Annotated in this window: 194 protein-coding genes, 2 pseudogenes and 1 riboswitch (1 of these 197 only partly in view); of the genes and pseudogenes, 114 read left to right on the plus strand and 82 right to left on the minus strand. The window is 68.7% G+C overall.

Features of this window, described 5'->3' with window-relative positions:
• The 5 genes from ACLJOO_RS38610 to ACLJOO_RS38630 form a co-directional block, all read right to left on the minus strand.
• On the minus strand, nucleotides 1-1,572 hold the 5' portion of the coding sequence (locus ACLJOO_RS38610; protein WP_410792794.1) for a glycosyltransferase. Its footprint begins 1,227 nt before the window's first position; the window shows 1,572 of its 2,799 coding nt (coding positions 1-1,572); it begins with the start codon at nucleotides 1,570-1,572; its stop codon lies off the left edge, out of view.
• A 166-nt stretch (nucleotides 1,573-1,738) separates the two neighbouring features.
• Nucleotides 1,739-2,713: an MFS transporter gene (locus ACLJOO_RS38615; protein WP_410792796.1), complete on the minus strand. Its 975-nt coding sequence runs from the start codon at nucleotides 2,711-2,713 to the stop codon at nucleotides 1,739-1,741.
• A complete protein-coding gene (locus ACLJOO_RS38620) occupies nucleotides 2,710-3,897 on the minus strand; it encodes an amidohydrolase (RefSeq protein WP_410792798.1) in 1,188 nt (395 codons plus the stop codon). The genes ACLJOO_RS38615 and ACLJOO_RS38620 overlap by 4 nt, the downstream gene beginning before the upstream one ends.
• A 34-nt stretch (nucleotides 3,898-3,931) precedes the next feature.
• Nucleotides 3,932-4,570 (minus strand): GntR family transcriptional regulator, encoded by a 639-nt coding sequence (locus ACLJOO_RS38625; protein WP_410792800.1) that lies wholly within the window; start codon nucleotides 4,568-4,570, stop codon nucleotides 3,932-3,934.
• A gap of 75 nt (nucleotides 4,571-4,645) precedes the next feature.
• Nucleotides 4,646-5,134, minus strand: a complete 489-nt coding sequence (locus ACLJOO_RS38630) for a pyridoxamine 5'-phosphate oxidase family protein (RefSeq protein ID WP_410792802.1) — start codon at nucleotides 5,132-5,134, stop codon at nucleotides 4,646-4,648.
• 85 nt (nucleotides 5,135-5,219) lie between these two features.
• Between ACLJOO_RS38630 and ACLJOO_RS38635 the strand changes: the two genes are divergently transcribed.
• Nucleotides 5,220-7,109, plus strand: coding sequence for a hypothetical protein (locus ACLJOO_RS38635; RefSeq protein WP_410792803.1), 1,890 nt, complete (start codon nucleotides 5,220-5,222; stop codon nucleotides 7,107-7,109).
• Here ACLJOO_RS38635 and ACLJOO_RS38640 read toward each other — a convergent pair.
• The gene (locus tag ACLJOO_RS38640; RefSeq protein ID WP_410792804.1) at nucleotides 7,072-7,782 is read right to left on the minus strand and encodes an SDR family NAD(P)-dependent oxidoreductase; all 711 of its coding nucleotides are present in this window, start codon (nucleotides 7,780-7,782) and stop codon (nucleotides 7,072-7,074) included. The two genes, ACLJOO_RS38635 and ACLJOO_RS38640, sit on opposite strands and share 38 nt — an antisense overlap.
• Before the next feature lie 145 nt (nucleotides 7,783-7,927).
• Between ACLJOO_RS38640 and ACLJOO_RS38645 the strand changes: the two genes are divergently transcribed.
• Entirely contained in the window at nucleotides 7,928-8,929 is a 1,002-nt protein-coding gene (locus ACLJOO_RS38645) for a sigma-70 family RNA polymerase sigma factor (RefSeq protein ID WP_410792806.1), read from the plus strand.
• Here the strand turns inward: ACLJOO_RS38645 and ACLJOO_RS38650 are convergent.
• The 4 genes from ACLJOO_RS38650 to ACLJOO_RS38665 all read right to left on the minus strand — a co-directional run bounded on the left by ACLJOO_RS38650 (nucleotide 8,897) and on the right by ACLJOO_RS38665 (nucleotide 13,573).
• Nucleotides 8,897-9,616, minus strand: coding sequence for an isocitrate lyase/phosphoenolpyruvate mutase family protein (locus ACLJOO_RS38650; RefSeq protein ID WP_410792808.1), 720 nt, complete (start codon nucleotides 9,614-9,616; stop codon nucleotides 8,897-8,899). The two genes, ACLJOO_RS38645 and ACLJOO_RS38650, sit on opposite strands and share 33 nt — an antisense overlap.
• The gene (locus tag ACLJOO_RS38655) at nucleotides 9,613-10,074 is read right to left on the minus strand and encodes a carboxymuconolactone decarboxylase family protein (protein WP_410792810.1); all 462 of its coding nucleotides are present in this window, start codon (nucleotides 10,072-10,074) and stop codon (nucleotides 9,613-9,615) included. The genes ACLJOO_RS38650 and ACLJOO_RS38655 overlap by 4 nt, the downstream gene beginning before the upstream one ends.
• 384 nt (nucleotides 10,075-10,458) lie before the next feature.
• The gene (locus ACLJOO_RS38660; protein ID WP_410792811.1) at nucleotides 10,459-10,668 is read right to left on the minus strand and encodes a hypothetical protein; all 210 of its coding nucleotides are present in this window, start codon (nucleotides 10,666-10,668) and stop codon (nucleotides 10,459-10,461) included.
• Between the two features lie 130 nt (nucleotides 10,669-10,798).
• Nucleotides 10,799-13,573 carry an ATP-binding protein gene (locus tag ACLJOO_RS38665; RefSeq protein ID WP_410792812.1) on the minus strand — a complete coding sequence of 925 codons (2,775 nt, stop codon included), beginning with the start codon at nucleotides 13,571-13,573 and terminating at the stop codon, nucleotides 10,799-10,801.
• Between the two features lie 144 nt (nucleotides 13,574-13,717).
• Between ACLJOO_RS38665 and ACLJOO_RS38670 the strand changes: the two genes are divergently transcribed.
• Genes ACLJOO_RS38670 through ACLJOO_RS38715 form a run of 10 tightly spaced genes read left to right on the plus strand, consistent with a single transcriptional unit; the run spans nucleotide 13,718 to nucleotide 23,953 of the window.
• Nucleotides 13,718-14,917: a hypothetical protein gene (locus tag ACLJOO_RS38670; RefSeq protein ID WP_410792813.1), complete on the plus strand. Its 1,200-nt coding sequence runs from the start codon at nucleotides 13,718-13,720 to the stop codon at nucleotides 14,915-14,917.
• Nucleotides 14,914-16,116, plus strand: coding sequence for a hypothetical protein (locus ACLJOO_RS38675; RefSeq protein WP_410792814.1), 1,203 nt, complete (start codon nucleotides 14,914-14,916; stop codon nucleotides 16,114-16,116). Before ACLJOO_RS38670 ends, ACLJOO_RS38675 begins: the two co-directional genes overlap by 4 nt.
• A complete protein-coding gene (locus ACLJOO_RS38680; protein ID WP_410792815.1) occupies nucleotides 16,113-17,288 on the plus strand; it encodes a hypothetical protein in 1,176 nt (391 codons plus the stop codon). The genes ACLJOO_RS38675 and ACLJOO_RS38680 overlap by 4 nt, the downstream gene beginning before the upstream one ends.
• Nucleotides 17,285-18,463: a hypothetical protein gene (locus tag ACLJOO_RS38685; RefSeq protein ID WP_410792817.1), complete on the plus strand. Its 1,179-nt coding sequence runs from the start codon at nucleotides 17,285-17,287 to the stop codon at nucleotides 18,461-18,463. Before ACLJOO_RS38680 ends, ACLJOO_RS38685 begins: the two co-directional genes overlap by 4 nt.
• Complete coding sequence (locus ACLJOO_RS38690; RefSeq protein ID WP_410792818.1) at nucleotides 18,460-19,638, plus strand: hypothetical protein; 1,179 nt, start codon at nucleotides 18,460-18,462, stop codon at nucleotides 19,636-19,638. Before ACLJOO_RS38685 ends, ACLJOO_RS38690 begins: the two co-directional genes overlap by 4 nt.
• Nucleotides 19,635-20,825 carry a hypothetical protein gene (locus ACLJOO_RS38695; RefSeq protein WP_410792820.1) on the plus strand — a complete coding sequence of 397 codons (1,191 nt, stop codon included), beginning with the start codon at nucleotides 19,635-19,637 and terminating at the stop codon, nucleotides 20,823-20,825. The genes ACLJOO_RS38690 and ACLJOO_RS38695 overlap by 4 nt, the downstream gene beginning before the upstream one ends.
• A gap of 12 nt (nucleotides 20,826-20,837) precedes the next feature.
• A complete protein-coding gene (locus ACLJOO_RS38700; RefSeq protein ID WP_410792821.1) occupies nucleotides 20,838-22,505 on the plus strand; it encodes a SpoIIE family protein phosphatase in 1,668 nt (555 codons plus the stop codon).
• The gene (locus ACLJOO_RS38705) at nucleotides 22,492-22,869 is read left to right on the plus strand and encodes an STAS domain-containing protein (protein WP_410792823.1); all 378 of its coding nucleotides are present in this window, start codon (nucleotides 22,492-22,494) and stop codon (nucleotides 22,867-22,869) included. Before ACLJOO_RS38700 ends, ACLJOO_RS38705 begins: the two co-directional genes overlap by 14 nt.
• Nucleotides 22,862-23,212 carry an STAS domain-containing protein gene (locus tag ACLJOO_RS38710; protein WP_131346507.1) on the plus strand — a complete coding sequence of 117 codons (351 nt, stop codon included), beginning with the start codon at nucleotides 22,862-22,864 and terminating at the stop codon, nucleotides 23,210-23,212. Before ACLJOO_RS38705 ends, ACLJOO_RS38710 begins: the two co-directional genes overlap by 8 nt.
• Before the next feature lie 12 nt (nucleotides 23,213-23,224).
• Entirely contained in the window at nucleotides 23,225-23,953 is a 729-nt protein-coding gene (locus ACLJOO_RS38715; protein WP_410792826.1) for a hypothetical protein, read from the plus strand.
• Here ACLJOO_RS38715 and ACLJOO_RS38720 read toward each other — a convergent pair.
• Complete coding sequence (locus ACLJOO_RS38720; protein ID WP_410792827.1) at nucleotides 23,931-24,602, minus strand: TetR/AcrR family transcriptional regulator; 672 nt, start codon at nucleotides 24,600-24,602, stop codon at nucleotides 23,931-23,933. The genes ACLJOO_RS38715 and ACLJOO_RS38720 overlap by 23 nt on opposite strands.
• 96 nt (nucleotides 24,603-24,698) lie before the next feature.
• Here ACLJOO_RS38720 and ACLJOO_RS38725 point away from each other — a divergent pair, with 96 nt between their 5' ends.
• Nucleotides 24,699-25,697, plus strand: a complete 999-nt coding sequence (locus ACLJOO_RS38725; protein WP_410792828.1) for an NAD(P)-dependent alcohol dehydrogenase — start codon at nucleotides 24,699-24,701, stop codon at nucleotides 25,695-25,697.
• A gap of 69 nt (nucleotides 25,698-25,766) precedes the next feature.
• Complete coding sequence (locus ACLJOO_RS38730; protein WP_410792830.1) at nucleotides 25,767-27,143, plus strand: PLP-dependent aminotransferase family protein; 1,377 nt, start codon at nucleotides 25,767-25,769, stop codon at nucleotides 27,141-27,143.
• A gap of 32 nt (nucleotides 27,144-27,175) precedes the next feature.
• Here ACLJOO_RS38730 and mmuM read toward each other — a convergent pair whose 3' ends face one another.
• Genes mmuM through ACLJOO_RS38765 form a run of 7 tightly spaced genes read right to left on the minus strand, consistent with a single transcriptional unit; the run spans nucleotide 27,176 to nucleotide 34,112 of the window.
• Nucleotides 27,176-28,045: a homocysteine S-methyltransferase gene (gene mmuM / locus ACLJOO_RS38735; RefSeq protein WP_410792832.1), complete on the minus strand. Its 870-nt coding sequence runs from the start codon at nucleotides 28,043-28,045 to the stop codon at nucleotides 27,176-27,178.
• A complete protein-coding gene (locus ACLJOO_RS38740) occupies nucleotides 28,038-28,964 on the minus strand; it encodes an FAD-dependent oxidoreductase (protein ID WP_410792834.1) in 927 nt (308 codons plus the stop codon). The genes mmuM and ACLJOO_RS38740 overlap by 8 nt, the downstream gene beginning before the upstream one ends.
• A 41-nt stretch (nucleotides 28,965-29,005) precedes the next feature.
• Nucleotides 29,006-30,091: an esterase-like activity of phytase family protein gene (locus ACLJOO_RS38745; RefSeq protein WP_410792836.1), complete on the minus strand. Its 1,086-nt coding sequence runs from the start codon at nucleotides 30,089-30,091 to the stop codon at nucleotides 29,006-29,008.
• Between the two features lie 34 nt (nucleotides 30,092-30,125).
• Nucleotides 30,126-30,950 carry a M55 family metallopeptidase gene (locus ACLJOO_RS38750; RefSeq protein ID WP_410792838.1) on the minus strand — a complete coding sequence of 275 codons (825 nt, stop codon included), beginning with the start codon at nucleotides 30,948-30,950 and terminating at the stop codon, nucleotides 30,126-30,128.
• Nucleotides 30,951-32,249: an enolase C-terminal domain-like protein gene (locus tag ACLJOO_RS38755; protein WP_410792840.1), complete on the minus strand. Its 1,299-nt coding sequence runs from the start codon at nucleotides 32,247-32,249 to the stop codon at nucleotides 30,951-30,953.
• 17 nt (nucleotides 32,250-32,266) lie between these two features.
• Nucleotides 32,267-33,181, minus strand: coding sequence for a 5-dehydro-4-deoxyglucarate dehydratase (gene kdgD, locus ACLJOO_RS38760; protein WP_410792841.1), 915 nt, complete (start codon nucleotides 33,179-33,181; stop codon nucleotides 32,267-32,269).
• A 52-nt stretch (nucleotides 33,182-33,233) separates the two neighbouring features.
• Nucleotides 33,234-34,112 (minus strand): LysR substrate-binding domain-containing protein, encoded by an 879-nt coding sequence (locus ACLJOO_RS38765; protein ID WP_410792843.1) that lies wholly within the window; start codon nucleotides 34,110-34,112, stop codon nucleotides 33,234-33,236.
• 111 nt (nucleotides 34,113-34,223) lie between these two features.
• Between ACLJOO_RS38765 and ACLJOO_RS38770 the strand changes: the two genes are divergently transcribed.
• Genes ACLJOO_RS38770 through ACLJOO_RS38785 form a run of 4 tightly spaced genes read left to right on the plus strand, consistent with a single transcriptional unit; the run spans nucleotide 34,224 to nucleotide 38,456 of the window.
• The gene (locus tag ACLJOO_RS38770) at nucleotides 34,224-35,225 is read left to right on the plus strand and encodes a Bug family tripartite tricarboxylate transporter substrate binding protein (protein ID WP_410792844.1); all 1,002 of its coding nucleotides are present in this window, start codon (nucleotides 34,224-34,226) and stop codon (nucleotides 35,223-35,225) included.
• Nucleotides 35,222-35,719, plus strand: coding sequence for a tripartite tricarboxylate transporter TctB family protein (locus ACLJOO_RS38775; protein WP_410792846.1), 498 nt, complete (start codon nucleotides 35,222-35,224; stop codon nucleotides 35,717-35,719). Before ACLJOO_RS38770 ends, ACLJOO_RS38775 begins: the two co-directional genes overlap by 4 nt.
• The gene (locus ACLJOO_RS38780) at nucleotides 35,719-37,209 is read left to right on the plus strand and encodes a tripartite tricarboxylate transporter permease (RefSeq protein WP_410792848.1); all 1,491 of its coding nucleotides are present in this window, start codon (nucleotides 35,719-35,721) and stop codon (nucleotides 37,207-37,209) included. The genes ACLJOO_RS38775 and ACLJOO_RS38780 overlap by 1 nt, the downstream gene beginning before the upstream one ends.
• Nucleotides 37,206-38,456 (plus strand): glucarate dehydratase family protein, encoded by a 1,251-nt coding sequence (locus ACLJOO_RS38785; protein WP_410792850.1) that lies wholly within the window; start codon nucleotides 37,206-37,208, stop codon nucleotides 38,454-38,456. Before ACLJOO_RS38780 ends, ACLJOO_RS38785 begins: the two co-directional genes overlap by 4 nt.
• On the opposite strand, the gene ACLJOO_RS38790 is transcribed toward ACLJOO_RS38785, so the two are convergent.
• Genes ACLJOO_RS38790 through ACLJOO_RS38800 form a run of 3 tightly spaced genes read right to left on the minus strand, consistent with a single transcriptional unit; the run spans nucleotide 38,457 to nucleotide 41,215 of the window.
• Nucleotides 38,457-39,386 (minus strand): hypothetical protein, encoded by a 930-nt coding sequence (locus ACLJOO_RS38790; RefSeq protein ID WP_410792851.1) that lies wholly within the window; start codon nucleotides 39,384-39,386, stop codon nucleotides 38,457-38,459. It lies immediately after the preceding gene.
• A 27-nt stretch (nucleotides 39,387-39,413) separates the two neighbouring features.
• A complete protein-coding gene (locus ACLJOO_RS38795; protein WP_410792852.1) occupies nucleotides 39,414-40,103 on the minus strand; it encodes a FadR/GntR family transcriptional regulator in 690 nt (229 codons plus the stop codon).
• The gene (locus tag ACLJOO_RS38800) at nucleotides 40,100-41,215 is read right to left on the minus strand and encodes an L-talarate/galactarate dehydratase (RefSeq protein WP_410792854.1); all 1,116 of its coding nucleotides are present in this window, start codon (nucleotides 41,213-41,215) and stop codon (nucleotides 40,100-40,102) included. Before ACLJOO_RS38800 ends, ACLJOO_RS38795 begins: the two co-directional genes overlap by 4 nt.
• Nucleotides 41,216-41,378: 163 nt before the next feature.
• Between ACLJOO_RS38800 and glsA the strand changes: the two genes are divergently transcribed.
• On the plus strand, nucleotides 41,379-42,848 hold the full coding sequence (glsA, locus tag ACLJOO_RS38805) for a glutaminase A (RefSeq protein WP_410792856.1): 1,470 nt from the start codon (nucleotides 41,379-41,381) through the stop codon (nucleotides 42,846-42,848).
• Nucleotides 42,849-42,935: 87 nt separating this feature from the next.
• Here the strand turns inward: glsA and glmS are convergent, their stop codons facing one another.
• The 3 genes from glmS to nucS form a co-directional block, all read right to left on the minus strand.
• On the minus strand, nucleotides 42,936-44,756 hold the full coding sequence (glmS, locus tag ACLJOO_RS38810) for a glutamine--fructose-6-phosphate transaminase (isomerizing) (RefSeq protein WP_410792858.1): 1,821 nt from the start codon (nucleotides 44,754-44,756) through the stop codon (nucleotides 42,936-42,938).
• A 46-nt stretch (nucleotides 44,757-44,802) separates the two neighbouring features.
• A complete protein-coding gene (locus ACLJOO_RS38815) occupies nucleotides 44,803-45,084 on the minus strand; it encodes a hypothetical protein (protein ID WP_131292007.1) in 282 nt (93 codons plus the stop codon).
• 155 nt (nucleotides 45,085-45,239) lie between these two features.
• The gene (nucS, locus tag ACLJOO_RS38820; RefSeq protein ID WP_131347256.1) at nucleotides 45,240-45,899 is read right to left on the minus strand and encodes an endonuclease NucS; all 660 of its coding nucleotides are present in this window, start codon (nucleotides 45,897-45,899) and stop codon (nucleotides 45,240-45,242) included.
• A 49-nt stretch (nucleotides 45,900-45,948) separates the two neighbouring features.
• Between nucS and ACLJOO_RS38825 the strand changes: the two genes are divergently transcribed.
• From ACLJOO_RS38825 to ACLJOO_RS38860, 8 genes are all read left to right on the plus strand, one after another.
• The gene (locus tag ACLJOO_RS38825; protein WP_410792859.1) at nucleotides 45,949-46,272 is read left to right on the plus strand and encodes a hypothetical protein; all 324 of its coding nucleotides are present in this window, start codon (nucleotides 45,949-45,951) and stop codon (nucleotides 46,270-46,272) included.
• The gene (locus ACLJOO_RS38830) at nucleotides 46,269-47,150 is read left to right on the plus strand and encodes a class I SAM-dependent methyltransferase (RefSeq protein ID WP_410792860.1); all 882 of its coding nucleotides are present in this window, start codon (nucleotides 46,269-46,271) and stop codon (nucleotides 47,148-47,150) included. The genes ACLJOO_RS38825 and ACLJOO_RS38830 overlap by 4 nt, the downstream gene beginning before the upstream one ends.
• The gene (locus tag ACLJOO_RS38835; RefSeq protein ID WP_410792862.1) at nucleotides 47,147-47,602 is read left to right on the plus strand and encodes an NUDIX hydrolase; all 456 of its coding nucleotides are present in this window, start codon (nucleotides 47,147-47,149) and stop codon (nucleotides 47,600-47,602) included. Before ACLJOO_RS38830 ends, ACLJOO_RS38835 begins: the two co-directional genes overlap by 4 nt.
• A 64-nt stretch (nucleotides 47,603-47,666) precedes the next feature.
• Entirely contained in the window at nucleotides 47,667-49,445 is a 1,779-nt protein-coding gene (locus tag ACLJOO_RS38840) for a 3-hydroxyacyl-CoA dehydrogenase family protein (RefSeq protein ID WP_410792864.1), read from the plus strand.
• A 38-nt stretch (nucleotides 49,446-49,483) separates the two neighbouring features.
• Nucleotides 49,484-49,780, plus strand: coding sequence for a hypothetical protein (locus ACLJOO_RS38845; protein ID WP_410792865.1), 297 nt, complete (start codon nucleotides 49,484-49,486; stop codon nucleotides 49,778-49,780).
• The gene (locus tag ACLJOO_RS38850; protein ID WP_410792866.1) at nucleotides 49,777-50,826 is read left to right on the plus strand and encodes a zeta toxin family protein; all 1,050 of its coding nucleotides are present in this window, start codon (nucleotides 49,777-49,779) and stop codon (nucleotides 50,824-50,826) included. Before ACLJOO_RS38845 ends, ACLJOO_RS38850 begins: the two co-directional genes overlap by 4 nt.
• 23 nt (nucleotides 50,827-50,849) lie before the next feature.
• Nucleotides 50,850-51,467, plus strand: a complete 618-nt coding sequence (locus ACLJOO_RS38855; RefSeq protein ID WP_410792868.1) for a hypothetical protein — start codon at nucleotides 50,850-50,852, stop codon at nucleotides 51,465-51,467.
• Nucleotides 51,464-51,649 (plus strand): hypothetical protein, encoded by a 186-nt coding sequence (locus tag ACLJOO_RS38860; RefSeq protein ID WP_410792869.1) that lies wholly within the window; start codon nucleotides 51,464-51,466, stop codon nucleotides 51,647-51,649. Before ACLJOO_RS38855 ends, ACLJOO_RS38860 begins: the two co-directional genes overlap by 4 nt.
• Here ACLJOO_RS38860 and ACLJOO_RS38865 read toward each other — a convergent pair.
• Complete coding sequence (locus ACLJOO_RS38865) at nucleotides 51,628-52,410, minus strand: phytanoyl-CoA dioxygenase family protein (protein ID WP_410792870.1); 783 nt, start codon at nucleotides 52,408-52,410, stop codon at nucleotides 51,628-51,630. The two genes, ACLJOO_RS38860 and ACLJOO_RS38865, sit on opposite strands and share 22 nt — an antisense overlap.
• Nucleotides 52,411-52,460: 50 nt before the next feature.
• Between ACLJOO_RS38865 and ACLJOO_RS38870 the strand changes: the two genes are divergently transcribed.
• The 3 genes from ACLJOO_RS38870 to ACLJOO_RS38880 are packed head-to-tail and all read left to right on the plus strand — an operon-like array spanning nucleotide 52,461 to nucleotide 54,974.
• Nucleotides 52,461-53,258, plus strand: a complete 798-nt coding sequence (locus ACLJOO_RS38870; protein WP_410792871.1) for a helix-turn-helix domain-containing protein — start codon at nucleotides 52,461-52,463, stop codon at nucleotides 53,256-53,258.
• Between the two features lie 10 nt (nucleotides 53,259-53,268).
• Nucleotides 53,269-54,126 (plus strand): ABC transporter substrate-binding protein, encoded by an 858-nt coding sequence (locus ACLJOO_RS38875; RefSeq protein ID WP_410792873.1) that lies wholly within the window; start codon nucleotides 53,269-53,271, stop codon nucleotides 54,124-54,126.
• Nucleotides 54,123-54,974: an amino acid ABC transporter permease gene (locus ACLJOO_RS38880; RefSeq protein ID WP_410792875.1), complete on the plus strand. Its 852-nt coding sequence runs from the start codon at nucleotides 54,123-54,125 to the stop codon at nucleotides 54,972-54,974. Before ACLJOO_RS38875 ends, ACLJOO_RS38880 begins: the two co-directional genes overlap by 4 nt.
• A 38-nt stretch (nucleotides 54,975-55,012) precedes the next feature.
• Here ACLJOO_RS38880 and ACLJOO_RS38885 read toward each other — a convergent pair whose 3' ends face one another.
• Together ACLJOO_RS38885 and ACLJOO_RS38890 are read right to left on the minus strand one after the other, a co-directional pair.
• Nucleotides 55,013-55,285 carry a zinc ribbon domain-containing protein gene (locus tag ACLJOO_RS38885; protein WP_410792877.1) on the minus strand — a complete coding sequence of 91 codons (273 nt, stop codon included), beginning with the start codon at nucleotides 55,283-55,285 and terminating at the stop codon, nucleotides 55,013-55,015.
• A gap of 3 nt (nucleotides 55,286-55,288) precedes the next feature.
• Nucleotides 55,289-56,194, minus strand: coding sequence for an RNA-guided endonuclease InsQ/TnpB family protein (locus tag ACLJOO_RS38890; protein ID WP_410792878.1), 906 nt, complete (start codon nucleotides 56,192-56,194; stop codon nucleotides 55,289-55,291).
• 98 nt (nucleotides 56,195-56,292) lie between these two features.
• Here ACLJOO_RS38890 and ACLJOO_RS38895 point away from each other — a divergent pair, with 98 nt between their 5' ends.
• Nucleotides 56,293-57,036, plus strand: coding sequence for an amino acid ABC transporter ATP-binding protein (locus tag ACLJOO_RS38895; protein ID WP_410792880.1), 744 nt, complete (start codon nucleotides 56,293-56,295; stop codon nucleotides 57,034-57,036).
• Here ACLJOO_RS38895 and ACLJOO_RS38900 read toward each other — a convergent pair.
• Nucleotides 57,014-57,661: a LuxR C-terminal-related transcriptional regulator gene (locus tag ACLJOO_RS38900; RefSeq protein ID WP_130387429.1), complete on the minus strand. Its 648-nt coding sequence runs from the start codon at nucleotides 57,659-57,661 to the stop codon at nucleotides 57,014-57,016. The genes ACLJOO_RS38895 and ACLJOO_RS38900 overlap by 23 nt on opposite strands.
• A complete protein-coding gene (locus ACLJOO_RS38905) occupies nucleotides 57,613-58,911 on the minus strand; it encodes a sensor histidine kinase (protein WP_410792882.1) in 1,299 nt (432 codons plus the stop codon). Before ACLJOO_RS38905 ends, ACLJOO_RS38900 begins: the two co-directional genes overlap by 49 nt.
• Before the next feature lie 189 nt (nucleotides 58,912-59,100).
• On the opposite strand from ACLJOO_RS38905, the gene ACLJOO_RS38910 reads away from it, so the two are divergent.
• From ACLJOO_RS38910 to ACLJOO_RS38925, 4 genes are all read left to right on the plus strand, one after another.
• Nucleotides 59,101-60,123 carry a fatty acid desaturase family protein gene (locus ACLJOO_RS38910; RefSeq protein WP_410792884.1) on the plus strand — a complete coding sequence of 341 codons (1,023 nt, stop codon included), beginning with the start codon at nucleotides 59,101-59,103 and terminating at the stop codon, nucleotides 60,121-60,123.
• Nucleotides 60,124-60,173: 50 nt separating this feature from the next.
• Nucleotides 60,174-60,467 (plus strand): hypothetical protein, encoded by a 294-nt coding sequence (locus tag ACLJOO_RS38915; protein ID WP_410792885.1) that lies wholly within the window; start codon nucleotides 60,174-60,176, stop codon nucleotides 60,465-60,467.
• Nucleotides 60,468-60,480: 13 nt separating this feature from the next.
• A complete protein-coding gene (locus ACLJOO_RS38920) occupies nucleotides 60,481-61,248 on the plus strand; it encodes an alpha/beta fold hydrolase (protein WP_410792886.1) in 768 nt (255 codons plus the stop codon).
• A 71-nt stretch (nucleotides 61,249-61,319) separates the two neighbouring features.
• A complete protein-coding gene (locus ACLJOO_RS38925) occupies nucleotides 61,320-61,814 on the plus strand; it encodes a DUF5956 family protein (protein WP_410792888.1) in 495 nt (164 codons plus the stop codon).
• Nucleotides 61,815-61,820: 6 nt separating this feature from the next.
• On the opposite strand, the gene ACLJOO_RS38930 is transcribed toward ACLJOO_RS38925, so the two are convergent.
• Nucleotides 61,821-62,549: a hypothetical protein gene (locus tag ACLJOO_RS38930; protein WP_410792890.1), complete on the minus strand. Its 729-nt coding sequence runs from the start codon at nucleotides 62,547-62,549 to the stop codon at nucleotides 61,821-61,823.
• A 577-nt stretch (nucleotides 62,550-63,126) separates the two neighbouring features.
• On the opposite strand from ACLJOO_RS38930, the gene ACLJOO_RS38935 reads away from it, so the two are divergent.
• From ACLJOO_RS38935 to ACLJOO_RS38965, 7 genes are all read left to right on the plus strand, one after another.
• A complete protein-coding gene (locus ACLJOO_RS38935; RefSeq protein ID WP_410792891.1) occupies nucleotides 63,127-64,254 on the plus strand; it encodes an exo-beta-N-acetylmuramidase NamZ domain-containing protein in 1,128 nt (375 codons plus the stop codon).
• On the plus strand, nucleotides 64,229-65,194 hold the full coding sequence (locus ACLJOO_RS38940) for a GNAT family N-acetyltransferase (RefSeq protein WP_410792893.1): 966 nt from the start codon (nucleotides 64,229-64,231) through the stop codon (nucleotides 65,192-65,194). Before ACLJOO_RS38935 ends, ACLJOO_RS38940 begins: the two co-directional genes overlap by 26 nt.
• A gap of 1 nt (nucleotide 65,195) precedes the next feature.
• Complete coding sequence (locus tag ACLJOO_RS38945; protein WP_410792895.1) at nucleotides 65,196-66,488, plus strand: extracellular solute-binding protein; 1,293 nt, start codon at nucleotides 65,196-65,198, stop codon at nucleotides 66,486-66,488.
• On the plus strand, nucleotides 66,485-67,423 hold the full coding sequence (locus tag ACLJOO_RS38950; protein ID WP_410792897.1) for a carbohydrate ABC transporter permease: 939 nt from the start codon (nucleotides 66,485-66,487) through the stop codon (nucleotides 67,421-67,423). The genes ACLJOO_RS38945 and ACLJOO_RS38950 overlap by 4 nt, the downstream gene beginning before the upstream one ends.
• Nucleotides 67,420-68,298 (plus strand): carbohydrate ABC transporter permease, encoded by an 879-nt coding sequence (locus tag ACLJOO_RS38955; protein WP_410792899.1) that lies wholly within the window; start codon nucleotides 67,420-67,422, stop codon nucleotides 68,296-68,298. The genes ACLJOO_RS38950 and ACLJOO_RS38955 overlap by 4 nt, the downstream gene beginning before the upstream one ends.
• Before the next feature lie 37 nt (nucleotides 68,299-68,335).
• Complete coding sequence (locus ACLJOO_RS38960) at nucleotides 68,336-69,028, plus strand: PIG-L deacetylase family protein (protein ID WP_410792900.1); 693 nt, start codon at nucleotides 68,336-68,338, stop codon at nucleotides 69,026-69,028.
• A gap of 64 nt (nucleotides 69,029-69,092) precedes the next feature.
• Nucleotides 69,093-69,851, plus strand: a complete 759-nt coding sequence (locus tag ACLJOO_RS38965) for a carbohydrate deacetylase (RefSeq protein ID WP_410792901.1) — start codon at nucleotides 69,093-69,095, stop codon at nucleotides 69,849-69,851.
• A 29-nt stretch (nucleotides 69,852-69,880) separates the two neighbouring features.
• Here the strand turns inward: ACLJOO_RS38965 and ACLJOO_RS38970 are convergent, their stop codons facing one another.
• Entirely contained in the window at nucleotides 69,881-70,606 is a 726-nt protein-coding gene (locus ACLJOO_RS38970; protein ID WP_410792903.1) for an AraC family transcriptional regulator, read from the minus strand.
• Nucleotides 70,607-70,691: 85 nt separating this feature from the next.
• Here ACLJOO_RS38970 and ACLJOO_RS38975 point away from each other — a divergent pair, with 85 nt between their 5' ends.
• The 3 genes from ACLJOO_RS38975 to ACLJOO_RS38985 are packed head-to-tail and all read left to right on the plus strand — an operon-like array spanning nucleotide 70,692 to nucleotide 72,316.
• Nucleotides 70,692-71,453 (plus strand): phytanoyl-CoA dioxygenase family protein, encoded by a 762-nt coding sequence (locus ACLJOO_RS38975; RefSeq protein ID WP_410792904.1) that lies wholly within the window; start codon nucleotides 70,692-70,694, stop codon nucleotides 71,451-71,453.
• Nucleotides 71,454-71,504: 51 nt separating this feature from the next.
• Entirely contained in the window at nucleotides 71,505-71,711 is a 207-nt protein-coding gene (locus tag ACLJOO_RS38980) for a type II toxin-antitoxin system HicA family toxin (RefSeq protein WP_410792905.1), read from the plus strand.
• On the plus strand, nucleotides 71,708-72,316 hold the full coding sequence (locus ACLJOO_RS38985; RefSeq protein WP_410792906.1) for a type II toxin-antitoxin system HicB family antitoxin: 609 nt from the start codon (nucleotides 71,708-71,710) through the stop codon (nucleotides 72,314-72,316). Before ACLJOO_RS38980 ends, ACLJOO_RS38985 begins: the two co-directional genes overlap by 4 nt.
• Nucleotides 72,317-72,422: 106 nt before the next feature.
• Here ACLJOO_RS38985 and ACLJOO_RS38990 read toward each other — a convergent pair whose 3' ends face one another.
• From ACLJOO_RS38990 to mce, 5 genes are all read right to left on the minus strand, one after another.
• On the minus strand, nucleotides 72,423-73,835 hold the full coding sequence (locus ACLJOO_RS38990) for an AI-2E family transporter (protein WP_410792907.1): 1,413 nt from the start codon (nucleotides 73,833-73,835) through the stop codon (nucleotides 72,423-72,425).
• Nucleotides 73,832-75,727: a transposase gene (locus ACLJOO_RS38995; protein WP_410792909.1), complete on the minus strand. Its 1,896-nt coding sequence runs from the start codon at nucleotides 75,725-75,727 to the stop codon at nucleotides 73,832-73,834. Before ACLJOO_RS38995 ends, ACLJOO_RS38990 begins: the two co-directional genes overlap by 4 nt.
• A gap of 93 nt (nucleotides 75,728-75,820) precedes the next feature.
• Entirely contained in the window at nucleotides 75,821-77,152 is a 1,332-nt protein-coding gene (gene ccrA / locus ACLJOO_RS39000) for a crotonyl-CoA carboxylase/reductase (protein ID WP_410792911.1), read from the minus strand.
• A 136-nt stretch (nucleotides 77,153-77,288) separates the two neighbouring features.
• On the minus strand, nucleotides 77,289-78,188 hold the full coding sequence (locus ACLJOO_RS39005) for an anti-sigma factor RsbA family regulatory protein (RefSeq protein ID WP_410792913.1): 900 nt from the start codon (nucleotides 78,186-78,188) through the stop codon (nucleotides 77,289-77,291).
• 71 nt (nucleotides 78,189-78,259) lie between these two features.
• Entirely contained in the window at nucleotides 78,260-78,688 is a 429-nt protein-coding gene (gene mce, locus ACLJOO_RS39010; protein WP_410792915.1) for a methylmalonyl-CoA epimerase, read from the minus strand.
• A 136-nt stretch (nucleotides 78,689-78,824) separates the two neighbouring features.
• Here mce and ACLJOO_RS39015 point away from each other — a divergent pair, with 136 nt between their 5' ends.
• The 4 genes from ACLJOO_RS39015 to ACLJOO_RS39030 all read left to right on the plus strand — a co-directional run bounded on the left by ACLJOO_RS39015 (nucleotide 78,825) and on the right by ACLJOO_RS39030 (nucleotide 82,247).
• Nucleotides 78,825-80,027, plus strand: a complete 1,203-nt coding sequence (locus tag ACLJOO_RS39015) for an acetyl-CoA C-acetyltransferase (protein WP_410792917.1) — start codon at nucleotides 78,825-78,827, stop codon at nucleotides 80,025-80,027.
• Complete coding sequence (meaB, locus tag ACLJOO_RS39020) at nucleotides 80,027-80,983, plus strand: methylmalonyl Co-A mutase-associated GTPase MeaB (protein ID WP_410792919.1); 957 nt, start codon at nucleotides 80,027-80,029, stop codon at nucleotides 80,981-80,983. The genes ACLJOO_RS39015 and meaB overlap by 1 nt, the downstream gene beginning before the upstream one ends.
• 296 nt (nucleotides 80,984-81,279) lie before the next feature.
• Nucleotides 81,280-81,438: a hypothetical protein gene (locus ACLJOO_RS39025; protein ID WP_198682812.1), complete on the plus strand. Its 159-nt coding sequence runs from the start codon at nucleotides 81,280-81,282 to the stop codon at nucleotides 81,436-81,438.
• Between the two features lie 89 nt (nucleotides 81,439-81,527).
• Nucleotides 81,528-82,247: a PH domain-containing protein gene (locus ACLJOO_RS39030; protein ID WP_410792921.1), complete on the plus strand. Its 720-nt coding sequence runs from the start codon at nucleotides 81,528-81,530 to the stop codon at nucleotides 82,245-82,247.
• A 163-nt stretch (nucleotides 82,248-82,410) separates the two neighbouring features.
• On the opposite strand, the gene ACLJOO_RS39035 is transcribed toward ACLJOO_RS39030, so the two are convergent.
• The 4 genes from ACLJOO_RS39035 to ACLJOO_RS39050 all read right to left on the minus strand — a co-directional run bounded on the left by ACLJOO_RS39035 (nucleotide 82,411) and on the right by ACLJOO_RS39050 (nucleotide 85,316).
• On the minus strand, nucleotides 82,411-83,673 hold the full coding sequence (locus ACLJOO_RS39035; protein WP_410792923.1) for an RNA polymerase sigma factor: 1,263 nt from the start codon (nucleotides 83,671-83,673) through the stop codon (nucleotides 82,411-82,413).
• 18 nt (nucleotides 83,674-83,691) lie between these two features.
• A complete protein-coding gene (locus ACLJOO_RS39040; RefSeq protein ID WP_410792925.1) occupies nucleotides 83,692-84,039 on the minus strand; it encodes a YciI family protein in 348 nt (115 codons plus the stop codon).
• Between the two features lie 76 nt (nucleotides 84,040-84,115).
• Entirely contained in the window at nucleotides 84,116-84,838 is a 723-nt protein-coding gene (locus ACLJOO_RS39045; RefSeq protein ID WP_410792927.1) for a maleylpyruvate isomerase family mycothiol-dependent enzyme, read from the minus strand.
• Between the two features lie 31 nt (nucleotides 84,839-84,869).
• On the minus strand, nucleotides 84,870-85,316 hold the full coding sequence (locus tag ACLJOO_RS39050; protein ID WP_410792929.1) for a DUF4231 domain-containing protein: 447 nt from the start codon (nucleotides 85,314-85,316) through the stop codon (nucleotides 84,870-84,872).
• A 32-nt stretch (nucleotides 85,317-85,348) separates the two neighbouring features.
• On the opposite strand from ACLJOO_RS39050, the gene ACLJOO_RS39055 reads away from it, so the two are divergent.
• The 11 genes from ACLJOO_RS39055 to ACLJOO_RS39105 all read left to right on the plus strand — a co-directional run bounded on the left by ACLJOO_RS39055 (nucleotide 85,349) and on the right by ACLJOO_RS39105 (nucleotide 98,899).
• Nucleotides 85,349-85,852 carry a MarR family winged helix-turn-helix transcriptional regulator gene (locus ACLJOO_RS39055; RefSeq protein ID WP_410792930.1) on the plus strand — a complete coding sequence of 168 codons (504 nt, stop codon included), beginning with the start codon at nucleotides 85,349-85,351 and terminating at the stop codon, nucleotides 85,850-85,852.
• Nucleotides 85,853-86,023: 171 nt separating this feature from the next.
• Entirely contained in the window at nucleotides 86,024-87,610 is a 1,587-nt protein-coding gene (locus tag ACLJOO_RS39060) for an ABC transporter substrate-binding protein (protein WP_410792932.1), read from the plus strand.
• Nucleotides 87,610-88,986 carry a M14 family zinc carboxypeptidase gene (locus tag ACLJOO_RS39065; RefSeq protein ID WP_410792934.1) on the plus strand — a complete coding sequence of 459 codons (1,377 nt, stop codon included), beginning with the start codon at nucleotides 87,610-87,612 and terminating at the stop codon, nucleotides 88,984-88,986. The genes ACLJOO_RS39060 and ACLJOO_RS39065 overlap by 1 nt, the downstream gene beginning before the upstream one ends.
• Nucleotides 88,986-89,912 carry an ABC transporter permease gene (locus tag ACLJOO_RS39070; protein WP_410792936.1) on the plus strand — a complete coding sequence of 309 codons (927 nt, stop codon included), beginning with the start codon at nucleotides 88,986-88,988 and terminating at the stop codon, nucleotides 89,910-89,912. Before ACLJOO_RS39065 ends, ACLJOO_RS39070 begins: the two co-directional genes overlap by 1 nt.
• Nucleotides 89,905-90,786: an ABC transporter permease gene (locus ACLJOO_RS39075; RefSeq protein ID WP_410792938.1), complete on the plus strand. Its 882-nt coding sequence runs from the start codon at nucleotides 89,905-89,907 to the stop codon at nucleotides 90,784-90,786. The genes ACLJOO_RS39070 and ACLJOO_RS39075 overlap by 8 nt, the downstream gene beginning before the upstream one ends.
• Nucleotides 90,787-92,247 (plus strand): serine hydrolase domain-containing protein, encoded by a 1,461-nt coding sequence (locus tag ACLJOO_RS39080; RefSeq protein WP_410792940.1) that lies wholly within the window; start codon nucleotides 90,787-90,789, stop codon nucleotides 92,245-92,247.
• Nucleotides 92,240-92,761 carry a GbsR/MarR family transcriptional regulator gene (locus ACLJOO_RS39085; protein WP_410792942.1) on the plus strand — a complete coding sequence of 174 codons (522 nt, stop codon included), beginning with the start codon at nucleotides 92,240-92,242 and terminating at the stop codon, nucleotides 92,759-92,761. The genes ACLJOO_RS39080 and ACLJOO_RS39085 overlap by 8 nt, the downstream gene beginning before the upstream one ends.
• The gene (locus tag ACLJOO_RS39090) at nucleotides 92,758-94,380 is read left to right on the plus strand and encodes a dipeptide ABC transporter ATP-binding protein (RefSeq protein WP_410792945.1); all 1,623 of its coding nucleotides are present in this window, start codon (nucleotides 92,758-92,760) and stop codon (nucleotides 94,378-94,380) included. The genes ACLJOO_RS39085 and ACLJOO_RS39090 overlap by 4 nt, the downstream gene beginning before the upstream one ends.
• Nucleotides 94,381-94,529: 149 nt before the next feature.
• Entirely contained in the window at nucleotides 94,530-96,203 is a 1,674-nt protein-coding gene (locus tag ACLJOO_RS39095) for a methylmalonyl-CoA mutase (protein ID WP_410792946.1), read from the plus strand.
• A complete protein-coding gene (locus ACLJOO_RS39100; protein WP_410792948.1) occupies nucleotides 96,124-97,920 on the plus strand; it encodes an NAD-binding protein in 1,797 nt (598 codons plus the stop codon). Before ACLJOO_RS39095 ends, ACLJOO_RS39100 begins: the two co-directional genes overlap by 80 nt.
• Nucleotides 97,921-97,972: 52 nt before the next feature.
• Nucleotides 97,973-98,899 carry a tetratricopeptide repeat protein gene (locus ACLJOO_RS39105; protein ID WP_410792950.1) on the plus strand — a complete coding sequence of 309 codons (927 nt, stop codon included), beginning with the start codon at nucleotides 97,973-97,975 and terminating at the stop codon, nucleotides 98,897-98,899.
• On the opposite strand, the gene ACLJOO_RS39110 is transcribed toward ACLJOO_RS39105, so the two are convergent.
• Nucleotides 98,896-99,372, minus strand: coding sequence for a MarR family winged helix-turn-helix transcriptional regulator (locus ACLJOO_RS39110; protein WP_410792952.1), 477 nt, complete (start codon nucleotides 99,370-99,372; stop codon nucleotides 98,896-98,898). The two genes, ACLJOO_RS39105 and ACLJOO_RS39110, sit on opposite strands and share 4 nt — an antisense overlap.
• Before the next feature lie 69 nt (nucleotides 99,373-99,441).
• On the opposite strand from ACLJOO_RS39110, the gene ACLJOO_RS39115 reads away from it, so the two are divergent.
• The 3 genes from ACLJOO_RS39115 (at nucleotide 99,442) to ACLJOO_RS39125 (ending at nucleotide 102,954) form a co-directional block, all read left to right on the plus strand.
• Nucleotides 99,442-100,515, plus strand: a complete 1,074-nt coding sequence (locus ACLJOO_RS39115; protein ID WP_410792954.1) for a hypothetical protein — start codon at nucleotides 99,442-99,444, stop codon at nucleotides 100,513-100,515.
• A 104-nt stretch (nucleotides 100,516-100,619) separates the two neighbouring features.
• Entirely contained in the window at nucleotides 100,620-101,501 is an 882-nt protein-coding gene (locus ACLJOO_RS39120; protein ID WP_410792956.1) for a MurR/RpiR family transcriptional regulator, read from the plus strand.
• Nucleotides 101,502-101,544: 43 nt separating this feature from the next.
• The gene (locus ACLJOO_RS39125; protein ID WP_410792957.1) at nucleotides 101,545-102,954 is read left to right on the plus strand and encodes a hypothetical protein; all 1,410 of its coding nucleotides are present in this window, start codon (nucleotides 101,545-101,547) and stop codon (nucleotides 102,952-102,954) included.
• A gap of 48 nt (nucleotides 102,955-103,002) precedes the next feature.
• Here the strand turns inward: ACLJOO_RS39125 and ACLJOO_RS39130 are convergent, their stop codons facing one another.
• Nucleotides 103,003-104,196 (minus strand): citrate/2-methylcitrate synthase, encoded by a 1,194-nt coding sequence (locus ACLJOO_RS39130; protein WP_410792958.1) that lies wholly within the window; start codon nucleotides 104,194-104,196, stop codon nucleotides 103,003-103,005.
• 74 nt (nucleotides 104,197-104,270) lie between these two features.
• On the opposite strand from ACLJOO_RS39130, the gene ACLJOO_RS39135 reads away from it, so the two are divergent.
• The gene (locus ACLJOO_RS39135; RefSeq protein WP_410792960.1) at nucleotides 104,271-105,413 is read left to right on the plus strand and encodes a citrate/2-methylcitrate synthase; all 1,143 of its coding nucleotides are present in this window, start codon (nucleotides 104,271-104,273) and stop codon (nucleotides 105,411-105,413) included.
• Here the strand turns inward: ACLJOO_RS39135 and ACLJOO_RS39140 are convergent.
• On the minus strand, nucleotides 105,406-106,839 hold the full coding sequence (locus ACLJOO_RS39140; RefSeq protein ID WP_410792961.1) for a flavin-containing monooxygenase: 1,434 nt from the start codon (nucleotides 106,837-106,839) through the stop codon (nucleotides 105,406-105,408). The two genes, ACLJOO_RS39135 and ACLJOO_RS39140, sit on opposite strands and share 8 nt — an antisense overlap.
• A gap of 158 nt (nucleotides 106,840-106,997) precedes the next feature.
• On the opposite strand from ACLJOO_RS39140, the gene ACLJOO_RS39145 reads away from it, so the two are divergent.
• Both ACLJOO_RS39145 and ACLJOO_RS39150 read left to right on the plus strand, forming a co-directional pair.
• Entirely contained in the window at nucleotides 106,998-107,369 is a 372-nt protein-coding gene (locus ACLJOO_RS39145) for a YciI family protein (RefSeq protein WP_410792962.1), read from the plus strand.
• Nucleotides 107,370-107,465: 96 nt separating this feature from the next.
• The gene (locus tag ACLJOO_RS39150; RefSeq protein WP_410792964.1) at nucleotides 107,466-108,704 is read left to right on the plus strand and encodes an RNA polymerase sigma factor; all 1,239 of its coding nucleotides are present in this window, start codon (nucleotides 107,466-107,468) and stop codon (nucleotides 108,702-108,704) included.
• Between the two features lie 410 nt (nucleotides 108,705-109,114).
• On the opposite strand, the gene ACLJOO_RS39155 is transcribed toward ACLJOO_RS39150, so the two are convergent.
• On the minus strand, nucleotides 109,115-109,531 hold the full coding sequence (locus ACLJOO_RS39155) for a MerR family transcriptional regulator (protein WP_410792966.1): 417 nt from the start codon (nucleotides 109,529-109,531) through the stop codon (nucleotides 109,115-109,117).
• A gap of 23 nt (nucleotides 109,532-109,554) precedes the next feature.
• Between ACLJOO_RS39155 and ACLJOO_RS39160 the strand changes: the two genes are divergently transcribed.
• Entirely contained in the window at nucleotides 109,555-110,952 is a 1,398-nt protein-coding gene (locus ACLJOO_RS39160; protein ID WP_410792967.1) for an MFS transporter, read from the plus strand.
• On the opposite strand, the gene ACLJOO_RS39165 is transcribed toward ACLJOO_RS39160, so the two are convergent.
• On the minus strand, nucleotides 110,933-111,895 hold the full coding sequence (locus tag ACLJOO_RS39165) for a sigma-70 family RNA polymerase sigma factor (RefSeq protein ID WP_410792969.1): 963 nt from the start codon (nucleotides 111,893-111,895) through the stop codon (nucleotides 110,933-110,935). The two genes, ACLJOO_RS39160 and ACLJOO_RS39165, sit on opposite strands and share 20 nt — an antisense overlap.
• On the minus strand, nucleotides 111,892-112,791 hold the full coding sequence (locus ACLJOO_RS39170; RefSeq protein WP_410792971.1) for an alpha/beta hydrolase: 900 nt from the start codon (nucleotides 112,789-112,791) through the stop codon (nucleotides 111,892-111,894). The genes ACLJOO_RS39165 and ACLJOO_RS39170 overlap by 4 nt, the downstream gene beginning before the upstream one ends.
• Nucleotides 112,792-112,857: 66 nt before the next feature.
• Between ACLJOO_RS39170 and ACLJOO_RS39175 the strand changes: the two genes are divergently transcribed.
• The 4 genes and pseudogenes from ACLJOO_RS39175 to ACLJOO_RS39190 all read left to right on the plus strand — a co-directional run bounded on the left by ACLJOO_RS39175 (nucleotide 112,858) and on the right by ACLJOO_RS39190 (nucleotide 114,078).
• Nucleotides 112,858-113,241, plus strand: coding sequence for a DUF4870 domain-containing protein (locus tag ACLJOO_RS39175; RefSeq protein WP_410792973.1), 384 nt, complete (start codon nucleotides 112,858-112,860; stop codon nucleotides 113,239-113,241).
• Nucleotides 113,242-113,264: 23 nt separating this feature from the next.
• Complete coding sequence (locus tag ACLJOO_RS39180) at nucleotides 113,265-113,699, plus strand: hypothetical protein (protein ID WP_410792975.1); 435 nt, start codon at nucleotides 113,265-113,267, stop codon at nucleotides 113,697-113,699.
• Nucleotides 113,692-113,820: pseudogene (locus ACLJOO_RS39185) on the plus strand (hypothetical protein); the annotation flags it as partial. The gene ACLJOO_RS39180 and the pseudogene ACLJOO_RS39185, both read left to right, overlap by 8 nt.
• A 75-nt stretch (nucleotides 113,821-113,895) precedes the next feature.
• Nucleotides 113,896-114,078 (plus strand): hypothetical protein, encoded by a 183-nt coding sequence (locus ACLJOO_RS39190; RefSeq protein WP_410793119.1) that lies wholly within the window; start codon nucleotides 113,896-113,898, stop codon nucleotides 114,076-114,078.
• Here the strand turns inward: ACLJOO_RS39190 and ACLJOO_RS39195 are convergent.
• The 11 genes from ACLJOO_RS39195 to ACLJOO_RS39245 form a co-directional block, all read right to left on the minus strand.
• Complete coding sequence (locus ACLJOO_RS39195; RefSeq protein WP_410792977.1) at nucleotides 114,068-114,961, minus strand: NUDIX hydrolase; 894 nt, start codon at nucleotides 114,959-114,961, stop codon at nucleotides 114,068-114,070. The two genes, ACLJOO_RS39190 and ACLJOO_RS39195, sit on opposite strands and share 11 nt — an antisense overlap.
• A gap of 10 nt (nucleotides 114,962-114,971) precedes the next feature.
• On the minus strand, nucleotides 114,972-117,146 hold the full coding sequence (glgB, locus tag ACLJOO_RS39200) for a 1,4-alpha-glucan branching protein GlgB (RefSeq protein WP_410792979.1): 2,175 nt from the start codon (nucleotides 117,144-117,146) through the stop codon (nucleotides 114,972-114,974).
• Between the two features lie 125 nt (nucleotides 117,147-117,271).
• Nucleotides 117,272-120,160: an ATP-binding protein gene (locus ACLJOO_RS39205; RefSeq protein WP_410792981.1), complete on the minus strand. Its 2,889-nt coding sequence runs from the start codon at nucleotides 120,158-120,160 to the stop codon at nucleotides 117,272-117,274.
• Between the two features lie 82 nt (nucleotides 120,161-120,242).
• A complete protein-coding gene (locus tag ACLJOO_RS39210; protein WP_410792983.1) occupies nucleotides 120,243-121,655 on the minus strand; it encodes a maltokinase N-terminal cap-like domain-containing protein in 1,413 nt (470 codons plus the stop codon).
• Nucleotides 121,656-123,389, minus strand: a complete 1,734-nt coding sequence (gene treS / locus ACLJOO_RS39215) for a maltose alpha-D-glucosyltransferase (protein ID WP_410792985.1) — start codon at nucleotides 123,387-123,389, stop codon at nucleotides 121,656-121,658.
• A gap of 258 nt (nucleotides 123,390-123,647) precedes the next feature.
• A complete protein-coding gene (locus tag ACLJOO_RS39220; RefSeq protein ID WP_410792987.1) occupies nucleotides 123,648-123,863 on the minus strand; it encodes a hypothetical protein in 216 nt (71 codons plus the stop codon).
• 65 nt (nucleotides 123,864-123,928) lie between these two features.
• On the minus strand, nucleotides 123,929-124,288 hold the full coding sequence (locus ACLJOO_RS39225; protein ID WP_410792989.1) for a type II toxin-antitoxin system HicA family toxin: 360 nt from the start codon (nucleotides 124,286-124,288) through the stop codon (nucleotides 123,929-123,931).
• Nucleotides 124,289-124,501, minus strand: coding sequence for a type II toxin-antitoxin system HicB family antitoxin (locus ACLJOO_RS39230; RefSeq protein ID WP_410792991.1), 213 nt, complete (start codon nucleotides 124,499-124,501; stop codon nucleotides 124,289-124,291). It abuts the gene before it with no gap.
• Between the two features lie 49 nt (nucleotides 124,502-124,550).
• On the minus strand, nucleotides 124,551-124,766 hold the full coding sequence (locus ACLJOO_RS39235) for a hypothetical protein (protein WP_410792992.1): 216 nt from the start codon (nucleotides 124,764-124,766) through the stop codon (nucleotides 124,551-124,553).
• 27 nt (nucleotides 124,767-124,793) lie between these two features.
• Entirely contained in the window at nucleotides 124,794-125,114 is a 321-nt protein-coding gene (locus ACLJOO_RS39240; protein ID WP_410792994.1) for a hypothetical protein, read from the minus strand.
• Nucleotides 125,115-125,621: 507 nt separating this feature from the next.
• The gene (locus ACLJOO_RS39245) at nucleotides 125,622-126,725 is read right to left on the minus strand and encodes an OmpA family protein (RefSeq protein WP_410792996.1); all 1,104 of its coding nucleotides are present in this window, start codon (nucleotides 126,723-126,725) and stop codon (nucleotides 125,622-125,624) included.
• Nucleotides 126,726-126,966: 241 nt separating this feature from the next.
• Here ACLJOO_RS39245 and ACLJOO_RS39250 point away from each other — a divergent pair, with 241 nt between their 5' ends.
• A complete protein-coding gene (locus tag ACLJOO_RS39250) occupies nucleotides 126,967-127,479 on the plus strand; it encodes a winged helix-turn-helix domain-containing protein (protein ID WP_410792999.1) in 513 nt (170 codons plus the stop codon).
• Nucleotides 127,480-127,670: 191 nt separating this feature from the next.
• Here the strand turns inward: ACLJOO_RS39250 and ACLJOO_RS39255 are convergent, their stop codons facing one another.
• A complete protein-coding gene (locus ACLJOO_RS39255; RefSeq protein ID WP_410793001.1) occupies nucleotides 127,671-132,023 on the minus strand; it encodes a S8 family serine peptidase in 4,353 nt (1,450 codons plus the stop codon).
• Nucleotides 132,024-132,336: 313 nt separating this feature from the next.
• Here ACLJOO_RS39255 and ACLJOO_RS39260 point away from each other — a divergent pair, with 313 nt between their 5' ends.
• Nucleotides 132,337-132,945, plus strand: a complete 609-nt coding sequence (locus ACLJOO_RS39260) for a winged helix-turn-helix domain-containing protein (RefSeq protein WP_410793003.1) — start codon at nucleotides 132,337-132,339, stop codon at nucleotides 132,943-132,945.
• A gap of 11 nt (nucleotides 132,946-132,956) precedes the next feature.
• Nucleotides 132,957-134,108 (plus strand): threonine synthase, encoded by a 1,152-nt coding sequence (locus ACLJOO_RS39265; RefSeq protein WP_410793005.1) that lies wholly within the window; start codon nucleotides 132,957-132,959, stop codon nucleotides 134,106-134,108.
• Between the two features lie 165 nt (nucleotides 134,109-134,273).
• Here the strand turns inward: ACLJOO_RS39265 and ACLJOO_RS39270 are convergent, their stop codons facing one another.
• Entirely contained in the window at nucleotides 134,274-136,262 is a 1,989-nt protein-coding gene (locus ACLJOO_RS39270) for an alpha-1,4-glucan--maltose-1-phosphate maltosyltransferase (RefSeq protein ID WP_410793006.1), read from the minus strand.
• A 190-nt stretch (nucleotides 136,263-136,452) separates the two neighbouring features.
• Between ACLJOO_RS39270 and glgP the strand changes: the two genes are divergently transcribed.
• Complete coding sequence (gene glgP / locus ACLJOO_RS39275) at nucleotides 136,453-139,047, plus strand: alpha-glucan family phosphorylase (RefSeq protein ID WP_410793008.1); 2,595 nt, start codon at nucleotides 136,453-136,455, stop codon at nucleotides 139,045-139,047.
• A 689-nt stretch (nucleotides 139,048-139,736) separates the two neighbouring features.
• Here the strand turns inward: glgP and ACLJOO_RS39280 are convergent.
• On the minus strand, nucleotides 139,737-141,167 hold the full coding sequence (locus ACLJOO_RS39280) for an MFS transporter (RefSeq protein WP_410793010.1): 1,431 nt from the start codon (nucleotides 141,165-141,167) through the stop codon (nucleotides 139,737-139,739).
• Between the two features lie 49 nt (nucleotides 141,168-141,216).
• On the opposite strand from ACLJOO_RS39280, the gene ACLJOO_RS39285 reads away from it, so the two are divergent.
• Entirely contained in the window at nucleotides 141,217-141,831 is a 615-nt protein-coding gene (locus ACLJOO_RS39285; protein ID WP_410793012.1) for a TetR/AcrR family transcriptional regulator, read from the plus strand.
• Here ACLJOO_RS39285 and ACLJOO_RS39290 read toward each other — a convergent pair.
• Genes ACLJOO_RS39290 through ACLJOO_RS39310 form a run of 5 tightly spaced genes read right to left on the minus strand, consistent with a single transcriptional unit; the run spans nucleotide 141,828 to nucleotide 144,633 of the window.
• Nucleotides 141,828-142,700: a transglutaminase-like domain-containing protein gene (locus tag ACLJOO_RS39290; protein ID WP_410793014.1), complete on the minus strand. Its 873-nt coding sequence runs from the start codon at nucleotides 142,698-142,700 to the stop codon at nucleotides 141,828-141,830. The genes ACLJOO_RS39285 and ACLJOO_RS39290 overlap by 4 nt on opposite strands.
• On the minus strand, nucleotides 142,700-143,521 hold the full coding sequence (locus tag ACLJOO_RS39295; protein ID WP_410793016.1) for a MerR family transcriptional regulator: 822 nt from the start codon (nucleotides 143,519-143,521) through the stop codon (nucleotides 142,700-142,702). The genes ACLJOO_RS39290 and ACLJOO_RS39295 overlap by 1 nt, the downstream gene beginning before the upstream one ends.
• A gap of 10 nt (nucleotides 143,522-143,531) precedes the next feature.
• Nucleotides 143,532-143,942 (minus strand): hypothetical protein, encoded by a 411-nt coding sequence (locus tag ACLJOO_RS39300; RefSeq protein WP_410793017.1) that lies wholly within the window; start codon nucleotides 143,940-143,942, stop codon nucleotides 143,532-143,534.
• Complete coding sequence (locus ACLJOO_RS39305) at nucleotides 143,939-144,352, minus strand: MarR family winged helix-turn-helix transcriptional regulator (protein ID WP_410793018.1); 414 nt, start codon at nucleotides 144,350-144,352, stop codon at nucleotides 143,939-143,941. Before ACLJOO_RS39305 ends, ACLJOO_RS39300 begins: the two co-directional genes overlap by 4 nt.
• A 53-nt stretch (nucleotides 144,353-144,405) precedes the next feature.
• Nucleotides 144,406-144,633, minus strand: a complete 228-nt coding sequence (locus ACLJOO_RS39310; RefSeq protein ID WP_410793019.1) for a hypothetical protein — start codon at nucleotides 144,631-144,633, stop codon at nucleotides 144,406-144,408.
• Nucleotides 144,634-144,802: 169 nt separating this feature from the next.
• Here ACLJOO_RS39310 and ACLJOO_RS39315 point away from each other — a divergent pair, with 169 nt between their 5' ends.
• The 5 genes from ACLJOO_RS39315 to ACLJOO_RS39335 all read left to right on the plus strand — a co-directional run bounded on the left by ACLJOO_RS39315 (nucleotide 144,803) and on the right by ACLJOO_RS39335 (nucleotide 147,860).
• Nucleotides 144,803-145,681, plus strand: coding sequence for an AfsR/SARP family transcriptional regulator (locus tag ACLJOO_RS39315; RefSeq protein ID WP_410793020.1), 879 nt, complete (start codon nucleotides 144,803-144,805; stop codon nucleotides 145,679-145,681).
• A gap of 273 nt (nucleotides 145,682-145,954) precedes the next feature.
• Nucleotides 145,955-146,392 (plus strand): PadR family transcriptional regulator, encoded by a 438-nt coding sequence (locus ACLJOO_RS39320; protein WP_410793022.1) that lies wholly within the window; start codon nucleotides 145,955-145,957, stop codon nucleotides 146,390-146,392.
• A 78-nt stretch (nucleotides 146,393-146,470) separates the two neighbouring features.
• Nucleotides 146,471-146,914: a DUF3995 domain-containing protein gene (locus ACLJOO_RS39325; protein ID WP_410793024.1), complete on the plus strand. Its 444-nt coding sequence runs from the start codon at nucleotides 146,471-146,473 to the stop codon at nucleotides 146,912-146,914.
• On the plus strand, nucleotides 146,911-147,402 hold the full coding sequence (locus ACLJOO_RS39330) for an RNA polymerase sigma factor (protein ID WP_410793026.1): 492 nt from the start codon (nucleotides 146,911-146,913) through the stop codon (nucleotides 147,400-147,402). Before ACLJOO_RS39325 ends, ACLJOO_RS39330 begins: the two co-directional genes overlap by 4 nt.
• Nucleotides 147,399-147,860: a hypothetical protein gene (locus ACLJOO_RS39335; protein WP_410793028.1), complete on the plus strand. Its 462-nt coding sequence runs from the start codon at nucleotides 147,399-147,401 to the stop codon at nucleotides 147,858-147,860. Before ACLJOO_RS39330 ends, ACLJOO_RS39335 begins: the two co-directional genes overlap by 4 nt.
• Here ACLJOO_RS39335 and ACLJOO_RS39340 read toward each other — a convergent pair.
• Both ACLJOO_RS39340 and glgX read right to left on the minus strand, forming a co-directional pair.
• Nucleotides 147,828-148,562: an SGNH/GDSL hydrolase family protein gene (locus tag ACLJOO_RS39340; protein WP_410793030.1), complete on the minus strand. Its 735-nt coding sequence runs from the start codon at nucleotides 148,560-148,562 to the stop codon at nucleotides 147,828-147,830. The two genes, ACLJOO_RS39335 and ACLJOO_RS39340, sit on opposite strands and share 33 nt — an antisense overlap.
• 64 nt (nucleotides 148,563-148,626) lie before the next feature.
• Nucleotides 148,627-150,735, minus strand: a complete 2,109-nt coding sequence (glgX, locus tag ACLJOO_RS39345; RefSeq protein WP_410793032.1) for a glycogen debranching protein GlgX — start codon at nucleotides 150,733-150,735, stop codon at nucleotides 148,627-148,629.
• A gap of 131 nt (nucleotides 150,736-150,866) precedes the next feature.
• Between glgX and ACLJOO_RS39350 the strand changes: the two genes are divergently transcribed.
• From ACLJOO_RS39350 to ACLJOO_RS39375, 6 genes are all read left to right on the plus strand, one after another.
• Nucleotides 150,867-151,889, plus strand: a complete 1,023-nt coding sequence (locus ACLJOO_RS39350) for a Gfo/Idh/MocA family protein (protein ID WP_410793034.1) — start codon at nucleotides 150,867-150,869, stop codon at nucleotides 151,887-151,889.
• Nucleotides 151,886-152,929: a Gfo/Idh/MocA family protein gene (locus tag ACLJOO_RS39355; protein WP_410793036.1), complete on the plus strand. Its 1,044-nt coding sequence runs from the start codon at nucleotides 151,886-151,888 to the stop codon at nucleotides 152,927-152,929. Before ACLJOO_RS39350 ends, ACLJOO_RS39355 begins: the two co-directional genes overlap by 4 nt.
• Before the next feature lie 77 nt (nucleotides 152,930-153,006).
• Nucleotides 153,007-153,786, plus strand: a complete 780-nt coding sequence (locus ACLJOO_RS39360) for an enoyl-CoA hydratase/isomerase family protein (protein WP_410793037.1) — start codon at nucleotides 153,007-153,009, stop codon at nucleotides 153,784-153,786.
• The gene (locus tag ACLJOO_RS39365; RefSeq protein WP_410793039.1) at nucleotides 153,786-154,736 is read left to right on the plus strand and encodes a class I SAM-dependent methyltransferase; all 951 of its coding nucleotides are present in this window, start codon (nucleotides 153,786-153,788) and stop codon (nucleotides 154,734-154,736) included. Before ACLJOO_RS39360 ends, ACLJOO_RS39365 begins: the two co-directional genes overlap by 1 nt.
• A gap of 9 nt (nucleotides 154,737-154,745) precedes the next feature.
• On the plus strand, nucleotides 154,746-155,579 hold the full coding sequence (locus ACLJOO_RS39370; protein WP_410793040.1) for an acyltransferase: 834 nt from the start codon (nucleotides 154,746-154,748) through the stop codon (nucleotides 155,577-155,579).
• Nucleotides 155,580-155,600: 21 nt separating this feature from the next.
• Entirely contained in the window at nucleotides 155,601-156,707 is a 1,107-nt protein-coding gene (locus tag ACLJOO_RS39375) for a hypothetical protein (protein WP_410793041.1), read from the plus strand.
• On the opposite strand, the gene ACLJOO_RS39380 is transcribed toward ACLJOO_RS39375, so the two are convergent.
• A complete protein-coding gene (locus ACLJOO_RS39380) occupies nucleotides 156,694-157,425 on the minus strand; it encodes a methyltransferase domain-containing protein (protein WP_410793042.1) in 732 nt (243 codons plus the stop codon). The genes ACLJOO_RS39375 and ACLJOO_RS39380 overlap by 14 nt on opposite strands.
• 283 nt (nucleotides 157,426-157,708) lie before the next feature.
• On the opposite strand from ACLJOO_RS39380, the gene ACLJOO_RS39385 reads away from it, so the two are divergent.
• From ACLJOO_RS39385 to ACLJOO_RS39395, 3 genes are all read left to right on the plus strand, one after another.
• Complete coding sequence (locus ACLJOO_RS39385) at nucleotides 157,709-158,491, plus strand: electron transfer flavoprotein subunit beta/FixA family protein (RefSeq protein ID WP_410793044.1); 783 nt, start codon at nucleotides 157,709-157,711, stop codon at nucleotides 158,489-158,491.
• Between the two features lie 17 nt (nucleotides 158,492-158,508).
• Nucleotides 158,509-159,465 (plus strand): electron transfer flavoprotein subunit alpha/FixB family protein, encoded by a 957-nt coding sequence (locus ACLJOO_RS39390; protein WP_410793045.1) that lies wholly within the window; start codon nucleotides 158,509-158,511, stop codon nucleotides 159,463-159,465.
• A 576-nt stretch (nucleotides 159,466-160,041) separates the two neighbouring features.
• A complete protein-coding gene (locus ACLJOO_RS39395; RefSeq protein ID WP_410793047.1) occupies nucleotides 160,042-160,692 on the plus strand; it encodes a nucleotidyltransferase domain-containing protein in 651 nt (216 codons plus the stop codon).
• Nucleotide 160,693: 1 nt separating this feature from the next.
• Here ACLJOO_RS39395 and ACLJOO_RS39400 read toward each other — a convergent pair whose 3' ends face one another.
• Genes ACLJOO_RS39400 through ACLJOO_RS39410 form a run of 3 tightly spaced genes read right to left on the minus strand, consistent with a single transcriptional unit; the run spans nucleotide 160,694 to nucleotide 163,022 of the window.
• A complete protein-coding gene (locus ACLJOO_RS39400) occupies nucleotides 160,694-162,286 on the minus strand; it encodes a hypothetical protein (RefSeq protein WP_410793048.1) in 1,593 nt (530 codons plus the stop codon).
• Between the two features lie 59 nt (nucleotides 162,287-162,345).
• A complete protein-coding gene (locus ACLJOO_RS39405; RefSeq protein ID WP_410793050.1) occupies nucleotides 162,346-162,816 on the minus strand; it encodes a pyridoxamine 5'-phosphate oxidase family protein in 471 nt (156 codons plus the stop codon).
• Nucleotides 162,816-163,022 carry a dihydrofolate reductase family protein gene (locus ACLJOO_RS39410; protein WP_410793052.1) on the minus strand — a complete coding sequence of 69 codons (207 nt, stop codon included), beginning with the start codon at nucleotides 163,020-163,022 and terminating at the stop codon, nucleotides 162,816-162,818. The genes ACLJOO_RS39405 and ACLJOO_RS39410 overlap by 1 nt, the downstream gene beginning before the upstream one ends.
• Here ACLJOO_RS39410 and ACLJOO_RS39415 point away from each other — a divergent pair.
• The 7 genes from ACLJOO_RS39415 to ACLJOO_RS39445 all read left to right on the plus strand — a co-directional run bounded on the left by ACLJOO_RS39415 (nucleotide 163,021) and on the right by ACLJOO_RS39445 (nucleotide 170,433).
• Nucleotides 163,021-163,167: a hypothetical protein gene (locus ACLJOO_RS39415; RefSeq protein WP_410793054.1), complete on the plus strand. Its 147-nt coding sequence runs from the start codon at nucleotides 163,021-163,023 to the stop codon at nucleotides 163,165-163,167. The two genes, ACLJOO_RS39410 and ACLJOO_RS39415, sit on opposite strands and share 2 nt — an antisense overlap.
• Before the next feature lie 48 nt (nucleotides 163,168-163,215).
• Nucleotides 163,216-164,418: a cysteine desulfurase family protein gene (locus ACLJOO_RS39420; RefSeq protein WP_410793056.1), complete on the plus strand. Its 1,203-nt coding sequence runs from the start codon at nucleotides 163,216-163,218 to the stop codon at nucleotides 164,416-164,418.
• A complete protein-coding gene (mnmA, locus tag ACLJOO_RS39425) occupies nucleotides 164,418-165,509 on the plus strand; it encodes a tRNA 2-thiouridine(34) synthase MnmA (RefSeq protein WP_410793058.1) in 1,092 nt (363 codons plus the stop codon). The genes ACLJOO_RS39420 and mnmA overlap by 1 nt, the downstream gene beginning before the upstream one ends.
• Complete coding sequence (locus tag ACLJOO_RS39430) at nucleotides 165,506-166,483, plus strand: methionine synthase vitamin-B12 independent (RefSeq protein WP_410793060.1); 978 nt, start codon at nucleotides 165,506-165,508, stop codon at nucleotides 166,481-166,483. The genes mnmA and ACLJOO_RS39430 overlap by 4 nt, the downstream gene beginning before the upstream one ends.
• Nucleotides 166,484-166,519: 36 nt before the next feature.
• Nucleotides 166,520-168,622: an NAD-dependent DNA ligase LigA gene (gene ligA, locus ACLJOO_RS39435; protein WP_410793062.1), complete on the plus strand. Its 2,103-nt coding sequence runs from the start codon at nucleotides 166,520-166,522 to the stop codon at nucleotides 168,620-168,622.
• Between the two features lie 98 nt (nucleotides 168,623-168,720).
• Nucleotides 168,721-170,178 carry a PT domain-containing protein gene (locus tag ACLJOO_RS39440; protein WP_410793064.1) on the plus strand — a complete coding sequence of 486 codons (1,458 nt, stop codon included), beginning with the start codon at nucleotides 168,721-168,723 and terminating at the stop codon, nucleotides 170,176-170,178.
• A 66-nt stretch (nucleotides 170,179-170,244) separates the two neighbouring features.
• The gene (locus ACLJOO_RS39445) at nucleotides 170,245-170,433 is read left to right on the plus strand and encodes a hypothetical protein (RefSeq protein ID WP_410793066.1); all 189 of its coding nucleotides are present in this window, start codon (nucleotides 170,245-170,247) and stop codon (nucleotides 170,431-170,433) included.
• A 57-nt stretch (nucleotides 170,434-170,490) separates the two neighbouring features.
• On the opposite strand, the gene ACLJOO_RS39450 is transcribed toward ACLJOO_RS39445, so the two are convergent.
• Complete coding sequence (locus ACLJOO_RS39450; protein ID WP_410793068.1) at nucleotides 170,491-171,135, minus strand: amino acid-binding protein; 645 nt, start codon at nucleotides 171,133-171,135, stop codon at nucleotides 170,491-170,493.
• A gap of 209 nt (nucleotides 171,136-171,344) precedes the next feature.
• Between ACLJOO_RS39450 and gatC the strand changes: the two genes are divergently transcribed.
• Genes gatC through gatB form a run of 3 tightly spaced genes read left to right on the plus strand, consistent with a single transcriptional unit; the run spans nucleotide 171,345 to nucleotide 174,669 of the window.
• Entirely contained in the window at nucleotides 171,345-171,641 is a 297-nt protein-coding gene (gene gatC / locus ACLJOO_RS39455; RefSeq protein WP_130387521.1) for an Asp-tRNA(Asn)/Glu-tRNA(Gln) amidotransferase subunit GatC, read from the plus strand.
• 2 nt (nucleotides 171,642-171,643) lie between these two features.
• Entirely contained in the window at nucleotides 171,644-173,161 is a 1,518-nt protein-coding gene (gatA, locus tag ACLJOO_RS39460) for an Asp-tRNA(Asn)/Glu-tRNA(Gln) amidotransferase subunit GatA (RefSeq protein ID WP_410793071.1), read from the plus strand.
• A complete protein-coding gene (gatB, locus tag ACLJOO_RS39465; RefSeq protein WP_410793072.1) occupies nucleotides 173,158-174,669 on the plus strand; it encodes an Asp-tRNA(Asn)/Glu-tRNA(Gln) amidotransferase subunit GatB in 1,512 nt (503 codons plus the stop codon). Before gatA ends, gatB begins: the two co-directional genes overlap by 4 nt.
• A gap of 38 nt (nucleotides 174,670-174,707) precedes the next feature.
• Here gatB and ACLJOO_RS39470 read toward each other — a convergent pair whose 3' ends face one another.
• From ACLJOO_RS39470 to ACLJOO_RS39490, 5 genes are all read right to left on the minus strand, one after another.
• A complete protein-coding gene (locus ACLJOO_RS39470) occupies nucleotides 174,708-175,184 on the minus strand; it encodes a hypothetical protein (RefSeq protein ID WP_410793074.1) in 477 nt (158 codons plus the stop codon).
• Between the two features lie 118 nt (nucleotides 175,185-175,302).
• A complete protein-coding gene (locus ACLJOO_RS39475; protein ID WP_410793076.1) occupies nucleotides 175,303-176,403 on the minus strand; it encodes a PQQ-dependent sugar dehydrogenase in 1,101 nt (366 codons plus the stop codon).
• A gap of 30 nt (nucleotides 176,404-176,433) precedes the next feature.
• On the minus strand, nucleotides 176,434-177,348 hold the full coding sequence (locus ACLJOO_RS39480; protein WP_410793078.1) for an LLM class flavin-dependent oxidoreductase: 915 nt from the start codon (nucleotides 177,346-177,348) through the stop codon (nucleotides 176,434-176,436).
• 90 nt (nucleotides 177,349-177,438) lie between these two features.
• Nucleotides 177,439-178,725, minus strand: a complete 1,287-nt coding sequence (locus ACLJOO_RS39485) for a class I SAM-dependent methyltransferase (RefSeq protein ID WP_410793080.1) — start codon at nucleotides 178,723-178,725, stop codon at nucleotides 177,439-177,441.
• Nucleotides 178,722-180,101, minus strand: a complete 1,380-nt coding sequence (locus ACLJOO_RS39490) for an FAD-binding oxidoreductase (protein WP_410793082.1) — start codon at nucleotides 180,099-180,101, stop codon at nucleotides 178,722-178,724. The genes ACLJOO_RS39485 and ACLJOO_RS39490 overlap by 4 nt, the downstream gene beginning before the upstream one ends.
• 77 nt (nucleotides 180,102-180,178) lie before the next feature.
• Here ACLJOO_RS39490 and ACLJOO_RS39495 point away from each other — a divergent pair, with 77 nt between their 5' ends.
• The 4 genes from ACLJOO_RS39495 (at nucleotide 180,179) to ACLJOO_RS39510 (ending at nucleotide 183,109) form a co-directional block, all read left to right on the plus strand.
• A complete protein-coding gene (locus ACLJOO_RS39495; RefSeq protein WP_410793084.1) occupies nucleotides 180,179-181,111 on the plus strand; it encodes a 2-hydroxyacid dehydrogenase in 933 nt (310 codons plus the stop codon).
• 15 nt (nucleotides 181,112-181,126) lie between these two features.
• Entirely contained in the window at nucleotides 181,127-182,227 is a 1,101-nt protein-coding gene (locus ACLJOO_RS39500) for a WD40/YVTN/BNR-like repeat-containing protein (protein ID WP_410793086.1), read from the plus strand.
• Entirely contained in the window at nucleotides 182,224-182,505 is a 282-nt protein-coding gene (locus ACLJOO_RS39505; RefSeq protein WP_410793088.1) for a ubiquitin-like small modifier protein 1, read from the plus strand. Before ACLJOO_RS39500 ends, ACLJOO_RS39505 begins: the two co-directional genes overlap by 4 nt.
• A 64-nt stretch (nucleotides 182,506-182,569) precedes the next feature.
• A complete protein-coding gene (locus tag ACLJOO_RS39510) occupies nucleotides 182,570-183,109 on the plus strand; it encodes an AAA family ATPase (protein ID WP_410793090.1) in 540 nt (179 codons plus the stop codon).
• Here the strand turns inward: ACLJOO_RS39510 and ACLJOO_RS39515 are convergent.
• Nucleotides 183,099-183,977 carry a 5-aminoimidazole-4-carboxamide ribonucleotide transformylase gene (locus ACLJOO_RS39515; protein ID WP_410793092.1) on the minus strand — a complete coding sequence of 293 codons (879 nt, stop codon included), beginning with the start codon at nucleotides 183,975-183,977 and terminating at the stop codon, nucleotides 183,099-183,101. The genes ACLJOO_RS39510 and ACLJOO_RS39515 overlap by 11 nt on opposite strands.
• 18 nt (nucleotides 183,978-183,995) lie before the next feature.
• Nucleotides 183,996-184,079: riboswitch (ZMP/ZTP riboswitch) on the minus strand.
• Between the two features lie 2 nt (nucleotides 184,080-184,081).
• Nucleotides 184,082-184,801, minus strand: a complete 720-nt coding sequence (locus tag ACLJOO_RS39520; protein ID WP_410793094.1) for a class I SAM-dependent methyltransferase — start codon at nucleotides 184,799-184,801, stop codon at nucleotides 184,082-184,084.
• 38 nt (nucleotides 184,802-184,839) lie between these two features.
• On the opposite strand from ACLJOO_RS39520, the gene ilvD reads away from it, so the two are divergent.
• The 6 genes and pseudogenes from ilvD (at nucleotide 184,840) to serA (ending at nucleotide 193,457) form a co-directional block, all read left to right on the plus strand.
• Nucleotides 184,840-186,507 (plus strand): dihydroxy-acid dehydratase, encoded by a 1,668-nt coding sequence (gene ilvD / locus ACLJOO_RS39525; RefSeq protein WP_410793096.1) that lies wholly within the window; start codon nucleotides 184,840-184,842, stop codon nucleotides 186,505-186,507.
• 469 nt (nucleotides 186,508-186,976) lie between these two features.
• Nucleotides 186,977-188,728: an acetolactate synthase large subunit gene (locus ACLJOO_RS39530; RefSeq protein WP_410793098.1), complete on the plus strand. Its 1,752-nt coding sequence runs from the start codon at nucleotides 186,977-186,979 to the stop codon at nucleotides 188,726-188,728.
• Nucleotides 188,728-189,231, plus strand: a pseudogene (ilvN, locus tag ACLJOO_RS39535) (acetolactate synthase small subunit); the annotation flags it as partial. The gene ACLJOO_RS39530 and the pseudogene ilvN, both read left to right, overlap by 1 nt.
• 183 nt (nucleotides 189,232-189,414) lie before the next feature.
• Entirely contained in the window at nucleotides 189,415-190,434 is a 1,020-nt protein-coding gene (gene ilvC / locus ACLJOO_RS39540) for a ketol-acid reductoisomerase (RefSeq protein WP_327641168.1), read from the plus strand.
• Nucleotides 190,435-190,554: 120 nt separating this feature from the next.
• Nucleotides 190,555-191,739 (plus strand): trypsin-like peptidase domain-containing protein, encoded by a 1,185-nt coding sequence (locus ACLJOO_RS39545; RefSeq protein ID WP_410793100.1) that lies wholly within the window; start codon nucleotides 190,555-190,557, stop codon nucleotides 191,737-191,739.
• Nucleotides 191,740-191,858: 119 nt separating this feature from the next.
• Nucleotides 191,859-193,457: a phosphoglycerate dehydrogenase gene (serA, locus tag ACLJOO_RS39550; protein ID WP_410793101.1), complete on the plus strand. Its 1,599-nt coding sequence runs from the start codon at nucleotides 191,859-191,861 to the stop codon at nucleotides 193,455-193,457.
• 106 nt (nucleotides 193,458-193,563) lie between these two features.
• Here serA and ACLJOO_RS39555 read toward each other — a convergent pair whose 3' ends face one another.
• Complete coding sequence (locus ACLJOO_RS39555; RefSeq protein WP_130387539.1) at nucleotides 193,564-194,130, minus strand: O-methyltransferase; 567 nt, start codon at nucleotides 194,128-194,130, stop codon at nucleotides 193,564-193,566.
• A gap of 146 nt (nucleotides 194,131-194,276) precedes the next feature.
• Here ACLJOO_RS39555 and ACLJOO_RS39560 point away from each other — a divergent pair, with 146 nt between their 5' ends.
• Genes ACLJOO_RS39560 through ACLJOO_RS39570 form a run of 3 tightly spaced genes read left to right on the plus strand, consistent with a single transcriptional unit; the run spans nucleotide 194,277 to nucleotide 196,619 of the window.
• Complete coding sequence (locus tag ACLJOO_RS39560) at nucleotides 194,277-194,432, plus strand: hypothetical protein (RefSeq protein WP_410793103.1); 156 nt, start codon at nucleotides 194,277-194,279, stop codon at nucleotides 194,430-194,432.
• Nucleotides 194,429-195,478, plus strand: a complete 1,050-nt coding sequence (locus ACLJOO_RS39565) for a 3-isopropylmalate dehydrogenase (RefSeq protein WP_410793105.1) — start codon at nucleotides 194,429-194,431, stop codon at nucleotides 195,476-195,478. Before ACLJOO_RS39560 ends, ACLJOO_RS39565 begins: the two co-directional genes overlap by 4 nt.
• Before the next feature lie 49 nt (nucleotides 195,479-195,527).
• Nucleotides 195,528-196,619 carry a branched-chain amino acid aminotransferase gene (locus ACLJOO_RS39570; protein WP_410793107.1) on the plus strand — a complete coding sequence of 364 codons (1,092 nt, stop codon included), beginning with the start codon at nucleotides 195,528-195,530 and terminating at the stop codon, nucleotides 196,617-196,619.
• 52 nt (nucleotides 196,620-196,671) lie between these two features.
• Here the strand turns inward: ACLJOO_RS39570 and ACLJOO_RS39575 are convergent, their stop codons facing one another.
• Both ACLJOO_RS39575 and ACLJOO_RS39580 read right to left on the minus strand, forming a co-directional pair.
• A complete protein-coding gene (locus tag ACLJOO_RS39575; RefSeq protein ID WP_410793109.1) occupies nucleotides 196,672-197,163 on the minus strand; it encodes a hypothetical protein in 492 nt (163 codons plus the stop codon).
• Between the two features lie 37 nt (nucleotides 197,164-197,200).
• Complete coding sequence (locus tag ACLJOO_RS39580; RefSeq protein WP_410793111.1) at nucleotides 197,201-197,683, minus strand: hypothetical protein; 483 nt, start codon at nucleotides 197,681-197,683, stop codon at nucleotides 197,201-197,203.
• 105 nt (nucleotides 197,684-197,788) lie between these two features.
• On the opposite strand from ACLJOO_RS39580, the gene ACLJOO_RS39585 reads away from it, so the two are divergent.
• A complete protein-coding gene (locus tag ACLJOO_RS39585; protein ID WP_410793113.1) occupies nucleotides 197,789-198,187 on the plus strand; it encodes a hypothetical protein in 399 nt (132 codons plus the stop codon).
• The last annotated feature ends 493 nt before the right edge of the window (nucleotides 198,188-198,680 follow it).

Genomic DNA, 198,680 nt, shown 5'->3' on the forward strand with positions numbered 1-198,680 from the left:
CAGCCGCAGCATGCGCCAGCGCGCCGCCCGCCGCACCCGGGCGAGGATCGAACGCCGGCCCCGCGACACACCAGACCCGGTGCCCGCGCCGCTGCGCTGGTCGTCGCGGCGGTCGCGGCCGCGCTCGGCGCGTAGCTCGCGGCTCGCGTACTGCCAGTGGCTGTAGGCCAGCAGATACTCGGCCTCGGTGCTGAACCACGGCTTGAGGTTGACCTTGAGGCTGGTCCTGACGTTGGCCAGCCGCTTGCGCCACCCCGTCAACAGCACCTTCGACGGAATGACCGGGCACAGCACCTGCACCTTGCCGAAGTAGCGGACGCCCCTGAACCGGCGTCCGGGGAGGCCGATGCAGGTGACGTCGAGGTCCCAGTTGGCCACCGTCTGCGCGTACTTGAGCACGCGGGCGTCGACCACGATGTCGTTGCCGGCCATCATCACGACCTTGGGCCGGATCCAGGACGGCTTCCAGTCGACCGGCACTGGACTTGTTTGGCTCGACTGCTCGACGAACGCGGCCAGCGCGTCGGCCGACCAGCTGCCGTCGTGCACCATCTCGACGAAGTCCGGTCCGCGCGCGGCGACCTCGCGGCCCCGCTCCGGGTGCGCGATGAGGTCGAGCACGACCTGCTCGACGGTGTCGGGCGTCGCGTCGACGATGGGCAGGTCGAGCCCGGTCTCCGCGGCCACGCGATCCCGGACGTGCTGAGCGATATGCCCCACCACGATCCGGCCCGCCGCCATGGCCTCGCACGCGGCGACGCCGTAGCTGCCGACGCGGAACTGGTCGAGCACGATATCGGCGTCGCGATACACGGCCGGCATATCCGCCGGGTCGACACCCTCGACCCGGCGATAGGTGATCAGGCCCCGCTGGGCCAGGCTCTCCATGATCGGGTCGATGAGTTCGGAACCCTTCATGGCCGACTTGCTCGGCGCGTGCGCCACCACCGGCAACTTGTGTTCGAGCACCGGGGCGTCGCTGCGCCAGGTGTCGACGTCGACGATCACCGGGCACCAGACGGCGTTGGGGACGTAGTCGAGGAGATCGGGGGTGGAGACATAAACCCGGCCCGGGTACGACGTGAACAGCTCGACGGCACGGGTGGAGTTGCGTTCGAGCAACTCGACGGTCTCGTCGTCGAGGTCGGGGAACGGTGACCACGGCTCGGTCTCCGCGTGCCGGCTGGGAATGCGCACGTCGGAGCCGTGGGCGATGAGCCCCACCTGCAGACCCTTGGTGAGCAGGTGCGGGATCTCGAAGGATCCGTCCGGTCCGTGCAAGGGACCGAAGATCGGCCGGGCCGCCTCGAGCAGCACGTGCGTGTAGTTGCGCACGACATGGTTGTAGAAGTTCAGCCGCCACCGAGGATTGCGCCGGTACGTGCGCGCCGGTACGCCGTAGTCGACCTGGTAGTCGAGCACTCCCTTGAAGAAGGCGAACGACGTCGCCTTCGTGGTCGGCACCCGCTCCTCGAGCGCGCGGGCCCACCGAGTGCCCTGACCCGCGAAGTTGGCCGGACCGACGAGCAGCCGGACGGACGCGTCGAGCCGCGCCGGCATTCCTTCATCCACAGTGCTTCTTCCCCCCACCAGATCGCCCGTACGGTCTTGACATTTAAGGACTAGACCGGTATTAGGCCAGACCACTCCCGTGGCCAATGCGATTGTGTTGAGTCCCCCCGGACTCAACCTATAGATGTCGCGAGGCTCTCAATTGGTTGCAAAAAACCCGCATTCGTTACCGAACATGTCCGCTGTAGCGGAGAAGGGCGGGCGTCCAGAGGCCGAGGGCGGCGACGCCGGCGACCAGGAGTACGGCGCTGACGCACGTGGTGATGTCGACGCCGTAGTGCTCGGCGAACGCGCCCAGGGCCAGGGACGCCAAGGGCATGATGCCGATCGCCAGTTCCTGGACGCCCAGGGCGCGACCGTGCAGGGACTCGTCGGTGGTCATCAGGAGCAGCGTCGTCTGCAGTACGCCGAACGGCCACAGCAAGGTATTCGCGGCCAGCGTGATCAGCAGGACGGTCGAGGCCAGACGGTTGCGGGCGAGGTCGCGGAGACCGCTGGTGACCATCCGGAGCGCCGATCCGGTGTGCCCGCCGACCACCCGGCCGTACTCGCGCAACGGCAGCAGGGTGACCAGCGAAATGGCATACCAAAACGTCGAGACCGACAGCGCGGCCGGTGCGCCCAGCCCGGTGATCATCAATCCGCCGACCGCGGGCCCGATCACCTGCGTCATGTTCAGTGCCATCGAGTTCAGTGCGTTGGCGTTGCTGAGGTTCTCCCGGCCGACCAGGTCCATCACGAGCGAGGCGCGGGCGGGCTGCGACGGCGACTGCGCGAGGCCGATCGCCAGCCCGCCGACCACGAGCACCCAGTACGACGCCTTGCCGAGCGACGCCAGCGTGGCAACGACGCTGACCGTCACCAGCGCCCACGAGGCCGCGACGATCAGCAGCCGCACCCGGTTGTGGCGGTCCGCGAACGCGCCCGCGAACGGCCCGAGCAACAACGGCGCCAACCGCACCGCCGTGTAGACGGCGACGAGGAAGTCCGAGTGCGTGGTCTCCCAGGCGAGCCACCCGAGCACGAGGGTCTGCGTCCACACGCCACCGAAGAAGAACAGGTTCGAGAACCAGAACAGCCGGAACGCGCGGTTGTCCCTGAGCGAGCCCAGCGTGCGTCCGATGGGAGTGCCGGTACTCACACCTGGAGTTCGCCGTCGCGGACGACGACCTGCCCGCCGGCGACCACGTACTCACGACGCGGTGCGCGGACCAGCACGTCCGGCGCGTTCTCGGCGTCGAGCAGCACGATGTCCGCGCGGGCGCCGACGGTGAGGCCGTGGTTGTCTCGGTGCACGAAGGTGGCGCCGTACGTCGTCGCGAGCTCGACCGCGTACGTCAGGTCCTCGTCGGTGCGGAGCCCGTGCAGCCGGGCGAAACCGCGGGCGATCTGCAGGAGGTCACCATCGCCGTACGGCGACCACAGATCACGGATGCCGTCGGTGCCGAGGCCGATCGGGACGCCCGCCGCGCGCATCTCGCGGAACGGCAGCGGTGCCGAGGTGGGCGGAGCGACCGTGGTCCAGGAGATCCCGGCCTCGCCGAGCTGGTCTACCATTTCGCTCCGCCGCGCAGGGCCCAGCTCACCAAGAGCGAACCCGTGCGACACGTTCACCTTGCCTTGCAGACCGGCCTGCACAGTGCGCTCGGCGATCAGCTCGTACTGGAACGCGCCGAGGTCGCCGTGGTCGTGCAGGTGCAGGTCGAGCCCGACGCCGCGCCGGGTCGCGATCTCGAACAGCGCGTCCAGCTGGCCAACCGGGTCGCGGTCGATCGTCGCCGGGTCGAGCCCGCCGATGCTGGTCGCCCCTTCGGCCGCGGCCTTGTCGAGCAGATCGAGTACGCCGGGACGCCGGAGTACGCCGTCCTGCGGGAACGCGACGATCTCCACGTCGACGGCGCCGTCGAGCGCGGCCGCCGCCTCGAGGACGTTCGCGATGCCGCGCAGTTCGACGCCGAGGTCGACGTCGACGTGGGTGCGCGTCGCCGTCGTACCGTGCCGGAGGAACTCACGCAGCACGGCCTTCGCGCCGTCGACGCTCGGGATGCCGTACTTGTCCCGCTCGGCGCGCTCGTGGGCGATCCGGCCCTGCGTGGCCGGCTGACCGCCGTACGACACCCACGGCTGACCCCACCAGCTCTTGTCGACGTGCGCGTGCGCGTTGACGAACCCCGGCAGCGCCAGCAGCCCGCGCCCGTCGACCCGCTGCTCCACCTCTGTGCTGTTCCCAGTGGGGGAGAGGTTCGAGATCACGCCGTCGACGATCGTCACGTCGACCGCGTCGCCGCCCCAAGGGCGCACGCCAGCAAGCAGCAAAGAGGTCATGGACAAGAATGGTATACCAAATTGCGACGCCGATTCACTCCATGCCGCGGCTGCTCCGGAACAGGACGTGCGACTGGGCGAGATGCTCGGCGGCGAGGCGTTCGGCGGCCGCGACGTCCCGGTTGGCGATCGCGGTGAAGAGCTCCAGGTGCTGGCCGGCGACCGCGATCAGGTCGTCGTGCTGGGTCAGCAGCCAGCGCATCCGGCTGCGCAACGGGCGCTCGATCTCGACCAGCAGTTCGTTGGACGCCAGCTCGGTGACGATCTCGTGGAAGTCGGCCGCCTTCCGCCGCGCGACGACAGCGTCCTTCGCCCGCGCCGCGGCCAGTTGCTCGTCCAGAACCGCCCGCAGCCGGTCGAGTCCTTCCCGGGTACGCCGTTCCGCCGCGAGCCGGAACGTCAGCGGCTCGAACGCCTCCCGGACCTCGGTCAGATCGGCGATGTCGGAGTCGGTGAACGTCCGCACCACCGCCCACGAGCGCGGCCGCAACGTCACGAGCCCCTCGCTGACGAGCGCCTTCAGGGCCTCCCGCACCGGCACCCGGCTGACGTCCAGCGCGGCCGCCAGCTCCCGCTCGACGAGCCGCTCACCGGGCCGCCGTACGCCGTCGAGGATCTCGCCCCGCAGCCGCCGCGTGACCCGTTCGGTCTCGGACTCCCGACTCTCGCTCATCGACCCTCTCCAGCTTTTGGTATGCCATCGCAAGCATGGCGTACCGGCGGCTGTTGAACGAATCCGGCGGGCGAATCAGCCGGCCGACTTCTCCTTGATCAGGTCCTCGACGGCCTTCGGGATCGTGGTCTCGAAGTCGAGCAGCTTGGCCCACGTGAGCGTGACCGTGATGACGGCCATCTCGTCGTACAGGGCCGTCACGCCCTCGACCCAGCCCGGGTACTGCTCGTCGGTCATGACCTTGTGGCCGGCGACGAGGTAGCCCTCGGGGACGCCCGGGACGACGCTGACCTCGGCGGTGCCGCGGAGCAGCAGCACCTTGGGCGGGAACGCACCGGTGTCGATGGTGAGCGCGACCTTCGGGTTCTTGCGGAGGGCGGCGACCTTGGCGGCCTTCGGCACGGTGGCGACCAGGATCTGGTCGCCCTCGACCCAGAACCCGATCGGGATCACCCGCGGGTCGCCGTCCAGGCCGTCGTAGGCGAAGCGGGCCGGCTCGGATCCGTTCAGGAGCTGCTGCGCGTACGGCTTGGCGAGGATCTCGGCGATCTGCTGCTGGTTCATGTCAGTTTCCAATCTGAGGAGGTGTTGTTCTCATCAGGGGGACGGACCCGTCCGGCGGTTCTCGACATGGATAGGTTGGCGAATCGTGGAAAGTTTTGAATTCGGTCGCGGAACGGTTCAGCTCGCCGACGACGGGGCGGTCGCGCAGGTGCTGCATCCCGACGGGCGGCGAGTGTTGCTGGACGACGGGGTCGTGCACGACAGTCTGCATGCTTGGGGCAAGGGTTTCGTGGTCACCGACCGCGGCGCGCACCGGTTCGACGCCCCGGCGTTCACCCGGTGGCGGAGCAGCGGCATCGATCTGATGTACCGGTTCGGCGACCTGGAGTTGCGTGTCGGGCGCCGGTTCGGTGAGCGGTGGACCGAGACGTACGAGCTCCGCAACACGAGTGACGACACCATTGAGATCGGTTCGCTCGCGATCAGCACGCCGTACCGCGATGTCTACACGTCGAGCCGGGAGAGTCTCGCCGGCGCGGTGCACGCGCACGTCTGGACGGGTGGGGCGGACGCGTGGGTCTGGGCGGTGCCGATGGACGGCAGCGGACCGGGGCTGGGCCTGCAGCTCAAGGAGGGCGAGCTCTGGGCGTACTCGGTCGAGTCCCGCGAGCCCGGCACGAGCAGCAACATCCGCGGCCACATCTACCTCCATGTCACCGACCACGCACGGGTACCCGGCGCGATGGGCGGCCAACCGGCGATCACGCTCGCACCGGGAGCGTCGTACCGCTGGACCTGGCAGCTGGCGTGGTACGACGACCTGCCCGCCTTCCACGCAGACCGCGCACCGCTCATCGACGCCGACCGCCTCGCCGTCGAGGTCGGCGAGACGATCCAGCTCCACGACGGGCGCGAGATCACCAGCGCCGAGCCCGGCCTCAAGTACGTCGAAGCACCCGACGGCAGGTCCCGGATCGCGGTCTTCTTCCACGAGCCGCTCCGAACGATCGCCGAGCGTCGCGCCCGCTTCGTCCTCGACCGTCAACGGCGACCGGAGCTCCCCGACAGCCGCAAGTACGCGTTCGTGCCGTACAACAACGACAGCGGGCTGACCGTCCTGTCCAGCGCCTGGCGCGACTGGAGCGATGCCCGCGAACGTGTCGGCATGGCCCTGCTCCTGCAGGAGATCCGCGACCGCGGCTGGGGCGACCGCGCCGAACTGGACGAGGCGCTGGCCGGCTACGAGCAGTTCGTCCGCGAGCATCTGCTCGACGAGCAAGGCACGATCCAGGACGACAGCGTGCACCAGAACGCCGTACGCCTCTACAACTTCCCGTGGTTCGCCCGCTTCCTGCTCGGCCAGGGCGATCGCGCCGGCGCGACCCGCATCCTCAACCGGTACTACGAACTCGGCGGCGACCACTTCCTCGCCTTCGACCTCGGCCCGCTGCTGAGCGAACTCGGCCTCCACGAGCACCTCGTCCGGCACGCGAAGACCTTCATCGGGTACGGCGACGAGCTGCCGCCGCACGAGGTCAACTACGAGCAGTCGATGGTCGCCCCGCTCCTCGAACTGCTCGTTTCGGCTTACCACATCGCGCCGGACCAGATCGACGGCGCCGAGCTGACCCGCCGTCTCCCGTGGCTGACCGCGTTCGCCGCCGACCAGCCCGACGTACGGCTGCGGCATGTCCCGATCAGGCACTGGGACGGCTACTGGTTCGGCCGGCTGCGCTTGTGGGGCGATGTTTTCCCGCACTACTGGTCAGCGTTGAGCGCCGTCGTGTACGCCGCTTGGCCGCGGGAACTCGTGGCGCCCGAGCAGGCCGCCTGGCTGGATCGCGCGGAGGACGCGATCGTCCGCGCGAACCTGGTCAGCTTCGCCGCGGACGGATCGGCGACCTGTGCGTTCGTGTACCCGAGCTGCGTCAACGGGCAGCCCGCCCACGTCGCCGACCCACTCGCGAACGACCAGGACTGGGCCCTCGTCTACGCCCTCAGAGCAGCGCGGCGTTCTGACGTTCGAGCTCCTTGACCGAACCGCCTGCCCAGCTGGGCGCCAGGGCCGCGGACAGCGGGTCCGGGAAGATCTCCTCCGCACCGGCCGCGACGCCGTCGAAGATCGCCCGCGCTACCGACTCCGGTGACGCCTTCGGCACGTCGAGGTCGCGCGACATGTCGGTGTCCGTCGGTCCGGTCAGGACGGCATGGACCCGGACACCCCGCGCGGCGAGCAGTGCCCGCTGCGACTGGGTGAGCGAGAACGCGGCGGCCTTGGAGATCGAGTACGCCGGGATGATCGGGATCGATGCGATCGCCGCCACGGACAACACGTTGACGATCGCCCCCTGAGCCTCGAGGAGCTGCGGCAGGAACGCGGTGCTGACGGCGTGCGGCCCGAAGAGGTTGACGGCCAGGTGCTGTTCGAGCAGCGCGCGGTCGCCGAGGTCGTCGTACGCCGCCATGCCCGCGTTGTTGACCAGGATATCGAGCGAGTCGACGGTCTTCGCCGCTGCCTCGATCTGGGCCTGGTCGGTTACGTCGAGGCTCAGGTACGTCACCCGTGCGTCGGCGTGCGTGAGCGGGATGCGGGTACCGGCGTACACGTGCCCGACGCCTCGGAGCAGGGCTTCCTCGACCAGCGCTTGCCCGATACCTCGATTGGTTCCGGTGATCAGGACGCTGCGGCCTTCGAAGGGATTCGGCATGGTGTCTTCTCCGTTTCAGCTCTCATGGTGCTTGCACAGGAGACAGACGGCGATGACGTCGAGAACTCGTCGCTCGCGGATCGATCAGTTCGAGGCGGCCGCGGTGTCGTAACCAGTGCGAGGAGAATGACGACGGAGGTGACGAATGCCTGACGAGCTGCTCGGACGAGCGCGTGCGGGGGACCGGGAAGCGTTCGCGGCGCTGGTCGAACCGCATCGCGGGGAGCTGCAGCTGCATTGCTACCGGATGCTCGGATCGTTGCAGGACGCGGAGGACGCGCTCCAGGAAACGTTGCTCTCGGCATGGATCGGGCTGGACGGCTTCGAGGGGCGGTCGTCGGTCCGGACGTGGCTCTACCGGATCGCGACCAACCGGTGCCTGAACGCACTGCGGTCCTCGTCGCGTCGGCCGGTGCCGGCGGTGCCGCTTCCGGTTCCGGCGCCGGAACCGTCACGATCGGGGGAAGTGCTGTGGCTGCAGCCGTACCCGGATGTCCTGCTGGAGGGCCTACCGGATCAGCTGCCGGGGCCGGAGTCGCGGTACGAGTCCCGTGAAGCGATCTCGCTGGCGTTCGTCACCGCCGTACAGCTGCTGCCGCCGAATCAGCGCGCCGTGCTGCTGTTGCGCGACGTACTCGGCTATCGGGCGAGTGAGACCGCGGAGCTGCTCGGTCTCACCGAGACCGCGGTCAACAGCGCGCTCGCTCGTGCCCGGGTGACGATGGACGCCAAGACGGCCGACCGATCGCCGGCGCCTGGCGGTGCGGCCGAGCGTGCGTTGACCGACCGGTTCGTCGAAGCGTTCACGGCGCAGGACGTCGATGCACTGGTCGCGCTGATGACCAGCGACGCGTGGGTGCGGATGCCGCCGCTGCCGTTCGAGTACCAGGGCATCGAGGCAGCGCACCGGTTCTTCACCGCGCTCGCCGGGCACCGGCGGCAGATCGCGGCCATGGTCCCCGTGGGCGCGAACCGGCAGCCGGCCTGGGGCGAGTATCTGCGCGATCCGGTGACCGGCGGCCTGCACCTGATCGGGGTGCTGGTGATCGGCATCGCCGGTGACCGGATCGACGAGATCACCCATTTCGAGACCTCGGTCGCGCCGTACTTCGGGCTACCGCGGACTCTCGACCAACCTGGGGAGTAGCTCCCGGAGTTGGGCCATCACGTACTCGTGCACGCTCGTCCCGTACGAGATCCGCGTCGCGCCGGCCGCGGCGAGCTCGGACGGCGTCGGTCCACCGGTTTTCGCATGCCCGTTGATCGGCCCGCCGACGGCCTCTGCCACCTGGGCCAGCTGGTCGAGCGGCGCGAGGATCGGATACACGCAGTCCACCCCGGCGCGCCGGTACTCGCGTCCCCGCCGTACCGCCTCGGCGACTGGGTCGTCCACCGGTCGGAGGAAGGTGTCCACGCGCGCGTTGATCACCAGTTCGGCCCCCGCGGCGGCGCGTACTTCGGCCAGATAGTCAGCCTGCCTGGCGACGTCGACGAGCGCGCCGTCGACCGAGTCCTCGAGGTTGCAGCCGACCGCGCCGGTGTCCAGCAACCGCTCCGCGAACTCCTTCGGCGGCAGACCGTACCCGGCCTCGAGATCGGCGGTGACCGGTACGTCGACCGCGCGGACGATCCGCGCCACGGCGGCGAACATCTTCTCCGGTGGGGTCAGCTGCCCGTCGTCGTACCCGAGAACGCGGGCGACCGCGCCGCTGCTGGTGGCAACCGCGGAGAAGCCGGCCTCGGCGACCAGGCGTGCACTCACCGGGTCCCAGGCGTTCGGGAGAACCAGGGGAGTGCCGCCGTGGTGGAGGGCCCTGAAGAGTTCGGCGGTCATGGCTTGTAGTGGCCGGGCTCCATCTTCCCGGTCACCCCAATACGGGTCCACATGTTGATGGTGATGATCAATGCGATCAGCTGGGCCAGATCCTTCTCGTCGAACGTCTGCGCCGCGACCTCGTACACGTCGTCCGGGACGTGGTCGACGCTCACCAGCGTGATCGCCTCGGTCAGTTGCAGCGCAGCCTTCTCCTGCTCGGTGTAGAACTTCGCCGCTTCCCGCCACACCGGGAGCAGCGCGATCCGCTGCTGCTGGTCCTCGCCGAACTGCAACAGGTCGAGCGAGTGCATGTCGGTGCAGTACGCGCACCCGTTGATCTGCGAGGCCCGGATCCGCACCAGATGCGCCAGCTTCGGGTCGAGGCCGTCGTCCGACACCCGGTCCAACTCGATCATCGCCTTGTAGAAGTCCGGCACCAGGTTGGCGAGCTTGACCCGCCGCGTTGTTGTGCTCATGCCTTCAAACTAGGCGTGAACCGGCCCAGACTCATGGTCCAATCCGTGCAGAGATCAGGGGGCCAATCGTCAGGCCTTGGGGCGGCGCACGAGGCGGCGCCAGGAGCGGCTCACCGGGTTCCCGGGCGCTCGCTTCTGAATCGGCTTCAGGAGTTCGTCCACGGCCGACCCCATCCGTGCCAGGTCGTCGGCCGACGATGGCGCGGGTGCCGGTGCAGCAGGTACGGTTGTGGTTCGGGTACGACGAAAGACGGACATGACAATCCCTTGGGGGAGAGGGCCGGTGTGGCCGGCACCTCAAGCGGATGTCGTCGATTCCGGAACTACCTCGACACTACTCCTGTCCGGTCCGGAAAGCGCTGGCCAAGGCAGGACGGCTTGCCGTCACCATCTGATCTCTTCCGCGGGGAACCACGCGGTGGTCTCGGGGAGGCCGTCGTCCTGGTACTGGACGAGGCCGTGCCACCCGGACAGCTGGCGGTCGCAGCCGATGAGCCATCCCGACCGCCAGTCGCCGCCGATCCGGACGTGGACGTGCGCGGGCAGTTGCAGGTGGTCGAGCCGGTAGATGTCGTGGTCCACGGATTCGCTCATGAGGTCAGTCCCGCCGTTCCGGCCGGCAGCCGGCCGGATGTCTTGAGCTCGCGGAGCGGCGGCGCGAAGCCGCTGCCCTCGTTGGGCGTTATGGCTCCAACGTACCCGGACGCAGGAAATCCGGCGCCGGTCACCAGCGGACGAGTTTCCAGAGGCCGGGCCGTGGCTCGGCGGCGATCTCCGGGCCCGGGCCGTGCCCGCCTATCTCGGCGAAGATCGCCACCGCCGACTTCAGGTGCCGCATCGACTCGTCCGGATGGCCCAGGGCGTGGTGCAGATCGGCGAGGTTGTTGTGCAGCGCGGCCTCCCGGTGCCGGTCGCCTTGTTCGCAGCACAGGCCGAGCGCGGTGGCCGCGAGTTCGAGAGCGGGTTGGAGCTCTCCGCCTGCGCGGTGCGCGAGGGCGAGATTGTTCAGAGCCGCGACGCGGCCGGGGAGATCGCCGATCTGCTCCGCGAGGTCGCGGCCGGCCCCGAGATGCTGGAAAGCCTCGTCGAGCCGGCCGGACGTGGTCGCGAGCATGCCGAGCAGGTTGTGTGCCTGGCCGAGGGCCCGCCGGTCGCCTGACGCGGTGGCGAACGCGAGGGCCTGCCGGGCGAGGTCCGTCGCACCCGCCGTGTCGCCTGCCTCCTGGCGGGTCAGACTGAGGTCGGCCGTGACTCCGGCGAGCTCGGCGGGCTGATCGGGAGGCAGGGCCGCCAGCGCCTCGCGGAAATGTGCCTCCGCGAGGGCCCATTCGCCGAGCCGGTGACACAGCCGCCCCAGCCGGTGCTCGATCCCGGGCAGGTCGGCCGTGGAGGCTTCCGCGGCTGCCAGTTCGTAGCTGCGTACCGCGGCGACATAATCCCCGGCGAGTGTCTCGAGGTCTCCTATCGAGGCGTGCAGGGCCGACGGCTGCTCATGTCCGAGCGCCAGCGCGGCGTGGAAGTGTTCGAGGGCCTCCGCGTTGGCATGGACCTCGCGAGCTTGTTCGGCGGCGCCGGCGTAGGCGCGGGCGGCCTCCTGGTCCTGGCCGGCGAGCTCGAGGTGCCGGGCGACTGCTGCGGCCGGGCCCCGGACGGCGCGAGCCGCCCGGGCATGGAGCAGTCGGCGGCGGGCCAGGCCGGTGTCTCCGGATACCAGCCTTCGCAACTGATCGTGGACGAAGTCGTAGTCGAGAGCGCCTTCGTGGATCAACCCGCGATGCACCAACTCCTCCAGCGCGGCGACGGTCTCCTCGTCCGTACGCCCACTGACGATCCGAACGGTGTCGACGTCGAACGATCGTCCGAGCACTGCGCCCGCGGCCAAGACCTGTCTGCCGGTTTCGCTGATCCTGTCGATCCGTGCCCGCAGGAGGTCGTTGACACCGGCCGGAACCGGCCAGTTGTCGTCCGAACCGGTCTTCAGGGCGTCGAGGTACTCGACCACCAGCAACGGCACGCCTTCGGTCTCGTCGTACAACCGGCGCGACAAGTCATGGTCGGTCTGGGGGAGTGCGATGGCGAACAGTTCGTCGACAGCGTCCGTCCCCAGCCGCGCGAGCCGTCGTACAGTGCCAACGCCTCGCGCGGCCGCCCCGACGATGCCGGCGGCCGAGCGGTCAGCAGGTGTCCGCCAGGTGAGGACGATCAGCAGCCGGCGCCCGGCAAGCCGCCGTACGCCGTACCTGAGCAGGACCATGGAAGCCTCGTCGAGCCACTGCGCGTTGTCGATGTGGATCACGCCCGGAACCGTCCCCGACACAGCGGTCGCGAGGGTGTCCCACGCGCCGGCCAGGAACCTCGTTTCGGCCCCCGGGCTGTCGGCCCCGACCGTCGGCCGGGCCTCTGCAAGCTCAGGCAGGAGACGGGACGCCTCGGCGAGCGATTCGGCCGGCACGTCGCCGATCCACCGGTTGTCGTCGTGCAGGCGGGCCCGGAGCGCGTCGACCAGCGGTGCATAGGCCAGCGTCGCCTCGTCCTCGTACGCACGGCCGGCCAGTACGGCGGCGCCGTTCTTGCGCAGCTCGAGGAGCAGTTCATCGACCAAGCGGGTCTTGCCGATGCCGGCCTCGCCCTCGACCACGACCAGCCGGCCGTCGTGATCGATCGCGTCGTAGACCGCGCGAACGGCACGTACGTCGTCGTTCCGTCCGACGAACGGCGTCTGGGTCAGCTCGGTCTCTTGCTCCGGAGCCCCAGCGCCCTCCGCGGTAGGGGGCGCGTCGGCCGAGACCAGGGTGCCCGTGTTGACGGCCTCGTAGAGCGCGGTGGTCTCGGGGAGCGGCGACACCCCCAGCTCACGTGAGAGCGTGCGGACGCACTGGCGGTACTGGAGCAGCGCCGCGGCCCTGTCGCCGGTGAGCGCATACAGCCGGATCAGCGCGCGATGCGCCGGCTCGTGCAGGGGGTCGAGCGACAGCCAGCGACGTACGTGAACAAGCGCGGCCGAAGAGTCGCCGGCCTCTTCCAAGTCGGCCGCCAGCCGGGCCAGGACACTCGTCAGTTCGCGGCGCAGGGTGTCAGCCTGGTTGCGTGCCCAATCCTCGAAATCGGGGGCGTCCCGCAGACCGAAGCCTTCCAGGAAGTCGCCGCGGAACAGATCGACCGCCGTATCCAGATCACCCTCGGCCACCAGGGCCCGGAAGCGGTCGACATCGACGGACAAGCCCTGGCTCTTGATCAGGCGTACGTGATCGCGCGTGGTCTCCAGGGACTCGGGCCCGATCGCGGCGCGCAGCGTGGACAGGGTCCGCCGCAGCGCACCGCGGGCGTGCTCGATGTCGTTGTCCGGCCACAGCAGATCGGCCATGGCGTCCCGCGGGCGCGGCCGGTCGGCCAGGGCCAAATGGGCGAGCAGCGCCAGCGCCTTGCGGGTATCGAACCCGACCAGCATTCCCGCCCGCTCGACCCGGGGCGGACCCAACAGACTGACCTCGATCACCACACCCCCACCCCGTGCGCCGGCGGCGCGGCGGACCGCGCACCGAAACCGTAACGATTCTTGCACGCTGGACTGCGAACGTGTCGTCCACTGGGGAATCGGGAGTTCCATGCCTGCAGGGGAGGGGAGACTTCAGTGGCGGTCCGCGTGAGTGCTGCCCGTCTGGCCTGGTCGGTGTGGGGACTGTGCGTCGTGCTGACCGCGGTCGCGCTCGTACTCTTCGTGTTCAACGGAGATGTCCGGCCGGCGGATTCGTACGGCTCGCTGGATGCCGTGGTCGACGTGGCCATCCTCGGCTTTCCGACGGTCGGAGCGGTGATCACCGCACGCCAACCGGACAACGCGATCGGCTGGCTGCTCCTCGCCACCGGTCTGGGAAACACCCTCGCGCAGGCCTTGCTCGAGTACGGCGCCTACACCTTGCTGCGCTCGCCGGGCGCTCTGCCTGGGGGAGCCTGGGCCGGTCTGGTGGCCGATGCCGTGATCTGGCCTTCTGTCGCGGCGACCTCGCTCCTGGTGTTCGTCCTTTTCCCGACCGGGCACGTGCCGTCGCGTAGGTGGCGGTGGCTCATCTGGGCGGTGGCGCTCGACGTAGCGGCGTACGTCGCCGGGACGTTGCTCGCGCCGGGGGAGCTGCACTACTTCCCGACGGTCTCGAACCCGTTCCCGGTGTCCATCCCCAGCTCGTCGGCGGTCGGCGATCTCGCCGCACCCGTCCTGGCCGCCGGGCTCGTCTTCGGCCTGGTGGCACTGGCGGTGCGCTTCCGGCGATCGCGGGGTGTGGAACGACAGCAGATCTCGTGGATGTTCTATCTCGGAGCCCTCCTGATCGGCTCGATTCCCGTCACGACAGCGCTCTCGTCCACCAATCTGAGCCTCGCCGGCATCCCGGTCTCCGAACTGGCCTTCGCAGGGTTGCTGCTGGCCGTCCCGGGGGCTGTCGGGGTCGCGATCCTGCGTTATCGCCTGTACGACATCGACGTCGTCATCAACCGGACACTGGTGTACGGCGCTCTGTCCGTGACACTGGGAGCGGCGTACGTCGGAAGCGTCTTGTTACTGCAACTGGTCCTGAGCCCCGTGACGCAGGGATCGGGCCTCGCGGTCGCGGTGTCGACGCTCTTGGTGGCGGGGCTGTTCCGCCCGGTGCGGTCGCGGATCCAGGGCCTGGTCGACCGGCGGTTCTTCCGGCGCCGGTACGACGCGGCCCGGACCCTGGAGGCGTTCGGCATCCGGCTACGTGACCAACTGGATCTCGATGCCCTCGGCACCGATCTCCAGTCCGTAGTGCGCGACACCATGCAGCCGGCGCACGTGACGCTGTGGTTGCGAAAGGCCGACCGATGAGCGGCCGTGTCGCCAAGTGGCTCGCCTGGAGTCTGTTCGGGCTCTTCGTGGCGCTGGCGGTGGCAACGCCGGTGCTCGTGGCGGTGCGCCACGGGAACGCGTCGGACGCGCTGGTCGCGACCGGGATCGGGTTCGCGCTCGTCGGCGCACTGATCGCGTCACGGCAACCCAGGAACGCGGTCGGGTGGCTGCTGCTCGTCGCCGCTGTTGCCCTAGGCATCGACACTTTGATGAGCGTCTACGTCCACCGTGCGACACTGCCTGGTGCGGCCTGGGCGGGCTGGCTCAACAGCTGGTTGCTGTTCGTGTGGCTCTATCTGCCGGCCTTGTTCCTCGCCCTCGTGTTCCCCGCCGGCCGGCTGCTGTCACGACGGTGGAGAGCCGTCGTCGCGATCGGTGTGGCTGCTGTGGCAGCCAACATTGCCGGAACCGCCTTCGCGCCGGGCATTCTGGACATCCGCGCGGATCGCCCGATCCGCAATCCGCTCGGCATCGGCGGGCCCGTCGGCGATGCGCATTCCTGGCTGTCCGGCGCCGGCGAGCTGCTCGCCGCGGGCACGCTCGTGCTCGGTGGGCTGTCCGTCTTCCTGCGCCTGCGCCGTTCGCACGGTCGCGAGCGTCAGCAGGTCACCTGGTTCGCCTACATCTGCATAGTGGCTCTTGTTCCGTTCGTCGTCCTCGCGCTCGTCAGCCTGGTCGCAGGCGACGAGGTCGCGCCCTGGCTGGACGTGGTGCTGGTGATCGCCTGGTGGTCGCTGGTCGTCCTGCTCCTCCTCGGTCTGCCGTCCGCGATCGGCATCGCGATCCTGCGTCACCGCCTGTACGACATCGACATCGTCATCAACCGGACACTGGTGTACGCCGCGCTGACGTTGACGCTCGGTACGGCGTACCTCGGCAGCGTGCTGCTCCTGCAATTGGTGCTGGATCCGCTGACCCAAGGGTCGGACCTCGCGGTCGCGATGTCGACGCTCGCGGTCGCGGCGTTGTTCCGTCCGGCCCGGCGCCGGATCCAGCTCCTGGTGGACCGGCGGTTCTTCCGGCACAAGTACGACGCGGCGCAGACGCTGGCGGCGTTCGGTGCACAGCTACGCGACGAACTCGATGTCGATGCGCTGGGCAACGATTTGCGGGCCGTGGTTCGGGACACCGTGCAGCCGGTTCACGTGTCGTTGTGGCTGCGGAGGGCGGATCGATGAGCGCGGCGACCGCACGTCTCTTGGCCTGGACCCTCGGCGGCCTCGCGCTGGTGCTCACGGCGGTCTCCATCGCCCTGGCCGTGGCCGGCGGGACGATGGGGTCCGGTTGGGTGAGCTTGACCCTGATCGCCTTCGGACCGCTCGCGCTGGCTTCCGCCGGCACCGGGGCGGTCGTCGCGAGCCGGCTTCCGCGCAACGCCGTCGGTTGGATCCTGCTCGGACTCGGCGTCTGGCCGGGTCTGGTCCTGGGCCTCGTGGTGTACACGCAGCCGAGCGTCAGCGGCGAGCACGAACCGTACCCCGGCGACGACTACGCAGGCTGGATACTCAGCTGGATCACGATCCCGGCCATCTTCGGCCTGAGTGTGTTCCTGCTCCTGCTGTTCCCTGACGGTCATCTGCCGTCTCGGCGTTGGCGCCCTGTTGCATGGTTCATGGGTGCCGCCCTCGCGCTGGCGACGGTCCCGGCGGCGTTGTCGCCGGTGGACATTCCCGGCCTGCGCAATCCTGTCATGCCCGCCGGGAGGGCGGCCGACGTTGCCCAACGGCTGAACGACCTGGGTGGGCTGATCGCACTCCCGGTGCTGGGGTGCGCCGCCACCGCCTTGATCCTGCGGCTACGACGCTCGCGTGGGGTGGAACGCCAGCAGCTCAAGTGGTTCACCTACTCGGCCGCGCTCGCCGGAGTGGTCCTGGGCCTGAGTCCGCTGACCCCGGACGAGGTCTTCTATGTCGGACTGCTCACCCTCGCCGCGCTACCCATCACGGCCGGCCTGGCGATCCTGAGGTACCGCCTCTACGACATCGACGTGGTGATCAACAAGACGTTGGTGTACGGCGCCCTGACCGCGACGCTGGCCGCGGCGTACCTGGGAAGCGTTCTGCTGCTGCAGTTGGTGGTGCGTCCGATCACGCAAGGGTCGGGTCTGGCTGTGGCGGTGTCGACTCTGGCGGTAGCAGGTCTGTTCCGCCCGGTCCGTTCGCGGATCCAGAGCCTGGTGGATCGGCGCTTCTTCCGGCGCCGGTACGACGCCGCGCGGACCCTCGAGGTCTTCGGTGCCAGGTTGCGGGACGAACTGGATGTCGATGCCCTCGGCACCGATCTCCAGGCGGTCGTGCGCGACACCATGCAACCGGCCCACGTGTCGCTGTGGCTGCGGAGTCCCCGATGAGCGCCCGCGCCGTACGTGTCCTGGCGTGGGTCCTGAGTGGTGTGGCAGTGGCCCTGACCGCGATCGCCACGGGCCTGGCCGCCACCGCTGGGACGGTCGACCTCGGCTGGGGCGGCCTGGGGATCGTGATGGTGCTGGTCTTCTGCACCGTCGGCCTGATGATCACGACCCGGCACCCGCGCAATCCGATCGGCTGGATCTTCTGCGCCTCCGCGGTGGTGAACGGCCTGGGATCCTTGGCCGCCGGGTACGCCGACTACCGGCAGGCCGGATCCGGTTCGGCCGGCTCGTTGGCCGAGGCTGCCGCTGGGTACGCGACCGTGTCGTGGATTCCGGTCGTCCTGGTCCCGGTGGCGTTCGTGCCACTGCTGTTTCCTGACGGCCGGCTTCCGTCCCGCCGCTGGCGACCGGTGGCCTGGTGCGCCGCGCTCGGAATCGCCGCCGCCTTCCTGACGTCGGCCACGCTGCCAGGTCCGCTCGAGGACTATCCCGGCCTGCCGAACCCGTACGCGATCGACTCCGTCGTACGGACGGTAGGTGAAGGTCTGTCCGCGCTGGTGGTGCTGTGCGTGCTGGTCGCCTCGCCGCTGGCGCTGATTCTGCGGTTCCGCGGAGCGGGTTACAAGCAGCGTCAGCAGATCAAGTGGCTGGTCTGGGCCGGCGCGCTCGCGGCCGCGATGATCACGATCGGCACGGCCGGCTACGACCTCCTGACCCCTGCCGTCGCCAACGTCGCGATCTTGCTCAGCGTTCTCGGACTACCCGTCGCGACGGGTATCGGCATCCTGCGTCATCGCCTGTACGACATCGACGTGGTGATCAACCGCACCATCGTGTACGGCGCACTCACGGTCACGCTCGCCGCGGGATATCTGGGCAGTGTGCTCGTGTTCCAGCTGGTGTTGCGTCCGGTGACGCACGGCTCAGGACCGGCGGTGGCGGTGTCCACGCTCGCGGTGGCGGGGTTGTTCCGGCCGGTCCGGTCGCGCATCCAGGCGGTGGTGGACCGGCGGTTCTTCCGGCGCCGGTACGACGCGGCACGCACGCTGGAGGCTTTCGGCGTACGGCTGCGTGACCAACTGGATCTAGATGCCCTGGGCAATGACCTGGTAGCCGTGGTCCGCGACACGATGCAGCCGACCCAGGTGACACTGTGGCTACGGAGCCGGCGATGAGACGCCGACTGCCCTGGCTGATCTGCGCCATGGCCAGCGCTCTCGGGGTTCCCGGGGCGGTGGTCGTGACCACGGTCGGGTGGACGGGGCCGACGGAACTGGTGATCGGCTTCGGGTTCGCGCTGGTCGGCCTCGGCTCCGCCACGATCGGCGCGGTCGTCGCGTCCCGACTCCCGCGGAACTCCGTGGGCTGGATCCTCCTCGCACTGGGCGTCGGGATAGAGCTGCCGTACGCGCCAGAGGCTTATGCCGAGCTGAGCGTGGCGACGGCTCTCGGTCCGCTGCCCGGTGACGAGTGGGCAGCATGGGTCGGCAGCTGGGCCGGCATTCCGGCGTTCTTCGGTCTCACCGCGTTCCTGTTCCTGGTCTTCCCGACGGGCCGGCTTCCGTCGCGACGATGGCGTTGGGCCGGTTGGTTCGTGGCTGTCTCCGTCACGCTGGCGACAGTGGCCGTGGCCTTGGCACCGGACGAGATCGATTCCGGCTTCGACAACCCGGTCGCGCCGACCGGTCAGGGGGCCGAGCTCGCCCGCTGGCTGGTCTATGCCACCGACCTGCTGGCACTTCCGGTGCTGGTGATCACAGCGGCCGCGTTGGTTGTCCGCCTGCGACGATCGCGAGGGGTCCAGCGTCAACAGCTCAAGTGGTTCACCTACGCCGCCGTGATCGTCGGCGTAGGGCTCGGGACCGGTAGCGCGCTTCCTCCCGGGCTGATCGCGAACGCCGCCTACCTCGCCGGGCTGCTGGCTTCCGCCGGGCTGCCGGTCGCGGCCGGGCTGGCGGTCCTCCGATACCGCCTCTACGACATCGACGTGGTGATCAACAAGACGTTGGTGTACGGCCCGTTGACAGTGACGCTGGGTGCGGCGTACCTGGGGAGCGTCCTGCTGTTGCAGGTGCTGCTGAGCCCGGTGACGCAAGGGTCGGGTGTGGCCGTCGCGGTGTCGACCCTGGCGGTCGCGGCCCTCTTCCGCCCCGTGCGCTCGCGGATCCAGGCCGTTGTCGACCGACGCTTCTTCCGGCGCCGGTACGACGCCGCCCGCACGCTGGAGGCTTTCGGCGTACGACTGCGTGACCAATTGGATCTAGATGCCCTGGGCAACGACCTGCTGGCCGTGGTCCGCGACGCCATGCAGCCGGCCCACGTGACGCTGTGGTTGCGGGGGCCGCGATGAAGCGTTTGGTACCGATCGGTCTGGTCTGGCTGCTGGCGGTGAGCTTTCCGGTGGCCGGCGTGGTGGACGAGATCCGCAGCGGCGCCGTTCCGACATCCGCCGGCTGGTTGGTGTTCGTCCTGGCCTTCGTCTCGGTCGGTGCGCTGATCGTGTCGCGTCGACCCCGCCATCCGATCGGCTGGATCCTGCTCACGTCCGGAGTGGGCTTGGTGCTGACGGGCGTCTCCGGGACCTATGCGGCCGAGCAGCTCGCCCGACCGGATGCGGACCGGCTGGACCTGATGGTCGGCTGGTTCTCGACCTGGGCGTGGCTGCCGATCTGGGTGGTGCCAACCTTCGGTCTGCTGCTCTTTCCGACCGGCCGGCTGCCTTCCAGGCGCTGGCGCCCGGTTGTCTGGCTCGCCGTCGGTGGCTTCCTGGCGGCGTTCGTCACCGCCGCGTTCGCACCAGGTCCGATGCAGGGCCTCGCCGGCGACAACCCGCTCGGCGTCGACGTTGGCGTCGATCTGTGGAATCCGCTGAGGGCGGGGGGAACGGCCGCTCTGCTGATGGCGATCGCAGGCTCGATCGTCTCGCTGGTGGTCCGCTATCGCGGCGCGCGCACCGTGGAGCGCCAGCAGATCAAGTGGCTCATGTACGCCGGGACGTTCGTCGCGGCCGGTCTCTGCGCGCTGGTCGTACTGACGATCACGGGCGGGCCGGCGACCGCTCCCTACGAGGAGCTGATCACCTCGGTGGCTCTTGCGACCGTGCCGGTGGCGACCGGGATCGCGATCCTGCGACACCGGCTGTTCGACATCGACGTCGTGGTCAACCGGACTCTGGTCTACGGCGGTCTGACGGTCTCACTAGGTGCGGCGTACGTCGGCAGCGTCCTCCTGCTGCAGCTGGTGCTGCGCCCGCTCACCGTGGACTCTGGCCTCGCCGTGGCGGTATCGACGCTCGCTGTCGCCGCGTTGTTCCGCCCGGTCCGGTCGCGAATCCAGGCGGGCGTGGACCGGCGCTTCTTCCGGCGCAAGTACGACGCCGCCCGCACGCTGGAGGCTTTCGGCGTACGGCTGCGTCACGAACTGGATCTGGAGGCGTTGGGCACCGATCTGCGCAACGTCGTGCACGACACCATGCAACCGGCTCACGTGACGCTGTGGCTGCGTGACCGTAACGATTCCCGGACGCCGGGTCCGTAGAAAGGGCTTGTGATGGTCGCATTGAGCAGCACTCTCCGCCGCCTCCGCAGGCGAACCGCCGCCGAGGCAGGACGGCCCGCGCCCGAGCAGCCGGTGCAGCCGGTTCCGGGCGACGAGGCGACGCCCGTCGACATCGCACCCAACGACCCACTCCTCGCCTATCTGCAGAGCGCGAGCGGCGCGGTGGACGTCGAGACTCTGGAACTCGACTCGCCGGCCTTGGCGGAGCTCAAGGCCGCCGGCGTCAAGCTCGCCGTACCGCTGGTGAGCCAGGGCGAGCTGATCGGCGTACTCAACCTCGGGCCGCGCCGGTCCGAGCAGGAGTACTCCAGCGACGACCGCAGACTGCTCGACAATCTCGCTGCGCAGGCCGCGCCCGCCCTGCGGGTCGGCCAGCTGGTCCGCCAGCAGCAAGCCGAAGCCCGGACCCGTCAGCGCTTCGAGCAGGAGCTCGAGGTCGCCCGGCTGATCCAGCAGAACTTCCTGCCCAAGGAGTTGCCCGAACTGTCCGGCTGGCAGGTCGCGGCGTGCTACCAGCCGGCCCGGGAAGTCGGTGGTGACTTCTACGACGTGATCGCGCTGGCCGATGGACAGGTCGGCTTCGTGATCGGTGACGTGACGGACAAGGGTGTACCGGCCGCACTGGTGATGGCTGCCACTCGGAGCGTGCTGCGTGCCTCGGCCCAGCGACTGATCGAGCCCGGCCAGGTGCTCGAGCGGGTCAACGAGCACCTCTGCCCGGACATGCCCGCGAAGATGTTCGTCACCTGCCTGTACGGCGTTCTCGATCCGGCGACCGGCGCCTTCCGGTTCGCCAATGCCGGTCATGATCTGCCGTACGTCAAGACCGCCGAGGGGTCGGTCGAGTTGCGCGCCCGGGGCATGCCGCTGGGCCTGATGAGCGGGATGACGTACGAGGAGCACGAGACTCTGCTCGCGCCCGGCGACTCGCTGCTGCTGCACTCCGACGGCATCGTGGAAGCGCACGACCCGCAGGGACAGATGTTCGGCTTCCCGCGCCTCAAGGAGCTGGTGGCGCGCTACCCGGGCGGCGGCGAGCTGATCGATCTGGTGCTCGCCGATCTGCACGCCCACACCGGGCCCGGCGCCGAGCAGGAGGACGACATCACCATGGTGGTGCTGCAACGGGAGCCGGTGCCGGGCAACGGCAGGATCAGTCCGAAGCTGCTCGCCGAGTTCGAGGTGCCGAGCGTCGAGGGCAACGAGCGGCTGGCGCTCGAACGCGTTGCCGGCCTGGTCGCCCCGCTCGGCCTCCCGGCGGCCCGGCTTCGCCGCCTCGAGACCGCGGTCGCCGAGGCCACGATGAACGCGATGGAGCACGGCAACTCCTACCGCGCCGACCGTCCGGTCACCGTGCGCGTGTACGGCGAGCAGAGCCAGGTCCGGGTCGAGGTCGCCGATCTCGGTGGCGCCTCCAGGTCTGGCACGCCGGCTCGCGGCGAGACCGAAGTGCCCGACCTGGAGGCGAAGCTCGCGGGACTGCAGCGGCCGCGCGGCTGGGGACTGTTCCTGATCAAGAACATGGTCGACGAAGCGCGGGAGACCAGCGTCGGAGAACGCCACATCGTCGAACTCGTCATGCACCTCGAAGCGGTGCCTGAGAAAGCGGTGCCGGAGAAAGCGGTGCAGGAGAAAGGAGACGAGGATGACGACACGTGAAGCGCTCGCCCGCGTCCGGCGGCGGGAAGGCGTGGCGGTCATCGAGCTGATCGGTGACCTGAACGCCGCGGCCGAGCAGGCCCTGGACGAAGCCTGGACCGCCGCGACGAGCGAGCGACCCGAGGCCGTGGTGCTCAGCTTCGAGAACAGCGGCTACATCAACTCGACCGGTATCGCGCTGGTGGTCGGCCTGCTCGCGAGCGCGCGGACGCACCGGATCCCGATCCGGGCCTACGGACTCAGCGACCACTACCGGGAGATCTTCGAGATCACCCGGCTGGCCGACTTCATGGCGATCGAGGACGACGAGGAAAGCGCCGTACAAGGGGCGGTACAAGGCACGGGAGGGGACGGAAATGGCTGAGGCAACAGCGACATTCGACGTACGCCGGCAGGGGACGGCCGGTGTCCTCGACATCCGGGGAGACGTGACAGCGGGTTCGGAGGACGTCTTGATGAAGGCGTACGAGGGCGCGGGGGACGTCACGGCGGTGATCCTCAACTTCGCCGGCCTGTCGTACATGAACAGCGGTGGTATCGGTCTGCTGGTCACCCTGCTGGTGCGCGCCAGGCGGCGTTCGCAGCGGCTGCTGGCGTACGGGCTGTCCGAGCACTACCGGCAGATCTTCGAGTTGACCCGCCTCGACGAGGCGATCGGCATCCACGACACCGAGCAGGACGCGCTGGCCGCAGCCGGCGCGGCGTAGAGGGCGGACACCATGAGTAGCAACGACGAGCAGCCCACCGCGGCGAACCGCGACGCGGCGAACTGGGCGCAGAAGGTCGCGAGGCTGAAGGTCTCACAGGTGCCGGACGGCGCCGTGAACCTCAATGTGGACGGCCGGCAGCTCACCAGCCCGATCCAGGGGTTCGGGAAGATGTGGCAGAAGACCTACGTGGTACGCCTGCCGGGCGGGCGGATCACACCGACCGAGCTGATCTCCACCTGGCGGCGGCAGTTCGGCGAGTTCTGGCCGAAGGGCAACCATTTCTACGCGCCGCTTACCGGCATCGAACCCGGTGACGTCGCGCTCCTGAACCTGCGGATGCCCGGCGGTACGAAGCTGTCGACCGGCGTGATGGTGCTGTACGCCGACGAGGAGTCGTTCACGCTGATGACGCCGCAGGGGCACATGTTCGCGGGCTGGATCACGTTCAGTGCGGCGCGGCAGGACGACGAGACCGTCGTACAGACACAGGTTCTGATGCGGGCCTCGGACCCCATCTTCGAGCTGGCCCTGACGATGGGAGGCCATCGCCAGGAGGACCGGTTCTGGAGCCAGACCCTGGGCAACGTCGCGGCACACTTCGGCCATCCGGACGCGGCCGTCGACACCAAGGTCGTCTGCGTGGACAAGCGGCGTCAGTGGTCGAGATGGCGCAACGTGTGGCAGTCGTCCGCCATCCGCTCCACGATCTACATGGTCACGCCTCGGCGGACTCGGTAGGCAGGGCCGCGCTCAGGCCGTCGAGGATCAGGTTGAGGCCGAAGTCGAACTCGTCGCCGAAGTCGTAGCTGGTCTTGAAGTAGTAGCCGGTGGCCAGCTCGACGAGATGCGGGTACTCGGCGGCGTCGAAGTGCTCCATGATCGACTCGGCAACGTCGGCCACGGTGTCAGGGCCTTCGAACGGCAGTGCGGCCTCCTGGAGCGCGAAGCCGTACGTATAGCTGTCGATCAACGCGTAGGCGTGCGCGGTCATCTCCAGGGAGAACCCGGCCGCGCGGAGCGTCGCGATGACCGCGTCGTGGTGGCGCAGAGTCGCGGGACCTGGTGAGGTCCGGGATTCCATCAGGCTGATCGCCCAGCGATGCCGCCGCAGTACGTCCCGCGCCGACGCCGCCCGCCGCCGCAGCTCCGTCCGCCAGTCGCCGTCGGCCGACGGCAGCTCGATCTGGCTGAAGACGTGATCGATGATGCCGTCGAGGATCGCGTCCTTGCCGGCCACGTGGTAGTAGACCGACATCGGCTTCGCACCGAGCTCCTGGGCCAGGGAGCGGATCGTCAGGCCCGCCAGTCCGCCCGCGTCGGCCACCTCGACGGCCGCCCGCAGCACCCGTTCCCGGCTCAGTCGCGCCCGCTGCTTCGGCTCTTCCACAGCTGGACCATAGCAGTTTCGTACAAAGTACGATAGGTTGGCCGTACTTAGTACGAAAGATGGTGCACTGGGGGCGCCTCGAGCAGGGGGACACCAATGGCATCGACCACCACGACCACCATGCAGGCGATCGTCCAGGACGGGTACGGCTCGATCGACGTCCTGCGTTCCGCGCAGATCGCCCGGCCCGAACCAGGCGCCAACGAGGTGCTCGTCCGCGTGCAGGCAGCCGGCCTCGACCGCGGCACCTGGCATCTGATGACGGGTACGCCGTACCCCATCCGGCTCGCGTTCGGGCTCCGTCGGCCGCGCAATCCGGTCCCGGGACGAGACGTCGCCGGTACGGTCGAGGCCATCGGCTCGGCGGTGACCACGCACGCGGTCGGCGACGAGGTGTACGGCGTCGCGCCCGGCTCGTTCGCGCAGTACGCCGTGGGTCGCGCGGACAAACTCGTGCGGAAGCCGGCGAACCTCTCCTTCGAGGAAGCCGCCGTCGTACCGATCTCCGGACTCACCGCGCTGGATGCGTTGACCGTCGGCCGGGTGTCACCTGGCCAGCACGTGCTGGTCATCGGGGCGTCCGGTGGCGTCGGCAGTTACGCCGTACAGCTCGCCAAGGCGTTCGGTGCCGAGGTGTCCGGGGTGGCGAGCACGTCCAAGCTCGACCTGGTCCGGGCACTCGGGGCCGACCACGTCATCGACTACAAGCGCGAGGACTTCGCCGAGGGGCCGAATCGCTACGACCTGATCATCGACATCGCCGGCAACCCGACGCTGTCGCGGTTGCGGCGGGCGCTGACGGCCACCGGGACGGCTGTGATCACCGGTGGTGAGGACGGCGGCGGCCCGACCGGCGGCATGAACCGGCAGTTGCGTGCGGTGGTTCTCTCGCTGTTCATCCGCCAGCGTCTGACCACCTTCGTCAACAAGGAGCGCGGTGCCGACCTGGCTCGCCTGACCGAACTCATCGAAGCCGGCCAGGTGGTGCCTAGCCTTGACCGCACGTACCCGCTGGAGCAGGTCCCGGACGCGATGCGCCGTCTCGTCACCGGCGCGGCCCGCGGCAAGATCGCCATCACCGGCTTCGCCGCATGATCACCGCCGAAGGCCGGTGGTGATGCGGTCCGGGGGTCAGTAGGTACCGTCGCGATACAGTCCGGTTTTATGGAGACTTCGGACGCGGTGGGGGCGGATCTGCACCTGGATCTGGCCGCCGCCCGCGGCCGGAACGAGCTGGCCCGGGCCCTGCACGAGTCGATCCGGAGCGGGCGGCTGGCGGCCGGGACCCGGTTGCCGTCGTCGCGGTCGCTGGCCCGCGACCTCGGGATCGCGCGGAACACGGTCGCCGACGCCTACGGGCAGCTCGTGGCCGAGGGGTGGCTGACGGCACGGCAGGGGTCCGGGACGGTGGTCGCCAATCGCGCCGCCGTACCGCCGTCGCCGAGCGTTTCGTTGCCCGAGGCCCGGAGTTTTCGGTACGACCTGACGCCGGGTTCCCCGGATGTGGCGACGTTCCCGCGGACCGAGTGGCTGGCCGCGGCGCGGAAGGCGCTGACCGCGGCGCCGAACGAGGCGTTCGGGCTCGGGGACCCGCGGGGCCGGATCGAGTTGCGGCGGGTGCTGGCGGACTACCTGGCCCGGGCGCGCGGGGTGCGGGCCGATCCGGAGCGGATCCTGATCTGCTCGGGGTACGTGCAGGCGCTGAGTCTGCTGAGCGAGGCGATCAAGACGCTCGGCGGTACGACGATCGCGGTCGAGGAGTTCGGGTACGGGCTGCATCGGGACGTGATCCGGGCCCGCGGGCTGGATGTGGTCGCCGTACCGGTGGACGAGTTGGGTGCGCAGACGACCGGGTTGGCCGGGCAGGGCGTGCTGCTCACGCCGGCGCATCAGATGCCGACGGGCGTGCCGCTCGCGCCGGAGCGCCGTACCGCTGCCGTCGAGTGGGCGCGGGAGTCGGGGGCGGTGCTGATCGAGGACGACTACGACGGCGAGTTCCGGTACGACCGGCAGGCGGTCGGGGCGCTGCAGGCGCTTGATCCGGAGCGGGTCGTGTACACGGGTACGGCGAGCAAGAGCCTCGCGCCGGGGCTCCGGCTCGCGTGGATGGTGCTGCCGCAGCGGTTGATCGAGCCGGTGATCGCGGCGAAGCGGACGGCGGACTTCCAGACCGCGACCCTCGAACAGCTCGTCCTCGCGGAATTCATCGCGTCCGGCCACTACGACCGGCACGTACGGCGTTCCCGCCTGCACTACCGCCGACGCCGTGACCGCCTCGTCGAACTGCTCGCGGTCCGCGCACCCACGGTCGAGGTCGCCGGCATCTCGGCCGGCCTCCATGTGCTGTTGGACGTTCCCGGCGACGCCGAAGACATCGTCGCCCGAGCCGCCCGCCAGGGCCTCGGCCTCGCCACCCTCACGACGTACCACTTCAACCCCACCCCAGCCACCCGCCAAGCCGTAATCGTCGGCTACGGCACCCCACCCGACCACGCCTACCCCGGAGCCCTGGACCTCCTCTGCCAGATCCTCGGCGTCTGACTTTTCGGAAACAAATCGCCAGCGGGTGACGGTTATGTTCCGGAAAGACCCGCTGCGAGGGCCCGAATGTCGTCCGGGCCGACGCGGCAGCAGCCTCCGACGTACGTCGCTCCCGCCTCGACCCACCCGGGTGCGAGCCCCGCCGGTCCCGCGCCGTTGCCGACCCACTTGCGGGCGATTGCGTCCCAGGACTCGCCGTGGTTGGGGTAGGCGATCGCGGGTTTGCCGGAGACGGCTACGGCTGTTTGTACGGCGGCCTGGACGTCGGTGGGGTTGCAGCAGTTGATGCCGATGGCAACTACCTGGTCGATGGCGGGGATCGCGAAGGCTTGTGTGAGTGGTTGGCCGGCGCGGGTGTGGTCGTCTTCGATCGAGTACGAGAACCACGCGGGGAAGTCGAGTTCGCGCAGGAGCTCGACCAGGACCTCGGCCTCGTCGGTGTCGGGGATGGTTTCGACGGCCAGTAGGTCGGGGCCGGCGTTGGCGAGGAGCTCGAGGCGCGGGCCGTGGAAGTCGCGGAGGACCTGCGCGCTCACGCCGTACCGGCCGCGGTACTCCGATCCGTCCGCGAGCATCGCGCCGTACGGCCCCACAGACGCAGCCACCAACCGACCATGGAACTCGTCGCGGACCTCGAGTGCGATGCGGACGCTGCTGCTGATCAGGCGCTCGGCTTCGGTGCGTTCGACGCCGGCGCGTTCGAAGCCGACCACGCTGGCCTGGTAGCTCGCGGTGGTGGCGACCATCGCGCCGGCCTCGTAGTACGCGCGGTGCACGGCGGCGATCTCCGAAGGCGCGTCACGCAGCAGACGGGCCGACCACAGCGTGTCGGACAGGTCGTGGCCGCGGTCCTCGAGGGCGTTCGACAGGCCGCCGTCCAGGATGACCAGATGATCAGACACTCTGGACAAGTTCGAAGACCTCGTCCGCGCAGCCCCAGGAGAGCGTGACGCCGGAGCCGCCGTGGCCGTAGCAGTGGATGATCGGCTCGCCGGAGCGGGTGCGTACGAGCTCGCACCGGATCGCCGGCCGCGCCGGCCGCAGCCCGACCCGCTGCCGGATGATTTTCGCCTTGCGCAGTTGGGGAACCAGCTCGGCCGCCCGCTCCATGATCTGCGAGGTGGTCTTCGGGTCGACCGTCAGGTTCCAGTCGCCCGGCTGGCTGGTGCCGCCGACGACCACGTCGTTCTGGCGCGGGATCACGTACGTCAGCTCGCCCGGCGAACGGTCCGCGAGCAGCCAATCGGTCAACCCGCACGGCTCAACCGTCAGCACCTGTCCGCGAACCGGCGTCACCGTCGGATCGCTCGCGGTCAGCCGCGCGCCGAGCCCGGTGCAGTTCACCACGAGATCGGCCCCGGTCGGCAACGCGGACAACGCCGCCCGCGTCAGCGTCCCGCCCGCAGCCTCGAGCCGTTTCACCAACGCAGGCAGGTACGCCGGCATGTCGATCACCGGCGTCGTGAAGGCCCACCCGTCCACGAACCCGGCCGGCGGCGACGCGACCCGCGTGAGATCCGGCAGTACGTCGGCCCAGCGCGGATCCGGTGTCCGCTCCGTCAGGAACTCACGCCCGTGCCGCAGTTGCACCGACGGCTCGATTTCCGCGAGCTTCGCGAACTCCTCGTACGTCGCCCGCGACCAGCCGGCCACCCGGTCCTCCGGCGCCGACAGGTACGGGTACCAGATCGCGGCCGCCACGGACGACGTCGTCTCCAACGGCAGATCGCGGGCGAACACCGCCACGTCGTACCCGCCCTCGGCGAGCTTGATGGCACAGCTCAGCCCGATCACGCCCGCACCCACCACGATCACGCGCATTCCCACAGTCTTACCTACACACCGTGATCACGCCAGGCGCGTCAGTGGAGGTTGACCGCCAGGGAGTAGAAGCGGGTGATCTGCGTGGCGCCGTTGTTGTCGTCCGACATCAGATAGAGCTGCCGGCGTCCGCCCGGCAGGTATCCGCCGAGCGCGAGTGCCTCGACGTTGTCCAGCAACGGGTTCGGCTGCGGCTGCTTCGCGACCGCGCCCGACGGCGGGCAGTCCACCAGGTCGAACAGCAGCTTCTTCTGCAGGAAGACGGAGGACGGGGCGTCCGCCAGCGAAGCCACCTTGGTGACGTCGGTCGCCCGTCGCAGCGACACCGTGAACACGCGGATCGTGTTCCCGACGCCCGGCGTGAACGTCCGCTCCATCGACACCAGTTCGGTCGGGCTCACCGACGCGAGCTCGACGAGCGCGAGTCCCGGGTCCGGCTGGTACGCGTACTGCGCGACCGGCCGGTACTCGTGTCCGGGCAGACCGAAGTACCGGATGATGCGGTTCCGGCTGCGGTTGTCGGCGTCGGTCCCGTCCGAGGCGAGCGGGCCTTCCATACCGGCGTACAGCGACAGACCGTCACGGCTGACCGCCAGCGACTCGAACGTCGCGTTGCTCGTCGCCTCACCGGCGGGCGCGACCTGGAAGCGGGCCGGCACCGGCAGCTGACCGATCTGCTTGCCGTCCGACAACCGGAAACGCCGGATCGACGGCTCCCGTTCCGACGTCGCGAGGATGGTCCGGTCGCCCCGCTCGACGACGAGCCCTTCGCCGTCGAAGTCGCCGCCGTTGTACGGCGTACCGTCCGGGCGCCGGAGAATCGTCATACCGTCGACCTGCACCGAGGTCGGCTTGCTGTTCACCTTCAGGTCGAACACCCGGGCGGGCGTGGTCGCGATGTTGTCGACGAGCGCGACCGCGCTGTGCGGTCCGGTCACGTTGAGTGCGGACAAGCCGGCCACCGGCTGCCCGTCGTACGTCGTCTTGTCGAGCGCATCGCTGAAACCGAGGAGCGTCGCGTCCGACGAACAGGCACCGCCCTGCTGGACTGGAGTCGCGGACGCGGTGAGCGTCGTGGTGAGGGCGGTCAGGACGACTGCTGCGGCCAGCGGCTTCTGCCAACGCATTCCGGACTCCTAGGAGAGAGACGACCGGACCAAACTACTCGCTGACTCCGCGGCTCAACAGGACGGTCGCGATGAAGCTCCGGTAAAGCTGCAGCGGATCGTCATTGCGCAAGGCAACTACCTTCTCCTCGCGTCGCTCGACGCCGCGCAGCTCGCAGGCCAGCTCGGCGAACGCGCCGCTGTGGAAGCGAACGGTCAGCTCCGCGGGCAGCGTGATGCTCGGCAACCGGATGTCACTCAGCCGAGCGATCGCGCGGCGCGCACCGTCGTGGATCAGCTCCCGGGCCCGCTCCGGATGCACCGACAGAGCAGCGTTGTGTGAGACCGAGTCCTTCACGACGATCGATTCGATGTCCGGACAGAACGCCTGCGCTTCGTCGATCGTCACCCGGTCGCCCGAGATCAGTACGACGGGAACGCCGTACGCCAGCGCCACCAGCGCGTTGATCCCGGCCTCACCGGTGATCGCGCCGTTCAGCCGGACCTCGGCGATCGCCCGCGGGTTGTACGTGTGGTGCAGCACGGACGACGTCGACCCCGCCGACCCGTGGTACGAGACGAAGAACGCGGCGTCGAACGAGTCGTCGAGGCCCTGCATCATGTACAGCGGCTTGTGCTTCCCGGACAGGTAGCTCGCCTGGCCGTGTAACGAGTCCGGGCGTAGGTTCTGCATCGTCGAGTGCGAGTCGTTCACCAGGAACTCGGTCCCGCCCGCGGCCAGCGCGCCGTCGATCGCGGCGTTCACCTCGGCCTGCAGCTGACCCCGGTAGTACTCGTACTCCGGACCCGGTCCACGGGCCTGGCTCCAGTCGACCACCCCCGCCGTACCTTCCATGTCGGTGGACAAGAAGATCTTCATCTACCGCACCATACAAGGCCGTTTCGGGTCGAAGGCCCAGTCCTCGATCAGGTACTGCATCGCGATCGCGTCGTTGCGTGCGCCGAGGCCGTGCTCCATGTACAGCTCGTGTGCGGCGGCCAGTGCGTCGTGGTCGAGCTCGATCCCGAGCCCGGGGCGCGTCGGTACGGCGATCTCGCCGCCGGCGATCTGCAGCGGCTCCTTGGTCAGCGCCTGCCCGTCCTGCCAGATCCAGTGCGTGTCGAGCGCAGTGATGTCACCCGGCGCGGCCGCGCCGACGTGCGTGAACATCGCCAGCGAGATGTCGAAGTGATTGTTGGAGTGCGAACCCCAGGTCAGCCCGAAGTCGTGACACAGCTGCGCGACCCGTACCGATCCGGCCATCGTCCAGAAGTGCGGGTCGGCCAACGGGATGTCGACCGCGTCCGTCCGGATCGCGTGCGCGAGTTCGCGCCAGTCGGTCGCGATCATGTTGGTCGCCGTCCGCAGACCGGTCTGCCGCTTGAACTCGGCCATCGTCTCCCGCCCGGAGAACCCGGACTCGGCGCCGCACGGATCCTCGACATACGCCAGTACGTCGTCCAGACCCGAGCAGACCGCGACGGCCTCGCGAACCAACCACGCGCCGTTCGGGTCGACCGTGATCCGCGCCGCCGGGAACCGCTCGTGCAGCGCCCGCACCGCGTCCACCTCGACATGCGGATCGAACACGCCACCCTTGAGCTTGAAGTCCGCAAACCCATACCGCTCCCGCGCCGCCACAGCCAACTCCACCACAGCGTCAGCCGTCAACGCCGGCCGCCGCCTGACCTGCGACCACCTGTCATCGCCGTGGTCAGTCCGGTAGGGTAGGTCTGTCTGTGTCGCGTCTCCTACATAAAACAGGTATCCCAGCACCGGGACCGCACTGCGCTGCTGCCCGTCGCCGAGCAATTCGGCGACCGGTACGCCGAGATGCTGCCCGAGCAGATCGAGGAGCGCGGACTCGAGCCCCGTCACGGCATGCACCGTCGTCCGGAGATCGAATGTCTGCAACCCGCGCCCCCCACTGTCGAGGCCTTGGAACGTGGTGGAAACGGTCTGAAGCACCTGGCGGTATCTGGCCAGCGGCTGCCCGACCACCAGGGGCGCGGCGTCGCGGATCGTGCCGGCGATCTTCTCGCCGCCCGGGACCTCCCCGAGTCCGGTGTTGCCCGCGCTATCGGTGACGATCACGACGTTGCGCGTGAAGAACGGCCCATGCGCCCCACTCAGATTCAGCAGCATGCTGTCGTACCCAGCAACAGGCACAACCTCCACCGACGCGACGGTAGGCGTCATTTGACCTTCCCGATCAGTTCGGTGAGCTGGGCGAGTTCCTCAGAGCTGAGGTCCTGCAGCGGCGGGCGCACCGGCCCCGCGCCGCGGCCGATCGCGTTGACGCCGGCCTTCACGATCGAAACGGCGTACCCCTTGGTCCGATCGCGGATGTCCAGGTACGGAATGACGAAGTCGTTCAGCTTTTGGTATACCGAAGAACGGTCCTGCGCGATCACGTCCGCGTAGAAGCCGAGCGCGAACTCCGGCACGAAGTTGAAGATCGCCGACGAGTACGTGCTGTACCCGAGCTGCAGCAACGGCAGCGCGAACGTCTCCGCCGTCGGCAGCCCGCCGACGTACGTGAGCCGCTCGCCCACCCGCGCGTACGTCCGCGTCATCTGCTCGACATTCCCGACCCCGTCCTTGAGGCAGACCAAGTTCGGGTTCCGGTCCGCGAGCTCGGCAACCGTCACGTCGTCGAGGATCGCATTCGCTCTGCTGTACACCGTTACCCCGAGCGATGTACTGCGGCACAGCGCCGACACATGCTCGATCAAACCACGTTGACCGGCCTCGGTCAGGTACGGCGGGAACAGCAGCACCCCGTCCGCACCGGCCGTCTCCGCCGCCTGGGCGCCCGCCACCGCGGACGCGGTCCCACCCGTCGCCGGCGCGATCACCGGCACCCGCCCGTTCACCTCCGAAACAGCCGTCCGTACGACGGTGTCGATCTCTGCCGGCGTCAGCGAGAAGCCCTCGCCGGTCCCGCCCGCGGCGAACAGGCCCGCGACGTCGTACTGGCTCAGCCAGGACAGGTGCTCGCGGTACCCGGCCTCGTTGAAGCTGAGGTCCGCGTGGAAGTGCGTCACGGGGAACGAGAGCAGGCCGGTCTTGAGCTGTGCGGCGAGCTCGGAAGGGGAGTAGTGGGTCACGCCGCTCAGCGTAGAAAGCTCCGTGGATACCTGTCCAAGATCGATTTTGGATCTAATGATGCTCTGGGAGCATCGTGAGCACGCGCTGAAGCACCGGGCTGGTCGCGTCCCGCCGCCAGATCGCGTGCAACTCGACCGCTTGGCCGGGCCCGTCCAGGTCGCAGTACGTCACGCCCTCGACCCCGAGGTGCCGGGCCGACGCCGGCACCAGCGCGACGCCGCGACCGGCGGCGACCAGCAGGATCACGGTGAGGATCTGCTGCACCCGCTGCTCGATCCGCGGGTGCGACTCGGCGAGGAACCGCACGGTCAGCTCGTGGAAGTACCGGGCCTGGGTCGGCGAGTAGCTGATCACCTGCTCCCCGCTGAAGTCCGCCGCCGTCAACGGCCGGCCGAGCGCCGCGAGCCGATGGTTGCCGGGGACAACAGCACACAACGGCTCGCGGACCACGATCCGGGAGTCCAGTACGCCGGAGTCGAACGGCGGCCGTCCGAGTCCGAGATCCAGCTCGCCGCGCAGCAGCCCGTCGATCTGCGCGGGCGTGACGCGCTCGTGCAGGATCACGTCGACGTCCGGCAGTTCCTCGGACAGCCGGCGCAGCAGCGGCCCGAGCGTCCGGATCGCCGACGTGGCCGTGAACCCGAGCCGCAGCGTTCCCGCCGCACCCTGGTCCACCCGGCGCGCGAGATCACCCGCGGTCTCGACCAGCGCGAGCAGCCGGCGGGCCTCGGTGAGAAACGCCTGCCCGGCCTCGGTCAGCTCGACCTTGCGGTTGTCGCGCTCGAGCAGCCGCGCTCCGACGGCCCGCTCGAGCTTCTGCACCTGACGGCTCAACGGCGGCTGGGTCATGTTCAGCCGCTCGGCGGCGCGACCGAAGTGCAGTTCCTCGGCGACCGCGACGAACGCGCTCAGCTGGTCGAGCGAAAACATGATTCCCGAAAGGTATCACTCGATGCCACATCGGCCTTGGACACGCATGATCGCCCGTCCCTACGCTCACGCAATCGAGCCCGGGTCCCACTCTCGTGGAGGAGGAATCCCATGCTGTTCAGCAAACTGAACCGCCGCGTCCTGGTGATGGCGGTCAGTGTTTCCGTTGTCCTGGCCGGATGCGGTGGCGTGAAGACGACCTCCACCGGAGGCGACGGCGACTACCCGACCGGCAACATCCAGATGAGTGTCGGGGCGTCCCCCGGCGGCAGCACCGACCTGATCACCCGCGCGATCGCGGAGGGCCTCGGCAAGGAGCTCGGTGTCTCCGTGCCGGTGGTCAACAAGCCCGGCGCGAACGGCGCCCTGAACGCCAAGGAACTGCAGGCCGCCAAGGCCGACGGCTACAAGATCGCGGTCCAGAACGCGTCGCTGTTCACCATCACGCCGCTGGCGGTCTCGGCGAACGAGGTGGTCAAGCTCGACGACTTCGACCTGATCACCGGCGTCTCGCAGGACGACTACATGCTGGCTGCCCCGGCCGCGTCCGGCTACAAGACCATCGCCGATCTGAAGAAGGCCGGGAAGAACATCAAGTACGGCACGACCGGTGTCGGCACCGGCGCGCAGCTGGCTTCCGCGTTGACCTTCAAGACCGCGGGCATCGCGGCGACGGACGTTCCGTTCGACGGCGGTGCGCCCGCGATGACCGCACTGCTCGGTCAGCAGGTCGACGTCGCCACCTTCCAGATCGGTGAGGGGATCGAGAACGTCAAGGCCGGCAAACTCGTCCCGCTCGCGGTGTTCTCGGCCGAGCGCATCGCCTTCCTGCCGGACGTGCCAACAGCCAAGGAACAGGGCTACGACGTCGTGGTGTCGCAGTACCGGTTCCTGACCGCGCCGAAGGGTACGCCGGACGACGTCAAGGCGAAGATCGCCGATGCCGCGAAGAAGACCTTCGCGACGGACACGTACAAGAAGTTCAACGAGGAGAACTTCCTGACGCCGCGGGAGGTCGGGCCCGACGAGATCAAGAAGATCCTCGACGAGGCCGCCACCAAGTACAAGGCACAGCTCGACCAGTACGGGATCTCGCTGGCAGCGAAGAAGTGAGCGAAGAAGTGAGTGGGGCCGCGCTGCGGGAGGAACTCGCCGCAGATCGTCCGCCGCACGCAGGCCCGTGGTCTCAGCTCGGGGCGGCTGTCGCTGCCGGTGTCGTCGGTATCGCCGGAGTCCTCGGGTCGCTCGCGCTCGGGCTGGGCCGGTTGACCCAGCCGGGGCCGGGTCTGTGGCCGTTCGTGGTCTGCGTCGTCGTGAGCGTGCTGTCGATCATCCTCGCGCTGGTCGGCCGCAACGGGACGGACACCGAGAAGTTCTCGCGGTCGAGTGTGCTGACGGCGGTCGCCGTGCTGACGCTTGTGGTCTTCGCGGCCGTGCTGCCGTTGATCGGGTTCGAGATCCCGTCGTTGCTGCTGACGTTCGTGTGGCTGCGGTTCCTGGGCAAGGAGTCCTGGGTGTCATCGGTCGCGATCAGCGTGGGCACGGTCGCCGCGTTCTACTTGCTCTTCGTGCTGCTGCTGCAGATTCCGCTGCCCAGGTTGATCTGATGGGCGGCTTGATCGACGGCTTCGGCGTTGTCCTGGAGCCCGCGAACCTCCTCTACTGCCTGATCGGCGTCGTCATCGGCATGCTGATCGGCGTCCTCCCCGGGCTCGGCCCGGCCGCGACGATCGCGATCCTGCTGCCGATCACGTATGGCGTCGAGCCGGTGTCGGCGATCATCATGCTGGCCGGCATCTTCTACGGCGCGCAGTACGGCGGCACGATCACGTCGGTCCTGCTGCGGCTACCGGGCGAGGCGTCGTCCGTGGTCACGGTGTTCGACGGGTTCGCGCTCGCCAAACAAGGACGAGCCGGTACGGCGCTCGGCATCGCGGCGATCGGGTCGTTCATCGGCGGCACGGTGTCGATCATCGGGCTGACGCTGCTCGCACCGGTGGTCGCGGGCGTGGCGCTCGACTTCGGTCCGCCGGAGTACGCCGCCCTGTCGTTGTTCGGCGTACTGCTGGTGGCGACCGTGGGGAACGGCGGCCGGTTGAAGGCGGTGATCGCCGCGGGGCTCGGGTTGCTGCTGGCAACGGTCGGGCGGGACACGTTCACCGGGGCGAGCCGGTTCACGTTCGACAGCCTGAACCTTGCCGATGGCATCGACTTCGTGCCGATCGCGATGGGTCTGTTCGGGCTCGGCGAGATCCTCTACAACCTGGAGGAACGGCATACCAAACAGCACGAGCCGGCCGCGGTCGCGAACGTCTGGCCGTCGCGGGCCGACCTGCGACAGGCGCGCGGCGCGATCGGCCGGGGCTCGGTGATCGGTTTCGTGCTCGGCGTCCTGCCTGGTGGCGGCGCGACGCTGTCGTCGCTGGTCGCGTACGCGGTGGAGAAGCGGCGGGCGAAGGAGCCCGAGCGGTTCGGCCGCGGCGCGGTCGAGGGGGTCGCGGCGCCGGAGACGGCGAACAACGCGGCCGCCACCTCGTCGTTCATCCCGCTGCTGACGCTTGGTATACCAGCGAACGCGACGATGGCGCTGATGTTCGGCGCGCTGCTGATCCAGGGGATCCCGCCCGGTCCGCAACTGGTGTCCGAGCACCCGGACCTGTTCTGGGGCGTGGTCAACTCGATGTACCTCGGCAACATCCTGCTGCTGATCATGAGCATTCCGCTGGTCGGGGTGTTCGTGAAGATCCTCAAGGTCCGGCCCGCGGTCCTCGCGCCGATCACGGTGCTGATCACGCTGCTCGGCGTCTACACGGTGGCGAACCAGGTGTTCGACATCTTCCTGGTGATCGTGTTCGGCGTCCTCGGGTACCTGATGAAGAAGTTCGGATTCGAACCGGGGCCGCTGGTGCTCGCGTTCGTCCTCGGCAGCGTGATGGAGACCGCGGTCCGGCAGTCGCTGCTGATCTTCGGCGGCAACCCGATGGGCTTCTTCACGCGGCCGATCTCCGGCACGGTGCTCGCGGCGCTGATCATCGTCCTCGCATTGCCCGCGGTGCGTGTGCTGGTACGTCGACGTAAGGAGAAGGAGCTCGTATGAGCAAGATCGCCAGCGTCGAACTGACCCCGGTCGCCTTCGCGGACCCGCCGCTCCTCAACGTGGTCGGTGTCCACGAGCCGTTCGCGCTGCGGACGATCGTCCAGGTGCGGACGGATGACGGGCTGGTCGGGTTGGGGGAGACGTACGCCGCCGACGATCACCTGGCGCGATTGCGCGCCGTCGCCGACGTACTGCCCGGGCTGGACATCTTCGACGTGAACGGTCTGCGTCAGCGCGTGCGCGACGTACTGACCAGCGGCGGTGGGGCTCAGGTCGGTGGGATGCTCAACCTGCAGGACCCGGTCGACGTGGTGCTGTCGCCGTACGAGGTCGCGCTGCTCGATCTTCAGGGCAAGCAGTTGGGGCTCCCGGTGGTGGATCTGCTCGGCGGAGCGGTCCGGGACGAGGTGCCGTTCAGTGCGTATCTGTTCTACAAGTGGGCTGCTCATCCGGGTGGTGAACCGGACGCGTGGGGCGCGGCGCTCGACCCGGATGGGATCGTGCGGCAGGCCGCGAAGATGATCGGGGAGTACGGGTTCACGGCGATCAAGTTGAAGGGTGGCGTGTTCCCGCCGGCGCAGGAGGCCGAGGCGGTCCGGGCGCTCGCCGAGGCGTTCCCGGAGCACAAGCTGCGGATCGATCCGAACTGTGCGTGGACCGTGGATACGTCGGTGCAGGTTGCTCGGGAGCTCAGCGGCGTACTGGAATATCTGGAGGATCCGACGCCTGGGATCGACGGTATGGCGGCCGTTGCGCGGCAGACCGAGATTCCGTTGGCGACCAATATGTGCGTGATCGCGTTCGCGCATTTGAAGCCGGCTGTGCTTGCGGACGCTGTGCAGGTGGTGCTGTCGGATCATCACTACTGGGGTGGGCTGCGGCGGTCGCAGTTGCTGGCGGGGATCTGCGACACGTTCGAGATGGGGTTGTCGATGCACTCCAACTCGCATCTCGGGATCAGTCTTGCCGCGATGACGCATCTTGCTGCGGCGACGCCGAACCTGACGTATGCGTGCGACACGCACTATCCGTGGAAGACAGAGGACGTGGTCAAGCCTGGTGTGTTGGCGTTCGAGTCCGGGAGTGTGCGGGTGCCTCGGGGGCCTGGGCTCGGTGTCGAGTTGGACGTCGACGCGCTGGGGGCGTTGCACGAGCAGTACCTGGCGTGCGGGATCCGGAAGCGGGACGACACGACGTACATGCGGACTGTTGATCCGGGGTTCAGCCCTAACACGGGACGCTGGTAGTTAGACCGGCCAGCCGTTCGCGGAGAGGGCGTTCAGTACGGCGGTGCGCTGTGGGTTGAGGGGGACGTACAAGAGTGGTTTGCCGTCTGGGCCGCGGAGGCGGGCGTAGCGGCGGCCGATCTTGATGGAGGTGACGGCGGTCCGCTGGACGACCTGCGAGGCGAGGGTGCCGTGGGTGACCGATACGCGGTCCGGTGCGATCGTGACGTACAGGGTGACGCGGAGGGCGTGCCTGATGGCGAGGGTGACCAACGCGAGTGCGAGCACGATGCTTGGGCCTAGTACGGCGATGATGATCGCGGTCGTCGACGCACTGGCGAACGCCAACGCCATCGCCCCCATCGCCACTACCACACAAAACGCCACCACAAGCTTCGGACTGAACCCTCCATTGGCCCAAGGCAACGGCCCCCGAGCCCCATCCCGAAGCACAACCCGAGTCCCCCGCTCCGGTCCCGCTGGTGCAACAGCTTGCTTACGTGCAGTCGCGCCGTCTGCGTACGGCGTCGACCAGTGCCAACCCTCCGTGGTGGCGGCTTGGCGGAACTCTTCGACGTTGAAGCGGGCGAGGGGGATCATGCCGTTCGAGGTCATGCCTTCGAGGTAGAGATGCGGCTGGCCCCGGGAATCCGCGACGCGCAACGTGCTGTCGTCGTTCCGGACCAGCTCCCACGACGCGCCGGAAGCCCGCAACGCGGTGATCCGATCCGGCCGCACCTCGATCCAGTCCGGATGCCGGCGTACCGCCCGCCCCGCGATCACGAACGCGACCGGAATCAGCAGCACGGCGATGGCGGCCATCCCGACCGCCACCTGCCAGATACCGTTGATGAACTCGAGAACGGCGAACGCGCCCAGCACAATCGTCCCGCCGAATTCGACCCGCTTCCGCCGCGGGACCGGTGTGCGGGCGTGCACGAGCTGCGCCATGCCGGCAACGCTATCCGGCGGTGTGGGTCAGTAAGAGGGTGTCTGAGAACCCTCTAACCGGTGCCGGGTGTTCGACAGATGCACCCGCATCGCCGCCCGCGCCGCCTCCGGCTCGGACCGTGCGATCGCCGCGCTGATGTTCTCGTGCTCGTGCACCACGCGGGTCAGGTGCTCCCGGTCCGACATCTCGTACGCCGGGTCGAGCCGGGTCCGCGGCAACATGATCATCATCGGCCCGAGCTCCCCGATCAGATCGCCGTAGAACCGGTTGCCCGAGGCAACGGCGACCTTCAGGTGGAACGCGAAGTCGGCCTCCACCGACCGCCCCGGATCGTCACCGACCCGCCGGAAGTCGTCCAGCGCCCGCTCGATCCCCTTCAGCTGATGCTCGGTACGCCGTACCGCCGCCAGCCCCGCCGCCTCGCTCTCGACCCCGATCCGGAAATCCATCAGGTCGAGGACGTCGCGGTGCGACCGCACCTCGCGCAACCCCGGCGTACGGTCCGGGACCTCCAGCACGAACGACCCACGCCCCTGGAACGTCTCCACCAGCCCGGCCGCCTGCAGCCGCGAGACCGCCTCACGCACGACGGTCCGGCTGACCCCGAACTCCTCGACCAGACCGTTCTCACCCGGCAGCTTCTCACCCGGCGCGATCCGCCCGCTCAGAATCCGCCGCTTCAGATCCTCGACGATCTGATCCGCCAGACCGCTCACCGGAACTCGCAGCTGTCCACCGTCCAGCGCGCGCACTGCTCGGTCGTCGTGAACCCGAGGCCCGGCCGGTCGGGGACGACCATCCGTCCGTCGACCGTCTCCAGACGCTCGTTGAACAAGGGGTTCAGCCACTCGAAGTGCTCGACCCAGGGCTCCCGCGGGTACGCCGCCGCGAGGTGCAGATGGATCTCCATCGCGAAGTGCGGCGCGAGCTGCAGACCGTGGTGATCGGCGAGCGTGGCGAGTTTGAGGAACGGCGTGATGCCGCCGATCCGGGGCGCGTCGGGCTGGATGATGTCGGCCGCCCGGGCCTCGATCAGCCGCACGTGCTCGCCGACGCTGGACAGCATCTCGCCAGTCGCGATCGGGGTGTCGAGCGCCGCCGCCAGCTCCGCATGCCCGAGCGCGTCGTACGCATCCAGCGGCTCCTCGATCCAGACCAGACCGAACTGCTCGAGGACCCGGCCGATCCGCAGTGCGGTCGGGCGGTCCCACTGCTGGTTCGCGTCCACCATCAGCGGTACGTCGTCGCCGAGGTGTTCCCGTACGGCGCGAACGCGGTCGAGATCGATCCGGCTGTCGGGCTGGCCGACCTTGATCTTGATCCCGCCGATCCCGTCGGCGAGCGACTTCGACGCGCGCTCCTTCACCTCCTCGATCGGGGCGTGCAGGAAACCGCCGGAGGTGTTGTACGCGCGGACCGAGTCGCGATGCGCGCCGAGCAGCTTGGCGAGCGGCAGGCCGGCGCGCTTCGCCTTGAGGTCCCACAGCGCGATGTCGATCGCGGCGATGGCCTGGGTCGCGACGCCGGACCGGCCGACCGAGGCGCCGGCCCAGAGCAGCTTGTCGTACACCTTCCCGATGTCCGACGGATCCTCCCCGATCAACCCCGCCGCCACTTCCTTGGCATGCGCGTACTGCGCCGGTCCGCCGGCCCGCTTCGAGTAGCTGAACCCGATCCCGTGCTGGTCCTGCTCGGTCGCGATCTCCGCGAACAGGAACACCACCTCGGTCATCGGCCGTTGCCGCCCGGTCAGCACCTTGGCGTCACTGATCGGCTGCTCGAGCGGGAGCACGACGGACGAGAGCTTCACCTGACGAATGCGGTCCATGGCCAGTGATCGTACAAGTAGTCAACTTGTCCTACAACATGCTCGTTTGACGTTGCCGTAACACCAGATGACTCCCCTGGAAACACAAGAAAGACAAGCTGCTGCGCGCCGACAGTGTGGTCGTGCGCGCCCGCCTGCCGCCATCTGGGGAAGGAAGCAGCGAATGGACGTTGCGGAGAAGCTGCTCCAGTCGTACGCGACGATCGACGAGGACAAAGACGGCCGGATCTGGTCGTGGGAGTTGCTCAACACACTCGGCCGGGCCGGCATCATGCCGGACGATCCGCGGGTCCGCGCGGCGCTGGACGGCGTCCGTGACGCCGCCGGCCGGCCGGCGATCACGCCGTACGCCCAACCCGTGCAGCTCGACTTCGACACGTTCGCCGAGGTCGCGCGGCACGAGGTGATCCAGCGAACGCTGACCGGTGACCTCGCAGTCCCCGCGGACGAGTTCGCGGAGTTCGCGCACGCGGTGCAGCGGATCCACACCGACCTGCGGGACGAGCGGTCCGGCGAGGTCGCGGACTACATCCCGACGTTGCGGGACGCCGATCCGGAGCCGTTCGGGATCGCGATCTGCACGGCCGACGGCCAGGTGTTCTCGATCGGCGACACCGCGACGGAGTTCAGCGTGCAGTCGACGTCGAAGCCGTTCAACTACGCGATCGCGCTGGAGCAGCTCGGCCCGGAGGAAGTGCACCGATGGGTCGGTCAGGAACAGAGCGGCGGTCCCTTCAACGATCCGCTGCTGTCGCTGGGTGCGGACGGCCGGCCGCACAATCCGATGATCAACGCCGGAGCGATCGGGACGCTCGCGCTGGTCGACGCCGGCAAGGATCTGTCCGACAGGTTCACCACCGTCCGGGACACCTGGGCAGCGATGACCGGCGAGCGGCCGCAGCTGCACGGTGCGACGTTCCTGGCCGAGCGCGAGACCGGATTCGGGAACGTCATGTTCGCCAACGCGCTGGCGCGGAACGGGAAGCTGTACGGCGCGAGCCCGACCGACCGGCGTGCTCCCGAAGACGCCACCGAGCTCTACACCATGGGTTGCTCGCTCACCATGACCGCCCAGAGCCTGGTGAAGGCCGGTGCCACGCTCGCGAACGGTGGAGTCGCACCCTTGAGCGGCCGGCAGGTGTTCTCTCCGGAGACCTCCGCCCGCGTGCTGTCCATGATGGGGCACAGCGGGATGTACAACGACTCCGGGCAGTTCTCGAACGAGGTGGGGCTGCCTGCCAAGAGCGGGGTCTCCGGCAACGTCCTGATGGTGGTGCCGTCGAAGCGCATGGCCGTTGTGGTGTTCTCACCGCGCCTGGATGCGGTCGGCAACTCGGTGCGCGGAGTCGAGGTGTGCAAGCGGCTCGTCAACGAGTTCGGCCTGCACCCTTACCGCGGAGCGGGTGCCGAGCGCGGCCGCGCCGCGGGACAGCTGGTCGGTGCGCTCAACGGCGCCGACAAGCGAGCTGAGGCGGCGAGTGCCGCCGACCGTGCGCTTGGCGGCCTGCCCAGGCCAGGCTCGGCCCGCCCGGGCCCTGCACCGGGCACTGCAGCGGGCGTCACCGTCGAGCAGCCCGCCGCGGCGACCTCCGTGAGCACCCGGCCCGGCGGCAAGCCCGGTCAGCAGCTCTGATCCCCAGGCCATCACAACCGAACGGCCCCCGCCACGCTGAGCGTGACGGGGGCCGTGGTGTCGCGATTGTGATGGCCTGGCGGTCGGCTACTCGACGGTGACCGACTTCGCCAGGTTGCGCGGCTTGTCCACGTCGTGGCCGAGGGCGACCGCGGCGTAGTACGCGATGATCTGCAGCGGGATCGTCAGCAGGATCGGGTCCAGCTCGGGCTCGTTCTTCGGTACGACGATCTTCGCCGCGACGCCGTCCGGAATCTCGACGCCCGGGTGCGTGACGACGTACAGCGGGCCGGAGCGGGCGCCGATCTCGTGCAGCGCGCCGATGTTGCGGTCCAGCAGCTCGTCGTCGGGGACGATCGCGACACTCGGCACGTCCGGCGAGATCAGCGCCAGCGGGCCGTGCTTCAGCTCGGAGGTCTGGTACGCCTCGGCGTGCCGGTACGAGATCTCCTTCAGCTTCTGCGCGCCTTCACGCGCGACCGGATATCCGCGGGTCCGGCCAACGAAGAAGAGCGATTCGTGCTGCGCGAGGCGACCGGCGATCTTGGCCAGCTCCTCCTCCTGGGCGACGATCGCGGCGATGTCCGCCGGCAGCTTCTTCAGGCCCTCGATCAGCCGGCGGCCGTCGGCGGGGGAGACGTCCCGGATCCGGCCGAGGTGGATGCCGAGCATCGCGAACCCGACCGCCATGTTGGTCAGCGCCTTCGTGGACGCCACCGAGACCTCCGGGCCGGCGTGCAGGTACACGCCGCCGTCGACCTCGCGGGCGATGCTCGAACCGACCGCGTTCACCAGGCCGATCACGCGACCGCCCTTGCGCTTCAGCTCCTGCACCGCGACCAGGGTGTCCAGGGTTTCACCGGACTGCGACACGGCGACGTACAGCGTGTCCCGCTCGACCACCGGGTTGCGGTACCGGAACTCCGAGGCCGGCTCCGCGTCGGCGGGGATCCGCGCGACCTCCTCGATGAACTGCGCGCCCATCTGACCCGCGTAGTACGCCGAACCGCAGCCGAGGATCTTGACCCGCTTGATCTCCCGCGCCTCGCGGGCGTCCATGTTCAGGCCGCCGAGGTGCACGGTGTGGAAGCGCTCGTCCAGACGGCCCCGGATGACCCGTCCGACCGCGTCCGGCTGCTCGTGGATCTCCTTCATCATGAAGTGCTCGTGCAGGCCGCGCTCGAACTCCTCGGCCTCCCACTCGACCGTCTTCGCGGTCTTGGTGGTCGGGGAGGCGTCCTGGGTGAAGGTGCGGTAGCCGTCGGCGCGGACGGTGGCCAGTTCGCCGTCGTCCAAGTAGACGACCTGGCGGGTGTAGCGGATCAACGCGGCCGCGTCGGAGGCGATGTGCATCTCGCCGTCGCCGATGCCGAGGATCAGCGGGCTGCCGTTGCGGGCGACCACGATCCGGTCCGGGAAGTCGAGGTCGATCACGGCGATGCCGTAGGTGCCCTCGATCCGGCGCAGCGCGGCCATCACCTTCTCCTCGAGGGTGGCGCCGTCGGCCTGCTCGATCAGGTGCGCGAGCACCTCGGTGTCGGTCTCGGAGCGCAGCTTGACGCCGGCGTCCTCGAGCTGCGAGCGGATTGCACCGGCGTTGTCGAAGATGCCGTTGTGTACGACCGCGATCCGCTCGTTGCCGCTGGCGTGCGGGTGCGCGTTGTCCTTGCTCGGGCCGCCGTGCGTGGCCCACCGGGTGTGGCCGATGCCGAGCTTGCCGCCGAAGCGCTTCGGCAGCGACGCCTCCAGCTCACGGACCCGGCCGGCGTCCTTGTGCACCTTCAGCTCGCTGGACCCGAGGACGGCGACGCCCGCCGAGTCGTAGCCCCGGTACTCGAGGCGGGCCAGTCCGTCCACCAGGATGGGCGCGGCCGGCTTGGTGCCGACGTACCCGACGATTCCGCACATGTAGTGGTGCCCCTTCGTAGGTTTGCTTGCCCCGTGATGTGTCCCGTCAGCCGTAGACGATCCGTCGTAGCTGGCGGGCGGAGAGTTCGGGTGAGCGGACCGGCCAGTGCCGGAGCTCGGTGCCGAGACGGGCGAAGATCTCGTCGTTGCGGGCGCCGTAGGTCTGCAGCTCACGGTGCCGGCGCCGGACGTACTCCTCGGTCGTCTCGGTGAAATAGGCCAGTACGTCGGCGACCACGCGCCGCGCGACATCCGCCGACAGTCCGGTCGTGCGGCTGACCTGATCGGCCAGCTCGTCGACCGGCTCCACGGCCGCCGCCTCACTGATCACCCGTCAACCATGCAGTCTTTCCAGGGCCAACGCAAAGCATCTGCCCGAAATCGGGCAAATTCCCTGCTTTGTCAGGATGTGCGCTTGCACACTTTGAGAAGCCACCAACCACTTTTCGCCGCGAGAAATGGTTGGTGGCTTCTCAAAGTCGGTCAGAAGAGGCGCAGGACGTCGGACTCCATGCCGCGGAGGGCGTCGTAGTCGACGGTGAGGCAGTCGAGGCCGCGGTCGGTGGCGAGGAACTGCGCTTGCGGCTTGATCAGCTGGGCGGCGAAGATCCCGCGGACCGGGGCCAGCAGGGGGTCGCGGTTCAGGAGCTCGACGTACCGGGTCAGCTGCTCGACGCCGTCGATCTCGCCGCGGCGTTTGATCTCGACCGCGACATGCTTGCCGTCGGCGTCGCGGAGCAGCAGGTCGACCGGGCCGATCGCGGTCGGGTACTCCCGGCGTACCAGCGTCCAGCCCTCGCCGAACGTCTGGACGTGCTCGGCGAGCAGCTCCTGCAAGTGCGCCTCGACACCGTCCTTGATCAGGCCGGGATCCGTCCCGAGCTCGTACGCCGTGTCGCTGTGCACCTCCTCGATGGTGATCCGCAGCTCCTCACCAGCCTTGTTGGTGACGCTCCAGACCCCCTCGTCCTCCGTCAGCTTGCACGGCGGCGACATCCAGTTCAGCGGTTTGTACGACCCGCCGTCGGCGTGGATCAGCACGGACCCGTCCGCCTTCACCATCAGCAGCCGGGGCGCCATCGGCAGATGAGCCGTCAGCCGCCCCGAGTAGTCAACAGAACACGTAGCAATCACCAAGCGCACGACAAAGCACCGTAGTGCACTGGGCGCCTGGAGTGGGAAGGTGGTGAGCATGATGCCGAAGGTGAGCGACGAGGCGGTCGCGGCGTACGACGCGGTGGCGGCCGGGCTCGAAGGGGCCGGAGTGGTCCGCGGCAGCATGTTCGGGATGCCGTGCCTGAAGATCGGCAAGAAGGTACTCGCCGGGATGTACGGCGACGCGATGACCTTCAAGCTCCCGCCGGAACCGCGGGCGAAGGCGCTGTCCGTCCCCGGTGCGGAGCAGTTCGATCCAGGGATGGGTCGGCCGATGAAGGAGTGGGTAAAGATCCCGCTCGACCAGTCCGCCGTCTGGCCGGACTACGCCGCCGAGGCCCTGGAGTACGTCGCCCGATGAATCTCATGTGTCCCGCCCGGATCCTGCTGCTGCCCGGTGACGTCCAGGACGCGGTGGTCGGTGAGCGGATCGTGCAGGTGTACGCCGGTTCGTTCGAGGCGGCTGCCGGCGCCCGGTTGGCCGAGGCGCTCGCGGTGCGGTTGACCGTCGTACCCGAGCTGACTCAGCAGCCGGACGCCGAACTGCAGTCGATCGCGGACCTGCATCGCGGCGAGACCGTGGTCGTCCTCGGGCTGGACCTCGGCCTCAAACTGCCCGCCGTCGTCGAGCACACCGGCGACGGCTGGACCCGGGTCGCGTCGGACAACGAGGTCACACTCGCGGCGTACGAGCAGGCCGCCGGCAAGTTCCGCGACTCGATCCCCAAGGACCCGAACCGCCAGTTGATCGACGTACTTGCCGAACACCTCGCATCCGGCGGTCAGGTGCTCGAACTCGGCAGCGGCACCGGCAAGGACGCGATCGAGCTCGAGAGCCGCGGGTTCGTCGTACGCCGTACCGACGCGACGCAGGCGTTCGTCGACATGATGCGGTCCGACGGGTACGCCGCCGACCACCTGAACGCGATCACCGACGACTTCGGCGGCCCGTACGACGCGGTGTACGCCAGCGCAGTGTTCCTGCACTTCGATCGCGCGCAACTGTCCGGCGTACTGCGGAAGGCGGCCCGTTCCGCGCCGGTCCTCGCGTTGGCGACCCGGGAGGGCAAGGGCGAGGAGTGGTCGAACCGGGCCCTGGACCTGCCGCGGCATTTCGTTCTCTGGCAGGAAGATCCGCTGCGTGAATTGCTGACCGCGACCGGATGGACGGTTGCGCGGCTGGAGCGCGGCGACTCGAAGATCGGTACCTGGTTCCAGATCCTGGCGACGCGCTCGTGATCCGCGCGGGCGTCGTACTGCTCAGTGAACACGGGATCGCCGCGATCGAGCGGGTTCGCGACGGGCAGACGTACCACGTGCTGCCTGGCGGTCAGGTCGAGGACGGCGAGAGCCCGGCGGAGGCCGCGCGCCGGGAGGTCCACGAGGAACTCGGCCTGTTGGTGAAGATTCGCGCTGCCGTCGCGGTCGTGCATTTCGGCGACAGCACGCAGCACTACTTCGTGGCCGACGTGATCGGCGGTGAGTTCGGCACCGGGGACGGCCCGGAGCTGGACAGCCCGGGCGACTCGGAGCGGGGGAGTTACCGCGCTGTGTGGCTGCCGGTGACGGACCTCGACGCGTGCGACCTCCGGCCGCGGCCGATCGCCGCCGCGCTCCAGGGCGCTCCGGACCCGTGGTGGCTGCTCGACGGCTGGATGGCGACTCCGGTCGTCATCGACGAGACCGTGTGAGCTTGACCTCGCCGGTGACGCAACTCATGGGCGGACCAGTAGTTGGACTGGCATAGTGCACAGCATGGCTCGGGAATTGACGACGGTGGGTGTGGTGGGTCTCGGCACGATGGGCGCCGGGATCGCCGAGGTGTTCGCGCGGAACGGCCTGACGGTCGTCGGCGTCGAGCGTGACGACGAAGCCGTGGAGCGCGGCCGCGGGCACATCCAGCACTCGACCGACCGGGCCGTGAAGCGCGGCAAGCTGTCGGTCGAGGACCAGCAGGCGTTGTTCGACCGGGTCACGTTCGCCACCTCGCTGGAGGCGCTGGCCGACTGCGACCTGGTGATCGAGGCCGTCGTCGAGCGGCTCGAGCTGAAGCGCGAGATCTTCGCCGCGCTGGACAAGGTCGTCCGCGACGACGCGATCCTGGCGACCAACACCTCGTCGTTGTCGGTCACCGAGATCTCCGTCGCCACCCAGCGCCCGCGGCGCGTGGTCGGCATGCACTTCTTCAACCCGGCGCCGGTGCAGGAGTTCGTCGAGGTGATCAAGACCGTGGTCACCGAGCCGGACGTGGTCGAGGACGTGCAGGCGCTCGCCCGCCGGCTCGACAAGGTCCCGGTGGTCGCGGCGGACCGCGCCGGATTCATCGCCAACGCGCTCCTGTTCGGGTATCTGAACCACGCCGTCTCCATGGTCGAGTCCCGCTACGCGACCCGTGAGGACGTCGACGCGGCGATGCGGCTCGGCTGCGGGTACCCGATGGGTCCGCTGGCGTTGCTCGACCTGATCGGCCTCGACACGGCGTACGAGATTCTCGACACGATGTACAAGCAGGGCCGCAACCGCCTGCACGCGCCGGCCCCGATCCTCAAGCAGATGGTCACCGCGGGCCTGCTCGGCCGGAAGACCGGGCGCGGCTTCTACACCTACGAGTCGCCGGACTCCCCGGTCGTGGTCGACGACGAGCACACCCCGCACCGCAACGGCGACGAGATCGCCGTCCGCCCGATCAAGCAGGTCGGGGTCGTCGGCTCCGGCACGATGGCGGTCGGCATCGTCGAGGTCCTCGCCAAGGCCGGGTACGACGTGCTGTACGTCGCCCGCGGTACCGAGAAGGTCGACCGCGTCCGCGGCGTGCTGGAGCGCTCGCTGGAGAAGGGCGTCCAGCGCGGCAAGCTGTCCACCGAGGAGCGGGACGCGGCGCTGCGCCGGGTGACCGGTACGGCGAAACTCGACGACCTGGCGAGTGTCGACCTGGTGATCGAGGCCGTGGTCGAGGAGCTCAGCGTCAAGCAGGCGCTGTTCGAGACGTTCGACGAGATCTGCAAGCCGGGCGCGATCCTGGCGACCACGACGTCATCGTTGCCGGTGATCGATCTGGCGATGGCGACGAAGCGGCCGGGCGATGTGGTCGGGCTGCACTTCTTCAACCCGGCGCCGGTGATGCAGCTCGTCGAGGTCGTCAGCACCGTCAGCACATCGACCGAGGTCGCCGACACGGTGGCGGCCGTTGCCGTTGCCGCCGGCAAGCACCCGGTGCGCTGCGGCGACCGGGCCGGCTTCATCGTGAACGCCCTGCTGTTCCCGTACCTGAACGACGCGGTCCGGATGCTCGAGGCGCACTACGCCGGCGTCGACGACATCGATGCCGCGATGAAGCTCGGCTGCCGCCTCCCGATGGGCCCGTTCGCCCTGCTTGACGTCGTCGGCCTGGACGTCTCGCTGGCGATCCAGCGCACCCTCTACCTGGAGTTCCGCGAGCCCGGCTTCGCCCCGGCCCCGCTGCTGGAGCACCTCGTCACCGCCGGCTACCTCGGCCGCAAAACCGGCCGCGGCTTCCGCGACTACTCGGCCTGATCCCGGCTAACGTGGCTCTCGACGACAGGGAGCCGACGATGCCGGACGAGCACGGGAAGCACATCACCGAGGCGCTGAGTGGGCGGTTCGTCGCGCCTTTGTCCGATGAGGAGCGCGTGGAGCACGAGCGGGCGCGGGTCCTCCTCCGGGCGGTGCTGTCGGCGTACAACGGTCTGATCGCCGCCGAGACCGACGAAGACCGTCGACGCGAACTCGAGACCGAGCGCGCGGTGCACACCGAGCGGTTCCGGCGGTTCGCGGGGCTGTCAGCCGAAGAGCGGGCCGAGATCTTGCGTACCTACCCCGAGTTGCTGAGTCGGCTGCGCGCCGAATGATCGACCTCACGCTCACCCCGGCCGAGTCCGAGCAGCTGATCGACCGGCGGATCGAGGAGATCATGCCGTCCCGGCGGCCGATCCGCGGTCCTGGCATCCAGCCGCTGGCGGTGGTGATCGGTGGGCAGCCCGGTGCGGCGAAGTCGACGATCCAGGATCGGGTACACGCGGCGCTCGGGGTGGACACGACGGCGACGTACGAGGCCGATGACGACGCCCAAGCCCATCCGCGGTTCGACGAGGCGACGCGCGACGGTGGGATGGACGCGCACGGCGAGGTGGTCCAGAGCCTGCCTGAAGACCTGAGCCAGCGGTGCCTGGACAGTCTGCTGACCGCGGACCCGCCGTACGACGTCGTGACGAGCGCGTGGCTGGAGACCCCGGAGCGGGCGCAGCAGACGACGGAGCCGTTCCGGAACGCCGGTCATCGGGTGGTGGCCGTTTATGTCGCCACGAACGAGGCCGACAGCCTGCTGGCGATCGCGGACCGGTACCAGCAGGCGAAGGACGCCGCCGGCAACGGGCGGTGGGTGGATCCGCGAATGCACAACGCGGTCTATCAGCGGGTGCCGGACGCGGCGCATGCGGTGGAGACCATGGGGTACGCCGACGACATCTACGTCGTGGACCGCTCGGGAAACGTGCTCTACGAGAACCATCGCCGGGCGGACGGCTCGTTGGAGCGTGAGCCTGGGGCGCGCGAAGCGATCGTTGCCGAGCGCAACCGCCCGCCGACGCCGGCGGAGCAGCAGCGGTTCGTGGGTACGGCGCGGGCGTTGCGGCAGCGTGGTGACGAGTTGGAGCCCGCGGTCGACGACCTGGTCCGCGAGGCGATGCGGAAGCAGGTCGAGCGACCGGCGGCCCTGCCCTCGCAGGCCGTGCCGGATCCGGCCCGGCAGCTCGACGTACGACTGGCGGAGTTGCAGCGGGTGACGGGCGCAGGGCTCGCACCGGCGGGCGACATCCGGGCCTCGGACGGGGCAGGGAACGGAGTACGACGACCGGATGGTGGGCGGGCGTCGCCGGGTCCGTCGGTGGATCGCTGACCTGGGGTGGCTGGCAGACTCGGGTGGGTGTGGAGGTCGGCCGGGCGGGATGGACGTCTGTGATGGTGCTGGTCGCGATCTTGGTGGTGCCGGTGTCCTGGGTGCTGATCGGGATCTCCACGGGATCGGCCGCCGTCGCCCGGTGGATCGCGGTGCTCGGGGTCGGTGTGGTGCTGGCGCGGGTCGCGTGGTCGACGTCCGACGCCGGTCCGGCGCTGCTGATCGCCGTACTGCCGCTGCTGACCGTCACGGTCGTCGTCGCCGGGATCCTCGCGTACTCGTGGCCGCGGGCAACCACCCGCGCGGTGCGGGACTGCGCGCACCGCAACGGGTGGCGGCTCGTCGACCCGCGCGACCTGCGGTTACCGCCGCTCCCGCTGCCGGTCGGCCGTACCTGGAGCGCGCGGAACGTCGTACAGACGCAGGACTGTCTCGCCTTCGAGGTGCGGTGGCTGCACTGGAACGGACTGCTGTGCCGCCGGCGCCGCCTGAGCGCCTTCGTCGCAACGCTGCCGGTCGGATCAAGGTCCCGCAGCACGTGTACGACGACTGGGGGCAGCGTGCCCCGGAACCCGGCCGCGGGCTGCGGTTCCGGGGGCGCCGCTTCGACCCGTCACCCGGTGCGGCGCTGCTCCGGATGACCACACTCGCGACCGGGCTCCTCGGCCTCACGCTGCTCACCTGCCTGGCTGCCGCGGCCACCCAGGCCGACTTCGATCCGCCGCATTCCGCCGAGCGGCTGTTGATCAGCGGCGCGGTGCTCCTCGCGATCGCGGCAGGTTCAGCGCTGGCCCGGCGAGTTTACGGCTCGGCCTGGGCGTAGTCGCCGCAGGGGCCGCCGCCGATGGCTTCGGGGAGGACTGTTTCGCGGCGGTCGGGGCGGACCAAGGGGTTGTAGAAGGCGGCGATCTCGACGCTGTCCTCCGGGATGTAGTGGAAGATCAGCGACCGCCGGAAGCGGTCGTCGGTGGAGTTCGGGCGGGAGCCGTGGACGACGCTGCCGTGGAAGAAGAGGACGTCGCCGGCCTTCATCTTCGTCTGCACCTTGCTGAGGCCGTCGGGGACCGGGACCTCGGCGTTGGTGAAGGACTCGGTCAGGTCGGCCGGCTCCGGGCAGACCAGTTCGGTCTTGTGCGAGCCGGGAACGACCGCCAGCCCGCCGTTGTCCGCGTCCACGTCGTCGACCGCGATCCAGGCCGCGAGGCAGGTCTCCGGGTCGGCGCGCAGGAACGTGTTGTCCTGGTGGAGCGCCTGCCCGCGGGCGCCCGGCGGCTTGAAGTAGAACATCGACTGGGCGCCGAGCGCGGGACCGATCAGCGCCTGGACTACATCGAGGATCCGGTCGTCGAGCATCAGCTCCATCGCGACCTTCCCGGCCTCGGTGTCGCTCGCCCGGTGCGGGTGCACGAACCGTGGGTACTTCGCCAGCGGGTCGTCGTCCGGTACGCCGTCGTCGATCGCGAGCGAGTGGTCGACGGCGACCTGTTCCATGAAGACTGTCCTGATCCGCTCGACCTCGGCGGGTTCGAGCAACTGGGGGACCTGGACGATGCCGTCCCGCTGGTAGATGTCCACGACTGTCATGTCTCCAGGATGTGGTCCCGCTCAGCGAACCAGCGATAGCCTATCGAGCTGTGAACCTTCGATATCCTGCTGAGTCGCCGCATCCGGTGGTGCGCCGGCTGGTGACCGGTGAATTCGACGAAGGCCCTGAGTACGCGACGTATCGACGGCGCGGAACGACCGATTGGCTGCTGGTCCAGACCCTCGACGGCCAGGGACGATTCGGTCAGGTCGCGGCCGTGCCGGGCAGCGTCACGCTGGTCCGCCCGCGCACCCTGCACGACTACGCCACGGTCGGCGACCGCTGGCATTTCCGGTACGCGCACATGCACCCGAAGCCGGATTGGCTGCCGCTGCTGGACTGGCCGGAAGTTGCTCCCGGCATCGTTCAGCTCCATCCCGCCGCACCGACCTTCGAGCGCATCGCCGACCATTTGCGCGACGCCGTACGGCATCAACACAGCGTCCTGCCGCAGGCCGAGCAGCTCAGCGCGAACTCGCTGGAGGCGGCGCTGCTGTGGTGCGACACCCAGAATCCGAAGGCGGTGCAGATCGACGACCGCTTGCTGCGCGCGATCGAGCTGATCGACCAGGACCTGACCGCGAGTCTCGACGTACCGCGGCTGGCGCGTGCCGTGAATCTGTCGGTGTCACGGTTCGCGCACCTGTTCCGCGAGCAGCTCGGCGTCAGCCCGCAACAGTTCGTCGAGCGCCGCCGGCTGGACGCCGCGGCGCGGCTCCTGGAGCTCACCAGCCGGTCGGTTGCGTCGGTCGCCGCCCAGGTCGGGTACGCCGACCCGCTGTACTTCGCGACCCGCTTCCGTCTGCACACTGGATCAAGCCCCACGGCGTACCGCAAGAGGTCTTAGAGTTCTGCGCATGAGAACGCGTGCTGTGGTGGCGGGGCTGGCCGTGCTGGCGGTCGTGGGGCTGGGGGCGTGTGCGCCGGAGGAGAGCTCGTCCGGCTCCTCGACGCCGTCGGGGGCGGATGCCTGTGCGAAGGACAAGCTGGCGGTGAAGACGGCCGGCACGCTGACGGTCGGCACCGACAAACCGGCGTACGAACCGTGGTTCAGTGGCAACGACCCGAGCAACGGCAAGGGGTACGAGTCGGCGGTCACCTACGCGGTGGCGAAGAAGCTCGGGTTCGAGCAGGCCGCGGTGAAGTGGCAGACGGTGCAGTTCAACACCGCGTTCGCGCCCGGCCCGAAGGCGTTCGACCTGGACGTCAACCAGGTGTCGGTCTCCGAGGACCGCCGCAAGGCCGTCGACTTCTCGTCCGGGTACTACGACGTACGCCAGACCGTGATCACCACCGCGGGCAGCAAGATCGCCGACGCCAAGTCCGTCGCGGACCTGGTCGACGCCAAACTCGGCGCCCAGGTCGGTACGACGAGCTATACCGCGCTGCGCGACCAGGTGAAACCCAAGCCGAAGCCGGCGGTGTTCGACACCAACGACCTGGCCGTGCAGGCGCTCAAGAACAAGCAGATCGACGGCATCGTCGTGGACCTGCCGACCGCGTTCTACATGACCGCGGCGCAGCTCGACAACGGCAAGATCGTCGGGCAGTTGCCGGCCGGGGGGCAGGCGGAGCAGTTCGGGTTCGTGCTCGAGAAGGGCTCGAAACTGACCGGCTGCGTCACCCAGGCGGTCGACGCGCTCAAGTCCGACGGCACGCTGGCGAACCTGCAGAAGCAGTACCTGACCGAGTCGGGCGCTCCCGAGCTCTCGTGAGCACCTGGCAACCGTCGGAGCTGCAGCTCGAGCGGATCGCGTACCGGCGCAGGCAGGCGCGGCGATCGACCGTGATCGCAGTGGTCAGCTCGGTGATCCTGCTCGCGTTGGTTGTCGTGGGCATCGGTTCCACGCCGGGCTGGCCGCGAGTCCGGGAGACGTTCTTCAACGTGCACCGCGGCTGGGAGGCGTTGCCGGTCGTCGCCGAGGGCCTCTGGCTGAACGTCCGCGTGATGCTGGTCTGCGCGGTGCCGATCGTGGTGTTCGGGATGACGCTGGCGATCATGCGGACGTTGCGGGGGCCGATCTTCTTCCCGCTGCGCGTGTTCGCGGCCGCCTACACGGACGTGTTCCGCGGTCTGCCGTTGCTGCTGGTGATCTTCCTGCTCGGCTTCGGCGTACCGGCTCTGCAGCTGCGCGGGTTGCCGAACCAGGCGGTGATCTGGGGCGGCGCGGCCCTCGTCCTGACCTACTCGTCGTACGTCGCCGAGGTGTTCCGGGCCGGGATCGAGTCGGTGCACCCGTCGCAGCGAGCGGCGACGCGGTCGCTCGGGCTGACCTATCGACAGACGTTGCGCTTCGTAGTCCTTCCGCAAGCGGTACGCCGAGTGCTGCCGCCGCTGCTGAACGACTTCGTGAGCCTCCAGAAGGACTCCGGGCTGATCGCGGTGCTCGGCGTCATCGACGCGATCCGGGCCGCCCAACTCGAGACGGCCGAGGACTTCAACTTCACGCCGTACGTCGTCGCCGGGCTGCTGTTCGTCGCGCTGACGATCCCGCTGACCCGGCTGACCGATTACGTCGCGCGACGGCAAGGCTGGTACGGCGGGGGAGGCGGACCAGTTTGACGTCCTCCCCGCTGTGAACGGCGGGGATTCCAACACCACTACGCGGAGGTAGCGAGTTGAGGTTCACGGTTCTCAGCGACCAGTACCGCAGTCGCTCCCCGCGCGGTCACGGCCCGTCCGGCCGCGATGTTGACAGCAGCGTTCACGTCGGCGTTCGCGGTGTGGCCGCAAGACCGGCAACGGAAGACGGCTTGGCTCTCGCGCGCCTCCCTGTCCCTGGTCCCGCACCACGAACACGTCTGACTCGTATACGCCGCAGGAATCCTCTGGACGCGCCCGGCGGCCTTATGCTCCAGCCGCTCGACGAGCATCCCTCAGCCATTCGCCAGGATCTCCCGGTTGAGCCCGGACTTCTGCCGAACGTTGCGGCCGGGAGCCTCAACGGTGCCTTTAGCCGACTTCGTCATGTTCCGGATGTTCAGGTCCTCAACACGGATCACGTCGAACCGGCGCGCCAGGCCGGTGCTGGTCTGCTCGATCCATTCCTTGCGCCGGTCAGCCTCACGGGCTTTCAGCTTGGCAATGGCCCTCCGGGTCTTGGCGCAGCGGTTGCTGCCCTTCTGGGAGCGTGCAAGCCGTTGCTGCAACTTCAGCAGCCGGGCCTTCTCGCCACGGGTGAGGGTCGGCACGTTCAATCGCTCGCCGGTGGACAGCGCGGCCGACACGGTCACGCCACGGTCGATACCGACGACCTCACCGGTACCCGGTCCTGGAATCGGGTCGGGGATCACGGCGAAGGCGATGTGCCAGCGGCCGGAGCGATCACGGGTCACCCGGTACGACTTGGCGTCGGCCAGTGGCTTGGACAGCCGGAACTTGACCCAACCGACCTTCGGCACCAGAACCCGCGCCCACTTGCGGTTCACCTTCTCCACCCGCTGGGCCTGCGAGCCGACGATCCGGAACCCTTCGTGGATGCCGGCCTTGCGCCACGTCGGCCGCTGGTGGGTACCACTGAAGAAGTTCGTGACGGCCTGGTCGAAATCTCGCAACGCCTGCTGCTGCACCGTCTGCGACCCGGTCCGCAGCCAATCGTTATCGGCCCGGGCTTCGGTCAGTTGCCGAGCCTGCTCCACGAATCGGGGCGGGCAGCTACGCCGGCCCACCGACCACATCGACCACTGTTCAAGGGCGAGGTTCCAGACGTAGCGGGCATGTGCGCACTGGTCCAGCAACGCCGTTTCCTGCTCCGGGGTCGGGGCAAAGCGGAAGCGGCTCACGAAAGGAATCCAATCACCATGCACCGACAGTTCTGCCGCTGCGCGGCGGTCCGAATTCCTTCCCACCCTGAAGGACGGGGTTTCCTTCGGGGGTCGCGATGAGTTTGCTCAGTCTCCGCGGTGTGCGGAAGGCGTACGGCGAGAACGTCGTACTGGACGGATTGGATCTGGACGTCGCGGCGGGGGAGTGCGTCGTACTGATCGGGGCCTCCGGGTCCGGGAAGTCGACGCTGCTGCGGTGCGTGAACCTGCTGGAGACGGTCGACGACGGCGTGATCGAGCTGGCCGGCACGGACATCACGGATCCGCGGGTCGACGCGGACAAGGTGCGGTCCGGGATCGGGATCGTCTTCCAGGCGTACAACCTGTTCCCGCACATGAGCGTGCTGGACAACATCACGCTCGCGCCGATCCGTGTCCACCGGGTGCCGCGGGACACGGCGCGGGCCCGGGCGCTGGAGATGCTGGAGCGCGTCGGCCTCGCGGACAAGGCGACGGCCAAGCCCGACGAGCTGTCCGGCGGTCAGCAGCAGCGCGCCGCGATCGCCCGCGCGATGGTGAACTCGCCGCAGCTGATGCTGCTCGACGAGGTCACGTCGGCGCTCGACCCCGAACTCGGCGGCGAGGTCCTCGACCTGCTCCGCGAGCTGAAGTCCGAGGGGATGACGATGCTCGTCTGCACGCACGAGATGGCCTTCGCCCGCGACGTCGCCGACCAGGTCTGTTTCCTCCACCAGGGCCGCCCGCTCGAGGTCGGGCCACCCGCGCAGGTCCTGGACGACCCGCGCGAGGCCCGCACCCGGGAGTTCCTGCGGCGGGTCAGCGGGACGACAGGTAGGTGAGGACCGCCATCACGCGGCGGTTGTCGTCCTCGGACGGGGGCAGGTCGAGTTTCGAGAAGATGTTGTTCGTGTGTTTGCTGACGGCCTTCTCGGTGACGAACAGGGCGGCGGCGATCGCGGCGTTCGAGCGGCCTTCGGCCATCAGGCCCAGGACCTCGGACTCGCGTGGCGTGAGCCGGCTGATCGGTTCGTCGCGCGTGTTCCGCGCCAGCAGCTGACCGATCACGTCCGGGTCCATCGCGGTCCCGCCGGCGGCAACCCGGCGTACGGCGTCCAGGAAGTCGGCGACGTTCGATACCCGGTCCTTGAGCAGGTACCCGACACCACCTCCGCCGCCGGTCAGCAGCTCCCGCGCGTACAGCTGCTCGACGTACTGCGAGAGCACCAGGATCGGCAGCCCCGGGACCTGGCTGCGGGCCTCGATCGCGGCGCGCAGGCCCTCGTCGGTGAAAGTCGGTGGCAGCCGTACGTCGACCACCGCGACGTCCGGCCGGTGCTCCACCAGCGCGGGCACCAGCCGCGGCCCGTTGTCGACCGCCTCGACGACCTCGAAGTCGTGCGCCTCCAGCAGGCGGATCAGGCCGTCCCGGAGGAGGGCGTGGTCTTCAGCGATGAGGACTCGCAAGGCAGCTCCATGATCACGGTGGTCGGCCCGGCGCTCGGGCTCACCACGGTCAACGTACCGTCGAAGGCGGCCAGCCGCCGCTCGATACCGTACAGACCGCCACCGGGCCTGATCACGGCACCGCCGATGCCGTCGTCACCGACGATCATGTGCAGCTTCTCGTCCTCGTGGGTGATCTGGATCCAGGCGGTGGTCGCCGCCGAGTACTTCACCGCGTTGGCGAGGCATTCGGCGATCGCGAAGTAGGCCGCGGACTCGACCGGCGCGGGCGGACGGCCAGGTACGTCGAAGGTGACGTCGACCTTGAACGGGCAGGACATCGCGAGCGCCTTGACCGCGCCGTCCAGACCGCGGTCGGCGAGCACCGGCGGGTGGATCCCACGGACCAGGTCGCGCAGCTCGGACAGCGCCGTACTCGCGGACTCGCGGGCCTCGGTCAGTAGCGCAGCCGCCTGGGCCGGGTCGCGCGCCACCATCTCCTCGGCCATGCCGAGGTTCATGCTGAGCGCCGCCAGCCGGGCCTGGGCGCCGTCGTGCAGGTCGCGCTCGATCCGGCGCAACTCGGCCGCCTGGGTGTCGACGGTCTCCGCCCGGGACTCGGCCAGCTCACGGACCCGCATCGCCAGCTTGGCGCTCTCGGTCGGGCCGAGCAGCGAGCGGGCCACGAACGCGTTCGCCTTCAGCAGCCGCTCGCCGGCCGCCTGCCAGATCATGAACGCGAGCAGCGCGACCGGCATCAGCAGGAAGCTGGTCCAGAAGTTCACCGTGAACAGCCCGCCGAACGGTTCGGTGAACACGCCCTCCGGGGTGACGCCGACGAGCAGCGGGTAGACCAGATAGAACAGCGTCGCCAGGAACAGTACGGCGCTGAGCAGGCACAGTGTGAAACCGATCACGGCGTTCACGAGCAGCCAGACGATGTCCCGCCAGGTCTGCGGATCGGTCAGGATCGTCCGCAGGCGCATCAGCATGCCGGGCATCGGAGGCTTCTTGTACGGGCGCGGGATCCGCTCACCGAGGAAGCCGGCCAGGAGCGTGCGGTGGCAGTTCGCGAACCACCGCGCGGCCGGTACGACGACGAGCAGCATCGGGATCCCGACCCACACGGCGATCAGCGGGACGGACACCACGCTGAGCACGAACAGGGCGATCCCCAGCTCGGCCAGGATCGCGAGGAACAAAGCGATCCACGGCTGCGCAAGCTTCGGGTAGCGCATCGGCGGCGCTTCAGTCGTGGCAACGGTGCTCATGCCTCCATCATGACCGAGCGTGAGATCTACGGCAGTGGTGTTATCTCCACTGTCCGCCGGGAGCTGACTCCACAGCAGATTTGGGTAGTAACTCTCATGCTTTCGGAGGTTAGTGCGGTGAGGCTTGATGCACTACGCTGGCCGCGGCTGTACGCCTAGGCCTTCCCCCGCTACCGAGACGAGGACCTGATGGCACAGCCTGTCGCGTCATCTGCTGCTACCCGCCGTTCCGACTTCTCCCCGCTGTTACGGGAGATCAAGGCCGCCGGCCTGCTGGAACGCCGTACGGCGGCGTACGCGATGGCGATCGGTATCAACGTGGTTCTGCTCGGCCTGACCTGGGCGGCCGTCGCAGTGATCGGCAGCTCGTGGTGGGCGCTGCTGCTGACGCTGCCGATGGGGATCCTGACCACCCGGGCGGCGTTCTTCGGGCACGACGCCGGGCATCAGCAGATCGGCAGCTCGCGCAAGCTGCACGACTGGATCGGGATGCTGCACGCCAACCTCCTGCTCGGCATGAGCTACGGCTGGTGGAACGACAAGCACAACCGGCACCACGCCAACCCGAACCACACCGACAAGGACCCGGATGTCGGCGAGGGCGTACTGGTCTGGACCCTTGAGCAGGCTGAGGGCCGCAAGGGCCTCGAAGGCTGGCTGAGCCGTAACCAGGCGCGGATCTTCTTCCCGCTGCTCACCCTGGAGGGCTTCAACCTCAAGGTGTCGGGCATCCGCTTCCTGCTCGCCCGCCGGCGTACGGAGAAGACGGAGATCGGCCTGATGGCCGCACACCTGGTGCTGTACTTCAGCGCGCTGTTCCTGATCCTGTCGCCGGGCCAGGCGGTCGTCTTCGCGCTCGTCCACCACATGATCTTCGGGCTGCACCTCGGCAGCGTGTTCGCGCCGAACCACAAGGGCATGGAGATGCCCGACGACGACTGCAACTGGGGCCACCTGGAGAAGCAGGTGCTCACGTCACGCAACGTCAACGGCGGTCTGGTCACCGACTGGATGATGGGCGGGCTGAACTACCAGATCGAGCACCACCTCTTCCCGAGCATGCCGCGCGCCAACCTCCGGTTCGCCCAGCCGATCGTGCGCAAGTACTGCGAGAGCATCGGAATGCCCTACGTCTCCACGAGTCTGATCGATTCGTACCGCATGGGGTTGCGCCACATGCACGACGTCGGCGAGGAACTCCGCGCGAGCTGATCCGCCTCCTGCCGGAGTGACCTGGCTCATACGGATAGCCTGGAAGAGCTATGTCGCGCAGAAGGCCTTCCAAGTGGCAGCGGCCGGTCAGTGACCGGCCGCTGTTCGGTGGTACCCAGAGCCGGGAGGCGAAGGCCGACGGCGAATGGAACGTCCGGCGGGTGTCCGGGTCCGCGTCCGCGAAGTCGTACCGCTGCCCGGGCTGCGACCAGCAGATCCTGCCCGCCACCCCGCATGTCGTGGTGTGGCCGGAGAACCCCAGCCTGCTCGGTGCTCTGGGCGGTGCGCAGTCGCTCGACGAGCGGCGCCATTGGCACACTGCTTGCTGGCAGCGCAGTCGGTGAAAGGTAGTTGGGCATGAAGCTTCCGGTCGCGGCGTACGGCGAAACCGGTACGCCGGTCGTGGTGATGCACGGGCTGTTCGGCTCGGGCCGGAACTGGATGACCGCCGCGCGCCGGCTCGCGGACCGGCACCGGGTGTTCGCGTTCGACCTGCGCAACCACGGGACCTCGCCGCACGTCGAGACGATGAGCTACCCGGAGATGGCCGACGACGTCCGCGAGACGATCGAGTCGCTCGGGGTCGGGCCGGTCGCGCTCGTCGGGCACTCGATGGGCGGCAAGACCGCGATGCTCACCGCGTTGCAGCACCCCGCGGTGGTCGAGCGGCTCGTCGTCGTGGACGCGGCACCGGTCGCGTACCCGCCGGCGTTCGTCGAGTACGCCCGGGCGATGCGGAACGCCGACCTGTCCTCGATCACCCGTCGTGCGGAGGTCGACGCCCAGCTCGTGGACGCCGTACCGACGCCCGGAACGCGCGCCTTCCTGCTGCAGAACCTGATCCTCGACGCCGACGGCGCCCGGTGGCGGCCGAACCTCCCGGTGATCGAGGCCGCGCTGCCGGCGATCTCCGGCTGGCCCGCCGACGCCGCTGGGCTGGTTTACGACGGACCGACGCTGTTCATCTACGGCGGCAAGTCCGACTACGTCCAGCAGGACCACCGCACGACCATCGCGACGTACTTCCCGCAGGTGACGTACGCCGAGGTCCCAGAGGCCGGCCATTGGGTCCACGCCGAACGCCTCGACGACTTCCTCGCCGCGCTCACCCCGTTCCTTCCCTGACGCCGCGGAGGCGGCCTTGATCCTGGCGTCCGCTCGTCTACAGTGGCGTCAGACCTGCTGGGAGAGCGCTGATGGTGAGTTTTGACTGGGGACTTGACGAGCCGCCTGCGGCACCCGGCGATGGGCGCGTCGCGCTTCCAGCTGCGGACCTACCTGAGGTGGTTGAGCTAGTAGGTCAGGGCTGGAGTCTGGCACCGGAGGAACCCCTCTGGGTCTTCTTGCCGGCGGTATGGCCCAGAACTCATCGGACGTGGGTAGCCGACCGCTCGACGCGCTGGGTCGAGCATTCGCGTGATGGCGTCGTTGTCGAACGCGTGCCATGGTCCGCCGACCTGTACGCCGAGATCGAGTCGGACTGCAATGGTTTGCTGGCCGAGGCGGAAGTCCCGCCCCGGCCGGCCAACCGGCTCTGGCTGCTCAAGCCGCCGCCCTCCGGCATCTCGGTGCAGGCTGTGCTCGACCGCGTGCTCGAGCCGACTCTGTCACCGGACAGCGAGATCGTTCCGAGTTGCAATCCCGCCTTTGTCAGTCACACCCAAAGCACAATCAATACACTCTTCAGCTGACCACGCTCACGGTAGCCACGGGACTTGGTAGTACTTGCAATTCGGCCCGCACTGGCGCCAGCGGCCGGTATGAATGGTCCCTAACCCGAATGTCTGGGAGTAACCGTCCGCCTTGAAGCTGCCATGAAGGTCGTCGTGGTATGTCGTGTTGTTGGACAGCCTGGTACTCAATTGGTTGTATCCGGTGGACGACGGCGCCCACGAACGCCAGCTGGTCGAGGTGATGTTGGAAAAGTCGAGTTCGACGTTGCCGCAGAAGCCGTCGGGGCCAGAACGGTTGATCCGGCAATCGGCCCAGAACAGGTTCGGGCGAACGGTCGGTCCACTGTCCCAGATCAACAGTCCGCGCCACCGCGGATAGGGCCCGTTGAATGCCTGCCGGACGACGAAGTCGATCCGGCCGACGACGGTGGTGTTCACGCCGTAGGCGCCGTTGCCCTTGACTTCGGCGATGTAGTCGGTGATCTTCCGGCCGCAGACCGTCCCGCCTTCACACCAAGAGTCGTAGTCGTCGGCAAGGATGCCGAAGTCGTCCGCGGTCGTCCGCGCCGGCGGAGGAGTCATCTGTACCTGTCCGGATCCGAACTGCTTGACCTCCGTTCGAGTGCGACCGGCGGTGCGGATCTCCGCGGTGAGCACCCCCGCCATGCAGGTCCACGCCACTGGAGCCAGCCGGGTCGCCTCCGCGATGCATGCCCGTTGTGCGCTGTCGTCCAACTGGACACTGGCGTCCAATTGAACACCGGCGGCAGGCCGCGGAGCAGAGGTGGCCACGGACGGAATTTGAACGAGACCAACGGACAGCAGAGCAGCAGTGAACACAGCGAAACTCTTGCGCCTCACAATTCCCCCTGATACGAGCTCTGTGGTAGCAGTCGGGTTTACTGCCCGACGACTGATTTCCCCTGGAATGGAGCCGCCCGCGGAAACGCAGAGCGGATCATGATGGTGAGCTCACAAATCCCGTTCGCGACGGTTGTCATTCCACTACACTGCCGCGATATCCATCTGTCAATCGCCGGTCGATTGCACGTTCCTGCAATTTCGGATGGAGTTCCCGAGCCTTGGGTGGGCACTCGGTTGACGACCGGGCTCGTCGCTGTCGAGGTGGCTGTGGCGGGTCGGGTGGGGCTGGTCGAGTGGCGGAAGCGCCGGCCTGAGGGTCCGGGACTGGCATCCACGCCCCGGGGGGGAGGACGCGCGCCGGTAGTCTGGCAAACGGTTGTCAGTAATCCATTGACCTCTGCCTGAAATCATCGGTAAGTTTTCAACCCAGTTCCTGCAGGATCCACGATCTGGGTTGGTGGTAGCGATGGTGGTCCGGACCGGCGCGCAGCGTCTGGCCGAGGACCCGGGGTTGGTGCCGGACGGGCGCCTGGGACTGATCACGAACTTCACCGGCGTGCTGCCGGACCTCACGCCGACCTCGGTCGCGTTGCGTGCGGCCGGGTTGCCGTTGACGGCGTTGTTCGGTCCCGAGCACGGCCTCCGCGGTACGGCGCAGGCGGGTGCGAGCGAAGGCGAAGGAGTCGATCCCGACACCGGGCTGCCGGTCTTCGACACGTACCGGCGGAAGGGGCGGGAGCTCGACGACCTGTTCTCCGGTGTCGACGTGCTGCTGTTCGACATCCAGGACATCGGGACGCGGTTCTACACCTACATCTGGACGATGTACGACTGCCAGCAGGCGTCCGCCCGGCTTGGTATGCCATTTGTGGTGCTGGACCGGCCGAACCCGCTCGGCGGTGTCCGGGTCGAAGGGCCGCTGCTGCAGCCCGGGTTCGAGAGCTTCGTCGGGCGAGCGCCGATCCCGCTCCGGCACGGCCTGACGGTCGGCGAACTCGCCCTGCAGTTGGGTGCGGCAACGGTCGTCTCCGTCGAGGGGTGGACCCGTTCGACCACCGGGACCGGTATGCCATGGGTGCCGCCGTCGCCGAATATGCCGACACCGGAGACCGCTTTGGTATACCCCGGCACGGGCTTGTTCGAGGGCACGAACCTCAGCGAGGGCCGCGGTACGACGCGACCGTTCGAGACGATCGGGGCGCCGTACGTCGACGACCGGTTGGTGCCGGTGCTGCGCGCGTGTGAGCTGCCCGGGGTGATCTTCCGGCGGACGTGGTTCGAGCCGGTGTTCCACAAGTACGCGGGCCAGGCGTTGCCCGGCGTACAGCTGCACGTCGTGGATGCGGAGGCGTTCGAGCCGGTGCGGACCGCGCTGGTGATGCTGCGGGTGCTGAACGAGCTGTATCCCGACGACTTCGATCTCCTGCCGTCGCTCGACAAGCTGTGGGGCTCGGACTCGCTGCGGAAGCGCTGGAGGCCGGCGACGACCCGGTCGATCTCTTGCCCGCAGCAACCACACCGGCCGGCTGGGTACGCGACGGCGTACTGCTCTACGAAGGGATTGACCGATGATCCGCTCGTTTCAGGTCGGTGACGGGCCGGCGATCGCCGCCGCGTGGACGGCTGCGGCTCCGCCCGATCCGATCAGCTACCAGCGGTTCCGCGACCTGTTCCTGCTGGACCGCAACTTCGACGCGGCCGGCCTGCAGGTAGCCGTGATCAATGATCAGATCGTCGGCGCCGCGTACGCCGTCCGCCGCCTGATCGCCGTCGACGCCGACGACCTGGAGCCCGCCTCCGGCTGGATCCCCTTCTTCTTCGTCCATCCGGAGCACCGCGGTCATGGCCTCGGCCGCGAGTTGTTGTCCGCGGCAATGGACTGGCTCCGGTCCCACGGACGGTCCGAGGTGTACTTCTCGTCGTACACCCCGAACTACTTCCTCCCCGGTCTCGACGCGGCCCGCTACCCCTCCGCGGCCCGGCTGCTCGCGGGCCTCGGCTTCGAGCGCGGGTACGACGCAGTCGCGATGGACCGCAGCCTCGTCGGGTATGCCATTCCGGACGAGGTCCGCAAGCGGATCGAGGCCCTGACGGCCGAGGGCTACAGCTTTGGTACACCATCCGGCGACGAGCTGACCGCGCTGATCGAGATCGCCGGCCGGGAGTTCAACCCGGACTGGGCGCGCGCGATCCGCGAAGGCGTCGTGTCCGGTCTGCCACTCGACCGCATCGTGGTGGCACGCAACCCCAGCGGAGCGATCCTCGGCTGGGCGATGCACGGGACCTACGAGGCGGTGATCGACCGCTTCGGGCCGTTCGGCGTGCTGCCGGCCTCGCGCGGCACCGGGCTCGGGAAGGTGCTGCTGCACCTGACGCTCGAGCGGATGGTCGCCGCCGGCGCGCACAGCGCCTGGTTCCTGTGGACCGGCGAGAAGTCCGCCGCCGGGCAGCTGTACCTGAAGACAGGTTTCGACATCACCCGCACGTTCACCATCCTCCGGGCGCCCCTGCCCCCGGATGACGGGAAGGAATGACATGAGGATTTCCAGAGGTCTGCGGCTTGCCGTTGCGCTCGGACTGCTCGCCACGGCCGCGGCCTGCGGCGGTGGCGGCGATGCGGGCAGTGACGGATCAGGCGGTGACAAGGTCGAGCTGACGCTGCTGAGCCACTACAGCGACGGCCCGTCCAAGGAAGGGCTGGACACGATGATCCAGCAGTGGAACAAGGAGAACCCGAAGGTCCAGGTGAAGGCGCAGGTGGTCAAGTTCGACGACCTGCTCACCACGATGACGGTCCGGCAGACCGGCGGCCGCGGCGCCGACATCGTCAGCGCGTACGGCCTGTGGGGCGGCCAGTTGATGAAGGCGAACGTCGTGGCCAAGGTGCCGGACGACATCGCGACCAAGATCAAGGCGGAGTACAGCCCGGCCGCGCTCGGCGCGGTCACCACCGGCGACACGCTGCTCGGGTACCCGACCGAGCTGAACACCTACGTGCTCTTCTACAACAAGAAGATCCTCGCTGCCGCAGGTGTCGAGAAGCCGCCGACGACATGGGCCGAGCTCGCCGACGCCGCGCGCAAAACAGTCAAGCGGGATGCCAAAGGCAACATTCAGGTCGAAGGTCTCAGCCTGATCCAGGACGGCGACAACAAGTCCGTGCATCCGTTCCTGTCGCTGCTCGACGCGGCCGGCGGGAAGTTCCTCGGCCCGGACGGTACGGCGCAGTTCGACAACGCCGAGGGCAAGGCGGCGCTGAAGTTCGAGGCCGACCTCGCGGCCGCGAAGGCGACCAACCCCTCGATCATGCCCACGAAGCAGTTCCGCAGCGGCGGTGTCGCGATGGCGATCCAGGCCGGCTGGTGGATCGGCAGCCTGAAGACCCAGATGAAGGACAATTACTCCTCCGACGTCGGGGTGACCGCGATCCCGGGGCCGACCGCGGGCAGCAAGGGCTCGCTGGCGTACGGGTTCTTCATGGGCGTGAACCAGCGCAGCAAGCACGCCGACGAGGCGTGGAAGTTCCTCACCTGGATGAACGAGCACAAGGCCGCCGACGGCACCGTGACGGAGACCGGCAAGTGGCTGGCTGACCAGGGCCTGATCCCGCCGCGGACCGCTGACCAGGCGACGTACAAGAAGACGCTGTCCGACCCGAACCTGGCTCCGATCTACGACGCGGCGACGTACGCGATGGCCGAACCCAACCAGCCCGGTGCGTACGAGGCGAAGACCGCGCTGCACAACGCGATCATGGGTGTGCTTGCCGACGGCAAGAATCCGGACGACGCGCTGGCGCAGGCCGCCAAGGCGGTCAAGCCGCAATGACGGCCGCGGTCAGCCAGGCCGGCGCTGTTGTGCCGCCGGTCCGGCGGCTCGGCAAGCTGCAGCGCGAGGGACGGGCGGCGTACCTGTTCCTCGCGCCGGCGTTGCTGTTCTTCTGCGTGTTCCTGATCCTGCCGTTCATCTTCGCGATCGTGCTCGCGTTCTCGGACTGGGGCGGGTTCGACCTCGGGACCCTGAAGTGGGCCGGTACGGCGAACTTCCGCGAGGTCCTGGGCTTCGACGGGACGTTCGTCAAGCCGATCCTGGTGAACACGCTACTGTTCGCGTTCGGGTCGGTGTTCCTGGCCACGTTCGGGTCCGTGCTGGTTGCCTACTGCATCGATCGGCTGGCGTTCCAGGGATTCTGGCGGGTGCTGTACTTCCTGCCCGTGGTCGCGACGGTCGTGGCCATCGGCAACGTGTGGAAGATGATGTACCAGCCGGCCGGGCTGATCAACGGCGTCCTGAACAAGCTCGGCGTGAACAGCATCGGGTTCCTGTCCGATGCGTCGTACGCGCTGCCGTCGGTGACCGTCGTACAGGCCTGGGCCTCGATCGGCGGCGCCGTGCTGATCCTGACGGCCGGGTTGAAGGCGATCCCGGAGATGTACTACGAGGCGGCCGAGGTGGACGGTGCTTCGACCTGGCACATGTTCTGGTCGATCACGTTGCCGTTGCTGCGGCCGGCCTTGCTGTTCGTGCTGATCACGCAGTTCATCGGCGGGTTGCAGTCGTTCGCGCTGATCATCGTGATGACGGGTGACGGCGGGCCGGTGAACGCCACCAACGTGGCGGCGTTCGAGATGTACCAGCGGGCGTTCAAGTACGGCGCCTGGGGGACGGCGAGCGCGATGGCGATGGTGCTGTTCGTGATCATCCTGGCGATCACCTTGCTGCAGTTGTGGGTCGCCCGGCGGCGCGGAGAGGAGACCTCGTGAGACGGCGGCACGGCAAGTTCCCGTGGTTCGCGTACCTGGTCGTGATCCTCGGCGGCGTCGCGATGGTGATGCCGTTCCTCGACATGGTGATGAGCTCGTTCAAGGGGGCGGGCGAGTACGGCGTGATCCCGTACAAGCTGCTGCCTTCGTCGTTCAATCTCGACAACTATCGCGAGGCGTTCTCGCAACTGCAGCTGCCGCGGCTGTTCCGGAACAGCGTGATCGTCACGGTGTCGGTGACGATCACGGTGCTTGTCACGTCGGCGCTGGCCGGGTACGCGCTGGCCAAGCTGCGGTTCCGCGGGCGGGCGGTGATCTTCCGGTTCATCCTCGCGACGATGATGCTGCCCCCGTTCCTGCTGCTGATCCCGACGTTCCTGATCATGCTCAACTGGCCGCTGGCCGGCGGCAACGACTTCCTCGGGCGCGGCGGTGGCGGCGGGCTGACGACCAGCCTGCTCGCGCTGATCCTGCCGTTCACGGTGTCCGGTTTCGGGATCTTCCTGATGCGGCAGTTCATGGTCTCGCTGCCGGACGAGATGCTCGAGGCGGCCAAGATCGACGGCGCGAACCAGTGGCAGATCTGGCGGCTGATCGTGCTCCCACAGACCAAGCCGGTGGCGATCACGCTCGGGCTGATCACGTTCATCGGCACCTGGAACGAGTACATCTGGACGCTGCTGATCTCGTCGTCCGACCCGTCGTTGCAGACGCTGCCGGTCGGGATCCAGTTGCTGCAGAGCTTCCTCGATCCGGACCGCACCATGCCGATCGTGATGGCCGGACTGGTGATCAGCACGTTGCCGGTGCTGGTCGTGTTCCTGGTGTTCCAGAAGTACTACGTGCGTGGCGTCGTACTCAGTGGCTTGAAGTGACTGGCCTGAAATGAGGGCCTGAAGTGAGGAGACCGTTGTGACCAGATCAGTGCTCGCCATCGGGGCGCATATCGGCGACATGGACCTGACCGCGGGGCCGACGCTGGCCAAGCTCGTCCTGGAGGGCGCGTCGGCGACGATCGTCGCACTGACGCCGGGGGAGCGCGGTCACCCGCGGCTGACGCCGGCCGAGTACAAGAAGCAGAAGATCGCGGAGGGTACGGCGTTCGCGGAGGCGATCGGCGCGGACTTCCTGGTCCTCGACCACAGCGACGGCTTCCTCCCTTCGACGGACGACGTCGCGCTGCAGTTGGCCCAGATCATCCGCGAGAAGCAGCCCGACACGATCATCACCCACTGGAAACACTCGATCCACCGCGATCACGAACACACCGCGGTGCTGGCCGAGCGCGCCCGCTTCCTGGCCGGCCTGCCGATGGACGCAACCCTCCCGCGGCACGGCGTGCGCTCGTTCCTGCACGCCGAGAACTGGGAAGACATGGAGGGGTTCACTCCATCCCTCTACGTCCCGATCTCCGACGAGGCCTTCTACCGCTGGGTGTCCGCCATCCGCCACCAGGCCTTCGCCCGCGGCGAGACGTACGGCTTCCGCTACATCGACTACTACACCGCCCTGATGACCACCCGCGGCTGCCTCGCGGGCTACCCCCGAGCCTGCGCTTTCCACACCAACCAATCCCCAGAGGTCACCAAACTCGCCGGACCATAGGAGATTTGTCGGCGTTTGGTCGTACGGTCGGTGGTGGTTCTGTCGGCGGATGGTGGGAGTAGGCGTGAGTGAAGTCCGGTTGGTTGTTCAGGGTGATGACTTCGGGATGTGTCATGCGGTCAACGTGGGGACCGTGCAGGCGTTCCGCGAGGGGATCGTGACGCAGGTTTCGACCATGGCGGCTTGTCCTTGGTTTACCGAGGCGGCGGCGTTGGCGCGGGAGTTCGCGATTCCGGTCGGGGTGCATCAGACGTTGACGTGTGAGTGGGACTTTCTGCGGTGGCGGCCGTTGACGGACGGGGCGTCGTTGGTGGGGGAGGACGGGACGTTCCGGCGTACGGTCGAGGAGTCCAAGGCTGCAGTCAGTCACGCGGACGCGGTGCGGGAACTATCGGCGCAGGCGGCGAAGTTCGCGGCGGAAGGGCTGACGCTCGAGTATCTCGACGTACACATGGGTCAGGCCGCGCCGGCGGCGTACGACGAGGTGTCGGCGGCGCTCGGGAAGCCGTTCATCTACGGGCCTGAGGAGTCGAAACGGTTCGCGTCGATCGAGACGTTGAGCGACCGGGACGCGGCCGACAAGAAACCCTGGCTGCTCGACTACCTGGACAAGCTCACACCAGGCGTCCACCTGCTGGTGACCCACTGCGCCGCCGCTGAACCAGAACTGGCCGCGATCCACCGCCCCGGCTCCTACACGTACCGCTGGGCCGAGGAATACCGCCTCACCGACCAAGCCCTGGTCACCGACCCCGAGATCCACCAGGCGATCAAGGACCGCTCCATCCAACTCACCACCGTCCGCGAGGCCTTCGCCGACTGACCTCCTCCGCCACGACTCGGCGAGCGGGCTTATGGAGAGCGCAGGGCGCCGGGTGGGGAGCTGGTCGAGGCCTTGACGTGGCGGGAGAGGTGGCTGACGGAGTTGTAGCCGGTCAGCTCGGCGATCGCCTGCAGCGGGAGGGTCGAGTTGCGGATGTGGGCGAGCGCGTGGCGGAGGCGTACGGCCTGGAGTGCTGTCTGCGGACTGGTGTTGCGCAGCCGGGTGAAGGCGGCCCGGAGGCCCGAGGGCGAGATCCCCAGCTCTGCGGCGACGTCTGCGATGCGCAGGCCGGCGGCGAACTGCTCCTCGAACAGCTGTTCCGCTTGTGCGACCACCTGTTCGGCGAGCGTTGGCGGTGGACTGGCGGCGCGGCGGAGGCGGAGGTCGAGTTCGGCCAGGAGGAGCGTGCGGAGGTCCTCGCTCTCGGTTTCGCGGACCAGTTCGTCGAAGACTCGGCGCAGGGTGTGGGCGGTGTCGTCGTAGCACAGGCGCGGCCACGGGTGGGTGGTTGCGGCGTCGACCTGGAGGAAGCGGTTCGCGTACCCGGTGCGGCTCTGCTCGGCGTGCCAGGTGTGCGGCGGGGTGAGCAGCACTGTGCCGGGTGTGGCGTCGTACGTCTCGTCGCCGACGGGGCAGGTGATCCGGCCGCGAACGTAGTACACGAGCTCCCATGACGTGTGCGCGTGTGACGGGTAGTCCTTGCCGGGCGCGGCGGTATGTACGCCGGCGCCGAGCAGTCGTGGCGATTTGTGCATAAGCTCTGTCGCCTCCTGCATTGTTTCGCGGGTACGTCGGAACGATGCTGGCATCGATTCGTGCATCTTGTGAAGGAGCACCCCGATGGATATGGCGACCGCACTACGCGAGCTCGGCGTCACTGACGACGTACTCACGCAGGACGAGAAGGACCAGCTCGACCGCGACGGATTCCTTCCGCTGCAGGGGATTCTCACGGCGGAGGAGGTGGCCGCGATCAACGAACGCCTGGCCGAACTGACCGCGGCCGAGGGAGATCGAGCCGGCCTCGAGGTGCATCAGGAGCGGGGTACGGACCGGTTGGCGGATCTGGTGAACAAGGATCCGCGATTCGAGGTGTGCTTTAGTCACCCGCGGGTGCTGGCGGCGATGCAGCACGTGCTGGGCGAGTTCAGGCTGTCGTCGCTGAACAGCCGCGCGGCCCGGCCCGGCGAGGGCCACCAGGCGCTGCATGCCGACTGCGATCACCCGGTCGAGCCCGGCGCGTACGAGGTCTGCAACTCGATCTGGCTCCTCGACGACTTCACCCCCGAGAACGGTGCCACCCGCGTAGTCCCCGGCTCCCACCGCCGAGGCACCATGCCCACCGACGAAATGCCCGACCCCGCCGCCCCACACCCCGACCAAATCCAACTAACGGGCCAAGCCGGCACGGTAGTCATCTTCAACAGCCACCTCTGGCACGGCGGCACCCAAAACCAAACCACCAACCCCCGCCGAGCCCTGCACTCCTACTTCGCCCAACGCCACCTACCTCAACAACTCAACCAACAGACCTACATCCGCCTCAACACCTACACCCGCCTAACCCCCGCCCAACACTTCATCCTCGACGTCACCGCTTGAGATCGTCTAGCCGATTTGCCTTGAAAGTGTCTAGCTGCATAGCCTAGAATCATGGTCAGTGAGCAGCCGACACGAAAGGTCGTGAAGGCGTTCCGAGACGCCGGTTGGCAGCGGGTCAGGACGGAAGGGTCACACAGCTTGTACGAGTGTTCCTGCGGTCAGCACACGTTCGTGCTGCCGGACGGCCACCGGGTGATCTCGCCGGGAGTCGTCCGAAAGGTCGTGAAGGCACTCGCGGAGTGTGAGGAGGCGGAGTGAAGACGTACGAGGTGACGGTTAGTCGTGATGATCGCTGGTGGATGGTTGCGGTTCCGGAGCTTGGTGGGGTGACGCAGGCTCGGCGGTTGGACGAGGTCGAGCGGATGGCTCGGGAGTACATCGCGGTGTCGACCGACGTGCCGCTCTCGAAGGTTTCAGTAGAGGTGGCTGGTATCGAGGCTGATGGGCAGGATCTGCTCGAGGCGAAGAAACTGGTCGACGGGCTGCGTCGCCGGGCGAAGGATCTTGAAGCGTTGGTTGCCGAGCTCACCCGGGAGGTCGCGTCGGTCTTGACGGACGCCAGCGTTCCGGTGCGCGACGTGAGCAGCGTGCTCGGTGTCTCGCACCAACGCGTCTCGCAGTTGGTTCAGGCGGCCGCCGAGGACGCGGCGGCCGCGAAGGTGATGCGACAGGCCCGGCAGGAGTTCGCCCACGACCTCGTCATTCGCCTGGACGACGGCCGATCCCTGCAACTGGTCGAGGTGACCGCACCCAAGAGCAGCCGCCGGAAGAAACCCCAGGCCGCATCACCGGCGGTTGCTCGTCCAGTTCGGGCGACGGCCGGCAAGCGTTCTGCTCGAAGGGCCGGTAAGCAGCCCGTCTAGCTCGGGCGGACCGCGACGTGACACGGCGCCGACGGTCGCGAGGTCTTCGCGCGACTGATCCGCGAGGCGGCGCGCAGGATGTTGTGCGCCGCCTCGTGCAAGCCTGCTAGGAGGCGTCGGCTTTGCGGACCCAGACTTCTCGGATGATGAGGAGGATGGCGGCGGCTGAGGGGATGGCCAGGAGGGCGCCGACGACGCCGAGGAGCGCGCCGCCGAGGAGCGCGGCGATGACGGTGACGGCGCCGGGGATGTCGACGGCTCGGCGCATGATGCGCGGTGCCACGAAGTAGTTCTCGACCTGCTGGTAGATGACGCCGTAGATCAGGCAGGCGATGCCGATCCCGACGCCGCCGGTGAAGCCGATCAGCGAGACCACGACGACGCCGATCAGGCCGCCGACCATCGGGATGAAGTCACAGAACATCACCACGATCGCCAGCGCCACGGCGTACTCGCGCAGCCCGACGATCTCCAGGAAGATGAACATCATCACGCCGGCGGTCAGCGCCACCAGGAATTGGCCGCTGACGTAGCCGCCGACCCGGCCGAGGACCTCGTCGCCGAGGATCGAGACGCGGGTACGGCGGGTGCGGGGGACCAGGCTGTACGCCGCGCGCTTCACCGAGGGGAGCGAGGCGAGGAAGTACAGCGTCAGCACCAGGATCGTGAACGTGTTGAACAGCGCGCCCGCGACCACCTTGCCGACACCGAGGATCCCGCCGAACGCGCGTTGCGCCAGCGCCGGGTCCTGGATGTACTCCTGCGCCTTCTGGATGAAGTGGTACTTGTTGTCCAGTTCGTTGAGCGTCTTCGACTTGGTCAGCAGGTCGAGCCACTCGGGGGCGTTCTTGATCAGGCTGTTGATCTGGTCCGAGACGACCGGGACGATCGCGACCGCGACGCCGGCGACCGCGAGGATCATCAGCAGGAACACGACGCCGACGGACAGACCGCGTTTCAGGCCGCGGCGCATGAACCATTCGACCAGCGGGTTCAGGCCGACCGCGATGAACATGGAGACCAGGAGCAGGATCAGGACCGAGCGGGCCTGGCCGGCGGCGTTCCACAGACCTAGGGCGACGAGTACGCCGAGTGCTGCGAAGAACCCGAACGTGAACGGGTTCCCGCGGCGCAGCGGCGGACCCGGCGTACCCATACCGACCGACGGGTGCCGCTCTTCGATCAGCAGTTCGTCCGCGAGGTTGGTGTCGCGGTCCTCCGCAGGCTCGGCGGCGGCGGCCTTGTCAGCCGCGTCATCCGCCTCCTCGGCAGCCTCATCCGCCTTGTCAGCCGCGTCATCTGCCTCGTCTGCGGAGTCGTCGGCTTCCTCGGCGGATGCGTCTGCCTTGTCCGCGGAGGCGTCTGCGGACTTGGCCGAGGTGGCGGCTTCGGTTGCGGATTGCTCGCTCTTGTCGGCGGCGGCCTGGGCTTCCGCGGCGGCGGACTTCGCTGCGCGCGTGGCGTCGGCAAGGTCCTTGTCGGGGGTCGCTGTGGAGGTGTCGTCGCCGGATGGCGTCACATCTTGTCCTTCGGGGATCGCGCGCTCGAGGTGGCCGCATCGGTCTTCTCGTCGTCCGCGGTCTTCTCGGCGTCGGAGGACTTCGCCGAGCTGGAGCGCCGCGTCTGGACCCGAGTCTCCTCGCTCGCGAGGTCACCCAGCCGGAACTCGTCCACCATCGTCGAGTCCTTCGGCTCCTCGTCGCCGTCCGAAGCCTTGGCGGTGTCGGCGGTGTCGGCAAGGTCGTCATCATCGGCCAAGGCGGCGAGCTCGGCGAGGTCGGCGGCGTCGGCTTCGGGGTCGGCCGGGCCGCCGGCGGTCTTGCTGGTCTGGCCGGCGAGGTCGCCGACGTCCTTGGGGTCGATGCGCAGACCGGTGTCGATCCGGGTCTCGTCGACGCGGGCGTCCCCGGCGCCGATGCCGACGAACGGGCTGGAACCGGTGAACGGTCCCTCGGTGTCGTACGACGACTCGCGCGAGGAACCCGCGGCCGGCGTCGCACCCGGGAACGGGTTGTCAGCCGGCGTCGCCGCGGGGAAAGGGCTCTCGTCATCCCCGAAGTCCGCAGCAGCACCCGAGTCAACCGCCGAACCGCCCGGACCCGAGTCGAGCGAACCCGAGCCGGCCGCAGTCGAGCCAAGCGAATTCGAGCTGCCCGGAGCCGAACCGGTCGAAGACGGGTCTGACGGGGTTGAGCTGGGGGCGGACGACTCGAAGTTGCCCGAGCTCGGTGGGGCGGTGGGGAACGGCGTCGAGGGCTCGGCCGCGAAGGGGCTGCCGGCACCCGTGCCGGGCGCATCGAGCGGCGGCCGAGGCGATTCAGCCGGCCGCGCGAACGGGTTCACGTACGGGGCCGCGGCAGTCTCGGAGTCCAGCTCGGCCGCTTGCCGGGCGATGTTGCTGGCGATCTCGTTCAGGCCGGCGATCTGGGTGAGGATGCCGTCGCGGCGCTTCGCGAGGCGCTCGGTCTCGCGGGCGACGACGGTGCGCGACCGCTCCGCCTCGTCGGCCGCGTTCGCCAGCTCGGCCTCGGCGCGAGTCCGCGCCGTGGTCAGCAGCTGCTCCGCCTCCCGGCGGGACCGTGAAAGCGTCCGCTCGGCCGACTCCTCGGCCTCGGCGCGGATCTTGCGGGCCTGCTCGGTCGCTTCGGCCACCCGGCGCTCGGACGCCTCAGCGGCCTCCTTCATCTGGGTGGTCAGGCTGTCGGTGTCGGCCGCGATCTGCTGGTGCTTGTCGGCCAGCTCCTTGGCCTGCTGCTCACGCTCGTCCGCCAGCCGCGCGCGGAGCGCCGCCGACTCGCGCTGGATCGCGGTCCGGATCTTCTCGGCCTCGTGCAGCGCGCCGTTCTTCAGCGTGCTCGCCTGCGACTCAGCGGTCAGCTGCAGCTGCTCGGCCTTCCGCCGGGCCGCCTGCAGTACCTCCGCCGCCTCGGTCTCCGCCGTACGCCGCAGCTCGGCCGCGTCACCCTCGGCGGTACGGCGCATGCTGTCCGCCTCGTTGAGCGCGACGGTCCGGATGTCCTCGGCCTCGCGGTCACCGGTTGCCCGGGCCGCAGCCGCCTCCTTGGCCGCGTTCGCGCGCAGCTCCTCGGCCTCGCGCTTGGCCTCCTCGAGCGCCTCGGACGCCTGGTCCTGGGCGAGCCGGAGGATCTGCGCAGCCCGGTCGCCGAGTCCGGCGTACGACGGGTTCGCGCTGGCCTCGAGTTGGCGCCGCGTCTCCGCGAGCTGGTGCTGCATCGGCGCGACACTCTGCTGCAGCCCGTCGGCGCGGTTGCGTGCCTCGACGAGTTGCATCTCCAGCGCGCGGACATAGTCGTCCACGGCCTGCTTGTCGTATCCGCGGCGACTGACCGGGAAGCCCCCGGCCGCCGTCGCCGTGCGGTCGAAGAACGGCAGGCTCGACTCGTCAGGCATTCCCGAGTATCCCTTCAGGCGGCTCAGTGTGAATCCCCCACCATAAGCCTGTCAGAACCCACCCGAAACCGGCCAATCGGGCGACCGGGGCAACTACCTGTTGCGGAAGCGATTGATGGCGTCCAGGTGCTGCTCGCGCAGTTCCGGGTCGCGGACGCCGAGGCCTTCGGTGGGGGCCAGGGTGAGGACGCCGACCTTGCCTTGGTGGAGGTTGCGGTGGACGTCGTACGCCGCCTGCGCGGTGTCCTCGAGTGGGTAGACCTTGCTGACCGTCGGGTGCACCATGCCCTTGGCGATCAGCCGGTTGGCCTCCCAGGCCTCGCGGTAGTTGGCGAAGTGAGAGCCGATGATCCGTTTCAGGTTCATCCACAGGTACCGGTTGTCGTACTCGTGCATGAACCCGGAGGTGGACGCGCACGTCACGATCGTCCCGCCGCGTCGCGCGACGTACACCGAGGCCCCGAACGTCTCCCGCCCCGGGTGCTCGAACACGATGTCGGGGTCGTCGCCGCCGGTCAGCTCCCGGATCCGCGCCCCGAACCGCTTCCACTCCTTCTGGTCCTGGGTGTGCTCGTCCTTCCAGAACTTGTACCCCTCGGCCGACCGGTCGATGATCAGCGAGGCGCCCATCGCGCGGCAGATCTCCGCCTTCTCCGGCGACGACACCACACACACCGGGATCGCCCCGCCGTTCAGCGCGAACTGCGTCGCGTACGAACCCAGACCGCCGGACGCGCCCCAGACCAGCACCACGTCACCCTGCTTCATGTTGGCGCCGTTCGAGGACACCAGCTGCCGGTACGCCGTGCTGTTCACCAACCCCGGCGACGCCGCCTCCTCCCACGTCAGGTGGGCCGCCTTCGGCATCAGCTGGTTCGACTTCACCAGCGCGATCTCCGCAAGACCGCCGAAGTTCGTCTCGAATCCCCAGATCCGCTGCTCGGAGTCGAGCATCGTGTCGTTGTGCCCGTCCGGCGACTCGAGCTCGACCGACAGGCAGTGCGCGACGACCTCGTCGCCCGGCTTCCAGGCGTTCACACCGGGGCCGGTCCGCAGTACGACGCCTGCCAGGTCGGAGCCGACCACGTGGTACGGCAGGTCGTGCCGGGCCGTCAGCGGCGAGAGCTTCCCGTACCGCTTCAAGAAGGAGAATGTCGACACCGGCTCGAAGATCGACGTCCAGACGGTGTTGTAGTTGATCGCGCTGGCCATCACCGCGACCAGCGCCTCACCCGGCCCGAGCTCGGGCGTCGGGACGTCGTCGAGGTGCAGACTCTTGCGCGGATCCTTCTCCTTGCTGTCCAGCCCGTCGAACATCGCGGCCTCGTCGGCGTGCACGGTGATTCCGCGGTAATGCTCAGGTACGTCGAGCTCTCCGACGGCAGCGCTGTCACCGGCAAGGATCGCGTCGAGGATCTGCTTCACGTCGTACCTCCTGCAGCGGCGGTCTAGGTGAGCGGAACTTACCGTTGAGTATGCACGCGTGGCTGTGCCCTGTAACACACCGAAGGACCGTTGAGACGACCGTCACTTTTCCAGTCCACCGTTGTCAGTGGTCTTATCAGTGAAGTCTCGTGTGGAGCCGTACTTGCGTGAAGTCGTCACCGGACCGCAACTGCGCCAGGTCGCACAGCTGATTGGCGAGCCAGACGCCGCGCCCGCCGAGCCCGTCCAGCGGCGGCAGCACCCGTCCGACGAGCAGGTCGTCGATCCGCCCGCAGTCCAGTACGTCGCAGATCAGCGTGCCGTCGGCGATCCACACCGCCAGCCGCCCGCGCCCGCCGCCGAACCGGATGCTGTTGGTGCAGATCTCGTGCAGCGCCAGCGACAGGTCCTCGAGCCGGTCCCGCGACACGCCGTGCGACGCCGCCTGCCCACTCAGCCACTGCCGGATCTGCCCGAGCTCGTCCGGCCCGAACTCCCACCGCTCGGCCCGATCCGGTATGTCGTCCAGAGCGATCCGGAACGCCTTCTCCGCAAGGGCTTCCGCGCCCGAGTGTGTCGCGGTCGGATCGATGCCGACGGACGCCTCGTACGCGCAGTACAGCCGGAAACTCCGGTCCTGCGCGAACGCGATGTTCGACAGCGACTCGTGCAGCAGCACCTCGTCGTACGCCGCGGCGCTCCGGCCCGGGTACGCCGGTTCGCAGAGTCCGCGCACCGCTCCGGGGTGCTGTTCGATGACGCCGCGCCAGTACGGGATCAGCCGCGCAGGGTTGCCCCCGGCAACAGTCATATCGTTAAAACGCACCTCGTGGTGGATCGGGCCGAGAGCGTCGCGCAGTACGGCGATCCGTTCCGGCGGCAGCACGGCCACGATGGTTTCCCCCGCCGCCAGACCCTCCTGAACGAGCGCAGCGGAGCGCTGCACGAACTCCTCGTCCGACACGTGGACAAAGGCGTCGTGCAGGAATCCGGCCGGCGCACCGTGCAAGGAGTCGGTGGCGCTGTCCTTCAGCACTCGCTCAGCGTAGTCCGCCGACCCGGTCGAGGAGACTCGAATCGCGCGCCGTCACGCCTAGTGGGCTGTGCTCATCTGTGGGTAGGCGGTGGCTCCACGAGTTCGACGAGCACTCCGCCGGCCGACTTCGGGTGCACGAAGTTGACCCGGGAGCCGGCGGTGCCGCGCTTCGGCTCGTCGTACAGCAGGCGGGCGCCGCGCTCGCGCAGGACCTTCGAGACCGCGTCGAGATCGCGGACCCGGTAGGCGAGTTGCTGGATGCCCGGGCCGCGCTGGTCGAGGAACTTCGCGATCGGCGAGGCGTCCGACAGCGGCGCCAGCAACTGGATCGAGGACCCCGAGTCGCCGACCGAGAGCATCGCCTCCCGGACGCCCTGCTCCTCGTTGATCTCCTCGTGCGCCACGGTCATGCCGAACACGTCGGCGTAGTACCGGACGGCCTCGTCGAAGTCGGGCACCGCGATGCCGACGTGGTCGATCGCGTCGAACAGCTGATCCATCCCGTCAGCGTGGCGCACGACGTACCCGCGAGACCATCGAAAGTGGCCCAGCAGACACCATCCGACACCATCCGTGTGACCCGTCTGACGTCATCGAGCAGCGGCGTACCAGTGCGGTCGCAGGTATCGTGACGGCATGTCTGACACGCGGAACCACAGCGTCATCGTCGCCGGTGCACGGACCCCGATCGGGCGGTTGCTGGGTGGCCTCAAGGGCTTCACCGGAGCAGAGCTCGGCGGGTTCGCGATCAAGGGCGCGCTCGACAAGGCCGGCGTCGCGCCGGACCAGGTCGAGTACGTGATCATGGGCCAGGTCCTGCAGGCCGGCGGCGGTCAGATCACCGCCCGCCAGGCCGCGGTCAAGGGCGGCATCCCGATGGACGTGCCGGCCATCACGATCAACAAGGTCTGCCTGTCCGGGCTGAACGCGATCGCGCTCGCCGACCAGCTGATCCGCGCCGGTGAGTACGACATCGTCGTCGCCGGCGGCATGGAGTCGATGACGAACGCGCCGCACCTGCTGCCGAAGTCCCGCGAGGGTTTCAAGTACGGCGACACCACGCTGGTCGACTCGATGGCGTACGACGGGTTGTGGGACGCGTTCAGCGACCAGGCCATGGGCGCGCTCACGGACCAGGCGAACAACGAGCGCCAGAAGCTGAGCCGCGAGGAGCAGGACGAGTTCAGCGCCCGTTCGCACCAGCGCGCCGCCGAGGCCTGGAAGAACGGTGTGTTCGCGGACGAGGTGGTCCCGGTCGAGGTGCCGCAGCGCAAGGGCGACCCGCTCGTGGTGGACAGCGACGAAGGTGTTCGCGGTGACACGTCGGTCGAGGTGCTGGCGAAGCTGCGGCCGGCGTTCGGCAAGGACGGGACGATCACGGCCGGTTCGGCGTCGCAGATCTCCGACGGCGGTTGTGCCGTCGTCGTGATGAGCAAGGCGAAGGCCGAGGAGCTCGGGCTCAGCTGGATCGCCGAGATCGGCGCCCACGGTTCGGTCGCCGGGCCGGACTCGTCGCTGCAGAGCCAGCCGGCCAACGCGATCGCGAAGGCGTGCGCGAAGGAAGGCATCCAGACGGCGGACCTCGACCTGATCGAGATCAACGAGGCGTTCGCGGCGGTCGGGATCGCGTCCGCGCGCGAGCTGCAGGTCGGCGACGACAGGGTGAACGTCAACGGCGGCGCGATCGCGCTCGGCCACCCGATCGGGATGTCTGGCGCACGCCTCGTGCTGCACCTGGCCCTCGAGCTCGGCCGACGCGGCGGCGGCGTCGGCGCAGCCGCCCTGTGCGGCGGCGGCGGCCAAGGCGACGCCCTCATCGTCCGAGTCCCGAAGAGCTGATGCCACGACGTACGGCGCCTGTCGGCGAGTTGGTTGTGCGCGCCCGGGAGGGGGACTCCCGGGCCGTGGCTCGGCTGATCTCGCTGGTTGAGGATGAGTCGCCGCTGCTGCGCGAGGTGATGGCCGAGTTGGCGCCGTACGCCGGTCACGCGCACATCGTCGGCATCACGGGCTCGCCGGGCGTCGGCAAGTCGACGACGACGTCGGCCCTCGTGTCGGCGTACCGCGCGACCGGGAAGCGCGTCGGCGTACTCGCGGTGGACCCGTCGTCGCCGTTCTCCGGCGGTGCGCTGCTCGGGGACCGGGTGCGGATGCAGGACCATGCGACCGACCGCGGGGTGTTCATCCGGTCGATGGCGTCCCGTGGGCATCTCGGCGGGTTGTCGTGGTCGACGCCGCAGGCGCTGCGGGTGCTGGACGCGGCCGGGTTCGACGTGGTGCTGGTAGAAACGGTCGGGGTCGGGCAGTCCGAGGTGGAGGTCGCCGGGATGGCCGACACGACGCTGGTCCTCCTGGCCCCCGGAATGGGCGACGGCATCCAGGCGGCCAAGGCCGGGATCCTCGAGGTCGGCGACATCTACGTGGTGAACAAGGCGGACCGGGACGGCGTCCAGTCGGTCACCCGGGACCTGCGGTCGATGCTGGCGCTGGCCGAGCGGTCCGAGGGCGCCTGGTCGCCGCCGATCCTCAAGACGGTCGCATCCCGCAACGAGGGGGTCGCCGAGGTGGTGCAGGCGATCGAGGACCGGCTGGAGTGGATGCGCGGAAACGGCGTACTCACCGAACGCCGCCGCAGCCGCGCGCGGGACGAGATCGAGGCGATCGCCACGACGGCGCTGCGGGCCCGGTTCGCGCACCTGCACGGCGACGCGCGGCTCGACGTACTCGCCGCGAAGGTCGCGGACGGCGGCACCGACCCCTATTCGGCGGCCGACGAGTTGATCGCCGCTTTGTGACACTTGTCTCGCCGTGGAACAATCGACCACGTAGTGTCACATGGTGTCTTTCCATTTCGTTCACCGGAAGTTGTGCCGATTTCGGGCAAATGCCGCAGAATTTCCACCGGGTACGGCGATCCGCGTCTCAGGGCGGCGCGCCGATGGCTGCCGTGCCCCCGGATCCGTTACAGAATGGACCTTGTAGCTGGTGAGCATTGTGCGGTGGGCTGTGTTCAGTCAGTGACAATTGGTCACGGTCCGTGATACAAACTCAAACACAGTCGACCGAGTGGTTAGGAACAAGGAGTGGCGACATGCCGAAGAAGCTGTTGATCTGGTCGCTCATCGCCTTTGCCGGCTTTTACCTGTTCACCCAGCCGACGAACGCGGCCAACGCGGTGGGTGGAGCGTTCTCGGCGGTTGGTGACGCCTTCGGGAGCGTCATCCAGTTCCTGACCGCGCTGTTCAGCTGATCTGCCTGTCGAGTGTCCCGTTGCGCGTACTAGTGCGGGACACTTGGTTTGTACGGGGTCACACAACAGCGTGACAGGGGAGTGAACGGATGGCCGGAATAGGCCTGTTCCGGATCTTCGACCCGAAGGTCCGGCGCCATCTGATCTCGGACGAGGGCGAAGTCGTCATCGACGAGGTTCGGCACCACTGGGTGGTGTTCACGGTGCCGATGCTGGAGGTCGTCCTCGCGGCGGCGCTGCTGCTCACGATGGCCACCACCGCGATCGGCGGGCAGCCGGTGCTGCTGGCGATCGTCCTGGTGCTGCTCAGTCATGCGTTCTGGCAATTCCTCACCCAGCATCGAGACCGCTTCGTGGTCACCAACATGCGGGTCATGCGGATCCGCGGCGTCTTCTCGCAGACGGTCGCGACCACCCCGATCGCCCGGGTCCTGGACATCACGCTGCAGAAGCCGATCATCGGGCGGATGCTCGGCTACGGCCACTTCGTCTTCGAGTCGGCCGCGCAGGACCAGGGCTTCCGCGAGATCAAGTGGGTCAGCCGGCCCGACGACCGCGACCTGACCATTCAGCGCGTCATCCAGCGCACCGGCCTGCGGGCCTCCGCGAGCGTCGACGTACTGCAGGGGGACGAGGACTCCGACGACGACGGCACCGGCCCGATCGGGATGGACTCGGCGCAGGAGGTCACCGCGAGCACCCCGGCCCCGGCTTCCGCGCAGACGTCCCGCCCCACGCCGCCCCCCTCCTCGTCCGCCTCGAAGTCCATCTTCAACAGCGAACGCGGCAACTGGACCGACAACGAGTAGCCGCCCCGCCATCCGGCAGTAGAACGGATATCCCGTGGCGTTGTGGGTTCTCTGCTGGTGTACGAGGGGAGAACCCCCAACACGAGGGGATATCCGGCCGCGCGTGTCGCGTGCCCAGACCATTCGGCCACCGGCACATGCGTTACTGGAGCCGGTTGGTTGCTCAGGTGTTCGGCGAGTGGTTCGGGTGGTAGTCGGCGAGGTCGCGGAAGTGGTTGCGGCGGCGTTCTCGGTGGGGGCGTTCGGGGTGGTTGGGCGGGGCTGTGTCCAGCGCCTGCTGCAGTTCGTCGGCGGCCTCGGCGTAGCGGGAGCGGCGGGCGAGGAGTTCGCCGCGTACGGCGTACCGGCGTGAGCTGGGCGGGATCTCGTCGAGCAGTTTGAGGGCCGTGTCGACGTCACCGGTCTCGGCGATCGCGACGACGCGGGCGAGTTCGGCGGCGGGACTGGGAGAGACCTCGACCAGCAGGTCGTACAGCCGGACGATCTCGCGCCAGTCGGTCGCGGTGTAGCTCGGTACGCGTGCATGTTCGGCGGCGATCGCGGCTTGCAACTGGTACGCGTCGGCCTGCCGAGCGGATCGCTCCAGCGAGTCGTTGAGGAGCGCGACGCCACGGCCGATGAGGTCCTGATCCCACCACGAGCGGTCCTGCAGATCGAGCGTTACCACCTCGCCGGCGTTGTCGACGCGGGCCGGTCGACGCGCCTCGGTCAGGAGCAGGAGCGCCAGGATCGCAATCGGTGTCGGCTGGTCGGGGAGGAGTGAGTGCAGGAGCTCAGCCAGCCGGATCGCCTCCGCGCACAGGTCGACGTCGTACGCCGCTTCGCCCTCGGCCGGTGCATGACCCGCGGTGTAGAGGCTGTGGATGACGGCGCAGACGGCGGGCAGCCGTTCGGGTAACTCGGCCTCGGCGGGCACGCGGTACGGGATCCGCGCGGCGGCGATCTTCTGCCGCGCCCGGACGAGCCGCTTCGTCGTAGCGACCTCGGTCGTCAGCAGTACGCCGGCGATCTGTGCGGGTGAGAGGCCGCAGAGGGTGCGGAGCGCGAGCGCCACGCGGGTCGGAGGAGACAGCGACGGGTGGCAGCAGGTGAAGATCAGCCGCAGCAGATCGTCCTGAACCACATCCTCGGGATCGACATCACGCTTGCTCAGCTCGATCAGGTCCGCGCCCTCGCGCTCTTTGGAACCACGGGCCTGCTCGCGGCGGATGATGTCGATCGCCTTCCGCCGGGCGGTCACGGTCAGCCAGGCGCGCGGCTCGGGCGGTACGCCGGTCACCGGCCACGCACCGAGCGCCGCCAGGGCCGCCTCCTGCACGGCGTCCTCGGCGAGCTGGACGTTGCCGACGGTCCGGATCAGGGTCGCGAGAATCCGCGTCCCCTCGATCCGGACCGTCTCCGCGACCGCGTCGTACCGCTCGTCCACTGGACCCACTCGACCGATCTACTTCGCCACGATCACCGGGCGGACCTCGACCGCGCCGCCCCAGGCCGCCGGGATCTCGGCCGCGACCCGGACCGCCTCCTCGAGGTCCTCGGCCTCGATCAGGTAGTAGCCGGTCAGCGCTTCCTTGGTCTCGGCGTACGGTCCGTCGGTGGTGACCACCGGCCCGCCGCGGGCACCCTCGACCCGGACGACCGTCGCCGTCGAGGTCGGATGCAGTACGGCGCTCGCCTTCACCTGCCCGGCGAACTCGACGCCGAACCTCCGGTACTCGGCCAGCTCCTCGGCCTGCTCGGGCGCCCACCAGTCGACGTCAGCGGTGTAGGTCAGTGCAAGGTACTGCGCCATCGGAGTCCTCCTTCTCGCTGAGACCACTGTGGTCTCTCGTGAAAGGAACGAACAGCCCACCCCCATGAGGACATCGTCATTGCGACGCCTCCGAGATTCGTCCGCGGAACGCCCGCACCACGTTCGGATCGCCGACTGTCTCGATCGCGTCCTCACCGACCCGCCCCCACAACCACAGGTACACCTGCGCCGGATCCCCCGAGACCTCCGCCGCCGCATCCCCTTCAGCCCCTTGCCGTACGTCGACACTCGTCGCGTCGGCGTACACGGTCCAGGACCGGCCGCCCGCGGTCAGCCAAACGGCCGCGTCGATCGGGTACGCGGTGTCGCCCTCCTCCCACCACGGCCCGCCGAGCGTCGGGTAGAGGACCTCGTCGATCCCGTCGAGGGCCAGCTCGGCGTCGATCGGCGTGACCACGTCGTGCGCCTGCTCGACATCGATCCGGTGGATCACGGTCTCGTGCGCCATCCGCCGGTACCAGAACGCGGACGTGCGGTCGCGCGGGCTGAACGTCCACGTCGGCGTCGCCGTCCCGGCCGCTTCCAGGGCGTCGACGATCGCCGTGCGCGCGTCGTCGTACCACTCCAGCGATGCGAGCCCGGTGAAGTCCGGCGGCCACGGGTCGGGGAGGGCGCCGAGCTTCAGCACCTCGACCTTGTGGACGTACACCATCGCAACGTGCCGCACCGCGTCGTCCACCGTCCACCCCGGGCAACTGGGCACGGCGGCGTCGAGCCCGGTCCGTGCGACCTCGCCGAGCCGGGCGCTCTCGGCCCGCACGTGCTCCAGAAGTCTCATGACCGCACCCTGCCAGAGCCTGCCGACAGTTTCAGACGCTCCGCGCCTTCAACGCCGCCTCCCAGTCCTGGGTCTCGGAATAGCTGATCTCGACCACCCGTTCGGCGAGCAGCTGCACCGGTTCGCCGGCTTTGGCGTACCGGCCGGCCTTCTGCGAGTAGAGCCAGGCCTCGTTCCGCAGTTCCTGCGCGGTCCGCGTGTACGTCGGATACGAGTCCTTGAACCCGAACAACGTCCGGATCCCCTCGGCCAGCGCGATCACGCCACCGAGCGACGGAGCGAGCCAGATGGGCGCCTTGATGGCCACCGAGATCGCGATCACCAGGGCGGCGATGAGCTGCACCGTGCCGAGGGCCCGGTACCAGATACGGGCGCGCCGGGCCTGTGCGGCGTACCACCGAAAGCGGATGCTGATCAGCTGCTCCGCGGGCGCGTCGGTCCCGAGCGCAGGAAAGTCGGAATCTCTGAGTCTCGACATAGTCCGACAAGTGTCGGGCTAAGGTTCCGGTCATGGCCAGGAAGAGGACGTTGCCGTTCGATCCGATCGACGAGGCGTCGCGGCAGTGGGGGCGGCGTTGGGGCGCCGTCGAGCAGATGCGGGCCGTGACGTCGCTGATGCGGGCGCAGCAGATCGTCATCAACGAGCTGGACGAAATCCTCCGCAAGCACGGGCTGACATTCGCCCGGTTCGAGGCGCTGGTGCTGCTCACCTTCTCCCGGCGCGGGTCGCTGCCGCTCGGGAAGATGGGGGAGCGGCTGCAGGTGCACCCGACCTCGGTGACGTCGATCGTCCGCCGGCTCGAGGCGGCGGGGCTGGTGACCCGGACGCCGCACCCGGACGACGGCCGCGCGGTGCTCTGCGAGATCACTCCCGAGGGCAGGGACCTGGTCGAACGCGCCACCGCCGACCTGGTCGCCGCCGACTTCGCCTTGTCCGGCCTCACCGACGACCAGCTCAAGATGCTCTGGTCCGTCCTGGAACCCCTCCGGCACAACGCCGGCGACTTCAACTGACCCGCAACTGACCCAAGCCTGAGCCAGCGGCCTTGTGTTACGCCTGCGCTAAAAGTTCATTTCCTACTGAAACTTCCCAAGTTTCCCTATTGCCAGGTAGTGGGATCGGCGTCCAGGATCGGAGACGAGTCGGCCACCCCTGCAGGCCGGCACACGTCCCTGGAGGACCTCATGAAGCGTGCTGCCGCTGTTCTCCTCGCCGCCACCGTGGCCCTGGCCGGCTGCTCCGGCGGCGGCGGTTCCGGGTCGGCCGATGGCGCGACGAAGTCGATCTCGTTCGCCGTCTCCGACCCGGTGACCCTCAACCCCGGTCGACAGACGATCGCGTTCTCCCAGGTCAAGGAGCTGTTCTCGAGCCTGACCTTCGTCAAGAGCGACGGATCGCTGACCTATCTGAACGCGGAGTCGGTGAAGTCGTCCGACGCCGTGCACTGGACAGTCAAGCTGCGTCCGGGCTGGACCTTCCACAACGGCGAGAAGGTCACCGCCGAGAGCTACGTGAAGGCGTGGAACACGGTCGCCTACGGCCCGAACGCCTGGGAGAACAGCGGCCAGCTGGTCAACATCGCCGGGTACGACGCCCTGAACCCGGCCAAGGGCAAGCCGACGACCACGCAACTGTCCGGCCTCAAGGTGGTCGACGACCTCACCTTCACGGTCACGTTGAAGAGCCCGGACGGCCAGTTCCCGGTGCAGCTCTCGCAGGCGCAGAGCGGGTTCTTCGCGCTCCCGGAAGCGGCGTACAAGGACTTCGATGCCTTCGGCAAGCAGCCGATCGGCAACGGGCCGTTCCAGATGGTCGGCAGCTACACCGAGAACGAGCCGATGACGGTCAAGCGGTACGACGCGTATCAGGGCCCGAAGCCCACCGTCGACGAGATCGTGTTCAAGCCGTACACCGACATGACGACGGCCTACACCGACGTACAGGCCGGGAACACCGACATCCTGTTCGTGCCGGCGGCCCGGATGGCGCAGGTGAAGAAGGACTTCGGCGACCGCGCGTACGTCTTCCAGGGCCTGGGCATGAACTACCTCGGTCTGCCGCTGTGGGACAAGCGCTACCAAGACGTCCGGGTGCGGCAGGCGATCTCGATGGCGATCGACCGGCAGGCCGTGAGCAACGTGATCTACGGCGGCATCTGGGAGCCCGCGACGGCGTTGACGCCGCCGGGTGAGCCCGGTACGCCGAAGGGCCTGTGCGGCGAGCTGTGCACGTTCAACCCGACGAAGGCCAAGCAGCTCCTGGCCGAGGCCGGCGGATTCAGCGGCACCATGGAGATCCGCTACCCGGGCGGCTCGGGCCTCGACGACCTCTACAACGCCTACGCCAACCAGCTCCGGCAGAACCTCGGGATCAAGGACGTCACCGCGACGCCGACGACCGACTTCCCCGAGTTCCAGAAGCTGCGCAACGACAAGAAGCTCAGCGGACCGTACTTCTCCCGCTGGGGCGCCCTCTACGCCAGCCAGCAGAACACCCTGCGCTCCTTCTACACAAAGGCCGGCGGCTGCGTGAACTGCATCCCCTACTACACCCCGCAGGTCGAGCAGCTGCTCGCGATGGCGGACGCACAGGTCGACCCGCAGAAGGCGATCGAGGGGTACGTCGACGTGCAGAAGGCGATCCTGAAGGACTTCCCGGCGCCGCCGATGTTCTTCGAGAAGTACACGTACGCGACCTCGGATCGGATCGCCAAGCTGGCCGAAGGCGCGGGCAGCCTCGAACTCGAGAACACCACGCTGGCGGACAGTTGATGGCGGCAACGAACGACGGCCCGCTCCAGGCGATCCTGGAGCGGGCCCACCGCGTCCCCGACCTCACGCACTTCCCGGGCGTCGACGAGATCAGCGCCCGTCTCGACGTCCTGACCGACCAGCACCCCGACCTCGTCACCCGGCGCCGGATCGGTACGTCGAGGCTCGGCGACCCGATCACCATGTACTCGATCGGCGACGGCCCCGACCAGGCCCTCGTGTACGCCGGCGTGCACCCGAACGAACCGATCGGGTTCTGGACCGCGATCCACCTGGCCGAGGACCTGTGCGCCGACGCTGACCTCCGGGCGACGTGCCGCTGGAACATCATCGGCTGCATCGACCCCGACGGCACCCGCCTGAACGAAGGCTGGTTCGACGGCCCGTTCACCCGGGTCCACTACGGCGCCCACTTCCATCGACCCGCTCCGGCCGAGCAGGTCGAGTGGTCGTTCCCGTTCCAGTACAAAAACGCGTACTTCGACCAGGTGCTGCCCGAGACGCTCGCTCTGATGCGGGTGATCGACGAACTGAAACCCATCATCGCCGTCTCGCTGCACAACACCGAACTCGGCGGCGTCTACTACTACGTCACGCAGGAGCTCGAGGGGTACGTCGACGAGCTGCACGCGGTGGCCGCCTCGTTCGGGTTGCCACTCGACCTCGGTGAGCCCGAGACTCCGGTGGCGCGTCCGCTCGGTCCGGCCGTGTTCGAGATGATCTCGGCGAAGGCGACGTACGACTATGCCGAGCGTCTGGGGCTTCCGACACCGAGTGGATCGGGTGGTTCGTCGGCGGCGTACGCCGAACGGCACGGGACGGTCACGCTGATCGCCGAGTTGCCGTACTGGACCCACCCGGCGGTGGACGACGAGTCGCCGACGGACGCGCCGTACGGCCAGGTGCTCACGGACGCAGCGGATGAGCTCGAGCGAGACCTGCGGGAAATGGACGAGATCCTCCAGCAGGTCCGGCCGTACCTGTCCGACGACTCGCAGCTGGTCCGCGGGATCACCGCGTTCCTGCCGTACCTGTTCCGGCGGCCCGAGCGGGACCGGCGGCGAGCGGCCGAGATCGACCCGAGCCGGCGCGCGACCGTCGCGGAGGCGTTCGGCCTGCCCGATATCAACCGCATGTTCCGGCTCCGGTACGGCGGGATGCTGGTCCGCGCCGTCGAGGGAGAGATCGCCCGCGGAAGCGCTGCAGCCGCGATCCATGCCCCGGCGAAGCGTCTGCGCGAGCTCTACTGCGCTTGGCAGGACGAGGCGGCGTCGCTCGACGTGCAGCTGCGGACGATCCCGATCAAGGACCTGGTCGGAGTGCAGTACGCCGCCGCGCTCGCGCTGCTCAATGCGGTACGGAGGCGGGCCGACTGATGGCGCGGTTCACGATCCGGCGGCTGATCGAGCTGGTGCTGGTGTTCTTCGGCGTCACGTTCGCCATCTACGCGGCCGTCTTCGCATTGCCCGGTGACCCGATCTCCAGCCTCGGCGGTGATCAGCCGCTGTCGCCGGCGGTCGTCGAACGGATCCGGAATCTGTACCACCTGAACGATCCGCTCTGGTCGCAGTACCTGCGCTATCTCGGCCATCTGCTCACCGGCGACCTCGGCGTCGACTTCCGCGGCCGGTCGGTGGCCGAGCGGCTGGCGAGCCGCTGGCCGGTGACGATCCGGCTGGCGCTGACGGCGTGGGTGATCCAGGTGGTGATCGGCGTCGGCCTCGGTCTGGTCGCCGGACTGCGGAAGAACACCTGGATCGACCGCGGTGTGCTGATCCTGACGATCCTGATCGCGTCGGTGCCGATCTTCGTGATGGCGGTGACGGCGCAGTTGGTGTTCGGGGTGAAGCTGTCGCTGCTGCCGATCGCGGGCGTGTCTGACGGCTGGCCGACGTCGTACCTGCTCCCGGCAACGGTTCTCGCGATCTACGGGCTGGCCGCGGTGGCGCGGCTGACCCGGGGGAGCGTGGTCGACACGATGAGCTCCGACTTCGTCCGCGGGCTGTGGGCGAAGGGCCTCAGCAGGCGTCGCGTGATCGGCGTGCACGTTCTGCGGAACTCGGCGATCCCGGTGCTGACGTATCTCGCGATCGACCTCGGCGCGTTGCTCGGCGGGGCGGTCGTGACGGAGGGAATCTTCAACCTGCCGGGCGTCGGGCAGTTGCTGTTCGAGTCGATCCGGGTGCACGAAGGACCGACGGTGGTCGGTATCGCGACCGCCCTGATCATGATCTTCCTGCTGACCAGCGTCGTCGTCGACGTGCTCAACTCCCTCCTCGACCCGAGGATCCGCCATGACTGACGCAGTGCTCGCTCAGCCCCTGGATGAGAACGTGATCGCGCAACGCGGTGTCTGGGCAACCGTCCGCCGCCGCGTGCTCTTCTGGCTCCCGCTAGCAGTGCTAGCAGTTCTGCTCCTGATGGCGCTCTTCCCGCAGCTGTTCACTAGCACCGACCCACGCGCCTGCGATATCTCCGCCAGCGCGCGACCGTCCTCACCCGGCCATCCGTTCGGCCAGGACCTCCAGGGCTGCGACGTCTACGCGAATGTCGTCCACGGCGCCCGCGCGTCGCTGTCTGTCGGCCTGGTGTGCACGTTGATCGCTCTGGTCATCGCCGTCGGCGTCGGAACGGTCGCCGGGTACGTCGGCGGCTGGGCCGACTCGATCCTCGCCCGGCTGACCGACGTCTTCCTCGGCTTCCCGTTCCTGCTCGGTGCGATCGTCGTACTCAACAGCCTCGGCAAGCGGTCGGTGCTGTCAGTTTCGCTCGTCCTCGCAGTCTTTTCCTGGCCGACCCTGGCCCGGATGGTGCGTACGACGGTCCGCGCGACCCGGGACGCCGAGTACGTCCAGGCCGCGAAGGCGATGGGATTCCCGACCACCCGGATCCTCACCCACTACGTGCTGCCGAACTCGATCGGTCCGGTGCTCGCGGTCGCGACGTTGACCGTCGGCGGCGTGATCGTGGCCGAGTCGACGCTGACGTTCCTCGGCCTCGGCCTGCGCGCGCCGTCGATCTCGTGGGGCCTGCAGCTCGCCACCGCGCAGTCGCGCTTCCAGCAGGCGCCGCACACACTGATCTACCCGGCGATCTTCCTCGCCGCGACGGTACTGAGCCTGATCACCCTCGGCGACGTACTCCGCGACGCGGTGAACCCGAAGGGACGCTCCTGAATGACCAACCATGACAGAACGGACGCCGCCTTGTTCGATGCAACTGTTGCCCGGGAAGCCGCACCGGCGATCGAGAGCTGGCTCGACTACCAACGCCGGTACCTGCGGACACCCGGGGTGCAGGCGGCGATCCGGGTCGGCGACGAGCTCGTCCTCTCGACTGCCCTCGGCCACAGCGACGAGGTCGCCGGTACGCCGCTGCGTACGGACCACCTGTTCCGGATCGCGTCGCACAGCAAGACCTTCACGGCGACCTCGATCCTGCAGCTGGTCGAACAGGGCAAGGTCCGGCTCGACGACCCGATCGACACCTATGTCCCCGAGCTGGACGGGAGCGCCCTGGCGCCGGTCACCGTGCGCGAGTTGCTCGGTCACCAAGCAGGCGTGATCCGGGACGGCGTGGACAAGGACTACTGGCAGTTGATGGACCCGTTCCCGGACCGGGACGCGCTGATCGAGTTGTGCCGGTCCGCGGGCCAGGTGTTCGAGCGCAACGAGTACTTCAAGTACACGAACATCGGCTACTCGCTGCTCGGCCTGGTGATCGAGTCCGCGAGCGGATCGTCGTACGGCGATTACGTCGCGGCGAACATCGTGGATCGGCTCGGACTGACCAACACGGGCGCCGAGTGGGAGCGGGCACGGGCCGGTGAGTACGCCGGCGGTCACACCGGGCTGCTCGACGGGAACGACGTACGCGAAGTCATCCCGCACGTGGACACCCGCGCGATGGCGGCGGCCACCGGGTTCTACTCGACCGCCGAGGACTTGGCCGTCTACGGCGCCGCGCACTTCTTCGGGGCGGACCAGCTGATCGGTGACGCGAGCAAGCGACTGCTGCAGCGGGACGAGAGCCTGGTGAACGCCAACGGGCGCGAGATCGGGCGCTACGGGCTCGGAATGGACATCGTCACGATCGGTGGACGGCGGCTGGTCGGGCACAGCGGCGGGTACCCGGGGCACATCACCCGGACCTTCATCGACCCCGCCGAGCAGATCGTCGTGTCGGTGCTCACCAACTGCATCGGCGGGCCGGCGGGCGCCCTGGCCACGGGTGTGGTCAAGCTGCTGAACCTCGCGGCCGAGCCGCCGGCCGGTACCCAGGTGCCCACCGACATCGACGCCCGGCGGTTCTGCGGCAACTTCGCGAACCTGATGGGCGTGCTCAGCATCGCGCTGCTCGGCGGGCGCCTGGTCGCGTTCTTCCCGGCCGCACCGGATCCGGTCGACAGCTACGAGGAGCTCCAGGTCGTCGACGAGAACACGCTGGCCGTCGTACCTTCGGCGGGGTTCGGATCGATCGGCGAGAAGGTGGAGTTCAGCTGGGACGCGGACGATCGGCCGTCGCTCGTCCGGTACGGCGGGAGCTCGCGCTGGCCGGTCGAGGCGTTCCGGGCCCGCCGTACGGCGCAGATCGCGGGAGCCGTGGGGGGAGACGTTGTGGGAGGTCGGGATGAGTGACGAGACGATGCCGGACGACGCGTGGGAGGAGGACCCACGCCGTGCGGACTTCGTCGAGCAGTTCGCCCTGCTCAGAGAGCTGGCGGGCTCGCCGCGGATGGAGGGGCGCGTCCTCGGCTACCTGATGGTGAGCAACAAGCCGTACGTCGCATCGGCCGAACTGACCCGGGCATTGTCGGCGAGCGCCGGTTCGATCTCGAGCGCGACCCGGCGGCTGATCGATCTCGGGTTCATCGTGCGGCACGCCGTACCGGGCGATCGCAACCACTACTTCAAGGTCGAGGACGACGTGTGGGGGAGCTTCCTGGCGGGGGAGCGGCGGTCGCTCGGCAAACAGCAGCGGCTGTTCGACGACATGCTCGCCGAGCTCCCCGAGGGGATGCCCGGTCCGGCCAAGCGACTGCGGAACGCGCGCAACTACTTCGAGTGGCTGGCGTCGTACCACCGCAAGATGCTCGCGGACTGGCAGGAGCACCGCGACAAGCTCGATGCGGAGCAGGGGGAGAGCGAGTGAGTGACGACGTGCTGCGGTTCGAGGAGCTGACGGTCGACTTCACTGTCGGCGGTACGACGCAGCGCGCGGTCGACGGGGTCAGCTTCGGGGTCCGGCCGGGCGAGGTGCTCGCGGTCGTGGGCGAGTCGGGTTCCGGGAAGAGCGTCACCGCGCTGGCAGCGCTCGGTTTGCTCCCGTCGAACGCCCGCGCCGGCGGGCGGATCAGCTTCGGCGGCGACGACGTACTGGCGATGTCGCGGGCCGAACTCACCGCGCTCCGCGGCCGGCGGATCGCGATGATCTTCCAGGATCCGTCCGGGGCGCTCGATCCGGTGTTCACGATCGGCGCGCAGCTGGTCGAGATGATCCGGACGCACCAGCCGTCGCTGTCGCGCGGCGCGGCGCGAGAGCGAGCGATCGAGTTGCTGCGGATGGTCGAGATCCCCGAGAACCGGCTGAAGTACTACCCGCACCAGTTGTCCGGAGGTCAGTGCCAGCGCGTGATGATCGCGATCGCGCTGGCGTGCGACCCGGAGCTCCTGATCGCGGACGAGCCGACCACGGCCCTCGACGTGACCGTGCAGCAGGAGGTGCTCGACGTACTGCTCGCGATGCGGTCGAAGATCTCCGGCGCGATCATGATCATCACCCACGACATGGGCGTGGTTGCGGACGTGGCCGACCGGGTCGTCGTGATGCGGTCGGGCTCGGTGGTGGAGACGGCCGAGGTGCATGAGCTGTTCGACCACCCGACGCAGGAGTACACCCGGACTCTGCTGGACGCTGTGCCGCGGGGCGGTGCGCGGGAGTCTACTTCCGTGGACGCCGACGTTGCGGCGTTGAAGATCGAGGATCTCGTGGTCGAGTACCGCGGTCGCCGGGGACGGACGGTGCAGGCGGTCGATCACGTGGATCTGCTCCTGAATCCCGGCGAGGTCGTCGGTCTCGTCGGCGAGTCCGGATCCGGGAAGTCCACGATCGGCAAATCGGTGCTCGGGCTTGCACCGATCACCGCGGGCGAGGTGTACGTCGCCGGACGGGCGCTCACGTCCGCATCGGCGTCCGACCTCCGGAAGACCCGTGCGCGGATCGGGGTCGTGTTCCAGAACCCGGCCGGCTCGCTGAACCCGCGCGGCACCATCGGGCAGTCCGTCGGCGAGCCGCTCGCCGTACACCGCGGCGTCCGTGGCGCCGAGCTGCGTCGCCGGGTCGAGGAGCTGCTCGACAGTGTCGAACTGCCCGGGGCGTGGGCCGGGCGGTATCCGCACGAGTTGTCCGGCGGCCAGCGTCAGCGGGTGTCGATCGCGCGGGCGATCTCGCTCGATCCCGGGTTGCTGATTGCGGACGAGCCGACGTCCGCACTCGACGTCTCGGTACAGGCGACCGTGCTGGAGCTGCTCCGCTCGCTCCAGGACAGGCTGCATTTCGCCTGCCTCTTCATCAGCCACGACCTAGCCGTCGTCGACCAGGTCTGCGATCGCGTCGCCGTCATGAGCCAGGGCCGCCTGGTCGAACAGGGCGACCGCGAGTCGGTCCTCCGCGCACCCCAGGACCCGTACACCGTCCGCCTCCTGGATGCGGCTCCCGTCCCCGACCCGCGGGAGCAGTCCCGTCGGCGTGGGCTCAGGTTGGCCGGTTGATCTCCAGGCCATCACAATCGGCCGCTGCGGTGCTCCTCCCGCGGGAGCGGTCGGCGAGACCACGATTGTGATGGCCTGGGCGTCCACGCCGGTTGGAAATAGTTGGACGTCCTAGTATTTTGGGACCAGTTCCCTAGGAGGTCTGACTGATGGATGCCGAGCAGATCGCGGCCGGCCGCAGCCGGTGGCAGCAGCGGTACGACGCCGCGCGCAAGCGGGAGGCGGATTTCACCACGCTGTCCGGCACCGAGGTCGAGCCGGTGTACGGGCCGCCCGAGGGTGTCGCCGACCCGCGGATGGAGCGGATCGGCTGGCCGGGGGAGTTCCCGTTCACCCGCGGTCTGTACGCGACCGGGTACCGCGGCCGCACCTGGACGATCCGCCAGTTCGCCGGCTTCGGCAACGCGGAGCAGACCAACGAGCGCTACAAGATGATCCTGAACGGCGGTGGCGGCGGCCTGTCCGTCGCGTTCGACATGCCGACGCTGATGGGCCGCGACTCCGACGAGCCGAAGTCCCTCGGCGAGGTCGGGCACTGCGGCGTCGCGATCGACTCCGCGACCGACATGGATCGGCTGTTCAAGGACATCCCGCTTCAGGACGTCACCACGTCGATGACGATCTCCGGCCCCGCCGTGCCGGCGTTCTGCATGTACCTGGTCGCCGCCGAGCGCCAGGGCGCGGACATCTCCAAGCTCAACGGGACGCTGCAGACCGACATCTTCAAGGAGTACATCGCCCAGAAGGAGTGGCTGTTCCCGCCGGAGCCGCACCTGCGCCTGATCGGCGACCTGATGGAGTACTGCGCGACCACGATCCCGGCGTACAAGCCGCTGAGCGTCTCCGGGTACCACATCCGCGAGGCCGGCTCGACCGCCGCGCAGGAGCTCGCCTACACGCTCGCCGACGGCTTCGGGTACGTCGAGCTCGGGCTCTCCCGCGGGCTCGACGTCGACGTGTTCGCGCCTGGCCTGTCGTTCTTCTTCGACAGTCACCTGGACTTCTTCGAGGAGATCGCGAAGTTCCGCGCCGCCCGCCGGATCTGGGCGCGCTGGCTGCGGGACGTGTACGGCGCCAAGACCGACAAGGCGCAGTGGCTGCGCTTCCACACGCAGACGGCCGGGGTGTCGCTCACGGCGCAGCAGCCGTACAACAACGTCGTACGGACGGCCGTCGAGGCGTTGGCCGCCGTACTCGGCGGGACGAACTCGCTGCACACCAACGCGCTCGACGAGACGCTGGCGCTGCCGAGTGAGGAGTCGGCCGAGATCGCGCTGCGGACCCAGTCGGTGCTCATGGAGGAGATCGGCATCACGAACGTCGCCGACCCGCTCGGCGGCTCCTGGTACGTCGAGGCGCTGACCGACGAGATCGAGGCCGAGGCCGAGGCGATCTTCGCGCGGATCAAGGAGATGAGCCCCGACGAGACCATGACCGGCGGCATCCTGCGCGGGATCGAGGACGGCTGGTTCATGGCCGAGATCGCCGACGCCGCGTTCGAGTACCAGCAGAAGCTCGAGAAGAGCGAGAAGAAGATCGTCGGCGTCAACACGCTCACCGACACCGTGTCCGGCGAGCTGGAGATCCTCCGGGTCTCGCACGAGGTCGAGGTCGAGCAGTGCCGCGTCCTCGCGGAACGCAAGGCGCACCGCGACGAGGACCGGGTACGGCGTACGCTGTCGGCTCTGGTGGAGGCGGCCAGGGGCACTGGCAACCTGATCGAGCCCATGCTGGAGGCAGTGCGTGCGGAGGCCACGATGGGGGAAATCTGTCACGTTCTTCGGGAACAGTGGGGAGAGTACCGAGAGCCCGCCCGATTCTGAGGAGCCGCCACCGTCCGGGCGCGAGGCGCCTGGTGCTGCCGACTCCCCGGACGGACGGCGAGTGGTGGTCTGCGGTTCGGATCGCACCATGCTGCGGGTGGTCACCGAGCTGGTGAGCTCAGGCGAACGAGTGACTGCGATCGTCAACCCCGCTTCCCGGCACTACGACCGGATCGGTGAGCTGGGCGCGACCGTGATGGGCGCCCGGGTGATCAGCGAGTCGTTGCTGCGGCGGGCCGGGATCGATGCCGATGACGACGGTACGCCGTCCACCGCGCGCGCACTGGTCCTGCTGGACACCGACGACGTACACAACGTGCACACCGCGCTGACCGCGCGGGACATGGATCCGGAGCTGCGGATCGTCGTACAGATGGTGAATCCGCGGCTCAGCAAGCAGCTGAACAGCCTGCTCGGCGACTGCGTGGTGATCAACGGGCCGTCGCTCGCGGCGCCCGCGTTCGTCTCGGACGCGCTGGAGGACGACGAGCTGACCTGGATGGAGCTCGGCGGTCAGCGAGTGGTCGTCGGACAGGCCGACCTGATCCGCGAGCCGCATCTCACGGTGCTCGCGGACACGACCTCGTCCGCGACGCCGCAATTGTTGCCGATGGCCAGCGCCGACCCGGACGGCGACATCGTCCTCGGCACCGGCGTACGGGCGGTCTGGCGCAGCCGCGACGTACGTCCGGCCGGCTGGTTCATGGCCCTGCGCGACATCCTCGACAGCCGGGTCCGGAAGATCGCCGCGGTGATGGCGTTCCTGGTCGCGGCCGGTACGGCGGTCATCCACTTCGTCGGCGGGATCGAGTGGTGGCGGGCGGTGTACATGGCCGCCGGCGCGGTGACGTCGGCGGGCATCGAGGACAACGCGTTCTCCGACGCCGACCCCTGGGTGAAAGTCGCCGCTGTCGTGGTGCAGCTGACCGGGATCGTGCTGATGGCGTTGCTGACCGCGGTCGTGGTCGACTCGCTGATCGGCGCGCGGCTGTCGCGACTCATCGGCGGTGTGCGGGGGCGGCCGCGTAACCATGTGGTGGTGTGCGGCCTCGGTACGGTCGGCGCGCGGGTGCTGGAGATCCTCACGGAGCGGGGCATCGCGGTCGTCGGCGTCGATCAGGACGAGGACGCGCCCGGCATCCAGGTCGCGCATCGGCTGAAGATCCCGGTGGTGATCGGGGACAGCAGCAACGAGGAGACGCTGCGGTCGGCCGGCGTACAGCGGTGCCAGTCGGTGCTCGCGATCACCGACGGCGACATCACCAACCTGGAGTCGGCGATGGTGGCCCGGGACCTGAACCCGGACGCCCGGATCACGATGCGGATGTTCGACCACGACCTGGCGCAGCGGGTCGAGCGGCGGTTGGGCCTCGGCCACAGCAAGTCGGTGTCGATGCTGGTGGCACCGGCGGTCGCCGCCGCGGTCGCGAACCGGCGCAAGCAGGTGACGATCCCGGCCGGTCGCCGCGTGCTGTTGCTGACCGAGGTGACCGTCGAGCCAGGGTCGGTCGCCGACGGCCGGCGGCTCGGCGAACTGAACGAGGCCGAGGGTCTTCGGGTGCTCGCACGGCAGGATCGGCACGGTCCCTGGGAGTGGAGTCCGGCGTCCGAGCGGCAGGTCAAGGTAGGGGACCGGCTGGCGGTCGCGGGGACCCGAGCCGGCCTCGCCCGGCTCCTGATGGTGACCCGGGCGCAGCGCAAGTCGGCCGCGTCGTAGAGGATGGACCTGTGAACGTCGTACGGAGTGTGCACGGAATGCGAGGACAGTGGTGAGCCAGTCCAACTTCTCCCGTCCAGGGGCGGTCGACCTGTCGTCCCTCCGTAAGCCGGCCGGTGCGCCTGGCGCTCCTAGTGCTCCAGCTGGTGGTGGGGCCGCAGGTGCGTACGTGCTGGAGGTCGGCGAGGCCAACTTCCAGTCCGACGTCATCGAGCGCTCGCTCCAGTCCCCGGTCGTGGTCGAGCTGTATTCGCCGCGGTCGCAGGGCTCGAACGCCCTCGGTGCGGTGCTGGCCCAGCTGTCGACCGAGTACGCCGGCAAGTTCCTGCTGGCCCGGATCGACGTCGACGCGAACCCACAGGTCGCCCAGGCGTTCGGCGTACAGGCTGTGCCGGTCGTCATCGCCATCCTGCGGGGTCAGCCGGTGCCGCTGTTCCAGGGCGTCCTCGGCGAGCCGGAGGTCCGGCAGTACCTCGACCAGCTGCTCACGGTCGCGGTCGCGAACGGGATCACCGGGCGTGCCGAGCCGGTCGGCCCGGTGGGCGAGGCCGCCGAGGAGGAAGAGGCGCCGAACCCGCGGTACGAGAAGGCCGAGAACGCGGTAGGCGCGGGCGATCTGGACGGCGCGATTGCGGCGTACGAGGAGCTGCTCAAGGAGACGCCGAACGACGCCGAGGCGAAGTCGGGGCTGGCGCGGGTGCAGCTGGTGAAGCGTACGCAGGACGTGCCGGCCGATGTCCGGACGCGGGCGGCCGACAACCCGACGGACGTCGAGGCGCAGCTGCTCGTGGCCGACGTGGACCTGATGGGCGGGCATGTCGATGACGCGTTCGCGCGGCTGATCTCCACGGTCCAAGCGACCGCGGGTGATGAGCGGAACGCCGTACGGCTGCACCTGCTCGAGCTCTTCGAGGTCGTCGGCGCGGACGACGAGCGGGTCGTCAAGGCCCGCCGCCGACTGATGGCCGCGCTGTTCTAACTCTTCAGGATCGGGTCTGTTGTCAGGGACTCTGAGACCCGGGCGAGGAGGGCGCGGAGAGTCTCCGCCTCCTCCTCGCTGAAGGCGGCGGCGAGTCTGCGCTCGACGCCGGTTGCGCGTTTGTCCGCCTGTTCGAGGGCATTCCGGCCGGCTGTGGTCGGGCGGGTCTCGATGACGTGCCTGTGTAGCGGATGCGGCGTGCGCTCGATCAGGTCGGCCGACTCCAGGTTGCGCAGGATCGTCGTCATCGTCTGCGGCGTGACCAGGCACCGACGGGCGAGCTCGGCGGCCGAGATCCCCGGCTGCTCGTCCAGGACGAACAGGGCCGCGTACTGCGGCACGGTAAGCCCAGCCGGCTTCACCGCAGCCGCCTTAGCCGCCTGCAGTTCCTGCTCAACCCGCTTGAGGTGACTCCCGAGCCGCTCGTCGAAGGACATCCGCATGATGACCATCGTACGAACGACGTCCCTCATATATACATTGACGACCATCAGACCTCTGATTAATCTCTGTGCTCGTACCCAACACGAGAGAGACCCGCCATGAGATTCCACGCCCCAACAACAGCCCTACTAACCCTCGCAACCGCCCTACCCACCACCACCCTCACCACCCCACCCACAACCGCCACCGCCAGCACCGTCAGCGCCACAACCATGACCACCGCCACCGCGACGACCGGCCCGGGTGCTACCGGCCCATCCGCCGCTGCGGGAGTGGGCCGGGTTGTGCAGATCGACGGGCGGACGGGGGATCGGTATCCGGAGGGGATCGCCTGGGATCCGACTCGGCGGGCGTTCCTGGTCGGGTCGTTGGCGACCGGGCGGATCTCCGTGGTCGGACGCGACGGCGTACCGCATCCGTTCGGCGTCGCACCCGGCGTCTCCACCTTCGGCCTGCATGTCGACGCCGTACGCAACCGAGTACTCGTCACGTACGCCGACATCGGCAACGGCGATCGCTCATCGGAAGCCACCACCTACAAGCAATCCGGCATCGCCATCTACAACCTGCGCACCGGCCAACTCGAGCAGCGTGTCAACCTGAACACCTCGAGCCTGAACCCAGCCGGCGGCAACCACGGCGTCAATGACCTCGCGATCGATGCCGCAGGCAACGCCTACGTCACCGACCCGGCATCCGACGCGATCTACAAGGTCACCCCGGCCGGCACCGCAACCGTCCTGATCCGCGACGAGCGGCTGCGGAGCGACACGATCGGCGCCAACGGCATCGTCTGGCACCCGGCCGGCTACCTCCTGACGGTCCGCTACGACACCGGCACTCTGTTCCGCATCTCGCCGCGCGGTGAACTCAGTAGTACTGGTCTGACCAGTGCACTGGTAGGCGGAGACGGCCTGGCCCTCAGGCCAGACGGTCGCCTGATCGCGATCACCAACAAGCTCGGTGCCCCCGGCGTCGAGCAGGCGACGGTACTGAGCAGCCGCGACAACTACAGCACCGCCCAGATCCGCTCGGTCGAGCCCTGGCCCGTCCCCGGCCCGACAACCGCCGCAGTCACGCCGTACGGCACCTACGTCCTCAGCGGCCGAATCGACGTACTACTCGCCGGCGGCCAATCGAACCAGTTCACCATCCGCCGAATGACCCACTGACCGACCGGACCAGTTCACTGTCCGGCCGATGCGTCGGGGAGTGGCCGGAATCGGACAGTGTGAATCCTTGTAATTGTGGTTGACGTGCTCTGAGAATTCTTTACATGAGTGCTGTCGAGTCGCCGCCGCCGAGTCTTGAGGCGCGGATCCACGGCCTGCTGCCGGTGCTCAGCCCGGCGCAGGCGCGGATCGCCGCCGAGGTACTCCGGGATCCGGCGGCGGTCGCCTCGTCGACGATCGGCCAACTGGCGGCCAGATGCGGTACTTCGCTGCCGAGCGTCACCCGGTTCTGCCTCGCGCTCGGTCTGTCCGGGTATGCCGAGTTGCGGCTGACGCTGGCGGCCGAGAGTGGTCGGACCAGTCCGAGCTGGGAGCGGGGGACCGGCTCCGAGGTCGGACCGGACGACTCGCTGGACGACGTACTCCGGACGCTGCTGCGCGCCGACACCCGCGCGCTCGAAGACACCGTCGCGGCGCTCGACGTCGACGCCCTCGGGCGGGCCGTGCGGGCGATCTCGGACGCGCGGCGGATCGATCTGTACGCCGTGGCGGGGTCGGCGTCCGTCGCCGAGGACCTGCGGTTGCGGCTGCACCGGATCGGGCGCGGCGCGAGCACCTGGAGCGACGTACACACTGCACTGGCCAGCTCCGCGCTGCTCGGCACCGGCGACGTCGCGATCGGGATCTCGCACAGCGGCGAGACGATCGAGGTACTGGAACCGATGGCCCGGTCCGGCCGGCAAGGCGCGACGACTGTTGCCATCACCAACTATCCCCGCTCGCCGCTGGCCCGCGCGGCGGACATCGTGCTGGTCACCGCGGCGCGCGACGTCACGTTCCGCACCGGGGGACTGTCCGGACGACACGCCCAGATGATCGTCCTGGACGCGCTCTATCTCGGAGTCGCTCAACGCGACTATCCCCTGGCAGAACAGGCTTTCGACGCGACTGCCGACGCGGTGTCCACACATCGGCAACGCCCCTGAACAACCCTCGCCACTCCGTTCGACCGCCTTTCGAAGGAGAGACATGCAGAGTCCACACGAGACCCTCGGCCCCAGCCGCCGCGCCTTGCTCCTCGGCGCCACCGCAACCGCCCTCACGGCAGGAGCCGTCTCCGCGGCATCCGCCACGACAGCAGCCGCTTCCACCGCTTCGGCCTCCACTGCATCCGCGTCGGCAGGATCCGCCTCGGCTGCGGTCGCCGTACCGTCGCCTGACACGTTGCCGTTGACGGGTGGGGCCGAATTCCCGATTGGGTTGTTCTGGCCACCGCATCCGTACGCGAGTACAGCGGAACGGTTCGCCGAGATCAAGAACGCCGGGTTCGACTTCGTCATCTCCGGCAACTACGCCGGTGACGGAAACATCTTCCAGTACCAGCTCGGGCTCGCCCGCGACGCCGGCCTGAAGATGCTGATCTCCGACGACATCCAGATCCGCAACATGTCCCGCTGGTTCTCGATCTCCGACACCCCGTCAGATTTCCTCAGCGTCACCCCAGCCGAGGCCGGCGCGCTCTACATCCGGGCCCGCGACGCGTACGGGCCGTACTCCTCGCTGGCCGGCTTCAACTTCTACGACGAACCCGGCGCGGGCTGGTTCGCGACGCTCGCGAAGGCGCTGTCGATCTCCCGCGAGCTGGCGCCGCAGCTGCTGCCGTACATCAACCTGTTCCCGTCCGACGACGCGTCGTACTACCGCAGCTTCGTCGACGTGGTGAAGCCGTCGCTGATCTCGTTCGACCGGTACCCGCTGCTCTCCGAGGGCCGCGAGGACGCGAACTACTTCCACAACTGGGCGATCGTCCGCGACGCCGCGCTGCACGGCGACATCCCGTCCTGGGTGTTCATCCAGACGCTTGCCTACAACAACCATCGCGAACCGACCGCGGCCGAGCTGCTCTGGCAGGTGAACATCAGCCTCGCGTACGGCGCGAAAGGCATCCAGTACTTCACCTACTGGACGCCCGAGGCCGCCCGCGGCGAAGGCTTCGGGCCGGCGCTGATCACCGTCGACGGGCAACGAACATCGCGGTACTACGCGGCGAAACAGATCAACACCACCTGGCTGCATCAGGTCGGCCGCGAACTCAAGCCGCTCGTGTCCGAGACCGTAGAGCACGCCAACGAAACCCCACTGCCGAACGGCGCCGTCGGCTTCACCCCGACGAACCTGGTGTCGGGAATCACCGGCGACCCGGTCGTGGTCGGCACCTTCCGCTCCCGCGACGCCGCGTCCGGCGATCGGTGGTTGCTGGTCGCCAACCGCTCCCACAGCACGCGCGCTCGAGCGGTCGTCTCGGTCAACGAGCAAACGGTCGGCTCGATCGGAATCTTCCAACCGGCGCGCCAGAAGTACACCCCACAACGCGTAGCCCCAGTCCCCATCTCCCTAACACCCGGCGCCGCCACCCTCCTCAAACTCACCACTAAGTAGCAGCCCAACCGCCCGGCAGCGGCACATCAACCCTGCCGGGTGCGGGGGTTAGGTGGGTTGGCCGGTGTAGATGCCTAGGGTTCGGAAGCGGAGGGCGGGGGCTGCGTATTCCTCCAGGGCGTGGGCGGTCCAGCCGATCATGCGGGCCAGGGCGAACAGGGCGTCGCCGGCGTCGGGGCGGAAGTTGTAGGCGTGCATGACGGCGGCGATCGCGAGGTCGCTGTTGGGGAAGGTCGGCGTATGTTCGGCGATCGCGTGGATCGTGCTGACGATCGGGTGGTCGCCAAGGAGTTCGAGCAGTACGTCGGCGCGCGGGTCGCGGTGCTGGTAGATGCGGTGGCCGAAGCCGGGGATCGGTTCGCCGGAGCGCAACTGGTCCGACAATGCCTGCAACGGGTCGTGTTTCGCTCGGTCCAGGAACTCGTAGGCGAGTGTCGGCGCGGCGCCGTGGTACTGGCCGTCGAGGGCGCCGAGTCCTGCGGAGATGACGGCGTACAGGTTGGCTCGTGCGCTGGCCGCGACCCTGGCTGCCACGGTGGAGACTGCGAGTCCGTGGTCGGCCAGGAGGATGAGTGCGGCGTCGAGTATCTCCGGTCGGGGTTCTGCGTCTGTGAGCTTCGGCCAGAGCTTCCCGCCCAGCGTCGTACGCGTGACGATCCGGCCGGGGAGGGCCGCGACCAATGTCCCGATCAACCTCCCGGCCGCGGCAGTCACGGACGCAGCCGACAGGTCGAACCGCAACGGATCCGCAGCCCCCAACACCGCCACCGCCACCCGCAACCGATCCGTCAACCGAGCCCCCGCCGGCACCACGTCCATAGCCGCCCGAGCCAGTTCCACCCCCTCCCGCTCAAATCCGAACAAGCCCGCTGCTGACCTGACCTCGGTCGACATTCCACCTGAGTCTGTCGGGAGTTGGCCTGTCCAGAGGAGGGTGGCTACTTGGGGGAGGGTGGCGGTGGTGGCTAGGGACTGGGCGGAGTGGCCTCGGTAGTAGAGGTTGTCGTTCTGGAGGAGGGTTAGTTCGGACTCGATGCGTTCTACTACGCCGGAGTGTTCTACCGAGCGGGCGGCCAGGCGTTCGACGTCGGCAGTGGGGAAGAGGCTGCCGCGGCGGCCGCGGGCTCGGACGCTGGTGAGGAGACCTCGGCTGACGTAGGCATAGACCGTCGCCGGCTTCACCTGCAGACGACGCGCCACCTCGGCGGTGGTCAGGTAATTCTCGTCACCTTCGGACGGCATCCCGCGCTCCTCGCACCATTCATGTTGACTGGATCAATATTGACAATCATTGATCGCCTGTCAACTCTGAAGATATGTCAACAACGATCAATGTTCCGCCCGGCCTGCGCAACGTCGTCGTCACCGAGACGACCCTCGGTGACGTCCGTGGTGACGAGGGTTTCTACCACTACCGCGAGTACTCGGCGATCGATCTCGCCAAGTCCAAAACCCTCGAAGACGTCTGGTACCTGATGTTCGAGGGCCACCTCCCGACCGCCGCCGAGCGGGACCGGTTCGTCGCCGAACTCGCCCCGCTGCGCGTCCTCCCCGACGAGGTCAGCGCCGTCCTCCCGGCAATCGCGACCGCTGGTACGACGTTCAACCCGCTCGCAGGCCTCCGCACCGCGCTGTCGCTCCTCGCGGCTGTCCGCGGTCTCCCGAAGCTGTGGGATGCCGACCCGGCCCGCCGCAAGGCCGACGCGATGCTGGTGTGCGCGGTGACGCCGACGATCCTCGCGGCCCTCTACCGGCTCCGCGAAGGACAGCAACCGCTGGAACCGCGCGCTGACCTCACGGCGGCCGAGAACTGGCTCTACCTGGTGACCGGCGACGAGCCCACCGCCGTCCATGCCACCGCGATCGAGCACTACCTGGTCTCGACCGTCGACCACGGGTTCAACGCGTCCACGTTCACCGCCCGCGTCATCGCGTCCACTGGTGCGGACGTGGTCGCGGCCGTTGCCGGTGCGATCGGAGCGTTCTCCGGCCCGCTGCACGGCGGTGCGCCGGATCGCGCTCTCGCGAGCCTCGACGAGATCGGTACGCCGGACCGCATCGACGACTGGGTCCGCGCGAAGGTGTCCGCCGGCGATCGCATCATGGGCTTCGGCCACGCTGTATACCGCACCGAGGACCCGCGTTCGCTGATGCTGCGCGACATCGCCCGCGGGATCGGCGGCGACCTCGTCGACTTCGCGACGACCGTCGAGCAGCGCATCGTCGACGTACTCGCCGAGCTGAAGCCGGGCCGCAACCTGTACGCCAACGTCGAGTTCTACGCGGGTGTCGTGATGGAGCTGTGCGGCATCCCGCGCGCCATGTTCACGCCGACGTTCGCGGTCAGTCGCATCATCGGCTGGTCCGCGAACATCCTCGAACAGGCCACCGATCCGAAGATCATCCGCCCGGCCGCGACGTACGTCGGCCCGCCGCCTCCCGCGCCCGTGCCTAGCTGAACTGCATGACGCCGTCGTCGAGGCGGTTGTAGCGGAGGGCGACGAGGTCGCGGGGGTAGTTCTGGCGGAGGCGCCAGGGGCCTTGGCTGCCTTGGCGGGGAAGGATCTGGGCGGCGCGGCGGATGTAGCCGGAGGAGAGGTCGACGACGGGGCGGGGTGGGGCGTCGTACTCGGACGGGTCGACGTCGGGGAGACAGACGCGGGTGCCGGTTGCGGTGAGGTGGTTGAGCAGCCGGCACACGTACTGCGAGGTGAGGTCGGAGCGCAACGTCCACGAGTTGTTGGTGTAGCCAATGCACCAGGCGAGGTTCGGTACGCCGCTCAGCATCATGCCCTTGTAGACGAACGTGTCGTGCGGCGCCACCGCCCGTCCGTCGACGGTCACCTGGATGTTGCCGAGCGCAACCATGCGGAGGCCGGTCGCGGTCACGACGAGATCGGCCTCCAGTTCGCGCCCGGACCGCAGCCGCAGCCCGGTCGGCGTGAACCGGTCGATCTCGTCGGTCACCACCGAGGCCGACCCGTTCCGCAGCGCCTTGAACAGGTCCGCGTCCGGGACCAGGCAGAGTCGCTGGTCCCACGGCTTGTACCGCGGCGTGAAGTGCGGATCGACCGGGATCGACTCCGGCAGTTGCTTCGCCACGGTGCTGTTGAGCAGCCAGGCAGCATGCGCCGGCCACTTCCGGAACGCGCTGTAGATCGCGGTGCTCGCGACAACGTTCTTCCCGCGGATCAACCGGTGCGCGAGCTTTTCGGGCAGTACGGCGCGGATGCGGTCCGACATCGCGTCGTGGGCGGGGCGAGAGGCGACGTAACTCGGTGAGCGCTGCAGCATCGTCACGTGTTCCGCCGTACCCGCCATCGCGGGCACCAGGGTCACCGCGGTCGCGCCGCTGCCGATCACGACGACGCGCTGGCCGGCGTAGTCCAACTGGTCCGGCCAGTGCTGCGGGTGCACGATCCGCCCCTGGAAATCATTCTTTCCGTCGAAGTCGACGACGTACCCCGCGTCGTAGTCGTAGTACCCGCTGCACACGTAGAGGAACGAGCAGGTGTACGACGCGTCCGCCGTCTCCACGGTCCACAGCGCGTCCGCCGACGACCACGAGGCGCGCACGACGCGCTGACCGAAGCGGATGTGCTTGTCGATCCCGTACGTCGAGGCGGTCTCGTGCAGGTAGTCGAGGATCGACGGCCCGTCCGCGATCGCCTTCGCCGCCTTCCACGGGTGGAACGGGAACCCGAGCGTGAACATGTCGGAGTCCGACCGGACCCCCGGGTACCGGAACAGGTCCCAGGTGCCGCCGATCGCGTCGCGGCCTTCGAGTACGGCGTACGTGCGGTCCGGGCACCGGGTCTGGATCCGGTACGCCGCACCGATCCCGGACAGGCCCGCGCCGACGATCAGGACGTCGAGGTGCTCCATGTACCCCACGGTAACAAGAGGTCGCGCAAAGTGGTGGCGCCTGCTGCGCGCCACCACTTTGCGCGACCTCAAAAATTCTTTCCGGGTGTTGTCGATTCCGTGTCGCGACGATCGTCAGCAAGATGTCCAAGTACAAGCCCTAAACGAGGGAGCCTGAGATGGCGCAGTACATGTTCCTGCTGTTCGACAGCGAAGAGTGGTACGACAACCTGACGCGCGACGAGTGGCAGCAGGCGATGAAGCTGCACGGGGAGTTCTCGGCGGCGGTGGAGAAGGCCGGGGCGCGGATCCTCGGCGGGGAGGCACTCGAGCGGTCCAGTACGGCGAGCACGGTCAAGAACCGCGAGGGCGCCGAGCCGCTGGTCACCGACGGGCCGTTCATCGAGACGCGGGAGGCGCTCGGCGGGTACTACGTGATCGAGGCCCGTGACCTCGACCAGGCGCTGGAGCTGGCCAAGCTCTGCCCGTCCGGCAACATCGAGGTCCGCCCGGTGATGCCGACGTCCGAGGACGCGGCCCCGCCGGCCTGACCGGCGATCGCGGTCGCGTACTGATCATGCCGTTCGACCCCGGGTACGCCGGCGTTCCGTCCCGTCGGCGTACCCACGGGCAGAGGGACAGGGGAGATGGTGACGGAGGCAGTCGAGGTGACCCGGGTAGTGGACCGGGCGCACCGGGAGAGCTGGTCGACGGTGCTGTCGTCCGTGGTCCGGCTGACTCGGGACTTGGATCTCGCCGAGGACTGCACGCAGGACGCGTTCGTCCAGGCGCTGCGTACCTGGCCGGACGGGATTCCGGACAATCCGGCCGGCTGGCTGACGACCGTCGCCCGGCGGCTGGCGCTGGACCGGCTGCGGCGGGAGACGAACCTTCGGCGGAAACTGCCGCTTCTGGTGGAGCACCCCGCCGACGCCGAGCACCCCGACGACGCTGAACAGCCGACGGATCCGTTGCGGCTGGTGTTCACATGCTGCCACCCGGCGTTGGCGCGGGAATCCCAAGTGGCGTTGACGTTGCGGCTGATCTGCGGGTTGACCACGCGAGAGGTCGCCGCAGTGCTGCTGATCGGCGAGGCGACGGCGGCGGCGCGGATCACCCGGGCGAAGAAGAAGATCGCGGCGGCCGGGATTCCGTATCGCATTCCGGCGGATCACGAGTTGCCGGCGCGGATGGATGTGGTGCTGACCGTCGTACACCTGGTGTACACGGCGGGGTACGTCGCCACGGGGGTGGAGCTGACGCGGACCGATCTGACCGGGCGGGCGATCGAACTGGCGCGGATGCTGGAGCGGTTGATGCCGGACGAACCGGAACCGCTAGCACTGCTAGGGCTGCTGTTGATGACCGAGGCGCGTGGTGACGCGCGGGTCAGCGCGGACGGTGAACTGGTGCTGCTGGCGGATCAGGATCGGTCACGGTGGGACGTGAAGCTGTTGGCGGAGGGAGTCTCGCGGGCGACGGCGGCGTTGCAGCGGGGGCACGGGCGGTTCGCTTTGCAGGCGGCTGTTGCCGGGCTGCATGTGACGGCGCCGTCGTGGGAGAAGACGGACTGGGGGCAGGTGGTCCGGATGTACGACGCGATGATGGTGAGCTGGCCTACTCCGATCGTCGCGCTCAATCGGGTGGCTGCGCGCAGCCTGGTTCCTGGGGCCGACCTCGAGGCGGTCCTGGTCGAATTGGATGCCTTGAGCAAGGAGCCGGCGCTGGCGACGTACGCCTATCTGCCGGCGACCCGGGCCGACGTCCTGACCCGGCTCGATCGTCCCGGGGAAGCGGCCGAGGCCTACGAACAGGCGATCCACCTGACCGCCAACGAAACCGAACGCCGCTTTCTCACAACCAGGCTCACCAACCTGAATCGCTAGCACCGTCTCCGGGGTTGGCCGGATATCCGTCGGTGTTGTGGCTTCTCCGTTGGTATGCGAGGGGAGAAGCCACAACACCAGGGGATATCCGGTCTCGTGCCGGAGGTGTGGGTGTTGTGAGGCTGGCTCGGGGATCGGGTTGGTCGTGGCACGGCCCTGGCGGCTGTGTGATGTGCAAGTTCGACAGGTAGTACACCGGCGAGACGCTGTACGCGCGGACACGTTCACGCTCAGGTGCACTACCCGGCCACCTGACACATCCTGTCGAGCTGCGGATCACACCAGGCCCGGTGCCGCCCTGGAACCCGTCGACCACCCACACATCAGTCCCAAGAGCCGGATGTCCCCTCGTGTCCGGGGCTCTCGTCGGGCTCGGTCGGTGCCGGCCGGTGGGGCGGCGAGGGGGTGAGTTACTCGTGGGGGGCCCAGAGTTGGTCGGCGGTGCCGGCTTGTAGGCGGCCTTGGTAGACGTCGATCTTGTGGTCTATGAGTTCGAGGCTTTCGGTCAGTTGGGCGAGTTGGGTGAGGATCTCGGCGCGGTGGGTTTCTAGGAGTTCGAGGCGGTCCTTCTCGTTGCCGCGGCCGGCGGTGACGAGTTCGGCGTACCGGCGGATGGTGCGGATCGGCATACCGGTGGCGCGGAACTTCGTGCAGATCTTGATCCAGTCCAGGTCGATCTGGCGGTAGCGGCGGCGCCCGCCGGCGGTGCGGTCGACGGTGGTGACAACCAGGCCGGCGCGCTCGTAGTACCGCAGCGTGTGGACGCTGACGCCGGTGCGTTCAGCGGCTTCGGCGATGCTGATCCCGCGTTCATTGACTTCGAGCACGCTCTAAATCCTAGCGTTGTCGTATGACCCTTCCAACGCTCGAGGACACTGGTCTGACCAGTGCCCGCCGGTACGCCGTCCTCGCGATCTGCTGTGCGAGCCTGCTGATCTCGGTGATGGACATCTCGATCGTGAACATGGCGCTGCCCGCGATCCGGGACGATCTCGGCGCCTCGACGGCCGGCCTGCAGTGGACCGTCGACGCCTACACCCTGGTGCTGGCGAGCTTCCTGCTGCTGGCCGGCTCGACCGCCGACCGGTACGGCCGCAAGCGCATGTTCCGCCTCGGCCTGATCGTTTTCGGCCTCGGCTCGCTCCTCTGCAGCCTCGCCCCGAGTATCGAGGCGCTGATCGCCGCCCGCGCCGTCCAGGCGGTCGGCGGCACGCTGCTCAATCCGGTCGCGATGGCGATCGTGGTGACCGTGTTCCCGGAGCGCGCCGAGCGGGCCCGCGCGATCGGGATCTTCGGCGCGACCGCCGGGCTCTCGCTCGTCCTCGGACCGATCCTCGGCGGCGCGCTCGTCGACGGTCTCGGCTGGCGGTCGATCTTCTGGGTGAACCTGCCGATCGTCGTCCTCGCGGTGATCTTCACCAGCCTGTACGTCCCCGAGTCCCGCGCCGCCCACGGCCGCCGCTTCGACCCGATCGGCCAGCTCCTGGTCGTCGTACTCCTCGGCAGCGTCGTGTCCGCGATCATCGAGAAGAACGGGTGGCGTACGCCGTTGATCGTCGCGGCCGCCGTCGCCGCGGTTCTCCTGATCGCGTACGAACGCCGCCGCGCGGAGCCGTTGCTCGAGCTCCGGCTGTTCCGGAGCGTCCCGTTCAGCTCGGCCGTGGTGATCGCGATGTTCGCCTACACCGGGTTCGGCGCGTTCCTGTTCGTCACCACGCTCTACCTGCAGAGCGTTCGCCACCTGTCCGCCCTGGACGCGGGCCTGTGCCTGCTGCCCGTCGGCCTCCTCATCTGCGTCCTCTCACCGCTGACCGGCCGGGTCGTCGGCGCGCGCGGCCCACGCCTGCCACTCGTGGTCGCGGGCACGGCGCTGACGCTCGGAGCGCTCGCCTCGCTCACGATCCAAGCGTCCACGCCGCTGTTCAAAGTGCTCGCGATCTTCCTGTTCTTCGGCGTCTTCCTCGGCACCATCAACCCGCCGATCGCGAACTCGGCGGTGTCCGGCATGCCCGGGTCGATGGCCGGCCTGGCCGGTTCGCTCGCCTCGGTCGGCCGGCAGACCGGTACGTCGCTCGGTGTCGCGATCGCCGGATCGATCGTCGGCGCCACCGCGACGACCGATCCGCGGCGGTTCGTCCGCGCCGAGCACATCGTCTGGTGGCCGACACTCGCGATGGGTCTCGTCGTACTGGCGCTGGCTCTCGTCAGCACGAGCCACCGCGCGCGTCTTACGGTGCAGGAACTCTAGGCAGACCGAAGTACGTCACGAGTTCGGGATCGCTGAAGACGTGGATGTGGGTGATTCCGGTCGGAGTGGGCGTGAGTACGGCGACGCCGTACGGGTCGCCCTTGAAGTAGGCACCCACGGCGGGCTGGCCGTTCGCGATGATCGGGGTCATCCGCCAGTCACCTGGTGCGCCGACTGAGGCGGTCAGCAACTGCATGCACATCACGCGACCGTTGAACCAGCTCGTCGTACCGACCATTTCGATGGCGGCGTCCGCGCGGAGGGCGCGTTCTAGGGCGGCGGTGTCGGCGTTTTCGAAGCCGGCGATGTAGTCGTCGAGCAGTTTCCGAGCGGCCGGGTCGGTGGGCGCGGAGACCTCACCTTGCGACGGCGCCGTCTCGTCGAGGCGGGCGCGTGCTCGTTGCAGCGTGCTCTTCACGGCCGCTACCGAGGTGTCGAGCATCGTGGCGACTTCGGCGGCTGGGAACGCGAGTACCTCTCGCAGGATCAGTACGGCGCGCTGCTTCGGCGGGAGGTACTGCAGGGCGGCGATCAACGCCAGCCGCAGGCTCTCCCGCAGGGAGACGATCGATGCAGGATCGGAGATGACGAGGGTCTCGGCGATCGGCTCGACAAACCGCACCTCCGGATCGTCTGGTGGCATGCCGGGACTGAGATCGGTGGCAGATGCTCCCAGACCGGAGGGCAGGGCGCGGCGGCGGCGTTGTTCGATCGTGGTCAGGCATGCGTTGGTCGCGATGCGGTACAGCCAGACCCGCACTGACGAGCGGCCCTCGAAGGACGACCACGACCGCCACGCCCGGAGGTAGGTTTCCTGCACCATGTCCTCGGCCTCGTGCACGGACGCGAGCATCCGGTAGCAGTGCGCCAGCAACTCCTTGCGGAAGGGCTCGGTCCGGTCGGCGAACTCGGCCTCGTCCTCCATCACAGCTCCCTGAGTCATCGCAGCTCCAGCACCCGACGGGCAAAGCGTCCCATCCGCTGGATCGCATCGTCCGCCTCCGGCGCGCGACCGGCCGCCATCTGGAACGTGTGCTGCATCTCCGGAAACACATCCAGCTGCACCTCGACCCCCGCCTTCTCCGCGGCGGCCGCGAGCTGCTCAGCGTCGTCCAGCAGTACTTCGTCCCCGCCGACCTGGATGTAGATCGGTCCGAGCCCGGTCAGGTCGCCGTACAGCGGGTTGACGAACGGGTCGTGCGGCGAGCCCTCAGGGCCCAGGAAGAGATATGCGAGTCCGCGGACCAGGTCCCGGTGGAAGAACGCGTCGCGGTCTCGGTTGGTGTCGTACGACGCTCCGGTCGCCTCGAAGTCCACCGCAGGCGAGAACGGCATCGCACCGGCGGGAAGCGGCAGGCCGGCCGATCGGGCGCGCAGCTGGGTGGTGATGGCCAGGCCACCGCCCACCGAATCACCCGTGAACACGATGTGCTCGGGCGCGATGCCCTGGTCGAGGAGCCAGCGGTACGTGTCGACCGCGTCGTCGACCTGGGCCGGATGCGTGTGATCGGGCGCCAGCGGGTAGTCGAAAACCAGCGCCCGGGTCCCGGCCGCGCGGGCGAGGTGCGCGAACAGCTTCCGGTGCGAGTACTGCGACCCGCCGATGAATCCGCCGCCGTGCAGACACAGCAGCACCCGGTCCGCGGCGGCGCCGTGCGGCACGATCCACGTCGCCCTACGTCCGGGCACCGCCAGGTAGTCCACGTCCGCCGGCTCGGTCGTCAGCCCGGCCCACCGGTGATCGGTCAGTTCCTGATCACCGTCCTGGATGTTCTCCTCAGCAGCCTTCCGGTTCGCCGCCCAGTGCCGCCGAACCGCTTCCGATTCCTTGCTCGCCATCGTGCATCCCTTTCGTTGCAGGTCTGTCACCGGTACTGACCGAGGACGCCTCGAAAAGGAATCGGTGTGCTTGACTGGACTATGAGCACGCCGCTGTCAGGCTCCGAAGAGCGCACGTGGGCGATGGTCGCGCACATCGGTGTGCTGATCGCGGCCTGGCTGGCGATGGGGTTCCTGTGCCCGCTGATCGTCTGGCTCGTGTTCCGGGATCGCTCGGATTTCGTACGGCGGCACGCGGTGGAGTCGCTGAACTTCCAGATCTCGCTGCTGATCTACTCGGCGCTCGCGGCGGTGCTGATCTTCATCACGTTCGGTCTCGGGGTGCTGATCGTCGTACCGCTCGTCGTGATCGGGGCGATCGCGGCGCTGGTGGTGATCATCCTCGCGACGGTCGCGGCGTCCGGTGGGGGCGACTACCGGTATCCGTTGACGATCCGCTTTATCCGGTAGACGAGGCCTATAGGGTCGGCCCGGTGGAGCTCATCGGGCAGGGGATGGAAGGGGCCGTCTACGATCTCGGCGACGGGACCGTGCGGAAGGTCTGGTTCGATCGCCGGCCGGAGGACGTGCGGCCGTTGCAGGCGTTCCTCGACGAACTGCCGGAGTTGCCGTTCCGGACGCCGCGGATCCGGGAGATCACGGCGGGGGAGGACGGGCTCGCGGTCAGCGTCGAGGACAAGCTGACCGGGGTGCCGCTGCACGAGGCGGGGCTGCCGGAAGAGGTGGCGCTGGATGCGTTCGTCTCGGTGGTCGAGGCGTTGCGCGGGGTTCGGCCAGGGCCGGCGAGCAGGCTGCTGCCGGTGGTTGGGCAGCCGTTCTGGGGGCGGTCGTGGGGGGCAGAGTTTGGCGGGGTTGGTGCGGCGTCGTGCAGAAGCCGCGAATGTGCATCTAGAGCGGGACGTGCCTGATTTCCCTGGACTGTTGGAGGAAGTGGTGGGTGGCCTGGCCGAGCTCGGGGCCGGGCTGAGTGTTGTGCATGGGGATGTTTGTCCGCCGAATGTGTTGATGGACGGGCGGCGGGTGGCGGCGGTGTTGGACTGGGGGTTTTTGTCGACTGCGGGGGACAGCACGTTTGAGGCGTCGTTGGCGGCGGGGTTTTTCGATATGTACTCGCCGGATGCTCGGCGGCTGGACGATCTGCTGACAGAGTGCTTCGTGGAGCTCGGGCACGATCGGGAGCGGATGCGGCTGTACCGGAGGGCGTACGCGATCATCACCGCGACGATCTACGACGAGAACGCCGGCGACGGGCACTACGCGTGGTGCGTCAACCAGCTCACGAGGTGATGGGCGAGCCGTTCCTGAGGTTGTGCAGCTGATCCGGTGCGTCCAGGAGCATCGGCAGGCGGCGCGCGTTCAGCGGCGAGACCAGCCCCTCCAGCTTCTCCGGCGCATGCCACGAGATGCCGCGGATCTCGAACCCGTCCGGCTGCAACCGGTCGATCAGCGACGGGTCGTGGACGCCGCCGTCGTACAGGATCTCGACAGCGTCACCCCAGCCCTCCCAGCGCGGCAGCCAGTCGATCGCGAGTACGCCGAGCAGCGGGAGCGCCGTACCGAGCTCCTCCTCCATCTCGCGGGACGCACCGGTCGCCGGGTCCTCGTCCGGCTCGACCACCCCGCCTGGCAGCTCCAGGTCCTTCTTGTAGCTGACCTGGCACAGCAGCACCCGTCCACCGGTGTCGCGGACGACGACGTGCGCGATCACCCGCTTCTTCGGCAGCGTCGAGTCCATCAACGCGGTCCAGCCCGTCACCGTATCCGGGCGCGGATCGTCGACGCGCATCCCGTAGATCGCGACGTCCCGGCGCTCACCGTCCACGAGCGCGGCACCGCGCAGTACACCTTCGCGCCGGAAACCGGACCGGATCGCGACCCGAGCGGACGAGTGCAGCTCGGGATCGACCTCCACCTGCAGCCGCTCCAGGCCGAGCTCACCGAACGCGTACTCGGCCACGAGCCGCACAGTCCGCTCCGCCACCCCGGGACCGCCGTCGAGCGCCCAAGTGACCAGACCGACGCGCGGCGTCGTCTGGCGTACCTCGACGGTGCCCACCGATTCGCTGGGCTCGACGTCGGTGCGCTCGACGTCGAAGGTCACCACCTGTCCGTTCGGCTGCGAGGGACGCAGCGTCAGCTCATCATCTGACAGGGGATGTACGGCGGTCACGCCGTGAACGCTACCCGGTGAAGCGCAGGTACACCGTCGCCAGGGGTGGCACGGACAGCTCGGCACTGGACTTCATACCGTGCCATTCGGGCCCGTCAGCCTCGACGGCGCCGAAGTTGCCCACGCCGGATCCGCCGTACGAGTTGGCGTCGGTGTTGACGACCTCCTCCCAGCGACCGGCGTACGGCAGGCCGACACGGTAGCCGTGGTGCGGGAGCGCGGAGAAGTTCGCGATACACGCCACGGTCGGCTCGCCCTCCTCGCCGTACCGGACGAAGGAGAACACGTTGTTGCCGGCGTCGTTCGCGTCGATCCAGCTGAACTTCTCCGCGTCGTGATCGGTCCGCCAGAACGCCGGGTTGTCCTTGTACACCCGGTTCAGGTCGCGGATCAGGTCCTGCAGACCCTTGTGGTCGCTGTGCTCCAGCAGCCACCAGTCCAGCTCGCCCTTCTCCGACCACTCCGACTCCTGGCCGAACTCGCAGCCCATGAACAGCAACTGCTTGCCCGGGTGCGCCCACATCATCGCCAGGTATGCGCGGAGGTTCGCCAGTTGCTGCCAGCGGTCGCCCGGCATCTTCCGCAGCAGCGACCCCTTGCCGTGCACGACCTCGTCGTGGGACAGCGGGAGGACGAAGTTCTCGGAGTACGCGTACATCATCGAGAACGTCAGCTCGTGATGGTGGTACTGCCGGTGCACCGGCTCGTGCTCCAGGTAGCGGAGCGAGTCGTTCATCCAGCCCATGTTCCACTTGAACCCGAACCCGAGCCCGCCGAGATGCGTCGCGCGGGTGACACCCGGCCAGGACGTCGACTCCTCCGCGACCGTGATCACGCCCGGCACTCGCTTGTAGAGGGTCGCGTTCATCTCCTGCAGGAACGACACGGCCTCCAGGTTCTCGCGGCCGCCGAACTGGTTCGGCACCCACTGACCGTCCTGCCGGGAGTAGTCCAGGTAGAGCATCGAGGCGACGGCGTCCACCCGCAGGCCGTCGATGTGGAACTCCTCGGCCCAGTAGAGCGCGTTCGCGACCAGGAAGTTGCGCACCTGCGGCCGGCCGAAGTCGAACACCAGCGTGCCCCAGTCGGGCTGCTCGCCGCGGCGCGGGTCCGGGTGCTCGTAGAGCGGCGTACCGTCGAACCGGGCCAGCGCCCAGGCGTCCTTCGGGAAGTGCGCCGGCACCCAGTCGACGAGGACGCCGATCCCGGCCTGGTGCAGCCTGTCGACCAGGAAGCGGAAGTCGTCCGGGTCGCCGAACCGCGAGGTCGGCGCGAAGTACGACGTGACCTGGTAGCCCCACGAGCCGCCGAAGGGGTGCTCCATCACCGGCATGAACTCGACATGGGTGAAGCCCATGTCGTTGACATAGGCAACGAGCTCGTCGGCCAGCTCGCGGTACGACTTGCCCTTGCGCCACGAGCCGAGATGCACCTCGTACACGCTCATCGGCTCGGCGTACGCCTGCGCGTCGGCGCGCTTCGTCAGCCAGTCGGCGTCGCTCCACTCGTACGTCGACTCGTGCACGACGGACGCGTTCGCCGGGGGAGTCTCGGCCAGGTTCGCCATCGGGTCGGCCTTCTGCCGCCAGACCCCGTCCCGGCCGCAGATGTCGAACTTGTACCGCGTGCCCGGGCCGACGCCGGGCACGAACAGCTCCCACACACCGGATCCGCCGAGCGAGCGCATCGGATGCGCGCGGCCGTCCCAGAAGTTGAAGTCCGCGGTCAGCCGGATGCCCTGTGCGTTCGGGGCCCAGACCGCGAACGACGTACCGGTCACGGCACCGGTCGGGCCGTCGTACCGCCGGACGTGGGCGCCGAGCACGGTCCACAGCTGCTCGTGGCGGCCCTCGCCGATCAGGTGCAGGTCGACCTCACCGAGCGACGGGAGGTACCGGTACGGGTCGTCGACCTCGCTCGCGGGGCCGTCGGTGTAGGTGACCTCGAGGCGGTAGTCCGGGACCTTGTCGATGTCGAGTACGCCGACCCAGATCCCCTCGTACTCGTGCCGCAGGTCGAGCCGCTGGTCGTCGTACAGCACCGTCACGCTGTTCGCGTACGGGCGCAGCGCGCGGACGGTGACGCCGTGCTCGCCGAGATGCGGGCCGAGCACCTGATGAGGATCGTGGAAGGTGCCGGCGACCAGTCGTTCGAGATCGGTCCTAGCTACCGGAACCGCTGTCACCACAGGCTCCTCGGCTGCCACCACTGGCTCCTCAAAAGCTTCACGCTCTCCCATGAACCCCATCCTGCCCGATCCCGACCCTGTACACCGCACCCCGTACCCGCCGAGTCCCGAAGTACACAAACTCAATCGTTCAGAGCGGCGCGGACAGTGTCGAGGCGGGTGGTGTAGCGGGGCCAGGCGAAACCGGTTCGGGTGTAGGCCGTGGTGGTTTCGGTTACCAGGGTGGTGGCTTGGTCGCGGTTGCCTTGGGCTAGTGCGAGGGTGGACGCTACTGCGCGCGCCGCGAGCCAGGACGTGCTGTGCTCGGGGGTTTCCGCGAAGACCGCGTCCAGCAGGCTGGCGGCCTCGTCGAGTTCGCCCTGCAGGACCAGCAGGTCGGCCAGGTCGATGTACGCGTGCGTCACGCCGCTGTCGTCCGCGATCGCATACTCGACCGCGGCCCGCAGGAACTTCTCGCCGGCGTCGAGATCCCCGCGGGCGATCGCGACCAGGCCGCGGATCACCTCGTTGAGCGGGAGGATCTGCCGGTCGTCGAGCCGCCGCGCGTAGTGGTCGGACTCGGTGGCTGCCTGCAGCGCGTCGTCGTACCGCTCCAGGCCGATCAGCGCGCCGGCCAGGTTGCTGAGACCGCGGGAGAGGCCGTGCTCGTCGCCGTACTCGCGGTCCGCGACGATGCACGTCTCGTAGCATTCGAGCGCCTTGGCCGGTTGGCCTGTGTAGACGTACAGCGTGCCGAGCGCGTCGGTGCACGCGGACAGCCTGCGTTCGTGTTGCGGCGAGGTCCGTGCGAGGTCCTGACCGGCGAGCAATGGTGTGAAGGCGTCGCGGAGATGACCGCGTTCGATCTCCACGATGCTGCGGTAATAGAGCGCGGTCAGCGTGAGCGTGTCGTCGTCCTGCGTCCGGGCGAGCGCCTCGGCCTCGGTCAACGACTCGGCGGCGTGGTCGAACTGGCCGCGCATCGTCAGTACGAAGCCGCGATTGCTCAGCGCGGTGACCCGCTCGGCCGTGGTCGCACCAGGCGCGTCCGCGAGTGCGTCGAGGTGTCGTGCGGCCTCGGCGTACATGCCGCGGATCAGCCAGGGCGTGTGCAACGCGAGCGCCAGCCGCAGCCCGACCACCGCGCGGTCGGTCCCGGGTGCGCGGTCCAGTACGTCGAGGAGGTTCGACCACTCTGCGAAGACCTCGGCAACGGACTCGGCCGACGCGAAGTCGTCGTCAGAGCGGCCGACCGCCTCGACGAAACCGACCGCCCACTCCAGCTGCGCCGCCCGCGCCAGCTCGGTCTCGCCGGCCTCCTCGAGCTTCCCGAGCGCGTAGTCGCGCACGGTCTCCAGCAGCCGGAACCGCCGCCCGTTGACGGCCTCGACCGTCAGCAGGCTCCGGTCCGCGAGCTCAGTGAGCGCCGGCGCTACGTCGCGCGGATCGACCGCGACCTGTTCTGCTGCTTCGAGTGTGAAGCCGCCCGCAAACACAGCGGTGCGGCGCAGTACGGTGCGCTCCGCGTCGCCGAGGAGCTGGTGACTCCAGTCCAGTGCCGCGACCAGACTGGTGTGCCGCAGCTGCGCATCCCGCGCACCGGCGACCAGGAGCCGCATCCGGTCGGCCAGCCGCTTGGCGAGCTGCGGCACGGTGAGGGTCCGCGTGAGACCAGCAGCCAGCTCGATACCGAGCGGGTACCGGTCAACCGCCGTACAGATCGCTGCAACCTGTTCCGGGTCGGCTCCCTGCGCGTCGACGGCGGACCGTTCGCTGAACAGCCGGGCCGCGTCCAAGGCGTCCAAGGGCCGCATCGGCCGGACCTCTTCGCTCGCCAGCTGCAAGGGTCGCTGTGAGGTGACCAGGACCGTCAGCGCCGGCGCCCGCTGCAGCAATGCGGCCGCGATCTCTGCGGTCTGCTCGACCACGTGCTCGGCGTTGTCGAGCACCAGCACCGAACCGTCCAGCGCCGCCGCGGCCGCACCCAGCGGATCGTGACCGCCGGCATCATCACCCGCAATCGCTTCCAGTACGGCGCTCTCACGCTGCAACGGCGCTAGCTCGACCAGGCGTACGGCGCGACCGGCCACCGCACGCGCCGCCTCGAACGCGAGCCGGGACTTGCCGCTGCCCGGACCGCCTGTCAACGTGACCAGACCGGGCTCGCCGAGCCGCTCCACCAGCGAAGCCAGCTCTTTGTGGCGCCCGACGAAGCTGGTCATCGGAGCCGGGAGCTTGACCGTTGGTGCCGGGGTAGGGGGTGCAACGGCTTGGGGGAGCAGGGTCGGGTCCTGCCGGAGCAGCCGCAGCTCCATCGCGGCGGTGTCCGGAGCTGGGTCCACGCCGAGCTCGTCGGCCAGCCGTCCCCGCAGCTTCGCCAACCGCGTGAGTGCGTCCGCCTGCCGGCCGGTCCGGTAGAGAGACAGGGCCAATAGGCACCAGAGCCGTTCGTGCAAAGGGTTCTCGGCCGCCAGAGCCTCCAGCTCCCGTGCGGCCTCGGCGGCATGCCCGAGAGCGAGTTCTGCGTCCAGCCGCTCGACCTGAAGCGCCAGACGCCAGGCGTCCAGTTGCTCGCCTTCCACCACGGCGTACGGGACCGTGCGCAGATCGGCCAGCGACGGCCCTCGCCACTGCGCGAGCGCGGCCTGCGCCGCCGTACGTACGGCGAAGTGGTCGCCGGACCGCGCCGCCGCATGCATCTGCTCAGCGGCTGCACGGGCCGCGGTCAGGTCGGTGAGCCGCGCTGCGAACGCATAGCCGCCGTTGACCCGGACGAGCGACTCAGGGGCGTCGATCGCGCCGCGTAAACGGGACGCGAGCACCCGCAACCGCTCCGTCGGGCGGGCCAGATCGATGTCCCCCCACAGGTCGGTCGCCAGCCGATGATCGGGCACCGACAGGCCGCCGGCCAGCGCCAACCGGACCAGCAGCGCGCGCTCGAGCGGGCGGTCGACCGCGACCGGATTGCCCCCGAGCCTGACCGCGAGAGGCCCCAGGACGAGGACCTCTAACTGTGGTGACTCGGGCGACATACCCGAAAGTATTGCAGTGAGCGTTCACAAGCGCTCTGTAATTCTCAGCCGCGAGAGGACTACTTGATTGAGATTTGGGGTATCACTGTTCGGCCAACTGCGCGGCGGCCGACAGCGGGATCGGTAGCCAGCTCGGGCGGTTGCGGGCCTCGTAGAGGGTTTCGTAGATGACCTTGTCGGCGAGGAACGCGTTCAGCAGCACGCTCTGCTCGCGTGGATCGCTGCCCGCCGTCTCGGCGTACCCGTCGCAGAAAGCCTGCTGGTTGCGGTTCACCCACTCGGCCGCGCGGTACGCGATCTGCTGGTCGCCCTGGTGGTCGGCCAGCAGCGACCGGGCCGCGTAGTCGAACGAGCGCAGCATCCCGGCGATGTCCTTCACCTCGGTGTCCAGCGCCCGGCGCTCGACCAGCGACTTCGCCGGCTCGCCCTCGAAGTCGATCAGTTTCCAGCCGTCGATGGTCCGCAGCACCTGCCCGAGATGGAAGTCGCCGTGGATCCGCTGCACCGTCACCGGCTGGCCGTACGCCGCCAGCGCGTCGAACGCCCGCGCCAGTCCGTCGGCGTACGGCGCGAGCTCCGGGATCGCCGCCGACGCCTTGTCGAGGCGGCGGCGCATCGCGTTCGCGTGCTCGACCAGCTTGGCCGGCTCCCAGACGTCGGTGCCGAGCGCCTTCGCCAGTTCGGAGTGCACCTGCGCCGTGCTCGCGCCGAGCCGGTGCGACTCGGCGGCGAAGTCACCGCCGACCTCCTCGGCGTGCAGGTCGGCCTCGGCGTACAGGTCCCGCACCGACGAGGTCGCGAACGTCCAGCCGTCGGTCGCGTTCTTCTGGAACGCCGTCATCATCGCCAGTTCACCGCTGTCGGTGCCGCCGCCCGCGCGCGGCCACCGACCACGCGCGGATCCCAGTACCTCCGGGACCAGTTCGGACCCGGACTCGGTGAGCGCCGACTCGATCTCGACCCCCGGGTTGCTCCCGGGCTCGAGCCGGCGGAACACCTTCAGCAGCGCGACGTCGCCGAACACCAGCGACGTGTTGCTCTGCTCGACCGTGAGGACCAGCGACTGCGCGTCCTCCGGCACCTCGATCGAGCCTTCCGGCGCCCGGACGGGATGGAACTCCAGCCCGTCCAGCTGCCGTCCGTGCGTGATCCCGTCCAGCCAGTACGGCGTCGCTTCCTTGTCGTGCAGAGCGTCGTACACCCAGACCTCGGTGTCGCCGAGGTCCGGTTCGGTCCACTCACCGACCAGCGCGTGGCCGAGGTTCTCGACCGGCGCGCGGTGGTAGCTGAGCGGCAGCTGGTACACCCGGATCGGGGATTCCGCCCCGGGTGGGCCCGCACAGTAGACGAACCCGATCCGGACCGCCGGCCAGGCGTCCGCGTCCGACAGCCACGTCGACGTGGCCACCGCTTCGACGTGAACGTCGTGTCCCTTCTCCCCGAACCACCTCTGGCTCGCGCAGAAGGACTGGACCTGGTCCAGATGGGAAGTCACTTAAATGCTCTCCTCATGCTTCTCCGACTGTGCTTCCGGTTTCGTCACCGGCAGCCGGAACCAGTAGAAACCGTGGGCGCCGAGGGTCAGAAGGTAGGGCAACTCGCCGATCGTGGGGAAGTGCACGCCGCCGAGCAGTTCGATCGGCTCGACTCCCTGCCACTGCCGCAGGTCCAGCTCGATCGGCTGCGGGAACCTCGACAGGTTGTTCACGCACAGCACCACGTCGTCGCCGAACTCCCGGACGTACGACAGCACGCTCGGGTTGGAGCCGCCCAGGTCGGTGAACGTGCCCATACCGAACGACGGGTGCTGCTTGCGGGTCTGGATCATCCGCCGGGTCCAGTGCAGCAGCGACGAGGCGTTCTCCATCTCGGCCTCGACGTTCACCGCCTGGAAACCGTAGACCGGGTCCATGATCACCGGCAGGCTGAGCTTGCCCGGTGTCGCGGTCGAGAACGACGCGTTCCGGTCCGGGGACCACTGCATCGGGGTGCGGACGCCGTCCCGGTCGCCCAGCCAGATGTTGTCGCCCATGCCGATCTCGTCGCCGTAGTACAGGATCGGGGAGCCCGGCAGGCTGAGCAGCAGCGCGGTGAACAACTCCATCTTGTTGGTGTCGTTGTCCAGCAGCGGTGCGAGCCGGCGGCGGATGCCGATGTTCGCCTTCATCCGCGGGTCCTGCGCGTACTCGCCCCACATGTAGTCGCGTTCTTCGTCGCTGACCATCTCGAGCGTGAGCTCGTCGTGGTTGCGCAGGAAGATGCCCCACTGGCAGGTGTCCGGGATCTCCGGCGTCTGGGCCAGGATCTCGGAGATCGGGAACCGCGACTCCCGCCGTACGCCCATGAAGATCCGTGGCATCACCGGGAAGTGGAACGCCATCTGGCACTCGTCGCCGCCGGAGTCCCGGTCGCCGAAGTACTCGACCACGTCGGCCGGCCACTGGTTCGCCTCGCAGAGCAGGACGCGGTCCTCGTAGTTCGCGTCCACCTCCTTGCGGACCCGCTTCAGGAACTCGTGGGTGCGGGGGAGGTTCTCGCAGTTCGTGCCGTCGACCTCGAACAGGTACGGCACGGCGTCCAGCCGGAAACCGTCGACGCCCAGGTCGAGCCAGAACTTCAGCGCCTCGATCATCGCGTCGCCGACGGCCGGGTTCTCGAAGTTCAGGTCCGGCTGGTTCGAGTAGAACCGGTGCCAGAAGTACTGGCCGCGGACCGGGTCCCAGGTCCAGTTCGAGGACTCGGTGTCGACGAAGATGATGCGCGCGTCGGCGTACTTCTCGTCGGTGTCGGACCACACGTAGAAGTCGCCGTACGGGCCTTCGGGGTCCTCCCGCGACGCCTGGAACCAGGGGTGCTGGTCCGAGGTGTGGTTCATGACGAAGTCGACGATGACCCGGATGCCGCGGGCGTGCGCCTGCTGCAGGAACTCCGCGAAGTCGGCGACCGTCCCGATCTCCGGCATCACCTCGGTGTAGTGCGAGATGTCGTAGCCGCCGTCGCGCAGCGGCGACGGGTAGAAGGGGGGTAACCAGAGGCAGTCGACACCGAGCCACTCGAGATAGTCGAGTTTCTCGGTCAGGCCTTGCAGGTCGCCGATGCCGTCGGCGTTCGAGTCCTTGAAGGACCGCACGAGGACCTCGTAGAAGACGGCCCGCTTGAACCACAGCGGGTCACTCTTCGTCAGTCCGTGGTGCTGCTCCGGCAGCATGTCGGTCACGCTCACCTCCATCGGGTGTCTCCAAACCTAAGTTCCCTTACCCCGTTCGGGCGCACCTAAAAGGGGAGGGCAGTGCGTTGAGCCCGGACAACTCCCGGGAGTACTGCGGTGACGTGGTGACGCCGTCGGCCGGACGGGTCCGCAAGGCGTTCCGCACAGTCTGGCGGCCCTTTGCCAGTACAAGCAAATAGGGCACGCGATCCGGTCCTGCTGCGATTCGATGACGGCGCTTGCGACGGGCTTTGCCGCGGTCGCTTCACCGCAGCGGGATCACCGCTTGGGCGACCGCTCCTCACGCTGTTTCCCGGCCTGCTGGGCCGCACCACCACGCCCACCACCACGCCGATACCGCCGCTTCAGCCCCCGGACGTTCACCGACTGCAGTCCGGGGTACGCCTTGTCCGCGTTGACGTTCCGCCCTTCCTGGCCTTCGCCCGAAAGAATGACGGCATCCGGCTCCAACGGCTCCTGGGCATCCGTTCCCATCGTGTTCTCCTTCGAGCGGATCAGCCACCGTTACTGCGGTACTGCGTTGTGTTCCAGTCTCGGCCTCAACGGCCGTCACGACCACCGAACAGGCGCCGCTTGGGCTTCTGCCCGCCCTGCTTCCCAGCCTGTTGACCCTGCTGACCTGAGCCCTGCGCGTTCTTCCCACCGGGCTTTGCGACACCATCGTTGGCCACCCGCTGCGCCTGCTGCGCCTGCTGCTGCGACCCTGTCGACCCTTGCTGCTTCAGGCCGGCCTGCTTCTCGATGCTGCTCCAGGTACCGGTCTTGATCTCGCCGTGCTTCGGCACGGTGACCGTCTTGCCCTTGGCGTTCTTGTACGTGATGTGGCTGCCGCTCTGCCGGGACGGCGTGAATCCAGCCTTCTTGAGTTCCTTGTCTGCGTCGCGGAACTTCTTCGGCATTTACGGGACCTCCACGGTCACGACGAGTTGCTCGGGAACGCCCACCTCTTCTGCCAGCAACTGGAGCGCCGCCTTGAGATCTTCGATGGCCTCCTCCCGTGTCTCACCCTCACCGTTGGCGAACGCGTCCGGCGTCAGAGCCGCGGAGGCGGTCCACCCGCCGTCCTCGGTGTCCTCGGCAATCACGAATGGAACGGTGATATCGCGCTGCATTACGCCTCCTGGTTACTCAGTGTTGTCGAGATCGTAAGACCGAGGTGGGTCAGTTGTCCGGTATGTCAACGTCGACGACGAGTTGTTCGGGGGCGCCGGAATCGGCTACTACGCGGGCGATCTGGATGCGGAGGTCGTCGAGGGAGGCTTCGCGGGTCTCGCCCTCGCCGGAGACGAAGATGTCCGGGGTGAGCGCCGACTCGGCGATCCAGGTGCCGTCCTCGTCCTGGCCGACGATGAAGGGAAGGTGGAGCTGGCGTCGCACGGTCTCTCCCTGGGGTGTTCGCGCGGGTCAGTCGCGCGGGTCCGCGGCCTTGCGCGGACGGCGCGTGTACTTGGTGAAGCCGGCCCGCTCGGCGTCGTCCTCGGTGCGGAACCAGACCTCCGGTTTGGTGCGGCCGTAGTACGGCGAATCGGGCGTGTGGAACAGCATCGACTGCGCGTTCCCCTTGATCGTGAACCCATCCGGCGGCCCCTGGTGCGGCACCGCATCCGCCGACCCCTCGCCGTACCTCCCACCCGGTACGTCGGCTGGCGCTTCAGCAACCGTGTCAGCAGCCGGCTGGATGTGATCGAACAGGGTCGCCTCCCCACCCATCAACTGCGAAAACACCGGCTGCTCAACCTTGCCACCCGACCCCGCAGGATCCGCAGGAGTTGCTGGGGCTACGGGAGTTGCCGGAGCCGGGGCGGGCTCGGGCGCTGAGCTCGGCTGCGCCGATCTAGCCGCGGGGGCCTGCTGGTCCGACGAGATCGGCGGGGCCGACTGTGCCGGCTTGGCTGTTGGTGCTGGGGTGGCTCGCTCACCCGCTGGTGCGGTGGGAGCTGCCGGTGACGGGGTGGCTCGCTCGGCCGTTGGTCCGGCTGGTGCTGTCGGTGCAGGTGTGGGGGTGGGGATTGCGGGGGCTGGGCGGCGGCGGTCGAGGAGGGCCCAGGTGATGGCTGCGCCTACCAGGAACGCTAGGAGGGAGCCCAGCCAGTTGTCTCGTAGTAGCCAGCTCATCAGCGTGCTCCTCCGGCTGAGTGGCGGACGAGGCGGTGTACCAGCCAGGCGGCCGCGCTGCCCAGTACGAACGCGACCAGCAGCAGAATCCAGGTCTCCGCGATCAGCCAGCTCATTTCAATTCCCCTGCACTACTCGGATCTCGGCGCGGCGGTTCGCGATCCGCCCGGCGCCGGTGGCGTTGGATGCGATCGGGAACGCCTCGCCGTACCCGTGCGCGAGGATCCGGTTCGCGCTGACCCCGAGCCGCACCAGTTCGGCCTTCAGCGCGGCGGCCCGGCGCTCGGACAGCGGCAGGCTGGTTGCGGGCGAACCGAGGTCATCGGTGTGACCGGCCACCTCGACGCGCACCGTCGTACACGACTTGAGGACGGCGGCCGCCTTCACCACGGACGGTTTCGACGCGTCGTTCACGATCGACGTACCGGACAGGAAGTTGATCGGGTACTGCCGGCTGAACTCGGCCAGCCGGGTCGGGAAGGTGCGGCACGGCTCGCTGACCGCGGTCTTCGGCGGCGCCGGCAGCGCCAGTTCGTCCGCGATCACCGCGCCCGGTACGGCGGCCGCGGCGGCCCGGCCGATCGTCGCCTTGGTCGCCTGGTCCGGTACCTGACCGGACAACGTCACGGTCTCCCCGTCGTACCGCACCGAGGCGTCACCGCCGCCGATCGCCAGCGCCCGCAGCAGCGCGGACACCGTCGACGCGTCCGCGAGTCCGTTCGCGGCGTCGATCGTGGTGCGGTCGTCGTACTCGCGGTCCTCGCCGAGCACCTGGTCGACCTCGGCAGCGATCGCGTCCTTGACCGCCTGGCTCCGCACCGGCGCCTGCACCCGGATCGACCGATCCGTCCGCCCGACCTCGAACGCCGGTACGTCGGACTGCGCCGGCGTACTGCTGCTCGTCGGAGCAGGTGTCGGCGTAGCGCCGGCCGCCTGCCCGTTCACGAGCTCGACCGACCGCACGCCGTCGACGCCGGTCACGACCTCCCGGACCACCGCCGGATCTACTCCGGACGGCACGGTGACGCGCGCGTTCCGGCCGTCGAAGTCGACGCCGCCGGTCTCGATACCGCGTGCCTTCAGGGCGGCAGTGGTGCGTTCGCGGAGGTCGTCCTCGGTGGTGCCGGCCCTGGCGGGAATCAGCACAGCCGTCAGCAGTACAGGGACTGCGAGGGCCGCGAGCAACCAGATGACGAGCGGCCGTCGAACGAGACCGGGCACTGTTCCTCCGTGGATGCGGTCAGAGTGACCGTGCGCCAGGAGACTACTCCGCTTGGCGGGCCGATCGCACACCAGTCCGGGGAGCGTCGCGAGGTTTGCTGCGGTTTTGCTGTGGTTTGGCTGTCCTGTCTCGGACAGGACGCATATGTGCCAGCCCGGTGGGCGGCGAATCGCTTGACTTAGTTCGCGCCGTGAACCGTACTTAGGGCGGGCCGGTTCGACTGGGAGGGGCGAGCTTGTGATGCCGATGGAGAGGCCGTCCGATTCGTCATTGATCATCGGCGTGGCCGCGTCCACGGCCGAACGGGTACAGCTGGCCCGCCTGCTGGGCGGCGCCGACGCGCTCCTGCTGGTCTCGAACGCCGACCAGGCCCGCGCCTTCCTGGAGCTGACCGGCGTACCGGCTGTGCAGACCGTGGCGGCCGGGGAGCGTCGGATGCAGGCGGTGCGTGAACCGGAGCCGGTCGCGGAGCTGCGCCTGGACGTCCACCGCCGGGTGGTCCGCTGGAAGGACCGCGAGATGCCGCTGACCCGGCTCGAGCACGACTTCCTGCACTGCCTGGTAGCGGAACCCGGCCGGGTGTGGACGTACCAGCGCCTGCACCACGCCGTCTGGGGTAACGAGCACCTCGGCCACGGCTCGCACATCCACTCGGTCGTCAAACGCCTCCGCCAAAAACTCGCCGACCTAGGCTCCACGGTCACCATCCACGCCGTCCGCGGCGTCGGCTTCCACCTCCTCCCCGCCACCTAGTCGGCGCACAGTGGGGAATCCAGCAGGTCAGTTCAGGTTTGTGATGTGAAGGGACATGTCCCTTCACACCCTGTCCGACATGTCCCTTCACATCACATGTCATCCCAGGTGCGGTGGATTCCCCACTCCTTCCGGAAAGGGCTCGGCCCCCGGACCAGCTGGTCCGGGGGCCGAGCTTTCTTACTGCCTGCTTACTTGATCGACTTCAGGGCGAAGTCTTCGGTGACGGGGGTGCCGGCGACCAGCTTGGTGGTGCGGGTCTGGGGCTTGTAGCCGTCCTTCGCGGCGATCAGGGTGAGCGGGTTGTTGCGACGGTCGAGCCAGTAGGCGTACTTACCGTCCTTGTCGGTGATGAAGGTGTAGGACTGGGCCCACGAGTCCACCTGCACGATCGCGCCCGGAAGGGCGGCGGAGGCGCCGGACGAGCTGACGCCCGTGACGGTGCCCTGCAGCTTGCTCCACGTGGTGGGCGGGGTGACGACCATCGTCACGCCGACCGGAGCGACCGTGTAGGGGGTGTTCTCGCCGATCGTCACGGCACCGCTGTAGGTACCGGGCTGGTCGACGCTCGCGGTGAGCGTGACCTTGACGGTCGTCGACTGTCCCGGGGCCAGGGTGGCCTCGGTCTGGTCGATGGACAGCCAGCTCACGTCCGCCGACGACTCGGAGCAGTCCTCGAGACCCGGCAGGGCCTCACTGTCCGGGGTCGCGTTGAAGCTGCCGGACGAGCCGCCGATCTTGTAGAAGCCACACGCCGCACCACCGCGGTACCGCGGCAGGTTGGCGTTCGGCAACGCGGTCCAGCTCTCGGACGACGGGTCGTACGAGAACCCAGCGTTGGTGACCGCACCGGCCTGGACACCGCCGACGATCAGCAGCTTCCCGCCGGCGACGGCGTACGACGCCGCCCAGTGGTCGGCCGGAGCGTCCGCGATCGCGGTCCAGGAGTCGGCTCCCGGGTCGTAGACGTACGCCGCCTTCAGCGAGTTGGTGCCGTCGTTACCGCCGGCGCAGTACAGCTTGCCGTCGATGGCGCCGCAGGACGCGAACGCGACCGACTGCGGGTAGTTCGCCAGCGTCTCCCAGGCGTTCGCCGATGCGTCGTACCGGACGACCGTGTTGCTCATCGGGAGACAGCCGGAGGTGGTGCACCCGCCGACGGCGTACAGCTTGCCGTCGAGCACGGCCTGACCGGCCGCGGCCCGCGGGGCCGGGTTGGCGGCCAGTGCGGTCCAGGCGTTGGCGGCCGGGTCGTAGGACCAGGTCTCCGGCGCCGGGCCGGACGCTCCCCAGCCGGAGCTGGCGATGATCTTGCCGCCGATCACACCGACGCTGATGGCGTTGCGAGCACCCGGCAGCGGGGCGATCGCGGTCCAGGCGAGGGTGGCCGGGTCGTACACGTAGCTGTTCCCGGTCGACGCACTACCGTTGCCACCGGCAATCGAGTACGTCTTGCCCTCGAGGCTGACCACCCGGTTGTCCATCACGGACGCCGGGTAGTCGGCGATGTCGGTCCACGGAGCCGCCATCGGCTTCGCGGCGGCCGGCGCGGCGCCGGTCTTGCCCGACAGCATCCGGGCGAACGAGGTGTCCACGGCGAGCCGCTGCAGCGGTGCGCCGGGCCCGTTCTCCACCTGGGCCTTGGTCGTCGTGCTGCCGTTCGCGTTCTGCAGGACGAAACCGCTGTCCTTCTCACCGAACTTCACGTCGACGGGCGCGCCGCCGGTGTTCGTGACCTTGAACGACTTGGTCACCTTGCCGGTCGGCAGCTTCAGGTTGCCGGACACGGTGCCCGGCGTGACGGCCAGCTGGCCGGCCTTCAGCGTGTAGTCGGCCGTGGTCGTCCAGTCCGCCTCGACCCCGACGGTCGCGGTCGAGCTGACGTAGTTGCCGGCCTTGGCGGTGAAGCCCTGGTCGCCGTCAGCGGACGAGTACAGCCAGTAGAAACCGTCGTTCAGACCGGTGTCCTCGGGCGTCGCCACCGTGGTCGCGGACTCGGTGCTGCCGTCACGGGTGACGACGGCGCCGTTGACGAAGCCGCTCGTGTTGGCGTCCTTGACGTTGCCGACGACGATGCCGCCGCCGGTCGGCACACAGGTGACCTGGCTGCCGACGAGGACGTTGTCGACCTCCCACCACCATTCGTACGACGCGTCGTAGTAGTGGAACCGCACCTGGACCGCGGACTTGCCGGCCGCCTGCGGGATCGCGATCTCCTTGACGCCACGGACGTCGTCCGCCTGGGTGAGCACGTTGCTCCAGGTGGCACCGCCGTCGATCGACAGGTCGACGTCGGCCTTCTCACCGCTGAGATAGCTCAGGTCCTGGTTGAACCGGATCACCGGAGCGGTGACCGAGGTCAGGTCCACGACCGGGCTGACCAGCGACGTGTCCTGCGACCCGGCACCGCCGTACTTGTCGCTGTCGATGATCGCGAACTTGCCGCTGCCACCGGCCAGGTTGCCCCGGTTGCCCGGGTCGTCGAACTTCCAGACCTGACCGTTGCCCTTGTTGTCGACGACGGTCCAGCCGCTCGGCGTGGCACCGGAGTCGAAGGTCTCGTACAGGCCGTCCGAGCCCCACTTGTAACCGGGCGCGGTGCTGCACGAGGTGCCGTCGGCCGGTACGGCGATGTTCTGCGTCAGGTTGCCGGTGCCGACCGTGATCGGCTGGCTGACGGTCGTGTAGCCCGGGTACTTCGACTCGACCTTGAGCGAGTACGCCGCACCGGACGGGACCTTGAGGCTGTACCGGCCGTTGCTCGGGGTCGTGTAGTCGAACACGCCACCCGGGCCCTCGACCGACACCTTCGCGTACAGCGGCCAGCCGTGGCCGGAGCCGTCCGTGACGGTGCCGCCGACGCTCACCTGCGGAGTGCTCACCAGAGCGAAGTTCTTTGTGGTGGTCTGACCGGTGATGATGGTGGCGGTGGCGGTCTGCGTCGCGTAACCGAACGAAGCGACCGTCAGGTTGTAGTCGCCGGCCGGCAGCACGGACGAGAACGTGCCGTTGCTGCTGGTGGTCAGCGTCTTGTCAGGCTGGCCCTCAGCCTTCACCGTCACGCTGGCGCCGGCGAGAGCGGCACCACCGGTGGCGGCGGTGACGGTGCCGGAGAGCGTGCCGGTGTCGCCGATCGGCGCCGCGTTCAGGAGCGCCAGCGCGTCCAGACGCCCCTGACCGAAGACGTTGTTGTTCGCGTCGGTGCCGCCGCACTGGCTGTTCGGCGTGTCGATCGCTGTCGAGTTCAGCAGCGCCCGCGTGGCGGCGACGTCACCCTTGAGGGACGGCGAGGCCGACCACAGCAGGGCAATGGCGGCCGTCAGGTGCGGTGTCGCCATCGACGTACCGTTGAACGCGCCGTACGTGTTGCCCGGCAGGCTGGAGCGGACGTTGACACCCGGGGCCGAGATGTTCGGCTTGATGGTGCCGTTCTGGCCCACACCGCGTCCGGAGAACGACGCGATGTTGTTGTTGATGTCGTAGGCGCCGGCCGAGTAGTTGCTCGTCAGGCTGCCCGGTGAGCCGGACGTGTTGCAGCCGCCCTCACCGCTGTTGCCGTTGGCGAACGTCCCGAAGATCCCGGACGCGGTCCAGGCCAGGGTGATGTCCTCCATGAACGGGTCGTTCGACGGCAGCGTCGAGCCCCACGAGTTGTTGATGACGTTCGGCCGCTTGCTCGCGTCCGGGTTCTGCCCGGCGAGGTCGGTCGGCTCGAGCATCCACTGGCCGGACGAGATCAGCGCGGCGTCGCTCGGGCAGCAGCCGTTCGCGGCGATCCACTTCACGCCCGGGGCGACACCGATCTGGTTGCCCGCGCCGTCGTCGCCGACCATGGTGCCCATCGTGTGGGTGCCGTGGCCGTTGCCGTCGGCCGGCGCGTTCGGCGAGGTGCCGGCCGCGTCGAACCAGTTGTAGTTGTGGTTGAAGGTGCCGTCACCGTTGTTGCCGCGGTACTGGTTCACCAGCGCCGGGTGGTCGTACTGCACACCGGTGTCGATGTTGGCGACGACGATCCCCTCGCCCTTGTCGCCGTACTGCGACCAGACCTGGTTCGCCTTGATGTTGGCGACGCCCCACTCGACGGCCTGTATCGCCTTCTCCTGCTGGCCCGGCGTGACCTTCGGTACCTCGATCTGCACGGGCGCATACAGGCCCTCGACCTCGGTGTGACCGGCCAGGTTCTGGGCGAGTTCGAGCGAGCCGCTCTCGATGCGGATCGCGTTCGTGCCCCAGAAGGACTGGTACTTCACGTGCTGCGCGTCCAGCTCGGCGCGGATCTTCGCCTGGCTGTCCGCAGCGGCCTTCTTCAGCGCGGCGGCCACCGCGGTGCCGCGCTCGTTCCAGTTGGTGATCTTGCCGGCGGCGGTCAGGTCGGCCTTCGCGGCGAACCGGACCCAGTAGTCCGTCGCGGACTTGGCGTCCTTGCCGTCCAGCTTCTCCAGCAGTTCCGGTTTGATCTTGGAGGCCGGTGTGGCCTCCGGCTTGGTGGGCGGTGAAGCCTGGGCCTGGCCGGCGGCGGCCAGACTGGTTGCGACGACTGCCACCGTCGCGAGGGCACCCACCAGTGATCTGGCGAGTCCCTTTCGGTGATGTGACATCTCTGCAGCCCCTCACTTGAAACGACCCCGAGTCGACTCCCCCGAGTCATTGCTGCAGGAGGGCGTGTGAACGCACCGTGCCCCCCAGGTCGCGGCATGTGACACCGCAAGCCTGTCGTGGACCTTATGTGTCAGAACAACGTGGTAACAAGCACACTTGGTGAGCAACTTGTGACTAGCTGTCGCGCCGATCGAGGCAACCTGGGCAAACGTTGGCATTCCGTTGACGATCCGAGGCAGATGTTGACATCGTGACCAGATGGTCACCGCCCGTGTCCCCGCCCCAGCGGACGTCGATCTGACCACCACCAGATCCGAACCGTTTCCGCTGCTCATCGCGGTCGCGGCCTCGCCCGAGCAGCGTGTTCGGCTCGCCGAACTCGTTGACGACGTCGCGCCGCTGCTGCTCGTCTCCAGCCTCGACGAACTGCGCAGATTGCTTGTTCCCGCTGAGCAACCGCCGCCCGCCGCGCCTGGGCAGCCCGAGCCGCCGGAGCCCGATGCGGTCGATGCCGCCGCCGTCCAGGCAACCAGTGAGGATCCCGAGGCCGACGTACTCACGATCGATCAGGCGCGCTCGGTCGCGCGCTGGCGTGGTGGCGAGATCCAGCTGACCGAGCTCGAGCAGGAGCTGCTCAGCCGGCTGATGTCCGCGCCGCTGCGGGTCTGGTCGTACGACGCCTTGCACCAGACCGTGTGGCGGGACCGGAAGGTCCGCGGCACTGCCGACGTGCACTCGGTGGTGAAGCGCCTGCGCCGCAAACTCGACGACCTCGGTACGACGGTCACCATCGACGCCGTCCGCGGTATCGGGTTCCGGCTCACCGATCACCAGCGTCCGATGATCACCGATCTCCGCGCGGGGTAGTTTCTGTTGACGTGACCTTCTCCGCACTGAGTCATCTCGAATGTCCTCGTTGTGGCGCCACCCATGACGCCGATCAGATCATCGGCCTGTGCCCGTGCGGATCGCCGCTGCTCGCGCGGTACGACGTACCGTCGCTGACGAAGGCTGATCTCGCCTCGCGCGCGCCTGACTTGTGGCGGTATCACGAACTGCTGCCGGTGCGGTCGCCCGAGAACGTGGTGACGCTGGGGGAGGGGATGACGCCGCTCCTGCCGTTGCCGCGGTACGGCGCTGAACTCGGGGTGGATCGCCTGCTGATGAAGGACGAGGGGCTCATCCCGACCGGGACGTTCAAGGCCCGGGGCGCCGCCGTCGGCGTGTCGCGCGCGTATGAGGTCGGCGTACGGAAGATCGCGATGCCGACGAACGGGAACGCCGGGTCGGCCTGGGCCGCGTACGCCGCGCGCGCCGGGATGGAGGCGTTGATCGCGATGCCGATCGCCGCGCCGGAGATCTGCCGGCGCGAGGTGACCGCGGTCGGCGCGCGACTGCAGCTGATCGACGGGCTGATCGGCGACGCGGCGGCGTACATCCGGGAACAGTCCGGGTACTTCGACGCGTCGACGCTGAAGGAGCCGTACCGGATCGAGGGCAAGAAGACGATGGGCCTGGAGATCGCCGAACAGCTGAACTGGCAGCTGCCGGATGTGATCGTCTACCCGACCGGCGGGGGAGTAGGCATCATCGGCATCTGGAAGGCCCTGAACGAACTCCGCGACCTCGGCTGGATCGACGGCCCCCTCCCGCGCCTGGTCGCCGTCCAGTCGACGGGCTGCGCACCGATCGTCCGCGCCTGGGAGAAGGGCCTCCCGGAAAGCGAACCCTGGCCCGACGCCCAAACCGTTGCCTTCGGCATCACCGTCCCGAAGGCCCTCGGCGATTTCCTGGTCCTGCAAGCGATCGCCGAAACCAACGGCTGCGCAATCGCCGTCGACGACGAAGACATCCTCGCCGAACAACACCAGGCAGCCCGCCTCGAAGGCACCTTCATCTGCCCCGAAGGCGCCGCCAACTTCGCCGCCATCCGCTCGTTGCGCGAGTCCGGCTGGATCCAAACCAACGACCAGGTAGTAGCCCTCAACACCGGGGCGGGGTTGAAGTACCCAGAAACCGTCCCGCTCTAGCGAAGCATCCAGCCCGCCGCGGCCGTCCGTGGTGCGTGGCGACAGGAACTGGTGTGTGGAGACAGGCTATTGCCTGTTCACAACCACCAGTTGAGGTGCCGTGCACCCATCACACCGTTGCCGCGTGGGCCGGTTCAGTTGCCCGTAACCGGCCCGGCGTACTGCCTAGGCTTGGCCGCGGCGGACGGCGAGGATGTGGGCGGGTTCGCCGTTGGGGTCTAGTTTTACGTAGTTCTGTTGGCCCCAGCGCCAGGTTGCGCCGGTGATTTCGTCGTAGACGGTGAAGGTGTCTTCGGGGCGCATGCCGAGGGCTGTCATGTCTAGGTGGACCATCGATTCGCGGACCGAGTGCGGGTCGGTGTTCACGACGACGATGACGGTGTCGGTGTGGCCGTCGGGGGCGGTGGAGCGCTTCGAGTAGCACATGATCGCTTCGTCATCGACCGAGTGTAGCGTGAGGTTGCGCAGCTGCTGCAGGGACGGGTGACGGCGGCGGATGTTGTTCAGCAGCGTCAGGTACGGCGCGAGCGAGCGACCCTCGGCCTCCGCAGCCTCCCAGTCCCGCGGGCGGAGCTGGAACTTCTCGGTGTCCAGGTACTCCTCCGAGCCGGGCCGTAGCGCGACGTGCTCGAACAGTTCGTACCCGGCGTACACGCCCCAGGCCGGTGACGACGTGGACGCGATCGCGGCGCGGATCTTGAACGCGCCGGGTCCGCCGTACTGCAGGTACGCCGTCAGGATGTCCGGCGTGTTCACGAAGAAGTTCGGGCGCAGGAAGTGACCGGTCTCCTTGGTCAGCTCCTCCAGGTACTCCTCGAGTTCCCACTTCTCGTTGCGCCAGGTGAAGTACGTGTACGACTGGTGGAACCCGACCTTCGCCAGCTCCTGCATCATCGGCCGCCGGGTGAACGCCTCGGACAGGAACACCACGTCCGGGTCGGTCTTGCGGATCTCGCCGAGCAGCCACTCCCAGAAGTTGACCGGCTTGGTGTGCGGGTTGTCCACCCGGAACACGGTGACGCCGTGCGCGATCCACAGCTTCACGATCCGCAGTACCTCGGCGTAGATGCCTTCGGGGTCGTTGTCGAAGTTGATCGGGTAGATGTCCTGGTACTTCTTCGGCGGGTTCTCGGCGTACGCGATCGAGCCGTCGGCGCGGACCGAGAACCACTTCGGGTGTTCCTTCACCCACGGGTGGTCCGGCGACGCCTGCAGCGCCAGGTCGATCGCGACCTCGAGGCCGACCTCGCGGGCCCGGCCGACGAAGTACTCGAAGTCCTCGAAGGTGCCGAGCTCCGGGTGGATCGCGTCGTGGCCGCCGTCCTCGGAGCCGATCGCCCACGGCGAACCCGGGTCGCCCGGCTTCGGGTCGAGGGTGTTGTTCGGGCCCTTGCGGAACGAGTGGCCGATCGGGTGGATCGGCGGCACGTAGAGGATGTCGAAGCCCATCTTCGCGACGGCCTCGAGCCGGTTCGCCGCGGTCCGGAACGTCCCGGACTTCCACTCACCGGATTCTTCGTCGTACGCCGCACCTTCGGAGCGCGGGAAGAACTCGTACCAGCTGCCGTACAGCGCGCGGGTCCGGTCGACCCACACCGGGTACGTCTCGGAGGAGGTGATCAGCTCGCGGACCGGGTAGCGACCGAGAGCCGCCCGTACCTGCGGGGAAATGCCCGCGGCCAACCGCGCCTCCGGGGGCAGCGCGCCGTTCGCGAGCGCGTGCGCCGCATCGCTCAGCGTGCCGCGGTCCGCCCGTACGGCGGGTGGCACGCCGGCGGCCGCGCGGTCGAAGAACGCGGCGCCTTCGGCGAACATCAGGTCGACGTCCAGGCCGGCCGGGATCTTGATCTCGGCGTTGTGCCGCCAGGTCCCGTACGGGTCGCTCCAGCCCTCGACCGAGAACGTCCACGCGCCCTGCTCCTGCAGCGTCACGTCGACGGTCCAGCGGTCGGTGCCCTGACCGACCGGGGTCATCAGCATCCGTCTGGTCTGTCCCGACGGCGAGGTCAGTACGACGTTCGCGTTCACCGCGTCGTGGCCCTCACGGAAGACCGTTGCCGCGATGGTGAACGTCTCGCCGACCGCGGATTTCGCCGGATAAGCTCCGGCGTCGACGGTCGGTGTGACATCGGTGATCGGGATGCGCCCAGTCATGGCGTAGAAGAACCTTCCCATTCTGATTTGCGGATCCGGCGGGTGGGTAACTACGTCGAGAACGACAGTGCTGACGTTATCGGTTCCCAGTACCGGTCTGTGACACACGTGGCTGCAAAATCTTGCTCGCGTTGCAAGATCGATGCATCCCGAAGGTGTTCTCTGCACCGTTGCCCGGTACGGTGTCCCGGTGCGAGCGATACGACGATTCTCCGTCCGCCCTGTCCTGCCCGAGCCGCTGACCGGCCTGGGAACCCTGGTGAACAACCTCCGCTGGGCCTGGCACCCGGAGACGCAGGACGTCTTCGAGGCCGTCGACCCGCAGCTGTGGCGGAGCACCGGCGGTGACCCGGTCAAGCTGCTCGGCGAGGTCCCGGCGGCCCGGCTCGACGAGCTGGCCAACGACCACGCTTTCCTGCGCCGGCTGGAACTGGCTGTAGCCGACCTGGACAGCTATGTGACCGAAGACCGGTGGTTCCAGACCGCGGGCGGTTCGCCGCTCGACGCGGTCGCGTACTTCTCCCCGGAGTTCGGCATCACCCACGTGCTCCCGCAGTACTCGGGCGGTCTGGGCATCCTTGCCGGTGACCACCTGAAGGCGGCCAGCGACCTCGCCGTACCGCTGATCGGCGTCGGCCTGCTGTACCGGCACGGCTACTTCGCGCAGTCGCTGAACCGTGAGGGCTGGCAGCAGGAGCGTTACCCCCTGGTGGACCCGGACGGGCTGCCGATCAGCCTGCTCCGGGATGGTGACGCACCGGCGACCGTGACGCTGACGCTGCCCGGCAACCGCGAGCTGCACGCGCAGATCTGGGTCGCCCAGGTCGGCCGGGTGCCGCTGCTGATGCTCGACTCCGACATCGAGGAGAACGAGCCGTCGGAGCGCGAGGTGACCGACCGGCTGTACGGCGGTTCGACCGAGCACCGCCTGCTCCAGGAGCTGCTGCTCGGCGTCGGCGGTGTCCGCGCGGTCCGCACGTACTGCCGGATCACCGGCCACGCGGCGCCCGAGGTGTTCCACACCAACGAGGGCCACGCCGGCTTCCTCGGCATCGAGCGGATCCGCGAGCTCGCCGCCGACAAGGACCTCGACTTCGACACCGCGCTCGAGGTCAACCGTGGCGGCACCGTGTTCACCACGCACACCCCGGTCCCGGCCGGTATCGACCGATTCCCGGTGGAGCTGATCCAGCAGCACTTCTCGCCGGACGTGTTCGGCCCGGAAGTCCCGGTCGACCGGATCCTCGAGCTCGGCGCCGAGGACTTCGAGGGCGGCGACCCGGCGCTGTTCAACATGGCGATCATGGGGCTGCGGCTGGCGCAGCGCGCGAACGGCGTGTCCAAGCTGCACGGTGTGGTCAGCCGCGGCATGTTCGCGGGGCTGTGGCCGAGCTTCGACTCGGTCGACGTGCCGATCACCTCGATCACGAACGGCGTGCACGCGCCGACGTGGGTGGCGCGTGAGGTGCACGACCTGACGTACGCGAACTACACCGCCGACGGCGACTCGGTGTTCGAGGGTCTGGACAAGACCACCGACGCGCAGATCTGGGAGACCAAGCGGCTGCTCCGGCAGCGGTTCATCGACGACACCCGTTCGCGGGTGCGGCAGTCCTGGATCAACCGCGGCGCGAGCGAGGCCGAGCTCGGCTGGGTCGACTCGATCCTCGACCCGGACGTCCTGACGATGGGCTTCGCCCGGCGGGTTCCGTCGTACAAGCGGCTGACGCTGATGCTGCGCGACCCGGCGCGGCTGAAGGCGCTGCTGCTGCACCCGGAGCGTCCGGTGCAGATCGTCATCGCCGGCAAGGCGCACCCGCACGACGAGGGCGGCAAGAAGCTCATCCAGGAGATGGTCCGCTTCGCCGACGACCCGGAGGTGCGGCACCGGATCGTGTTCGTGCCGGACTACGACATCGCGCTCGCGCAGCCGATGTACCCGGGTACCGACGTGTGGCTGAACAACCCGCTCCGCCCGTACGAGGCGTGCGGCACGTCCGGGATGAAGGCCGCGCTCAACGGTGGTCTCAACCTGTCCATCCGCGACGGGTGGTGGGACGAGTGGTACGACGACGAGTTCGGCTGGGCGATCCCGTCCGCCGAAGGGATCGAGGACACCGACCGCCGCGACGACCTCGAGGCGCACGCGCTGTACGACCTGATCGAGAAGCAGGTCGCGCCGCGCTTCTACGACGGTGACGTGCCGACCCGCTGGATCGAGATGCTGCGGCACACGATCAAGGAGCTCGGCCCGAAGGTGCTCGCCACCCGGATGGTCAAGGACTACGTCGAGCAGCTGTACGTGCCGGCGGCGCAGTCGTCGCGGGCGCTGAACTCGACGTACGACGGCGCGCGCGAACTGGCCGCGTGGAAGCAGAAGGTCCGGGCGGCGTGGCCGCAGATCCGGGTCGACCACGTGGAGCTTCAGGGTCTCGGCGACGTACCGCAGCTGGGCACGACCGTCGGGATCCGCGCGTTCGCGGCACTCGGCGATCTCGCTCCGTCGGACATCTGTGTCGAGGTGCTGCACGGTCGCGTCGACACCAACGACGAGCTCACGGACCCGGTTCGCGCCACGCTCTCGCTGGCCGAGACGTACGAGGGCAACCGGCACCGGTACGAGGGCGAACTGAAGCTGGACCGCACCGGTCCGTTCGGTTACACCGTCCGCGTCGTCCCGAACCACTCCGGTCTCGCGAGCGTCGCCGAACTCGGCCTCGCCGCCGGCCCGTCCGACCCGGACGACCCGTCCACTCCTGACCTCCCCGCCGGCTCGGAGTTCTGAGCCTCCACCACAAAAGACACACCTCCGCCTGCCTCACCAGGCGGGGGTGTTTTGTGTCTGCCCCCCAGCTGCCGCGAGCCGGGGGTGTGAACAGGTACTGGCGGCGTGGGACAGGCAATAACGGCTCTCCGGTCCGATGTGTGGGTGTCGGTGGGGGCACCCGAGGACTTATGACAGGCCGTGGCGGGCTGGAACCCGACATTCCCTGTCTCCGCCCACCATCTCCTGTCTCCAGTCCCCACCACACCACCGCACCGCCGCTCGCAGGCACGCACCGCACGACCGTCCGGCGTGCACCGTCCGGTCCGTGCCGCTCGCCGGCCCTGGACCCGAGCGGCGAGAGCCCGCACACGAGGGGAGATCCGACGGTGTTGTGCCTTCTCCGTTGGTATGCGAGGGGAGAACCCACAACACCAGGGGATACCCGGTCCTGTTGCCGGAGGTGCGGGGGTTGTGGTGGCGGCACGGCTGCTCGTGGGCTGTGGGATGTGCAAGCTCGACAGGTAGAGCACCGGTGAGACGCTGTACGCACGGACACGTTCACGCTCAGGTGCACTACCCAGCCGACCGACACATCCTGTCGAGCTGCAGATCACACCAAGCCTGGCACCGCCGCAGGCTGCCATCGACCACCTACACATCAGTCACAAGAGCCGCAATAACCTGTCTCGCGGCACTGGCGGGTGCGCTCAGGCCCGACTGCGGGCGATGCCCCAGGCAACCAGTGCCGCGGCGAGGGTGGTGAGGGTGAGGCCGGCGGTGGTGGTGGCTTGGTGGAACTGGGCTGTTTGGTGGGCGGTCCAGTTCGGGGTGGTGATGGCGCCGGTGAACATCGTGGCGAGGATGGTGCCGGTGATGGCGATGCCGGCGCCGGACGTCACCTCCGTCGCGGTGTCGGTCAGGGCGGCGCCGATCGTGGTGCGGTTCTTCGGGAGTCCCCGCAGTACGTTGACTCCGGCAACGACTCCCACGACGCGCATCCCGGCCGCGACCAGGACGAGAGCGATCGCGACCCACACGTAGCCGTACCGGCTGAGCGCTCCGAACACGGCGAGCCCGAACACAACCGCCGCCGCGCTCATCCACGCCGCGCGCTCAAGACCGACCCGCTCGACGAACGGCCTGATCAACGCACCGCCCGCGACCAGGACCACCACCTGCGGCAGCATCCCGATCGCGGCGAGCGCGGGCGACCAACCCCAGTCGAGCTGGAGCTGCAGCGTCACGAGATACCCGAGCCCTGCCGTCGCCAGACCGGCAGCGGCCTTGAATGCGAGCCCGCTAGACACCAGCGGATGCGCGACCAGCTTGGGATCGAGGAGCGGGTACGTCGCGGAACGCTCGCGGACGTAGAACAGCACAGCCCCGATCACAGCCAAGACGGAAAGAGCCCACGGACTCCACGACCCGGCACCCTCGTTGACGAACAGCGTCGGCGCAACGAGCGCCAGGACAATGGTCGCCGTACCGAGCATCGCACCCGCGACGTCGATCGGATCGCGATGAAGTTCGGCCGGTACGTCGGGGGCGATGCCACGCCGTACGCCGATGATCGCCAGCACTGCTATCGGTACGTTGACGAGCAGCAGGACCTGCCACGGCGCGATCGCCAGCACGAACCCACCCGCCGTCGGACCGACCGCGAGCCCGACCAGCCCCACGGTCGAGATCAGCGTCGTCGCACGCACCCGGAGCCCGTCGTCCTCGAACAGCCGGAAGCTCAGCGCGAGCGATCCCGGTGTCGTCATCGCGGCCGCGACCCCCATCGCGACGCGTACGGCGATCAACTGCTCGACCGTGGAGACGAATACGGTCGCGAAGCTCGCAATCGCTAGCAGTGCTAGCCCGACGAGCATGATCCGCCGCCGGCCGAACCGGTCCGCGATCGCCCCGAACGCGAGCATCAGCCCGCCGAACACGACGGCGTACGCGCCGGTCACCCATTGCAGCGCGGTCGTCGACGCGTGCAGCTCGCGCCCGATGGTGGGCAGCGCGACGTTCAGGATCGAGTTGTCGAGCATCTCGAACAGGAACACCGCCGACAGCCCGGCCAGCGCGACCCACGCCTCCCGCAACGACCGGGGAGCGCCTGCTATGACAGTTGTCTGATCGGAGGACATGCCACTAGGTTAAGTGACTAAGCTTAGTGACACAAGAAAGTGAGGTCACATGCCCAGAACCGCAGCCCGTGGCGGACCGCAGACGCGTGCGCGGATCTCCGATGTCGCCACCCAGTTGTTCCTGGAGCGCGGCTTCGACGCCGTGACGGTCGCCGAGGTCGCGCGGGAGGCCGGCGTGTCGAGCGTGACGGTCTTCAAGCACTTCCCGCGCAAGGAGGACCTGCTCCTCGACCGCGCCGACGACGCGACAGATCTGCTGCGTACGGCGGTGCGCGGCAGCACCGACGTACTGGCGTCGCTCCGGGAGGCCACCTTGCGCCTGGCCGACGACCGCCACGCCCTGTCCGGGCTCAAGGACGGGTCGGTCCCGTTCTTCGTGACGGTCGCCGCGTCGCCGGCGTTGATCGGGCGGGCCCGGGAGATCGCGGACGAGCTCCAGCAGACGGTGGTCGAGGAGCTGTCCGGCGACCCCGCGTCCGGCAACTCAGCGTTCGACGGCGACGCCGCGCTCCTCGCCGCGTTCCTGATCGCCGGCTACACCACGGTCCTCACCGGAACCGCCCGGCGGCTGATGGCCGGCGACACCCCGGACGATGTCGCCGAAGACCACCGCACCCGCGTCGACCACCTCTTCGACAAACTCCGCAACGGCTTCGCGGGCTAGCCGAGGTCCTTCCAGGCGAACTCTCCGCCGGCGGGTGAGGTGACGAAGGCGCGACCGGCGTACGTCAGCCGAGGGTCCGTGCGGTAGAGCTCGTTGACCTCCTTCGTCGCCGCGTCATCTCCGTTGTCGGAGGCAAGCATCAGGTCCGCGATCCGGTCGGTGAGCTCGACGTCAGCGCCCTCGAGTGTGTCCGACATGGACCCCCAGTTGTCCCAGAGCAAGAGCTCGTCGCCATTCAGATGCGCGAGCTGGAAGTGCACATAGGTGCGGATGAACCACCCACCGTGCAGCTTCAGCGGAGCGTCCGGATTGGGATCCGCACCGAAGAGATCACCGTTGAGTTCACCGGCCCGGTATCCCCGCCACACCTCGGCCGCCGACAGGAACGGCCCACCAGGCATGTCCGCTACGTCGAACGTAAAGCGAGGATCGGCCGGATCCATCTGGGCGTCGATCATCACCCATCGGTCGCCGTTCCAGTACTCGGCCACCACATGGTCGTGGTTGAAGCCCTCGGCGAAGTAGTTCCCGAACCCGACCCGGCTGCGCGCCGGGATCCCCTTGTGGCGCAGGATCGAGACGAACAAGAGCGTGTAGTCGCGGCAACAGCCAACCACCCGGTCCACCGGCTCCCGCGGCACCGCGAGCGGCGTACCGTTGCGTTTCTGGTCCGTGGCCAGGATCGCCGACACCCAGCGGTTGTCGATCTCGGCGAGTCGTTCGCCGGTGAACTCGATGCCGCCGCCGCGGTAGTGGATCAGCAGGTTGCGGACCACCGCGGCGATCTCGCCGACATCGTCCGGCAGCAGGTCGAACAGACCGGCATGCACGCCGGGATCGCTGAAACGCGTCTGAATCGCGTAGTCCATCACAGGTTCCTCTCGAGAATGGGCAGTGCGATGTCGACGGCAGGTTCGTTGCGGGGGAGTAGGTGGCAGTCCGGGCGATAGACCTCTCGCGGCGGACCCGCTTCGGGGGTGCCGGACGCCCGGACCCAGTCGAAGACGAGGTCGTACGCGAGCATGATCCGGGGGTACGCGCACTCGTCCATCGTGATCGTGCAGTACGCCTCCCGATGTGCCGGCTCGACCCGGATCCCGATCCGGCCGGCCGGGTCCACCAGGCCCTCGAACGGCACGCACACCTCGACCGTCGCCTCACCCTCGGGCGTCACCGCGCCGTGGTAGATCACCCACGACCCAACGTCCGCGGTCGCACCGGCGGCCCGCAGGTACGACGTGAGCTCGTCGGTGCACGTCACGATCACGCCGATCAGCAGCTGCTGGTTGGTGTCGGCTCGGATCGACGCGATCTTCGTTGCCGGCACGTCCCGGGTGCGCACCGGTCGCGGCGCGAGTCCCGTCGTACCCGAGCGCGACAGGCGGTCCCGCAGGTACTGCAACGTCGCCCGCCGGGACGCCGTGGTCGCCTCCTCGGCCGCCCACCACCGGTTCAGCCGGATGAATGCTTCCTCGTCCGTCCCGGCGAGCACCTCGGCGATCGTGGTCAGCGGCATGTCCAACTGCCGCAGCACACTGATCCGTCGCGCCCGCTCCAACTGCTCCTCGTCGTACAAGCGGTACCCGTTCGCCGGGTCCACCTGCGCCGGCGCCAGCAGCCCCGACACGTCGTACAACCGCAGCGCCTTGTGCGAAAGCCCGGCCCTCCGCCCGAACTCACTGATCGTCAACACCGGACCATCACACCCCCTGCCCTTGGGGCAGAGTAAAGGGGAACGCCTTGATGTCCGGCTCGACCCACCCGGTCCGTGCGGCCGGAGATGCCAAGGCGCGGGAGCTGTAGAAGCGCGTCAGCAGCCGCTTGTCGAGGAGCCCCGGGTTCCGGCGTACCAGCTCTTCGAAGTCCTCGCCTGGCGCCTCGGTCATGTGGTACGCCGTCAGCTCGACCCATGCCCTGCTGACGGTGGCGTTGTACTTTTGCGGCACCCCGGCGTACCGCGCCGTCTTCTGGATCCCGTCGCTGATCAGCTCGACCGCGCCGGCCGTCCCACACCGCCGTACGGCGAGCCACGTCAACCGCACGTGCTCCCGATGCCCGAACCGCTCGGCCGTCGACATCAACTCACCCATCAGCTCGTCGAAGACGGTCATGATTCCGCCAACGCCTTCAGCACCCGCCGCGCCTGCGTGATCGCCGACGCCGGTACGTCGTCGAACGCCCGCGCCTCCACCGCTTCGAACGCCTTCGCCACCCGGGCCGCACTCCGGCGGCCGGCCGCGGTCAGCGAGATCTCCACGGCACGCCGGTCCCCGCTGCGCGCGGCGCGAGTCAGCAGCCCCTTGTCGGCAAGCCGATCGAGTACGCCGGTCAGCGTCGTCGGCCGCACACCCGCCGCGACCCCGATCTCGGACACCGTCCGCGGCTGCCCGTCCGCGAGGTTGGCCAGCACGTTCAGCTCGGAAGCGGTCAACCCCAGGTCGGCCAGCTCCGTCCCCAGCACCTGCAACGTCACATGCGTCGCCCGCTGCAACAACACCAGCAACAACTCGTCATGTTCCACGGATCCAGATTATTCGAATCCGTACTATCCGCCACCGGAATTCTGTACGGGCCTCAGGGCGTCTGCGTGCGATGCCCGCGCCGTTGCCTGCCCAGGCCGATCCAGGTCAGTGCGATCGCGCTCGCTGCTCCGACCGCGACCGAGGTTGCATCCAGACCGCCGTCGAGGTCGGGTGTCTGCGTGCCGTAGCTCGCCGATGCGCCCTCCGGCCGCGGATACTCCTGAGCGCTGGCCGGAACCGCCGTGATCAGCGGCACGCTGCACACCGCGACGGCTGCCACTCTGCTCAGCCAAGTCGTGATCGATCGCTTGTTTTGTGGTGCCGGTGTCCCTTGTACTTGTCTGGACATGGTCGTACCGCCCCGATCTTGAGTGTCGTCCCACCAGGTATCGGCGCGGTATCGAGCGCGGGCCTTGACGCGACGTACCGGTCGATCGACAGTCGAGGGGGTGGGTATCGCGGTTCTGGGCCCACTCACGGTCGATGGGGGGCAACATCTAGGCCGGCGTGATCGCGTCGTCCTGTCTGCGCTCGTGGTGCATCCGGGGGACGTCGTCAGTGCCGACGTACTCGCGGACGTCCTCTGGGGTGACGAACTCCCGGCGTCGTGGACGAAGATCGTGCAGGGGTGCGTGGTGCGGTTGCGCAAGGCGCTCGGCCCGCGTTCGATCGAGACGTCGCCGCGCGGCTACCGGCTGACGATCCCGTCGGACGAGATCGACGCGCAGCGGTTCGAGCGGGCCGTCGAGTGGGCCGGCGTACTGCTGGCGACCGATGCCGAGCATGCGGCCGCGGTGCTGTCCGGCGCGTTGCGTCTGTGGCGGGGCCGGCCGCTGATCGAGGTCGAGCGCTGGGATGCGGCCCGGATCGAGGCGGCCCGGCTCGAAGAACTGCGGCAACTCGCGCAGGAGACCGCCGTCGAGGCCGCGCTGCGGTCGGGCAGGCACAGCAGTGTTCTCGGCAAGGCCCAGGCCTTGGTCGCGGAGGCTCCGCTTCGTGAGCGGCGGTCGGTTCTGCTCGCCACAGCGCAGTACCGATCTGGTCGACAGGCCGAGGCGCTGGACACGGTCCTGCAGTTGCGGGCGGTGCTGAATCGCGAGCTCGGCGTGGATCCGGCGCCGGAGATCGACGAACTCCAGGAGGCGATCCTGCGGCAGGATCCCGCGCTCGTCCCCACCGAGGCGGACGTCCTGATGTCGCTTGCCGAGGAGCTGCACTCGGTCACTCGGCAGATTGCCGGCCGCGCCTCGGAGGAGCAGCGCACCGCGGCCGCCAAGATCCTGGCCGACGCCCGCCGCTCGCTCCGCCTGCTGCTCGCCGACGCCTGAGACCTCCAGTACGTCGCTGCTGATGGAGGCTTGCCTTGAAGACAGTAACGATATATCGTTAGTGTCATGAAGAATATCGAGGAGGAAAGTATGAACACCCCCAACGAAACCCGAGGCCGCCGACGCGGCCACCACCCCCGGCGCGGCGGACCGCGCATGGGAGAAGGCATGCCGATGCACCGCGGACGCGGTGGCCGAGGCCCTAGTCGTGGTGCAGGACGTGGCTCAGGCCGCGGCCGTGCCCCGCGCGGCGATGTCCGAGCGGCCGTCCTGATGCTGCTGGCCGAGGAGCCGATGCACGGCTACCAGCTGATGCAGGCCATCGCGGACCGCAGCGACGGGCGCTGGACCCCCAGCCCCGGCGCGATCTACCCGACCATCAACCAACTGGAAGACGAGGGCCTGGTCACCGTGACCGCCGAGGCCGGCCGCAAGCTCGTCACCCTGACCGACGCCGGCCGCGAGTACGTCGAGACGCGTCGCGAGACGTCGATCGATCCGTTCGCCGGTTTCGCGAGCACCGAGCCCGCGACCGACCTGCGCGCGTTGCTCGAGGAGCTGCACTCAGCGACTCGGCAGGTCGCCCGCAGCGGTTCGGAGGAGCAGCGCACCGCGGCCGCCAGGATCCTGGCCGAGGCCCGGCGCTCGATCTACCTGCTGCTCGCCGACGCCCCGGTGATCCCGGAGCCTCCGAAGGCCCCCGAAGCCTGAGACCTGCGTCACGCAGGGAACGTCTCGGCCGAACAACTCCTCTTCTCAGCTGTCACGCACATCCGAGAAGGAGTCGAGATGGATTCTCGAAAGGTCGCCGCGAGCGCACACGTCCTGCTTGCGGCGGTGCATGTCTACTGGGCGACAGGCGCCACCTGGCCCGCGGCGAATGAGCGCAGCCTCTCGCTGACTGTCCTCAATGCGCAGGTGAGCTTCAGCCCCGCAGTAGTGCTGCCACTAGCCGCACTGCACCTCCTGCTGGCAGGCGCCATTCTCACCAGTGCGCGGTGGAGGCTCAGCAGGCTCGTGGTCGTCGGCCTGGTGGCCGGGCTGGCCGCGCGGGCGGCTGTCGGGCTGGTCTGGATCACAGGCGCGGTTCACACGAGTACGGCGTTCTACTGGCTCAACCTGTTCCTCTACACCCCGCTCTGTGTCGCTCTGTGCGTAGCTGATCTGAAGCTCCTCCGAGCGCAGCGGCGAACAGCAGTCGACAGGCCGCTGCTGTCAGACTTCCTCAGATGATCGAGGAACATCTTGTTCGCGCGGCGCAACGTGGCGACACGGTCGCGATGAACGAGGTGCTCGACGCGTTGACGCCGTACGTCGGGAAGATCTGCGGGCCGATCGCGCTGACCGACGGCGCCGACGCGGCGCAGGAAGCGCTGATCGCGATCTTTCGCGGGCTCCGCGGTCTGCAGGAGCCGGCGGCGCTGTTCGGCTGGGCGCGGGCGATCGCCGTCCGTGAGGCGGTTCGGGTCGCGCGCCGCGGGCAGCGGCAACGGCCCGCCGAGCTGACGGACCTGCCGGACGCGGACGATCCGCAGCTCGCGATCGACGTACAGGACGTGCTTCGGAGGCTGTCGCCCGAGCATCGGGCAGTCCTGGTGCTGCGGGATCTCGAAGGAATGGACGAGCAGGCAGCGGCCGCCGTACTCGACGTCCCATCGGGTACGGCGAAGTCGCGGCTGCACCGGGCGCGGGCAAGCTTTCGGAAGGCGTGGAGCTCATGAACTGGCCACAGGTTGAACTGACCGACGTCGAGCGGTTCCGCGCGCTCGCGGCGGGCGTGCCCGGTGCGGCCGTCACCGAACACGTACTGCCGGCCGCGCCCGACCAGGTAAAGGTCATGCTGACCGACCTCGACGTGTTCGCGACCATCCAGGCGGACCTCGTCTCGGCGACGCTCGAGGAGCGCGACGGCGACCGTGTCGTCGTGTTGGCGAGGGGAAAGCGCGGCCAACGCGCCCGATTAACCGGTCAGTTCCGCCCAGGGTGGTGCTGGTTACAGAGCCGCTTCCTGATCATTGGTATGGCAGTCGCCGCCGAGCCAGGCGGTGGCACGCGGGTAGCTCTGACCGGCGGCATTCGCGTACCGGGTCGCGGCGCGATCATCCCGATCAGAGTGCGACAGGAGAGCAGCAAGACGCTGGACCGCCTACAAGAGCTTCTCAGGGATCGCGGCCAGTAGGGCGTCGGCGTGGCGGCGGTAGCCGAGGTTGTTCGGGTGGAAGGCGTCTGGGGCGAGCATGCCGCGCCACGGCGGGCGGGCGTAGCGGGACACCTCGGCAACCGGGAGACCGCGGGAGGTGGCCGTGTTGCTGATCAGCTGGTTGATTCCGGAGACATACGGGCTGACAGCTCCACCGATCCGCCAGAAGCGGTCCGGAACGGTCAGGTCCATGACAACCGACGAGGAGGGGAGCCGGTCGATCACTTGCCGGAGGCGGTCGCGGAAACGCTTCGGTGGGGTAGCGAGGATGTCGTTGTTGCCGATGCCACAGGTGACGAGTGCTGGGGTCAGTCCGTCCAGCAACGGAAGCTGATCGTCCAGCACGTGCTGAGTCTGCGCACCGGATCGCGACAGGTTCAGTACCCGCCACGGCGTCCCGTTACGGCGGAGTGCGTTCAGCACCTGGCCGACGTACCCGTGCAGTGGTGACGAAGCACCCAGCCCCTGCGCAGTCGAATCACCAAGAACAACCCAGAGCGGTCCCTCGGCCGAGAGGGTCAGAGAGTTCTGCGCAGTCCAGTACTCCGCATACGTCCGCGCCTGTACATCGACGTACGCGACCCCGTCCACCCAGCGCTGGATCGCCAGCCGTGAACTGGTCCGCTCGGCCTCGCCCCAGCGCATGATCGCGCGGTGCAGCGCCCCGATAGGTGTGGTCAACCTCGGTCCCCCCAGACATGAACAGAAGGTGACCACCGAATGTACAGGCGGAAGGTTAACGACCTCAGAGAGCGCGCAGGAGCACCAAGGTGCGTGGGGCGAGCGGCACCGTCGCACCGGCTTCCACCTCGGTCACCATGCTGTGGCTGGTGTCCAGCACTACCTCGTACGCCGGTGCCCACGACGCGTCCGGTACGACGACCGGTCTGGTTTCTGCTGTCGCGTTCAACGCCAGGAGGAACGAGCTGTCGGTGAGGGCGTTGCCCTCCGCGTCGGTGGCCCGTAGTGCGTCGCCGCGCAGGAACATGCCGATCGTCCGCAGGTTCCCGTCGAACCAGTCCGCGTCGGTCATCTCCCCGCCGTGCGGAGCGATCCACGACAGGTCCTTGCGGCCACCGGACACGACAGGCTGCCCGGAGAAGTAGTGCCACTGGCGCAGTGCGGGGTGCGCGGCGCGGAGGGCCAGCAGCTTCTTGGTCAGCTCGAGGTGATCGGACCAGGTGCTCGGCAGCGACCAGTCGAACCAGGAGATCTCGCTGTCCTGGCAGTACGCGTTGTTGTTGCCGTCCTGCGTCCGCCCGCACTCGTCCCCGGCGGTGATCATCGGCACGCCGGTGGACAGGATGAGCGTGGACATCAGGTTCGCCATCTGTTGCTTGCGCAATGCGATCACGCGGGCGTCGCCGGTCTCGCCCTCGACGCCGCAGTTCCAGGACCGGTTGTCGTCGGTCCCGTCCCGGTTGTCCTCGTGGTTCGCCTCGTTGTGCTTGTGGTCGTAGCTGACCAGGTCCCGCAGCGTGAACCCGTCGTGCGCGGTGACGAAGTTGATCGACGCGTACGGGTAGCGCCCGTCGTCGCCGTACAGGTCGCTGGACCCGGAGAGGCGGTAGGCGAGGTCCTTCACGCCGTCGGAGGTGTTGCGCCAGACGTCGCGGACGCTGTCGCGGAATTTACCGTTCCACTCCGACCACGGCGGGCCGAAGTTGCCCACCTGGTAGCCGAACGGGCCGACGTCCCACGGCTCGGCGATCAGCTTCACCCGGCCGAGCACCGGGTCGGCCGCGACCTCGGCCAGGAACGGGTGGTCGGGGATGTCGACCTCGTGCCGCTCGTTGCGTACCAGCGTGACGGCGAGGTCGAACCGGAACCCGTCGACGCCCATCTCCTCGACCCAGTACCGCAACGAGTCCATCACCAGTCGCCGTACCTGCGGGTGCGAGGTGTCGACCGAGTTGCCGGTGCCGGTCACGTCGTACATCGCGGCGCCATGACCGTCACTGCCGGCCAGCCGGTAGTACGCGCGGTTGTCGATCCCGCGGAAGCTCAGTGTCGGTCCGTCGAAGCCGCCCTCGGCGGTGTGGTTGTAGACCACGTCGAGGATCACTTCGATGCCCGCGGTATGGAACGCGGCGACCATCGCCTTGAACTCGGCCACCTGCTCACCGCGCGCACCGGACGACGAGTACGGCGCGTGCGGCGCGAAGAAACCGAGCGTGTTGTAGCCCCAGTAGTTCGGCAGGCCGCGCGCCGCGATCGCCGGCTCGGTGAGGAAATGGTGGATCGGCAGCAGTTCGACCGAGGTCACGCCGAGCTCGGTCAGATAGTTGATCACCGACGGATGCGCGAGACCGGCGTACGTGCCGCGCTGGTGCTCGGGTACGTCGGGATGCAGCTTGGTGAACCCCTTCGTGTGCAGCTCGTAGATGACTGTCTCGCCCCAGTGCACCGGCTTGCTGATCGGGGGCGGCGGCTCGGAGTCGGCGACCACCACGCCGACCGGGACATGCCCGGCCGAGTCGCCGTCGGAGGAGTCGTAGATGAGCGGACTGCTGAAGTCCAGCGAGCCGTCCACGGCCCGCGCATACGGGTCGAGCAGCAGCTTCGACGGGTTGAAGCGCAGGCCGTGCGACGGGTCGAACGGACCGTGCACGCGGTACCCGTACCGCTGGCCGGCGCCGACGCCTGGCACGAACCCGGTCCAGAACTCACCGGTGTGCGTGAGGTCCAGGTTCCGCTGGCTGCCGTCGTCGGCGATCAGCGCGAGCTCGACCCGCTCCGCAGTCGGTGCCCACAGGGTGAAAGTGGTCCCATCGGTCTGGACCACTGCGCCCAGACGCAGGCCGGTGTCGGCGGACAGGCCGGCAGCATCCGGGGCGGCGGTCGCTTCTTTCACCGGGTCATTCTGCACACGTCGGCGTTAGTTCACGATAGTGAGGTGGTTGTGTTCGTGAGACGGTAGTTGCGAACGCCTGTGCGCAGTGATACGCAAGGACCGTTACTAATTACCCACCCCCAGGGGAACACATGTCGGAAGAGTTGGCCGGTCTGACCGTCGGTCTGATCGGCGCGGGCAACATCTCGCGCATCCACGCCGAGTCCTGGAAGGCCGTCGGCGCCCGGGTCCTGGTCTATTCACTCGAAGGCGCGGAGGAACTGGCACAGCAGTACGGGCTGGAGGTCGTGCCGTCGCTGGACGAGCTGCTGGCCGCGGTTGAGTTCGTGGACATCGTCACTCCGTCGGCGACCCACAAGGAGATCACGCTGGCCGCGATCGCGGCGGGCAAGAACGTGATCTGCGAGAAGCCGCTGACGCTCACGGCGGCCGACTCGCACGAGGTGATCGACGCGGCCGCGGCGGCCGGCGTCCGGTTGTACCCGGCGCATGTGGTGCGGTGGTTCCCGGCGTACAAGGCGGCGTACGACGCGATCCAGGCCGGGCGGATCGGTGAGGTCGCGGTGGCCCGGTTCTACCGCCAGGCGTCCTCGCCGGCCGGTGCGGGCTGGTACCGCGACGTGGCCCGGTCGGGTGGCGTGATCATGGACCTGATGGTGCACGACCTCGACCAGGCGCGCTGGCTGTGCGGCGAGGTCACCACGGTGTACGCCGTACAGAACCCGCCGACCGTGGACGGCGTCAGCCCTGTCAACGTGGCGGCGCACGTGACGCTGACGCACGAGTCCGGTGCGATCAGCCACTGCCGGGCGACCTGGGGAGCGACCGGTACGACGTTCCAGACCGGCTTCTCGGTCGCGGGCGCGACCGGCGTACTGAAGTTCAAGTCCGACGGCGACACGGGTTACAAGGAAGAGCTGCAGAACGGCGGTGCCGTCGGCGACCTGCTGATTCCCGAGTCGGCGCTGGGCGAGAGCCCGTACCTGACCCAGTTGCGTGAGTTCGCGATCGGCCTGCGCGGCGGACCGGAGCCGCGGGTTCTCGCGTCGGACGGTGCGACCGCGGTCTACCTGGCCGAGGCGGCGCGGGCGTCGATGGAGTCCGGTCAGCCGATCGACATGAAGACCTTCGTCTCGACGGGAGCAGTGGCATGAGCCTGAAGGTTGCGATCGCTTCGTTCGCACACGTCCACGCGGGTTCGTACGCGCACCTGCTCGCGTCGCTGCCCGACATCGACGTACTGTCCGCCGACCCCGATGGCGCCGGCGCTCCGGACCCCGGACCGCGCGGTGCCGAGTTCGCTGCGCAGTTCGGCATCCCGTACGTCGACTCGTACGACGAACTGTTCGCCTGGGGGCCCGACGCGGTCGTGGTGACGTCCGAGAACTCGGGCCACCGCGAACTGGTCGAGCGCGCCGCCGCCGTCGGTGCGCATGTCCTGTGCGAGAAGCCGCTGGCGACCGAGGTCGCAGACGGTGAGGCCATGCTCGCGGCGTGCGAGGCGGCCGGGACGATCCTGATGATCGCGTACCCGGTCCGGTTCGCGCCGTCGTACGCGCAACTGCGGGCGAACGTCGAGGCAGGCCGGCTCGGTGACGTGTTTGCGATCCTCGGCACCAACAACGGGAAGATCCCGTACGCCGCCCGCCAGTGGTTCACCGACGCGAAGCTGGCCGGCGGGGGTGCGCTGGTCGACCACACCGTGCACTGCGCGGACCTGATCGACGGTCTGACCGGTGGTGCGTCCGCCACCCGCGTGTACGCCGCTGCGAACCGGATCCTGCACCAGGACAAGGGTGTGGAGGTGGAGACGGGCGGTCTGGTGACGATCAACTACGACAACGGGCTGCTGGCAACCATCGACTGCTCGTGGAGCGTTCCGGACAACGGTGCGACCTGGGGCGGGGTTTCGCTGCAGGTGACCGGCACCAACGGGTCCGTGGAGATCGAGCCGTTCGTCGCGCACGTCGGCGGCACGGACGCCGCGGGCGAGGTCTTCCTCCCGATCGGCGGCAACCTGGACGCGTCGCTCCTCGACACATTCCTGGACGCCGTCCGCACCACCGGCCCGGCACAGCCCGGCCAGTCGCCGGCCGTCGTACCGCAGCCGGACGGCGCCGTCGGCCTCCGCACCCTGAAGATCGTCGACGCCGCCCGCCGCTCGGCGGCCTCCGGCCAGGCGGTGGATGTTTAAGGTCCCGCTCCTGTCAGGTACGGTTCCCGGGGATGTGACCGACCGGTAGTCCCCGGGAACCGTAAGGAGTGGACGCCATGGGCGAGTTCGTCAACCTCACCGTGAGTGATGGTGTTGGCACGATCCGGCTGGATCGGCCGAAGATGAACGCGCTGAACGTCCAGGTCCAGGAGGAGATCCGGGCCGCCGCGCTCGAGGCCACGGCCGACGACGACGTACGCGCCGTGGTCATCTACGGCGGCGAGCGGGTGTTCGCGGCGGGCGCGGACATCAAGGAGATGGCAGACATGTCGTACGCCGACATGGCCAAGCGCTCCGGTCCGCTGCAGTCCTCGCTCACCGCGGTCGCTGCGATCCCGAAGCCGACCGTTGCCGCGATCACCGGCTACGCGCTCGGCGGCGGCTGCGAACTCGCGCTCTGCGCCGACTACCGGATCGCCGCCGATGACGCCAAGCTCGGCCAGCCGGAGATCCTGCTCGGCATCATCCCCGGCGCCGGCGGCACCCAGCGCCTGTCGCGCCTGGTCGGCCCGTCGAAGGCCAAGGACCTGATCTACACAGGCCGGTTCGTGGACGCCGCCGAGTCGCTGCAGATCGGCCTGGTCGACAAGGTGGTCCCGGCCGCTGAGGTGTACGACGCGGCCGTTGCCTGGGCATCCCAGTTCTCCCGCGGCGCGGCGATGGCGCTGCGCGCGGCCAAGGAGTCGATCGACTCCGGGCTGGGCGTCGACCTGACCACCGGACTGGAGATCGAGCGGCAGCAGTTCGCCGCGCTGTTCGCCACCGAGGACCGCACGATCGGCATGAAGTCCTTCGTCGAGAACGGCCCCGGTAAAGCTGAGTTCAAGGGAATCTGATGTCTGCTACTTCTAAGCCCGCCGCTTCTGCTGAAGAAGTCGAGGCCGCCTGGAACGACAACAAGCTCGCCCAGGTGCTGTACCACGACTGGGAAGCGTCGACGTACGACGAGAAGTGGTCGATCTCGTACGACGAACGCTGCGTCGACTACGCCCGGGACCGCTTCACCGCGGTCGCCGGCACCCGCGGCTGGCCGTACGGCAAGACGCTCGAGATCGGCGCCGGCACCGGCTTCTTCACGCTGAACCTCAAGCTGGCCGGCGTCCTCGACGAGGCGCATGTCACCGATCTCTCGCCGGGCATGGTCGAGGCCGCGAAGAAGAACGCGAAGACCCTCGGGTTCGCGATCGAGGGCAAGGTCGCGGACGCCGAGAAGCTGCCGTACGACGACGACACGTTCGACCTCGTCATCGGGCACGCGGTCATCCACCACATCCCGGACGTCGAACTGGCGTTCCGCGAGATGCTCCGGGTGTTGAAGCCGGGCGGGCGCTTCGTGATCTGCGGCGAGCCCACCCGGTACGGCGACTTCGTGGCCCGGCGACTGTCCCGCTTCACCTGGTGGGCGACCACCAACGTGACCAAGCTGCCCGCGCTCGCGCACTGGCGGCGGCCGCAGTCCGAGCTGGACGAGTCCTCGCGGGCCGCCGCGCTGGAAGCGGTCGTGGACCTGCATACCTTCGATCCGGACACATTGGCGCGGATGGCGTCGCGGGCCGGTGCCGTTCAGGTCAAGACCGTCACGGAGGAGTTGCTGGCGGCATGGGTCGGGTGGCCGATCCGCACGTTCGAGGCCGCCGTACCGGAGCAGAAGCTCGGGTTCGGGTGGCGGATGTTCGCGTACAAGTCGTGGCTGCAGCTGTCCAAGGTGGACAAGGCGCTGTCGGCCGTCGTACCGGACGAGCTGTACTACAACGTCTCGATCACGGGTATCGCAGACAAGCAGTAGGGTGTGTTGATGCGGTTACTCACCGCGGCGAATCTGGGCTGGGTGGTGCGCCATCGGGCGTGGACGCCGTACTACCTGAAGCGCTACTGGCGGTTCGCCTGGTTCAAGCTGCGCCACCCGCACGTGATCACCGAGGGTTTCGTGTTCCTCGGCAAGCACCTGGAGATCGTGGCGCGGCCCGGTCACGGGCGGATCGTGCTCGGCAAATGGGTGCACCTCGGCGACGAGACCCGGCTGCGCGCGCACGAGGGCACGCTGCGGATCGGCGACAAGGTCGTGTTCGCCCGCGACGTCACGGTGAACTGCTACCTGGACGTGGAGATCGGTGCGTCGACGCTGATCGCGGACTGGACCTACATCTGCGACTTCGACCACAAGACCGACGATCTGGACCTGCCGATCAAGGACCAGGGCCTGGTGAAGTCGCCGGTCCGGATCGGCCCGGACTGCTGGCTGGCCACGAAGGTCACGGTCACCCGGGGCGCCGACATCGGCCGCGGCGCGGTGATCGGCGCCAACAGCGTTGCCCGCGGCAACATCCCGGCGTACGCGATCGCCGGCGGCGTACCAGCCAAGATCCTCGGCGACCGCGCGACCCGGTACGCAGCGAACGCCGAGCGCCGTAAGTACCTGGCCGGACTGGCCGCGGCGAACACCCGGACCGCCGGCTTGCTCAAGTCCGGTGAGACCCCCGTTGCGCCTTCCCAGAGCGTGGCGTCGGGGGATGCGGGCGGTGATGAGGTAGAAGCAGATGGTGAAAAAGAGAGCCTGAGGGGTTCTCAAGTTACTCACCAGTCGGGCACTATGGCCCCCACATCCGGTCGGACGCCCACGGCCGGATGAGCATCGGAGAGGAGAAGTAGCGTGGCTGACCAGGCTGCGATCGGTCCGGCCGATCAGGCTGCCCGGTCGATGCTCGACCAGGCCGCGGCCGACACTTCGATCACGCAGGCGAGGACCCGCGCGGTCGACCCGGTGCCGATCGTCGCCGAGCCAGTGGTCGCCGGCAGCGCTACGTTGGAACCAGTGCTTGAAACGAACGAGTCAGACATGGGCGTGAACAGCAGCGTGAACCCGGAAGCACAGGCAGTGGAAGGCAGTACGGCAGCGGCGCCGGTGGCGGGCGCGCGCCGCCGGTTGTCGCCACGCCCGGTCCCGGTCAGTCGGCGTAGGAGACCGCCGGCCCCGGTGGCCGAAGCGACCGCAGTGGCCACGGACGAGGAACGGACCCCGGCTGAGGAGATGGACGACGTGGGTACGCAGGACGAGAAGGCTGAATCGAACGTGGCCGCCGACAAGGCGGAGACCACGAGTTCCGGTACGGACCCCGGCGCGAGCGGTTCGGGTACGGCGACCGCGACGAAGACTGCCCGGCCGAAGACGGCGGCGGAGATCGTGGCGGAGCAGCGGGCCCGGGAGAAGGCGGCGGCCGAGGCCCCGGCAAAGGACGCGGCCGGCTCGGAGGACGCCGCGCCCGGTCGACCGGACAGTACGGCGAACGATGCCTCGAAGGATGCCGGGACGGGTGCGGCTGACAAGTTGCCGGCTGCGGCGGCGACTGGTGCGGGTGCCGCGGCGGGCAAGCCGGCCGCCAAGCCGACCGGTGCGTCGGGCAACAAACCAGCCGCGAAGAGCGGCTCGTCGGCATCCGCCGTGGGCAAGCAGGCGCTGACCTCGGTCGGCTCCGGCGTCCGGAAGCTGCGCAACCTGATCGCGTCGCTGGTCTGGCTGGTCGCGGTGCTCGCGGCCGCGGTCCTGGCGCTCGGTGCGCTGTTCACCGCGCTCGACCAGACCAACCAGAGCAACGAGATCGTGCGCTGGATCCTGGAACGCGGTCACGACCTGGTCGGCCCGTTCAAGGACCTGTTCCGGCTCGAGACCGCGAAGAACACCCTGCTGGTGAACTGGGGGATCGCGGCGCTGGTCTACCTGATCGCCGGCAAGATCGTCGAGCGGATCATCCGCCCGTAGGCGTTGCAACGAGCAGGAGATCGAGAGATTCGTCCAGGTTTCCCGGGCGGATCTCGAAGTCGGCGTACGTCGTACTGCGCACGAGCGCGGCCAGGTTGTCGTCCCACTGGTCGTGCTCGGCGGCGAGCTGCGCGTCGACACAGGATCCGTACTGCGTCTCCCAGGACGTCAGCCGTACGCCGTGGTGGAGTCCGAGCGCCTGCGTGATCTCGAAGCGTGGCTCGAGGAGTTCGGCGAACTCGGCGGCGGTGAGTTCGCGCGTGTGGTACCAGTTCCCGCTCGGGAAGGTCAGGCGGTTCGGCGTACTCAGGACCAAGGTCCCGCCGGGCGCGAGAATGCGCGCGCACTCGGCGACGAACCGCGGCTGCTCCCAGAGGTGCTCGATCGTCTGCAGTGAGGTCACGGTCTCGAAAGCGTTGTCCGCAAAGGGCGTCTGCACGAGATTGCCGCGCGCGACCTTGACCTGTGGATAAACGCGGCGGACGTGCTGCAACGTCGTATGTTCATAGTCAAGACCGGTCACCGGGCTCGCTCCGGCGAGCCGGAGCAGTTCCGCGCCGTAGCCCTCGCCGCAGCCGGCGTCGAGGATCCGGCCGGTCCCGATCGGCAGTTCGGCCGTGATCCAGCGATAGGCGGCGTCGTGGCGCGCGAACCAGTAGTTCTCGTGCCAGATCCCGGGCGCAGTCCTCTCACCGGTCAGCGGTAACGTCTCGGTCACCTGAGTCACACTAAGGTGTATCGCCCGATCCCGCGCCTACTGCGCGGCACTCGGCGGGCACCTCGCCGAACGGGAGCGAAGGGAACGATGAAACCACATCGACCCCTCCGCTCCCGCTCGCCGAGGCACTCCGCCGAGCACCTGCTCGCTACGGCGCGGGATCGGGCGATACACCTATCGTCTCCGAGACTGTGATGGGACTCGCACCGTGGTTATGTTTCTCGCGAGTAACATCCGTGGCAGGCTTGGCAGAGACCGTTAACCAGAAGGGGTCCCACACGCTATGAAGATCGTCGTCTGCGCGAAGTTCGTGCCGGATGCCACCGCGGACCGCCGCTTCCGCTCGGAGGACAACACGGTGGACCGTGCGGGTGTCGACGGGCTGCTGTCCGAGTTGGACGAGTATGCCGTCGAGACCGCGCTCACCGTGAAAGAGGCCGGGGACGCCGAGGTGACCGTTCTCACGGTCGGCCCGGAGCAGGCCGCGGATGCGGTGAAGAAGGGTTTGCAGATGGGCGCCGACGCCGGTGTCCATGTTCTGGATGACGCGATCCATGGTTCGGACGCGGTTGCCACTTCGCTGATCCTGTCCAAGGCGCTGGGCAAGCTGGAGGCGGACCTGGTCGTGTTCGGCATGGGTTCGACCGACGGCGGGATGGGTGTGGTGCCGGCGATGGTGTCGGAGCGGCTCGGTCTTCCGGCCGTGACGCTGGGTTCGGAGGTGACGGTCGACGGGCGGACCGTGCGGATCCGCCGTGACGGCGACACCGCGAGCGAGACCATCGAGGGCACGCTGCCGTTGGTGCTGTCGGTGTCGGACCAGGCGAACGAGCCGCGGTACCCGTCGTTCAAGGGGATCATGGCGGCGAAGAAGAAGCCGGTCGAGACCTGGTCGCTGGCCGATCTGGAGCTGACGCCGGAGCAGGTGGGTGGTTCGTCGGCGTGGACCGAGGTGGTCGAGGTGGCCGCCCGTCCGCCGCGCAGCGCCGGCACGATCGTCACCGACGAGGACGGTAGCGGCGCTGCCGGCCTGGTCGAGTTCCTGTCCACGAACAAGTTCCTCTGAGGGGTGCGGGTCTAGTTATGTCGAACGTTCTGGTTCTCGTTGACCACACCGCGGGCGTGGTCCGCAAGACGACCGCCGAGCTCCTCACGATCGCCCGCCGTCTCGGCGAGCCGGTCGCCGTCTTCATCGGCGAGGGTGTTTCTGATGCTTTGCCGGCGCTGGGGCAGTACGGCGCGACGAAGGTGATCGCGCTGGTGGAGCCGGAGTTGTCGCGATACCTGGTGGCGCCGAAGGCCGAGGCGTTGGCGCAGGTGGCGGCGAAGGTCGAGCCGTCGGCGATCCTGATCTCGTCGAACGCCGAGGGCAAGGAGATCGCCGCGCGGCTCGCGGTCAAGCTGGAGTCGGGTCTCATCACCGACGCTGTCGACGTGGTCGCTGGTGACGGCGGCCCTGTCACCACGCAGTCGGTGTTCGCCGGCAACTTCACCGTGCAGGCGAAGATCACCCACGGCACCCCGATCATCACCGTCAAGCCGAACGCCGCCACCCCGGAGTCCGCTGAGGCCTCTCCGGAGGTGGAGGAGTTCGACGTCACGATCTCCGACGTCGCCAAGACCGCGCGGATCACCGACAGCAAGCCGCGGGAGGCGACCGGTCGTCCGGAGCTGACCGAGGCCGCGATCATCGTGTCCGGTGGCCGCGGTACGGGTGGTGACTTCGGCCCGATCGAGGCGTTCGCCGACTCGCTCGGTGCCGCCGTCGGGGCATCCCGCGCCGCGGTCGACTCGGGCTGGTACCCGCACGCCTACCAGGTCGGCCAGACCGGCAAGACCGTCAGCCCGCAGCTGTACGTCGCGGCCGGTATTTCCGGTGCGATCCAGCACCGGGCCGGGATGCAGACCTCGAAGACGATCGTCGCGGTCAACAAGGATCCCGAGGCCCCGATCTTCGAACTGGTCGACTTCGGCGTGGTCGGCGACCTCCACAAGGTCCTCCCCACCGCCACCGAAGAGGTCACCAAGCGCAAGTCCTAACCCGACACCACCAACAGCCCGGCCCGGCACCCGCCCGAGCCGGGCTGTTGCATTCCCGGAGGGATATCCCCGTGGGTTGGGGGTTCTCCGTTGGTATGCGAGGGGAGAACCCACAACACCAGGGGATATCCGGCCTCCTGCCGGACGTCTGGGTGGTGTGTTGCCGGCTGGATGGATCGGGTTGGTGGTGGCTCGGCTGCTCGCGGCGGTGTGATGTGCACGCTCGACAGGTAGTGCACCGGTGAGACGCTGTACGCGCGGACGCGTTCGCGCTCAGGTGCACTACCCATCCGCCCGACACCTCCTGTCCGGCTGCCGATCCCACCAAGCCCGGCACCGCCTTGGAAGCCGCACGGCTGCCCCAGCAGGCGGGCTCGCCCTCGCGAGACGCAGCGTCACGCCGAGTCGTGGCGTTTGGTTGCCCCTCGAAACCGCGAGTCGTGGATCGAGGCTGCATTCGACCGACAAAACCCACGACTCGACGGACACCGGTACATGCGAGAGCCGGATATCCCCTCGGGTGAACGATGAGCCGAGGCGGGTGGAGGGCTGCGCGAAGGTACTAGCATTCGGCGGATGTGGGGTGTGGAGGGGTATCCGGAGGGGCTGGACGCGGCGGAGCTTGGTTTTCAGCGGTTGTACGGGCCTTGGAAGGTTTCTACGCCGGGGGATGCGCGGCGGGTGCTTGAGGGGTACGACGGGGCGTGGTGGATCGCGGGTGGGTGGGCGATCGAGGCGTTCACCGGCGTACGGCGGGAGCACGAGGACGTTGATGTTTCGCTGTGGCGGCGGGATGTCGAGAAGCTGCGCCTGCATCTGAAAGGGTCGTACGACCTGTGGGCGAATGCGGGCGGGCGGATCCAGCCGCTCACCGATGAGCGTCCCGAGCAGCCTGAGGACGCCGACCAGATCTGGTTGCGGCAGCATGCTCTGTCGGCGTGGGAGTTCGATGTCGTCGTGAACCCGGATCGCGACGGGCGCTGGGTGTTCCGGCGCGATCCGAGCCTGGACTTCGCGCTCGACGAGATCACCTGGGTGGCGGCTGACGGTATTCGGTATCTCAACCCCGAGGTTGCCCTTGCCTACAAGGCGAAGCTGGCCCGCCCGAAGGACGAGGCGGACCTCGCGTCAGCCCTCCCAGCCCTCACCGACGACCAGCGCCACTGGCTCGCCGACATGATCGACCACCTACACCCCGGCCACCCGTGGTGCACCCACCTCCGCTGACTCAGGTGGTCAGTTGTTGGCGGATGGTGGTGAGGTCGTCAGTGATGGCGGCTTTTCGGGTGTCGGTGTTTTTGAGGTAGTCCGCGAGTGTGGTTGCGGCCGTCGTGCAGCGTTCGTTGAGGCTGGTTACCTCTCCGGCGGCTCTGGTCTTGTCGTCGTTGATCGAGCGCCGCAGCTTCATGTAGCTGTTGAGACCGAAGGCGATGACGACCAGACCGACCACGATCCAGAACCAGTGCAGGAGCAACCCGAGCCCGACCGCCACCACCGCACCGCCGACCAGCAGCCCGATCGGAGTGGCGCGCTGTCCGGCGCTGACGACGCCGGCGGATGACGTGAGCGACGACGTCGCCTTGCCGAGTTCGAGCTGGTCGGGTCCGTCGGTGCGAATGGTGATCGTGTGTACGCCGCTCTCGACGGAGACCTCCGACGGACCCGGGAGCCCGGCGGTCTGCGCGACGGTCTCGACTCCGGGCAGCACCAGCGGGCCGACGACGCGCAGGGCGGCGGTCGACAGGTGCGGGTCGGCGGACAGGCTGAGGTCCTCGGTGAGCAGTGCGTCGACCGTGCCGGCAGAGTCGTCGAGCGTCTGGGCGGCCGACTCGGCAGCCCCGGTCACTCGAGCACGCAGTACGGCGATCCGGGTCAGGGTCTCGCGCTCCGGCTCGCTGCCTTCGGAGATCAACAGCCGCAGCATGGCCGCGGCGCTGTCCTCGGCCGGCTCGTTGTCGGCGGACGACTTGGCACCGCGACGGGACGACTTGGCGTCGTCCGGGGTGCTGTCGGTCTTGCGGGTCTCCGGGTAGTTGAGGTCGGGGTCGGGTTCGCGGGCCTCGGTGTTGCCGAGGATCGTCTCGACGGCGTTGCGGATCCGGCTCAACCGGTCCGCGGCCTCGTCCTGCTGCTCGGTCGCCTTGAGACGCGCGCCGTTCGACCGGCTCGAGCTGCCGCGATTCTCGAGCCGCGACAGCCACCCGCCGTCGGGGGACGCGGCCGACTGCAGGCGCTTCACCACCAGCTCCAGACCGTCCGCCCCGAAGCCACCACGTGCAGCTGTCGTCCACAGCACCCGCTGTACCCGGGTCAGCGTTCCGTCCGCGGCCGGTACGCCGAACGCGACGTCCAGCCACTCGTTCTGCACCTGGTGCCGCTGCCCGAGCACCGCCAACGCGAGCGACAGGTAGATCGACGTACGGCGCTGGTCGAGTTCCATCGCCGTACTGATCGCCTGCTCGTCCGGTGTGGAGGCGTGCAGGGAGATCAGTGCCTGGGTGGCGGGGCTCAGCCAGTACCGGGCGACCGGCGCCCCGGGCTCCGGTAGCTCGGTGCTGGACGCCATCGCGGAGAGGACCCGGGTGGCGTAGCGGCGGAGTTCGGCGGCGTCGACGAAACCGGCCGTCTCATGGCGGAGGTCGGACAGCTCGACGAAAGCGTCGAACGCACGAGACATGCTGTCCACGCGGCTCTGCAGGCTGCCCTGGATCCGGGACAACTGGGACCGGAGGCTGGAGGCCTCCTGGCGCGCGTACGACATCTCGCTCTCCAGGTTGGAGAGCTGCTGGTTCTGCTTGCGATCGGTCCACCAGTCGTTCATGCCAAGCCTTCCGTTCAACCAGACGTTGCTCTCCGGAAGGATGGCGTGTCAGCGGGTCATCAGGCCCACACGGGCCGCCGCGAGTCGAGCCCGGTGCCGTACTCCGGGTCGCGGCCCGTGACCAGTACCCAGTGCTCGGTGGCGCGGGCGCGGTAAAGGCGGAGGTCGCCGCGCAGTTCGTCGGCGGTGTACGCGCGCAGCTCCGCGTACCGTGACGAGTAGAGCGTCGCGCACGCTTCCAGTTCGTCATCCGGGACGAGAGCGGCCTGCGCGCGGAAGTACACCGCCGAGGCGCCACCGATCGGCACGGTCGAGTCGAAGATCGCGATGCTCACGTCCGGCCGCTCGGCCAGGTTGCGCGAGTGCAACGAGTTCGGTGACGACGCCCAGTAGAACGTGTCGTGCCCGTCCGGCGTGAAGTAGACCGGCGTCACCCAGGGCAGCCCGTCAGCTCCGACCGTCCCGAGTGCCATGTACTTGTTGGCTTCGATGACCGCCGCCGCACGCCGGTCGAGGATCTCTTGTGTCATCACTGCTCCCGATGAGGTACGTCGTACGTCAGGTGGGTCGCGTTCGGTGTGCTCGTAGTGTCTCGTGGCACGAGCCGGATCGGTGTCAGCGTGGTCCGCTCGAACAGCGGGGTGCCGTCGCCGAGCACGATCGGCGCGACATGGACCCGCAGTCCGTCCACCAGCCCGCCGTACAGGTACTGCCGGCACAGCTGCCCGCCCCCCATGATCATCACGTCCCGCGGGGCGGTGCTGCGCGGGGCCTACGGCCGCCTGACGGGGGACCGTGACGTGCTGCTGGAGGCGGCCGGGAAGTTCCGCGAGATCGGGGCTCGGTTCGAGGAGCAGTGCACGCTCAGTCTCGCGCGCTGACTCCCGACGAGCGGGAACATCCGGGTCGGACATACCCTTGAAACCGATATGACTGCTTCCGACCGTCGCACGGTGTACCTGGACCACGCGGCGACGACCCCGATGCTCCCGGCCGCGATCGAGGCGATGACCTATCACCTCTCCCGGACCGGTAACGCATCGTCACTGCACGGCTCCGGCCGGTGCGCGCGGCGGACGGTCGAGGAAGCCCGCGAGTCGATTGCCGCGGCGCTCGGGGCGCAGCCGAGCGAGATCGTGTTCACGTCCGGCGGCACCGAGGCTGACAACCTCGCGCTGAAGGGCCTGTGGTGGTCCCGCCTGGCGGCCGATCCGCGCCGGCGCCGGATCCTGCTGAGCGGCATCGAGCACCACGCGGTGCTCGACCCGGCGGTCTGGCTCGGTCAGCACGAGCACGCCGAGATCGAGTGGCTCCCGGTCGACGAACTCGGCCGCGTGCGTCCGGACGACGTACGGCGGGCCGTCGAGCGCGACCCTGAGTCCGTGTCGTTCATCACGCTGATGATGGCGAACAACGAGGTCGGCACGCTGCAGCCGGTCGCCGATGTTGCGGCGATCGCCCAGGAGTACGGCGTACCCGTGCACACCGATGCCGTGCAGGCGATCGGGCAGGTGCCGGTGGACTTCAGCGAGCTGGGCGTCGACGCGATGACGGTGTCCGCGCACAAGCTCGGCGGTCCGTACGGGATCGGGGCGCTCGTCGTCCACAAGGAGACGCAGCTGACGCCGATCCTGCACGGCGGGGGACAGGAGCGCGACGTACGGTCCGGCACCCTCGACGCGCCCGCGACCGCCGGGTTCGCCGTGGCGGCCGAACACGCGGTGAAGCATCAGGCCGACGAGGCCAGCCGGCTGACCGAGCTGCGGGACACCTTGATCAAGGGCATCACCGGCACCGTCGAGGGCGCTCTGCTGTCGGGGGACCCGACGGACCGCTTGCCCGGTAACGCACACTTGTCCTTCAGCGACTGCGAGGGCGACTCGCTGTTGCTGCTGCTCGACGCCCGCGGGATCGAGGTCTCGACCGGGTCCGCGTGCAACGCCGGGGTCGCCGAGCCGAGTCACGTGCTGCTGGCGATGGGGTACGACGACCAGCGGGCCCGCGGCTCGCTCCGGTTCACCCTCGGGCACACGACTACGCGCGCCGACATCGACGCCGTACTGGAGAACATCGGGCCGGTCGTGGAGCGGGCGAAGTCCGCCGGCCTGCAGAACGTGGGAAGGAACACCTGATGCGGGTACTCGCAGCCATGTCCGGCGGAGTGGACTCCGCCGTCGCGGCCGCGCGGATGGCCGAGGCCGGGCACGACGTGACCGGCGTGCACCTGGCGCTCAGCCGCAACCCGCAGTCGTACCGCAGCGGCGCGCGCGGCTGCTGCACGATCGAGGACTCCCGCGACGCGCGCCGGGCCGCGGACGTGATCGGCATCCCGTTCTACGTCTGGGACCTGGCCGAGCGGTTCCACGCCGACGTGGTCGAGGACTTCGTCAGCGAGTACGCCGCCGGCCGGACGCCGAACCCGTGCCTGCGCTGCAACGAGAAGGTCAAGTTCAGCGCCGTACTGGAGCGGGCCCTCGCGCTCGGCTTCGACGCGGTCGCGACCGGGCACTACGCGCGGATCGTGGACACTCAGGATGGCGCTCGTGAGCTGCACCGCGCGGTCGACCCGGCCAAGGACCAGTCGTACGTGCTCGGCGTGCTGACGCAGCAGCAGCTCGCGCATGCGTTCTTCCCGCTCGGCGACACGGTCAAGACCGAGGTGCGTGAGGAGGCCGAGCGGCGGGGCCTGTCCGTCGCGGCCAAGCCGGACAGCCACGACATCTGCTTCATCGCCGACGGCAACACCGCCGGCTTCCTCGGTGCTCAGCTGGGCGAGGCGCCGGGCGACATCATCGATGCACAGGGCAACAAGCTCGGCGAGCACCAGGGCACGCACGGCTTCACCATCGGCCAGCGCAAGGGCCTGCGGATCGGTACGCCGGCCGCGGACGGCAAGCCGCGCTTCGTCCTCGACATCAGCCCGGTCGACCGCACCGTGACCGTCGGATCCCGCGCGGAGCTGGCCGTCTCGCAGCTGACCGCGTCGAAGCCGCGCTGGTGCGGCCCGGCTCCCACTGATCGAATGGCGGTGAAGGCCCAGCTTCGAGCCCACGGCGACGAAGTGGCTGTCTCCGCTTGGCTGGACGGTGATCAGGTCCAGGTCACCTTCGACCAGCCGACCTCGGCAGTAGCACCCGGACAGGCAGTGGTCCTGTACGACGGCACGCGCGTGATCGGCTCCGCGACCATCGACACGGTCGAGCGCGTCACTGCTGCGGTATGACAACCACCGGCCTGGGCTCGCTCCCTGGCGATGACATCCGCGAGTGGATGCGCGCCGTACTCGAGCTGGTCGACACACCGTTCCTACCTGAGCTCCCGGCGCGTCCGTACGGCGACATGATCAGCCGGACCGTCGCCGTACTCACGGAGCTCGCTGCGGATCTGCAACCGGTCGGCTGGCGGCTGACCGGTGGTGGGGACGCGCGGGCGAGTCTGGACCAGCGGCGGGCGCGGGCGTTGCTGCATGAAGACCTGGACGTGCTGGAGGAGTACGCGGACGGGTACCAGGGGCTGCTGAAGGTACAGGTCACTGGACCGTGGACGCTGGCTGCTTCAGTGGAGCGGCCGCGTGGGGACAAGATGCTGGCGGATCACGGTGCACGGCGGGACCTGGCACAGGCTCTGGCGGATGGTGTGCAGCAGCACGTGGCCGACGTACGGAAGCGGGTTCCGGGGGCTGAAGTCGTGCTGCAGGTGGATGAGCCCGGGCTGCCCGCCGTACTCGCGGGAGCTGTGCCAACCGCCTCTGGCTGGAGCAAACACCGGTCTGTCGACGGGCCTGGTGCTGTCGAGCTCCTCAGCCTGTTCACCACGGGCGCACCCACCGTCGTCCACTGCTGCGCCGCCCGCCCTCCGATCGAGGTCTTCACCAAGTCGGGAGCCACTGGGGTGGCCGTCGACGTCTCGCTGCTGAACACCGCCGGATGGGATCAGGTCGCAGCCGCCGCCGAAGCCGGCACCGCCCTGTACGCAGGACTGGTACCGACCACGGGCGCTGTGCCTGACCCGAGAAAGGCGGCCGGTCCGCTCGTCCGCCGCTGGCGGGAACTCGGCCTCGACCCGGCCGGCCTGAACCAGCTCGTGATCACGCCGGCCTGCGGGCTCGCCGCCGCGTCCTCACCAGCCGATGCCAGAGCGCGCCTGAAGCTCCTCCGCGACATCGTCGACGTGCTCGGCGAAGCAGCCGACGAGTAACCGAAGACTGTCCGTAGCCCCGTGTAAGTTCTGCTTATGAGCGAGAACGTTGGGGCTCCCGCCGAGATCCGGACGCGGCACGCGGAGCTGAGCCAGGAGATCGAGGACCACCGCGCGCGGTACTACCTGGCCAGCCCGATCATCTCGGACGCGGACTTCGACGCGCTGATGCACGAGCTGCAGGGCCTCGAGGAGCAGTACCCGGAGCTCCGGACGCCGGACTCGCCCACTCAGAAGGTCGGCGCGCCGATCTCGACGCTGTTCACGCCGGTCGACCACCCGATGCGGATGGAGAGCCTCGGCAACGCGTTCTCCGCCGAGCAGATGGAGGCCTGGGCGAAGCGGCTGGAGCGCGAGGTCACCGTCCAGCAGATCCACGACAGCGGCTTCCTCTGCGAGCTCAAGGTGGACGGCCTCGCCCTCGACCTGGTGTACGAGAACGGCAAGCTGGTCACCGGCGCGACCCGCGGCGACGGCCGCACCGGTGAGGACGTCACGCCGAACGTCCGGACGATCAAGAGCATCCCGGAGCAGCTGCGCGGTGACGACTTCCCGACCTTCCTGGAGGTCCGCGGCGAGGTCTACTTCCGGGTCGAGGACTTCGAGGAGCTCAACGCGCAGCTCGTCGAGGCCGGTAAGGACGTGTTCTCCAACCCGCGGAACAGCGCTGCCGGATCGCTGCGCCAGAAGGACCCGCGGGTCTCGGCCGGCCGCCCGCTGCGGTTCGTCGTGCACGGCCTCGGCAAGGTCGAGGGCTACCACGTCGGGCGGCTCTCGGAGGCCTACGACCAGCTGAAGGCCTGGGGCCTGCCGGTCAGCGACCGCGCCCGCCGGGTCGGCACGCTCGACGAGGTCAACGAGTTCATCGCGTACTACGGCGAGAACCGGCACTCGGTGGACCACGAGATCGACGGCGTCGTGGTGAAGGTCGACGAGGTCGATCTGCAGCGCGCGCTCGGGTCGACGTCGAGTGCTCCGCGCTGGGCGATCGCGTACAAGTACCCGCCGGAAGAGGTCAACACCAAGCTGATCGAGATCGAGGTGAACGTCGGCCGCACCGGCCGGGTCACCCCGTTCGCGCACATGGAGCCGGTCCGCGTGGCCGGTTCAACGGTCGAGTACGCGACTCTCCACAACGCCAAGGAGGTCGCTCGCAAGGACGTCCGCCCGGGCGACACCGTCGTACTGCGAAAGGCGGGCGACGTGATCCCCGAGGTCCTCGGGCCGGTGGTGGACCTGCGTCCGAAGGGCCTGCCGGCGTGGGAGATGCCGACCAGGTGCCCGTGGTGCGACACGGTGCTGGCGCCGGCCAAGGAGTCGGACGTCGACATCCGCTGCCCCAACTCGCAGTACTGCCAGGGCCAGCTGCGCGAGCGGCTGTTCTACCTGGCCGGGCGGTCCGCGTTCGACATCGAGGGGCTCGGGTTCAAGGCGGCCGACGCACTCATCCGTGGCGGGCTGATCGCCGACGAGGGCGACCTGTTCGCGCTCACCGAGGAGAAGCTGGCCGAGAGCGAGTTCTTCACCACGAAGGCCGGCGCGCTGTCGGCGAACGCTCGCAAGCTCCTGGCGAACCTCGAGGAGGCGAAGACCAAACCGCTGTCCCGGGTGCTGGTCGCGCTGTCGATCCGGCATGTCGGGCCGACCGCGGCGGTGGCGCTGACCGAGGTGTTCCGGAGCATCGAAGACGTTCGGGCGGCCAGTGAGGAGCAATTGGCCGAGACCGAGGGCGTCGGGCCGACCATCGCACAGGCGCTGATCGAGTGGTTCCAGGTGCCGTGGCACCAGGCGATCGTGGACAAGTGGCAGGCGTCCGGCGTGGTCATGCGCGAGGAGCGCAGCGGCCCGACGCTGCCGCAGACGCTGACCGGGCTGTCGGTCGTGGTGACCGGGACCGTCGAGGGGTTCAGCCGGGACGAGGCGACCGAGGCGATCGTCGGGCGCGGCGGCAAGGTCGCGAGCTCGGTGTCGAAGAAGACGTCGTTCGTGGTCGTCGGCGATTCGCCGGGATCGAAGTACGACAAGGCCGTCCAGCTCGGCGTACGGATTCTGGACGCCGCCGGGTTCCAGGTGCTGCTCGACGAGGGCGCCGAGGCGGCTGCCGGAGTGGCGACCACGCCGACGGCCGACGAGTCGTAACGATTTCGGCAGTCCGCGAACCGGATGGATCCAGCGGGAGCGCTGAGCCGTCCGACTGTTAACTTTGCACGTCGACACCTGGGTCAGAAGGAGCACATATGACGACGCCGCCGCAGGGGCCATGGGGTCCTGGGCAGCCGGGGGGCCAGCCAGGCGGGCAGCACGGGGGACAAGGCGGTCAGCCGCCACAGCAGGGTGGCTGGGGCCAGCAGCCCCCGGGCCAAGGTGGTGGCTGGGGTCAGCCGCCGCAGCAGCCGCAGCAAGGCCAGCCTCCGCACGGTCAGCCGCCGCAGCAGGGCCAGCCCCCGCAGCAGGGCGGCTGGGGACAGCAGCCGGGTCAGCCGGGTCAGCCTGGGCAGCAGCAGGGACAGCCGCCTGCGGGTGGCTGGGGTCAGCCGCCGCAGCAGGGTGGCGCGTACCAGCAGCAGTCGTGGGGCCAGCGCCAGCAGCAGCAAGGCGGCTGGCACCAGCAGCAGGGCGGTCCGGGCCAGCAGTGGCAGCCGGGCGGTCCGGGTTCCAAGGGCCCGGGTGGCATCAGCAAGGAGAAGCTGCCGCTGGTGATCGGCGGCGGTGTGGTCGGTCTGATCGTGATCGGCCTGCTGGTGTTCCTCGGCATCCGCGCGTTCGGCGGTGACGACACGCCGACGTCCAACCCGACGACCACCGAGCAGCCGACCGGTGAGCCGACCGGCAGCCCGACGACCTCCACCTCCGGCGGTCCCGGCCAGAACGGCGAGCTCGGCAACGCGACCGGCCAGGCCAAGGCCGCGACCGAGAAGTTGCAGGGCCTCGGCTTCGGCTGCAGCGACCTGTTCAACACCGGTCAGGGCGCGCACCGCGGCTGCTTCAAGCAGGACGGCCGCAAGGGCGCCGAGGCGATCTTCCAGTTCGGGTCCGACGGCAACATCATCGCGGTGCGGCTGCAGGCCGAGGACGACGACAACTTCAACAACGCCCAGGTCGCCTTCGACCAGGTGCTGCAGGCGGTCGGCAACGACACCTTCGGCGCCGACCAGGTGAAGAAGGTCCAGGACGCGGTGAAGACCGGTCAGCGTTCCGACGAGGTCGGCACCACCTGGGGCGAGTTCCAGCTCAGCAACCAGGGCCAGAGCGTGCGGCTGTCCGGTCACAAGTCCGGCGAGGACTCGCTGGATCTGCCGGACCAGTCCTTCGACACCACTCAGGCGCAGCTGGTGACGTCGCTGAAGGGCAAGGGCTACGTCTGCACGACCTCCTGCAAGAAGGACGTCGGCAAGTACGGGTACCAGCGGGTCTTCTTCTTCGCCAGCAGCGGCAAGGGCATCAAGGACATCGAGATCAGCGCCTCCGGTGAGGCCGAGGACGCCAAGAAGGCGCTGCCCGCCGCACTCGGCGACGCGTTCGGCGCCCTCAAGGGCGGCAACGTCGCAGCCGTGAAGGCGTACGTCGACGCGCACAACGACGGGAAGTCGTACTCTGCTTATGTAGGCGGCTGGAAGGTCGAGATCAGCGGGAACAGCTCGGCGAGCTACACGTCCCAGCAGGTCTCGATCCAGTACGAGTCGTTCTACGCCTGAGCAGCAGTACTGAGCAGCACGGAGGACGGATTGAAGTTCCCCCGGGAGAAGCGGGAGTCTCGGACGGTGGCCCAGCCACCGCCCGAGGCGGTCCAGCGGGTCGACGGCGGCGGGGCCTGGGGTCCCACCCAGTTCGACCTCCCGGACCGGAACGGCAGCAACAGCCAGGCGATCCTGATCGTCAGCCTGATCGGCATCGTCGTCCTGCTGATCATCGCGGGCCTCTGGGCCCTCGCGTACTTCCAGTTCACCTGACACACAGCAAAATCCCCGCTCGCACACACTCTGCGAGCGGGGATTTTCGCGTTCGGGTCAGGCGGTGGCGCGGATGGTGACGGCGAGGGACGCCAGGTAGGAGAGGCGGGCTACCTCGGAGCCGAGGAACTCGGGGCCGCCGCGGCGGCCGATGACGAGAACGCGGCGGTCGGACTCCAGCGGCGCGGCGACCAGCACCGACTCCGAGAGGCCCTTGTGGTCAGGGGCTTCGAGTGTCGTCGCCTTCTCCAGCGGGAGCCAGCTGCCGGCCATGTCGCCGAACTCCGGTGTCGCGCTGGTCTCCAGCGCGACCTTCACCTCGCTGCCGGTGCCGTCGAGCAGTGCCGCCCAGTCCGCGTGCAGCACAGCCGGTGACTGCTCGACCAGGATGTCGATCGCGTCCGCGGGAGCCGACGTCATCTGCTCGACCGCTTCCAGATCCATGTGCAGGCCGCCGCCGGCGCCGTACCGCGAGAACCAGATGACTTCGACGTCGGGTACGCCGTTGCAGGCGGAAACCAGCCGGTCCGGGAGCACGCCCGGTGGCAGGTCGACCACGATGTCGTCGACCGCGGTGCCGTTCTCCCGCCGGTGCTCGACGATCTCGATCGCGTGGATGTCCGCGTCCACCTCACCGAGGGCCGTCGCCACCACACCCAGCGAACCGGGCCGGTCGGGGATGATCAAGCGCAGCAGGAACACCGAACGATCATCTCCCAGCCGATCACCTTGCGCGTAACGCCTTGTCGCCGCCCATGTTACAGAGCGGTAGGCGGGGACACGCCGACCCATCTCGTCCGGCCGTTGTCCACAGCTGCAGGGGACGGAAATGCGGCTGTCACAGGCGGCCCACTAAAGTACGTGTGAGCCATGTGTCCACATGGCTCACACGTACTGCATTGGATCAGTTCATGCCATCGATTACCCGCGAAGAGGTTGCGCACCTGGCGCGACTGGCGCGGATCGAGCTCTCCGACGACGAGCTCGACCACCTTGCGCCGCAGCTCGACCAGATCATCACCTTGGTCGGGCAGGTCAGCCAGGTGGCGGCGGACGACATCCCGCCGACCTCGCACGCCCTGCCGCTGACCAACGTGATGCGCGCCGACGAGAACGTCCCGTGCCTCACCCCCGAGCAGGCGCTGTCCGGCGCGCCCGCAGCGGAGGAGCAGCGCTTCCGGGTGCCGCGGATCCTGGAGGAGGACTGACCATGAGCGACCTCACCAGGCAGACCGCGGCTGAGCTTGCGGAGTTGATGACGTCCGGGCAGGCCAGCTCGGTGGAGATCACCCAGGCCCACCTCGACCGGATCGCCGCCGTCGACGGTGCCGTGCACGCGTTCCTGCACGTCGACACCGAAGGCGCGCTGGCGCAGGCGAAGGCGGTCGACGACAAGCGGACCGCTGCCAAGAAGAATGGCGAGCAGCTGTCGCCGCTGGCCGGCGTACCGCTGGCGCTGAAGGACGTGCTCACCCAGGAGGGTGTGCCGACCACGGCCGGTTCGAAGATCCTCGAGGGCTGGAAACCGCCGTACGACTCGACGGTCGTGAAGCGGCTGAAGGCGGCCGGGATCGTGATCCTCGGCAAGACCAACATGGACGAGTTCGCGATGGGCTCCTCCACCGAGAACTCGGCGTACGGCACCACTCACAACCCGTGGGACCTGGCCCGGATCCCGGGTGGTTCCGGCGGCGGTTCGTCGGCTGCGATCTCGGCGTACGAGGCGCCGCTCGCGATCGGCACCGACACCGGCGGCTCGATCCGGCAGCCGGGTGCGTTCACCGGCACGGTCGGTGTGAAGCCGACGTACGGCGGCACCTCGCGGTACGGACTGATCGCGCTGGCCTCCAGCCTGGACACGCCTGGTCCGTGTGCGCGGACGACGCTGGACGCGGCGCTGCTGCACGAGGCGATCGCCGGCTACGACCCGATGGACTCGACCTCGATCAACCAGCCGGTCCCGGCCGTCGTCGAGGCCGCCCGCAACGGCGACGTCGCCGGTCTGCGGATCGGTGTGGTGAAGGAGCTCGGCGGCGAGGGGTATCAGCCGGGTGTCGAGGCCCGCTTCCACGAGGCGGTCGAGCTGCTCACGAAGCTCGGCGCCGAGGTGGTCGAGGTCTCCTGCCCGCACTTCGAGTACGCGCTCCCGGCGTACTACCTGATCCTGCCGAGCGAGGCCTCGTCCAACCTGGCCAAGTTCGACGCGATGCGGTACGGCCTGCGGGTCGGCGACGACGGCACCAACAGCGCGGAGAAGGTGACCGCCCTGACCCGCGAGGCAGGCTTCGGTGACGAGGTGAAGCGCCGCATCATCCTCGGCACGCACGCGCTCTCGAGTGGGTACTACGACGCGTACTACGGGCAGGCGCAGAAGGTGCGGACGCTGATCGCCCGCGACTTCACCAAGGCCTACGAGCAGGTCGACGTCCTGGTCTCGCCGGCCACGCCGACGACCGCGTTCGCGATCGGCGACCGGATCGACGACCCGATCGCGATGTACAAGAACGACCTGTGCACGATCCCGTCCAACCTGGCCGGTAACGCGGCCGCGTCGTTCCCGTGCGGCCTCGCCGACGAGGACGGCCTGCCGGTCGGCTTCCACGTGATGGCGCCGGTGATGCGCGACGACCTGCTCTACAAGGTCGGCGCCGCGCTGGAGTCCGCGCTGGCCGAGCAGTGGGGCGGCGTACTGATGACCAAGGCTCCGGAGCTGGAGGTGACCCGATGACCCCGTCTTTGAATGATGCAGCCGTCCTTGAGATATCGGACGCGCTGACGCAGTACGACCCGGTGATGGGCCTCGAGGTCCACGTCGAGCTGAACACGAAGTCGAAGATGTTCTGCGGCTGCCCGACCGAGTTCGGCGCGCCGCCGAACACTCAGACCTGCCCGGTCTGCCTCGGTCTGCCGGGCGCGCTGCCGGTGGTGAACGCGAAGGCCGTCGAGTCCGCGATCAAGATCGGCCTGGCGCTGAACTGCGAGATCGCCGAGTGGTGCCGGTTCGCCCGGAAGAACTACTTCTACCCGGACATGCCGAAGAACTTCCAGACCTCGCAGTACGACGAGCCGATCGCGTTCAACGGCTGGACCGAGGTCGTCGTCGACGGCGAGACCTACCGGATCGAGATCGAGCGCGCGCACATGGAGGAGGACACCGGCAAGTCCACCCACGTCGGTGGCGCGACCGGCCGGATCCACGGCGCCTCGCACTCGCTGGTCGACTACAACCGGGCCGGCATCCCGCTGATCGAGATCGTCACCAAGACGATCGAGGTGCCGCCGGCGAAGGCCGCGGCGGTGGCGCGGGCGTATGTGAGCATGCTGCGTGACCTGCTGTTCGCGCTGGGCGTCTCCGATGTCCGGATGGACCAGGGCTCGCTGCGCTGCGACGCGAACGTCTCGCTGAAGCCGCACGGCTCGACTGTTCTGGGGACGCGGACCGAGACCAAGAACGTGAACTCGTTCCGCTCGGTCGAGCGCGCGGTGACGTACGAGATCACCCGGCAGGCGGCGGTGCTGAACTCCGGCGGCAAGGTTCTGCAGGAGACCCGGCACTGGCACGAGGACACCGGCATCACCACGTCCGGCCGGGAGAAGTCCGACGCCGACGACTACCGGTACTTCCCGGAGCCCGACCTGGTCCCGGTCGCGCCGTCGCGCGAGTGGGTCGAGGAGCTGCGCGCGACGCTGCCCGAAGCTCCTTCGGTACGGCGTGCGCGGCTGCAGGAGGACTGGGGTTTCACCGACCTCGAGATGCGCGATGTGATCAACGGCAACGCGCTCGAGCCGATCGTGGCGACTATCGAGCTGGGTGTCACGCCGGCGGCCGCGAAGAAGTGGTGGCTGGGTGAGCTGGCCCGCTCGGCGAACGAGTCGGGTCAGGACCTGGACGCGCTGGGGGTCGGTCCTGCCGAGGTCGCCGAGGTGCAGAAGCTCGTCGACGACGGCACGCTGAACGACAAGCTCGCGCGGCAGGTGTTCGAGGGTCTGCTTGCCGGTGAAGGTACGCCGGCGGAGATCATCGAGAAGCGCGGGCTGGCGCTGGTCTCCGACGACTCGGCCCTGCTCGACGCGATCGACCGCGCCATCGCGGCCAACCCGGACGTCGTCGAGAAGGTCAACTCCGGCAAACCGGCCGCCGCCGGCGCCCTCATCGGCGCCGTCATGAAAGACATGAGAGGCCAAGCGGACGCCGCGAAGGTCCGCCAACTCCTGAACGAGAAGCTGGGCATCTGACTGACCGAGGGGGCGCAGCTCGCTGCGCCCCCTCGCTGTCAGGCTGCGTCCTTCTCGGGCTGCGGGGCGTCGGCGATTACTCCGCGCTCTACTCGGCCGTCGTCTACGTCTGCGGCGTCGGCTAGGAGGGTCTGGGCGACTGTCAGTTCCTCGGGTGGGCAGCGGAGTTCGTAGCGGGTTGGCAGGGTCTCGGTGGTGAGCAGCTCGGGTCGGTTGCGGACAAGCCCGCGGAACAGGCCCCACAGGGCTCCGACGAGTACGCCGTACACGAAGCCCCAGACCACGACCGCGAGACCGGTCAGAGTGGTCTCGGCGACCAGGGTGATGAAGACAGCCGCGAGTACGCCGAGCAGCGCGCCCTGCGCGGCGCTGACCGCGGTGAGACGCGCGACCGGGACCGCTCTGCGTCTGGGGGCTTGCCGGAGTCCGGCGCCGACGATCTCCAGGCTCCTCGCCTGCATCCCGTAGCTTCTCAGGTACTCGACTGTTCGCTGAGCATCCTGATAGCTGCTCATCGATGCGATCACACTGCTGGGGACGCCAGACGCCTGGCCGGTCGGCATACCGATCTCCTCCTCAGGTCGTTTCTTCCAACAAGTACCAGACGACCTCAAAGCTCAAACGGTTGACGAGTCAGGAGGTGCTGATTGTCACGCGCAGGATGCGGTCGTCGCCGTCGCGGGTGTCGCCGCGGCCGTCGGTGTTCGACGTGGTCACCCACAACGACCCGTCCGGTGCGAGTTCGACCGTGCGCAGACGCCCGTACTGATTGGTGAAGAACGCCTGCGGCTCGCCGACTCGTTTGCCTCCGGCAACGGGGATCGCCCAGAGCCGCTCGCCGCGCAGCGACGCCATGAACACGTACCCCTTGGCGAACGCGATTCCCGACGGCGACGCGTCGGCCGTGTGCCACTGCGCGATCGGGTCGGTCATCCCGTCCAGCTGGCTGATGCCCTCGGCGGCCGGCCAGCCGTAGTTCGAGCCCGGGGCGATCGCGTTGAGCTCGTCCCAGGTGTTCTGCCCGAACTCGGCGGCGTACAACTGGCTCCCGTCGAACGCGAGGCCCTGGACGTTGCGATGGCCCTTGGTGATCCACACCCGCCCGTCCGGGTTGCCCGGCGCGGCCTTGCCCTCGGTGGTGATCCGCAGGATCTTCCCGCCGAGCGAGTCGTCGTCCTGCGAGTTCGGCCGGTCCGACCCGTCACCGGTCCCGGCGTACAGGAACCCGTCCGGCCCGATCCGCAGCCGCCCGCCGTTGTGGATCGCCGCCGCCGGGATCCCCTCGAGGATCACCTGCTGATCCGACAACTTCCCGTCCTGGTAGGTGATCCGTGCGATCCGGTTGTCGTCACCGCCTGAGTAGTAGGCGTAGATGTACGGCTTCCCCGGGTACCCCGGATCCACGGCCAGCCCGAGCAGCCCACCCTCCGACGACGACTTCACGTCGTCCACGGTCCCGACGTCGGTCACGTCCTGCCCGGCGATCCGCTTGACCTTCCCGGAGTCCCGCTCGGCCACCAGCGCACTCTTGTCCGGCAGGAACGCCAGCCCCCACGGCACCTCGATCCCGGTCGCCACCGTCCCCGCCACCGTCAGGTTGAGTGTGCCTGTAGGCACCGCCGTACCCGAACTCGCCGTAGCCGACGCCGACGGAGAAGTCGTCGGCGCAGCATCCGAACACCCGCTCACCAACGCCAACGCAGCCACTACAGCCGTCGCCCGCCCGCTGCCCATCGCCGCTCCTCAGGTCGTCCTGACCCCAAGTTAGCGGCTCACACCAGCCCGTACGGCGGGAATCACCCGGCACGCGATCAGTTCGAGTGAACGTACGGCGGCCTCATGGGAGAGCGTGGGTAACCGGAGCCAGTGCGCGAAGTGGACGAACCGGGTGGCCGCGTGCAGGTCGATCAACCGGGCGGCGACGTCGTCCGGCGTACCCACGAGGTAGTCCTCGCGGTGCAGCGGCGGCGGTTCGGTCCCGCCGTACGACGCGATTTCGCCTTCCAGGTAAGCGATTCCCGGCGCGGCGTCCGTCCAGGCGCGGTCCGCGTCGTCGTCCACATGCATGATCCCGGTGCAGATCAGCGGCGGCGGATCGTCGACGACCTCGTCCAGCAGCTTGCGTCGTGCGATCAGATCGGACGGGGTCGCACAGTAGATGATCACGCCGTCACCCACCCGGGCGGCCCGTCGCAGCCCCGCCGCGGTCACTCCGGCGGCGTAGATCGGGATCTCACCGCGGGGCCGCGGCGTCACCTCGCCGCCCGACCACGCCTCCCGGATGCGCCGCACGCCTTCCTCGAGCAGCACTCCACGCCGCCGCCGGTCCGCTCCGAACGCCGCGAACTCCCGCTCCGCGTACCCCTGCCCCACCCCGAGCACGAACCGCCCGCCCGACACCAGATCCAGTACGGCGACGTCCTCGGCCACCCGCAACGGGTGATGCAACGGCAACACCAGCACGTTCGTCCCGATCCGGATCCGCGAGGTCCGTCCCGCCAGCACCCCCGCCATCACCAACGGCGAAGGCAAGGCTCCGTCCGCTGTCAGATGATGCTCCGACAACCAGGCCCCTTCGAACCCGAGCCGATCGGCGGCAGCCACCTCCTCGACCCGTTCGTCCGAGTACCCCGCGCCTTCCTCCCGGACATCCACCAACACCCCGAACTCGACAGTCACCAACCCACCGTCTCCCGGCGCGCGGGACGAGGTCCAATGCCAACTCAGTCGCCATTTCATGCGGGACGCGCATGAAATGGCGACGACGAGTCAGCTGAGCCAGTTCGGGCGGAGGGGGAAGTGGGCGTCGGCCTCCTCGTCGAGTTTGACCGCGAGGATCTGGTGGAGTTGCGTCGTGTTGCGTTCGAAGCCGACGCGGCAGGCGGCCAGGTAGAGACCCCAGATCTTGGCGGTGGGGTAGCCGACTTCGGCCACGGCCTCGTCCCAGTTCGCCAGCAGGTTCGCGGACCAGCCGGCCAGGGTGAGGGCGTAGTGCTCGCGGAGGTTCTCCTCGTGGCGGACCTCGAAGCCGGCGTCCTGGGCCTCGGCGATGATCCGGCCGGAGCCGATCAGTTCGCCGTCCGGGAAGATGTAGCGGTCGATGAACGCTCCGGTCGAGCGGAACCGGTTGTCCGGCCGCGTGATGCTGTGGTTGAGCAGCCGGCCGCCCGGCTTCAGCCGGTCGAGCAGGAAGCCGAAGTACGACGGGTAGTTGCGGACGCCGATGTGCTCGGTCAGGCCGATCGAGCTGATCGCGTCGAAGTCGCGCTCGGCGACGTCGCGGTAGTCGAGGAACCGCACCTCGGCGCGGTCCTCCAGGCCGTCCCGCTTGATCGCCTGGGTCGCCCACTCCGCCTGGGCCGCGGACAACGTGACGCCGAGCGCCTGGACGCCGTACTCGCGGGCCGCGTGCCGGACCATGCCGCCCCACCCGCAGCCGACGTCGAGCAGCCGCTGCCCTGGTCGCAGGTCGAGTTTGCGCGCGACCAGGTCGTACTTCTCCGCCTGCGCCTCCTCGAGCGTGGCGGCGGGCGACGGGTAGACCGCGCACGTGTAGGTCATCGACGGTCCGAGGATCAACTCGTAGAACCGGTTCGACACGTCGTAGTGGTGGTGGATCGCCGCCTTGTCCCGCGCCTTCGAGTGCCGCAGACCCTCGAAGGCACGACGCCATTTCGGCAGGTGCTCCTGCGGCGGTGGCGGTGGCGGCTTCAGGTGACTCCAGCCGAGCCCGCGGACGATGCGCAGCGCTTCGCTCGGCGTCGGACGGTGGAAGTGGACCTGGTTCAGCATCATCCGCATCAGGTCGTACGGGTTTCCTGGATGGACGCCCGTGATCTCCAGGTCACCCATCACGTACGCACGGACCATGCCGAGGTCGCCGGGCGCGGTCAGCACGTACGACAGTCCCCGCTCGGAGGCGAGATGCATGTGCACTGGTGAGTCTTCCGGTCCGGTCGCGCTGCCGTCGTACGCCGTGAATCGGAACGGCAGCCCGTCCGGAGTCACCGCCGTGAGGGCTTCGGCGATCGATACCTGGGTCGCTAGCGTCGTCATCGGCGCGTCACCGCCTTTTCGTAGAGCCCGGTGAGCCGGGCGTCCGGGTCGTAGCGTTTCTTCACCTGGTCCAGCGCTGCGACGTTGTAGAGCCGGTCGAAGGTGTCACGGTCGTAGTAGGCGTCGGAGTACAGGGACTTGTGGCCGCCGAAGTCGGTGACGGCCTGCTCGATCCGCCGGTTGACGTCGCCGTCCGCCGCGCCGAGGGCGATCGGGACGGTTCCCCAGAAGCCGACGTTCACGTAGGTCTCGCCGGGCTGCAGCGGATAGAGCGGCCAGGACTCCTGGCCACGCAGCCGCAGCGGGCACAGCCATACCGGTCGCATCCCGACGTTTGTGTCGAACCAGCGCAGGAAGTCCGCCAGCCGGGCGACCGGGATCTCCACGTCCTGCACCACGCGTTCGCGGTCCGGTTGGCCGCGGCGGCGGTTCAGCCGGGCGGCGACGTGGTGCCGGTTCTCGAAGCCGACGATCTTGTGGAACACGTCGCTCCGCCGCCAGCGCTTCGGCCACAACCGCCGTACGACGGGTTGCTGTGCACCGAACGCCGCCGAGCACCAGAACCAGTCGGTATCCCAGCGCCAGAGGTAGTCGTGTGCGGTGAGGAAGTCCTTCGGGCGCTGCTGGATCGAGCGGTAGTAGATCTGCTGACCGGTGTAGTCGCTGGTCTTGGTCGCCGCGTCGCTGTTCCGGCCGAGGGTCAGGTACGCCTCGGAGGGGCTGAACGCGACGCCGTCGACGAAGTGCACCGGCTCCCCGTCGTACGTGCCTGAGGCAACGATCTCGTCGATGGCCGGGGCCAGCGAATCCAGGCCGAGCCGGACGTGCCGGAGGGCGACGTACGGCGAGATGCGGTCGAGCTCGATGCGCAACCGGGTCGCGTACCCGAGCGTGCCGTACGAGTTCGGGAACATCCGGAACAGGTCGGCGTGCTCGCCCTCGGGACGCGCCGTGACCAACGAGCCGGCGCCGGTGAGGATGTCCAGTTCGAGTACGGACTCGTGCGGGAGGCCGGCGCGGAACGACGACGACTCGATGCCGAGCCCGGTCACCGCGCCGCCGAGCGTGATCGTCTTGAGCTGCGGCACGACCATCGGCGTCAGCCCGTGCGGGAGGGTCGCCGCGACCAGGTCCTCGTACGTGCACATGCCCTGCACGTCGGCGGTCCGCGCCGCCGGGTCCACGCTGATCACGCCGGTCAGTCTCGACACGTCCAGCCCGGGGCGCTCGATCTCGGTCCGCGGCCGGAAGAGGTTCGAGCTGCGCTTCGCCAGCCGGACGGGCTCGCCCGGCGGGATCAGCTGGTACGACTCCCGCAACCGCCCGACGGCCTGATCGTGCGCGACCACGACCGCCGTATCCGATGTCGAAGGCACCAATCCAGAGTACGACTGCGCGCGGACTGAGGCACGGGTGTTCAAAACTGTCCACGACTCCGAGTAGGTTCGGAGGCATGGCTGATGTGGTGAAGGCATGGCTTCCGTGGGAGGACGCGGACGCGTTCCTCGGCGGGGTGCCCAAGGGGTACGACGTGGACTTCTACTCCGGTGGCGAGCGGCCGAAGTCGCTCGACGAGGTGGAGTTCTACGTGCCCAGCTACATGGGCGGCGGCGACGTGTTCGACGTCCTGCGCGACATGCCGGCGCTGAAGGTCGTGCAGCTGCAGACAGCCGGGTATGAGCACGCGCAGTCCCGGCTCGCCGACGGCGTCACTCTGTGCAACGCGCGGGGCGTGCACGACGCGTCCACGGCCGAGCTGGCGATCGGGCTGATCCTGGCGTCGTACCGGAATCTTCCGCGGGCTGTCCGTGACCAGGAGCAGCAGGTCTGGCCGGGGTCGTACGACGAGGTCGACGACTCGCTCGCCGACCGGACGGTGCTGATCCTCGGGTACGGCGCGATCGGCGAGGCGCTCGAGCGCCGGCTGACCGGGTTCGAGTGCGACGTGATCCGGGTCGCGCGGCGGGAGCGGGACGGCGTACACCCGATTTCGGAGCTCCCGGAGCTGTTGCCGCGCGCGGATGTCGTCGTACTGCTGACACCGGCGACGCCGGAGACCACACGGATGGTCGACGCGAAGTTTCTGGCCAGCATGAAGGACGGCGCGCTGCTGGTGAACGTCGCGCGCGGTGTCGTCGTGGACACCGACGCGTTACTGACCGAGCTCGGGGCGCAGCGGATCAGGGCCGCGCTGGACGTCACGGATCCCGAGCCGTTGCCCGCCGGACATCCGCTGTGGTCTGCTCCGAACGTACTGATCAATCCGCATCGCGGCGGCGCCTCGACGGCGTTCGCGCCGCGGGTGGCCAGGCTGGTGCGTGCGCAACTGGAGCGCTACGCGTCCGGGGAACCGTTGATCAATGTGGTGGCAGGTCCGCCACGCTGAAGGAGGAGGACGACGATGTCCGAGGCCGTACTGCTGATCGGGACCAAGAAAGGTCTCTGGATCGGCCGGAGTGCTGACCGCGAGGAGTGGCGGCTCGACGGACCGGTGCCCGAGTTCGAGATGCAGGGCGTGTACGCCGTCGGCATCGACACCCGCGGCGACGGTGCCCACGGAGCGCGGCTGTTCGTCGGCGGCACCAGCGAGCACTGGGGTCCGGCGGTCTTCCACTCCGACGACCTCGGCAAGACCTGGGCCGAGCCGCCGGAGGGCTCGATCGGCTTCCCGAAGGACGCCGACGCCTCCCTCGAGCGGGTCTGGCAGATCCAGCCGGCTCCGGCCGGCCAACCAGGCGTCGTGTACGCCGGGACGCAGCCGTCGGCCCTGTGGAAGTCGACCGACGGCGGCGTGACGTTCGACCTGGTCACCGGCCTGTGGGACCACCCGCACCGCAAGGAGTGGGGCGCCGGATTCGGCGGCCAGGCGGTGCATACTGTGCTGCCGCATCCGACCGACGCGGACCGCGTGAGTGTCGCGATGTCGACCGGTGGGGTGTACCAGACCGTCGACGGCGGGCGGTCCTGGTCGCCGCGGAACCAGGGGATCCAGGCGAAGTTCTTCCCGGACCCGTATCCGGAGTTCGGTCAGTGTGTCCACAAGCTGGCCGCGCACCCCGACGTGCCCGAGCGGATGTTCGCGCAGAACCACCACGGCGTGTACCGGTCGGACGACAGCGGCGCGATCTGGAAGTCGATCGCGGACGGGCTCCCGTCGGACTTCGGGTTCCCGATCGTGGTGCACCCGCACGAGCCCGAGACCGTGTACGTCTTCCCGCTGGTCGCGGACGCGAACCGGATCCCGACCGAGGCGCAGTGCCGGGTCTACCGCTCCCGCGACGCCGGCTCGACCTGGGAGCCGCTGGCCGCCGGGCTGCCCGACGTCTCCTACGCCCCGGTGCTGCGGGACGCGATGACCGTCGACACCGCCGATCCGGCCGGCGTGTACGTCGGCACGCGGGACGGTTGCGTCTACGCGAGCGCCGACGCGGGCGACACCTGGACCGAGGTCGCGCGGCATCTTCCCGACGTCCTCACTGTGCGCGCAGCGGTGCTTGGATGATCGCGGTCCGCCTACCCACGGTGCTGCGCCCGTTCGCGGGCGGCGTCGAACGCGTGGAGGTCGAGGTGGACGGTTCGCCGACCGTCGCCTCGGTCTTCGCGGCGCTCGAAGCCGAACACCCGGCGCTCCGCCGCCGCCTCACCGACGAGCAGGGCGCGCTCCGCCGGCACGTGAACATCTACCTCGGCAACGACAACATCCGCGACCTCTCCGGCCTCGAAACCAAGCTCACCGAAGGCGACGAGCTCCTCGTCCTCCCGAGCGTCGCCGGCGGCTGACGTCCGGCGCCGGCGAAAAGAAAAGACTGCCGTTCCGCGGCGGGCTTGGTTACCGTCGGGCGGCATGAGCAACGTCCTTCTGCTGACCGGCCCGTCGGGCTCGGGTAAGACGACCGTGGCCCAGTTGGTCGCGACCGGCGCGCCGCGGCCGACGATGCACCTGACGACCGACGAGTTCTACCGCGGCATCCGCACCGGGTTCATCGCGCCGTACCTGCCGGGAGCGCACCGCCAGAACGAGGTCGTCGTCGACGCGATCGTCGCGACCGTGGCCGTGTACGCGCGCGGCGGGTACGACGTGGTCGTCGACGGCATCATCGGCCCGTGGTTCCTCGCCCCGTTCCGCGCGGCCGCCGCGGCGGGGGAGTGGGCGATGTCGTACGTCGTACTGCGGGCTGACCTCGCGACGACCCTGGACCGTGGACAGGCGCGACCCGAGTCCGAGCTGACGGACGTCGACGCGCTCACCGGTCTGCACGGCGCGTTCGCGGACCTCGGCGAGCTCGAGCCGCATGCGATCGACACCACCCGGCTCGACGCGCAGCGGACAGCAGCGGAGGTCCGCAAGGCCGTTGCCTCAGGCGACTACCTGCTCAGTGCCTGAACAGGCGTACGCCTGTTTCGAACCAGGTGATCCGGGCCGCCGCGCAGGCGGCCGCCACCTCGGGTGTGCGGATCGAACCGCCCGGATCGGCAATGTGCGAGACGCCGTACCGCTGGGCCTCCACGACGTTGTCGGTGAATGGCAGCGCCCCGTCGGAGACCATCGCGACCCCGGTGAGCGGATCGCTCGAATGGCGGGCCCACCAGAGCGCGGCCTTCTCGCCGGCGAGTCGCGTACAGTCCACCCGCGACTGCTGCCCGGCGCCGACGCCGATCGTCATCCCGTCCTTAACCATCACCACGGTGTTCGACTGGGTGTAGCGGGCAACGATCATCCCGAGCACCACATCGTCCGGAAGATCACGCGGAATCGGCCGCGCATCCCGCTCCTGCGTGAGCCGTACGCCGAACACCTCGCGGACCTCCTCCGCCGGCGGCTCGAACTCCGGGTCGACCTCCAGCACCAGGTAGGTCCCGCGCTTCTTCGCCGCCAGGATCTCCACCACGCCCTCGTCGTACCCGGGCGCGATGATCCCGTCCGACACCACCCGCTTCAGCACCATGGCCAGCTCGAGATCCACCGGATGCGAGACCGCCACGAAATCGCCGTACGACGACTTCGGGTCAGCGTCCCGCGCACGGGTGTACGCGGCCGCCACCGTCTCGCCGAGCGCGGCACCCGCCGGCGACACATGCTTGTACGACGCCGCAGCCGGTACGCCGAACCGCTCCGCCGCCTCCCGCACCAACTGCCACCCGGTCAGCGCATCGAGCACGTTGATGTACGACGGCTCGCCCGCAACCACCGTGAACGGCGCAGAGTCGAGGCTCGCCGCTTGATGAGGATTCATGCCATACCGCAGACGCATCAGGACCTCCGAATGGATCGGAGGCGCCCAGGCGGACGACGCCTTGTGTGAACACGTCCGCTCCCCGGTGGTACTCCACCCTCGCCAGTCGCGGTGCGCCCAGCCTACTTCGTCGCCCGCACCACCAGCAGGCGTGATGCCTCAGTCAGCGGTTCCCCGTGCCAACCGCCCTCGATGACCACGTCCGAGAACCCCGCCGCCCGCAGGTCGGCCGTGATCTCGTCGGCAGACCGGAAGTACAGGACGTTCCGGTAGACCGCGTCACGCCCGTCCTCGAAGACGTTGTGCGCGTCGAACGTCACGCGCCCGTGCGCGATCTCGATCAGCTCGAGCCACTCCTTCAGGTGCCCGGCCAGCGTGTCCCGTTCGCCGTACGTCGCCTCGCTCGTCCACTGCTCCCACGCCCGCGCCGCCGGATTGCGCGACTCGAACGCGAGCACCCCGCCGGGACGCAGCGCGGCCGCCAGTGCAGCGACTGCCGCCGCGTGCTCCGCGACGTGCATCATCGTGTTGCCGCTGCTGACCGCGAGATCCACGTCGCCGGTCGGCTGCACCATCCGGTGGTCCCCGTCGATCCAGGTGACGGCGTCGGCACCGGGCTGGCGACGCGCGTACCCGAGCATGGTGGGACTCGGGTCGATGCCGACCACCATCCGCCCCGGAGTGGCCAGCGACCGGGTGAGCAGACCGGTGCCACACCCGAAGTCCAGAACCTTCGCAGCGCCCTCGGCCAAGGCACGGTAATAGTCGTGATCCTCGCCGGACGGGTTGTCCAGATCGTAGAGCTCCACCAACTGCTCGTCGCCGTACGGGTCATCGATCACGCACCGCACCTTACTGGGCCAGTAATAGAGTGAGCGGCATGGTCGATGTGAAGCCTCGTAGCCGGACAGTCACCGACGGGTTGGAAGCGACCGCCAGCAGAGGCATGCTGCGCGCGGTCGGGATGGGCGATGACGACTGGGCCAAGCCGCAGATCGGGGTCGCGTCGAGCTGGAACGAGATCACCCCGTGCAACCTGTCGCTGGACCGGCTCGCGAAGGCGGTCAAGGACGGCGTGCACGCGGCCGGCGGGTACCCGCTCGAGTTCGGCACGATCAGCGTGTCCGACGGCATCTCGATGGGCCACGTCGGCATGCACTACTCGCTCGTCAGCCGCGAGATCATCGCCGACTCGGTCGAGACCGTGATGGAGGCCGAGCGGCTGGACGGCTCGGTCCTGCTGGCCGGCTGCGACAAGTCGCTGCCCGGCATGCTGATGGCCGCGGCCCGGCTCGACCTCGCGTCGGTCTTCCTGTACGCCGGTTCGATCATGCCGGGCAAGCTCGGCGACAAGGACGTCACGATCATCGACGCCTTCGAGGCGGTCGGCGCCTGTGTCCGCGGCCTGATCACCCGGGACGAGGTCGACGCGGTCGAGCGCGCGATCTGCCCGGGCGAGGGTGCCTGCGGCGGCATGTACACCGCCAACACCATGGCCGCGTCCGCCGAAGCCCTTGGTATGTCGCTGCCGGGCTCGGCCGCACCGCCCGCGGTGGATCGCCGCCGCGACGGGTACGCCCGCAAGTCCGGCGAGGCCGTCGTCGGCCTGTTGCGGAAGGGGATCACGGCCCGCCAGATCCTCACCAAGGAAGCGTTCGAGAACGCGATCGCCGTCGTGATGGCGCTCGGCGGCTCGACGAACGCCGTACTCCATCTGCTCGCGATCGCCCGCGAGGCCGAGGTCGACCTGACCCTCGACGACTTCAACCGGATCGGTGACCGGGTCCCGCATCTCGGCGACCTCAAGCCGTTCGGCCGGTATGTGATGACGGACGTCGACCGCGTCGGCGGCATCCCGGTGATCATGCGCGCGCTGCTCGACGCCGGCCTGCTGCACGGCGACTGCCTGACAGTGACCGGGAAGACGATGGCCGAGAACCTCGCCGACATCGCGCCGCCCGACGTCGACGGCACGATCATCCGCGCGCTGGACAAGCCGATCCACGGCACCGGCGGCATCACCATCCTGCACGGCTCGCTCGCGCCGGAGGGCGCGGTGGTGAAGAGCGCGGGCTTCGACTCGGACGTCTTCGAAGGTACGGCGCGGGTGTTCGACGGCGAGCGCGGTGCGATGGACGCGGTCGGCTCGCTGAATCCCGGTGACGTGGTGGTGATCCGGTACGAAGGCCCGAAGGGCGGCCCGGGGATGCGCGAGATGCTCGCGGTCACCGGCGCGATCAAGGGCGCGGGCCTCGGCAAGGACGTCCTGCTGCTCACCGACGGCCGCTTCTCCGGCGGTACGACGGGACTCTGCGTGGGTCACGTGGCGCCGGAGGCCGTCGACGGCGGCCCGATCGCCTTCGTGCAGGACGGCGACCGGATCACCCTCGACGTGAAGAACCGCACCCTTGACCTGCACATCACTCCCGAAGAGCTCGAGAATCGCAAGCAGGGCTGGACCCCGAAGACCCCGTCCATCACGAAAGGTGTCCTCGGCAAGTACACCCGCCTGGTCCGCTCGGCATCGGAAGGCGCCGTCTGCATCTAGCGTCGTGCGCCGAAGTTCGTGCGATCAGTCGGCAACGCTCCCCAACCACCGGAATCGGCCGCAGGCTCCGTCTTTGAGAAGCCACCGACCATTTCCGGGCCCCTAGAATGGGCGGTGGCTTCTCAAAGATGTCCATGAGGTCGAGTCAGTCGGCGATCGAGCGGCTCGGTCCGCTATCGGTAAGACGGCGGTCTCAATAGGTGGGACGGATGAGCGCCGAACTTGACCCGGTCGCGGTGTGTCGGCGAATAATGCCTACATGCGATCGATTCTCCTCGTACTTGTGCGGCGCGCCGACTGACGCGACCACAGAGTCGAGCGCGCCCCCTTCAGCCCAACCCGGCGGAGGGGGTTTTTTGTTGCCAGGGCGACTATCTGAGACCCAGAAGTGACCTGAAGACAAACACAAGCGAGGATGGATCGGTCGCGACAAAGCCAAACATCGTGACAGGACTGAGGGAAGGCACTCATGAGTGAGCAGCTGACCGGGGCACAGGCTCTGATCCGCGCACTGGAACATGCCGGGGTCGACACCGTCTTCGGCATCCCGGGCGGCGCGATCCTCCCGGCGTACGACCCGATGCTCGACTCGACCCAGATCCGCCACATCCTGGTACGTCACGAGCAGGGCGCCGGTCACGCCGCCCAGGGGTACGCCGCGGCGTCCGGGAAGACCGGCGTGTGCATGGCGACCTCCGGGCCGGGCGCGACCAACCTGGTGACGCCGATCGCCGACGCGTACATGGACTCGGTGCCGCTGGTGGCGATCACCGGGCAGGTGGCCGGGGCCGCGATCGGTACGGACGCCTTCCAGGAGGCGGACATCCGCGGCATCACGATGCCGATCACCAAGCACAACTTCCTGGTGACCGACCCGAACGACATCGCCACCACGATCGCCGAAGCGTTCCACATCGCCTCCACCGGCCGGCCCGGCCCGGTGCTGGTCGACGTCACCAAGGACGCGATGCAGACCACCGGCGTCGACTTCCAGTGGCCGACCGAGCTGTCGCTGCCCGGCTACCGGCCGGTGACCCGCCCGCACCCCAAGCAGGTGCGCGAGGCGGCCCGCCTGATCGTCGCCGCCGAGAAGCCCGTCCTGTACGTCGGCGGCGGTGTGATCCGCGCCCAGGCCAGCGCCGAGCTGAAGGAGCTCGCCGAGCTGCTCGGCATCCCGGTGGTCACGACGCTGATGGCCCGCGGTGCCCTTCCCGACACCCATGACCTGCACTTCGGCATGCCGGGGATGCACGGCACCGTGTCGGCCGTCGGCGCCCTGCAGCGCTCCGACCTGCTGATCACCCTGGGCGCCCGCTTCGACGACCGCGTGACCGGCCGGCTCGACTCGTTCGCGCCGGAGGCGAAGGTCATCCACGCCGACATCGACCCCGCCGAGATCGGCAAGAACCGGGCCGCCGACGTGCCGATCGTGGGTGACTGCAAGGAGGTCATCACCGACCTGATCGCGGCCCTCAAGACCGAGATCGCGAGCGCCGGCCGCACCCCGTCGTACGACGCCTGGCGCGGCCAGCTCGAAGCGGTCCGCGCCAAGTACCCGGTGGCGTACGACGAACCCGAGGACGGCACGCTGTCCCCGCAGTACGTGATCGAGCGGATCGGCAAGATCGCCGGCCCCGACGCCATCTACACCGCGGGCGTCGGCCAGCACCAGATGTGGTCCGCGCACTACCTGCCGTTCGAGAAGCCCGGCCACTGGCTGAACTCCGGCGGTCTCGGCACCATGGGGTACGCCGTGCCGGCCGCGATGGGCGCCAAGGTCGCGCGGCCGGACAAGACCGTGTGGGCGATCGACGGCGACGGCTGCTTCCAGATGACCAACCAGGAGCTCGTCACCTGCGCGCTCGAGGGCATCCCGATCAAGGTTGCCGTGATCAACAACCAGTCGCTGGGCATGGTCCGCCAGTGGCAGACGCTGTTCTACGACAAGCGCTACTCCAACACCGACCTGCACTCGGCCCGGATCCCGGACTTCGCGAAGCTCGCCGAGGCGATGGGCGGCGTCGGCCTGCGCTGCTCGGACAAGGAGTCGGTCGACGCCACCATCGACAAGGCGATGTCGGTCACCGACCAGCCGGTCGTCGTGGACTTCGTGGTGCACCGCGACGCGATGGTGTGGCCGATGGTCGCCGCCGGCGTGAGCAACGACGAGATCCAGATCGCCCGCGACATGGCGCCGAAGTGGGACGGGGAGGAACTCTGATGTCCAAGCACACTCTGAGCATCCTGGTCGAGAACAAGCACGGCGTACTGGCGCGCGTGGCGGCGTTGATCTCGCGCCGCGGGTTCAACATCGATTCCCTCGCGGTAGGTCCGACCGAGCATCCCGAGGTGTCCCGGATGACCATCGCGGTCAGCGTGGACGAGCAGCCTTTGGAGCAGATCACCAAGCAGCTCAACAAGCTGGTGAACGTGATCAAGATCGTCGAACTCGAACCCACGCAGACGGTTCAGCGCGAACTGCTGCTGGTGAAGGTCAAGGCGGACACCCTGACCCGCGGACAGGTGCTGGAGACCGTCCAGCTGTTCCGTGCGAAGGTGGTGGACGTGGCACCGGACGCGATCACGATCGAGGCGACCGGCAATCCCGAGAAACTCGAGGCCATGCTCCGGGTGCTGGAACCCTTCGGCGTCCGCGAGCTGGTGCAGTCCGGCATGGTGGCGATCGGCCGGGGCAGCCGCTCCATCTCCGACCGCACCCTGCGACCGGTCCCGGTGCCGCCGCCGCACGTGCAGACCGGACCCCCGAACGTGCAGGCGCGGCCTGCCGGCGCCAGTGCCGGTTCCACTACCAGCTCCGCGCACCACCCGGTTCCGGCCCCGCCGCCGGGCCGTACCGCCGTCGTACCGAATCAACACTAAGGAGAAGTGCCCGAAGTGGCTGCTGAAATGTTCTACGACGACAACGCCGACCTGTCGGTGATCCAGGGCCGGCACGTGGCCGTGCTCGGCTACGGCTCCCAGGGCCACGCCCACGCGCTCTCGCTGCGCGACTCCGGCGTCGACGTCCGGGTCGGTCTGCCGGAAGGCTCGAAGAGCCGGGCCAAGGCCGAGGCCCAGGGCCTGCGGGTCGTCACCCCGGCCGAGGCGGTCGAGGAAGCCGACGTGATCGTCGTCCTGGCTCCGGACCCGGCCCAGCGCAAGCTCTACAAGGAGGCCATCGAGCCGAACCTGGTCGACGGTGACGCGCTGGTCTTCGGTCACGGCTTCAACATCCGGTTCGGCTACATCAAGCCGCCGGCGGGTGTCGACGTGTTCATGGTCGCGCCGAAGGGCCCGGGCCACCTGGTCCGTCGCGAGTACACCGAGGGTCGCGGCGTACCCGTGCTGGTAGCGGTGGAGCAGGACGCCACCGGCAAGGCGTGGGACCTGGCGCTCTCGTACGCCAAGGGCATCGGCGGCCTGCGGGCCGGCGGGATCAAGACCACCTTCACCGAGGAGACCGAGACCGACCTGTTCGGTGAGCAGGCCGTCCTCTGCGGTGGCGTCTCCGCGCTGATCACCGCCGGGTACGAGACCCTCACCGAGGCCGGTTACCAGCCCGAGGTCGCGTACTTCGAGTGCCTGCACGAGCTCAAGCTGATCGTCGACCTGATCTACGAAGGCGGCATCGCCAAGCAGCGCTGGTCGGTCTCCGACACCGCCGAGTACGGCGACTACGTGTCCGGCCCGCGGATCATCGACGCCTCGGTGAAGGCCCGGATGAAGGAGGTCCTCGGCGACATCACCGACGGCACCTTCGCGGCCCGCTTCATCGCCGACCAGGACGCCGGCGCGCCGGAGTTCGCGGAGTTCCGGAAGAAGAGCCAGGAGCACCCGATCGAGGCTGTCGGCAAGGAACTGCGCGGTCTGATGGCGTGGGTCAAGTCGCACGACGACGACTACGTCGAGGGCAGCGCCGCCCGCTGACGAGCGACCCGCAGGTGACTCGAGGGTCCGGACCATCCCAGGTGGGTGGTCCGGGCCCCTTTCTTTGACACAATGTGTGACGGTTGTGGTTTGTACCGGTGATTCTGGGGGAGGCGAGCGGTGGAGGACGGCAGGAGCGGGGTTCCGCGGCCGCCGCGGCGGGTTCCGGCGGGCGCCGGCACGCTGACCCAGCTGGAGGCTCCGAGCCGCTCGGCCGGGGCCGAACCGCCGCCCCGGGGTCCGTGGATCTTCGGCCGGATCCTGGCCGGGTTCCTCGTCCTCCTGGCGATCATCGCGGGCGGCGCCGGCGCGGGCTGGTACGTCCGCGCACAGAGCCTGCGGATCGACACCGCCGCGGTGCTGACGTCGGCCGGCCCGGCCGTGGTGCGGGTGCTCGCGACCACGTGCGCCGGCACCGGTGAGGCGTCCGGCGTCCTGATCGACAACGGGCGGGTGCTGACCGCCACCTCGGCGGTCGATCAGCCGAAGTCGATCATCGTGGTGGCCCCGGACGGCCGGATCCGGCGCGCCAACCTGCTCGCCACCAGTGCGGACGGCGTCGCCGTCCTGCAGTCGATCGGCTTCGACGAAACGCCGCTGCGGCTGCCGGCGGCGGATCCCGACCCGAAGGCCGAACGCGCACTGGTCGGCTACACGGCAGCGGGCAAGCAGGTCGTCAACGCGGTCGGCTCGGAGGCCGACCCCGAGGCGCTCGGCCAGTTCATGAACGCGGCCAAGCTGGGCGGCCCGGTCGTCAGCAAGTCCGGCGAACTCGTCGGCCTGGTCACCGGCAAGACGGTTCAGGCCAGCGCGATCGTCCCGCTCGCCAAGCTCCGCGGGTACGTCGCACAGGCGCCGTCGGGCGTCACGGTCGGGACGCTCGGGGACTGTCCGGAGTCACGCGGTCCGCAGAGCCCGATCGCGCCGGTGCTGCAGGTCGCCAATACGCCGCTCGCCCGGGAGGCGCAGCGGGTGCTGGCCAACTACCTGACTCTGCAGAACCAGCACGATTTCGGCAAGGTGCGGGCCTTCTACTCGCCACGGTTCGCCGGTGCCCTGACGGAGGCACAGGACCGGGACAAGCACCTGACCTCGTACTTCTTCAATCCGAGGCTCACCGACCTGGCGCCGGACGGCTCCTCCGCGCGGATGGCGTACAACGTGATGTACGCGCCCACCGCGACCGGCGCCGGCGGCCAGAACTGCACCCGGCTGGACACGACGTTCTATCTGGTCCGGTCGCGTGGCCAGTTGGTGCTCGACAGGACGGTCAAGGCGTCGGACGCGGTCGCCTGCGACAGCTAGTGACCGGCATCTGGGTCCCCGTTCACGGTGCGGAGTGGACGGGGTACCATCGAGGTAGCGGGCACAGCGCGGTGCTCTGTTCTTGATGAGCCCCTACCGCTTCTGCAGGAGATTCCTCCATGACTGACGTAACCCGGCCCGTCGTCCTGATCGCCGAAGAGCTCAGCCCGGCCACCGTCGAGGCGCTCGGCCCCGACTTCGAGATCCGCCAGGCCAACGGTGCCGACCGCGCCGAGCTGCTCCCGGCCATCGCCGACGTCGACGCCATCCTGATCCGCAGCGCCACCAAGGTGGACGCCGAGGCCCTGGCCGCCGCGAAGAAGCTGAAGGTCGTCGCCCGCGCCGGTGTCGGCCTGGACAACGTGGACGTGAAGGCCGCCACCCAGGCCGGTGTGATGGTCGTGAACGCGCCGACCTCCAACATCACCAGCGCCGCCGAGCTGGCCGTCGCGCTGCTGCTGGCGTCCGCCCGCCGGGTCCCGGCCGCGAACGAGTCGCTCAAGAAGGGCGAGTGGAAGCGCAGCAAGTACTCGGGTGTCGAGCTGTTCGAGAAGACCGTCGGCATCGTCGGCCTCGGCAAGATCGGCGTCCTGGTCGCGCAGCGACTGGCCGCCTTCGGCATGAACGTGATCGCCTACGACCCGTACGTGCAGGCCGGCCGGGCCGCGCAGATGGGCGTCCGGCTCGCCACCCTGGACGAGCTGCTGGCGACCAGTGACTTCATCTCCGTGCACCTCCCGAAGACCCCGGAGACCATCGGCCTGATCGGCGACGAGCAGCTGCACAAGGTCAAGCCCGAGGTCATCATCGTGAACGCGGCCCGCGGCGGCATCGTCGACGAGCAGGCGCTCTACAGCGCGCTCAAGGAGGGCCGGGTGGCCGGCGCCGGCCTGGACGTGTTCGCGTCCGAGCCGTGCACCGACTCGCCGCTGTTCGAGTTCGAGAACGTCGTCGTCACGCCGCACCTCGGCGCGTCCACCGACGAAGCGCAGGAGAAGGCCGGGATCGCGGTCGCCAAGTCGGTCCGGCTCGCGCTGTCGGGCGAGCTGGTCCCGGACGCGGTCAACGTCCAGGGCGGCGTGATCGCCGAGGACGTCCGCCCGGGCATCGGGCTGACGGAGAAGCTCGGCCGGATCTTCACCGCGCTGGCCGGCGGCGTCGCGCAGCAGCTCGACGTCGAGGTCCGCGGCGAGATCACGCAGTACGACGTGAAGGTGCTCGAGCTGGCCGCGCTCAAGGGTGTGTTCGCGGATGTCGTCGAGGACAACGTCTCGTACGTGAACGCGCCGCTGCTGGCGGCCGAGCGGGGCCTCGAGGTCCGGCTCGTCACCGACCACGACAGCCCCGAGCACCGCAACCTGATCACGCTCCGCGGCACGCTCGCCGACGGCGCCCAGGTGTCGGTGTCCGGCACGCTGGTCGGCGTCCGGCAGTCGGAGCGGCTGGTCGAGATCGACGGGTACGACCTCGAGATCGAGCTCTCCGCGCACCTGGCGTTCCTCACCTACGAGGACCGGCCGGGCGCGGTCGGCCAGATCGGCCGCATCCTCGGCGACGCCGACGTGAACATCGCCGGCATGCAGGTCAGCCGCGACCGCAAGGGCGGCAAGGCCCTGGTGGCGCTGTCGGTCGACTCGAAGATCGTGCCCACGGTCCTCGACGACATCGCCGCCGCAGTCCAGGCAGATACGGCCCGCACGGTGGATCTCGAGGCCTGATTCACCCCAACGACTGATTTACTGGAAGCGGTCAGCCGCCCGCAGGCGCATGGCGGCTGACAAGGGCCCGAGCTCCATAGCTCGGGCCCGCTTCATTTCAGTGCTTCTAGTGGCGAGTGGCCAGCAGTACGGCGGCGTCGGGGGCGACCATCACCTCGACGGTGGTGAAACGCTTGTCCATCAGCCATTCCTGGCGGAGCGTGTCGACGCGCCCCTCGTACATCGGCGGCCAGACGGCCGACGGCGTGAAGTCGTCCAGTACGACGAAGCCGCCCGGCTCGACCACGTCCGCGATGATGTCGCGGGCGGACAGCTTCGCCTCGCGGGCGTCCACGAACAGCAGCGCGAACGGGCCGCGCTCGATCAGCGCGGTCCAGTCGGCGGAGACGACCTCGATCCGCTCGTCGTCGGCGAACAGTTCCGCGACCACCTGCGCGAGCTGCGGATCGCTCTCCGCGGTGACGATCGACGTGCTCTCGCCGGCGCCGCTGCGCAGCCACGCCGAACCGACGCCGCAGCCGGTCCCGAGCTCACCGAGCAGGCCGGTCTTCGAGGCCGCGAGGGTGGCGAGCAAGCGGCCGGTCTCGTTCCTGGTGGAGCTGACGAATCCGCGCCGTCCGGACAGGCTGAGGGCCGCGGAGACCAGCGGCGGCAGTTCTGGAGGAGCACTCACCGGCTGAGAGTCGCACAGGTCCGGTCCAGTGACCGCACCCAGATCTCATATTCCGGGACAAGCTGCCCGCATGGTGGAGAAATAGTCGGATGTACGAGTAAATTCGTGCGCATCCTGCCGCCCACGACATATTTGGGAGCAGCTGCATGTACGACATGTATCCAGCCAACTGGCCCTCGATCGACGCGCGCGAGCGCAAGGCGACCCGGCGTCGCCGCAGCATGCGCCCGGCGAGCGACGAGGTCAAGGCTGTCCAAGAGGCCATGAACCGCCGTGACAATGGGGGAGAACCCAAGAAGTGAGCGAGACGAAGAACTTCACGCTGGCCGTCGTCCCCGGTGACGGGATCGGACCCGAGGTGACCACCGAGGCGCTCAAGGTCCTCGACGCGGTCGCGGCGCAGCACGGCGTGACGTTCGACCGGACCGAGTACGACCTCGGCGCCAAGCGCTGGCACGCCACTGGTGAGACGCTGCCGGACGCCGAGCTGGAGGAGATCCGCAAGCACGACGCGATCCTGCTCGGCGCGGTCGGAGACCCGAGCGTCCCGTCCGGCGTCCTCGAGCGCGGTCTGCTGCTCAAGCTCCGGTTCACCCTCGACCACTACGTGAACCTGCGGCCCTCGAAGATCTACCCGTCCGTCGGCTCCCCGCTGGCGAACCCGGGCGACGTCGACTTCGTCGTCGTCCGCGAAGGCACCGAGGGCCCGTACGTCGGCAACGGCGGCGCGCTCCGGGTCGGGACGCCGGCCGAGATCGCCACCGAGGTGTCGGTCAACACGGCGTACGGCGTCGAACGGGTCGTCCGCGACGCGTTCGCCCGCGCGCAGGCCCGCCCGCGCAAGAAGCTGACGCTGGTGCACAAGAACAACGTGCTGGTGTACGCCGGCCACCTGTGGAAGCGGACCGTCGACAAGGTCGCCGAGGAGTTCCCGGAGATCGCCGTCGACTACCTGCACGTGGACGCCGCGACGATCTTCCTGGTCACCGACCCGGCCCGGTTCGACGTGATCGTCACCGACAACCTGTTCGGCGACATCATCACCGACCTGGCGGCCGCGATCAGCGGCGGGATCGGGCTGGCCGCGAGCGGCAACATCAACCCGGACCGGACCGCGCCGAGCATGTTCGAGCCGGTGCACGGCTCCGCGCCGGACATCGCCGGCCAGCAGAAGGCCGACCCGACCGCGGCGATCCTGTCCGCGGCGCTGCTGCTCGAGCACCTCGGTCTGACCGAGGCGGCGCGCGCGATCGAGGACGCCGTCACGGCGGACATCGAGGAGCGCACGGGCGCTGCCCGCAGTACCGCGGAGATCGGTGACGCGATCGCCAAGCGCGCGGCCGGCTGAAGAAGGTGGATGCTCGCATGACCACTTGGTCGAGAGGTACGGTGCGGCTATGAGCGCCGATCTGCAGTTCACCGTTGAGCCAAGCACCCAACCGGCCAGCGACGACCAGCGCGCCCAGATCCTGGCGAACCCGGGATTCGGGCAGTACTTCTCCGACCACATGGCGATCGCCACCTGGACGGCCGAGAAGGGCTGGCACGACGCACGGATCACCGCCTTCGGACCGCTGGAGCTGTCTCCCGCGACCTCGGTGTTCCACTACGCCCAGACGATTTTCGAGGGGATGAAGGCCTACCGGCATCCCGACGACTCGATCCATCTGTTCCGCCCCGAGGCGAACGCGATCCGGTTCCAGCGGTCCGCGCACCGGCTCGCGCTGCCGGAGCTGCCGATCGCGGCGTTCCTCGACTCGCTGCACAAGCTGGTCGAGATCGACCGGGCCTGGGTGCCGGGCGGCGGGGAGACGTCGCTGTACCTGCGGCCGTTCATGTTCGGCTCGGACCCGTTCCTCGGCGTCCGCCCGTCGGCCCAGGTCACGTACTGCGCGATTGCGTCGCCGGCCGGGTCGTACTTCGCGAACGGCGTGAAGCCGGTCCGGATCTGGCTGAGCGAGGAGTACACCCGCGCGGCCCCCGGCGGCACCGGCGCGGCGAAGACCGGCGGCAACTACGCCTCCTCGCTGCTCGCCCAGGCCGAGGCGATCGAGCAGGGCTGCGACCAGGTCGCGTTCCTGGACGCGGTCGAGAAGAAGTGGGTCGAGGAGCTCGGCGGGATGAACCTGTACTTCGTCCTCGACGACAACTCGGTCGTCACGCCGGAGCTGTCCGGCACGATCCTCGAGGGCGTCACCCGGGACTCGATCCTGAAGCTGGTCACCGACCTCGGCTACACGGTCACCGAGCGCAAGATCTCGGTCGACGAGTGGCGCGAGGGCGCGGCCTCCGGCAAGGTGCGCGAGGTCTTCGCCTGCGGCACGGCCGCGGTCGTCACCCCGGTCGCCTCGCTGAAGTGGAAGGACGGCGAGACCGAGATCGGCGACGGCAACGGCGGCCCGGTCACCGCAGCCGTCCGCACCGCCCTCCTCGACGTCCAGTACGGCCGAGCAGCAGACCCGCACGGCTGGATGACCCGCATCTCCTGAAGCTCGCATCGGTGCGACGGCCTCCCCGGCTCCCCGGGGAGGCCGTCGCACGTCAGGAGCGTGTCTTCTTGAGGGCGACGATCGAGACGACTGTCGCGATGATCCACAGGCCGACGGCAACAGCCGGCGCACCGGTCCAGGAGACGCTCATCTGGAAGCTGCCGTCCGGCTGGTTCGCGATGATGACGACCGTGACCACCAGACCGGCGACGCCCATCAGGACGGGGGCGCCGGTGTGCGGCGGGACCAGCAGGAACCCGAGGGCCAGCACCAGGTACGACAGGAAGAGGACGGTGCCCGCGGCATCCATCGGCGAGTTGCCGTCCGGCGTCAGGCCTAGCAGGCTGACGCCGCTGTAGAGGCTGGTCTCGCGCCTGGACCCGAATTGGGTCATCAGCCAGGTGGGCGCCAGCGTCACCAGCAACGCGAGCCCCATCCCGAACCCCATCAGGCGGAACTGCAACCGGCTGAGCGCGCCCGAGGGCCGGAACAGCGCGGTCCGGACGTCCTCGTCGGAGGTGTCACGACTGTCGGCATCGCTCACTGCTGTGTCCCTTCTCGTGGTCTCCGCCGGGCCTTCGTCATGACCGTTGCCTGGTCTCGAACCAGCCGATGGTGTTGATGACGGCCAGCAGCAACCACAGTCCGAGCGCGAGGATCGGCGCCCCGGTCCAGCCGATCTCGGTCTCTCGACCCCCATCCGGCTTCAGCAGCATGATCACGATGGTGTCCACGAGCCCGGCGTACGCACAGGCGAAGGCGGCGATCCTCGTCGGCGTCGCCAGTGCGACCAGCACCAGGACGATGTACGCGATGAACAGCAGGTTGGCGGCGCTGCCGAGGATCGTGGCGTCGCGGGCCATGCCGAATCCGGTGTACAGGTTGGGGCTGCTGCGGCTGTACTCATGCGTCAGCCAGGTCGGCGTGAGCGTGACCAGCACCGCGAGCGCGGTGGCGTAGCCCAGCAGCTGGAACCGCAGCCGTTGCAGGGGATCTCTTTCGCCCGGCGGCGGCAACGGAGCCTTCAGGACGTTCAGGTCGACCTGGTCGTCGGGCTCGCTCACTTGATGAATCCCATCTGTCCAGTAGAGGTTTCATAGGATCTTTCAGGTCTGAGGGCCGGACGGGCGGTCGCTGTCCACAGGTCCGGTTCGATAGGGTCGGGCGCCATGAGCAGCTTCCCGGACGACGTCGAGGGCTACTACGCCGAGCTGGCCGAGCGCCGGGGATGGTCGGCCGAGACGTCCGCCGCGATCCGGTCGACGGTGGAGTTGATTCGGGACCTGGATCGGGGGACGGCCTCGCGGACGTACGGCGCGGCGGTCGACGACTACGGCACCGACTGGCTGTACGAGGCGGTCTGGCACGAGCGGGAGTGGGTCGTCGTCCGCCAGCTCGGGATGGGGGAGGACGGCGAGGTACGGCGGTACTGGTGGCAGCGTCTCGAGGATGACGAGGGGATGCTCACCGACCAGTCCCTGAACCGCGAGGACTGGGGCCTGCGCCCGCTCACCCGCGAGGACTTCTACACCGCCTGGGACGATCCGGGCTGGTCCCTCAGTGCCTAATCTTTGGGCCTGAACCACCCCATCCCCACCACCCACGCCCCCGCCCACCGCCACTGCGCCCACCACCGACCGCCCCAAGCCTCCCCGGCCAGTGCCCGACGGGCGCAACGTGGCTCCTCGACGGCTGCCCCACCGGGCGGGCGCACCCTTGCGAGCCGGAGGCCAGTGCGGATCCTGCCCGATCCGGGCAGACCTCCAAGGAGCGGGGAAACAAGTTTGCAGATCGCGACGACTTCTATCCCCGCTACGACGGCTCTCGCGGGCCGCCCGTGCGGAAGCACGCCGTACGCGATCAGCCAGCCCCGTCCCCTCGGCGCCCCGGCTCTCCCAAACCAGTTTGGGGAGTCCTGCCCTCCCGAATCGGGCTGTGTTCTGAAGGGACATGTCTGACAGAGGTGTGTAGGGAGATGTCGGACACCTGATGGCTGTGGCTCAGTGTGTGAGTCATGGCGGATCTGGTGGTTCCGATGGAGGTTCGGTTCGCGATCGGCGC

Origin of the sequence: Kribbella sp. C-35, assembly GCF_046549195.1 — a bacterium.
GTDB lineage: Bacteria > Actinomycetota > Actinomycetes > Propionibacteriales > Kribbellaceae > Kribbella.

What these genes read in the sequence shown, in the direction of transcription:
- ACLJOO_RS39135 (WP_410792960.1), top strand. Translation starts at nt 104,271, where the DNA reads ATGTCAACAACGATCAATGTTCCGCCCGGCCTGCGCAACGTCGTCGTC.
- gatB (WP_410793072.1), top strand. Translation starts at nt 173,158, where the DNA reads ATGACCCCGTCTTTGAATGATGCAGCCGTCCTTGAGATATCGGACGCG.
- ACLJOO_RS39225 (WP_410792989.1), bottom strand. Translation starts at nt 124,288, where the DNA reads ATGCCGAAGAAGTTCCGCGACGCAGACAAGGAACTCAAGAAGGCTGGA.
- ACLJOO_RS38800 (WP_410792854.1), bottom strand. Translation starts at nt 41,215, where the DNA reads ATGGACCGCATTCGTCAGGTGAAGCTCTCGTCCGTCGTGCTCCCGCTC.
- ACLJOO_RS39470 (WP_410793074.1), bottom strand. Translation starts at nt 175,184, where the DNA reads ATGAGCAGCTATCAGGATGCTCAGCGAACAGTCGAGTACCTGAGAAGC.
- ACLJOO_RS38780 (WP_410792848.1), top strand. Translation starts at nt 35,719, where the DNA reads ATGGGCGGCTTGATCGACGGCTTCGGCGTTGTCCTGGAGCCCGCGAAC.
- ACLJOO_RS38945 (WP_410792895.1), top strand. Translation starts at nt 65,196, where the DNA reads ATGAGGATTTCCAGAGGTCTGCGGCTTGCCGTTGCGCTCGGACTGCTC.
- ACLJOO_RS38740 (WP_410792834.1), bottom strand. Translation starts at nt 28,964, where the DNA reads ATGCGCGTGATCGTGGTGGGTGCGGGCGTGATCGGGCTGAGCTGTGCC.
- ACLJOO_RS39285 (WP_410793012.1), top strand. Translation starts at nt 141,217, where the DNA reads ATGCCCAGAACCGCAGCCCGTGGCGGACCGCAGACGCGTGCGCGGATC.
- ACLJOO_RS39400 (WP_410793048.1), bottom strand. Translation starts at nt 162,286, where the DNA reads ATGAACGACTGGTGGACCGATCGCAAGCAGAACCAGCAGCTCTCCAAC.
- ACLJOO_RS39085 (WP_410792942.1), top strand. Translation starts at nt 92,240, where the DNA reads ATGAGTGACGAGACGATGCCGGACGACGCGTGGGAGGAGGACCCACGC.
- ACLJOO_RS38640 (WP_410792804.1), bottom strand. Translation starts at nt 7,782, where the DNA reads ATGCCGAATCCCTTCGAAGGCCGCAGCGTCCTGATCACCGGAACCAAT.
- ACLJOO_RS38695 (WP_410792820.1), top strand. Translation starts at nt 19,635, where the DNA reads ATGAAGCGTTTGGTACCGATCGGTCTGGTCTGGCTGCTGGCGGTGAGC.
- ACLJOO_RS39015 (WP_410792917.1), top strand. Translation starts at nt 78,825, where the DNA reads ATGTCTGACACGCGGAACCACAGCGTCATCGTCGCCGGTGCACGGACC.
- ACLJOO_RS39055 (WP_410792930.1), top strand. Translation starts at nt 85,349, where the DNA reads ATGGCCAGGAAGAGGACGTTGCCGTTCGATCCGATCGACGAGGCGTCG.
- ACLJOO_RS39385 (WP_410793044.1), top strand. Translation starts at nt 157,709, where the DNA reads ATGAAGATCGTCGTCTGCGCGAAGTTCGTGCCGGATGCCACCGCGGAC.
- ACLJOO_RS39220 (WP_410792987.1), bottom strand. Translation starts at nt 123,863, where the DNA reads ATGGGAACGGATGCCCAGGAGCCGTTGGAGCCGGATGCCGTCATTCTT.
- ACLJOO_RS38625 (WP_410792800.1), bottom strand. Translation starts at nt 4,570, where the DNA reads ATGAGCGAGAGTCGGGAGTCCGAGACCGAACGGGTCACGCGGCGGCTG.
- ACLJOO_RS39350 (WP_410793034.1), top strand. Translation starts at nt 150,867, where the DNA reads ATGTCGGAAGAGTTGGCCGGTCTGACCGTCGGTCTGATCGGCGCGGGC.
- ACLJOO_RS39585 (WP_410793113.1), top strand. Translation starts at nt 197,789, where the DNA reads ATGAGCAGCTTCCCGGACGACGTCGAGGGCTACTACGCCGAGCTGGCC.
- ACLJOO_RS39370 (WP_410793040.1), top strand. Translation starts at nt 154,746, where the DNA reads ATGCGGTTACTCACCGCGGCGAATCTGGGCTGGGTGGTGCGCCATCGG.
- ACLJOO_RS38915 (WP_410792885.1), top strand. Translation starts at nt 60,174, where the DNA reads ATGTCGCGCAGAAGGCCTTCCAAGTGGCAGCGGCCGGTCAGTGACCGG.
- ACLJOO_RS38770 (WP_410792844.1), top strand. Translation starts at nt 34,224, where the DNA reads ATGCTGTTCAGCAAACTGAACCGCCGCGTCCTGGTGATGGCGGTCAGT.
- ACLJOO_RS38995 (WP_410792909.1), bottom strand. Translation starts at nt 75,727, where the DNA reads ATGCCTGACGAGTCGAGCCTGCCGTTCTTCGACCGCACGGCGACGGCG.
- ACLJOO_RS38865 (WP_410792870.1), bottom strand. Translation starts at nt 52,410, where the DNA reads ATGACAGTCGTGGACATCTACCAGCGGGACGGCATCGTCCAGGTCCCC.
- ACLJOO_RS38685 (WP_410792817.1), top strand. Translation starts at nt 17,285, where the DNA reads ATGAGCGCCCGCGCCGTACGTGTCCTGGCGTGGGTCCTGAGTGGTGTG.
- ACLJOO_RS38690 (WP_410792818.1), top strand. Translation starts at nt 18,460, where the DNA reads ATGAGACGCCGACTGCCCTGGCTGATCTGCGCCATGGCCAGCGCTCTC.
- ACLJOO_RS39075 (WP_410792938.1), top strand. Translation starts at nt 89,905, where the DNA reads ATGACTGACGCAGTGCTCGCTCAGCCCCTGGATGAGAACGTGATCGCG.
- ACLJOO_RS38950 (WP_410792897.1), top strand. Translation starts at nt 66,485, where the DNA reads ATGACGGCCGCGGTCAGCCAGGCCGGCGCTGTTGTGCCGCCGGTCCGG.
- ACLJOO_RS39170 (WP_410792971.1), bottom strand. Translation starts at nt 112,791, where the DNA reads ATGGCGAGCAAGGAATCGGAAGCGGTTCGGCGGCACTGGGCGGCGAAC.
- ACLJOO_RS39330 (WP_410793026.1), top strand. Translation starts at nt 146,911, where the DNA reads ATGATCGAGGAACATCTTGTTCGCGCGGCGCAACGTGGCGACACGGTC.
- ACLJOO_RS39515 (WP_410793092.1), bottom strand. Translation starts at nt 183,977, where the DNA reads ATGCGTCTGCGGTATGGCATGAATCCTCATCAAGCGGCGAGCCTCGAC.
- ACLJOO_RS39140 (WP_410792961.1), bottom strand. Translation starts at nt 106,839, where the DNA reads ATGGAGCACCTCGACGTCCTGATCGTCGGCGCGGGCCTGTCCGGGATC.
- ACLJOO_RS38725 (WP_410792828.1), top strand. Translation starts at nt 24,699, where the DNA reads ATGGCATCGACCACCACGACCACCATGCAGGCGATCGTCCAGGACGGG.
- ACLJOO_RS38630 (WP_410792802.1), bottom strand. Translation starts at nt 5,134, where the DNA reads ATGAACCAGCAGCAGATCGCCGAGATCCTCGCCAAGCCGTACGCGCAG.
- ACLJOO_RS39130 (WP_410792958.1), bottom strand. Translation starts at nt 104,196, where the DNA reads ATGCCGTCCGAAGGTGACGAGAATTACCTGACCACCGCCGAGGTGGCG.
- ACLJOO_RS39050 (WP_410792929.1), bottom strand. Translation starts at nt 85,316, where the DNA reads ATGTCGAGACTCAGAGATTCCGACTTTCCTGCGCTCGGGACCGACGCG.
- ACLJOO_RS38840 (WP_410792864.1), top strand. Translation starts at nt 47,667, where the DNA reads ATGGCTCGGGAATTGACGACGGTGGGTGTGGTGGGTCTCGGCACGATG.
- ACLJOO_RS38730 (WP_410792830.1), top strand. Translation starts at nt 25,767, where the DNA reads ATGGAGACTTCGGACGCGGTGGGGGCGGATCTGCACCTGGATCTGGCC.
- ACLJOO_RS38655 (WP_410792810.1), bottom strand. Translation starts at nt 10,074, where the DNA reads ATGAGCACAACAACGCGGCGGGTCAAGCTCGCCAACCTGGTGCCGGAC.
- ACLJOO_RS38875 (WP_410792873.1), top strand. Translation starts at nt 53,269, where the DNA reads ATGAGAACGCGTGCTGTGGTGGCGGGGCTGGCCGTGCTGGCGGTCGTG.
- ACLJOO_RS38925 (WP_410792888.1), top strand. Translation starts at nt 61,320, where the DNA reads ATGGTGAGTTTTGACTGGGGACTTGACGAGCCGCCTGCGGCACCCGGC.
- ACLJOO_RS38885 (WP_410792877.1), bottom strand. Translation starts at nt 55,285, where the DNA reads ATGCTCGTCGAGCGGCTGGAGCATAAGGCCGCCGGGCGCGTCCAGAGG.
- ACLJOO_RS39395 (WP_410793047.1), top strand. Translation starts at nt 160,042, where the DNA reads ATGTGGGGTGTGGAGGGGTATCCGGAGGGGCTGGACGCGGCGGAGCTT.
- ACLJOO_RS39065 (WP_410792934.1), top strand. Translation starts at nt 87,610, where the DNA reads ATGGCGGCAACGAACGACGGCCCGCTCCAGGCGATCCTGGAGCGGGCC.
- ACLJOO_RS38935 (WP_410792891.1), top strand. Translation starts at nt 63,127, where the DNA reads ATGGTGGTCCGGACCGGCGCGCAGCGTCTGGCCGAGGACCCGGGGTTG.
- ACLJOO_RS38790 (WP_410792851.1), bottom strand. Translation starts at nt 39,386, where the DNA reads ATGGCGCAGCTCGTGCACGCCCGCACACCGGTCCCGCGGCGGAAGCGG.
- ACLJOO_RS39165 (WP_410792969.1), bottom strand. Translation starts at nt 111,895, where the DNA reads ATGACTCAGGGAGCTGTGATGGAGGACGAGGCCGAGTTCGCCGACCGG.
- ACLJOO_RS39355 (WP_410793036.1), top strand. Translation starts at nt 151,886, where the DNA reads ATGAGCCTGAAGGTTGCGATCGCTTCGTTCGCACACGTCCACGCGGGT.
- ACLJOO_RS39040 (WP_410792925.1), bottom strand. Translation starts at nt 84,039, where the DNA reads ATGGCGCAGTACCTTGCACTGACCTACACCGCTGACGTCGACTGGTGG.
- ACLJOO_RS38620 (WP_410792798.1), bottom strand. Translation starts at nt 3,897, where the DNA reads ATGACCTCTTTGCTGCTTGCTGGCGTGCGCCCTTGGGGCGGCGACGCG.
- mnmA (WP_410793058.1), top strand. Translation starts at nt 164,418, where the DNA reads ATGCGGGTACTCGCAGCCATGTCCGGCGGAGTGGACTCCGCCGTCGCG.
- ACLJOO_RS38975 (WP_410792904.1), top strand. Translation starts at nt 70,692, where the DNA reads ATGGATATGGCGACCGCACTACGCGAGCTCGGCGTCACTGACGACGTA.
- ACLJOO_RS39250 (WP_410792999.1), top strand. Translation starts at nt 126,967, where the DNA reads ATGCCGATGGAGAGGCCGTCCGATTCGTCATTGATCATCGGCGTGGCC.
- ACLJOO_RS39320 (WP_410793022.1), top strand. Translation starts at nt 145,955, where the DNA reads ATGCTGCTGGCCGAGGAGCCGATGCACGGCTACCAGCTGATGCAGGCC.
- ACLJOO_RS39120 (WP_410792956.1), top strand. Translation starts at nt 100,620, where the DNA reads ATGAGTGCTGTCGAGTCGCCGCCGCCGAGTCTTGAGGCGCGGATCCAC.
- ACLJOO_RS39030 (WP_410792921.1), top strand. Translation starts at nt 81,528, where the DNA reads ATGGCCGGAATAGGCCTGTTCCGGATCTTCGACCCGAAGGTCCGGCGC.
- ACLJOO_RS38825 (WP_410792859.1), top strand. Translation starts at nt 45,949, where the DNA reads ATGATGCCGAAGGTGAGCGACGAGGCGGTCGCGGCGTACGACGCGGTG.
- ACLJOO_RS39290 (WP_410793014.1), bottom strand. Translation starts at nt 142,700, where the DNA reads ATGGACTACGCGATTCAGACGCGTTTCAGCGATCCCGGCGTGCATGCC.
- ilvD (WP_410793096.1), top strand. Translation starts at nt 184,840, where the DNA reads ATGGTCGATGTGAAGCCTCGTAGCCGGACAGTCACCGACGGGTTGGAA.
- ACLJOO_RS38910 (WP_410792884.1), top strand. Translation starts at nt 59,101, where the DNA reads ATGGCACAGCCTGTCGCGTCATCTGCTGCTACCCGCCGTTCCGACTTC.
- gatC (WP_130387521.1), top strand. Translation starts at nt 171,345, where the DNA reads ATGCCATCGATTACCCGCGAAGAGGTTGCGCACCTGGCGCGACTGGCG.
- ACLJOO_RS38860 (WP_410792869.1), top strand. Translation starts at nt 51,464, where the DNA reads ATGACCACACTCGCGACCGGGCTCCTCGGCCTCACGCTGCTCACCTGC.
- ACLJOO_RS39390 (WP_410793045.1), top strand. Translation starts at nt 158,509, where the DNA reads ATGTCGAACGTTCTGGTTCTCGTTGACCACACCGCGGGCGTGGTCCGC.
- ACLJOO_RS39280 (WP_410793010.1), bottom strand. Translation starts at nt 141,167, where the DNA reads ATGTCCTCCGATCAGACAACTGTCATAGCAGGCGCTCCCCGGTCGTTG.
- ACLJOO_RS39335 (WP_410793028.1), top strand. Translation starts at nt 147,399, where the DNA reads ATGAACTGGCCACAGGTTGAACTGACCGACGTCGAGCGGTTCCGCGCG.
- ACLJOO_RS38830 (WP_410792860.1), top strand. Translation starts at nt 46,269, where the DNA reads ATGAATCTCATGTGTCCCGCCCGGATCCTGCTGCTGCCCGGTGACGTC.
- ACLJOO_RS38905 (WP_410792882.1), bottom strand. Translation starts at nt 58,911, where the DNA reads ATGAGCACCGTTGCCACGACTGAAGCGCCGCCGATGCGCTACCCGAAG.
- ACLJOO_RS38785 (WP_410792850.1), top strand. Translation starts at nt 37,206, where the DNA reads ATGAGCAAGATCGCCAGCGTCGAACTGACCCCGGTCGCCTTCGCGGAC.
- ACLJOO_RS39505 (WP_410793088.1), top strand. Translation starts at nt 182,224, where the DNA reads ATGATCGCGGTCCGCCTACCCACGGTGCTGCGCCCGTTCGCGGGCGGC.
- mce (WP_410792915.1), bottom strand. Translation starts at nt 78,688, where the DNA reads ATGGATCAGCTGTTCGACGCGATCGACCACGTCGGCATCGCGGTGCCC.
- ACLJOO_RS39080 (WP_410792940.1), top strand. Translation starts at nt 90,787, where the DNA reads ATGACCAACCATGACAGAACGGACGCCGCCTTGTTCGATGCAACTGTT.
- ACLJOO_RS38940 (WP_410792893.1), top strand. Translation starts at nt 64,229, where the DNA reads ATGATCCGCTCGTTTCAGGTCGGTGACGGGCCGGCGATCGCCGCCGCG.
- ACLJOO_RS39045 (WP_410792927.1), bottom strand. Translation starts at nt 84,838, where the DNA reads ATGAGACTTCTGGAGCACGTGCGGGCCGAGAGCGCCCGGCTCGGCGAG.
- gatA (WP_410793071.1), top strand. Translation starts at nt 171,644, where the DNA reads ATGAGCGACCTCACCAGGCAGACCGCGGCTGAGCTTGCGGAGTTGATG.
- ACLJOO_RS39365 (WP_410793039.1), top strand. Translation starts at nt 153,786, where the DNA reads ATGTCTGCTACTTCTAAGCCCGCCGCTTCTGCTGAAGAAGTCGAGGCC.
- ACLJOO_RS39405 (WP_410793050.1), bottom strand. Translation starts at nt 162,816, where the DNA reads ATGACACAAGAGATCCTCGACCGGCGTGCGGCGGCGGTCATCGAAGCC.
- ilvC (WP_327641168.1), top strand. Translation starts at nt 189,415, where the DNA reads ATGTTCTACGACGACAACGCCGACCTGTCGGTGATCCAGGGCCGGCAC.
- ACLJOO_RS39145 (WP_410792962.1), top strand. Translation starts at nt 106,998, where the DNA reads ATGGCGCAGTACATGTTCCTGCTGTTCGACAGCGAAGAGTGGTACGAC.
- ACLJOO_RS39205 (WP_410792981.1), bottom strand. Translation starts at nt 120,160, where the DNA reads ATGTCGCCCGAGTCACCACAGTTAGAGGTCCTCGTCCTGGGGCCTCTC.
- ACLJOO_RS38980 (WP_410792905.1), top strand. Translation starts at nt 71,505, where the DNA reads ATGGTCAGTGAGCAGCCGACACGAAAGGTCGTGAAGGCGTTCCGAGAC.
- ACLJOO_RS39230 (WP_410792991.1), bottom strand. Translation starts at nt 124,501, where the DNA reads ATGCAGCGCGATATCACCGTTCCATTCGTGATTGCCGAGGACACCGAG.
- ACLJOO_RS38845 (WP_410792865.1), top strand. Translation starts at nt 49,484, where the DNA reads ATGCCGGACGAGCACGGGAAGCACATCACCGAGGCGCTGAGTGGGCGG.
- ACLJOO_RS39500 (WP_410793086.1), top strand. Translation starts at nt 181,127, where the DNA reads ATGTCCGAGGCCGTACTGCTGATCGGGACCAAGAAAGGTCTCTGGATC.
- ACLJOO_RS39430 (WP_410793060.1), top strand. Translation starts at nt 165,506, where the DNA reads ATGACAACCACCGGCCTGGGCTCGCTCCCTGGCGATGACATCCGCGAG.
- meaB (WP_410792919.1), top strand. Translation starts at nt 80,027, where the DNA reads ATGCCACGACGTACGGCGCCTGTCGGCGAGTTGGTTGTGCGCGCCCGG.
- ACLJOO_RS39115 (WP_410792954.1), top strand. Translation starts at nt 99,442, where the DNA reads ATGAGATTCCACGCCCCAACAACAGCCCTACTAACCCTCGCAACCGCC.
- ACLJOO_RS38850 (WP_410792866.1), top strand. Translation starts at nt 49,777, where the DNA reads ATGATCGACCTCACGCTCACCCCGGCCGAGTCCGAGCAGCTGATCGAC.
- ACLJOO_RS39300 (WP_410793017.1), bottom strand. Translation starts at nt 143,942, where the DNA reads ATGACCGTCTTCGACGAGCTGATGGGTGAGTTGATGTCGACGGCCGAG.
- ACLJOO_RS39415 (WP_410793054.1), top strand. Translation starts at nt 163,021, where the DNA reads ATGATCATCACGTCCCGCGGGGCGGTGCTGCGCGGGGCCTACGGCCGC.
- ACLJOO_RS38750 (WP_410792838.1), bottom strand. Translation starts at nt 30,950, where the DNA reads ATGAAGATCTTCTTGTCCACCGACATGGAAGGTACGGCGGGGGTGGTC.
- treS (WP_410792985.1), bottom strand. Translation starts at nt 123,389, where the DNA reads ATGGAGGTGAGCGTGACCGACATGCTGCCGGAGCAGCACCACGGACTG.
- ACLJOO_RS39160 (WP_410792967.1), top strand. Translation starts at nt 109,555, where the DNA reads ATGACCCTTCCAACGCTCGAGGACACTGGTCTGACCAGTGCCCGCCGG.
- ACLJOO_RS38895 (WP_410792880.1), top strand. Translation starts at nt 56,293, where the DNA reads ATGAGTTTGCTCAGTCTCCGCGGTGTGCGGAAGGCGTACGGCGAGAAC.
- ACLJOO_RS39260 (WP_410793003.1), top strand. Translation starts at nt 132,337, where the DNA reads ATGGTCACCGCCCGTGTCCCCGCCCCAGCGGACGTCGATCTGACCACC.
- ACLJOO_RS39190 (WP_410793119.1), top strand. Translation starts at nt 113,896, where the DNA reads ATGTACTCGCCGGATGCTCGGCGGCTGGACGATCTGCTGACAGAGTGC.
- ACLJOO_RS39420 (WP_410793056.1), top strand. Translation starts at nt 163,216, where the DNA reads ATGACTGCTTCCGACCGTCGCACGGTGTACCTGGACCACGCGGCGACG.
- ACLJOO_RS39475 (WP_410793076.1), bottom strand. Translation starts at nt 176,403, where the DNA reads ATGGGCAGCGGGCGGGCGACGGCTGTAGTGGCTGCGTTGGCGTTGGTG.
- ACLJOO_RS39150 (WP_410792964.1), top strand. Translation starts at nt 107,466, where the DNA reads ATGGTGACGGAGGCAGTCGAGGTGACCCGGGTAGTGGACCGGGCGCAC.
- ACLJOO_RS38710 (WP_131346507.1), top strand. Translation starts at nt 22,862, where the DNA reads ATGGCTGAGGCAACAGCGACATTCGACGTACGCCGGCAGGGGACGGCC.
- ACLJOO_RS39060 (WP_410792932.1), top strand. Translation starts at nt 86,024, where the DNA reads ATGAAGCGTGCTGCCGCTGTTCTCCTCGCCGCCACCGTGGCCCTGGCC.
- ACLJOO_RS38700 (WP_410792821.1), top strand. Translation starts at nt 20,838, where the DNA reads ATGGTCGCATTGAGCAGCACTCTCCGCCGCCTCCGCAGGCGAACCGCC.
- ligA (WP_410793062.1), top strand. Translation starts at nt 166,520, where the DNA reads ATGAGCGAGAACGTTGGGGCTCCCGCCGAGATCCGGACGCGGCACGCG.
- ACLJOO_RS39530 (WP_410793098.1), top strand. Translation starts at nt 186,977, where the DNA reads ATGAGTGAGCAGCTGACCGGGGCACAGGCTCTGATCCGCGCACTGGAA.
- ACLJOO_RS38745 (WP_410792836.1), bottom strand. Translation starts at nt 30,091, where the DNA reads ATGCGTTGGCAGAAGCCGCTGGCCGCAGCAGTCGTCCTGACCGCCCTC.
- ACLJOO_RS38650 (WP_410792808.1), bottom strand. Translation starts at nt 9,616, where the DNA reads ATGACCGCCGAACTCTTCAGGGCCCTCCACCACGGCGGCACTCCCCTG.
- ACLJOO_RS39095 (WP_410792946.1), top strand. Translation starts at nt 94,530, where the DNA reads ATGGATGCCGAGCAGATCGCGGCCGGCCGCAGCCGGTGGCAGCAGCGG.
- ACLJOO_RS39510 (WP_410793090.1), top strand. Translation starts at nt 182,570, where the DNA reads ATGAGCAACGTCCTTCTGCTGACCGGCCCGTCGGGCTCGGGTAAGACG.
- ACLJOO_RS39485 (WP_410793080.1), bottom strand. Translation starts at nt 178,725, where the DNA reads ATGACGACGCTAGCGACCCAGGTATCGATCGCCGAAGCCCTCACGGCG.
- ACLJOO_RS38715 (WP_410792826.1), top strand. Translation starts at nt 23,225, where the DNA reads ATGAGTAGCAACGACGAGCAGCCCACCGCGGCGAACCGCGACGCGGCG.
- ACLJOO_RS38705 (WP_410792823.1), top strand. Translation starts at nt 22,492, where the DNA reads ATGACGACACGTGAAGCGCTCGCCCGCGTCCGGCGGCGGGAAGGCGTG.
- ACLJOO_RS39325 (WP_410793024.1), top strand. Translation starts at nt 146,471, where the DNA reads ATGGATTCTCGAAAGGTCGCCGCGAGCGCACACGTCCTGCTTGCGGCG.
- ACLJOO_RS38645 (WP_410792806.1), top strand. Translation starts at nt 7,928, where the DNA reads ATGCCTGACGAGCTGCTCGGACGAGCGCGTGCGGGGGACCGGGAAGCG.
- ACLJOO_RS39410 (WP_410793052.1), bottom strand. Translation starts at nt 163,022, where the DNA reads ATGGGGGGCGGGCAGCTGTGCCGGCAGTACCTGTACGGCGGGCTGGTG.
- serA (WP_410793101.1), top strand. Translation starts at nt 191,859, where the DNA reads ATGACTGACGTAACCCGGCCCGTCGTCCTGATCGCCGAAGAGCTCAGC.
- ACLJOO_RS38660 (WP_410792811.1), bottom strand. Translation starts at nt 10,668, where the DNA reads ATGAGCGAATCCGTGGACCACGACATCTACCGGCTCGACCACCTGCAA.
- glmS (WP_410792858.1), bottom strand. Translation starts at nt 44,756, where the DNA reads ATGTGCGGAATCGTCGGGTACGTCGGCACCAAGCCGGCCGCGCCCATC.
- ACLJOO_RS38970 (WP_410792903.1), bottom strand. Translation starts at nt 70,606, where the DNA reads ATGCACAAATCGCCACGACTGCTCGGCGCCGGCGTACATACCGCCGCG.
- ACLJOO_RS38765 (WP_410792843.1), bottom strand. Translation starts at nt 34,112, where the DNA reads ATGTTTTCGCTCGACCAGCTGAGCGCGTTCGTCGCGGTCGCCGAGGAA.
- ACLJOO_RS39360 (WP_410793037.1), top strand. Translation starts at nt 153,007, where the DNA reads ATGGGCGAGTTCGTCAACCTCACCGTGAGTGATGGTGTTGGCACGATC.
- ACLJOO_RS39125 (WP_410792957.1), top strand. Translation starts at nt 101,545, where the DNA reads ATGCAGAGTCCACACGAGACCCTCGGCCCCAGCCGCCGCGCCTTGCTC.
- ACLJOO_RS39495 (WP_410793084.1), top strand. Translation starts at nt 180,179, where the DNA reads ATGGCTGATGTGGTGAAGGCATGGCTTCCGTGGGAGGACGCGGACGCG.
- ACLJOO_RS38675 (WP_410792814.1), top strand. Translation starts at nt 14,914, where the DNA reads ATGAGCGGCCGTGTCGCCAAGTGGCTCGCCTGGAGTCTGTTCGGGCTC.
- glsA (WP_410792856.1), top strand. Translation starts at nt 41,379, where the DNA reads ATGGACGTTGCGGAGAAGCTGCTCCAGTCGTACGCGACGATCGACGAG.
- ACLJOO_RS39270 (WP_410793006.1), bottom strand. Translation starts at nt 136,262, where the DNA reads ATGACTGGGCGCATCCCGATCACCGATGTCACACCGACCGTCGACGCC.
- ACLJOO_RS39570 (WP_410793107.1), top strand. Translation starts at nt 195,528, where the DNA reads ATGAGCGCCGATCTGCAGTTCACCGTTGAGCCAAGCACCCAACCGGCC.
- ACLJOO_RS39560 (WP_410793103.1), top strand. Translation starts at nt 194,277, where the DNA reads ATGTACGACATGTATCCAGCCAACTGGCCCTCGATCGACGCGCGCGAG.
- ACLJOO_RS39070 (WP_410792936.1), top strand. Translation starts at nt 88,986, where the DNA reads ATGGCGCGGTTCACGATCCGGCGGCTGATCGAGCTGGTGCTGGTGTTC.
- ACLJOO_RS38680 (WP_410792815.1), top strand. Translation starts at nt 16,113, where the DNA reads ATGAGCGCGGCGACCGCACGTCTCTTGGCCTGGACCCTCGGCGGCCTC.
- ACLJOO_RS39440 (WP_410793064.1), top strand. Translation starts at nt 168,721, where the DNA reads ATGACGACGCCGCCGCAGGGGCCATGGGGTCCTGGGCAGCCGGGGGGC.
- ACLJOO_RS38920 (WP_410792886.1), top strand. Translation starts at nt 60,481, where the DNA reads ATGAAGCTTCCGGTCGCGGCGTACGGCGAAACCGGTACGCCGGTCGTG.
- ACLJOO_RS39110 (WP_410792952.1), bottom strand. Translation starts at nt 99,372, where the DNA reads ATGAGGGACGTCGTTCGTACGATGGTCATCATGCGGATGTCCTTCGAC.
- ACLJOO_RS39025 (WP_198682812.1), top strand. Translation starts at nt 81,280, where the DNA reads ATGCCGAAGAAGCTGTTGATCTGGTCGCTCATCGCCTTTGCCGGCTTT.